Genomic DNA, 230,686 nt, shown 5'->3' with positions numbered 1-230,686 from the left:
GGCATTTTCGCCATGAACGCTTCGAGGCGTTGGTGTTCGCTGGCCCAGTTGATACGCCACGGTAAATCACCCCGTGACAGCACCAGGTTTTCCGCAACACTCAGGCCCGGGGCGACGGTGAAGTGCTGATACACCATGCCGATCTGCAACTGATGAGAGTCACGCGGGGTACGAATCGCGTGTTCGCGGTTGTCGACCAGAATGCTGCCCGATTGCAGCGGGCTGTAACCGATGATGCCCTTGACCAGCGTGCTCTTGCCCGCCCCGTTTTCGCCGAGCAGGGCATGCACGGTTCCGGCGCGGACCTTGAACGACACCTCGTCGAGCGCGCAAAAACTGCCGAAATATTTGCTGGCACCAATCGTTTCCAGGCTCGGGGCGCGCATGCTCATGCCTCCAGCAGATCGCGAAGCATCGAAGAATGGCCGACTGCGCCAAATACGCCGCCCTGCATCTTGACCATACTCAGAGCGGCAGCGTGATTGGCCGGGTCGGTTGCGCCGCAGCAGTCTTCAAGCAGCAGGCATTCGAAGCCCCGGTCATTGGCTTCGCGCATGGTGGTGTGCACGCACACGTCGGTGGTGATGCCGGTCAGGATCAGATTGTCGATGCCGCGCGTGCGCAGGATCAGCTCCAGATCGGTGGCGCAGAAAGATCCTTTGCCGGGTTTATCGATAACGATTTCGCCGGGCAGCGGTGCGAGGTCGTCGATGATTTCCCAGCCCGGTTCGCCGCGCACCAGAATCTTGCCGCACGGACCAGCATCGCCGATCCCCGCGCCGATGCGTTGCGAGCGCCAGCGTTTGTTGGCGGGCAGATCACTGAGGTCCGGGCGATGGCCTTCGCGAGTGTGGATGATGCTGAAACCGAGCGGGCGCATCACGGCCAGCAGCGCCTTGATTGGCTCGATGGGCGCGCGGGTCAGCGCCAGATCGTAGCCCATGCTGTCGACATAGCCGCCGACGCCGCAAAAGTCGGTCTGCATGTCGATCACGATCAACGCCGTGTTGCGCGCATGCAGTTGGCCGTTCCAGGGCCAGGGGTAGGGCGCCGAAGCAAGGTGACGTTCGCTCATGGCCGTTATTCCTTCCAGCTGCTGGGGGTGGGTGTGAAGTCGCGCTCAGGTGCAGCAAAACCGCACGCGCTGCCATCGGTGTGTACCACGTCGTTTTCCCAGGGCAGGCGGTACTGGCCTGCGGTCAGATCGTGCATGTAGGTGTAAGGGCAATCGCGAGCGCCGCCCTTGACCGCCACATACCCACGATGGCCGAACTGGTAGATGTTGTTCTCGACACCCCAATGCACGCGGGCCTCGCGGACCAGATCGGGGCGCAATTCGCAGCAGACGATTTCGTCAGCCCGGCCACCGCCTTCGGCCATGAGCGTACCGTCGAAGTCGACGAACATGGCCTCGCCCATGGAATCGAACGTACCGTCGGAGCCGCACATGCACACGCTTGCGGTCTGCATGAGGTTGGTGAAGGCGTTGCTTTGATTGGTGATCTTCCACGAGTGGCGGATCGGTGCGGTGTAACCGGCGGTGCGCAGCATGATATCGGCACCTTTGTAGGCGCACTCGCGGGCCATTTCCGGAAACATGCCGTCATGGCAGATGATCAGCGCCAGCTTGCTGCCACGCGGCCCGTCGCACACCGGAATGCCCAGATCGCCCGGCTCCCAGGGTTCGACCGGCACCCACGGGTGCAGCTTGCGGTAGTACAGGCGAATCTCGCCAAGGTCATCGACGATCAGGCCGCTGTTGAACGGGTTGCCGTGCGGGTTGGCCTCCATGATCGAGAAGCAGCCCCATATGCGGTGCTCCTTGCACGCCTCACGCAGTGCCATGACTTCCGGCCCGTCGAGGCTGCACATGATGTCCGGCGCGGTGCTCATCGACAGGCCGTGCAGCGAGTATTCGGGAAACACGATCAGGTCCATGCCCGGGTTGCTGCGCCGCGCCTTGGCGACCATGCCGACCACTTTCTGCGTTTGCGCCCACAATGCTTCACGGGTGTGGGGATCAGGCAGCGCCAGTTGCGCCAGGCCGATCACCACGCCATTGGGCGACTTGTTCAAACCACCAAGACCACTGGCCATGTCATGCCTCCTCGAAAAGATCAGTTCATCGCGTCAGGCTGAGTTCGCCGGGCGCGCCATTCAACGTGCGGCCCCGGCGGCAGGTGGCATACATCACCACCAGCGTCAGGGCATAGGGCGCTGCGGCAAACAGGTAATAACCGGCGCTGATGCCCACCGCCTGGAGCGCCGGGCCGATGGCGCCAGCGGCACCGAACAGCAGCGAGGCCCAGAGGCAGGCCAACGGACGCCAGCGGGCAAAAATCACCAGCGCCACGGCCATCAGCCCCTGACCGCTGGACAAGCCTTCGTTCCAGCTGCCGGGGTAGTAAAGCGACAGGTAGGCACCGCCGATTCCGGCCAATCCGCCGCCGACCGCAGTGGCAACAATGCGTACCTTCAGGGGTTTATAGCCAAGCGCCTGAGCGGTTTCGGCGTGATCGCCGACCAGGCGCAGCATCAGCCCCCAGCGGGTCGTGCGCAGCCCCCAGTGCAGAACGAACGCCAGTGCGGCGCCGACGAAGAACAACACATTGATGTTCAGTGCCGAACGGACACGCTCTTCGTCACTCCAGGCACCCAGCGCCAGCGAAGGCAGCATGGGCGCTTGCGGCTGGATAAAGGCTTTACCGAGAAAGAACGCCAGCCCGGTGCCGAGCAGGATCAGCGCGATGCCGAACGCGATGTCGTTGACCCGCGGCAGCGAGCACGCCAGCCCATGCAGCAGGCCCAGCAGAATGCCGACTCCTGCGGCCGCGCCGACCCCCAGCCATGCCGAACCACTCAGGCACGCTACGGCATAGCCGGACATTGCCCCGGCCACCAGAATGCCTTCCAGCCCGAGGTTGATGCGGCCGCTTTTTTCGGTCAGGCATTCGCCCAGGCTGACGAACAGAAACGGCGTGCCGACGCGGATTGCACCGGCCAGCAGCGCGAGCAGAAAGGTACCCAGGTCGATATCAGCCATGGTGCAGAGCTCCCTTATCATCGACAGGCGTATCGACAGGCATATTGGTTATCTGCAGCCTTGTCCGCCAGGCCACGATGCGTCCGCCCAGGGCTTCCCAGAGCAGCAGGTTGGTGAACAGCAAGCCTTCCAGAATCAGTGTGGTGGCGTCCGGCAGCCCGAGCCGCCGTTGCAGCAGTCCGCCGCTGGCCTCCAGCCCGCCCAGCAATATGGCGCAGACGATAATGGCCAGCGGATGATGGCGAGCGGCGAAGGCCACGAGGATGCCGCTGGTGCCATAACCTGCGATCAGCGCAGCATTCGCGCTGCCTTGCACGGCCGTGACCTCGAACATGCCGGCCAGACCCGCCGCCGCGCCGCCCAGCAGGCAACTGAGCAGGATCAGGCGATCCACGGGCAAGCCGATCATCAACGCTGTACGCACGTTGCCGCCAACCACCGCGAGGGCGAAGCCTTTGACGCTATGGCGCACCAGCACATACGCCAGCAGACAGGCGACCACGCCCGCCACCAGTCCCCAGTGCACTTCAAAGCTGTCGCTGATGGTGCCGATCAGATAGGCATCGTCCAGTGGCGGGGTAGAAGGCTTGTTCAAACTTGCCGGGTCGCGTAGCGGCCCTTCCACCAATTGTCTGAACAGTGCCAGAGCGATGTAGGAAAGCAGCAGGCTGCTGATCGTCTCGTTGACCCCACGGCGCTGGCGCATCCAGCCACTCAGGCCGATCCACAGTGCGCCCACGGTCATTGCTGCGACCGCCATGCAGGCGAGCATCAGACCGGCTGGCAGATGGCTGAGCCACAAGGGCGTTACTGCGGCAGCCAGACCGCCCAGCACCAGCGCACCTTCGCCGCCGATGATGATCAGCCCGGCCCGCGCAGGCAGGGCAACGCACAGTGCGGTCAGCATCAGCGGCGCGGCGCGTTGCAAGGTGTTTTCCAGCGCAAACCAGGAGCCGAACGCGCCTTCGCCGACCAGGTGCAGTGCCTGCCAGGCAGGTTTGCCCTGGACGGCCAGAAACAGCCCGAACAGTACGCAAGAGGAACAGACCGCCAGCAGCGTCGGCAGCCCCGGAAGCAGCGCGCTGGCAAGATGGCGCAGACTTTTGGATGGGCTCATGAACGTTCCTCAGATCTGGCCAAGCACACCTTCGACCAGATAATTCATGCTTTCCAACGCGATATCGGTCTGGGTTTGCGCCACTCCATCAGCGATCACCACAGCCCCTTTGTTGTCCTTGAGCGGGCCTTTGAAGATCACGAACTGACCCGCGAGCATCTGCGCCTTGATGGCGTCCGCCTGTTGTTTGGCGCTGGCGCTGACGGCCGGCCCGTATGCAGACGTCTTGACGAAGCCGTCTTTGAGCCCGCCGCGCAGGAAGTTGATCATTGGCGCGCCACTCTGGGCTGCCGCGACATGGGCCCGATAAGGTGTTTCCCAGTTCCATTCGGCTCCGGTCAGGTAGCCTTTGGGGGCAAGTGCAGCCTGACTGGCGTGATAACCGCAGGTCATGACGCCACGCTTCTCGGCGGTCTCGACAATCACTTTGGGACCGTCGACGTGACAGGTCAGCACGTCGCAGCCCTGATCGATCAGGCCGTTGGCGGCTTCGGCTTCCTTGACCGGCAACGACCAGTCACCGGTAAAGATAACGGTGGTGACGATGCTCGGATCAACCGACCGGGCACCCATGGCAAAGGCGTTGAGGTTGCGCAGCACTTGCGGCACTGGCTTGGCGGCGACAAAACCGAGCTTTTTGCTCTTGCTCATGTGCCCGGCGATCACGCCGTTAAGGTATTGCGCTTCGTCGATGTAACCGAAAAAGCTGCCTGCGTTCATCGGGTCCCGATCTTTCTGCCAGAGGCCGCCGCAGTGCGCGAAACGAACGTCCGGGTACTTCTTGGCGACCTTGACCACATGCGGTTCGAAGTAGCCGAACGAAGTCGGGAAAATCAGCGTCGCACCGTCCTGACGGATCATGGCTTCCATGGTTTTCTGCACGGCCACGGTTTCCGGGACGTTTTCCTCTTCGATGACTTTGACGTTGGGTAGCGTCTTGATAATGGCGGCTGCCTGGGCGTGAGCCTGGTTATAGCCGAAATCGTCGCGAGCGCCGACGTAGATAAAACCCACTACCAACGGTGCGTCGGCTGAATAGGCGCGACCAAAAGGCAGCGCCGCGCTCAGGCCGATAATGCCCGCCAACTTGATGAAACTGCGACGATCAACGTTCGACATGCTGCTACCCCTGATCAATGAGCGATGGAAGAAGATGTTTGCGCGGCGCGGTAGGCGCGCCAGCCTTTGAAGTCGGTGATGTCCAGCGCGCCTTCAAGGCCGCCAGGCTCACAGATGAAACCTTTTACCCACTGGCCGTCGGCCAATTGCAGCGAGCCGATGCCCAGTGGCGCGGGAATGGCGGCGACGAAGGCCCCGAACTGGCTCAGCGGCATCTCCCAGACCTCGACCTCGATGCTCGTGCCTTCTGCGAGCACGCGCACCAGCCCCGGCTTTGGCGGAGACGTGCCTGCCAGTGCATATAAGCGGTAATCCGCGCTGGTGGTTGTGGTACGCAGCAAGCGAGCCCCCCCTTCCAGCAGTTGCCAGTTGAGCGGCTGGCCGACCAGGTGCGCGCCGACCACTGCGACCTGCACGGTCGGGCTGTTACAGGGCAGGGGAGCCATCGCGACGGCTTCACTCTGGTCTGCCTGGCCGAACAGCGGTTGCCAGGCCGCAGCCATTTCTGCCAGACGCTGATCGGCACCCGCCGGCCCGATCAGCGTGATGCCTGCTGGTAGCCCGTCAGCACGGCGCAGTGCCGGGACAGCGATAGCGCACATGTTCATCAGGTTGACGAAGTTGGTGTAATAACCGAGCTGCGAATTGAGCTCGATCGGGTTTTCCAGCACCGCGTCGATGGTCGGCATGCAGGGGGCGGTCGGCACCACCAGCACATCCACATCGGCCAGCAGTTGCTGCGCTGCGCGGGTCAGTTCTGCCAGGCGGTAACGGGCATTGAAGGTGTCCACGGCATCGAACGAGGCAGCGCTTTGCACAATGCCGCCCACCACGGGATGGATCTCGGTGACATGGGTATCGAAGAATCTGCCGATCGCTGCCCTGCGTTCTGCCACCCACGGGCCTTGATACAGCAGCGCCGCAGCTTCGGCAAAAACCTCGAAGTCGACAGGCTTTAGGGTCACCAGAGGATCGCTCTGCAGGGCCTCCAGTGTTTTCAGGTACGCCGCTTGCGCCTGCTCGTCACCGAAGAATTCGCACTGCCTTGCAACAGCGACACGTCGCGTCCGTCGCTGCACCGGCAGCGCTGCTACCGCCACACTGCCAGGGTCCAGCGGATCGTAAGCCGCCATGACCTGCGTCACCTGCCAGGCCTGCATGACATCCCTGGCGAATATCGACGGGCAGTCCAGCGTGCGGCAGGCGGGCACAATACCTCGACTGCTGAACAGCCCGAGGCTGGGTTTGAGCCCGACGATGCCGTTGAAGCCGGCAGGCACTCTTCCCGAGCCTGCGGTATCAGTGCCCAGTGCAAAACTGACGTAACCGCGCGCGACCGCAACAGCCGATCCCGAGCTGGAACCGCCGCTGACATAAGCAGGGTCGTGGGCGTTACGCACTGCGCCGTAGGGCGAGCGAACGCCTACCAGGCCGGTCGCGAACTGATCAAGGTTGGTCTTGCCGATCAGCAGTGCGCCACTGTCGAGCAGCCGTTGCACCACATGAGCATTTTCTTTGGCGACATAGGCGAAGGCCGGGCACGCCGCCGTGGTCGGCATTCCTGCTACGTCGAAATTGTCTTTGACCGCAAACGGTACGCCGAACAGCGGCAGTTGCTCATAAACTGATTCGCCCAGCGCTTCAGCCTTGCTTTGCAGTGCTGCAGCCCTTTCGAGAAGCTCCGCAACGGGCACTCGATGAATCCAGACTTCCGGTCGATCGTCCGCATCAATGTGCGTCGTCAGGGTGTTTACCAGTGCCGTCAAGGTCAGATGGCCCGAGCGTAAAGCCGACTGTAATTCGGAAATATCGAGTGCGGTCATAGTGGTGTTCATTCATGTATACAAGATGAATCAGCACGATTGCACTTAATGGGCCAATCTCTGCCTGACGCTTATTTACTGAGGAGGAGAAGCGATTTGCCTGGTTTTTCGAGGGGATTGTGCTTCATGGCTGCGCCAGAATATGTCAGCTTGCCCAACGATGGGGCGCGCAAGGTTCATCATTATGGGCGCGCGCCTGCCGGGTTGCCGACCTGATCGGTCACCGGCGGACGCGCTAAGACCTTTTGTCAGCTCTGGCAGAACCTGATCCGGTTGCCGAACGGGTCACACACTTCCAGCACTTTACCCCAGCCTTGCTGAACGATGTCCGGTCGCGCATAACCGTACTGTTTGCCGATCAGCTCATCGCGCAATTGCTCGATGTTCTGAGTGGGGATAAACACCGCAGCACCCGGACAGGCATCACCGTGATGCTCGGAAAGGTGCAGGTGCAGCCCGTTGCGGCTGATGCCCAGGTACAACGGCAGAGCAGCCTCGAAGCGGTGCTCGAATTCGACGCTGAAACCGAGAAAGTCGAGGTAGAACTCGCGCGCTTTGCGCTCATCGAACATCCGCAGTATCGGGATGGCACTGTTGAACGTGACAGTGGCTTGCTCGGTGACAGACATCGCTATTCCTTTAGTTGAGGTGCTGCTGGTTAACGTGTTGATCAGAGCTCTTTCTTCAGATGCTTCTCGATCTGTTCAAGCGACTTGCCCTTGGTTTCCGGCAGGCACAGGAACACGAAGATCAGCGAGCCGACGTTGATGGCGGCGAAGATAAAGAACGTCGGGTTGCCGATAGTATCGACTGCAATCGGGAAAGTGAACGCTACCGACGCATTGAACAGCCACTGCATCGACACCGCCGTCCCGGTCAGCAAGCCCCGTACCTGCATCGGAAACAGCTCCGACATCAGCAGCCAGTACACCGGCGAAATGCACATCTGCATGAACAGCAGGAACACCAGAATGCAGGCCAGGGCGCTGTAGCTCTGGGTCATGTTCTGTGGCATGAACTGCAACACGCAACCGAGCGCGGCTTGCATCAGAATCACGATCACCAGGCCGGTCATCAGCAAATGCCGACGCCCGTAACGGCCAATGGCCCAGATGCCGAGCAAGGTCGCGATGACCGATACCACGCCGTTGCCGATCGTGGCAGTCAATGCGGCGTTGGTGCCCATCCCGGTATTCTTGAGGATGATCGGTGTGTAGTACATGAACGCGTTCACGCCGGTGAGCTGTGCGGTAAAGCCCAGACCGATACCGATCAGCAACAACTTGATGACCCAGCGCTGACGCAGCAACTCCCTGGCTTTCGGGCGATGGCGAGCCTGCTCGTCCTGGGCTTTCATCTCGTCGACTTCACGCTGCGCATCGTCCTTGTTGGTACGCAGTTGCTCCAGCACATCCTGCGCCTCGTCAAAGCGGCCTTTGGACGCCAGCCAGCGGGGCGATGGCGGTACAAAGAATGTTCCGATCAGCAGCAATACCCCCGGCACCATGGCGATGGCCAGCATGTAACGCCAGATACCCGGCGTATGCAGCAACGCCGCCATGACCGCGCTAAGCACGTAGGCGAGCAACTGGCCGCTGACGATCATCAGTTCGTTGCGGCTCACCAGTCGCGCACGACGCGATGGCCCGGCGATCTCGGCGATGAACACCGGCACCGTTGCCGAACCGCCGCCTACCGCGATACCCAGCAGGAAGCGCGCAGCGACCATGAACGGAATGGAGGGCGCAATAGCGGTGCCCAGTGCGCCTGCAATAAACAACACCGACAGCAGGCGCAGCGTCAGACGTCGCCCGAAACGGTCAGAAATGTAGCCGCTCGCCAAGGAGCCGAACGCTGCACCGACGATCAGCGAGGCCGTGATCATACCTTCGCTGTAGGCATCCAGACCCAGCCCGCCCTGATCGACAGGCAGCGTCATGAAGGGCAGCGCGCCTGCGATGATGCCGGTGTCATAACCGAATGCGAGCGCGCCCATCGTCGCCACAAGCACAGAGATGAAGATGAGTCGATTCGCTGAAACAGTTTGCCGACCTTGTCGATCGGCCGCTGATGAGGTGCTACTTGAAGACATGAACCTGAAGTCCTTCGCTTGAAACCAGCGTCGTGCCAGTACATAGATGTCAGGCTTAGGGCGATGTCAGCCGCGCTAGTTCCCTACAAACAGGGTCGGGTATGCAATTACCGCGGGTTTCGGTGCAGGCAATGTCCATGTACGCATGCGCTCCGATGGGTCTATGGTGAGTATTCTTCACAGAGTAGAGAAGACCATGAATCTCGCCGAACAATACCGCGCTTACATCGCTTGCCTTAACGATCGCCGCTGGCACGACCTGGGTAACTTCGTCGACGACGATGTGCATTACAACGGTGAGCGGATCAGCCTGTCCGGTTATCGGACGATGCTTGAAAACGACGTCAGGATAATCCCCGACTTGCGTTTCACTGTCGATTTTCTGGTGGTGGAAGCGCCGCAAGTGGCTGCCCGGCTGTTATTCGATTGCTCGCCACAAGGCCGGTTCTTGGGGCTGGATACGCAAGGCCGGCGCATCAGATTTTCTGAAAATGTGTTTTATACCTTTAGCGAAGGCAAGGTGGTTGCGGTCTGGTCGGTGATCGACAAAGCCGCAGTGGAGCGCGAACTCCGCGGCGAACCCGTGGCTGCGTCCAGCGACAGAAGCATCTGAATCCCCGGGGCCTGTTGCACGCTCATCGAATGACATTCATTTCAGGGCACTCCCCGGCAGCATGGCAGTCTTTTTCTTATATCCCCCCACTCTTGCCCAGCGGAGCCCCACATGATTATCGTCCATCACCTCAACAACTCTCGTTCGCAACGTATTCTCTGGCTTCTTGAAGAGCTGGGCCTTCCGTATGAGATCAAACGTTATGAGCGCGACGCGAAAACCAACCTCGCGCCGCCCGAGCTAAAAGCCATCCATCCATTGGGCAAGTCGCCGGTCATTGAAGACGGTCCCCATGTGCTGATCGAGTCTGGCGCCATCGTCGACTACCTGATTCGCCGCCATGGCGAAGGCCGTCTGCAACCGGATCCGGCCAGTGCCACCTATGACGAATACGTGCAATGGCTGCACTTCGCCGAAGGTTCAGCCATCCTGCCGTTGATGCTCAACCTGTACGTCGGACGCCTGGGTGACGCTGGCGCCCCGTTGCATCCGCGCATCCAGTCCGAGCTCGCAAACTACCTGGGGTATCTGAATGAAGCATTGGGCCTGACACCCTATCTGCTTGGCGAGGAGCTGAGTGGCGCGGATATCCAGATGAGCTTTATTGGTGAATTCGCCAAGGCTCAGGGCATGCTCCAGTCGTACCCGAACATCACGGCGTGGGTACAAAGACTTCAAGGCAGACCGGCGTATCGCAAGGCGCTGGAGCAGGGCGGCGAGTACTCGTTTGCCAAGTAGGTTGGCGAGTCGTCAATGACGGACCGTTACGCAAACTAACGGCTGAAGCGGGCACATCGGATTTTCAATAGTGCCTGCCCCAGTCTCAACTTCCGGATTGGGAAATAACCGGGTCTTGAGCCGATTCCGCCGCCAGTTTCAACCGGTCAGCCTTGCTCACGTAGGTGGATTTGCTCGCCGGGGCGAGTTTTGCGCTGGCTTTTTTAGCGTGAGCTTTTAGCAGTTGCTGTATTTTTTTGCGGCGATTCATAGTCGTCTACCCGGCTTGCAGTTTTCGCGATGATATCAGCTTGAATATCGTGTTAGCGCCCTGAACTGGCTCATGAGGGGTGCACTTGAATATCCAGTCCTTCCGCTGCATCCGGAATACGAAAGTAACGGGTGATCAGCCTGAACTCGGTATCGGTCGCTGAAAAATCATGCTCGGCCTTGTCGTTGCGAATGTGCAGCCTGGCGAGACAAACGTCATCGTCAACCTCGAGATAGTGCAAACAGTGCGACACCTGAGCATCCTCTGCCAGACTTCGGAGCCATTTGCGATCAGCGGGAGTATTGGCAGGAAAATCCAGAACGACCCCAATGCCTGATTTCAGAATACGGATGACCAGTGGGCCGACGACATCGCGAATTCGATGCGCAAGTCGCAGGTAGTCTGTCACTGACTTGATATCGTCAGGGTATAGCCTTGAGAGCCAGTCATCCTCACTCAGCAGGATGGCTGCATGTTCGACCGCGAGCGACCTCGCAAGCGTTGATTTACCGGATGCGATCTTGCCGCACAGGAGGTGAAGTTTCGCTATAGGCATTAAGACGTGTCCTTTTGTCGAGCCGCTGGATATACAGATCACGCCAGTACGTTCAGCGTGTCACTGAACTCACAGTTACGATCATCACGCCCCTGAAGGCAAATCCTGTCTGTCAGTTTTTCCAGCAGCCGGAATATTGCTTGCAGACGTTGAAGCGTCTGTCCAGATCGGCCATTCGCACAAGGTTGTTGGAAACGGCTTCCTTGAGCGCTATCAGGTTTGCGGAGTGGTAGTAATCCATCATCGCGTTGTTCTGCGCCAGTGCCCAGGTCAGATTGGCTGTATCGCTGTCAGGTACCAGTTGTTTTATCTGGACCGTATCCAGTGACTGCAACTGGCTCCGGTAAACATTCTTGTAAAGCGTGAGCGCCCGTTCTTTTACGCCCGTGACTTCTGTGGCGAAGAGTTTGACGTTCTGACGATATTCCGCCCAATAGGTGTCAGGCAGGGTAATGCCCATCAAGCGTTTACGGTCGTCGACGACCTTGTCTACTTTTTCAGCCGTTACTTCTCTGGTAATTGCGTCAGGATCCGGCCTCATGTCAGCCACGATACTTGCGTTGATGATCTGCTCGATCAGCGCGTCGCGCTCAGGGGTCGAAGGCAGTGCTACCGCCGCTTTGGGAAAAATAGGGTTACTCCCGGCACAGGCCGGTAGACCTTTTTCTACAAGCGGTATGGGAGAGCGGATGGCCTTACCGTTTACGTTTTCCAGCCTGTTTAGCGATGCAGTGCAGACAGAGCCACGACGGTTGAAGAACACCTCGTATTCAGTGTTGCGCTGCGGGGCGAAGTTAAATGCAATACCGCAAACGCTGCCCGAACCCACGGTATTGATTCTGTAAAACACTTCGCTTTCAGGCTTCAGGCGAATTTCCAGATAGCCTCTTGCATCGGCCGGAGGTGCGACGCTCATGTCGGCTCTGCGCCGGGTATCAGCAGCAAACAGGTTGTTGAGCAAGCCGGTGTTCCGGCCGCCGCAATGTTCAGCGTCAAAAAGGTCGAGGGTGGAATTTTCAACATTGCTGACAAAACGCAGCTTCGCCGCATCGGCTTCGGTCGCGTCCGGATAACTGCCGTTGAAGCTGCAACCGCTGAGCGAGGCGGTGATGGCAGTCAGCAAACCGAGTGCATGTAAAGACGGGTAGCTGCGCATGTTAATGTGTCGTCCCTGATAAATAATTGGCGAAGGCCGCGATGCTAATGAACGGCTTGACCGCCGTCCAGCGTACTTTTCCTGCGCGCGGGCATCCGCGAAGATGACAGAGGTAACGGAGTTTGAAATCAAGCCGGCTTCTTGCAGTTTTTCTGGCGGGTCTGATAGCGGGTTGCTCATCAATGCCCGCGGAGATGGCATTGGACTCCAGAACTTATTCCGCACAAAACGCGGGTTTGATAGCGGGCGCGCTTATCAAGGGCGGGGACTTCGGCACCTGGTTTGAGTTGCGCGACATCAACACCGGCAAGACGTATGGCTGGGCTGCCAAGGACTATTATTCCGCATGGCTGCCCGCCGGGGAGTATGAACTTTACCGGTTAGGGTCACGGCGTGGGGTAATGGGCGCCTATGGCAGGCCACTGCGCTTTACTGTAAAGCAGGGCGAACTCAACTATGTGGGCGAACTGGTGTATGGCTGTTCGCTGGATGCCCGACCCACTGCGCTGTATGGCGCAATGAGTTGCGGGCTCCTGGCGCTTGGCGAATGTTCTGTGCCGTATCCGTCTGTGAGCATTTGTATGGTTGACCGGCAGGAGCAGGCGGTTAAAAGCTTTATGAAAAAGAACCCCGAGTACGTGAACATGCCTGTTCGTTCGTCGGTGATGGTTGGCCGTTAGCGCTCATGTAAGGATGAGCGCAAGCGATCCTCAAACCGCCAGTCGATGCATCTGCCACGGAGCCCCTCCCTGGCCTTGCGATTCAATCAACAGCGACTGTTTTTCCGGTGCATCAAACATCGAGCGCAGGTTCTTTTCGATGGTGTTGCACAGGTCTTCCATGCGAATCCGGTGCTGGCTGTTGCCGAAAGGCGCCTGCAAGTCTGTGCCGATGCGGTCCATTGCCAGCAGCATGCAGCCGACGACCGTCGATATGGCAGGGGTGAACCAGCCCAGGGTCGTGACCATGCTCAACGGCATGATGATGCAGAACAGGGTGCTGAACAGCCTTGGAAAGTAGACGTAAGGGTAGGGCAGCGGCGTATTGGCGATTCGCTCCATGCCGCCCTGGCAGTTGGACAGCTCGACCATGGTCGACTCCAGTCTGGCGAGGCGGATACTGTCGATTCGTCCTGCGGCAAACTCTTGCGAGATGATCGCGGCGGAGCCATTCAGAATGTCATTGGGGAAGTTGTTGCTCTGCGAAGCGTTGTGGATTTCTTCCAGTGACAGCAGACCTTCGAGTTTTGCCGTACCGACGTTGCCTTTCAGGTGCGCGCGCAGAGCTCGCAGGTAAGCCACATGACGCTTGAACAGGGTTGCCTTGACCGGATTGTCGCAGTCGTCATGTTCACCATCGATCAAGGTCAACACCTGACGGCCGAAGCTGCGTGAACTGTTGACCATCGCGCCCCACAACGTGCGCGCTTCCCACCAGCGATTGTAGGCGCTCGAATTGCGAAAGCTGATCAGCACGATCAGCGCCGAACACAGCAGGGTCAGTGGCATCAGCGGGAGATCTATAAACCCCGTGCTTTGTATCAGCATGAAGTCCATGGTCACGGCCACGTCCCAGAGCAGCAGCCAGAACAGCGACCAGCCAACATACGTGACTGTTCTGCTGATGCACCGCCATTTTTTTTCAAACGGACCAGGCATTTTCGGCACTCCTTTGCTGGTTTGGAAGAGGGTGTATGCGGTCAATTGACCTGTCACGCTGCAAACTTACGCACCCAGCCTTAAAGCTCGCTTAATTCTCCATAGCTTCGAGAGAGCGTCGACATGGCTCGCCGATATCGCCACGCCGGCCTTCGTTTTATGACAGCCATGGTCGCCCACGCCAAAGGCTGGAACCTCCATCCGATACGCGACCACACAGCCTTGTCGGTCCTGTTCACTGACGGGCGCCCGGACGTTCGCAATCCCCCATCGCTTTGGATCGACACCTGATTGCCTTGCCTGTCCGCAAGCATGTCGTCCGGCCAGACCCGTCTCAGCGCGTTGCTATCAAACTTCCGCAGACCGAGAGGGAATTTCCATGCAAATCAACCGACCCAGCAGCCCACAGCCCAGCATTGAACTGGAGCGCTTCCATTCCGCGCGGGAGTCTTTTGCCTCCAGTTCGGTGCGGACGCTCAGCCCGGCCGAGCAGGCCAATCTGACGGCCATTACCGATCACCTGAAAGATCATGTATTCGCTGCGCACAGGCTGCCGTTGACCGGTGCGGCCGCTGACCATGACGCCGTGCATGCGCACAACGAGCAGATCGACAGCATCATCGACAGTCGCGCCATACGCCTGATGGACGAGGGGGAAACCCCTTCCAGCATCGCCGACACCTTCGCCAAGGCAGAGAAGTTCGACCGCATGGCAACCGCGGCCTCTGGTGCTTTGAGGGCAACACCGTTTGCCGCTGCGTCAGTGCTGCAATACATGCAGCCAGCGATCAACAAGGGTGACTGGCTGCCGACTCCGCTCAAACCGCTGACGCCGCTTATTTCCGGAGCGCTGTCGGGCGTCATGGATCAGGTCGGTACCGGCGTCATGAACCGCGCCACGGGTGACCTGCATTACCTGAGCACACCACCGGAGAAGCTGCATGACGCAATGGCCGCTTCGGTGAAGCGCCATTCGCCGGGTGTGACGCGCCAGGCTGTTGATATGGGGATTGCCATTCAGACCTACTCGGCGCGCAATGCAGTGCGTACCGTGCTGGCTCCTGCACTGGCTGCAAGGCCCGAAGTGCAGGGTGCGGTGGACATCAGCGTCGCGGCGGCGGGCGGCCTGGCGGCCAACGCAGGGTTTGGCAACCGCATGCTCAGTGTGCAGGCGCGTGATCATTTGCGTGGCGGTGCATTTGTACTCGGCATAAAAGACAAAGAACCCAAAGCAGACTTGAATGAAGAAACCGACTGGCTCGATGCTTACAAGGCGATCAAATCTGCCAGCTACTCCGGTGCCGCGCTCAATGCCGGCAAGCGGGTTGCGGGTTTGCCGCTGGACGTCGCCACCGACGGTCTCAAAGCGGTGAGAAGTCTGGTATCGGCCACCAGCCTGGTGCAAAACGGTCTGGCACTGGCGGGCGGTTTTGCCGGAGTGGGCAAATTGCAGGAAATGGCGACCAAAAATATCACCGACCCGGCAACCAAGGCGGCGGTCAGTCAACTGACCAACCTGGCAGGTTCGGCAGCGGTTTTCGCAGGCTGGACCACGGCAGCGGTCGGAACAGACCCAGCGGTGAAAAAGGCCGAATCGTTCTTGCAGGATACGGTGAAAACCGCGGCGTCCAGCAGCACGGGTTATGTGGCTGACAAGACCGTCAAGCTGGCCAAGGCGGGCATAGACGCAAGTGGCGATATGATTGCCAATACGGGGGCATCCCTGCGTGACACCTTGCGCCGTCGCAATGCTCGCGAGCCTGACATCGAAGAGGGTGGTATTGCGGCGGGTTCGCCGAGCGCAGTGCATTTTGAGCCAATGCGCTCATAAGCATTTCGACCGATTGCCTTTAACGAAAAAGGGGGGCGTATTCGAAAGAATACGCCCCCCTTTTTACTTGCCAGCGCTTGCCTGGGATCAGAGCTCTGTGTGCTGGGTGGAAGCCTTGGTCTTGTCGTAGGCATGCTTGACGTCGGTCATGGCGATGTTGGCAGTTGCCAGCTTCAGATCTTCACTGTCGCTTTTCACCAGCGCAAACTTGCCGTGGTTGGCGTCTACGCCGTTCAGTTCAATGCTCATATCGTCAAACTGTTTGCCACCGTTGGTGCGCACCATCGTCCCGAAGTCGTCGGCCTTGAAACCGTCGACTTTCAAGTGCGTGTTGGCGTTGAGCTGGACGATCTTGTCATCTGCGCCTTTGGCGCTGCTGTTCTTGATGTTCAGGTTGGTCACTGCTGCACCTCCCTCGCCCTTGACCGTGATCAGGTCTTCCCCGACGTTCTGGGCATGCACGTTATCAATGGTGACTTGCTCGGCGTTTTTCGCTTTCACATGGATGCCGTCGACTTCGTTCTCACCCAGATTCACATTTTTCAAGGTCGCGCCTTCCGCCAGCTCGAACATGGGTTTCTGGTTTTCGCCCTGGTCTCCGTTGCCCATTGACTTGTCGGCGGTGTAGGTAGCGCCGTGGCCGTCAAACACCTCGCCAGCGCCAACCTTGATGGTGTCTTTCACCACATTGACTTTGCCGGCTTGCTCGGTAGAACCCGCGGTATCCGAAACCGGGCCAGTACTTGAGGTGCCGTTGGGGTTGGCCAGTTGTGGAGTGATTTGCGGTGTTACGCCATCATCGCCCCCGCCTGTTGCAGTGGGTGTGCCACCGCCGTCACCACCTGTTGCGGTCGGGGTACTGCCACCGCCGTCACCTCCACCGGTTGCGGTCGGCGTATCACCGCCACCGCCACCTGTCGCATCCGGTGTGCCACCGCCCCCGCTATCGGCTGACGGCGTACCAAGCCCACCGTTGTTCTGAAAAGGCGTCTGGCTATCATTCTGATCCTGACTCGCGTCCTGCTTTTTATTGGAGTTCGTGAGCATCTGCAGCAACGACATGATCAATGCACTTATCAACTTGGTGATGTTGGATTGACTGTCGTTGCTCTTGCTGCTGTCTTGTGGATTCTGCACGGTGCTGTCTGGTGTGCCGAAGGTGACGTCTTTCTGTTTGTCGCTGCTGAACAGCAGCGCACCGGGGTCCACGGCTTGCTGAGTGTCTTGTTGACCCAACGTACTTTGTTGCGGGCTACCGCTATTCAGCGCCGAAAAATCCAGCGCCTGGGGCGTGTTCTGAAGTGGCCTTTGGGTAATACCGATGCTCATGACGCGTTACCTCGCTATGTGGACAACTGGATCGGCACCCGCTCCCTGGTCTGTCAGGGCAAGGCGCCGCATCGCTGCCGGTTCGGTGAGAGATGAGGGGTGTGGGCTGACCTTGCCTGAGGTGAGTGGCGCCGCGCGGAGATGGGTTCCCGTTTGCCTGTCTCAAATGACAATGGCTTCAAAACGCCCGTTGCAGAGCGGCTGGTCATGGCCAAGGAACCAAAAAGCCTGTTCCTCCGACTCAGTGCGTACACGCCGACAAGAAAATTGGTGTGGCCGAAATCGCACTCAGAGGCCGTGAAATGACAAACAATGATCAGTACCACACGCTTATTAACGAGATCTGCGCGCTCAGCCTGATCTCAGCGCCGGAACGTTTTTACGAATCTGCCAATTTCAAAATCAGTGATGTGGATTTCACCCTTCAGTATCAGGACCGTGACGAAGGGCGTGCGGTGCTGATCTACGGTGACATGGGCGCGTTGCCCGCCCGCAATCGTGACACCGCATTACTGGCGTTGATGGACATCAATTTCCATATGTTTTCGGGGGCCCACAGCCCGGTGTTTTCCTGGAATGCCCAGACCGGGCGCGTGCTGCTGATGGGTTCTGTGAGCCTGGAACGAGCATCCGCCGAAGGGGTGCTGCTGCTGATGAGGTCATTTGCCGACCTGGCAAAAGAGTGGCGAGAGCACGGTTTCATGGGGCAGGCCAACGCGGCGAGCGCACCAGCCAATGTGTCTGCTCCTTCAGTAGCGCAGCGTGAAAGCACCGCGACCTCGGGGAGGTTCCAATGACTGGCATGCGAGTCAGCGGGTCAGGCAGCACCGAAATCGTTCAGGCGAATCAGCAACAGGCACCTGCCGCGGTCGCCAACGCTCACCCTGACGCGGTAAGCCCGGGCAGCAACCCACCGCTGACCGCCAGCCAGTCAGCCAGGCAGGCGGGCGAAAGCTCGGCCGCCGGTACAGCACGCCTGAGGATCGCGCCGCGTCATCAGCAAAAATTGCAGGAGTTTCGTGCCGAACAGGCCACTGTACCGGGCACCGCGACGCCGAAAATCAGCCCTCGTGCAGCCTTGCTGATCGGCAGCCTGTTGCAGTCTGAAAAGCTGCCTTTCGAGGTCATGGCCGCTCGGTTATCCCCCGAGCGTTACCAGTTGAAACAGTTTCACGGCTCTGAGTTGCAGCAATTGCTTGGCAGGTTTGCCGAACCGGGACATGCGCCAGGCAAAGCCGAGGTCGAGCAACTGATCAAGGGCTTTGCCCAGTCAGTCGCAGATCAGTTGGAACACTTCCAACTGATGCATGACGCGACGGCTGATTCGTTCGGCCCCGGCGGGTTGCGCGACCGCAGCACGCTGGCGGTCAGCCAGGCTGCGCTGGGCGAGTACGCCGGCCGGGCGAGCAAATCCATTGAGGAGGGGTTGAGCAACAGTATCGCCTCGCTCGATGAGCGCATCGCTGAGCTGGACACCGCGCTGGAAAACGCCGATGAGGGCAGCAGTCTTGTTCTGCTGATGGATCGGCAGGCGCTGGAAGAGTCCAAGGCGACACTGGTCGATCTGCACGCCGGATTTGCCAAGTCACCGGAGGCCAAGCGACTGAACGCCGTGGCAGCCCATGCGCAAATGGACACTCTGGTCGACAAGCTGAACGCTGATCGTAATTCGGTGAGCGGCTGGAAAGGGGCCGGGCCGATCATTGCAGCAGCAGTGCCGCAGTTTCTCTCGTCCATGACCCACCTGGGTTTTGTCCGCTCGGCCACCAATGACGAGATGAAAGACGCCGTTCCCGGAAAGAGCAGCGACGCCAGCATGCTGAAAGCACTGGTTGTAGGGCTGGTGGCAGGCGTTGCCCATGAAGGCGTTACCAACCTGGTGAAACCGATGGTGCAGGCCGGGTTGCAGAAGACCGGTCTCAATGAGCGGCTGAACATGGTTCCGCTCAAGGGCATCGACACCCACTCGGTGATTCCTGACCCGTTCGAGCTGAAGAACGACAACGGCGCGCTGGTCAGAAAAACGCCGCAGGAAGTCGCCGAAGACAAAGCGTTCGTCGAGGGCGAGCGAGCGGTTCTGAATCAGCAAAAGGTTCAGGTTTCGTCGACTCATCCACTGGGTGAGATGATTCCTTACGGCGCTTTTGGCGGTGGCCAGGCGGTGCGCCAGATGCTTCACGATTTCAATCAGCTCAACGGCCAGACTGTAACGGCCAGAGCCTTGACCTCCGGGATGGCCGGTGCGATATCAGCCACCACCCAGACCCTCGCGCAGTTGAATTCGACGTATGTCGATCCGCGCGGGCGCAAGATCCCGGTGTTTACCCCGGACCGGGCCGAGGCCGATCTGGGCAAGGACCTGGCCAAAGGGCTGGACCTTCGCGAACCGGCGGTGCGCACTGCGTTCTACAGCAAGGCTTTTTCAGGCGTGCAGAGTTCTGCATTGACCGCTTCGCTACCGCCGGTTGCCGCTCAGCCCGCAGCAACGCCCGGCAGGCTCAGCGCGGGCAATATCCTGCGCAACATGGCGCTGGCGGCGACAGGCTCGGTGTCTTATCTGTCCACCTTGTACGCCAACCAGTCGGTCACGGCCGAGGCCAAGGCGTTGAAAGAGGCCGGCATGGGCGGCGCAACGCCAATGCTGGCTCGCACTGAAACGGCCTTGAACAATATTCGCCACCCCGACAGAGCTTCACTGCCGCATACGTTCCAGCCGGGTACGCTGGGTGGTGTCCCGCGAGCCCTGGAAAGCGCTTACCACATGGGCCGGGGCGCGTTGCAATTACCAACCCAGGTGGTGGTGGACACGGTGCGTGTCGCGGAGGACGGGGTATCGAATGGCGTTTCGTCCCTGCGTAATGCACTCCGGTCAGAAAAAACGCCAGAGACGCCGTCGCCTGCGGGCAATGCTGCCCCTGACGATGCCGAGCTGGTTGCACTGGAGGAGGGCCGCCGACGCTAGTAACCGCATGGGGGCTGTCGCGATGATGGCCCTCTCGTGTGGAACCGATAACGCCGGGCAGCCACACACTGCCTGGCCAGCTCCGACTTTTCTTAAAGGACTATGACGATGAAAACCTCGCAACCTGATTTCGCCCGTTTTATCCATGCGCTGGGTGCCCAGCTTGGCACCTCGCTCACTCTTCAGAACGGCGTGTGCGCGCTGTACGACGGCCAGGACAACGAAGCTGCGGTCATCGAGTTGCCCGAGCACAGCGAGATGGTGATCTTTCATTGTCGTGTAGGGCGCTGCCCGGAGCGCTCTGCCGATTTGCAGCGTTTGCTGAGCCTGAACTTCGACGTCGCCCGCCTGCACGGTTGCTGGTTTGCCGTCGATCAGGGCGATGTACGCCTGTGTGCGCAACGTGAGCTGGTGTCGCTCGATGAGCCCGCATTCTGTGACATAACGCGTGGTTTTATTTCTCAGGCACGTGAAGCACGTACGTTTCTAAACGCCTGAATAAAAAAAGCGCCGCTTCAATGCGGCGCCTTCAGGTGTTTTAACGGTCAGCTTTTCAGCTCGAATCCCGCTTTTTTCAACTCCGCAGCAGCCGTTTTCAGCTCTGCCGACGGCCGTGACAGCTCCCCGTCAAAGGTGTAGCCGATGGGCTTGTCCTGGTCTGCACCATAAATGAAGTTAATGCGCCCAAGCGTTTTGTTAACGCTCATATTTGCCCCGCTGTTATAGCTGATCAAGGGTGATGGCGAGGTAAAGTTTTCAGCTTGAGTGGCGGTGTGAAATACCACCAGCCGTTTGATGCGCATCTCGTTGCGGTCCTCCAGCAGGGAAGAGAGATCGCTTTGGGTCATTGTGCCGTCGCGGCTACCTTCGTCGATTTTATCGACCAACGAATCCTTCGGCTCCAGCCGCACGCGCGCCAACGTCCCTATGCTGTTCTCCATTTCCTTTAGCATGGCGCTGAGTTTCGGGTCCTGGCGCATGAATTCGGCAACCCTTGCCGCGTTGCCCGGGGCGCTCACTTCGCGCACTGAGCCCATGATTTTGGTGAGTATGCTTTCACTGCTCAGGCCGGAGAGGTTGGTTTTGCTGGTTTCAAAACGTGCGTTGTCCAGCACGCTGTGCTTGTTGGCAGATGCTTCCTGTTCGACTGCCGCGCGTTTCAAATCGCGTAACGCCTTGTACTGCTTGTCGTTAACGTTCTGCGAGGGTATGTCGGCAAAAAGCTCCTTGAGTCCGTCGAGTTGTGCCTGAATGGCTTGCGTCTGACTCTTGCCGGTGTAGCGTGCGTTCAGAGGATCGGCCAGTTCCGCCAGTTTTGCTTTGGTCGTGTTGTCATTGAATGCATCACCAAGGCTCTTGGACAGCTTGCTCAAACCTTCGGCGGTTATCGGTTTGGCTACGTTGTAACGAAACTTGACCCGCTTGACGGTTCTTGCCTCTACGCTGAGGTTGGCCGCCACGCCCATGTTGTTAGCGGCTGATTGTGATGCAGCTGTCGGACCGGGAGCGGAGGCGGGCGTGCCTGTGGGGGCTGTGTGGGTGCCGCCGATCTGAGCACGAAGCTGCCCGCCAACCGTCGCGTTGTTGAGAAAGCGCGGGCGGTTCTTGCCGCCTTCACGTAATTCAGTCTTGTCGTTCTTCTGGGTCAGTGAATAATCGGTGTAGGTCATCAGATTAACGGTGATGTTGGCAGCGAAGCCTGCGCGTACCACCGCAGAGAACGAGTCGCTGTCAGGGTCGGCCGTCGGGCTTTTATCCGGGGTCAGGTTGATGCCTGCGCGCAGGTCGGCTGTTCCGCCCGCCGTGAGGTCAAACGTGAATCGTCGAGCTTCATAAGCTTCATGGTCCACGGCTTTTTTCAGCACTTGCAGCGGATTCAGTTTGCCTTCGAACAGGTCGTTGACGAACCCGTCGATGTCTTCGTCCGGAACATTGAAAACCACGCCCGCACGTCGGCTGGCGGCGGCTGTGGCGGTCAGGTCCACACCCAGACGAAAGTTGGGAGTCAGCGTGCGGTCGTGACCGACGTCAACACTGCGTGCCGGGTGGTTTTCGTCAAAAAAACCCGGCCAGTAGTCCTTGCCGCCCCCGACACCGCCGCTCACGTTCCCCGCTGCCTCGCTTATCAGGTACAGGGTGACGCCACCCTCGCAACGCTCGGCATTGAGCAGGTAATTACGGTTGCCGGTGGCACCCGCCGTTGGCCACGGGCCTGTTGCCTTGTCGGCAAGAATGGCGAACGGGCTGGTGAGGTTCAGCCCGTAGCTGCGCTGCAGACCGATTTCATCGTCGCCATGCTCCAGCTGCTTGAGCATGCTCTTGAATTTGTCGGCAAGCTCGGTCTGGTCCTTGCTGCCTGTGGCTGCGCGCATGTTGACGCTGACGGCATGGTCAGCTTTTTTGAACGACTTCAGGAACGTCTTTACGGAGTCATAGCCGCTTTCCAGCGCTGCGTTGTCGGTAAAGCCCATGTCGGTGACCACCTTGACCGGGTTTTCGCCGTAAGCCACATCCCGTAGCGTGGTCAGTTTCTTTTGTAGTGCGCTTATGTCGCTTTGCGGCGGCAGCCGCTCGACCTGATCAAGAAGCGCGCCGAGGTTTTTCAGCGTGACCAGATCCAGTGCGAGACGCGCTTTGGTCAAACCGTGCTCTTCGCTGGCATCGCGTTGCTGGCCTAAAGGTATGTTGGCTTTCTGGTGGCTGAGTTTCAGGCCCTGGTATTTGAGCGTGCCGAGCAATTTCCCGGTGGGGTTTTCAGCAGACGGGGCGACCTGGGTCAAGGCGTCCTGAAGCTCCTTGACCAAATCATGCCCAGAGCTTTTGAAGTTGAGCTTTTCGCCCAGATCAGCAAGTTTTTTGCCAAACTGAGTGCGTACCGATGGCTTGGCCAGCTCCCCGTGCTGATTGAGAATGCCATCCTGCTGTTTGAGGTTTTTCACCTTGCCGTAGCTCTGACCAATGGACATCAGCGCCGTATAGCTGTGGTTTTCCAGCTCGTCGCGCAGAGCCTCCAGTTCTTTGAGCATCTGGGTGCCCTCAGGCCCCAGTTTCGATTCCAGTGCGGCAATGCGCGCTTTCAGGTCTTTGCCCGGCGCCGGTGGCGTTCCCCCCGACTCATGGATCAGTTCCAGTTGCTTGAACAGAATCGACTCGCTTTCATAAACCTCTTTCAGGCCTACGCGACCATGGTGGCGATGCTGAACATGGTTGCCGACGTTCTTCATCCAGCGGGGCGTTTCTGCGGTGTTTTTGTAGATGTTGGCACGTATGAATTCGCTGGAACTGGCTTTCTTGCTTTTCTCCATGCCGCTGCGCCCCATCACGTTGACGTCCAGCCTGGCGGTCAGCCCGGTTTTTGGAATTCGCCAGGTCTTGTTGGAGCCTGTGATTCTGGAATGCACATCGTTCAAGCCATTTTCTTCTACCTTGCGCTGCTCGAAAGGTTGCCATTTGCCGGCCTTGAACTGCATGAGGCCCTGACCTTCGGCGTCCTCGATCTGGGCGCTCAGCAGGTTGTCATCATTGCTGAAAAGCGCCTTGACCGGTTGCCCGTCAGGGGCGGCAACCGGCGTCCAGCGGGCTCGCAGCTGGTCGCCCAGTTTTACCGATTGCCAGGCTTCGCTGGACAGACTGAAGAGCCCACCGCTGCTGGTGAGTGCATAAAGGTTGTGCTTCTCATCCAGCGACAGGCTCTTGATTTCGCCTTCCAGCCCGGGAATTTCCAACCTGACCGGTTTGTGATCCTTGCTGTGCGCGGTCAGCGTGTTCTGGTCATCGAGTGCGACAAATCGCTTGTCGCTGACCATCGCAAAGGCGGTAATCACGCGGTCCTCAAGGCCTTCGATTTCCTTGCCCATTGCGACGTTGGTCGAGCGTGCCGTCTGGGCCAGCGCCGTGTTGTGATCGAATGCCATGTTGGGGTGTTCTGGAGTCACCGTCAGCTTGTGAAGTTTGCCGCCCTTGAGCACATAAGCGTTGCTGTCGGCACCGCGTTGCAGGCGATCAATATCCTTGATGCCGGCGTCTTTCCAGCATTCAGGCGTTGCATCCCAACGCTGAATACGCCCGTCGCTGATGCCGACCAGGCCGGCACGATCCAGGTTGAGTCGGTCAGCGGCGCTTGGCGCAGCGGGTACATTCAGCCCGCGTGTATTGTCCAGCACCAGTGCATTGGTCAGGTTCCAGCCGCTTTCCAGCGTTGAGCCCTGTTCGTCGAGTGCATGGGAGTGAACCTCGCCCTGACGGTTCTTGATCAACGCATGAATGCGGCCGTCGTCTCCACTGATGAATCCGGTGACGCGGTTGTGGCCGCCAAGAGGCAGGCCTGCCAACTGAAAGTTTTCCAGCTCGGGCATGAGCTTCAATTGCGGATCGTCGCTTTCAAACGCGCTACGGTCTGCACTGTAAAGTCTGCCTTGGTTGTCTGCGACAAACAGCTTGTCAGTGCTCAGGCCGACCGCAGCCGCCTGCGCCTTGCCACCATCCAGTTCAAGGTTTTTCGTTCTTTTCGGGGTCAGCCCGCCAATCACCGGGCTCATGTCAGTCAGCAGGATGGCCTGAGCGTCTGTGCCACTGAGCAAGGCCGCTCTATTGTCCGACGCTACCGAAAACGACTGTAAGTCTTTGACTTCTACGTGCGGCATGAACGGACTCGACAGGTCGACCAGGGCGTCGTCACTTTTCGCATAGACCGAGCCGTTACCGCCGGTAGACAGGCTATTGAACGCGATGCCTTCCATACCTTCCGGTTCCTTCCAGCGGGCGCTGATCGGATCGAATTGATACAGCCGGTCTTCGTGCACACGCAGACGCTCGCCATCGTGCCTGAGAAGAACACTGGTGATATGAGCGATATGGGCCTTTCCGGGCAATTCCAGGCTGTTGCGCCCACTGCTGGTTTCGATATGAATATGGCCGTCTTCGCGCTCCATGCGCACAGTCGGCGGCTTTTTCCCTTCTGTATTCAGTGCTTCGTTGCTGCTGCGGATCAACGCCAGCGAGCTGTCGTCCTGCGCCAGATGCAGAACGTGCCCATTAGCCTGCAGCAACTGGTGCCCGTGCACGCCGTGTTTGCTTTCATGGGCCAGGTAGGTTTGTTTGGGGTTGGCGAGAATAGAGTCGAGTAACGGGGCCAGGCCAGGCGTGTCAAACGTGGAGAAGTCGGGCTTGCCTTTGGCATCCAGCTGGACAGTGCCTTGTGGCTGGGCATTGCGTACCAACTGTTCATCTTTCAGTGCGAAACGACCGCCATCACTGCGTCCCAGGCGTGGACCTAGTGCGGGCTCATCGGAATCGCCGACTTTGGTTCCGGAGCTGCTTGCCTCGTTTGGCCGGGTGGCCAGAAATGACTGGCGCGTGCCGTCGGGCCCTTGCAGGCGGCTACCGGGAAGTCGGGATTCGCGAACAGCGTTGGCTGCCGCTTCTTCATCAGTCATCGGCACTGCAGACACATCGGCAGAGGCGTTGTGTTCCGGGCGCTCTCCCGGAATATCAAACCTGACACGGCGATTATTCTGTGCCGCAGTCTCTGTGTGCGTGAGCGTTTCTTCAACTGAGCCACTCGCCTTGTCTGGACTGTTGCGCAGACTGGACTTAAGAGGGGTGTCGGTGCCCGGCAGGCGAGATCCCCGAGCGGTGTTTTTGGCCGTCTCATCATTGGGGAGAGGGCGTGAGCTTGAGGCGTTTTTGGTGCTGGGCGGTCTGGCTGCTGCCTGCTGCGGTGCTCTGGACTTCTGAAACACTTTGCCGACGCTTTTCAGCATCCGTTTGCCCACACTTCCCAACGAGTGCGAGGAGCGCTGGGTAGGCTGTTCAGTTCGTTGCTGCAGGTCGGAGGGGGTACGGATGTCCGCTGCCGCGGGTGGCTGAATAACGTTTCCGGCGTTCCGGTTGACCGTCGATGCCTGCACTGTGAGTCTCCTTGTCCTTTGATCGCCTGGCGATGGCGGGGTGAATCCTGAGAAATCCGTCGGTAACTGTGTGGCGCAGGATAGTCAGCGGTTCCACATTAAAATGTGGGTAGCTGAAATGATTCAGCTACCAGGCTTTTGCGGGCCATCTGTGCCGTGCAGGGAACCGGAACGGCAATCGCACCACGTAGGGTGGACATATTCAGGACATCCCCGACAATGCCAGCCGCCATCCCTCACATCGCCAGCCCTCGCTTGCTGGCTCGCTCGGTCCAGATTGCTGTCCTTGCCTTGGGCTCCCTGTGTGTGGGCTGTCAGTCAGTCGACTATTCCGCGCCGCGCTACGATCGCGCGCCGCGTCTGGTGGCAGGGCTGGTGTATGGGGGATCGGCGGATGCGCAAGCCGACGTGGGGCTGCCGACCCTTTCCGACATGCCGGTTTATAACGGAGAAGATGTCTGGCAGCGACTCGCTGAACGGTGTCGGCTGCTCGACGGGCAGGGCGTCAATGAGCGGATAATCCGTCAGCGTGACTGGCTGCTGAGCAATCGTGGCTTTGTGAGCGGTGCCAGCGTGCGGGCCAGCCCTTATCTGCATTTCATTGTCGAGCGTCTGGACGAGCGCAGGATGCCGCTGGAGCTGGCGCTTTTGCCGATGATCGAAAGCTCCTACAACCCCATGGCCAACTCTCCGGCGGCTGCCGCAGGCCTTTGGCAATTCATCCCCTCCACGGGGCGCGAATTCAACCTGCACCAGAGCGCCACCTTCGACGCCCGTCGGGACGTGGTGGCGTCCAGCAAGGCGGCAATGGATTACCTGACGCGCCTGCATGCGCAATTCGGCAATGACTGGCTGTTGGCCCTTGCCGCCTATAACGCTGGCGAGGGCACTGTCGGGCGAGCGATCGAAGCCAACCGAAAACGCGGTCTGCCGGTTGACTACTGGCACCTGAACTTGCCAAAGGAAACCCAGGATTACGTGCCGCGTCTGCTGGCGCTGTCCCTGTTAGTGCGCAACCCCGCAGCCTACGGTGTAAAGCTCACCCCGATCGCCAACACGCCGTATTTTGATGTGGTCGAGCTTAATCACGCAGTGGATCTGACCCAACTGGCCGCCACCACCGGCGTAGATGAGGCCCAACTGATACGGCTCAACCCGGCGTTCCTGCGAAAAAGGACGCCGGAGGGCCCCGGACGCTTGTTGATACCCAAGGCTCATAAGCAAGTCCTGACCGCGGGTATCGAGCGAATCACCGGTGAGGCCCCGGTAACGACCACTGTCCCTCCAGTGGGTGAAACCAGGGCAGTGGCGCCGCTTCCGGCCGTCCGGCCTGTGGCGTCAATGCGCGTTGCCGAACGCGCTCCGGCACCCTTACCGGTCCATTCCGAGCCGGTAGCAGTTGAACGCGCGCCGGTCCCCAAACCTGTAAACGCTACGTCAGTGGCTGAACAGTCTGCACCGTCGGTTTCAACCGAACCTGCACAGGTTGTACAACCTGTGCAGGTAGCAGAGACACCTTCTTCTGATCGGGGCGCTGAACGCTCGGCCCCGGTCGCTTTAGCCGATTTCCCACTCCAACCCGAGCGTGACCCTCTGGCGAGCAAGCTACAAACAGCGCGGATCAGGGATGACCGTTCGTCGCCGCGCAAGCGGGACGACACTGAGTATCGTAGCGGTCCCCGTGAGCTGCCTACCGGGCCTCGTGTAGTGGTCTACGCCAGCGAAATCCGCCAATAACCACCATTTTTTTCATCATTCCTGTAAAAAAGACCTGAAAATTGCGCCGTTTTGGTGCTTTTCTCTCGAATCCTCGCCTTCACTTCTGCCTTTTCAGGCATGTTCCCGACGCGGGTTAATACTTTTTTGGATCGCAAAAGAGGCATTTGGCCACGATTTTTTTGTTATATCGGTTAGCTATCTATTTTGAACTTTGTAAGAAATTGTAAGTAGAGGCTTACAAATATTTTGAAACATTCTCCCTGGGGATGGGCCATCAGCAAACCTGATGAGGGCGAAGATCCACTGAGTCTGTTCTGTGATTGAAGGATTGTCCTACAGTGAAACCTTTCAGCCAGTTATTAATGACGCAGTTTTTCACGTGAGCGCGTGTGGACATGCCCCTCGTTCGGATTGCCGAATGCAGGTGTGGCCAAACGCTATTACCGTTTTTGCCGAAAAATAAGGGGCTTCCGGATGTGGTGTGGTCCAAGGCACAAGGCTGTTCGGAAATCCGAATTGCGTCAGGCCAATAGCTGATCGTTCGGTCAACCTTGTGCATTCCTGTTCTTTTTCATAAAAGTTGCCGTGTGACGTTACTGTTATTGCTGTAAATGCGTGCGAAATTTTTAGTGGGTTTTATTAGTTAATGAGTGCATGGGAGTCCATAATTTATGTGCGCGGTCAGTGGGGAAAGCTAGTTGCACTTTATGTTCAGGGTTATAAATATTGGTATAAGTTCTGTCATGAGTTAGTTGTACTTTGTTGTGCGGTTTTTTATAAGTTCTAAATAGCTGATTTTGAAAGCGTGCCGTGGTCCAGGATAGGGCGTGCCGTTCAATGCCCCCTGAAAACAGTGGGGTTTCAGCTGATCATCAATGTATAAGTTCTTGATAAATATGCAATAAATACAGATTTTAGTGATCGTTTCTGTGCGGTTCAGTCCTGCCGTTACAGGCTTGGTATGATGGGGTTACTATGATAGTAATTCTCATTTTTGTGATATTTTTCTCATTCGTTGGGGAACTAAATCTCTATATGTGTGCCTTGTAAGACGTGGTATTAATAGTCCGCTTGCCACCTACAATGAGAGTGATCGATGAGCACAGACATTGATAAGGACGTCCAGAAGTGTTGGGGCGTAACTGCATTATCGGCGGGTCATCAAATTGCAATGAATAGCGCTTTCCTGGATATGGATTTGCTGTTGTGTGGCGAAACCGGCACGGGTAAAGACACGCTTGCCAACCGTATCCATGAGCTGTCCAGCAGGTCCGGACCCTTTGTCGGCATGAACTGCGCGGCCATCCCCGAGTCACTGGCAGAGAGCCAGCTGTTTGGCGTGGTCAATGGTGCATTCACGGGCGTATGCCGTGCCCGTGAGGGTTACATCGAAGCATCGAGTGGCGGCACGCTCTACCTGGACGAGATCGACAGCATGCCGCTGAGCCTGCAGGCCAAGCTGTTGCGTGTGCTGGAAAGCCGTGGGGTCGAACGGCTTGGCTCGACCGAATTCATCCCGGTCGATCTGCGGGTGATTGCCTCGGCTCAGCGGCCACTGGATGAACTGGTGGAACAAGGACTTTTTCGTCGCGACCTGTTTTTTCGGCTCAATGTGCTGACGCTTCACTTGCCAGCCTTGCGCAAACGTCGCGAACAGATTTTGCCATTGTTCGACCAGTTCACCCAGGGCATTGCTGCCGAGTTGGGTCGCCCGGCGCCCACACTGGACAGCGGGCGTGTGCAGATATTGCTCAGCCACGACTGGCCGGGCAATGTGCGTGAACTGAAATCGGCCGCCAAGCGCTTTGTGCTGGGCTTCCCTTTGCTGGGTTCCGACCCTGTCGAGGGGCTTGCCCCGGCGACTGACCTGCGCACACAAATGCGCGTCATCGAGAAAATGCTCATTCAGGATGCCCTGAGGCGCCACCGCCACAATGTCGATGCTGTGCTTGAGGAGCTCGAGCTGCCAAGACGCACCCTGTATCACCGCATGAAGGAACTGGGCGTTGCGACGCAGATTGCCTTGACGGCTTGAATCTGAATCGCGGAGTTCGTGCCACATTGGAGTCTTGGGGATCGCGGGATGAGTCTTGACGCTACGTTTGATGATGATCTGGACGAGGAGCGCGTCCCTAATCTGGGGATCGTTGCCGAAAGCATTTCGCAGTTGGGTATCGATGTGCTGCTGTCAGGCGAGACGGGCACTGGCAAGGACACCATTGCCCGGCGCATTCACAACATGTCCGGCCGTAAAGGGCGTCTGGTGGCCATGAATTGTGCGGCTATTCCGGAATCTCTGGCCGAGAGTGAATTGTTCGGCGTGGTCAGCGGCGCCTATACCGGTGCCGACCGCTCGCGAGTCGGCTATATCGAGGCGGCGCAGGGCGGCACGTTGTATCTGGATGAGATCGATAGCATGCCGCTCAGCCTGCAAGCCAAGCTGTTGAGGGTGCTGGAAACCCGAGCCCTTGAACGACTGGGCTCGACCTCGACGATCAAGCTGGATATCTGTGTGATTGCCTCGGCTCAATGCTCGCTGGACGATGCCGTCGAGGAAGGCAAATTTCGTCGCGATCTGTACTTTCGACTGAACGTGCTGACCCTCAAGCTGCCGCCGTTACGCTCCCAGCCCGAGCGCATCGTGCCCTTGTTCAAACGCTTCGCTGCCGCTGCTGCACTTGAGCTGAGTGTCGCCGTACCGACTCTCTGCCCGGCGCTTCAGGCGTTGCTTATGGGGCACGACTGGCCTGGCAATATTCGTGAGTTGAAGGCGGCAGCGAAGCGCTTTGTGCTGGGCTTTCCTTTGCTTGGCAGCGAGCCGCAGGGTGACGAGCACCTGACGTGCGGGCTTAAATCGCAATTGCGGGCCATCGAAAAAGCCTTGATTCAGGAGTCGCTCAAACGTCACCAGAACTGTGTCGACGCCGTGAGCCAGGAACTGGATATGCCGCGCCGCACGTTGTACCGCCGCATCAAGGAATTGCAGATCTGATTTTTTGTGACGGGGCGGGAACCGATTCGCAGGCTGTTGCCACCTAGTGAGTACCAAGCAATCACGCTGGTAATTCTTAAGGGGCATCAAATCATGGTCGCATTTTCAAGCCTTACCTCGAAACTCACCAATGCCGGTAACGGTATCGTCAGCGGTGTCGGCGGTGCATTGCAAGGTGCCAACACTGTTGCTTCCAACGCCAGCCTGCAGAGCAATATTCTTTCCGGCACAGGCGACAGCCTGTCGGTCGCAGCGCAGGCCAAGGCCAGTAAAGAGACAGACGCCAACGGCGCGCAGCTGATCGCGATGCAAGCCGAAGAGACCAAAAAGAAGCAGACCATGGACGTGTTGAACGCCATTGAAGCGGGCAAGGAAGACTCCACCAACAAGAAGATCAGTGCCACAGCGCAGAACGCTAAAGGTATCAGTTACTAATTATTTCTGATTGCCCCCTCGCTGGAGGGGGCCGCTATCTCAGGACGGGCGTTTTATGCAAGCTCTCAACAGCCTCACCTCGTTACAAACCTCGGCTTCATTGTTCCCGGTGTCGCTCGACAGCAACGTGAGCAGCAACACCAGCACCTCCAGCAAAGAACTCAAGGCCGTTATCGACCAGTTGGTTCAGGCGCTGACCAAAAACGGCCAGCTGGATGACACTTCGCCGCTTGGCAAGATGCTCGCCAAGGCCATGGCTGCGGATGGCAAGTCCGGTGGCAGTGTTGCTGACATCACAGCGGCGCTCGACAAGCTGATCCACCAAAAGCTCGGCGACAACTTCGGTGCCTCCGCCGGTATTGGCGCTGGCAGCGGCGTTGGTTCAGGTACGGGTTCAGGCGTCGGTGACGGCTTGAGTGGCGGTGCGAACGCCGGTCAGTCTGACCTGATGAACCAGGTGCTGAACGGCCTTGGCAAAGCCATGCTGGACGACCTGCTGACGCCGAGCGGTGAGGGCGGCACAACGTTCTCCAGTGACGATATGCCGACGCTGGAAAAAGTCGCTCAGTTCATGGATGACAACAAGGCCCAGTTCCCTACCCGGGACGGTGGCAGCTGGATGAACGAACTGAAGGAAGACAACGGCCTGGATGCTCAGGAAACCGCTCAGTTCCGTTCGGCGCTCGACGTCATCGGTCAACAGCTCGGTCAGCAGCAAGGTGATGCCAGTGGCGTTACCAGTGGTGGCGGCCTGGGTTCGTCTGTCAGCGATACATCGCTGGGCAATCCTGCGATCGATGCCAACACCGGTCCTGCTGCAAATGACAATGTCGACATTGGTCAACTGATCGGTGAACTGATCGACCGTGGCCTGCAATCGACGGCATCAGGTGGTGGCCTGGGGACGCCGGTTGACAACTCCACGCAGCCATCCGCGCAGCCAGGCGCTACGCCAGCGGGTAACCCGTCCAGTCAGGATCTGGGGCAGCTGCTGAGTGGTTTGCTGCAACGCGGGCTGGAAGCGACGCTCCAGGAGGCTGGCAATACAGGTGCTGACTTGCAGTCCAGCGCCGCACAAGTCGCTGCCCAGCTCATCAACGCGCTGCTGCAAAGTACTAATAACCAGGCTGTTGCCTGACTGACAGCCGCCTGACGGAGAATCCATGTGACCATTTCCCAACTCAGCACTATCAAAAGCGTCTCGCCGGAGCTTGGGCAGAATGCGCACCAGGGGCTTGCCTCTGAGCCCGTTCAGGCGGATGTCGACTTTTTCAATGCGGCGATGCGCCCGGATAACGGGCCCGCAACGTCGCATCTGGCCGACCAGGTTGCCAGTGCGCTGTCCGAGCGTCTGGGTGACACGGCCAAGCTTTCCCAGCAGGCTCTGCGGCAGATGAAGAAAGTCGCAAACTCCGAAGACGGTTCTGACATCGTGCAGATGGGCCGTGCGCTTTCGCAATGCTCGCTGCAAATGGCGCTGACGACCAAGGTCGTGAGCAAGAGCGCTCAGGCGCTCGACAAGTTGACCAACCTGCAGTAGAGGTTTCCGTGAAATATCTGAGCGCAGGATTGCTGGTGCTGTGCATGCTGCTGCTCGGTGGCTGCAATGATGAGACTGACTTGTTTACCGGCCTGTCCGAGCAGGACTCCAATGAGGTGGTCGCGCGGCTCGCTGACCAGCATATCGATGCGCGTAAACGCACGGAGAAAACCGGTGTCGTGGTGACGGTTGCGACCAGCGAGATGAACCGCGCGGTGCGTGTACTCGACGCAGCCGGTCTGCCTCGGCATTCGCGCACCAGCCTGGGTGAGATATTCAAAAAGGAAGGGGTGATTTCGACCCCGCTTGAAGAGCGCGCCCGTTACATCTACGCCTTGTCTCAGGAACTTGAGGCAACGCTGTCGCAGATCGACGGGGTCATTGTGGCGCGGGTGCATGTGGTACTGCCAGAGCGCGTGGCGCCTGGCGAACCGGTTCAGCCCGCTTCCGCTGCGGTGTTCATCAAACACTCCGCCGCGCTGGACCCTGACAGTGTGCGCGGGCGCATTCAGCAGATGGTCGCCAGCAGTATTCCCGGCATGTCCTCGCAATCTGCAGATTCAAAGAAGTTTTCCATCGTCTTCGTGCCGGCTGCCGAATTTCAGGAGACAAAACAGTGGGTCAATTTCGGGCCTTTCAAACTCGACAGCGCGGACTTGCCCTTCTGGAACGTCATGCTCTGGGTGATACCGGCCGGGCTGGTGGTGTTACTGGGGATTGCCGCTCTGCTGTTGCGCAGTGACTGGCGTGCTGCGCTGTTGAAGCGGATCGGAGCAGGTGGCAGTCGCGGCCGTTCGACCCTCCCGGCGCGTGCATGATGGAGCAGGCCGCCGAGGATCTGTGGGTCCACTGGTGGTGTAACCCCTGGCACTGGGCGCATCCGGCCTGGCAGCACAGATTTGCCGCAGCCCATGGCTTGTCGGTCGATGAATGCGCAGCACTGATGAGCAGTCGTCACAGTGTGTTTCTGCACAGTCTTGGTATTACGCCCGGTCAGCCCCCTGAGGTTGCAGAGCCGATAGTGCGCTGGCTGGCGCTGTCGCCCGCGCAGCGTGAACAGGCAATAGCGCTGGCGCAATGCATCTGCTTTTCCCGGAACGAAAGTGAAGGCCCTGACGGGCAATGGTGCTGGGCGTTTACCAAGGCGTTGCGCCCCGGTGTCTGGCTTGATTTTCAGAACGAGGATGCGCGATTGCTGCTGGGGGCCTGGTTAGGCGCGCAATACTGGCCCCGATTGCGCCTGGCGTGGCCGCCGGAAGAGGTGGCCGACAGCCCGGGACAGGCGCCCGAAAACAAACTTCAGACGTTGTGGCAGGCGGTTTTGTGGCGTGTCACGACAAGCTGAGCCCGATTCGGCCACCTTTGTATCAGGAATCCCTCCCATGCTCGCCAAACGCAGTATTGCTCTGACCGCCGCTGCGCTGCTGCCCGAACCGATCTTGCGCCGTGAACACATCGCCGACAGCCTGCTGGCGCGTGATGTCCTCGCCGATGCACAGCAGCAGGCCAGCCAGTTACTGGCGCTTGAGCAAGAAAAAGCGCAGCGCCTTCAGCAACAGGCCCTTACGCAGTTCTGGGAAAGTGCCAATCGCTTGCTGGCCGAGCTGCAAAGCCAGCGTGAGGTGTTGCAGGAGCAGGCGATGTGCGCCGTGGAGGCGTTATTGAGCGAGTCGCTGCGGCAGTTGCTGGACGACACGACGCTGGCCGAACGCGCACGCGCAGTGGTCAGAAACCTCGCCGCCAGCCAGCTCAATGAAGCGCTGGCGACGCTCAGCGTGAACCCGGACATGGCCGAGCCGGTCGCCGAATGGCTCGCAGAAAGCCGCTTTGCCGAGCACTGGCAGCTCAAACGTGACGCGACGATAGCGGTGGGCAGCTTGCGGCTCAGCGACGCGAATGGCGCATTCGATATCGACTGGACGAACCTGCGCAACGGGCTGCTGGGTGACGAGTCGTCAGACTGACAGGGGCCTTGAGCGTCTGTCTGAGTGACACGACTGGACACTGGATCGCAAAATGGAACCGCCCGGCATGTTTGCTCCACTCAGGGTTTGAACCCTTTTGCTGGAGCACCAGAACATGATCAGTTTCAATAGCTTGCAACGCCATCTGGACAACTCTGCCGACCGCGCCCGGACCAACATGGAACACGCCGCGATGGAGGCCTCGGAAAGTGGCTCCATCGAAGACCTGCAGGCATTCAACGACGCTCAACAGCAGGTCGACGTCGCCGGTATCGCTGTCAATGAAAGCCTGCGTGCCAAACACGGCATCACCAAAGCAATCATCGATGGAATTCAGTGATTTCACCGAGATCCTCGGCCAGTGGTTTGCACAGCGTCCGGCGACGCCGCTGGACTGCTGGATCGATGACGCCAACGCTCGTCTGGCGGTGATCGGTAACGGGGTACGGTGCAGCATCGAGCTGCTCGACCCCTACGATGCCGGTGATCCGCAACGGCTGGAAGCGCTGCTCGGCGAGGGCGGTGCGAGTCTCGCCTGTGCCTGTGACGGCGCGTTTGCCATCGATCCGCAGACCCGTTGCGTGGTCCTGATCAGCTGGATAGCAAACCCCTGTGGTCTCGATGACCTGCTCACTCATCTGGAAAGTCTGGCCAATCAACGTGCGGCCCTGCTCAGCCTGATGCAAACCACTATTCGCGATACCACGCCCGGCTTATCCGGGCGTGCGATCCTCAATTACCGGCAACCGGGAGTGTGATATGCGCAAGGCCTTGATGTGGTTGCCTTTATTGTTGATCGGGGTGGCCCCTGCCACGTGGGCGGTCACCCCCGACGCCTGGAAGCACACTGCTTACGCCTATGATGCCCGGCAGACCGAGCTGTCTGACGCGCTGGCCGACTTCGCCAGAGAGTTCGGCATGGCGCTGGACATATCGCCGGTGCAGGGCAAGCTCGATGGCCGCATCCGTGCCGAGAGCCCCGAGCAATTTCTCGACCGCCTGAGCCAGGAATACCACTTTCAGTGGTTCGTCTATAACGACACGCTGTATGTCAGCCCCTCCAGCGAGCACACCTCGGCGCGCATCGAAGTGTCGCCGGACGCTGTGGATGACCTGCAAACGGCCCTGACGGATGTCGGCCTGCTGGACAAGCGTTTCGGCTGGGGCGCCTTGCCGGACGAAGGCGTAGTGCTGGTCCGCGGTCCGGCCAAATACGTGGAGTTTGTGCGCGACTACAGTAAGAAAGTCGAGAAGCCCGACGAAAAGGCCGACAAGCAGGACGTCGTCGTGCTGCCGCTCAAGTACGCCAATGCGGCCGATCGGACTATTCGTTATCGCGACCAGCAACTGGTGGTCGCCGGTGTCGCCAGCATCCTTCAGGATCTGCTGGAAAGCCGTGCGCGAGGCGAGAGCATCGACAGCGTGAACCTGCTGCCACAGGGTAATGGTGGTAATGGTATGGCGAACGGAACAGGTTCGGCGTCCACAGGCCTCTCCTACAACCTGGGCTCCAATGGCATCGACACCGCTTCCCTGCAACAGGGCATTGACCGTGTGTTGAATTTCGGCAGCAAAAAATCTTCCAAAGGTCACGCTGCTGGCCGGGCGAATATTCGCGTGAGTGCCGATGTCCGTAACAACTCTGTGCTGATCTATGACCTGCCAGAACGCAAGGCCATGTATCAGAAGCTGGTCAAGGAACTGGATGTACCGCGTAACCTGATTGAAATCGACGCGGTGATTCTCGACATCGATCGCAATGAACTGGCCGAGCTTTCCAGCCGCTGGAATTTCAATGCAGGCAGTGTCAGCGGCGGTGCCAACCTGTTTGATGCGGGCACCAGTTCGACGCTGTTCATTCAGAATGCCAGCAAGTTTTCTGCGGAACTGCACGCGCTTGAAGGCAACGGCTCGGCGTCGGTGATCGGCAACCCGTCGATCCTTACCCTGGAAAACCAGCCTGCGGTGATCGACCTGAGCCGCACCGAATACCTGACGGCCACCTCCGAGCGCGCCGCCGACATTCTGCCCATCACGGCGGGCACCAGCCTGCAAGTGATCCCGCGTTCGCTGGATCATGACGGCAAGTCTCAGGTGCAGATGATCGTCGACATCGAGGATGGGCAGATCGATGTATCGACCATCAACGACACCCAGCCAAGCGTGCGCCGCGGCAATGTCAGCACCCAGGCGGTGATCGCTGAACATGGTTCGCTGGTCATCGGCGGTTTTCATGGCCTGGAAGCCAATGACCGGATCCACAAGATCCCGCTGCTGGGCGACATTCCGTACATCGGCAAACTGCTGTTTCAGTCTCGCAGCCGTGAGTTGAGTCAGCGCGAGCGGCTGTTCATCCTGACGCCACGCTTGATCGGTGATCAGGTCAACCCGGCCCGCTACGTGCAGAACGGCAACCCGCACGATGTCGATGACCAGATGAAGAGAATCAAGCAGCGCCGCGACGGTGGTGAGATGCCGACCCGAGGCGACATCCAGAAAGTGTTTACCCAGATGGTCGACGGTACTGCGCCCGTCGGTATGCGCACCGGCGAACCCCTGCCATTCGAAACCGACAGCCTGTGTGATCCAGGCGAAGGCCTGACCCTTGATCGGCAACGCTCGCAATGGTTCGTGCAGAAGGACTGGGGCGTAGCAGTGGTCGTGGCACATAACAACACGAACAAGCCGGTGCGTATCGACGAAAGCCGATGTGGCGGTCGTTGGGTGATCGGCGTGGCAGCCTGGCCTCACGCGTGGCTGCAACCCGGTGAGGAAAGCGAGGTGTACATCGCCGTGCGCCAGCCGCAGATATCGAAAATGGCCAAAGAAAGCCGGCCTTCATTGCTCAAGGGAGCGAAACCATGAACATCCGTAGCATTGCGGTTCTGCTGGTGCTGTTCGCCACCCTGACGGGGTGCGCCACCCACGGTTGTTCTGGGAACGCCTGCAAACGCCCTGACTCCAATAACCGTGAGCTGGTTATCTGGTGGCCGCCGGACATGCGTGACGGCCTGGACGATCAGGACCATGAACGGGATTACACAGTCGTGCAGTTAAAGGATTAAAAATGATCGAGGTAACGGAGAAATCGGCGTTCTACGCCCAGGTCGCCGCGCAGAATCCGGCGGTCTGGCCAGTGGCCAATGGGGTCGCTTTTGTCAGTCGGCGTGAACACCATGACTGGGGCATCGCACTGCACATCGAAGGTCGCGCCCTGCGTCCCGAGCAACTGCGCGAAGCCTTGCAGCGACGGTTCATCGAAGCAGAGCGGTTCAATCACTACTTTCTGTTTCTGGACGTACGGCGCGACTTCGTGGTGTGGCGCGCCGTCAACGCAACGCCCGACGCGTTCGTCAGCCTGGATGAAATCCGCCGGCACGAATTGATGCTTGCCGGTCTGGAGCATTTAAGCGAAGAGCTGCACTGACGGCCTGAGTGACCGATGCTCATGAGCCTGAAATGGCAGGCTCATGAGCATCGCCTTCCGCATACATCCCCAGCCTGAAAAACCCTCCCTGCCTGCACGTCGCCCCCCCTTCGCAAAGAGACCTGAAAAAATAGGCGTCGCAGGAGCGAACCGGGCGACGCTTCGCTTGTTCGCGAAGGCGTTCGTTCAGACGCTACATATCGCTGAATTTAATGCCCCTTTCGCGAACAAGCGAAGCGTTGCCCGGTCCGCTCCCACGTCCTGCGGGCGGAAGCTTGAAATACGTGTCCTCCGGGCTCTTGAGGACTAGTGGTCTAGCGGGCACTTATCGTTCCGCACGCTCCAGCGTGGGAGTGCCTTGCGTGACGCTCTGCGTCACAGATCTGTGCTGCACTGTGCAATCAAGACCGGACGCAGAGCGTCCAGAACGGCATACGACGCGGAGCGTCGCACGATGGTGGTATTGCAGACACCTATCGTTCCGCACGCTCCCGCGTGGGAATGCCGTTCATGACGCTCCGCGTCAAAGGCTGTGCGAGCGGGTCACTGGTCGTCGTCGATACGAATCACTTCGCCAGTGATTTCGTCCAGTTGGCGGACCACTTTGTAGATGTGCGCGACGGTCAGCAGGGTAGGGCGGGGGATGTATTTGCCGGTGTTGACCTTGTACAGCGTGCGCGCCAGCCAGATGCTCTGGACCACCGGAATGCCGGCCTTTTTGGCCCGTTCGATCAACGCCAGGGCATCTTCATCCTCGCCCTTGCAGTGGATCATCGGCAGCGGTGTTTCACCCGGCCGGTAGTACAGCGCCACGGCATAGTGAGTCGGGTTGATCAGCAGCATGTCCGCTTCTTCCACTGGCTTGGGTGCGGCTGTCGGCTCCTGATTGAGAATCTCATGGGACAGTTGCCGACGATGGCCTTTGACGTGCGGATCGCCTTCTGACTGTTTGTATTCCTTCTTGATGTCCTCGTGGCTCATGCGCAGTTTTTTCGCATGGAAGTACTTCTGCATGGCAAAGTCAGCCATGGCGATGACCAGCAGCAACCCCAGGATCACGCGCAGGATGTGCCTGAACAGTTCGACCAAGGCATGCCAGTAAGTGGTCAGGTCGCTGTTGGCCAGCAATATCAGGGTGCCCAGTGCCGGTTTCACCTGGGTGTACAACACCGCTGTGATAGCGGCCGCTTTGAGGATGCTGAGCAACAGATTGGTAATGTTCTGCCCGGAAAACATCTGTTTCGCATGGGAGAAGGGGTTGATCTTGTTGATGTCGAGCTTCAACGCCTTGGGGGCGAACAGGAAGCCGATCTGCATCCAGCTGCTGATCAGGCGCATGAGCATCGCCATGCCGACGCTGCACAGGGTAAAGCTGAGCAACACCGAAAAGCCTTCGTTGGCGATCAGCTCGACCGATGACGTAAAGGGTCGGTCAATACCCTTGAACGAAAGCGCGAGCAAGGCCTGCAAGCGACTGATGCTTTCATCGGCCAGGCCCAGGGTGATTTCACTGACGGCCAGCAACACCAGCAGCTTGCCGATGTCCTGACTTTGCCCGACCTGACCCTTTTCCCGCGCATCGCGGATCTGTTTGGGCGTGGCCTTTTCGGTTTTTTCGCTCACGGCAACTGCACCATCTGGCTCAGCAGCGACTTCAGGTCAGCCAGTTGTGTCAGCTGGCCAGTGCCCAGTTCCAGCAGGGTCGGCAGGTAGATCAGCAGGAATGCGAGGCCAGCCATGCTTTTGGCGGGCATGGCCAGAATCGAGACGTTGAGCTGTTGCGCATACAAACCGATGATCGCCAGCGCGGCTTCGATCAGCAACAGCAGGCCAATGAATGGCGCGGCGTACAGCATCATGTGTTGCAGGGTCTGATTCAACTGTCCGAGAAACACATCCAGCCCTTCGGCCGTCATGCCTGGCAGCCACGAGGTGGGCGGCCACACACTATAACTGTCCCAGATGACCTGGGTAATCATCGACAGGCCGCCCGTCACGATCACCAGCATGATCAGGGTTTCCTGAAACAGCTCGCCCAGCGGCGTAGCGTCCGGCCCCAGCGAAGGGTTTATCTGACCGCCGCTGAGTGCGCCGCGCTGGCTGTCGAGCAATGCACCGACCGAGGCGAACATCCAGAATGGCGCGTACAGCAGCATGCCCAGCAGCGTGCCCAACACTGCTTCCTTGAGCAGCAGGCCGCCAATCGCAAACCAGTCTTCGTTGAGTGAGGTCAGCGCCCGGCTGATGCCCGGTGCCGGAATCATTGCCACTACCGCTACGACTGCGTAGCGCAACGGTCCTTTCAGGTATTTGAAGCAGAAGGCCGGCACCAGCAGCATGCACGGCACCAGTCGCGCCATCGCCAGGCCCATGCCCAGTATGAGTTCAAAGAAATCCTCGGCGTGCAGAGGCATCTAGTGGGCAACTCCGGACCGGGCAATCAGGTCGAAGGCCATGTTGATGAACTGGATAAGCTCGACGCCGATCCAGCGGCCAGTCATGGCCAGCGTCAAACCGACCGCAGCCAGCTTGATACCAAAAGGCAGCGTCTGATCCTGAATCTGCATCAAGGCCTGCAACAGCGAGGTGATGACCCCCACCAGCACTGCCACACCGAGCGGCGGGGCAGTCAGGATGACCACCAGAAACATGCCCTGCTTGAACAATGCCAACGCTTCCATGTTCGCCTCACATATACGAATAGAACAGGCTGTCGAGCAGGCGCGACCAGCCCGACACCAGCACGAATAACAGCAGCTTGAGCGGCAGTGACAGGGTCATCGGCGAGACCATCTGCATGCCCAGTGCCAGCAGCAGGTTGGAGACGATCAGGTCAATCACGATAAACGGGATATAGATCAGAAAACCGATCTCGAAACCGGCTTGCAGCTCCGAGAGGACAAAGGCCGGGATGGCCAGCAGCAGGTCGTTCTTGCTCGCCTGATCGGCCATTTCCTTGGGCCACATGCGTTGGGTGTTTTCGAGCAGGTGCGCGACCACGTCAGGATCGGTGTTGCGCGTCATGAAGCGTTGCAGCGGCTCGATGACCGTTCTGGCACTGGCCTGAAGCTTTTCGGTATTACCCAGTTCCAGCGGGTGCTCATGCACGCGCTGCTGCATTTCATGCGCCACCGGGGCCATGACAAACAGCGTTGCGGCCAGCGCAATGCCGTAAAGCGCCATGTTCGGCGGTACTTGCTGGACGCCGATGGCGTTGCGGGTGATCAGCAGGGTCATGGCGATTTTCAGGAACGCGGTGCAGACGATCAACAGAAAGGGGATCAGCGACATCGCACCGAGAAACAGCGCCAGCAGGAGCGGATTCGCTCCTTCCATGATCATGGGCGAGCCGCCAGCCGGGTAATCTGCAGGCCGAGCCGGCCATCGACATCGACCAGTTCGCCTTCGGCCAGCACCCGGTCGGCGTGGCACAAGGTGGCATATCCGGGCGCGATGCCGCTGACCTCGAGAATGGTGCCGGCATCCAGACGGCGCAGCTCGGCGAGGGTGAGCCGCAGTTCGCCGCAGCGCAGGGTCAGGTCCAGCGCCAGGGAGTCAAAATCAGACGCTGCGTTGTGCGGGGCTGGCTCATCTTCTGGCTCTGGTTCCGGCTCCTGCTGCTCCGCAAAGGCGTGCCCGGACTGCCCGTCCGTTTCCGGCCAAGACTGTTCGTGGTCCTGCTCAGTCGCCTCATCGTCGTAGTCGTCGAGACTTTCGACCTCGTCCTGATACAGATCTTCAGTACTCATGGTGACTGTGCTCCTCGTGGCTGAGCCGCAATGAAAGGTGCTGCGCCTGATGCTCGGCCTGTGCCGCCCAGCTTCGTCCGGCGAGTGGCAGGACGCCTTGTCCGGCACTGTCGAACAGGCAACGGGCAGGCAGGACCACGTCGCCAGGCCGCAGCGACGCGAGTTGTTCCAGGGTCAGTGACAGCTCGCCGATGATCAGCGGGGTGTTCACCGACAACGACTCATCGACCGGCTGCTGCCGGGCTTGCCATCGCGCAGAGCGCAACAGCCTGATCAAGGTTTGCGGGGCGGCGTGCAGGTGGGCATGGACCTGTTGATCAGCCCGCCGGACCTGAATCCGGCAGCCAACGGCATGATCCGCCTTGCAGTCGGACAGCGGTTCGATGGGGGCCAGCAGGTCGGCAATGGTCGGGCTCAGGCGCTGATTGAAAAACTGCCAGTACCAGGCCTGCTGATCGCCAGCCAGCGTCAGGGGGATATCGCCCAACAGGCTCAACAGGGCTTCGGTGTCGCTCAGGCACACCGGACCGATGGCCGTGCTCAGCCATACGCCGACTGCTGGCGTAGCGGCTTCGGCGAGTAATGGCAGCAGCGTGAGTTCGGCATCATGGCCCTGGGCGCTGAAGCTCAATTGCTGACCGGCACCCAGTTCACGCGTGGCCTCGGCCAGCAGCGGGGCGACCTTGCGCAGGCGCAGCGCACTCATGCTGCAAGGTCTTCATGCATGGACAGATCAACGTCCTGGCCCAGCGCTTCCGAAAGCGAATTCCGGCATGCGCCTGCATGGCTGCTCAAACGCTTGAGTACGTCGCGACGCGCGAAACCCAGCTGGATGCTCCAGCGGTTGTCAGCCTTGCTGGCGCTGACCCGAACGCTGCCCAGATTGGGCATCAGCAGCGTGAAACCGAGCGGACCTTCGGGCTGATCCGGCAGGCGTTGTGCGATCTCGTCGATAAGCTGGGTCGGCACCTGATCCGCGTGCATCGGGAATGCGATGCCACCCCCGGAGAAGCTCTGTTGATCGGGCTCGGCGCCTACCGGCGGCACCAGCAGTTGTGAGAAGAACATGCCATCGGCGTTCATCGGCATATCCTGCAGGGATTTGTTAAGCGCCGAACGATTCGTCGCTGCGTCACCGCGCGCTGACCCACCGAATGCTGGCCGCTTGTCACCGAATGGCTTGTCGCTGAACGGCGCTGGAGGCCGGTCCACAGGTTTTTCCCGTGGCGGCGGCGCTGGCGCTTTGGCCGGGGTTTTGATGGGTGCGGTCATCGTCACTTAACCTTCTTCGTTGAGCGTCTCCTCCATGCAGGCGAGTTTCTCGACCGCGCGCTGAGACGCCTTGGCTTGCAGCCGTTTCTGTTCAAGCAACGCCTGTTGTTCAGCTACTCGTAACTGCTGTTGCTGCACGTCCTGGCGGATGTAAGCCAGACGGTCGAGCATGTTCTTTTCTTTTTCATGCCAGCGATCGACATCGTTCAGGCTGATGGTTTTTTGCAGATGCGCACTGGACAGGCTCTCGCGACGTCGTTTGTGGTTGTCACGTTCCTGAACCAGCGACGCCTTTGTCTCAGATAAGTGGTCGAGCATCGATTTCAGTTCCAACTGCGCCTGGCGATGCGCACGTTCGGCACTGGCCTGACGATGCTGGCGCAGGGGGGTGAGCAGGCTGATGACCTGTTCCAGAGCGACCTGTTGCGGGTCGTCCTCCAGTAGTTCGTCCATGGCTATTCCGGCAGTTGCGAGGTGAGTCGCAGCAGCCTGTCCAGGGTTTCCTGCAATGGCACGGGCTCACGCAGGTCCTGGCGGAGGAAGGTGTTTATCGCGTCGTTCAATTGCACGGCGCAGTCGGTGACCGGATCAGCCCCGGCCTGGTATTCACCCAGACGCAAGAGCATTTCCACCTGTTTATAGGCAGCCAGCAACTGGCGCAGGCGATTGTTCGCCCGCTGATGTTCGCGCCCGGTCACGTTGCTCAGAATCCGGCTGATGCTGGCGGACACATCGATAGCGGGGTAGTGCCCGCGCTCGGCCAGTTTGCGCGACAGCACGATGTGACCGTCCAGCAACGAGCGCACTTCGTCGGCGACCGGATCGTTCATCGAGTCCTGCTCGATCAGTACGGTGTAGAGCGCCGTGATCGAACCGTTCTCGCTCATCCCGGCGCGCTCCACCAGACGCGGCAGCAGGGTGTATACCGAAGGGGGCAGGCCGCCACGACCCAGTGGCTCGCCCGAGGCAATGCCGATTTCCCGTTGCGCACGGGCAAAGCGGGTCAGCGAATCGAGCAGCAACAGCACTTTCTGGCCGCGAGCGCGAAACGCCTCGGCGATGGCTGTTGCGGTAAACGCTGCGCGAGCGCGCTCCATACTGGAACGATCGGACGTTGCACAGACCAGCACCGAGCGGCTGCGCAGGGTTTCATCCAGCTCATGATCGAGGAACTCGCGCAGCTCGCGACCCCGTTCGCCGATAAGCCCGAAGACAATGACGTCGCAATCCATGTTGCGCGCCAGTTCGGCCATCAGCGTGGTCTTGCCACAACCCGCACCGGCAAACAGCCCGACACGCTGGCCTTCACCCAGCAGGATGGCGCTGTCAATCGCCCGTATCCCGGTAGGCAGGGCGCGGGTGATGCGCGGTCGCTGTGTCGGTGGCAGGGCGTCGGCAATCACCGGGAGGGTCGTGCGGCGGTCGTTGGGGCCGGCGAAAGCGCCCAGGCAATCGCCCATCAATGGCCGCCCGAAGCCGTCCAGCACGCAGCCCAGCAAGCTATCATCGACGCCGATCCTGTGTGCGATTCCCAACGGGCGGATGGGCGCACCGACCTGAATACCGTCCGGTGCGCCCAACGCGCTGAGCAAGGTGCATTCCTGAGTGAAACCAACGATTTCGGCCAACAGAAAACTGCCGTCGGCTTTGCTCACTTCACAGAGATCGCCGACCTTGGCTGACGGGATCTTGCACTCCAGCAGAATCCCGCGCACCGCGCTCACCCGGCCGCTGACGCGTACTGCCGAGTAGCGCGAAAGACGTGTGCCCTGGCGTTCCTGCCACTGGCTCAGCGCGGCATTCACCACTTCACCTCAATGTGCCGGTCGCCATCGAACTGCAAGCGTTGATCATCGATTTTGGTCAGGCGCAGGCCGTCGACTTCATCACCGACGTATATGCGTCGGCCGTCAGCCGTGACAAGATGTGCATGGGGGCCAGTCATGATCTGCACCACCACGAACGGCAGGGTAGCGTGGGCGCTGCTGACGTTATCCAGCACGGTCACAGGGGAGTCGTAACGGTCCTTGAAGCGTTGCAGCATGCGCTGATACACCAGCAGCGATTCATCCTTGAGATTGCCATTGAGCACTAGGCCCTCCGGCGTTTCCTGGACGCTGACATCGGTCAGCAGGCGGTCACTGAGCATGCTGTTCAGCTGATGGCGGACGGCGTCGGCGCTGCTCAGGCGTATCCGCCCGGCAGTTGCCGGAGACTTTTGCGCTGCGGGCGTTGCACGGGTCGGTTCTGGAGCAGACGCGACCGCCGAGGCCATGTGTGCCGGGCCTTGGTCCATCACCATGGCCGCCGGGCGCGTCAGGCTCCAGGCGCTGCCAATGACCCCCACCAACAGCCCGGCAATGATCCCTGTGGTGCGGTTGAGAAACTGCGAGCGCGATTTGACTTTTTCCAGCGGCGCTTCATTGCGCGCAGGTTCGGATTCAGCCTGTGGCTGCTGGGGGATGACGGCGGGCACCGCTGGCCAGTCATCACCGGCAGGCGAAACGCACAGCCACACCGAACCGAGCATGAACGCGCGGTTGAGGGGCAGATCGACACTGGCGTGTGAAGTGCCATCTTCGTCGCAGACGGGGCCTTCTTCCGCGTTCAGGACCCAGTTGTCGTCCTGACGTTGCAAGCGACAATGCAGGTTCTGCACGCCCGCATCGTCCAGCGCCAGATCCAGCTGTGCGGCAGAGCCAATCGACCACCGCTCGCCCACCAGTGGCAGGGCTGCGCCTTGGTGCTGGCCGTTCAGTACGCGTAATTCAAACATCAGACCCTCTCCCTGAGCTCAAGCCTGACAGGCTCAAGCGGCATGCTCGTTGTCCAGCTGTTCAAGGTCGTCTTCCAGGTCGAAGCGACCCATGACCCTGACCTTGGCTGCGTTGCTGATTTCCGCAAAAGACAGCACGGGGACGTGATAGAACTCTTCTCTCAACAAGGTGCGCAATGGGCTGCGCAGGTCCTGCGCGACCAACAGCACTGCCTGTTCAGGTGCGCGCAACGGGAAGGCGATATGCAACTGCTGCACGAGCATCTGACTGATCTCGTTGCTCAGCGCGAAGAAGGTTTCGGTCTGCGTCTGGCGCAGGCCGTCGCGCAACAAGCCTTCGCTTTCCGGTGTCAACAACCAGACCTGCAAGCCATCGGGACCGGAGTACTGGTGGTAGATCTGAGACTTGAGGGCGATACGCACGTAGTCGGTCAGCACGCTGGTGTCGCGTTCATGCTGACAGTGCTCGATCAGGGTTTCGGCAATTACTCGAATCGTACGTAACGGCACGCACTCCGACGCCAGGCGTTGCAGCACGGCCGAGAAGCGCGTCAGGGTCAGGACCCTTTGCATTTCCTGGGCGAGTTCCGGCTGTTCGGATTCCAGCCAGCCAAGAATGGCTTTGGTTTCCTGCAAACCGATGAACTGCGGACCGCAGGCCTGCAGGGCGCGCTCCATGCGTTCGACGATCAGGGTCATGGAGCTGACGCTGGGTAGCTCGCCGCTCTGTTCGGCGGGCAGCCACACCCACTGATCTTCCTGTCGGTCGGTTGTGCCGGAGATCGCTGTCGGTAAGGTTTCACCCTGCAACTGGCGTGCATCCACCGCCACATGGGTATCGCTAAACGTCGCTTTGAGCATGGGTACGTCATAGACCATGAAGCGAAATTCGTCTGGTGGCAGCTGGTCGACGTACTCGATGATGAAAGAAGGCAGGGTCAGGCCAAACTGCACCACCAGCCGGTTGCGGCGTTGACGTATCTCGCTGACCAGCGCGTCGACTTGCGCGCTGCTCTGGCCAGGGTGGAATTGCATGACGAACTGGCGGCTGGGAGAAAAGGTGCGCAAGTCTTCCTTGCCATTCATTTCCGGTGGCACAGCGACGGCGCCTTGCTCCTCAGCCTTGGGTTTGGCCCGTTGCAGTTGCAGCATGCCGCCGGCGCCGCAGATGATTGCGATGGTGATGAACACGCCGGTCGGCATGCCCGGCAGGGCAGCGAAGCCGAGCATGGCCACGGCGGCGATGATCCAGGCCTTGGGCTGGCTGGTGATCTGCTCGGCGATTTCACGACCGATGTTGGCTTCGACGCCGGCTTCGGTATTAGGGACCCGGGTGATGATCATGCCGCAGGTCACGGAGATCAGCAGCGCCGGAATCTGTGCGATCAGGCCGTCACCGATGGTCAGTACGGTGTACAGCTGCAAGGCGTCGCCTGCCGACATGCCGTGCTGTACGACACCGATGGAAATACCGCCGATCATGTTGATGGCGACGATGATCAGGCTGGCGATGGCGTCGCCGTTGACGAACTTCATCGCCCCGTCCATGGCCCCGAACAACTGGCTTTCCTTGTTCAGCTCGGCGCGACGTTTACGTGCTTCCTGAACGGTGATCAGGTTTGCCCGCAAGTCGCTGTCGATGGACATCTGCTTGCCGGGCATGGCGTCCAGGGTGAAGCGCGCGCCCACCTCGGCCACCCGTTCCGAGCCCTTGGTGATCACCAGAAAGTTGACCACCGTCAGGATCAGGAAGATCACCAGGCCCACTGCCAGGTTGCCGCCCACCACAAACTGGCCGAACGCTTCGACGATGTGACCGGCGTCCTGGTTGAGCAGGATCAGGCGTGTGGTGGAAATCGACAGCGCCAGACGAAACATCGTGGTCAGCAGCAGCACGGCGGGGAAGGTCGAGAACGCCAACGGCCTTGGCAGGTGCATCGCCAACATGATCAGCAGGCAGGAGATACAGATATTCACTGCGATCAGCACGTCGACCAGCCCGGTGGGCAGTGGCGTGATCATCATGAACACAATGGCAATCACGAACAGCGCGCCGACCACTTCTGAACGGCGCATGGCCGACAGCGCGATCATGTTCAGTGCATTGATGATTCTGTTCATCAGGCAAGTACCCCGTAAAGCTGCTTCTGTTCCTGCAGGGTGAGTTCAGCCATCAGAATGAGCAGGTTACTCAGTGCGGTCTGACGGCTCTTCATGTCACGCCAGAGCAGAATCGGCAGTTGCAGCAACATCGGCCGCAACCCGTTGAGAAACGCCAACTGGTGCTTGAGCTGTTTGCCACCGATGTGTTGGGTCAGCTGAAGGGTCTGGTTCACATTCATTCCATTGGCGGTCAGGGTCAGCAAGTGCTTGAGAAAGGCTGGCGGATCGACTTTCAGATCGGGGTTCTTGTTGCGCATCCGTCCCAACAGGTGTTCACAGCCTTTCAACAGCGTGGTTACGTGGCGTGCGGTATTGAGGCCGTGCATCAAGGTGCGCAGTTGTTCGTGGGAGGCCGATGGCGTAATTGCCGACAGGTCATCGGCAATGGCGATGCGCATGTCCCGCAGGTCGTGGTCGAACTGCCCTGCCTCTTCCTGTTCGTTGAGCAGTGCTTCGATCAGCCCGGTGATGTTCGGTTGGCCGGAGACCGCCACGTTGTACAGATTGCGCAGGGCGGCCCGGCGTTTGTTATCGATGTTCGGGCGGGCAAAGGCCTTGGCGGTGTTGATACCCGCTCGCGCACGCGGGCCGTATTTTCGGCGCAGCAGTTTCAGCTTCTGCGTCAGGACCACATGTTCGCCGGTGGCGCCATCGGCTTCCGCCTGCTTGCGGGCCGCCTGCAATACCACGTGCGCCTTGGCGGCATCGCCGTCGGTAAACGCCAGAACCAGCGACAGATCGTTGGAAGCGTCTTCCTGTACGAGCTTTTTACGCAGCATCTTGGCAGCGTTATCCAGCCCGGTGTCCTGGGCACCCATCAACAGCTGATAAAGCTCACCCAGCTTCACCGCGCGCGATTGCAAGGCATTGTTGCTGGCGATGAGTTCGCGCTGATGCAGGATGCGGCTGTGCTGGACCAGCGCCGCAGCGAAGCGCGAAATCTGTTGCTGCGATGTCCCGGAACTGTGCGGAGCGACGCTGGTGAGCGGCAACGCAGCAGGTGTCACGACGCGGGTCGGCGTGACCGGAAGTGTCTGCATGGGAAGCGGAGCGACAATTTTCATAGGGCAATTCTGAGCCAGGTCATGTCCGCTGAGTGGGTCATGGTCCCGGTTCGGTTCCCTATGGGAAGGCACTCATGTGTTTGTGCCAAAAGCTGCTAGCGCAAATCAGGCTTTGCGCAAGATTTTGTATTACAAAGAATTACAAAATTTGAATTAATGTTTTAAATCAATGATTTAAATTCATTTTTTAGCTGGCACGGTTATCGCTATAGGGCTTGCACACTCTCATTAAAAGGTAAGCCCATGTTTCAGGACCTTGTGATTCTCGACGCAACCCAGCCGCGCCAGTCATCGTCGTCCGCCGGCATTCGCCAGCTTTCGGCCGATCAGATTCAAATGCTCAGAGCATTCATCCAGAAGCGTGTCATGAACCCTGACGATGTCGATGACATTCTGCAGTGTGTGTTTCTTGAGGCGCTGCGCAACGAGCACAAGTTTCAGCACGCCAGCAAGCCTCAGACCTGGCTGTGTGGCATTGCGCTGAACCTGATCCGCAATCACTTCCGCAAAATGTACCGCCAGCCGTATCAGGAAAGCTGGGAAGACGAAGTCCATTCCGAGCTGGAATGGAACAGCGATATCACGCACCAGGTAGACGGCCATCGGCAATTGGCGCGCGTCATCGCGGCCATCGATTGCCTGCCTTCGAACATGCAGAAAGTCCTGGAAGTGTCTCTGGAAATGGACGGCAATTATCAGGAGACGGCGAACACGCTCGGCGTACCGATCGGCACTGTGCGTTCGCGGCTGTCGCGGGCCAGGGTGCAGTTGAAACAGCACATCGACCCGTTCGCCTGAATGGCGGTTTCGATGATTTCTCTGGAACCAACCTCGTCGCTCAACCACACAGTTGCCATCCCTCATACTCGGATGGCAACTTACCATGCGTATTTCTGGCTCTCCCTTCAGCGGTATCGTTAATCAACCCACCCCGAACGAACTGGCTGGGGAGTCGCCTCTTGCCAAAGCTTTACTGACGCCGGCCGGAGGTGGTCAAGCCGGTGTGCAGTTCGGTCAGGCAGCTGCAAATCCGGCAGGCATGCCCACTGGGGCCGAACAGACTGCGTCGTCGATCCTGTCCTTGCTGCTCAAAGGAAGTGGCGAGAATACGCCAGCCACTGCTGACCCGCAGGTGCAGCCTCAGCCCTCCAGCGATGCGCCCGCACAGGTCGCCCCCACCGCACCGGTCGCGCCCGCTGCGGCTCCCGAAAGTACTGATGCATCCGACCCGGCCAATGCGCCAAAGGCGGCAGATGCAGCCTTCCTTGATGACTCCGAATACTCGTCGCCCGAGGCTCTGAAACGCTGGGAACCGATGGTTGCGCATTTACCGCCCGAACAACGCCTGCAAGCTGAAAAGGAACTCAACCGGCCGATTGCAGCAGCCTGGATGGCCCGCGAGGATGGCCCCAATGCCGCCAAGGCAATGGATTTCATCAACGCCAATCCGGCGCTTAAAACCGCAGTCGACGTCGGTAAGAGTGGCGGCAATGCGGACGGTAAAATCACCAACAAGGACCTCAAGGCGTTCGCCAAGAATATGGAAAAAGCCGCAGACAAGGCCGATGACGACCTTGCGGATTACATCAAGAACAATCCCGACGCTGACCCGCAATCACTGGAAATGGTCCGTAATGCATCGGTCATGCAGGCCAACATGCCGCTGGTCAAGGCTGCCGATCCCCACCACGCTGTCGGTGCCACTGATAAAAGCGACGTCGACGGCAACGTCAGCGCCGATGACCTGAAAGGCCTGGCACAGAGCAACCCCGGCTTGTCTGGAACGCTCAAGCAATCCTGCAACACCTGGTCGCAACCCGGCTTTCTCGGGCAGCTTGACGAAGCGGGGATGACAGGGCGCAAAAAAGCCGCTCACAGCCCGGACCAGTTGTTTGACGCAAAAAACCTGAGTGAGTGGATCAAGAACAGCGCGCCGACCAATGGCGGACAGTTCGCCAGCATGCTCAGCGACGCTGCGACCCTGAACTCCGTTGCAGGCATTGATATCAGCAAACTCAACTCGGACGTGTTCGACGACACTAAATCCAAGTCCTTCAGCGGCGCACAAAAAGCCGCGGTCATGGTCAAGCTGCAGCAGACCCAGCAGAGCGTTATTGCCGGGCGCAAACTGCGCGACACCGAAAAAACCGAATCCGAACTGAACGACAGAATCAGCAAACTACAGTCTGATCCTGACGTGCAGGCTTACCTGAACAAGTCCATCCCCGAGCAGGAGCGCAAGCTGGTAGGCAGCGATTCCGCGCTGAAAAAGGCGGTGGTTGAACAGGCGAAAAACGTTAACAGCGGGCAGGCGCTTCAGACTGACATGGCGACCGCCGACAAGGCCGTCGACAAGAAAAAGCCGAATGCCGATTACAGCGGTGCCATCAGCGGCCTTTCCGCCCAGCTGGAGCTGCAAAAAGACCTGTTCCCCGACACCCAGGTGCCAACTGCCGATCAGGTCATTGGTAGTCGTCCCGAATTGCAAACCAGGATCGCCGACTCCTACGTGCACAACTTCAGCGAAGGCGGTGCACTGAAACAACTGCTCGGCCAGAAGAAAGCCGATGCCGGTGAGTCCCTGCAAACCGCTGATAACCAGAAAGCGATTTACGACAGCGTATTGCCCAGCGATTTCACCCAGAGCCAGCAAAGTGACTATCTGAATTCCACCGTGACCCAGCTACAGGACTCAAAAAAGGGCCGCAAACTGCTTGAAGGCAAGAACGAAGACAATCAGGGCCCGTCGATCGTCAGCCAGGTTGCCTCGGAGATGGGGCCGCGTGCGCTGCAGTCGGTAATGGGCTTCGCTTCAGTGTCCGACATGCTCGCTCAGGGCAACAAGCTGGGCGCCGCGCAAACCATCGTTGACAGCGCAAAGCTGGGTGGTGAAGCGATCAAGGGCGGTATTGATGCCGGCGCAAAAATGATGGGGCGTGAAGCATCGGCCGGCCTCGGTCGCATGGCTGGCCAGATAGCAGGCCGCGCCATCGGCATGGTCGCAGGCGAAGCCACCGGCCTTGCCGCAGGTGCCGCCCTGGGTGCTGCGATCCCGGTGATCGGCTGGGCAATTGACGGCGCAATGGCATTGGGCTTCGGCATCTCGGCGATTGTCGACGCGGTCAAGAAGCACAAGGCACAGAAGGCCTTTGATCATAACGTTGACCCGGTGCTGGAGCAGTTCGGGATTTCGAAGGCGCATTGATGGGGCCTTTCAGGACCGGGCATCGTGCCTGGTCCTTGAATCTGTGGTGTTGTGTAAGCGCTCCACAAACCCCACTTGGCTAAAGATGGGTAAAGCGTTTAGCGGTGAAGTCGAGGTTCGCAGTTCCACGGCAGCAAGGCTTCGTAATCCTCAAAGGCAGAAACCGTTGCGCTCCCGTTACAAGATCTTCACTCGGTTGCGTGGCTTCTTGAGGAAAACGAAAAGTACCGGATCAACCACTGCGACCTTGATGTCCAGTTCGACCAGCGCGGCGAGGCCGTCGATGGATTTTCGGAAGTCGACAGGTTTGGGATAGAGATAGAATTTTTCGACTTTGGCGTCGGGACGCATCATGAGGTGCTGGCTCTAGAAAGGAATCGGGAGCACAGCATCAGGGGTCAGAGGGCGGCTTTGAATGTGGGGTTTATGGAGCGCTTACGGTGTTGTCGCTCATGTGCCGTGTTGATAAAAAGGGCGTACACCCGGATGGATGTACGCCCTTTTCAAAAGCTTGATGCCTGTACGTATTACTGTAGTTATTAAGCGTCAGATAATCTCAACCGGGACTTTCTTGCCTTTAGGCAATGTAACAATCAGCGCGCGAGCTGTCTCTCCGTCGTCCGCGGCTGACGAAACGTCCGAATAGACCTTGCCACCCTTTTCAAGGAAGTCACCCAGTCTCATCTTGACCGCCACATGATTACCGTGAGCATAGCCACGAATCGCATCTCGCGCCCGCGAGCCTACCATTACATTCAGCGATGGATCTTTCAGATCCGTAGCGTGGGCGTTTTTCGGGAAGTAAGCTCTTGCCTCGTGAGGTAAAGCCCCGATATGCCTGGCGAACGGATTGGGCTGCAATTCTTCGTGCAAAGCGATACTTGCACATGACTGTGGGTTACCCGCCAGTTTACCGCCTTGCACATAGTGTTTATCGGTTGTCCTGTAGAGCGGTGTTTCGTCGTTAAGCCCGATTTCTCTCATCGGATCATGAGTGTTCAGGAACTGTTCTCTCTGGCTGGCCGACAGTTGATAGATGGACGTTAGGGTCTCTCCGCCGACATGGTGAGTTTGCGTCGAGGGGCCTGCAATGTTTCGCGGGCTGGCGGGAGGGCTATAAACCTGATGAGCGCCCGAAGTGCCACATATATTACCCATAATAACTTCCTCTTTTGACTACGACAGTTTTCTTCGGTTTTTAAGGTCTAAACTTGCGGCCGGCACACTGATTGGTTTTATTTCAAATGTGCCAAGTCACGTCGATCAATCGACAACGTCGGCGCGTACTTTTCGGCCTTTAGGCAGGGTGACTATTAAAGCGTTTGCTGTATCGCCATTGGAAGCAACCGCAGAGACATCCGTATAGACCTTGCCGCCTTTCTCCAGAAAGTCGCCGAGTCTCATCCTGACGGCGACATGATTACCATGCGCGTAGCCGCGCACGGCATCCCGTGCTTGTGAGCCAACCATCACATTCAAGGAAGGGTGTTTCAGATCCGATGCGCGCATTTCCTTCGGGCGATAAGCCGTCGCTTCGCCTGGCGAAGCGCCTACATAACTGGCGAACGGGTTATCAACCAGCTCTTCATGCAAGGCTATGCGAGCACATGACTCGGGATTGCCCGCGAGCTGTCCTTTGCGAAGATAGGTCTTGTCAGTCGTCCTGTAGAGTGGCGTTTCAGCGTCCAGGCTGAACTTGCGCATGGGGTCGTGACGGTTGAGAAACTGCTCTCGCTGTGAAGGGGAGAGCTGATAAACCGACGTTAACCTTTGCTCTCCTATGGGATGAGCAGGTGTTGAAGGGCCAGAGACCCGTCCTGGACTGGCTGTTGGACTATAGACGTGTTGAGAACCTGAAACTCCACACACATTACCCATCACTGCTTCTCCGCTTTTATGTGAACTTGAATGTTTTTCTAATTCCGCCTGCGACCTCAAGCAGGTCCTCGAATACCTTGCGCATTTCAACGTTGTTCATTTCAATCAGGGGAATACGCGTGTGCAGTACGCCAGCCTTTTCTTCACTCATTCCAAAGGTTAGGAAGGGCTTTCTAAGGCTGAAGTTGTTTAACTGAAGTGCATTACTCAGTGTGTCATTGCTGGCTTCTTGAAGCTTTCCGATATCGGCCACGAAATGCACCCATCGATATTCATCCTGATAGACTTTTATTTCGATGCCGCTCTGGAACTCAAAACAATAGACTTCATTATCATGCTTCTTGTCGTGCAAGTTAGGCATGCTGTAATCTTTTGCCAGACCGTCCACAAGAAGATCAAATGAGTTTTTCATAATGCACCTCGATTATTTTGACGATTTTGAGTGGTCGTCGAGAGGCATCAGGTTCCATTTTTTTGGGGAAGGGCGGCCGCCGGGCAAGGCTCTGGCGTGCTGCGACCCCGAGCAGATCTACCCGCGCCCAGGTGTGGAGTGGGCAATTTTTCTGAAGGGGGTGGATCGGGGCGGGTGTTACGACCGATGCTGTTCTGGCCGTACAATCTGGAGCCGGCTGCGTTAGAGTACTTTTCGCCAGACGAAAAAAAAGACCTTGAATTTCAAGGTCTTTTTTCAATGGTGGTGCCCCGAGGGAGAATCGAACTCCCACTTCTTTCGAAAACGGATTTTGAATCCGCCGCGTCTACCAATTCCGCCATCAGGGCTCAATGGCGGCGAAGTATAAGGATGAGTTTTCCGTTGGTCAACAGGGATTTACGCAGGTTTTTTACTAATGCCGTCAAACCGGATAAACTTCCCGGCCCTGCTAAACGAACCCGATCATGCGCGTCGCTGACTTTACTTTCGAACTCCCCGATTCCCTGATTGCTCGTCACCCGCTGGCCGAGCGTCGCAGCAGTCGTCTGTTGACCCTCGATGGGCCGACTGGCGTGCTGGCACATCGTCAATTCACTGATTTGCTTGAGCATGTGCGCCCCGGCGATTTGATGGTGTTCAACAATACCCGGGTCATTCCAGCGCGGCTGTTCGGCCAGAAAACCTCCGGCGGCAAGCTGGAGATTCTGGTCGAGCGCGTGCTGGACAGCCACCGTGTGCTGGCGCACGTGCGTTCCAGCAAGTCGCCCAAACCGGGCTCGTCGATTCTGATCGATGGCGGTGGCGAGGCCGAGATGGTGGCGCGGCACGACGCGCTGTTCGAGCTGCGCTTCGCCGAAGAGGTGCTGCCGCTGCTGGAGCGTGTCGGGCACATGCCGTTGCCTCCTTATATAGACCGTCCGGACGAAGGCTCGGACCGCGAGCGTTACCAGACCGTCTACGCCGAGCGTGCCGGTGCGGTTGCCGCGCCGACTGCCGGGCTGCATTTCGATCAGCCGTTGCTGGACGCGATTGCCGCCAAGGGCGTTGAAACGGCGTTCGTCACGCTGCACGTCGGCGCGGGCACCTTTCAGCCGGTGCGTGTTGAGCAGATCGAAGACCACCACATGCACAGCGAGTGGCTGGAAGTCAGCCAGGATGTGGTTGACGCCGTAGCGGCGTGCCGCACACGTGGCGGGCGGGTGATCGCGGTCGGGACCACCAGCGTGCGCTCGCTGGAAAGTGCGGCGCGTGATGGCGAGTTGAAGCCGTTCAGCGGCGATACCGACATCTTTATCTATCCGGGGCGACCGTTTCATGTGGTCGATGCCCTGGTGACCAATTTCCATCTGCCTGAATCCACGCTATTGATGCTGGTTTCGGCGTTCGCCGGTTACCCCGAGACCATGGCCGCCTATGCGGCAGCGGTCGAGCATGGGTACCGCTTCTTCAGTTACGGGGATGCGATGTTCATCACCCGCAATCCCGCGCCGACGGCCCCACAGGAATCGGCACCAGAGGATCACGCATGAGTCGCACCTGTCGTATGTCTTTCGAGTTGTTGGCCACCGACGGCAAGGCCCGTCGCGGCCGCCTGACCTTTCCGCGTGGCGTGGTCGAAACCCCGGCGTTCATGCCGGTGGGCACCTATGGCACGGTTAAGGGCATGCTGCCGCGTGATATCGAGGCCACCGGTGCGCAGATGATCCTGGGCAACACCTTTCACTTGTGGCTGCGTCCGGGCACCGAGGTCATCAAGGGTCATGGCGACCTGCACGATTTCATGCAGTGGCAGGGGCCGATTCTGACCGACTCCGGCGGTTTTCAGGTGTTCAGCCTCGGCGCCATGCGCAAGATCAAGGAAGAGGGCGTGACCTTCGCCTCTCCGGTGGATGGCGCCAAGGTGTTCATGGGGCCGGAAGAGTCGATGCAGGTGCAGCGTGATCTGGGCTCGGACATCGTGATGATTTTCGATGAATGTACGCCGTATCCGGCCGATGAAGACGTAGCGCGAATCTCCATGGAGCTGTCGCTGCGCTGGGCCAAGCGTTCCAAGGTCGCGCACGGCGAGAACACCGCTGCGTTGTTCGGCATTGTTCAGGGTGGCATGCACGAGAACCTGCGCATGCGCTCGCTGGAGGGGCTGGACGAAATCGGTTTCGACGGTCTGGCGATTGGCGGTCTGTCGGTGGGCGAGCCCAAGCACGAGATGATCAAGGTGCTGGACTACCTGCCGGGCCAGATGCCGGCGGACAAACCCCGTTACCTGATGGGTGTAGGCAAGCCGGAAGATCTGGTCGAAGGTGTACGCCGTGGCGTTGACATGTTCGACTGCGTCATGCCGACCCGCAACGCGCGCAACGGCCATCTGTTCATCGATACCGGTGTCCTGAAAATCCGTAACGCGTTCCATCGCCACGACAATACGCCACTTGACCCGACCTGCGATTGCTATACCTGCAAGAACTTCTCGCGCGCTTATCTGCATCACCTGGACAAGTGTGGGGAAATGCTGGGGAGCATGCTCAATACAATCCACAATTTGCGGCACTACCAGCTGCTGATGGCTGGTTTGCGCGAGGCTATTCAACAGGGTACATTGGCCGCCTTCGTCGATGCCTTCTATGCCAAACGCGGCCTTCCTACGCCGCCTCTGGGTTGAAACAGAACGAGTTTTTCCTGCTTTTATACTAATTATGTAACTGGAGCGACAAATGAGCTTTTTCATCTCTCCCGCTTTTGCGGATGCTGCTGCACCGGCTGCCGGTCCTGCAGGCAGTGGTTTCGAGTGGATCTTCCTGGTCGGTTTCCTGGTCATCTTCTATCTGATGATCTGGCGTCCACAGGCCAAGCGCGCGAAAGAGCAGAAAAACCTGCTGGGCAACCTGCAGAAAGGCGACGAAGTCGTAACCAGCGGCGGTATCGCCGGCAAGATCAACAAAGTGACCGACGACTTCGTCGTGATCGAAGTGTCCGACACGGTTGAGCTGAAAATCCAGAAAGGCGCCATCGCGGCCACTCTGCCTAAAGGCACCCTGAAAGCGATCTGAGTAGCAACTTTTTACCCATCGACGGGGCGCGCAAGGCGCCCCGCGTTTTAAGCGGGCGGCGTGATGCTGAACAAATACCCTCTGTGGAAATACATACTGATCCTGGCGGTGCTGGTGGTCGGTTTTATTTATTCCGCACCTAATCTCTATCCTGATGATTCTGCCATTCAGATCAGCGGCGCAAGTACTGCGCTGCAAGTCACTCAGGCAGACGTGGATCGTGCAGCCAAGGCGCTTGCCGATGCTGGCATCCTGGTCAAGGCTTCTTCTCTGGCCGAGAATGGCAAGGGCGGTTTGTTGCGTCTGAGCAAGCAGGAAGACCAGTTGCCGGCCAAGGATGTCGTGCGCAAGGCGCTGGGTGATGACTATGTCGTCGCACTGAACCTGGCTCGCACCACGCCGACCTGGTTGCGTAACCTGGGTGCAAGCCCGATGAAACTCGGCCTCGACCTGTCCGGTGGCGTGCACTTCCTGCTGGAAGTCGACATGGACAAGGCAATCGATGCCCGTCTGAAGGTCTACGAAGGCGAAGTCAAATCCCTGCTGCGCAAGGAAAAAGTGCGTTATCGCAGCCTGCCGCAATTGGGCAACGTGATTCAGCTGGGCTTTACCGATGACGCAGAGCGCGAGCAGGCTCGTGCGCTGGTTCGCAAGACCTTCACCGACTTCGAAATCACGCCTGCCGAGCTGAACGGTATCCCCGTGCTGCGCATGGCACTGACGCCAGCCAAACTGGCCGAGATTCGCGAATATTCGATCAAGCAAAACCTGACCACCGTGCGTAACCGGGTCAACGAGCTGGGTGTTGCCGAGCCGCTGGTTCAGCGTCAGGGTGCCAACCGCATCGTGGTCGAGCTGCCGGGCGTGCAGGACACGGCCGAAGCCAAGCGTATTCTGGGCAAGACCGCCAACCTCGAGTTCCGTCTGGGCGCAGGCCCGGATGATTCGAAAGGCACCACCGAGATGTTCGAATTCCGCGAAGGCGGTCGTCCGGCAGCAGCGGTGGAGCGTGGCCTGATCATTACCGGTGATCAGGTGACTGACGCCAAGGCCAGCTTCGACGAGCACGGCCGTCCGCAGGTGAACATCAACCTTGATGGTCACGGTGGCGAGCTGATGAGTCGCGCAACCCGCAGCAATGTGGGTCGCAGCATGGCGGTGATCTTCATCGAGCAGCGTCCGACCACCACGTACACGAAGCAGATGGTCAACGGCGTCGAAAAAGACGTGCCGGTCCAGACCTTCAAGGAAGAGAAGAAAATCATCAGTCTGGCGACCATCCAGTCGCCGCTGGGCAAACAGTTCCGGATTACCGGTCTGAATGGCCAGGGTGAATCTTCCGAGCTGGCGCTGCTGCTGCGTGCCGGTGGTCTGGCTGCGCCGATGTACTTCGCTGAAGAGCGCACCATCGGTCCGAGCCTGGGTGCCGACAACATCACCAAGGGTATCGACGCTTCCCTGTGGGGCATGCTGTTCGTCTCGATCTTCATCATGGCGATCTACCGTTTCTTCGGTCTGATCGCTACCGTTGCCCTGGCCCTGAACATGGTCATGCTGCTGGCGCTGATGTCCTTGCTGGGTGCCACACTGACCCTGCCGGGTATCGCCGGTATCGTGTTGACCATGGGCATGGCGGTGGACGCCAACGTGCTGATCTTCTCGCGGATTCGTGAAGAGATCGCCAATGGCATGACGGTGCAACGCGCTATCAACGAAGGTTTCGATCGTGCCTACACGGCGATCCTCGACGCCAACCTGACGACGCTGCTGGTCGGCGGCATTCTCTTTGCGATGGGCACCGGCCCGGTCAAAGGGTTTGCGGTGACCATGTCGCTCGGGATCTTTACCTCGATGTTCACGGCCATCATGGTGACCCGCGCTATGGTCAACCTGATCTACGGCGGTCGTGACTTCAAGAAGTTGTGGATTTAAGGGGCTGCCATGTTACGTACCATCAACTTCATGGGCGTTCGCAATGTTGCGTTCGCCGTTACGATGCTCCTTACCGCACTGGCGTTGTTCAGCTGGTTCCATAAAGGGCTCAACTTTGGTCTGGACTTCACCGGCGGTACGCTCATCGAGCTGACCTACGAGCGTCCTGCCGATCTGGGCAAGGTTCGTCAGGAACTGGTTGCGGCGGGCTATCACGAAGCCGTCGTGCAGAGTTTCGGTGCAACGACCGATCTGCTGGTGCGCATGCCGGGTGAAGATCCGCAACTGGGCACTCAGGTCGCTGAAGCGCTGCGCAAGGCGGGTGCCGATAACCCGGCAGTGGTCAAGCGTGTCGAGTTCGTCGGCCCGCAGGTGGGTGAAGAGCTGCGCGACCAAGGCGGTATCGGCATGCTGCTGGCACTGGGCGGCGTTCTGATCTATCTGGCGTTCCGCTTCCAGTGGAAGTTCGCGGTCGGTGCAATCATCTCGCTGATCCACGACGTGGTGGTGACGATGGGGATCCTGTCGTTCTTCCAGATCACGTTCGACCTGACGGTGCTGGCGGCGGTGCTGGCGATTATCGGTTACTCGCTGAACGACACCATTGTGGTCTTCGACCGGGTACGCGAAAACTTCCGCCTGTTGCGCAAGGCTTCGCTGATCGAGAACATCAACATCTCCACCACGCAGACCTTGCTGCGCACCATTGCCACTTCGGTTTCGACTTTGTTGGCGATCTCTGCGCTGTGGGCGTTCGGTGGCGACAGCCTGGAAGGCTTCTCCATTGCGTTGTTCATCGGTGTGTTGGCGGGTACCTACTCGTCGATCTACATCGCCAACGTGGTGCTGATCTGGCTGAACCTGACCACTGAGGATCTGATTCCTCCAGTGGTTGTCGAGAAGGCTGACGACCTGCCGTAGGCCCGGTCATCATAAAAAAGGCGCGAGTGCTGAACTCGCGCCTTTTTTTATGCTCCAAGGCTAGGCATTGCGCAGTCATGCTGCGTTTCGATTGGTCAGGAGGTTCTAGTGAACAAGTCTATGCTTGTTGGTGCTGTGTTAGGTGCTGCTGTCGTAACTGCTGGCGGCGCCGTTGCCACCTATAGCTTGGTCAAGGGTGGTCCTGAGTATGCTGACGTATTGGCGGTCGAGCCAATCAACCAGCAGATCAAAACCCCCCGTGAAGTTTGCAAGGACGTAACCGTTACCCGTCAGGCGCCGGTCAAGGACCAGCACCAGATCGTCGGTAGCGTGATTGGCGCGGTTGCCGGTGGCCTGCTGGGTAATCAGGTGGGTGGCGGTAATGGCAAGAAGCTCGCGACGGTTGCCGGTGCGGTCGGCGGCGGTTATGCCGGTAACAAGGTGCAGGAAGGCATGCAAGAGCGTGATACCTACACCACGACGCAGAACCGTTGCACCACGGTCAACGATGTCAGCGACAAGGTTGTGGGCTACAACGTCAAGTACAAGTTGAACGAGAAAGTGGGTCAGGTCCGTATGGAGCGCGATCCAGGTAGCCAGATTCCGGTCGACAAGAACGGTCAGCTGATTTTGGGTCAGGCGCAGTAACGCCAGCCGCTGGGCTTCTTCAAGGCATAAAAAAACCGGCGAAAGCCGGTTTTTTTACATCTGCAGTTTAGCGTTTGAGCGACGCTGGCAGATGCGGTGCGATGGCGGTCAGTACAGCCTTGAAGCATTTGGTGTTACCGGCAACGATGTGGCCTTTCTCCAGGAAGTCGTGACCGCCTGTGAAATCGCTGACCAGACCGCCTGCTTCCTGAATCAGCAGGGCGCCTGCGGCCATGTCCCATTCAGACAGGCCTGACTCCCAGAATGCATCGAAGCGACCGGCTGCGACATACGCCAGGTCGAGGCTGGCAGCGCCTGCGCGACGGATACCGGCGGTCTGACCTACCAGGCTGCGGAACATGCCCAGGTAGTTTTCGAGGTTGTCCATCTGGTTGTCACGGAACGGGAAGCCGGTGCCGAGCAGGGCGCCTTCCAGGCTTTTGCGCTGGCTGACGCGCAGGCGGCGACCGTTAAGGGCTGCGCCGCGACCACGGCTGGCGGTGAATTCTTCCTGGCGGACCGGGTCCAGAACAACAGCGTGCTCAAGACGGCCGCGGTATTTGCAGGCAATGCTGACCGCGAAGTGCGGGATGCCGCGAACGAAGTTGGTGGTGCCATCCAGCGGGTCGATGATCCACAGGTAATCGGTACCTTCGCCGCTGCCTTCATGCATGCCGCTTTCTTCACCAAGGATGCCGTGAGTCGGGTAGGCCTTGCGCAATGCAGTGATGATGCTCTGTTCGGCAGCGCGATCGATCTCTGTGACGTAATCCTTGGCTTCTTTTTCGTCAACCTTGATGGTATCCAAGCGCTCGATGGAGCGGAAAATCAATTCGCTGGCGCTGCGGGCGGCGCGCAGCGCGATATTCAGCATGGGCTGCATGGACAATTCACCTAAGGTTGTTAAAGAGAGCCGGGCATTCTATGGGCTCATTCGAATTATTTCCAGCCTTGCGTTGTCACGACTGTCGACTGGGCATGCGTTTTTTTGCCGCTCGACGTGTACGCTCGGGTCATCCCGTCTGTACGGGTTCGTAGCGTAAGCCAGCCTGTTTCTGTAAGATTTGCCCCCCTAATTCGCGTCAGTGAGCGTTCGCCTTGTTGCAGAACATCCGTGTTGTCCTGGTCGGCACTACCCATCCCGGAAATATCGGCGGGGCCGCTCGTGCAATGAAAAACATGGGGCTTTCGCGCCTGGTACTGGTCGAACCCCGGATTTTTCCTTCGCCTGACGCCGATGCCCGTGCATCCGGTGCCACCGATATTCTTGAAGGTGCACAGGTCGTTGCGACGCTGGAAGAGGCGCTGGCCGGTTGCCGCCTGGTGCTCGGTACCAGTGCGCGGGATCGCAGTCTGCCCTGGCCGTTGCTTGATCCGCGTGCGTCTGGCGAAAAGGTCATCGAGCAGGCCGGAGAGGGTGCCGAGGTGGCGCTGGTCTTTGGTCGCGAGCATGCCGGCCTGACCAATGAAGAGCTGCAGCGCTGTCACTTCCACGTCCATATTCCATCGGACCCGGCGTTCAGTTCGCTCAATCTCGCCGCCGCCGTGCAGGTGCTCAGCTATGAAGTACGCATGGCCTGGCTGAAAGCGTCGGAGCAGGGCGCCGCGCCCCAACCGGTATCGGCGCACAGTGCCGAGTTGGCGACCATGGACGAGATGGAGGGGTTCTACGGCCACCTGGAGGCCACGCTGGTGGCTATCGGTTTCCTTGATCCTGAAAAGCCACGCCACTTGATGGCGCGCCTGCGCAGGCTGTTCGGCCGCAGCGAGGTGGAGCGCTCCGAGCTGAGTATTCTGCGCGGCGTGCTTACTGAAACCCAGAAAGTCGCACGCGGCGAACCCTACAAGCGGAAGGATCAGTGATGTTCGAGCGTCTGCGAGAAGACATACAAAGCGTGTTCCATCGCGACCCTGCGGCGCGCAACGCCTTTGAAGTCCTGACCTGCTATCCCGGCATGCACGCCATCTGGCTGCATCGCTTTGCGCACATTCTGTGGCGCAGTGGCTGGAAATGGCCGGCGCGGGTGGTGTCCAACTTCGGTCGCTGGATGACCGGGATCGAGATTCATCCGGGTGCGCGCATCGGGCGCCGTTTTTTCATCGACCACGGCATGGGCATCGTGATCGGCGAAACTGCCGAGATCGGCAATGACGTGACGCTTTATCAGGGCGTGACCCTGGGCGGCACCAGCTGGAACGCCGGCAAACGCCACCCGACGCTGGAAGATGGCGTGGTGGTCGGCGCGGGTGCCAAGGTGCTTGGGCCATTTACGGTGGGCGCTGGCGCCAAGATCGGCTCCAATGCTGTGGTAACCAAGGCGGTGCCCGCCGGTGCAACTGCCGTGGGAATTCCGGGGCGGATCATCGTCAAGTCGGACGAAGAGACCGAAGCCAGGCGCAAGGCCATGGCGGAAAAGCTCGGCTTCGATGCCTACGGTGTCAGCGGCGACATGCCAGACCCGATTGCCCGCGCCATCGGCCAGTTGCTCGATCATTTGCAGGCAGTTGACGGTCGTCTGGAAGGCATGTGTGACGCCCTTGGCAAGCTGGGGAGCGATTACTGCGCCAAAGACCTGCCTTCACTGCGTGACGAGGTCTTCGACTGTGTGAAGGAAGAGCGCGAGAACACGGCAGGCTAGAGGGCTTGGGGCGTGCCATTACGCCGCACCTTTGCTATGATGCAGCCCGCGCTTTTGGCTAATCCCGACTGTTTTACTTGGTCTAATACTTGACTCATTTACTCGGGAATAGCATACTCGCTCTCATTCCGAACCTCTGCGGTATACGCCATGCGACTGACAACTAAAGGCCGATACGCTGTAACTGCCATGCTTGATCTGGCGTTGCATGCGCAGAACGGGCCAGTGTCTCTGGCTGACATCTCCGAGCGGCAGGGCATATCCCTGTCATACCTTGAGCAGCTGTTCGCCAAGCTGCGCCGCGGCAATCTGGTTTCCAGTGTGCGTGGTCCGGGTGGTGGTTATCAGCTGTCCCGTGACATGCAAGGCATACAGGTTGCGCAGGTCGTCGACGCGGTGAATGAATCGGTCGATGCCACGCGTTGTCAGGGGCTTGGTGATTGCCATGCAGGTGACACCTGCCTGACCCACCACTTGTGGTGCGACCTGAGCCAGCAGATTCACGAATTTCTAAGCGGTATCAGCTTGGCGGATCTTGTCACTCGCCGTGAGGTACAAGAAGTCGCTCAGCGCCAGGATATGCGCCGTGGTCATAACCACATGTCGCAACTGGGTAAGATCGAAACGTCCGCCGTCGAATGAACGCAGATGAATGAGCGGTGCGCCTGCCTGATAGGAGAGCTTCAATGAAATTGCCAATTTACCTCGACTACTCCGCGACGACCCCGGTCGATCCGCGTGTCGCGCAGAAAATGATCGAATGCCTGACCGTCGAAGGAAACTTCGGTAACCCGGCTTCGCGCTCCCACGTCTTTGGCTGGAAAGCCGAAGAGGCTGTCGAGAACGCTCGTCGTCAGGTCGCCGATCTGGTCAGCGCCGATCCGCGCGAAATCGTCTGGACCTCGGGTGCCACCGAATCCAACAACCTGGCGATCAAGGGTGTTGCGCATTTCTATGCCAGCAAAGGCAAGCACCTGATCACCTCGAAAATCGAACACAAGGCTGTTCTCGATACCACGCGCCAACTTGAGCGCGAAGGTTTCGAAGTGACTTACATCGAGCCAGGTGAAGACGGCCTGATCACTCCATCGATGATTGAAGCCGCACTGCGCGACGACACCATCCTGGTGTCGGTCATGCATGTGAACAACGAAATCGGCACCATCAACGACATCGCTGCCATCGGTGAGCTGACCCGTTCGCGTGGCGTACTGTTACACGTTGATGGCGCGCAATCGACCGGCAAGGTTGACATCGATCTGGCCAGTCTCAAGGTTGACCTGATGTCGTTCTCGGCCCACAAGACCTACGGTCCGAAAGGTATCGGCGCGCTGTACGTCAGCCGCAAGCCGCGTGTCCGCCTCGAGGCGGCCATGCACGGCGGTGGCCACGAGCGCGGTATGCGTTCCGGCACACTGGCCACCCACCAGATCGTTGGCATGGGTGAAGCGTTCCGTATCGCCAAGGAAGAAATGGCCGCTGAAAACGTGCGCATCAAGGCACTCAGTGACCGTTTCTACAAGCAGGTCGAAAACCTGGAAGAGCTGTACGTCAACGGCAGCCTGGCTGCCCGCGTACCGCACAACCTGAACCTGAGCTTCAACTATGTCGAAGGCGAGTCGCTGATCATGGCGCTCAAGGATCTGGCGGTTTCGTCCGGTTCGGCCTGTACCTCGGCCTCGCTGGAGCCTTCCTACGTGCTGCGCGCCATTGGTCGTAACGACGAACTGGCACACAGCTCGATTCGCTTCACCTTCGGCCGTTTCAGCACCGAAGAAGAAATCGATTATGCCGCGCAGAAGGTCTGCGAGGCGGTCACCCGGCTGCGCACACTTTCGCCGCTGTGGGACATGTTCAAAGACGGCGTCGATATCTCCAAGATCGAGTGGGCGGCGCACTAATTTAAAGTCGCCTCCAATACAGGTCATGCGCAATTGCAGCATGACCTGCAGAGCGGCTCCCTGATGTGAGAGGAACAGAATCATGGCTTACAGCGAAAAGGTCATCGACCACTACGAGAACCCACGTAACGTCGGCAAGATGAACGCGGAAGATCCTGATGTCGGCACCGGCATGGTCGGCGCTCCGGCGTGCGGCGACGTGATGCGCCTGCAGATCAAGGTCAACGATCAGGGCGTTATCGAAGACGCCAAGTTCAAGACTTACGGCTGCGGCTCGGCGATTGCGTCCAGCTCGCTGGCAACCGAGTGGATGAAAGGCAAGACTCTGGATGAAGCAGAGACCATCAAGAACACTCAGCTGGCTGAAGAGCTGGCACTGCCGCCGGTAAAGATTCACTGCTCGGTACTCGCTGAAGACGCTATCAAAGCGGCTGTTCGCGACTACAAGCAGAAGAAAGGCCTGCTGTAAGCAGGTCTTCACAAAGAACAAGTAAGGAGCTCCGATGGCTATCAGCATGACAGAAGCTGCCGCTAACCACGTGCGACGTTCCCTTGAGGGGCGTGGCAAGGGTGATGGTGTTCGTCTGGGTGTTCGCACCACAGGTTGTTCAGGTCTTGCCTACGTGCTTGAGTTCGTCGACGAGGCGGCTGGCGAAGACACCGTGTTTGAAATGCACGGCGTCAAGGTGATCATTGACCCGAAAAGCCTGGTCTATCTGGATGGCACCGAGCTCGACTTCGTGCGCGAAGGGTTGAACGAAGGCTTCAAGTTCAACAACCCGAACTCGCGCGGTGAGTGCGGCTGTGGCGAAAGCTTCAACGTCTGAGGCTTTTATTGTGGGTACTCCCTGTCATTTCGCCCTGTTCGAGCTCAAGCCCGAGTTTCAGCTTGATCTCGACCAGTTGGCCACGCGTTACCGCGAGCTGGCGCGCAATGTTCATCCGGACCGTTTCGCTGATGCCTCGGAGGCTGAGCAGCGTGTGGCGCTGGAGCGTTCGGCCAGTCTCAACGAAGCCTATCAGACCCTCAAAAGCCCGCCGAAAAGAGCGCGCTACCTGCTGGCGATGAATGGCAACGAGGTGCCGATCGAGGTCACCGTGCATGACCCCGAGTTTCTTCTGCAGCAGATGCAATTGCGCGAAGATCTTGAGGATCTGCAGGATGAAGCCGATCTTGCCGGGGTTGCGACCTTCAAGCGCCAGCTCAAGATTGCTCAGGAAGCACTCAACCAGAGCTTCGCTGCCTGTTGGAATGATCCTGCACAACGCGAGCACGCTGAAAAGCTGATGCGGCGTATGCAGTTTCTCGACAAGCTTTCTCACGAAGTGCGCCAGCTAGAAGAGCGCCTCGACGATTAACCCCGTGCGGCCTCGGCTGCACGCCAGTGATTATTCTGAACAGCATGGCCTTACTGCAAATCGCCGAACCCGGCCTGAGTCCTCAACCGCACCAGCGTCGTCTGGCTGTGGGGATCGACCTGGGCACCACAAATTCTCTGGTTGCTGCCGTACGCAGCGGCCTGTCCGAGCCGTTGGCCGATGCAGAAGGGCAGGTCATTCTGCCGTCTGCCGTGCGCTACCACGCTGATCGTGTCGAAGTGGGTCAGTCGGCAAAAGTCGCCGCCTCCCAGGATCCGTTCAATACCGTGTTGTCGGTCAAGCGTCTCATGGGTCGTGGTCTGACCGACGTCAAGCAATTGGGCGAGCAACTGCCTTATCGCTTTGTTGGCGGCGAGTCGCACATGCCGTTCATCGACACCGTACAGGGCCCGAAAAGCCCGGTTGAAGTGTCCGCCGACATTCTCAAGGTTCTGCGTCAGCGTGCTGAAGCGGCGCTGGGTGGCGAGTTGGTGGGTGCGGTGATCACGGTGCCGGCCTATTTCGACGATTCCCAGCGTCAGGCCACCAAGGACGCCGCCAAGCTGGCCGGCCTCAATGTGCTGCGCCTGCTCAATGAGCCTACGGCTGCTGCGGTTGCTTACGGTCTGGATCAAAAAGCCGAAGGCGTCGTGGCCATTTATGACCTGGGTGGCGGTACGTTCGATATTTCGATTTTGCGCCTGACCGGTGGCGTATTCGAGGTGCTGGCTACTGGTGGTGATACAGCATTGGGTGGCGATGATTTCGATCATGCCATTGCCAGCTGGATCGTCGCCGATGCCGGGCTGTCTGCCGATATCGATCCGTCCGCGCAACGCAATCTGTTGCAGACCGCCTGTTCCGCCAAGGAAGCGCTGACTGACGCCGAGTCCGTCGACGTTGCCTATGGCGAATGGCGCGGCACGCTGACTCGCGACGCGTTCAATGCACTGATCGAGCCCATGGTCGCGCTTAGCCTCAAAGCCTGTCGTCGTGCCGTGCGTGACACCGGTATCGAGCTTGAAGAAGTCGAGGCGGTGGTCATGGTCGGTGGTTCGACCCGTGTTCCCCATGTTCGCGAAGCGGTCGCCGAGCTGTTCGGCCGTAAGCCCCTGACCGACATCGACCCGGATCAAGTGGTGGCCATTGGGGCTGCGATCCAGGCGGATACCCTGGCAGGCAACAAGCGTGATGGCGGCGAACTGCTTTTGCTTGACGTGATTCCGCTCTCGTTGGGGCTGGAAACCATGGGCGGGCTGATGGAGAAGGTCATTCCGCGCAACACCACGATCCCTGTTGCTCGTGGTCAGGAATTCACGACCTACAAAGATGGCCAGACGGCCATGAAAATCCATGTTCTGCAGGGCGAGCGCGAGCTGGTCAGCGATTGCCGTTCGCTGGCGCGTTTCGAATTGCGCGGCATTCCGCCGATGGTCGCGGGCGCGGCGAAAATCCGCGTCACGTTCCAGGTCGATGCTGATGGCCTGCTCAGCGTTTCGGCGCGTGAGATGGGCTCGGGCATCGAGTCGAGTATCCAGGTCAAACCGTCCTACGGGCTGACTGACGGCGAAATTACTCGCATGCTCAAGGATTCCTTCGAGTACGCCGGCGACGACAAGGTTGCCCGCGTGCTGCGTGAGCATCAGGTTGACGCCGAGCGTCTGCTCGAAGCGGTTCAGGGTGCGCTGGATGCCGATGGCGAGCGTCTTCTCGATGAAGAAGAGCGTATGGTCATAAGCCTGCAGATGGAAGAATTACGTGAATTGATGCAAGGCACTGATGGCTATGCCATCGAGCAGCAGACCAAGCGTCTGTCGCAAGTGACCGACGCATTTGCTGCCCGACGCCTTGATTCGACGGTAAAAGCCGCACTGGCCGGGCGCAACTTGAATGAGATTGAGGAATAACTGATGCCGCAGGTGATTTTTCTGCCCCACGCCGAGCATTGCCCGGACGGGCTGGTTGTAGAAGTGGAGCCCGGCACGTCTATTCTCGACATTGCCCATGAGCATCACATCGAGATCGAAAGCGCCTGTGGCGGCGTGTGTGCTTGCACCACCTGCCATTGCGTCATTCGCGAAGGCTTCGATTCGCTGAACGAAGCCGATGAGCTGGAAGAAGACATGCTCGACAAGGCCTGGGGGCTGGAAGCGCAATCGCGTCTCTCCTGTCAGGCCATTGTCGGCACTGAAGACCTGACCGTCGAAATACCCAAGTATTCGCTCAACCACGCTGCTGAAGCGCCACACTGATTCAAGGATTGCTCATGAGTCTCAAATGGGTTGATGTGCAGGAAATTGCTATCCAGCTGGCTGAAAGCCACCCGGAAGTGAATCCGCTCACTGTGAGTTTCCCCAAGCTGCGTAATCTGGTCATGGCCTTGCCTGAATTCGATGACCACCCGGACCGCAGCGGGGAAAAAGTCCTCGAAGCGATCCAGACATTGTGGATCGAAGAGCTGGATTGACGTTCAGTAACGTACGCCGTTAGGCAATACACCAGAACCCGCGTATAATTCGCGGGTTTAATTTTTCGCTTAAATCACTGTTTCTGGAGTTTCACCATGGCTGTTCAACGTACTTTCTCCATCATCAAGCCTGACGCCGTTGCAAAGAACGTAATCGGCGAGATCACCACTCGTTTTGAAAAAGCCGGTCTGCGCGTTGTTGCTTCCAAGCTGAAGCAACTGTCCAAGGCCGAAGCTGAAGGTTTCTACGCTGAGCACAGCGCCCGTGGTTTCTTCGGTGACCTGGTTGCCTTCATGATCTCCGGTCCGGTTGTCGTTCAGGTTCTGGAAGGCGAAAACGCCATCGCTCTGAACCGCGAGCTGATGGGCGCTACCAACCCTAAAGAAGCTGCTGCCGGCACCATCCGCGCTGATTTCGCTGACTCCATCGACGCCAACGCAGTACACGGTTCCGATTCCGAAGCAGCCGCTGCTCGCGAAATCTCGTACTTCTTCGCCGCTACCGAAGTAACCGCTCGCTAAGTCATTTTGACTGACGAGTGAAGGGTGAATTCATGATTGCATCGACTGGTAAAACCAACCTGCTGGGTCTGACTCAGCCGGAAATGGAGAAATTCTTCGACTCTATCGGGGAGAAGCGCTTCCGTGCCGGTCAGGTCATGAAGTGGATTCACCACTTTGGCGTCGATGATTTCGACGCCATGACGAATGTCAGCAAGGCCCTGCGCGAAAAGCTCAAGGCCTGTGCCGAGGTTCGTGGTCCTGAAGTGGTCAGTGAAGACATCTCTACCGATGGCACCCGTAAATGGGTGGTGCGTGTAGAGTCCGGCAGCTGCGTCGAGACCGTCTACATTCCGCAGGGCAAACGCGGCACCTTGTGTGTTTCGTCCCAGGCGGGCTGCGCCCTGGATTGCAGTTTCTGCTCCACCGGCAAGCAAGGCTTCAATAGCAACCTCACCGCCGCAGAAGTGATCGGCCAGGTGTGGATTGCCAACAAATCCTTTGGCAGCGTCCCGGCTACCGTCGACCGTGCCATCACCAACGTGGTGATGATGGGCATGGGTGAGCCGCTGCTGAACTTCGACAATGTCATTGCCGCCATGCATCTGATGATGGATGACCTGGGGTATGGCATTTCCAAGCGTCGTGTGACGTTGTCCACCTCCGGCGTGGTGCCGATGATCGATGAGCTTTCGAAGCATATCGACGTGTCGCTGGCCCTGTCGCTGCATGCGCCGAATGACGCGCTGCGCAACCAGTTGGTGCCGATCAATAAGAAATACCCGTTGAAGATGCTGCTTGAGTCCTGCCGTCGCTACATGGCCAGTCTGGGCGAAAAGCGCGTGCTGACCATCGAGTACACGATGCTCAAGGACATCAACGACCAGGTCGAACACGCAGTCGAGATGATCGAGCTGCTCAAGGACACACCTTGCAAGATCAACCTGATCCCGTTCAACCCGTTCCCGCACTCCGGATACGAGCGTCCCAGCAATAACGCAATTCGTCGCTTTCAGGACTTGTTGCATCAGGCTGGTTATAACGTCACTGTGCGTACCACGCGTGGTGAAGATATCGACGCTGCATGCGGCCAGCTGGTCGGGCAGGTGATGGATCGCACGCGTCGTAGCGAACGCTACATCGCCGTGCGTGAGCTGAGTTCCGAAGCCGATGTGGCTCCGGTAGCGGCGACCAGAACCTGACCGGGAAGGACTCCATGTCTGTGCGTGCCTTGTTTTTACTGTGTGTTGTCATGCTGCTGACGGCCTGTGTGTCTACAGGCAACGTCAATCCGCTGACCACCAAGCAGGGGCGCGACGAGGCACGCAGGGCGTATGTGCAGCTTGGCCTGGGTTACCTTCAGGAAGGCCAGACCGAACGTGCCAAGATCCCGTTGAAACGAGCGCTTGAACTCGACAGTTCCGATCCGCAGGCCAATGCTGCACTGGCGCTGGTGTTCCAGACGGAAATGGAACCGGAACTCGCCGAGCAGTATTTTCACAAGGCGCTGTCCGCCAGCAACAATGACACCCGTATCGTCAATAATTACGGCAGCTTTCTCTACGAGCAGAAGCGCTACAAGGAAGCTTACGAGCGTTTCGAGCAGGCCGCTGCCGACAACCTGTATCCTGAGCGATCCCGGGTGTTCGAAAGCCTGGGCATGACCTCTTTGCAACTGGGTAACCGCGATCAGGCCCGCGAGCAGTTCACCAAGGCACTGCGCCTTGACCGCCGACTGACGCGAGCCTTGCTGGAAATGGCTCAAATGTCCTACGAGGACAAGCAATATGTGCCAGCACGCGATTATTACGACCGTTTTAGCCAACTCGGCGAGCAAAATGCACGTAGTCTATTGCTCGGTGCACGCTTGGCGAAGATCTATGATGATCGTAACAAGGCAGCCAGTCTTGGTCTGCTATTGAAAAGACTCTATCCCGGTACGCCGGAATATCAGCAATACCTGTCGGAGCAATGATGAAAGCGGCGCATCCCGAAGTTGTGGCAACCACCCGCGTGAATCCTGGAGAAACCCTGCGCCAGGCCCGCGAGAGCAGGAGCTGGTCGCTGCCAGATGTGGCTTTGAGGCTGAACCTTACCGTGTCTTCCCTGAGCAATCTGGAGAACGGCAATTTTGAAAAGCTGCCTGGGCATACGTTTGCCCGGGGGTACGTGCGTGCCTACGCCAAACTGCTGGATCTCGATCAGGCAGCGCTGGTCGAACAGTTTGACCAGTACACCGGGACCGACGGCAAAGGCAGTTCGGTCCACGCGTTGGGGCGTATCGAAGAGCCAGTCAGGCTGTCTCACAATATTTTGCGCATCGTCAGCCTTTTGTTGCTGGTGGTGCTGGTGGGCGGCGGCTTCGTCTGGTGGCAGGATCAGGCTTCCTTGCGTGGCAAGGATCAGTCCGGCCTGAACATGGAACACGTCGAAGTCGAAAGTGCCGACGGCACTACGCAGATTCACCCGCTGGACGAGCCTGAAGAAGCTCCGGTCGCCGAAGTACCGGCTTCCGGGCAGACTTCATTGCCTTTGAATACCGGCGCACCTGCCAGTGAAGCGCCGAGCGCGGCACCGGCTGCTCCGGCTGCTGGCGTTGCCGGCCACTCTGCAGCGCAAACGCCTGCTGCCGCGACGCCGCCTGCAAGCCCTGCGCAAGCGCCGGTTGCTGCGCCGAACGTACCGTCCATGCCCACGACGCCTGCCGAACAGCCTGCGCCCGTCATGGCCGGTGCCGGTCAGGTCTCCGTACAGTTCGTTGCCGATTGCTGGACCCAGTTGACTGACGGTAACGGCAAGGTGCTGGTCAGTGGTCTGAAGCGCAAGGGCGAAACCCTCGATGTCAGCGGCAAGCCGCCCCTGACCTTGCGTCTGGGCTTCGCGCGCGGTGCGCAGGTCAGCTACAACGGCCAGTCGGTAGACGTTGCACCTTTCACCAGTGGCGAAACTGCTCGCCTGAAGCTGGGGCAATAAATCATGCACGGTGAATCTCCGATAAAGCGTCGCGTCTCCCGTAAAATCTGGGTCGGTTCTGTACCGGTCGGTGGTGATGCGCCGATTGCCGTACAGAGCATGACCAACAGCGACACCAACGATGTGGCTGCCACGGTTGCCCAGATCAACCGTCTGGAAGCGGCGGGCGTCGATATCGTGCGGGTGTCCGTCCCCGACATGGACGCTGCCGAGGCATTTGGCCGCATCAAGCAACTGGTCAAGGTGCCACTGGTCGCGGATATTCATTTCGACCACCGGATCGCCTTGCGTGTGGCGGAGCTGGGCGTCGACTGCCTGCGCATCAACCCTGGCAACATCGGTCGTGAAGACCGTGTGCGTGCGGTCGTTGATGCAGCGCGTGACCGCGGTATTCCGATCCGCATCGGCGTCAACGCCGGTTCGCTGGAAAAAGACCTGCAAAAGAAATACGGCGAGCCTACCCCGGAAGCGCTGGTCGAATCGGCGCTGCGCCATGTCGAACACCTGGAACGCCTGAATTTTCAGGACTTCAAGGTCAGTGTGAAAGCTTCCGACGTGTTCATGGCCGTCGCGGCCTATCGCCTGCTGGCCAAAGAAATTGTCCAGCCGCTGCACCTGGGCATTACTGAAGCGGGCGGCCTGCGCTCGGGTACCGTAAAATCGGCTGTCGGTCTCGGTATGCTGCTTGCCGAAGGGATTGGCGATACTATCCGCATCTCGCTGGCCGCTGACCCGGTCGAAGAGGTGAAAGTCGGGTACGACATTCTCAAATCGTTGCGCCTTCGTTCCCGTGGGATCAACTTCATCGCCTGCCCGAGCTGCTCGCGGCAGAACTTCGATGTGGTCAAGACCATGAACGAGCTTGAAGGTCGTCTCGAAGATTTGCTGGTGCCGCTTGATGTTGCGGTCATCGGTTGTGTGGTCAACGGTCCTGGCGAAGCCAAGGAGGCGCATATCGGCCTCACCGGCGGTACGCCGAACCTGATCTACATCGATGGCAAGCCGGCGCAGAAACTGACCAACGACAATCTCGTGGACGAGCTTGAACGCTTGATTCGCGAGAAAGCGGCCGAAAAGGCCGAAGCTGACGCATCGGTCATCGTGCGCGGCTAACCAGGATTGCTAAGGATTTTCTGTGAGTAAGTCTCTACAAGCCATTCGTGGCATGAACGACATTCTGCCCGAGCAGACGCCGCTGTGGCGCCACTTCGAGGGCACTGTCTCGCGTCTGCTGGATAACTACGGTTATCGGCAGATTCGCATGCCTGTCGTCGAGTTCACCGACCTGTTCAAGCGCTCTATCGGTGAAGTGACCGATATCGTCGAGAAAGAGATGTACACCTTTGCCGACCGCAACGGTGATTCTCTGACCCTGCGCCCGGAAGGCACTGCTGCCTGCGTGCGTGCTGTACTTGAGCACGGCATCACCGGCGGTGGCCAGGTTCAGAAGCTGTGGTACATCGGGCCGATGTTCCGCCATGAGCGGCCGCAAAAGGGCCGCTATCGCCAGTTTCACCAGATCGGCGTGGAAGTGTTCAACCTCGACGGTCCGGACATCGATGCCGAGCTGATCGTCATGACCTGGCGCCTTTGGGGCCTGCTGGGCATTCGTAATGCGGTCAAGCTTGAACTGAACAGCCTGGGCACCAGCGAAGCGCGTGCCCGCTATCGTGATGCGCTGGTCGAGTTTCTCTCGGCGCACCTCGATCAGCTCGACGAAGACAGCCAGCGTCGCCTGAAAACCAACCCGCTGCGCGTACTGGATACCAAGCACCCTGAAACCCAGGCTGTGCTGGTCGATGCACCGAAGCTGGCAGATTATCTGGACGACGAATCGCGGGTCCATTTCGAAGGCCTCAAGGCGCGTCTGGATGCGGCAGGCATTCCTTACGTCATCAACCCGAAGCTGGTGCGCGGGCTGGACTACTACAGCAAAACCGTTTTCGAATGGGTCACCGATCAATTGGGCGCTCAGGGCACTGTCTGTGCAGGCGGCCGCTATGATGGGCTGGTCGAACAGATGGGTGGCAAGCCGACTGCCGGTGTCGGCTTCGCAATGGGTATCGAGCGTCTGGTGCTGCTGCTTGAGACGCTGGAGCAGGTCCCGGAAGAGATTGCCCGTCAGGTCGACGTCTATCTGTGTGCCTTTGGCGAAGCCGCCGAACTGGCCGCGCTGACGCTGGCCGAGAAGGTCCGCGATCAGGTGCCGAATCTGCGCTTGCAGGTCAATGCCGGTGCCGGCAGCTTCAAGAGTCAGTTCAAGAAAGCCGACAAGAGCGGTGCGCTGTACGCCTTGATCCTCGGTGAAGAAGAACTGGCTGCACAGGTTATTGGCGTCAAACCCCTGCGTGGTCAGGGTGAACAACAAAATATTGCCTGGGATGCTCTGTCAGAGCACCTGGCCTCCTGCGCCGTGCAGGGTTGAAGCTGATTAACAGCCGTTTAGCGAATAGGAGTATTGGGGTGTCGGGTACCGAAGATGAAGAGCTGGCGGTAATGAAGGACTGGTGGCAGCGCAACGGCAAGCCTTTGCTGACCGGTGGTTTGCTGGCAGTGGTCGTGGTTTTGGGCTGGCAGTTCTGGCACAGGTATCAGGCCAGCCAGTCGCAAGGCGCCTCGATGCTTTACCAGCAATTGCTGGAAACCGCTCTGACGCCGAGTGGCCAGGCCGATACCGCACGCGTCGCCGAGTTGTCCGGCAAGCTGAAAAGCGAATTCGGTGGCACTACCTATGCTCAGTTCGGTAGCCTGTTCGTCGCCAAGGTGGCTGTTGACGCGGGCAAGCTGGATGACGCAGCGGCTGAATTGAAAACCGTGGCTGACAAACCGGCCAACGACACACTGGCCGAGATTGCCCGTCAGCGTCTGGCTCGCGTGCTGGCTGCGCAGAACAAGACCGATGACGCATTGAAGCTGCTCGACGGAGATGCCGACAAGGCATTCCTCGCCAGCCGTGAAGAACTCAAGGGTGACCTGCTGGTACAGCTGGGTCGTACCGACGAGGCACATGCTGCATACCAAAAGGCCAAATCTGCTCTGTCCGAAGACGCAGCAGTCGGTGGCCTGCAAATGAAGCTCGACGATCTGGCGAAAGGGGATGCGTGACGTGATTCGTTGGAAACATGCAGCATTGCTGGCTCTGGCCATTCTGGCCGCGGGTTGCAGCAGCAACAGCAAGAAGGAATTGCCTCCGGCCGAGCTGACCGACTTCAAGGAAGAGGTGGTTCTGCACAAGCAGTGGAGCCGCTCGATCGGAGACGGCCAGGGCAAGACCTACAACATGCTGGTTCCGGCCATCGACGGCGATCGCATCTATGCGTCTGACGTCACTGGCGAAGTGGTATCGCTTGATCGCCTGACCGGCGACGTGATCTGGAAGAAGGATCTCGATCTTCCTGTCTCCGGCGCTGTCGGCGTAGGGTACGGCCTGGTCATGATCGGCACCCTCAAGGGTGAAGTCGTGGCCATGGACGCTGCGACCGGTGAAGAAAAGTGGCGCGCTCGCGTGACCAGCGAAGTGCTGGCTCCGCCTGCGACCAACGGCAGTGTGGTGGTCGTTCAGACTCAGGATGACCGCATCGTCGGTTTCGACGCTTCCACCGGTTCGCAGCTGTGGATCTACGAAAGCACGCCAGCAGTGCTGACCCTGCGCGGCACGGGCGCTCCGCTCGCCACCAACCGTCTCGCCGTCGCCGGTCTGTCGACCGGCAAGGTCGTTGCACTGGATATTTCCAACGGCGTACCGGTCTGGGAACAGCGCGTTGCTGTACCGCAAGGTCGCTCGGAACTGGATCGTGTGGTTGATATCGACGGTGGGCTGCTGCTCTCCGGCGGTACACTGTACGTCGCTACCTATCAGGGCCGCGTTGCCGGTCTTGAGCTGGAAAGCGGTCGTGTACTCTGGCAGCGCGATGCCTCCAGCTACTCCGGCGTCGCCCAGGGCTTTGGTAGCGTTTATGCCACGTTGGCTTCCGGCACTGTCGAAGGCATCGACGAGCGTTCGTCCTCCGCCTTGTGGAGCAACGAGTCGCTGGCTCGCCGCCAGTTGGGCGCGCCGGAAGTGTATTCCAGCTATGTAGCGGTCGGTGACATGGAAGGCTACCTTCACCTGTTGAGCCAGGTGGATGGTCGTTTTGTCGGTCGCGAGCGCATCGACAGCGATGGCCTGCGTGCCCGTCCGCTGGTGGTTGGAGACATGATTTACGTGTATGGCAACAGCGGCAAACTGGAAGCCCTGACCATCAAGCAATAAGTGTCCATGCCTGGGGCTTATGGCCCCGGGTGACCTTGCTTCGGCAAGGCTGCAGCGTCTTCGGGCGCTGCTCCGAACTCCGGCCGCTGCCTTGCAGCGGCTTTTGTATTTTCTGAAATAACGAAGTGGAGAGCCGCATGGTTCCCGTAATCGCCCTGGTGGGTCGACCGAACGTCGGCAAGTCCACCATGTTCAACCGCCTGACCAGGACTCGTGACGCCATCGTCGGCGATCTGTCCGGTCTTACCCGTGATCGCCAATACGGAGAGGCGAAGTGGCAAGGGCGCTCCTATATTCTGATCGACACCGGCGGTATTTCCGGTGACGAGCATGGCATGGACGAAAAAATGGCCGAGCAGTCGCTGCTGGCCATTGAAGAAGCCGATGTGGTGCTGTTTCTGGTGGATGCCCGTGCAGGTTATACCGCCGCTGACCAGATGATTGGCGAGCACCTGCGCAAGCGCAACAAGCGTTCCTATGTGGTTGCCAACAAGATCGACAACATCGACGAGAACCTGGCGCGTGCCGAGTTCAGCCCGATGGGTCTGGGCGACGCCATTCCGGTGGCCGGTGCCCACGGTCGCGGCATCTCGCAGATGCTCGAAATCGCCCTACGGGAATTCCCCAAGGACGAAGACGAACTTGAAGAAGGTGAGGTCGAGGAAGTCGCCGAAGGTCAGGAAGCCAAGCGCATTCCCGGCCCGAGCGAAAAAGACGGCATCAAGATCGCAATCATCGGTCGTCCAAACGTCGGCAAGTCGACGCTGGTCAACCGCATGCTGGGTGAAGACCGGGTTATCGTCTATGACGAGCCAGGCACCACTCGCGACAGCATCTACATTCCTTTCGAGCGTAACGAAGAGAAGTACACGCTGATCGACACCGCCGGTGTGCGCAAGCGCGGCAAGATCCACGAAGAAGTCGAAAAGTTCTCCGTGGTCAAGACGCTGCAGGCCATCAAGGACGCCAACGTGGTGATCTTCGTGATGGACGCGCGCGAAGGCGTGGTCGATCACGACCTGAACCTGCTGGGCTTCGCACTCGAAGCCGGCCGTGCGCTGGTCATCGCGCTGAACAAGTGGGACGGCATGACGCCGGGCGAACGTGACTTCGTGAAGATCGAGCTGGAACGCCGGTTGTTCTTCGTCGACTTCGCGGACATCCACTTCATCTCGGCCTTGCACGGCACGGGCGTGGGTAACCTGTATCAGTCGGTGCAGAACTCGTTCAAGTCTGCGGTAACACGCTGGCCGACCAGCCGTCTGACTCAGATCCTCGAAGACGCGGTCAGCGAGCATGCGCCACCGATGGTCGGCAGCCGCCGCATCAAGCTGCGTTACGCTCACCTGGGGGGTGCCAACCCGCCGCTGATCGTGATCCACGGTAACCAGGTCGAGAAAGTACCGAAGTCCTACGTTCGCTACCTGGAAAACACCTATCGCCGCGTGCTCAAACTGGTTGGTACGCCGATCCGTATCGAGTTCAAGGGTGGCGAGAACCCGTATGAAGGCAACAAGAACACGCTGACTGACCGCCAGGTCAACAAGAAGCGTCGAATGATGTCGCACCACAAGAAAGCCGACAAGAAGCGCCGCGACAAGCGCTGAGTCGGTATCTGGAAAAAGGCGCTTCGGCGCCTTTTTTTGTGTTTGTTTTATGCGCTATTCTGCTGGGCCCGAGCCGTTCTGGTTGCGGAGAGAGTGCAGGGAAAGGGTTCCATGATCGACAGCAAGTTGCCCAACGTGGGCACCACTATCTTCACCGTCATGTCACAGCTGGCCGCGGAAACCGGGGCCATCAACCTGTCCCAGGGGTTTCCCGACTTTGACGGGCCGCAGGCACTGCGCGATGCAGTTTGCCGCCATATCACTCAAGGCCATAACCAGTATTCGCCGATGACCGGCCTGCCTGCACTTCGGCAGCAGGTTGCAGCCAAGATCGCCCGCAGCTATGGGCGCGAGATTAACCCGGACAGTGAAATCACCATCACGCCCGGTGCGACCCAGGCGATCTTCTGTGCGATCCATTCGGTCATCCGCCCCGGTGACGAAGTGATCATTTTTGATCCCTGTTACGACAGCTACGAGCCGGCCGTCGAGCTGGCCGGTGGGCGTTGTGTGCACGTGCAGTTGGGGGCAGATGATTTCTCCATCGACTGGCAGAAGCTGACCGATGCGCTCAGCCCGCGCACGCGCATGATCGTCATCAACAGCCCGCACAACCCGAGCGGCGCGTTGATCAGCCGCGCCGAGCTGGATCGTCTGGCGGCGCTGATCGCCAGTCGCGATATCTACCTGCTCAGCGATGAGGTGTACGAACATCTGGTATTTGACGGCCTCAGTCATGTCAGCGTGCTGGATCACGAGGCGCTGTATCAACGTGCGTTCGTGGTCAGTTCGTTTGGCAAGACCTACCACGTCACTGGCTGGAAAACCGGCTACGTGGTCGCGCCGCCTGCGTTGACCGCCGAGTTGCGCAAAGTCCACCAGTACGTGAGCTTCTGCGGAGTGACGCCATTGCAGTATGCGCTGGCCGATTTCATGGCCGAGCATCCTGAGCATGTCGACGAGCTGCCTGGGTTCTATCAGGCCAAGCGGGATTTTTTCTGTAACCAGCTGGCCGATTCACGTTTCAGCTTCAAACCGGTTGGCGGCACGTATTTCCAGTTGGTGGATTATTCGCAGATCAGGCCTGACCTCAATGACGTCGACATGGCGCTGTGGATGACCCGCGAGCATGGCGTGGCGAGCATTCCCATCTCCGTGTTCTATCAGAGCCCGCCGCCGGGGCAGCGTCTGATTCGTCTTTGCTTCGCCAAGCAGGAAGAAACCTTGCGTCAGGCTGCGGAGAAACTATGCGCGATATAAGCCAGTTGCCGAACCTGAACGTCGCCTTGGTCCAGACCACGCTGGCCTGGCATGACCGCGAAGCCAATCTCGAACATTTCGGGCAACTGCTGGATCAGGCTCACGAAGCGGATCTGGTGATTTTGCCGGAAATGTTCACCACGGGCTTCTCCATGGAGTCCGAGAAGCTGGCCGAGCCGGAAGCCGGTCCTGCCTCGGTCTGGCTGCTGGAGCAGGCCAGGCGGCTCGACGCTGTTGTGACGGGCAGCGTCATCATTCGCGCCGCTGACGGCAGCCATCGTAATCGCCTGCTGTGGGCGCGCCCGGATGGCGAGCTGCTGCATTACGACAAGCGTCATCTGTTTCGCATGGCGGGAGAGCATGAGCATTACTCGCCGGGGGAGCGTCAGGTGATGTTTGAGCTCAATGGCTGGCGAATTCGCCCGTTGATCTGCTACGACCTGCGTTTTCCGGTCTGGAGCCGTGACGCTCAGGACACCGATCTGCTGCTGTACACCGCCAACTGGCCAGGCGCGCGGCGTATGCACTGGAATCGCTTGCTGCCTGCCAGAGCGATTGAAAACCTCTGTTATGTCGCAGCGGTCAATCGTGTCGGTTCGGACGGCAAGGGCTTTGCGTATACCGGTGACAGTCAGGTGCTGGATTTTCAGGGCGAGAGTCTGTTGAGCGCTGGCGAAGCTGACGGGGTGTTTATGGCAAGCCTGAACGCGACAGACTTGCAGGCCTACCGCACACGCTTCCCGGCCGGGCTCGACGCGGACTCATTCGATATTCAATAAATTACTGCAGAATGTTTCGAAGCGGCCGATAGCATGCGCATCAACTCGGAGATCGCCATGACCACTATCAATACCTCTACGCTGAACAGCTATTCCAGCTCACTGACAATAGCGGTCAAGAATACCGACGCTGAAAAAGCCACAGCCACAGCCGCTGCGACCAGTACCGCCGAAACCGAGAAAACCGGCGACCAGGCTTCTGCCGAAGGCGGCAAGACGGGTGCGGCTGGCGGCGGCAGTGTTGGCGGCTCCAGCCAGTCTGCGCTTGATGACACGATCGAAAAGCTGAAAGAGCAGATCAAAGAGGCTCAAAAGCAACTGGCGCAAGAACAGGCGCAACTTGCAGCTGCACAGAGCGGCAAAGGGACACCGGAAGAAAAGGCCATGAAGGCCTTGGCGATCCAGGCCCAGATCTCGGCCACCAGCGCTAACTTGCAGACCCTGCAAGGCTCGTTGCTGCAATTGCAGACCGAAGGCGGCGTCAAGACCACCGCTTGACTGACCTCTTGCCAGTGCGTTGGCATTCGGTTCTGGACGCTCTGCTTCGGCTCTTGGTTGTGTGTGATCTATGACGCGGAGCGTCATGAGCGACATTCCCACGCTGGGGCGTGAGGAGCGTGAGGTGTATGGAAGTACGCTTATCGTGCCCATGCTCTGCGTGGGCATGCAGTTCTGGACGCTCTGCGTCCGCTGTTGATCACGCGGCGCAGTGTCCAGAATCAGTAACCTATCCCTTACTCATTCACGTTCATGAACTTTCGAGCCCACTCTACGTAGTCTTCAGGCTGGGTATAGGTGTGGGTCAGTTCGGTAGCGCTCATGTTCGACTCGCTGCCGAGTATCTGGCGTTGCTCGCGCAGGCAGTCATAAGTGGCCTTGATTGCTGCGAAGTAGGCGGCGTGGCCGTGCACGCAGACGCGCACGCCCATTTCGGCAAGGCGCGCATTGTCGTGCAGCTCCGGATTGCCGTAGGTCACCAGCATCAGGGGCACGGTCAGGCCTTCTGACACCTGCGCCAGGTGATCAAAGTCACGAATACCCACGATGGTAATGCCATCAGCCCCGGCAGCCTGGTACTGCTGAACCCGGCTGATCGCTTCCTGCACCGGAATGATCGCCGCATTGGTGCGGGCAAAAATCGACATCTCCGGATCGACACGCGCTTCCAGCGCTGCGCGAATCTTGCCGACCCCTTCAGCGGTGGAAATCAGGTCGGTGGATTTGCGTCCGAACTGCGCAGGCAGCAAGGTATCTTCGATGGTCAGCGCAGAAATACCTGCTCGTTCCAGTTCAACAACGGTGCGCATGACGTTAAGGGCATTGCCATAACCATGGTCTGCGTCCGCGATCACCGGCAATTGTGCGACACGGCCGATACGCGTCGCCTGTTCGACGAATTCACTGAGGGTGATCAGCGCGAAGTCAGGCGCAGCCAGCACTTGCAGCGAGGCGACGGAGCCTCCGAGGATGCCTACTTCAAAGCCCAGGTCCGCTGCAATGCGCGCTGACATAGGGTCGAACACCGAGGCGGTATGAAAGCAGGAATTCGACGAGGTGAGGGCGCGGAAACTACGGCGCAGATCTTGATGGGAAGCCTTGGGCATAATCGCTCCAAATGTGATTGGATCAGCTCAGCATTACCGAGGCCGATAGTAATTTCAATGCACGGTGAGTCTGCCCGAGCATTCTTTTCGTCCGGAAATCAATGCAATAGTCGTCTTGGTTTTATAGGAAAGATACAGCTGGCAGGTCATTCCGGTCTGGCATCGTCAGCATATGGATTGCTGTTGGATTTTGGCCAGTCTGGACTAAAGGCAGCATGCTACCACAGCATAATTGAAAAAGATTATGCCGAAACAGGCAGGGCCATGCACAGACTGCAAGAGATCTGCGGGAGAGTGGCGGGGGAGGGGCTAAAGAGTGAAAACCGGTTTTGCAGCAGGCTGACGGACTTGAGTCCGCCAGCCTCACTGTCGACTCAGGCCGCTTTGGCCTGTGCCTGGCTCAGCGAGCGGTTCAGCGCGCTGAACAGCGCACGGAAGCTGGCCGTCGTAATGTTTTCATCGATGCCCACACCATGCACGGCACGCTCACCGTTCACCCGCAGTTCAATGTAGGCAGCGGCTTTGGCCGTGGTGCCGGAGCCAATGGCGTGCTCGTTGTAGTCCATGATCTCCACGGCCAGCGGCAGGCCCGCTACCAGCGCTTCCAGAGCACCTTTGCCCTTGCCGCGCCAGTGCTGGGTCTCGCCATCCACGTGCACTTCGGCATCTACAGCGCTATTGCCGTTCTCTTCCTGCAACCTGTGGCTGATCAGCGCGTAAGGTGTGTTGGCCTGCAAGTACTCGCGACGCAGCAACGAGTGGATCTGCTCGGCAGTCATCTCCAGGCCCAGGCGATCGGTTTCGCCCTGAACCACCTGGCTGAACTCGATCTGCATGCGGCGCGGCAACGAAATGCCGTACTCCTGCTCCAGCAGGTAGGCAATGCCACCTTTGCCAGACTGGCTGTTGACGCGAATCACCGCTTCATAGCTGCGACCGATATCGGCCGGATCAATCGGCAGGTAAGGCACTTCCCACAGCTCGCCTTCTTTCTGCTGCGTGAAGCCCTTGCGAATGGCGTCCTGGTGCGAGCCGGAGAACGCGGTGTGAACCAGATCACCGACGTACGGGTGACGAGGGTGAACCGGAATCTGGTTGCACTCCTCGACAACCTTGCGCACACCGTCGATGTCGGAAAAGTCCAGCCCGGGATTGATGCCCTGGGTGTAGAGGTTCAACGCAACAGTCACCAGATCGACGTTACCGGTACGCTCGCCATTGCCGAACAGGCAGCCTTCGACGCGATCCGCGCCCGCCATCAAGCCCAGCTCGGTGGCAGCAACGCCAGTACCACGGTCGTTGTGGGTGTGCAGGCTGATCAGCACACTGTCGCGGCGCGTGATGTGGCGGCCGAACCACTCGATCTGGTCGGCGTAGATATTCGGTGTAGCCACTTCCACGGTGGCGGGGAGGTTGAGGATGACCTTGTTGTCCGGCGTCGGGTTCCACACCTCGATCACCGCATCGCAGACTTCTTTGGCGAACTCCAGCTCGGTCGCGCTGAAGGTTTCCGGCGAGTACTCGAACGTCCACTGGGTTTCAGGCTGTTGCGCGGCATATTTGACGAACAGCTTGGCGGCATTGACTGCGATTTCCTTCACGCCGGCCTTGTCCTGATTGAAGACAATGCGACGGAATGACGGGCAGGTAGCGTTGTACAAGTGAACGATGGCCTTCTTGGCACCGCGCAGCGATTCAAAGGTGCGAGCGATCAAGTCTTCACGGGCCTGAGTCAGCACCTGAATGGTGGTGTCGTCCGGAATGTGCCCGTCTTCGATCAGGGTGCGGACAAAGTCGAAGTCTGTCTGCGACGCTGCAGGAAACGACGCTTCGATTTCCTTGACGCCGACGCTGACCAGGGTCTTCCAGAAACGCAGCTTCTTGACCGAGTCCATCGGCTCGATCAACGACTGGTTACCGTCGCGCAAGTCGGAACTGCACCAGATCGGCACCGTATCGATGGTTTTGGAAGGCCAGGTGCGGTCAGGCAGATCAATGGTCGGAAACGCGCGGTACTTTTTCGAGGGATCGTTGAGCATGGTCATCTGGAAATCCTTTTGGATTGAACGGGCCGGGTTGGTGGCGGCCTGTCGTTCTGAAACAGGGGGTAGCGAGCAAGGGGCGAGGCACCGCAATCTAGCCTGGCAGTCGGGCACTGACCAGGCTGAGGCACCGATGCTGGCGCAACAAAATAAGGGTTTGAGCGTTGTTCATGAGGCCAACCGTACCCACTGGCATGAGCAATGGCAAGCACTTGAAAAAAATCGGGATAAATTCTCGTAATTGTCGTTATGGCGATTTTTTATAGCGGTTTTTTCAGTTTTAATCGCTACTTTTTGTGCGCCCTAAGCGATGTGCGCAAAGAAAGGCCGGCGCATGGCTGGTTGCCTGGATGGCTGGTTGCTCTTCGCGAGCAAGCGCATGTGCGCGTCCGTTTTGCTCGCGAACTGTCTCAGGGCTGGAACGCGCCAATAAAGATAGCCGGATCAACCCGCGCATCATTCAGGCTGACGTTCCAGTGCATGTGTGGACCGGTCGCCCGACCGGTCGCGCCGACTTTACCCACTACGCCGCCGCGCGGGACTTGGTCGCCGACCTTCACATCGATCTTAGACAGGTGGCAGAACATGCTGATGAAGCCTTGCCCATGGTCAACGAACACGGTGTTGCCGTTGAAGAAGTAATTGCCGGTCAGAATGACCTTGCCAGCTGCCGGAGATTTGATGGGCGTGCCGGCCGGCACCGCGAAGTCCAGTCCGGAATGCGGGTTGCGCTCTTCGCCGTTGAAGAAGCGCCGCACGCCGAACTTGCTCGACAACGGGCCGTTGACCGGTTTGTCGAGAATCAGATTGCTCGGCGTGCCTGGGCTGAAACTGCGATAGGCGCGCAATTGCTCGGCCAGTTCGCCTTCAATGCGCTTGTTGTCTTCAGGGTTGGGGTTGACCTGACGCTTGTTCTTGAGGGTGATGTGCTGTTCCGGGTATTTCTTGCTGCCGACAGTGAAGTTGAGCGTGCGCCCGCCTGAGGTCAACTGCTGCGCGCCCGGTTTGACGGTCAGCGGGATGCCGACAATGGCCAGCCAGCGCGTACCTTGTTCCTTGACCACCAGCACCGGCTTACCTTGATAGGTCGCCGTCGGCGCCTGTGCGCCGCTGCCCAGATCAATGACGGCCACGCCGCCGGGCACCGGCTTGTCGAGTGCGCGAGTAATAAAGCTGTCGGCGTGGGCAGGCAGACAGAGCAGCAGGGCGAACAGCGGGGCGATAAAACGTAGCATCAGGCGGTCAGTCCAGAAGGGAGAGGGTCACGGGCGTGAGGTGATTGTCTTCGACACGTACTTGCAGCTCGCCTTCGCCAAGCCGGGCGGTGAGTCGTTGACCTGTTCGGGTTTGTGCGGCGTTACGGATCGCATGTCCCCGCTCGTCGAGCAGAATGCTGTAGCCACGCCCCAGTGTCGCCAGCGGGCTGACCACATTCAGGGTCTGCATCTGGCTTTGCAATTGCAGCTTGCGGGCCTTGATCGATTCGCGAATCGCCCTTGGCAAGCGCTCCGCCAGCACGTCCAGCCGTTGGCGCAGGAACGCCAGCGTGCGTCCCGGGTGCTGAGCGGTCAGACGACTTTCCATGTGCGCGAGACGCACCTGCCTTTTATGCATGTTCTGCTCAAAGGCGCGGCGCAAGCGCATGTCCAGATCATCCAGACGCTGAGACTGCTGGCGCAGTCGTTCACCCGGATGTCGCAGGCGTCGTGAAATACCTTCCAGACGCAGCCGCTCGCGCATCAGACGGTCCTGCATGCGGCTGACCAGCCTGCGATGCAGGTTGTCGACGCGGCGGTGCAGGTCGCTGGAATCGGGGGCTAACAACTCGGCAGCAGCGGAGGGCGTCGGGGCGCGCACGTCGGCGACGAAATCGCTGATCGAAACGTCGGTTTCATGGCCGACAGCGCTGACAATCGGCGTTACACAAGCATCAATGGCGCGGGCCACGGCTTCTTCGTTGAAGCACCAGAGGTCTTCCAGCGATCCGCCGCCCCGGGCGAGGATCAAGGCATCGAAGCCTCTGGCGTCGGCCAGTTTCAAGGCGCGGACGATCTGGTTGATGGCCTCGCGACCCTGAACGGCGGTCGGGATCAGTGTCAGTTCGACCCGAGGCGCGCGACGGCGGAACACGCTGATGATGTCGCGAATCACCGCGCCGGTCGGCGAACTGATGATCCCGATGCGTTGCGGATGCAGTGGCAGAGCGACCTTGCGCTCTGCGCTGAACAAGCCTTCATCACTGAGCTTGGCCTTCAATGCATCGAATGCCAGACGCAACGCGCCGTCACCCGCCGGTTCGACGGTGTCGAGAATCAACTGATAGTCGCCACGGCCTTCGAACAGCGAAACCTTGCCGCGCACCTTGACCTGCAAGCCGTCCTTCAGCGCCTGACGCACGCGGGCCGCACTCTGCCGGAACAGCGCGCAACGTACCTGCGCGCCCGAATCCTTCAGCGTGAAGTACACGTGCCCCGACGCCGGGCGCGACAGATTGGAGATCTCGCCCTCGACCCAGATGCTGCTGAACACATCTTCCAGCAGCACGCGAGCGCGGCCGTTGAGCTGGCTGACAGTAAGGACTTCCCGGTCGAGGCCGAGTCTTGCGAAAGGGTCTTTGATCATGTCGGGCATCATAATGGCAATGCCTGCCCAGCGCACGAGTCAGTATTGCTGCCGCAGCGGGATTTGACCTTGACCTGAAACGCTAGCCTATTAAGCTGCGGCCTCGAACAGCTTCGAGCGACGCTTCACCATGAACACCCAAAGCATCATCGTCCCGCAAATCTCCACGTTTCCCGGTCATGAGGCCCGAGCGCGGCTGATTCTGCGCTGGCTGGTCAAACTCAATGTTGTCGAGCCGGAACTGACCACCTGCGGGCGTGCTTACAACAAGATGGCCTACGCGGTGGCTCCCGGTGCCAGAGCCGTGGTGAAAAACCCCGATGCGCTACCGTTCGGGCAGCCCGTCAACGGGCTGGAGATCGTCACCAAACGCTGCATTTTCACACCCTTGAACGACTTTGCCGAAGAAGCCGGCTGTCCGGAATGTCGCCGCGAAGTCGGCGAAGCACTGTTCGACAGTCTGGAAGACTGGATGCCTGGGCACACCGATAATTTCACCTGCCCGGAATGTCGCCACGAAGACGATATAAACGGCTTTCTGTTTCTCGATGCCTGCGGGTTTTCCAACCTTGGTTTCATCTTCAATAACTGGCTGGATGCGGCCTTTACCCATAGCTTTCTCGACGACTTCGCCGAACGTCTGGATCGCCCCGTGTCCTGCGTTCAAGTGCGCTTATAAACAGCTTTGATAATAGGCTGATGTTTACATTGAGCCGGGCAGGGTGTGTGGGTATAATGGCGCGCTTCCAATTTCCCGCCCGGGAGCCCCCGCGATGCTGCGTATCAGTCAAGAAGCCCTTACATTCGACGACATCCTCCTTGTGCCCGGTTATTCCGAGGTACTTCCTAACGAAGTCAGTCTGAAAACCCGTTTGACCCGTGGCATCGAGCTGAATATTCCTTTGGTCTCTGCTGCAATGGATACAGTCACCGAGGCCCGTCTGGCAATTGCCATGGCCCAGGAAGGCGGTATCGGTATCATCCACAAGAACATGACCATCGAGCAGCAAGCTGCCGAAGTGCGCAAGGTCAAGAAGTTCGAGGCCGGTGTCGTCAAGGACCCGATCACGATCGAAGCCGACGCCACTGTTCGTGATCTGTTCGAACTCACTCGCATGCACAACATTTCCGGTGTACCGGTGCTGCACAATGGTGACCTGGTCGGCATCGTGACATCCCGCGACGTACGCTTCGAAAACCGTCTTGATGTCCCTGTCCGCGAAGTGATGACGCCCAAAGAGCGTCTGGTCACCGTGCGTGAAGGTGCCGACAAGAATGAAGTGCGCGAGCTGCTGCACAAGCACCGTCTGGAAAAAGTCCTGATCGTCGACGCCAACTTCGCGCTCAAGGGCATGATGACCGTCAAGGACATCGAAAAAGCCAAAGCCTATCCGCTGGCCAGCAAGGACGATCAGGCTCGCCTGCGCGTCGGCGCGGCAGTCGGCACCGGCAAGGACACCGGCGAGCGCGTGACCGCACTGGTCGCTGCCGGCGTTGACGTGGTGGTAGTCGATACCGCGCACGGCCACTCCAAAGGCGTGATCGACCGCGTTCGCTGGGTCAAGGACAACTTCCCGCAAGTGCAGGTCATCGGTGGCAACATCGCCACCGGCGAGGCTGCCCTGGCGCTGGTCGCCGCCGGTGCCGATGCCGTCAAGGTCGGTATCGGTCCGGGCTCGATCTGCACCACGCGTATCGTTGCCGGTGTCGGTGTGCCGCAGATCAGTGCCATCGCCAACGTTTCCGCTGCCCTTGAAGGCACAGGCGTGCCGATGATCGCCGACGGCGGTATCCGTTTCTCCGGTGACCTGTCCAAAGCCATCGTGGCGGGCGCGTCCTGCGTGATGATGGGCTCGATGTTCGCCGGTACTGAAGAAGCGCCAGGCGAGATCGAACTGTTCCAGGGCCGTTCCTACAAGGCTTATCGCGGCATGGGTTCGCTGGGCGCAATGTCCCAGGCGCAAGGCTCGTCGGATCGCTACTTCCAGGATTCGTCTGCCGGTGCCGAGAAGCTGGTGCCGGAAGGTATCGAAGGCCGCGTTGCCTACAAGGGACCGTTGTCGGCCATCATCCATCAGTTGATGGGCGGTCTGCGTTCCTCCATGGGTTACACCGGCAGTGCCGACATCGAACAGATGCGCACCAAGCCCGAGTTCGTTCGCATTACCGGCGCAGGCATGGCTGAGTCTCACGTCCATGACGTGCAGATCACCAAGGAAGCACCGAACTATCGCGTCGGCTAAAGCCTCCAGCTTCAAGCCCCAAGCAATCAGCTACAAGCGGTAGTTACGCACATGTAACTACCGCATTGATTCCGACAATTTGCCGCTTGCAACGTATAGCTTGCAGCTGCTCAGAGAGTTCCCATGGCCCTCGACATTCACGCCCACCGTATCCTGATCCTCGACTTCGGTTCCCAGTACACCCAGCTGATCGCCCGCCGCGTGCGTGAAATCGGCGTGTATTGCGAGCTGCATCCGTTTGACATGGACGATGAAGCGATTCGCGAATTCGCTCCAAAAGGCGTGATCCTCGCCGGCGGTCCCGAGTCCGTACACGAAGCCGACAGCCCGCGCTGCCCGCAAGCGGTATTTGACCTGGGTGTGCCGGTTTTCGGTATCTGCTACGGCATGCAGACCATGGCCGAGCAGTTGGGCGGCAAGGTTGCTGGTTCTGAGCTGCGCGAGTTCGGCTACGCTCGCGTTGACGTAGTCGGCAAAAGCCGTCTGCTCGATGGCATCGAAGACCATATCGACGCCGACGGCCTGTTTGGCCTCGACGTATGGATGAGTCACGGTGACAAGGTCACCAAACTGCCGGAAGACTTCCACATTCTGGCCAGCACCCCGAGCTGCCCGATTGCCGGTATGGCTGACGACGCTCGCGGTTACTACGGCGTGCAGTTCCATCCGGAAGTGACCCACACCAAGCAGGGCGGTCGCATCCTGTCGCGCTTTATCCTCGACATCTGCGGCTGTGAAGCGCTGTGGACCCCTTCGAAGATTGCTGAAGACGCTATCGCTCAGGTTCGCGCTCAGGTCGGTACTGACAACGTGTTGCTGGGCCTTTCCGGCGGCGTTGACTCCTCCGTGGTCGCGGCATTGCTGCACAAGGCCATCGGTGACCAACTGACCTGCGTATTCGTCGATAACGGCCTGCTGCGCCTGCACGAAGGCGAGCAAGTGATGGCCATGTTCGCCGAGAACATGGGCGTCAAAGTCATCCGCGCCAACGCCGAAGAACAGTTCCTCAACAACCTGGAAGGCGAGAGCGATCCAGAGAAGAAGCGCAAGATCATCGGCCGCACCTTCATCGACGTGTTCGATGCCGAATCCTGCAAGCTGGACAACATCAAGTACCTGGCGCAAGGCACCATCTACCCGGACGTGATCGAGTCGGCTGGCGCGAAAAGCGGCAAGGCCCACGTCATCAAGTCGCACCACAACGTGGGCGGCCTGCCGGAAGAAATGAACCTCAAGCTGGTCGAGCCTTTGCGCGAGCTGTTCAAGGACGAAGTCCGCCGCCTCGGCCTGGAACTCGGCCTGCCCTACGACATGGTCTACCGCCACCCATTCCCCGGCCCAGGCCTTGGCGTGCGCATCCTCGGCGAAGTGAAGAAGGAATACGCCGACATCCTGCGTCGTGCCGATCACATCTTCATCGAAGAACTGCGCAAGGCCGACTGGTACCACAAAGTCAGCCAAGCGTTCGTGGTGTTCCAGCCAGTCAAATCGGTCGGCGTGGTCGGCGATGGCCGCCGTTACGCCTGGGTTGTGGCATTGCGTGCGGTAGAGACCATCGACTTCATGACCGCTCGCTGGGCGCATCTGCCTTATGAGCTGCTGGAGACGGTGAGCGGTCGGATCATCAACGAGATCGAAGGGATTTCGCGGGTGACTTATGATGTGTCGAGCAAGCCGCCGGCTACTATTGAGTGGGAATGATCCTGCGTCCGGCACCGCCCGGCACGATCTAGCAAAAAATGCCCTGGAGCCCGCGTAATTGCGGGCTTTTGGCTTTTTGGGTCTGGCAAATTCTGGCAGCTTTGTGCATCGCCAAGCACCGTGTTTGTATGGCATGGTACGGGGCATTGACTGAGCTAAATGCCATGTTCGGTGCTCGATACCATGTCGACCTAGTAGGGAAGGGCATGGTATCAAATCTCATCATCAGCCCGGTTTCATTGGGTTTTATCGTGGTGCATGAGTGCTTTTCTGAGCATGGTATTTTTTCCATGGAATCCGTAACTGCCATGCTGACCGATACCAAGCTGCGTAACCTCAAACCGCAAGAAAAACTCTACAAGGTGAACGACCGCGACGGGCTGTACGTGGCCGTCACTGCTGCCGGTTCCATCTCATTTCGTTACAACTACTCAATCAATGGCCGTCAGGAGACCGTCACGTTCGGTCGTTATGGCGTGGGTGGCATCACACTTGCGGAAGCCAGAGAGCGCCTGGGCGAGGCTAAAAAGATGGTTTCGGCGGGTAAGTCACCTGCCAAAGAGAAAGCCCGTGCCAAGGCACGCACTAAAGGGGCAGAGACGTTTGATGCGTGGGCTGAGAAATGGCTGCGTGGGTATCAGATGGCTGACTCGACGCGTGACATGCGCCGATCGGTTTACGAGCGCGAGCTAAAGCCGCACTTCGGTAATCAGAAACTGGTGGAAATTAATCATGAGGATCTGCGAACGCTGACTGATGCAATTGTGGAGCGTGGAGCTCCCGCCACGGCCGTTCACTCCCGCGAGATTGTGATGCAGGTATTCCGATGGGCGATAGAGCGTGGCCAGAAGGTCGAGAATCCGGCTGATCTGGTTCGTCCTGCAAGCATCGCTAAATTCGAGCCACGTGACCGTGCTTTGGGGCCTGACGAAATCGCGTTGATGTATCAGTACCTGGACCGCATCGGCACCGCCTCCTCCGTTAGGGTGGCCGCTAAGCTGTTATTGCTGACCATGGTCCGCAAAAGTGAGTTGACCAACGCTACCTGGAACGAGATCAATTTCAGCGAAGCCTTGTGGACCATTCCGAAAGAGCGGATGAAGCGCCGCAATCCTCATTTGGTGTTCTTATCTCAGCAGGCTTTGGATTTCTTCATTGCGTTGAAGACGTTTGCTGGCGGTTCAGAATACGTCTTTCCCTCCCGGTACGATTCTGATTTGCCAATGAGCACCGCGACGATCAATCAGGTGCTGACGCTCACGTACCGGCTTGCGCAGAAAGAAGGGCAGCCGCTGAGCAAGTTCGGACCGCATGATTTGAGGCGCACAGCGAGCACGCTGCTGCATGAAGCGGGTTATAACTCAGACTGGATTGAGAAGTGCCTTGCGCACGAGCAGAAGGGCGTACGGGCCGTCTATAACAAGGCTGAATACCGCGATCAGCGTCGGGCGATGTTGCAGGATTGGGCGGATATGATTGACGAGTGGACGCGTAAGAGAACACGTTCAGAGAGTTGATTGCGTTTTGCGTGATGGGGTAATCGGCAGCTGATCTAGTTTTCTCTATCAAAAAACCACATTCGTGGTTTTTTTTCTGTCCGGAAACTACCCGTTTGTGGGACACATTTTTCCTGACGTCTTTGACGAAAAAAACTCCTGAAAGAACAACGACATCGCGTTGTTTTTCTGTCCCGAAACTATACGTTTGCAGGACAGTAAGATACTGATTTTAAAGGGAATAAATCCATAAATATCTGTGGAATGCTCTGGAAATATGGGGCAATAATCGAACCTCAAATGCGACAAAACGAGGAGTTCGGTGTGGAAAAAGAATCGAGGAAGTCGAGCAAAGTGCTCATCAGCAAAAAGCAATTGCTGGCAATGATCCCCTTGTGTGAGCGGACGATTTATAACTTCGAAAAGCAGGGGAAATTCCCTCGTCGTATTGCCGTTAGCAGCCGGAAGGTCGTTTGGGATTTGGAAGAGGTCGAGACATGGATTGATACGTGCAGGCAATCCGGCCCGGCCACGCGTCCCGGAATGGGAGCTTGAGTTGTGGCGATTGACTTACGGGCAGCATTCGAGAATGAACCGCCCACACTGGACTTCATATGGCCTGGCTTCCTCGCTGGCACAGTGGGAGCATTGGTAGCTCCCGGAGCTACAGGGAAGAGCTTCTGGGCGTTGGAAGCGGCGATGGCTATCGCGTGCAGCGTCGCCGGCGGTGATCTTGTAGGGCTTGCCCCTCATGCGCTGGTCGAGTGGTCTATTTCGCCGGAGAAGATCCCGAAGTCGCGTTGGTGCGCCGCATTCATGCCATAGGCCAGCACTTAAATCAGCAGGCACGCGAGGCCATCGCGAAGAACCTCGTCCTTGAGTCGATCATGGGCAAACGACTAAACGTCATGGATGATCGGCATCTTGCCCGTATCACTGAGTTTTGCATCGGTGCCCGGTTGATCGTACTGGATACACTTAGCCGGATTCACGACCGTGACGAGAACAGCAACGGCGACATGTCTCGGCTTGTCGCCACGCTTGAGCACGTTGCGGCCAGCACCGGAGCATCGGTGCTTTACCTTCATCATGTCAGTAAAGGCAGCGCTCGCGAGGGTCAAGTCGATCAGCAGCAGGCAGCGCGGGGCGCATCAGCTCTAATCGATAACGCCCGTTGGTGCGGCTTCGTGGCCAAGATGACAGAGGACGAGGCAAAGCGGCTGAGTGATCGCACCTATGAGCGACAGGCCATTGGCAACGATAGGCGCAAGTTTTTTGTTCGTTTCGGTGTTAGCAAGCAGAACTACGACGCCACCCCGCTCGACCAATGGTACCAGCGCCAGGAAGGCGGCGTTCTTGTGCCGGTTGAGTTGGCGGAAGTGAAGAAAGGTAGCCCGCTGCAAGTCGTAAACGGAAGTGACGATGAGCGGTGGTAACGCCGTGGTCCCCACCAGTTCTATCGCACAGGCCAGAGTGATGCTTTATCAGCCTAGCCAGCGCCCGCGACTGCGGGAGGGTAATTGGGCAGAAACATCATTTGGGCGCTGCCGCGTGACAGGCAGACTAGGGCAGAGGCACGCGGACATACTGGAAGCTGTTCTGTACTGCGCAGAACGTCGACGGTCTGTCTCAGATGGTGGCGTAGAACTTCTGGTAGATCCCGCGCGTGTGAGAAAGACACTTTCCGATAGCCGCTACAGCTTCACACAGATCGAAAAGCTGCTCGCCGAACTGCGAGCCGCAACGATCACAATTGAAACACCGCAATTTGATTTTCCAATCATCGGCGGATTGATTGACCACGTCATCCCTTCACCCATGACGCGTCCCGATCCTCTGACAGGAGGAGCCCGGAACCTATGGCGGGTGCGGCTCGGAATTGCGCTTGTAATGCTCCTTGAGCATGATCTGAGTCTCTACTACGACCCAGCTCCCATTGCGCGCCTCCAGCACGGCATAAGCCAAGCGGTAGCTCGGCACGTTTTGAGCCACAAGGTAGTGCCTACAGGCGGTTGGTATCTAGACACCGTTATCGTGGCGGTAGCCGGACAAGCCTCAAGTCAGGACATGCGCAATGCGCGGCGAAGGCTCAAGGAGGAAGCTGAAGATCTAAGGGGAATTGGGCTTGTACTTGATGGTGATCGCATCAAGAAAAGCAGTGCTTGCAGCAGCTGAAGCGTGCCATACCCGCCCGATGGCGTGTCACACCCGCCCGGTAGCGCGTCACACCCGCCCGAAACGTGCCGCACCCGCCCGGGGTTAGCAGGATCTTCAGGATATTCAGTCCTGCGCGGCGCAGCCCGCGCTTAGGCGCGGTCAGGCCTTGCCAGTCGGCCTATGGCCGTTTGGCACCAAAAGGAAGAGCGATTGTCCGTCGAGCGTGCCCGCAGAAGCGCTCAGAAGCTTACGTGATGGGCAGTGGGTGCCGATGCCGGGAAATTACACTCAAGTTGACCATGCCTTCGCATTGCCACTGACCAGTCATTTGCATTCGACTTAACCAGTTGTTTGCATCAAGTTTGACCAGCGCACTGGGTGCCCGGTGACCGGCAGAATTCGGCCAAAAACCAACGAGTCGAATACGACTACGAAAAATGGGGCTATTGAATGGAAAGAGCTCCTGAGAGCCCTTTCCAAACTGAAGTTACTCTATAACGGGATACCAAGTTGCATAGTTATCGCTGAAATCATCTAGCAAGGGAAATTCCTCGTTGCGCTTACCTTCTACAATGGCCTTATTCCTCTCGAATGCTTCCTTCATATGGTTTTTGCAGAGCTCTTCGGATATATAACACAGTCCATGCCAGCGATGACGCCATGCAATAAGCTGACGATCATTTTCAACTATATACACTGTTTTATTTAGCGATTTGCGAAGGCGTGGGGCCGATTCACCATTCAATGATCTAGGAACTCTGACCTCTTGTCCGAATTCGTCCCATCCAGCCCATTGACTATAAAACCTTAAGCGAGTGTCGTTGTTTACGGATAGGAATTCGAAATAGGAAATGCCTGGCTTCGGTTGAGCAACCTCACAGTATCGGCGCATTAGCGTCGTAGATATATTACCAATCAAGTCTTCAGATAGATGCTCAACGACCTTGCGGAAGTGATGAAAGTTGTTGAAGCCAAACTCTTTGCTGAGATGGGTCAGCCGTTGGCAATAACTGTATTCTCCAATGACGGATATCCGGGCAAGCCCCTTAAGGTCATCGATACATTGCGCTGCGCGTTGATGAAACATTGCTCACTCCTTTAGCCAAATCGGAGACATGCCTCGATTAGCATGCTGCTTGCAGTGGCTAAATAAGTGGGTAAGTTCACTTAGATTTTTCGTATTTCCCATCGCAGCAGGGAGGCTACTTACGCCTTCCTCCATAAAATCATAAAATCCCGCCTTTCGTAAACTATTTTGTATTTTGCGCATCACTTATCAATAGTGACAGAACCATCAGTGGCTGACGCTTTCCACCTTCCATCGAGTCAGCAGCCCTGGATCGCGCTTTTGGCTGAATTTAGTTAGGTGTTCAGTTAGTCCGCGTCTGGCCGCTTGCCGCGCTCCACGAAGGGCATCGTTGGGGCGACTTGCCGGAGATCGATGGGCTGAGACAAGTCCGTGCGTATTACTAATGGAGAAGCCCCGGTGCTTTTGACCGGCGTAACCGGGAGTAGCCCCCGTGATGAAATATCACGAGTAGCCGCAAGGGCGGTGTGTCAACGCTGAGCGTTTTCCGCGGCTCGCGCAGCCCCGGTACAGGGCGGAGGCGTGTTTGGGCCCCAAGCTGGGTATACGATAGAAGGCTTGCTGTCTGGCAAGCCAGCCCCGCGCTAAGGCGGGGTTGTGGACTGCCCCCCAAAAGTTGGACGGTTTTAGCTTGCTGCCTGAGCCCTGTATTTTACGGGGCTCAGACCGTTTAGTTTCAGCTTGATGCGGTCATGGTTGTAGTAGTGAATGTACTCATCCAGACCTGCCTTCAGCTCTTCTATGCTTTCAAATCGTTTCAAATAGAAAAACTCGGACTTCAGCGTACCAAAGAAGCTTTCCATTGCGGCATTGTCCAAGCAATTTCCCTTACGAGACATGCTTTGCTTCACGCCCTTTACCGCCAGCTTTTGACGGTACTGCGCGTGTTGATATTGCCAGCCCTGATCCGAATGCATCACAAGCTTCGGCTCGTCTTGCAGCTGCTGCAGCGCCTTGTCCAGCATATTGGTGACCAGCTCAAAGCACGGCCTGGTAGACACTTCGTACGCCACGATTTCACCGTTGTACAAGTCCATCACAGGCGAGAGATACAGCTTTCGATTGGCCACTTTAAACTCGGTCACATCGGTCACCCATTTCTGGTTCGGACGTTGTGCGGTGAATTTACGCTCCAGCAAATTCGGCGCAATTTTTCCGACAAGTCCCTTATAGGAACGGTATTTTTGGGTCTCACAACTGATCTCAGGCCCAGTTCAGCCATCAATCGCTCTACAACCTTCTTGTTAACCAACGTACCTGAGTTGCGAATGACCGCCGTGATACGCCGAGCCCCATAAAGACCTCTCTCCTCGTGATAAACACGCTCTATCTCCTGCTTCAGAGCGGCATCTGGATCGGGCCTGGATTGCACCTGAACCTGATAGTAAAACGTGCTGCGCGCCAAGCCCGCCAGCTTCAGAAGGGCGCAGAGCGGAAACCGGTTTTTCAGTTGTTTGACGATCAGGACTTTTTCTTTTGCCGTCGTTGCTGCTCCTTCAGCTCTTCCAACTTTTTTAGGTAAGCGTTCTCCATGCGCAGGTATTCAAGCTCGGCCATTAACTGGTCGCGCGTCTTCTGCGTATCGTCGGCGGTTACGGGTTCGGTGGGATAAGGCTTCTTGGGCATGGCAGCAGGCTTTCTTCTCGTGGGAACACACGGGGCTAGATCGTTACTGTAATGCTGCTGTTCCCAAATGACTATTTGGCCAGGATCACCAATACCAAAATGCGCTGCGGTCTGGCGAAGTGACAGCCCGTGCTCGCGCTTGTGCTCAAGCACTGAGCGTTTGAAGGCTTTGCTGTACCGAAGACCCGGCTTGCGATGGCCGGTGTGACCATGGCTCTTGTAATTAGCGACCCAGCGTCGAAGCAGACTGAAATCGATAGAGAACTGGCTGGCGACCTTACGAAAGCCAATGTTGCCTTCCAGGTACGCTCTGACGACGGTGAGCTTGAATTGCTCTGAATATTTGGCCATTTGAACACCCCCATTAGGTCGGATTGGTGTCCAACTTCTTGGGGGTAGTCCATTGCGTGGGACTGGCTATCGGTCACCGTTTCTCATGCTTCGCCGCTTCTTTCGCAGCTTGAATGGCCGTCAATACCTGCTGGTTCAGATAGGCGCCACTCTTGCTACCCAGCAGAGGTAAACGATTCAGGGTATGCGCCCCGGCAAACAGGCGATAGGAAGCCGACAAGGCCAGCGGGCTTACTCGAAGCTGCAACGCCGTGTACTGCCGATCCAGCTCATCTAGCTGCGGCCCGTAACCTTTGCTTCGTAGCCACCGGCCGAGTGCCCACATGCCGATGGCGAACGTAAAGGCGAATACTACGAATCCAGCGAACATCAGAAAGCCCATCATGATTATTTCTCCGGTTGATCGTTCGAGGTCATTCCCGGCACCTTGAGCGAGGCGAGGCGGCCGGTAGCAGAGTTAGTGTCCGAGGCCGGACGGATGACGTTAGGCGCAGCTTGTGAAGCTTCCGTGGCCGATTCTGCTCCATTGGCTGGAGTGGTCGAGTTGGTATCGTCGGAAACTGGTGGCGGAGATCCTGCACCAAGAGACAAGGCGTGCGCATTCTCCATACCTGGCACTGCCATCGAGGCCATCACGCCGATCATCTTTGCGCCACCGTCGGCCGCTTGGGAAAGTGCGCTGCCGGAGATTGCAACTCCCCCTTCTGGTGTCCTCTGCTGGTCTTTGTCGTCGTTCCCCTGTGCGGCCTTTCCGGCCTGCTTGGCGACCTGCTGTACGCCGCTGCTTGGAGAGGACGGCGCGGCCGACGCCTGCCCGGGAGGATTGGCAGAGCTGCCGCCGACCTTCGCGCCTGCGGAACTGGCACCCTTGGCCGCTGCGCCGCCGGTGCTGGCACCCACGCCGGAGGACGCGGCTGAGCCCATAGACGACGCGGCACCACCTGCGGAGCTGGCACCGGCAAAGCTGGAGTTAATCGCCCCCGCCAGACCGCCGCCGCCGAGTCCACCGACACCCGCCGCCCCGGCCCCGGCTGCGCTACCAGTACCGGCAGCACCGAGGGCAGCAGCAGGAGCCGCCGCCCCGGCTGTGGCGATGGTGGCCGCCGCAGCCGCCGCCCCGGCAGCACCGGCCACAGCCATCCCACCAATGGCCGAGCCGCCGCCCATTGACGTCCCGCTAATCATGCCACCGATCAGGTCAGGAATTGTCTTCGTGAGGTAACAGCACACTAAGGCTAAACCGACCATCGTCATCAATGACGCTTCGTCATTGGTGTAGGCGGCCAACCACTGCTTTGCCGACTGTACGATCAGGCCGACAATCAGGGTTAGTACAAATAGCTTTGCGCCAATCGCAACGGTGAAGCGCATTGGCGCAATTGCAAAATCCCGCGTCCATTGCGAACCGCCAAAGCCGAAGAACAGTACGGAAGCATTGATGATGACGTAAGACTCTACGAGCGTGACAAACATGAATGCAGCGATGAAGGCGAAGCATGCCAAAACAAGGATTGCGCATACAGCGATCAGAAGTCCCTTGGCTGGAGAAAACACTGAAATGCCCTCCACCATGGTGCGGCCAAAATCCAGCGCAACTGCCAGCATATCGCCGGGTTCTAATGCACGCCCGAGGCCGCTCGCCGATGCCGCCGCATCGCGGAAGCTATCGACAATGGCTGTCGACCATTCCACCGAATACTTTATGACTGCAAGGAAGAAACCGATCACCAGCACGAAGCGCAGCAGCTCGCCGACAATCTCGCCGAAATCGGCTTGCTTCATGACCAGAGGCATGAACGTCCAGATGAACTGGATCGAGGCCAGCAGCCAGAGCAGTCTGATGGCATAGTCATACAGCTTCCCTGACCACTGGTGCGACTGTTGCAAAACGAGGTCGAGCAGGCCCTGAATCGATGTATCGGCATGGGAAAGGTCGGTCGCGGCTACAGCATCTCCGCCCACGAACACACCGGCCAAGGCGAAGAACAACAATAGACGACGATCCATAGCTAGTACCCCTTCACACCGCCGCGAGTGTTCGGGCGCGCCTCAAATGAGGCATCAGCGTCACGCTGTTGCCGTCGTTGCTCAGCCACGGCAGTACATTCGCTGTTACTTTGAACCACCACGGTGACCATGGAACCGGCCAGTGCGGACCCGGCGCACACCAACGCGATGAGCCTTTTCGAATTAGTCATTCTCAGTACTCCTTCACGCCGCCGCGTGTGTTTTTCCGCGCTTCAAACTGCTGTTCAGTCGCTTCGCTAGCGGCCTTTCGGTCGCCTTGCTGGGCCATGTAGTTGCCCTGCATGTTGGTTTGGGTGGCCATCAGATCGCGCAGTTTTTGCAGTTGCTGCACGTTCTGGGAGGCGATCTCGTTGCCCGCCTGTATAGCTTGCATGCGGCCTACGGCTGACTGCGAACGGGCCACCATGCGATCAAGCTGGATGTCTTCAGACTCGAACTTGCTGGTATTGAGGTTTGCCGCCTCGAGTGCCGTCTTTACGTTATCGCTGCCTTGTTCCGACCACTTCTGATAGCGCTCACGAGCTGGTACTTCTGCTGAGTTCGCGGCTTGATTTAGGTAGGACTGAAAGCCGGGGAAAGCGGTGTTGAACTGAGAGTCCATATTTTGGATCTGGCGGCCTAGGGACTGCGAACGGGTGTAAAGGTTGGCCACGTTTTTAAGATCGGCCGCGATGCTGCCAAACATGGTGCTTGGTAAGCCCGTGCCCTGGGTGACCATGTTCTGATACTGCTGAATCTGCGTCTGTAGTTGCTCTGCAGTGTTCAGCGCCGTGTTGACTGCCTCGGCGTACTCAAACATCTGTTGATAGAACGTCGAGCAGTTTGAGCAGTAGATGGCATATGCAGAGGGGGGGGCCAAGTAGAAGCCCATACTGAGACTTGTGCTTTTCATTGCTAAAACAAGGGCAGTACGTATTCTCGATTTCCGAGCCGATGAAATCGGCGATTTCAGCAATTCCGTATTCATGCCGAACACCTCGGTTTGTCATGATTCGAGGTTTGATTATTGACAGGTTTGGCGTGGTTTGGAATATGCGGATAAGTGTCTATCCGCATAGAAATCAATGACTTGCGGGCGTTGGTTGTGTGGGGTTGACTCGCAGCAACCTGATTTTGCTGGCATTTTCTTTATGCATGGACCTGTCTGTCTTTCGGCGTGATGTGGTTTTACGGTCCAAAAAAGCCCACCGAAGTGGGCTTTTTTAATGAAATGGCGTAGCGCATTAGTAGGCTGAGTAATAGGGGTTCTGGGTCCGATAGTGACCACGCTCCGTTTCAGGGATGTGTAGTGTTTCTAGGTGCCAGTTTTCGAGCGAGGAAGCCAACTCCGCCGCGATGCGTTGGGCTTCTCTAACAGCTTTACTAGGTCGCCCGCTGGCTTGACCGAGGTAGGCTTGCAGTTCGTTGAGTTGGTTGGCCAATGCGCTGATGCGGTGAGCGGTTTTCATGATCAATCCCCCTTTCTGATCCTTTCTACTATATTGTCGAATTCTTCCCGAATTTGATCGTCTGTAATTTCAAGATTAACCAATCCTGATTTGATTGCAATTCTCCCAATTCTTTCAGCCGCCTCATTATCCAATTTCGCCAATCTTGCTTTAGCTGTTTCCAGCTCTGAAAGGGCGTCAGAACGACGTTCTGCGAGAGTTTTTCGAGCCATGGGTTCACCGTTTTTTAATGAGGTAAATTTAGACAGACTGAAAAGTTCTACCTCATTTCCTCGCCCAAATTAAAGGGGCTACATAGCCACGCTATGTCGTGGAGCGTCAGATCAGGTCGTCCCGAGTGTTTCCACTATTCGGGTTGTGGTCGAATCCCGCACGCTTTGAGCCGGGTTTGGGAGGCGGTGTGGCGCTGTGTTCCGGCTGTCCTCTTACTACTCCTGTCGGGACAGATGAGAGGCTTTGCGATGTGAATTGCCCAGAGCCTTTCCTTTGGTGCCCATCGTCTTTTTCCTTTCGTACATACCTGCCGACGTATTTGGTGAATTGCGGGTAGCCAATGCCAAGCTGTTCGGCGTAATCGTCATAGATTGCACGTAGCGGATGCCCTGCATCTATCAGCTTACGAAAGTCATCAAGCCTGGCCAGAAAGGCAACTCGCCCTGCGCCGCGATACACCTTTTTCGGCCCGTCAGTCATTTGGCGTCTCCTGTTTATGTGATCGAATTAGTGCTCGGCACCTGATATAGGTAACTCAAGGAAATTTTAGAAAATTAAAGGAAATTTTTCATATCCTTAGCGAAATTTAACGCAACTCAGAGAAATTTAAGGAAATTATAGGTCAGAAATAGCCGGAAATGGCAGTAGGCGAACCTAAGGAGGGCAAGTTGCCTAGAATTGCGGAAGATCAGACGGCAAGATGTGTGTTGTGGGCCTACGCTGCTTCGCAGGTACGACCCCCACCACCGCCCCTTACTCGCCTTCGGCTCAACGGATCTTGTTCTGCGAGCCTTACCGTCGCTGCCGCGACTATTGAAACTGGAGAGGTACAGCATGGAGAAAGAGCAGAAGATCACCCCTCGACGGAAGCTGCCGCCGATCAAAGTTTGGGTCTCGGAAGACGAGCGCGCAGAGATCGAGGACAAAGCTCGGCAGACCAACATGTCGTTGTCCGCTTACCTGTTAGCTGTCGGCCGCAACACCCCTGTTCGATCCGTCGTTGACCTGAAGGCGATTGCCGACCTGGTCAAGGTCAATGGTGATCTTGGGCGGGTGGCGGGGCTGTTGAAGCTTTGGCTCGCAGAAAAGCGCGGAGAAGGGGTAAACGCCATTGAAGTAGAAAGCGTGATGATGGAATTCCGGCGGTTGCAGGTGGCTGTAGGAATGAAGATGGGAGAAATTGTTAAAGTTCGCAGATGAAATCCTAATTTTGACTGGGTATTACCTTATGGGTAGTCCCGCAAGCCGATCCAGATTTGCTGGTACCAATCGACTGTACTTGAGCTCGATGCTGTCTAGCATTGTTCAACGTATGCTGCATCGCATAGCTTGTGTGTGCCGAAACGAGGAAGGAGGGGGTAAATGAGAGATCGATCGCACGATGAGGCGATGTCCGAGCAGCTTAGTGCAGACCCTGCATATGCGGCTGAATTACTCGCTGACGTGTTACGCCAAGGTAGTCCGGCAGAGCTGGATATTTTGTTACGACAGCTAGCCTACGCGGTTGTAGCGCTTGACCAGAACAATTGAAAGACAGCTCGAGTGACGAGGTTATGACCGACTATTTTCGCGCAAATCCGGCTTATGTAGACGAGCTGGTTGCAGAAGTTTGTCGTAACGGCGACATTGGAGAACGGCGAGTCCTACTGCGTCAGTTGCAAAGGGAGGCCGGTCAGAATTGCGTCGTCACGGATAGCTCGAGAAGGCGCGAGCACGAGTGAGATTGAACCTGTTGATCGATACTTCGGTGTTGCTCGAGCTGGGGCTCGTTTGAAGGCTAGAGGACATGGCGGCGGAAGCCGGTGATTCGCACCCCGAAAAAAAGGAATTAAGAATGCGGGTAGCCAATTTAAGGATCGAGAATTTTCGTGGTGTGAAAACGGGCTTTGTGCAGTTCGGCAAGCATCCTGTTCTTATTGGAGATAACAATACTGGCAAGACCACGCTGATAGAAGCGATGACTCTTGTGCTTGGCAGAGATCGCTTAGTGCGGGAGCTGACCGAGCATGACTTTTATGGATCTAACCCGCAGGCAGCTGATCGGATCAAGATTGTAGCTACGGTCACTGATTTTCCGGAAGACGACCCAGAGCAGAGCAGCCAGTGGTTTCGTGATGAGAGAGCGGTTGTTAAATGGCTCGATGAGACGACAGGCAAAGTGCACCCGGGACGCGACAACCCAGCATGGACGCTATGTTGCCAGCTTGGTGTGCAAGCTCGTTTTGACCATGAGAGCTTGGCCGTAGAAACCATTCGCTACTTCCATGACCACGAAGAGCCCATTGACCCCTTCGCTGATGAGGCACCTGCCCCGGTGCCCGGCAAGCTTATACAGGAACTGAGTTTCTATCTGGTGCGCGCGAGCCGTACCTGGGACAAAGTCTTCTCATGGGGCAATGAGCTTTTCAAGCGCACGATGCTGGCGGCTGCGGCTCAGCCTGCGGGTTCATTGCTCGCTGAGCGAGACCGCTTGCGGGCTCCGGCCCAGCCAATCGAAACCGACCCGGGTATTCAGCCTTTGATCCAGAATCTAAATAGCGAGCTTGCGCTCTCGTTCCCGAACGCTCCGAAAGTCCAGTTGAGGCTTACAAGCACCGACAGCCGCTCTGTGATGGAGGCAGTTTCAGCCCATTTTGCAGGAGCGGATGGCTTCAGCATTCCTGCAGGGAGGCAGGGCAGCGGCTTGGTGTCGATGCAAGGCTTGCTATTGCTTCTTGAGCTTGGTCGCGCTCGTGCTTTAAGTGGTGGAGAGTTCCTGATGGCGCTGGAAGAGCCTGAAATCCATCTCCCACCTTCTGCGCAGCAGCGTCTGGTTCAGCGCGTTCAAGCGCTATCGACCCAGACTTTCGTCACTACCCATTCGCCGCTCGTCGCCAGCATCGCGGATCCGACCTCCGTTTTGATCCTGAAAAAGCATGAGGGAGTTCTGTCAGCCGAGCCTTTCTTGGCCAGTCCACTTGCTGCGGTGACTCCAAATTGGAAACGCAAGTTTTTCCAGCACAGCCGCATGGACGTGCTGAGTGCGTTAATGCAGCCCGCGCTTCTTGTTCCGGAAGGTCGTGCCGACTTCCAACTAATCCGTTGCATTCTACGGCCGCTGATGATGACCGAAGGATGGATCGACACGATGCCACGCCCCTTTGGTATCGAGGTCGGTGTAGTTCCGACAGAGGACGCAAACGTCATCGAGACTCAGAGGCTGATGAGGCGGCTTCACCAGAGAGTATGTTGCCTAGTGGACGGAGACGCGGCCGGCCTAGCGTATGTAGATCTACTGCGGCAAGAGGCTGAACCGCCGAGCGCGATCATCCGTTGGCATGATGGCGCGATGATTGAGGATGCCATAGGCTGGATTCTCGAAGCGGACGAAGCCGTAGTGGTAGCGAAACTGGCGGAAATCTCCCCGCAGCCGCCCACGTCGAGCGCTGACATCGTGGCGTACCTTAAGTCCAAGAAGATGGACATCATCGCCTATGAAAGCCTTGCTGATGCCATTGCTACGACGCAAGCATGCAGAGGGCGTGCAGCGGACCTCCTGAGCGGTCTTGCTTGTGCATGTGCCGGCGACGAAGCTACGCAGCGATTTTCACGTGGAGCCGACGGCGTGTGGGTCTTCCAGCCATGACAGTCCACGCATTCACCGGCGGCGCCGGTTGCGGCAAGACCTACATGCTCATGGCTTCGCTGTCTGCGTATCTGGACGCAACACCACTTCATGCAGGTCAGAAGGTTCTGGCACTTACGTTTATGCATGGATCTCGTCGACGGCTAGAAGAGCGTCTTGGAATGCTTCAGAACCTGAGGGGGAGGGCGGAATGCACGACCATTGATAGCTTCGCGTGGCGTCTAGTTCGACGTTGGCGTTCGCTCGCCGCAGCTCTCGGCTTCGTAAATATAGAGCCAAGTGAGTACGAGCGCGTATGTGAAGCTGCCAGTGCGCTCGTACAGATCAAGGAGGTCCAAGGCTGGGTGGTGGCGACGTTTCCTATCCTCGTCGTAGATGAAGCCCAAGACATGACTGTGGATCGTCTTTGCATGGTTGCAGGTCTATCCAAGAGATTGGAGGTATTCGTTGCGGCCGACGAGTTTCAATGTCTCAGCGAGAAGCTTCGACCCAACCCAGCATGCGTTTGGCTGTCTCAAGTATGCGCGCCTGAAGAACTTACGCAGCCACGTCGGACCAACGTCGATGAGCTGCTGAATGCGGCGCGAGCGATTCGCGCCGGCGAAGCGCCAAAGCCCGGTAAATACTTCGTAGTTGCGCAAACGCCAAAGCCACCGTTGGCTGGAGCATGGATCAACTCCAACTTGAGTTGGTACGGCGGAGGCAAAAGTGTCGCGATCATCACTCCAACACTTGGGACGTTTGCGAGAGCTGCATTGACCTGGGCTGCTGCGAATAAGACCAAGAAAGGTGCAGGCCCTTACAGCATTCCTTGGGAACAGTCGGAAGCAAAAGCTGCAACCGAGTACCTCGCCACGATTCAACTAGCCAACCAAGCTGACGCATCTTCCATTGCGGCGGTCCTCGTAGCTGCTGGTGACGCTAGAGTAGCCAGAGATGTGACCGAATGGTTGGAGATCCAACGCCGCACCAAGGCGAAGGTGGAGTTTTCAAGGAATGAGGTAGTGAAATTAGTCGAGCAATCATTTGCACAGCGCCGTCAATCTCGACGAAGCGAAGTGCGTGGATGGAAGGGGATGACAGTTCACGGTGCCAAGAACCGAGAATTTGACAATGTCATTGTTCTCTGGCCGGCAGCGGTTGGTGGAAGTGACGAGCAGAAGAGGCGTTTGCTCTATAACGCAGTGACGCGTGCGAAGGAGCGTTGCATTGTCCTTGTGCAGGCAACTGCCCACATCGACCTGCCTCCCTTCACATGACACGCAGGCACCTGACTTTATGGCGGTGATTGAGAAGCGCTCGGCCCTGTGCGACCGCCTGCGTGCCCTTAACCCTACCCTGATAAATGTCGAGAAAGGTTCTGCCCTGAACCTGCTGATTGGCTCAGTGGCCGAGATGCGTACGGCTGGCGAATGATTTAACTAATGAATTGAGAAGGCTCACGCCACCTGGCTCCGATTTGTAGAGAAAAGAGCGGGATCGTAGTTTTTTCAACATGGAGAAACAATGACCGATGAAGACTTGATTGAACGGTTGTTATACACCGGTGAAGGCATCACCTTGGATTACAAAAGGCAGGGGTACATAACTGACGGGGCTGACCCCATCCCCAAAAGCGAGCTGCTCAAAGACATACTTGCGTTCTGCAATACCTGGCGATCTGAACCGGCATACATCTTGATCGGAGTAGATAACAAAGATCAGTCAATTTTTCCTGTCGAGCGCCATCCCGATGATTCCAGGCTTCAGGAGCTCATAAACTCCAAAACGAACCGACCTATAATTTTCTCCTACAGATCTGTCACCTATAGAAACCAGTCGCTCGGGCTTTACACGATTGAGGTGCAGGAGCGCCCGATATTTGCCAAGAAAAAATTTGGGAATGTTGAACAGAATACCGTATATGTCCGCCGTGGCTCATCAACAACAATTGCGGATCCGGAGCAAATCGCCAAAATGGGCGCAGTCGATGCCCTGAGAATGGCGGCAGGCAAACCGCAGCTCAGCATTGATATATTTAGGCTCGATGATCAATCGACGCTCAATGGTGGGTTCCAGTTCGAATACAAGCATCTGGTGCTCGAAGACTATCCCGACTACAAGGCTCCAGCGCACGGCAATGTAATGAATGAGTCTGTCCTAAACAACAGACAGTTTTATCGGGAGCTGGCGCTACACGAACAGGAGAAAGCGGGCGCATTTGGATTCCGTGTTCGAGTAGCAAACCAAGGGAATGCACCGGCAAGGAGTGTGAGAGTTCACCTCGGGTTTGAACCAGCAGGGACGCTCCGATTGGTATCCGAAATTGTCGATTTACCGAGTCCCGAATTTAATCTCACCGTACCTTGTGTTCTCAACCCGGCGCATGCTCACTTCGAGGTCCAGGAGGATTTTGATCGGACAACCGCTTTGTTTAATTTTGGGAAAATCCACGCAGGCGAAGAGATTTTGAGCTGCGACGTTTTTTTGATAACTCCTCCCGCGGACCTCATCTCAATTCTGGTGCGGGTACATGCTGATGAGCTCAGTGTGCCCATTTCATTTTCAATTCCAGTTGCTGTCACAGCGCATGCCCATAGGCTAGGTATTAGTGAGCTACAAAGCATTGCTCGAGTCGAATAGCGTTTTGGGGTTTGAATTAAGTGGGAAATAGAAATGATCGATTTAAGCGCTAAATAACGCAGCTTGTGTAATGATTTTGGTCATGTCGATAATATCGATGGATTGAGCGGATCTCCCGTCTTCGTATCTAGAACGCCTCACCTGTTTGCCGGTGGGGTCATTAGAGCTGGACAAGGGTCTGGGCTACTCCATTTCATCCATAGACATGTCTTTTTCACGCGATGGATGCCTTGGTGGAGCTTCCCTCTCAGCCTATGATGATTTGGTCTAAGAACTGATGACCATGAAATATAAGCAACGCGGGCTTTGGCTGTAGAACGATTCCACTTTTCGCCTCCAGCACATCATGGAATGACATGTTCATGAAAGATAATGCGCAATCTGGTTACAATCCTGTACAAGATGATGTGTTGAAGATATTGGGCCTTGCGGTGATAGCGGGGCAGAGTGTTGAGCACCTATTGTGCAATTGCCTAACGTTTCCTTTGCACGGCGAGCCACTACAAACAGTGGAACAGCTTCACACCCTGCTTGAGCGACATTCAAAAGCCACTCTGGGACAACTGCTTAAAGCACTGCGGAAGCGGGTTGATCTGCATCCCACCTTCGACGACAAGTTGGATCGCTTCCTCCAGCATCGCAACGTGATCGCACATCGGCTACATGATGTGCCCGGCGGTTTTGACCTGCATACCTATGAAGGACGGGGGAGGCTAAAGGCTTTCTTGCTCCAGTACATGGAAGATGGTCACACCGTCAGCATGGTGTTGCTGGGCGTTTTGCGGAAATGGGCGAGTCAAGAGGACATTGATCTTCCCAACGAGCACCATCTGAGCCAGCAAATGCAGGACCACCTTGACTCCAATGTCATGCCAAATTTGGCAGTCTTGATCAGGTCTAAAGAACACAACTGAATCCACTGAAAGACGACGGCCATCTACTAAAAAATGCAGGCTGCGCTTCCGAAGGGAGAAATACTTTTCAACTTCTATAGATTGGAATTCAATCAATTGTTTTTCCTAGTACGCGATAATAATTAAGGTAGCTGGGTGCTCGATTTTTATCCGAAGACGTGTTAAGATTAAATAATTTTATCCAAGGTCGGTCTGTCATGGATTACAACGAATTTGATAGGTCTTTTAGGTATCGGAAAACGACTCACTCGATACCCTCTCTTTTGGACGGGCTGCGTAGCAATCGGATCCAGTGGGATCCGATGTTTGCCTATTCCAAGTCTTGGTCGAATGTTTCTAAGTCAACCTTTATTGAAAGTATATTGGTTGGAATGCCTGCGGCGGATATTCTTTGTGAAGAAAATAATTACGGAGAGTTGTTCGTTCTAGATGGTGTGCAGCGACTAATGTGTCTTCAAGAGTTTTTCAATGACGATTTCAAGTTGCAAGGTTTAAAACTTATTCCGTCGCTTGAAGGATATCGTTATTCGCAGCTTCCTTATGGTCAAGCATCTGTTTTTCACAATCGCACTGAGCTTGGAATTACAATTATAAGTTATGATACAGACGCCATTCTGAAGTTTGAGTTTTTCAAAAGAGTTCACTCTGACTCCTATAGGTTTCCCGTTCAGCTGGCTCGCAACTATGCCTTTAGAGAACACTTATATTTCATTCGGGATCTACAAGACGCTTCTCGTGATCATTTAGCTCCAAAGGAGCAACATTCTTACAGGTTTTCTGTTGAGACATCTAAAGCCACGCATAGGGATGTTTCGGAGTTTGATGAGCTCTACTTGGTCTTATGTTCTGCGTCACTGGCATATCATAATCGTATGCCGCCATCGAATATTAGATACCCGGGGAGGTTTAGTGACTTGCTTGATGAAACTGCCATTTACTTACACCGAACCCAGAGTGATTTTATTCCTCTGAAAGATGTAGTTTTAAACGCATTGTCGAGAGTAAGTATGTCCCTGGGCTCTACGGTGTTTTTCACGGATTTCCCGCATCGTAGATATCACTCCTATCCTGGAAGTGAGGTGTTGCTGGACAGTGATAGTGTCGTTGCCTGTTTTATAGAGGGGTTGAAAGGGCGAGATATAAATTTGGAAGACTTGAAGAGTCGCAAAATAGGTTATCGCAATAATCGATCGCCACAGTCTTTTTTTAAAGAGCTTTTTAACTAGGCCTGTTATATGATCTCGAAATTAAAGTTGCAAAATATTAAATGTTTTGATGATGCGACATTTAAGTTTTCAAATCTTACGGTATTTTGTGGTGCGAATTCTGCTGGGAAATCCACAGCTATTCAATCGCTTCTCCTGCTCCGACAAAATCATAACAGCAGTAAGCTCAAGTCAGGAAAGCTTAGTCTTGTTGGAGAATATTTTTCGGTAGGTCATGTCAGGGATTTAATAAGTCACACGCCGTTCGGGGAGTCATTATCCATTGCAATTGACGACTTAAGCTTTGTATCTGATCTAAAGAAAGCCCAAGCTGGCGATTATCATATAAATTTCGATTCCATTCCAGATCTAAGTCATGATTTTTTTTCTGCAGACTTTAATTATTTAAGTGCTTACAGATTATCGCCTCAGAATAGTTATGATACAAACTTCGAATCGGATAAGCTTGATTTGGGAATATATGGGCAGTATGCAATAGCTGCTCTCGTTAGATACGGGGATAAACCCGCCCCTAATCAAAAGCTGGCAAAGCTAATTTGTTCTGGCGTAGGTGATGCTGAAGAACGAGCCATAAGCCTAGCTGTGGCGTTTAAAGAGGCTATGAAGTTCATAAGCTCTGATTTTGACATAGTTGCTAGCTCACACTTGAATCTAGATAAAGTCTCTAACACCTTTTCAGCAGGGTCTACTGCTAACCAAGTTCGTCCTGTCAATACCGGATTTGGAATAAGCAATGTAATTCCCATTGTGCTGGCGGCCCTTTGCACTCGAGAGGGGGGGTATCTCATTGTGGAAAATCCAGAGGTTCACCTTCATCCTGCTGCTCAGTCATCGCTCGCTTCTTTACTGACACTTACTGCTACGTGTAATGTGCAGGTAATATTAGAAACTCATAGTGATCATATAGTTAACGGTATCCGTGTTTTTTCTAAAGAGAACGCGCTGGATAATGGTTTTATTACTGTCAATTCTGTAAGGGCGATAAAGACTGGTCGAGTTGTAACGGAAATTATTATAGAAAACGACGGTGGTTTGAGTGACATGGATGAAGGGTTCTTTGACCAAGCTGAAAAGGATTTGCTGAGGTTATTCTGATGAAGGTTTTTATTAATGAGCTGTCAATTGTTGGTCAAGCTAGTGATCAAGTTGATGCCATGCAAATACTTTCTGACCTGGCGGCGTTGGCCGCTCGGGCGAGAGACATTAGTTTTGGGAATAAAGCCTACCGGACCCGTACGTTAGGAAATAAAGTGATTACTGGTAACTTGAGCGTCAAAGAGGTACTTGTCGCAAGTTCTGAGAGGGGGCGTGCTATTGACGAGCGTCAACGCAAACTCGCCATTGAGGTGTTTCTAAAGCAACCCTACGCTGAAAATTTTCATGTTGAACCTCATGATACCATTAGCGATGGTATTGGGGCTTGCCTTAAGGATTCTTGCTTTGATGATGCAGCATCAAGTGTAGGGTCGCCATTAACCATCTCTGCACGAAACTGTCAGACCTATCAGTTTTCCTCCACCACTATTTTTAGCTCGCTTTGCGGCGCAAAAACTGTTTTGAACGTAGTGGATGAGAGTAGTCTAGCCGGCATACTTTGGGTGTTTGAGCATAATCCTAAGCATAGAGTGAAAGAGTATCGGGCCGCGGGTGAGCTCGTGAGTGTTATGGATCTTAGTCCCGCTGATGCGCAATTAGCTCTTAGTAATGGCATTAAGGTTAATGCTAAGATTTATAGCTACTTCAATGGCTCTTGGTACCAGTTTCACTGTCATCAAGGCAATATCTACCACGGATTTAGAGTTGAACTAGAGAATAATAAACCTGACCATATGACGGCGTTAGCTATTTCTACGTCATTGTCCCACGCTCCATATGGGCAGATTTTTGTATGAGTCTTAGGGGCGGGTTCGATAGCTCCGGCAAAAGGTAATCAGGCGCTATCAGCTAAATCCCGTGATCAGTGGCGTGCGGTGTTGCAGGGTTAGACTGATATGATTAGCGAATGGACAAAAAAGCGGGCATCAGGCACTTGGATTATCAGATGTGATCACCGGGCATCAAGATGCTGCGACACGACAGCGGGGTTCCGGTGAAGCAGCTCCCCACGGTCAGTCACTTTAACTTTATTTGCATAGCACTTATTACAAGGATTTAATATATTATGCCGTTACTTCCAGAGTACGACCCTCGTACTGGAAAGACTGTTTTAGTCCCCGGTCTGAAAATTGGCACTTATCCTGGCCGGCTATTCCAGAAGGACCTACTTCCAGGGGACGTCCTTGTTTGGTTCGCGCTAGACAATGGTGCAAAAGATGATAAAATACATGCGGGGATACGTGAAGCAACGGAAGGAGCCTATTCGCATGTTGGTATATATCTTGGAGGCGGTATTTCAATTGATGCAGGCCCAGGCGGAGTAAGTACAACACAACTTAGCAGTCTCTTGGCCGGATTTGAGTCAGGCGATGTCCTGCGATACCGTAAGCTAGGTAAACGTATCAAGATCGTATTAGCGAAGGCGCGTTCTTTCGAAGGCTACGCTTATGCGAAGTCAGATGCCTATCGCATGCCGTTTAGGCGAGCAGCATATAGAGCCAAACAATACCGGAGGACACCCAGCCGTATTAGGGAGTTAATCGGGGTGTATTTCTTGAAGGAGCGCTTGAAATCAGGGCCTCCGCAAAATCAAGTTTACTGTTCTCAAATGGTCATTGAGGCCTATGGTGCAGCAGGAATATATGCTGATGATGTGGTCCGTAGTGCGGCGATGTCACCGAATGATTTAATCGAAAATGGTGAGTTCGAATACATGGGGTTTATTTCGAATAAACCCAAACCGAAACGGCATTTACTTGACATAAATGCGGATGTTGCTAGAAAAGCTTCGGGAACCTGGAAGTTTGACTGGCGACGACTTTTAGGGTTGTGAGTTTGTTCGTGGGTCTATGAAATGGCTCTTTGTATTTATTGATGAAACAGGGTGTGAAGAAGGTTTTGTATGTTGTGTGGTGTGGAGAGCTGAAAGCCTAGGTCATAGTAGCTTAGAAGGAAGGTGTTCTATAGCCAAGAAGTGATTCGTAAGCGCTCCATAACCCCCCCTACCTTAAATGAAGGGCGCGCTCAGCTAGACGATGCGGGTGAGCAGTTCCACGGCAGCAAGGCTTCTCGATGCCGCCGTTGGCAGGCGTTCGAGCGCGTGGCGCAGCCCGCATAGGGCTCTTGGCCGTTACTCGCCGCATAAGTAATACAGTACGTGCGAAAACAGCTTTTCGTTAATGGCATTATTCGTGGCATCAGCTGAAAATAATAATATAAGTATATGATTTATAAGTGATTTTTATTGTTGTTTATGTTCGAGTGGGAATGATGGGGTGGCCGGCATTGTCCGGCACCCACTAGCAAGAAATGCCCTGCAGCCCGCGTAATTGCGGGCTTTTGGCTTTTTGGGTCTGGCAAATTCTGGCAGCTTTGTGCATCGCCAGGCGCTGTATTTAGGCGGCATGGTACGGGGCATTGACTGAGCCAAATGCCATGCTTAGTGCTTGATCAATATCATGTGACGGTCTAAAGCCGATTCGCTAACCAGTCCCTCAAACCTAAATCATCACGAGTCAATGCGTTCTGGGGGATGCCAATAGCGCAAAGAGATGCCAAAAGGCGACACATACCCCCAAGGTGAACAGGAAACCCACAACCCATACCATTAAGTGCCGAAAGCGGCGGTAGATATGAGCATTTGGGCGTTTATCCAAATGACCCGCGATGCAAGATATGCAGATTAGTACAAGGGCAATGTAAAGACCTGCCCATGGAATAGAGTCGTACCCACTTACATGGAAGGCGCCTCGCTTACTCACAAGGACCAGATCGTTAGTCGCCAAACCGTGGCTCACTAAAGCTGTGGCAATCAACGCAATTACGGCCGCGGTGATGAGGGTTGGCAGAGTTTGACGATCGTCAGGTTGAGGTAATGGCAGTGTTTCGTTGGTCAGTGACGCGATCGCGCGCTTAGGCAAGGAACGCCATCTATGAAGGCTCCACGGTGGCGGCACCGAGGCCACGGGTTGCCATCGTGCAGAATGGCGTACCAAGATCTACATGTAGCAGGAGGCCAGGATAGGCCCTGCCAGGACAAACATGGCCAAGGGCGAAAAGGTAGAAGAGGCAAGTGCTGCCAAAAAAAAACAGGGTGATATGAAAAATTCCAGAACCCGCAAGTGCCTTTAGCCAGAAGCTGCGGTTGTACGCGTCTATTTTATGGTGCCGAAGTTTCATGAATGACGCCCAGGTTGTCCCTTGGGCCAGAAAAAGAATCGCCGAAGACGCTGTCGTACCGCTAAGGATGTTTGGTTCTCTCCAGAACAAAGTCCACGTTATCAGACTGGCAGGCAAGAGAGTTATTAGAATGACCAGCCACAGGCTGGCAGGGTGATAAAAGAAACGTTGGTGCGCCATTCCACTCATCCATGTTCAGAACACATCATCCATCGGGTGAGCGTAGCAGTCTCACCGCCTGAGTGCGTCTCACCCGCCTTCACGCGGCCCTAAGCGGTCTCGCCTTTTGGAAAGGGGCTAATTTCCAGATAGCGCGCATCATCAGCCGCCATGATCATCCCGTACAAAAGGCGCTGGTTAGTCGTTCAGTGCATCGGCGCCTGCCGTCTATATCTCTCTCGAACCTCAACTGTTTGATAGCCGCTGCTGTTGACCCAAAGCAGTCACTTGCCAGAGGCCGCCATAGTAAATTTCAGAGTTGACCTCTGCGACATATGCTTACTGCCGCACGATAGAAAAATCACGAGGGAAGGCTCGAATTGCATTGGTGGCGTTTATCCCGGAATCCCCCCAAGCACGGTCGCTATCAGCTAAATTCTGGGATGCGACAGTCGACTCATCGCCCAGCGACAGGTTCCATGCTGGCGGTGAAGGGCTGATCTGTCAGGAGCTAGAGGTCGTGATTGATATACGGGATTACCCAACGAAGTGGGATTTGCATCGTCGTCCATGAGCTAATGCAAGCATGAATTGAATGGCCTTTCAGGGAGAGCGTTATGATAGGAGCATACCTGCTGTGCGCAGTCTTGGTTGTTTACGCGCTTCCACTTGGCTTTACCTTGCTCTATGCCTGGTTGATGAGCACCAAAACCGGTGTGCGATTCGAATTAAGCTTTGCCGAGGCGTCTAGGAGCTTCCGGCACGCGATGCTATTCGGTTCACTCTTCGGAATTTTACTTTTTCCGGTCGAGCATTTTTTTCCAATGACTCCAGCTGTCAGCCTCTATGTGTGCGCTCAGTTGGTGCTGCTATTAGTGTTCACCATCCGGTTGAGTTGTTTGGCAGTGGTCTTGCCTTTGGGGGGACATTCGACGGGAACCAGGCTTGCTTATGGCACATTGCTCGCGACAGTCATTCTAATTTGCCAGCCCGCCCTCTACATCGCGTGGGCGATCCTGCGATGAGGTGCGATTACGATCAGCCGGATTTACTAATAAGCCGGACGCTGTAGATCGTCGTTAGGTGCGTTCACAACGCCAGACCGAAATGCATTCCATTTTTGGATGATTATTCATCGGGATCGTGAGTGACCGCTTCTACCTGATAGAAGACGTTTGTCCACGGCACACCGACAGCACCGTTCGCCAAGTGTGATCACTGGACGCTTATGGCCAAGTCGCCTGAGCGACCCGCATAAAGTTGCCGCCAAAAATGCCGTCGATCTGCGCGGCGTCATAGCCAAGCCGCAGCAATGCTTCTGCGACCTGACCCAGCGCTTCCGGCTGCAGTTGACGATGCCCGTTGATGCCGCCATAGAATTCTTTTGGCCACCAATCGTTTTCATTCACGCCCTCGGCCAAATCCTTATCGTCGAGGTGCAGTTCGATGTCCAGGCCCAGGCCGATATGTGCCGTTCCCGCTCGTTCGGCCAGATAATCGATTTGGCGCACGAAGGCTTCGACCGATGCCTGCGGATCGCCCAGAAAAATCCCCAGCCCGGTCAGCCCGATCACTCCGCCCGATTCAACACAGGCCATGATCTGCTCGTCATCTACCGTGCGTGGATGGTCATACACTGCCTTGATATTAGTGTGTGAAAAGACAACCGGTCGCTGTGACAGCTCGATTATTTCCATACTCGCGCGCTTGCTGGCATGTGAGCAGTCCATCACGATACCCGCCGAATTGATGGCTCCCACGAACTCCCGCCCCAGCGCGGTCAATCCCATACCGCTGCCGTGGCAACCGCCCGCGCAGCTGTTATCGCGGTTGTACGCCAGAAGCATCTGGCGTACGCCGAGGTCGGCATACAAGCGGACCATTGCCGGGTCTTGCAGCAGCATGTTGGAGCCTTCCAGGTCGAAAGACACCGCCAGCTTGCCCTGCTCGCGGGCGCGTTGCAGATCGGCAAGGGTACCGGCCAGCATGAAGTGTTCTGGATGCTTGATCAGCCACTGGCGAAAGCCTGCGATGACCTGCATTACATCGCCAACAGGGGTCATGTCCATGCCGACATTGACCGAGACGTGGTGAAAGCCGTTGTCGCGGTAGCGCAGCAGCGCAGACATGTCCTGATTGGGCAGCAGCGGCAGGCAGGTATGGGCCTCCCAACGAATGGCGCCGCGGGCAGGCGTAGGCACGGTATTTGGATTCATCGCACAACTCCGGGATTCGTGGGGCGTGTATCAGCAGGCTCTCTCTAAACCTACCAAAGGTGAGCAGGCCGGTACATTAAGCAATCCGCAAAGCACCTCATTTGAAACCGACCTGAAGTTCGAGGAAAATCGTCAAGGAGAAGTGGCTCAGATGCACCTCAACCCCAACGTCGGGGCAGGGGCATCTCAGCAAAAGGATTCGATATCGTATCCGCCAAAACCAAGGAACCCGTTCATGAAATCTCGATTCTCCTTCAGTTCATCCTTCCTGATCATGTTGTCGCTGACAGGATGCGCAGTGAATATGGATGTTCCAAAACACGATCAGCCTGGAGATAACGCGCTGTACGGCAGTTGGCATGTTGCAGGCGTAGCGGTATCAGACTCGGGCGTGCAAGCACTGGAGGATAATGATCCGAGTTTTATGGGGCGACGTCTCAGTTTCAATAACGACCAGCTGGCATGGAAAGCGTCAGCAGGCTCAACGGAAGATGTGTGCAAAGGGCCTGTTTTTCACAAGCTTCCGACGATCAGTGGAGCTGAACTGGAGCCACAACTTCATAAGCTTGGCATCGAAAAAGCCGTACCTTATGGCGTTGAGTGCACATCTGGAAGCTGGGGGCCTCTCGATAAAGAAAGCCCGGTATTTTTTCTAGCACAGGATGGGTCGCTAGCTCTTTCCTGGTATGACGGCGGAATGCTGAAGCTCGTGCGAGACTGATCACGAAAAGGTCGCGCTACCGTCCAATGCCCGCATCCTTGGGGCAGAGGCCGAAGAGGGACGTGATGTTCGCGTCGGCGAATACGGGGAGGAGCGCACAAGTGGCCGCCATAGCTGATCCGCACACTGGATTTATCAGCTACCAAGCAGCGCTACGCAGTGCTCTCCCTGAATTGGACGGGGCCAAAAGTTTCTGAGTTGAGGGTGTCGGTGTCCACGGAGAGTGAGCACACTTCGCCGCTCGAGCCCTGGATGATGCTCCACTGCTTTTTCAGGTCGTAACCACGCCACTTTGTAGACTGTGCCAGCCAGGTGTAGTCGACCAGCTTGTTGGCGTGCAGCGCGGTGCAGGCCATCCCCGAGCCGTAGACGCCCATGACAAATCCGTTGACGTCGTTTCTCACTGCGCTGGCAACGGCGTGGAAGTAAAGGCCGATGGGCTCTGCAACGTCGTTCGCGCTGGCATCGTAGTCGACTGTGAAATAAATCGCGGTACCTGCGCCGGCGCCGAGGTTTTGGGCTTGCTGGATGGCTCGTGCAGCATCCTGCGCGCCTCTGGCGGAGGTGAAGTACGCCGAGGTCTTTGGACTGTCTTCATAAATCAGAGCGATAGCCAGATTGGCTTGCCTCAACGCTTGGGCTTCTGCAGGGTGAATCCGTTTGAGCGGATTTTCACAAAGATAGCGGCCTATGAAGGCGTACCGCTCTAGCGCGACGATTGCCGGAATGTTACGGGTTGTATCAAATCTGACGTCAAATCCCTTTTGCATATGAAGTGTCCTTTTATTTGGCGAGTACTATGACAGCGGCGGGTGGGTGTTAACCAGGCATTGATAACTAAGGATAAATTCGTTTTGTCCAGTCATCCCCTGTCGCGCCAGAATTTATTTTATAAAAAAACTGTCTCAGGCAAATGACAATGTGATTTTCCTATGGTACTTTTTTTGAACGGCGCGGTCAGGGATGTTTTCAAAGCGCCCGGAAAAATTTCAAATCATGAAAAAATTTTAAAATTTGGCATAAACTCAGGCTGAGTGGTGCTTATGATTCATGTCGCTTTAATGTATATCCAGCAGGTACTTGATCAGTCTCTTGGCGTGCGCCTGGGGCTCGACTCCGGTTGCGTTATTCTCGACGGGCTGTCCAGTACCGAGAGTTCCAGTGGCGACAGGAACCGCAACAAGATAGTGTTGACGCTGGTCGGTCTGGAACATGAAAGCAATCAGCAGTATTACGGCGGGCAGCGCAGGGAAGGTCAACATGTTCACCAGTTTAATCCTCCGGCCTATTTCAATCTGGGTGTTTTAATCTCGGCAAATTTTGACGACTATGCCGAGGCGCTAAAACAGCTGACCATGGTCATCGCTTTCTTTCAGGCCAATCCCTCGCTGGACCGCATTAACCAGCCCGCGATGCCTGAGGGCTTGACAACGTTAACGTTTGAAATCGAGAATTCACCTTCCGATAAAATGCATAATCTATGGACCGCATTGGCGGTGAATTACCTGCCGTCGATACTGTATAAAGTCCGGCATGTTGCGGTTCAGGCTGAACAGGTTGTTGCGTCGTCGACCGTGGTTAAAAATATCACAAACTCGGTTGCTCAGTAGTGCAGTTGCTGTTTCAGATCTGTTTCATGCACGGTTATTTTGCTGACGGGAAACTGCACGATTTCCAGGTCATTGCGGATTACCCGACCGCGCAGTTGATTGCCAGGTATCGGCTGGTGTCACAGCAGCAGGACGGGGTGTTCAGCCTGTACGCTGAGCGTGAAGGGCCTGAATTCATTGAGTATCTGCGTGATCAGGCGCCGTTCGGGCAGTTGCAGTTTTTTTTGAAATGCGATCGGGCGGCCTTTTTCTTCGCCACTGACCTGCCGCTGGATCAACTTGGAATGCTGGCATTCAGTTCGGCGCGAGTGGAAAGTAAGACGTCACACCAGCGGACGATGTTATCGGCCTGGCAGGAGGGCGCTCGCGCTGCGGAGTGTGGAGTGGCTACTATTACTCTGCGCCTGAATGATCTCTTGCCGATATCGCTCGGTAAACGTTTTATTATTGATTTTAAAGCGCGAGAGGTGGGGTGGCAGTACTGTCTGATCAATCGCAGTGCGGTCCTGTTAAAAAATCCTGCGGTCATTGGTAATAACGGTTGTGTGCTGGACGGCCCTGAGTCAGGTTTATCACCGGGGGGTGAGAAGGCATTGATCTTTAGTTCGGGGCTGTCTCAGTTCGCAGTGCAACAGGCTCCACAGTTAACGTTTGATCTGGTCGACCGGTTGACGGTCCAGCCAGAAGGTCAGGTGGTGGAGCACTGTTATATTAAAGGCTTGCCAGCGCCAAGGCTCGATAAGATGAGTGCTGTGCGCGGTGATAACCCGGTTCAGGTGATCTGTACGATGTCTATTTATTTGTAGCGGTTGCGACAAATAATCCCACTCATGTACTTATATTTCAGGGACGAGCAATGGCCTCGACTACGTATTCTACGCCCGGTGTTTACATTAATGAGGTCAATGCCTTCGCTCAGTCGGTGGTGCCGATAGCAACGGCGGTCCCGGCTTTTATTGGCTATACGCCAAGGGCCGATTACAAAGGCAAGTCTTATTACAACAAAGCCCAGAAAATTACGTCGTTCATGGACTTTCAGGCGTTCTACATGCTTGACGATCCATTGCCTCCCGCTGACCCGGCCAGGCAGTACAGCCCGGAGTATTATCTGGTTGCGCAAAAGACGGTGCCTACGTCCGGCGAATACATGAGTATCAACGGGTTGTATTACTCGATCCTGCCGGATACCAGCACGATTTATTATTTGTACAACAGTGTTCGCCTGTTTTATCTGAACGGCGGCGGCGATGCTTATATCGTCTCAGTCGGCCCCGCCAATGGCCCCGCCAGCAAGAAACCCATGACGGACCCGAGCCTCGATCCGGTCAATCCCAATGTTCATCTGGCCGATCTGGAGCGTGGCCTAGCGCTTCTGATGAACGAGGAAGAGCCGACGATGTACATTTGTCCCGAAGCGACCCTGCTATCGGCCGCGGACAACAGCACGTTGATGGAAAGCATGCTGCTGCAGGCAGGTCAGATGCGCACTGCCTTGTGCATATTCGACATCATCGGGGGGGCCAATCCGGACCCGATCCTGTACCTCCAGGACATCCAGAGTTTCCGCAACAGCACCGGCAATACCAGCCTGGACTTCGGCACCAGCTATTACCCGTTCATCGGCACCACCATCATGCAGAGTGGGGATATCGACTTCACCAATCTGTTCAATGGCGACATCGCTCAGCTGGGTGCATTGCTGAACCCGCCTTCAGCGCCAGACCCTGTGATCGCAAGCATCCTGAGCATGATCCAGACGCCGCCGGCCAATCCGATGACCAACGGTCAGTTGCATGCAGCGCTGCTGGTGGCCAGCCCGCTCTATGCCCAGATCGTGACGCACGTGCTTGCCTGCGCCAACGTGTTGCCGCCCAGTGGGGCGATTGCCGGTGTCTATACGGTCAATGACAACAGCAACGGTGTCTGGGGCGCGCCCGCCAACGTCGGTATCGTCGGCGCGGTGAGCCTGCCTATTCGGCTGTCGGACAAGCAGCAGGAGCCCCTGAACATTGATGCGCTTTCCGGCAAGTCGGTCAACGCTATCCGTTTCTTCAATGGTCAGGGCATCCTCATCTGGGGGGCTCGTACACTCGATGGCAACAGCCAGGATTGGCGCTACATATCGGTGCGCAGGACCATGACGTTCCTTGAGCAGTCGATCAAGCTCTCGGCGCGTGAATATGTCTTCGAACCCAATACCGCCAATACCTGGTCGGCAGTGAAAAGCATGATCAGCAGTTTTCTCATGGGTGTCTGGTCTGAGGGCGGGTTGCAAGGCGCCAAACCGGAGGACGCGTTCCAGGTCAGTGTCGGGCTGGGCACAACCATGACTGCTGACGACCTGCTGAACGGTTACATGCGCGTCACGGTGCTGGTGGCGACGGTCAAGCCAGCAGAGTTTGTGGTTATCACCTTTCAGCAGGAACAAGCCAAATCCGGTTGACCGACTCCTGTGACCGCACGCAGTGCGACGGTTGTTTTCGGCGTCTATCCATAACCAACTGCAGTTATCGTGAAAGGGATTTTTTATGCCAGATGACGGGAAAACAGAAAGCGCGACATGGCCAATGCCCAAGTTTCGCTTTGAAGTGGATTTCGGTTCTCAATGGACCAAGATTGCCTTCCAGGAAGTATCCGGGATGGACAAGGAAGTTCAGCCGATCGAGTACCGGCACAGCAACAGCCCGCAGTTCTCGACGGTAAAAATGCCAGGGCTGGTCAAGTACGGCAACATCACCATGAAGCGCGGTGTGTTTGTCCATGACAATAAATTCTGGGAGTGGATGACCGAAATCCAGATGAATACGGTTCTGCGGCGCACGGTGCTGATCAAGCTTCTTGATGAGGGGGGCAAGGTCACCATGCAGTGGCAGTTGCTCAATGCCTGGCCGACCAAGATAACCGGCACAGACCTGAAATCGGACAGCAATGAGGTGGCGGTGGACACCATTGAGATCGCTCACGAACAGATGCTCGTGATCAATGCCTGAGGTCAATCTGCTTACCAGTTTTCATTTCAGCGTCAAGCTGTCCGGGGAGAGCAGCGGCACCGATGCTGCTTTTCAGGAAGTGTCGGGGCTGAGCCAGGAAACCACCGTGGAGGAGGTGATCAGCGGCGGAGAAAACCGTTTCAAGTATCGCCTGCCGAGCAATACGCATTACCCCAATCTGGTATTGAAACGCGGTGTCGCTACGGTCGGCTCGCCCCTGGCCGAGTGGTGTCAGGCCACGTTGGGCGGCGGTTTGCGTAACCCGATCAAGACCAAAATGATCATCGTCAGTCTGTTGGACAACCTGGGCCACCCCTGCATGCAGTGGAGCTTCATCAATGCGTACCCGGTGAAGTGGGCCATGAGTGAATTGAAGTCTCAGGAGAACAACATTCTGATCGAGACCATTGAACTGGCGTATCAGTATTTTGATACCGACGACTCGCGCAACGACGATGAGCACACGGGAATGGCCGCGATGTTCGGGGGGAGTTAAGCATGCCTGTCGAGATACGTGAGTTGGTGATTCACACCCGTATTATCAGCCGCAATGAAACGCCAGGCGAGGTGCTCAGCGCGGAACGGATTGCCTCGCTCAGAAAGAGCATCGTGCAAGAGTGCCTGCGGGCATTGAAAGACAAGGCTGCAAAAACGGATTTTGATCGTTAACTCAGAGCGGCCGTGCCATGAGCAATATGAGAATAGTCGCCTACTGTGATGAAAAATTCACTGAAAAAATGGCCGATGGCGAATATGAGGTCATGCTCAATCCTGAAAAGCTGCAATGGGGGCGCCAGATTGAATACAGCGAAGAATCCGCACCGGATACCAGTGCTCCTTCGTCCAAGTACAGCAAGAGTCTCAGCCAGAAGCTGAGCTTTGAACTGGTTATCGACTGCACCGGCGTGGTCGACGCAACGCGTGTGCACTTGCCAGATGAAATGAAGCAGCTGTCAAAAGTCATCTATGACTATAACGGCGATATCCACAGGCCCAATTACCTGATTATCAATTGGGGCGCCGGGCTGGCGTTTCGTGGCGTGCTGACCAGCTTCAGCACCAGTTACACATTCTTCAAGCCGGACGGCACGCCCCTGCGCGCCAGGGTGTCTCTGGAATTTTCGTCCTATATCGATCCGACCACACTGGCGAGACGCGAGAAAAAAGCCTCGCCTGATATGAGTCACCTGATACGCGTTGTAGAGGGCGATACGTTACCCCAGATAGCCAACAGGATTTATCGCGACTCCGCTTATTATGTGCAGTTGGCGCAGTTCAATAACCTGGACAAGTTTCGCCAGTTAAGACCGGGCATCCGGTTGAGCGCGCCGCCGCTCATCGCGCAGGAGGCTGGCAATGTCTAGTCTGACGGCCGTAGGTATTGTCACCAGTACAGTCAAAATCAAGGGTGAACCCTTACCGGGAAAATACTCGGTACAGCGTATCCATATCGTCCACGCCATTAACCGGATTGCGACGGCGACCCTGACCATTCTCGATGGCAGTGCGTCTGACGAAGGTTTCGCGATCAGTGCCTCCGAGGCCTTTGTGCCAGGCAACGCGATCAGCCTTGAAGCGGGTTATGACGGGATCAACACTGTGCTGTTTCAAGGCATCGTGACTCAGCAGGCCCTGCGCATCGAGAGTTACAGCGGTCCATTGCTGGAAGTGACGTGCAAAGTTGCCGCCGTGAAGATGACCGTTGGCCGCAAGAGTGCCAATTACAGCCAAAGTACCGACAGCGACGTGATAAATCAGTTGGTATCGACTGCGGGTTTGACGGCCAGCGTGACCTCTACCGACACGGTACTGCCCACCCTGATTCAGTATTACGTCACCGATTGGGATTTCATGCTTTCACGAGCGGAAGTCAATGGTTTGCTGGTCAGTACGGTCAGTGACGGGGTCAGCGTTTTCGATCCGACCGCCAATACCACATCGGTGCGCACGTTGACGTACGGCAAGGACATCATGGGGTTCAGTGCCGAGCTCAATGCCGTCACCCAACTGGCCCAGGTCACGGCGTCCGCGTGGAGTTTTCAGAGCCAGCAACTGGTTACCGCCACCGCTACCAATCATCTGGCGGGCGCGGGGAATCTGAGCAGCAAGACGCTGGCTGATGTTGTGGGCCTGAGCACCTACCAGTTGCAAACCACCGCGACCGAGACTGACGCTGAGTTGATGAGCTGGGCAAAGGCACAGATGCTCAAGAGCGAGCTTTCCAAGATAACCGGTCACGTGCGTTGCCAGGGCACCGACAATTTTTTACCCGGCAAATACCTGACCCTTGACGGGCTGGGGGCACGATTCGACGGCGACCATTTTGTGTCGCAGGTCGAGCACACGATAGAAGAGGGCAACTGGTTCACGGACCTCAGCATCGGCATGTCACCGATCTGGTTTTCTCAGGAACAACAAGTACAGGCACCCTCGGCGGCGGGGCTTTTGCCCGGTATTCAGGGGTTGTACAACGCCACCGTGTTGGGCATTGCCAGCGATCCTGCGGGGGAGTTTCGTGTTCAGGTCGAAGTCGCGCTGTTCAACGATGATGCCACCGGGCTCTGGGCCAGGCTGGCCAATTTTTACTCGACCAACGGGCAGGGCACGTTTTTCATGCCTGAAGTGGGTGATGAGGTGATTCTGGGTTTTCTTAATCAGGACCCCCGTTTCCCGGTCATTCTGGGCAGCATGTACAGCCAGAAGAATGTGCCTTTCAACGCGTTATCGCCCAATCAGGAAAACACCCTCAAGGGCATTGTCAGCAAGAGCGAATTGCGAGTGATGTTCGACGACAAGAACAAGATTCTGTCGCTGGTGACGCCCGGGAAAAACAGTGTCGTCCTCGATGACACTCAGGGGCAGATCGAGATAAAGGACCAGAACGGCAATTCCATCGTGATGTCCGCGTCAGGGATCGCCATCAAAAGTGACGGCACCCTCTCTTTGCAGGCCGCACAGAAAATCACCTTGCAGGGCGACACGGGCATCAGCCTGAACAGCTCGGCAGGCGATGCAACTACCGCCGCGTTGAATATCAAGCAGGCTGCGGAGCTGGAGTTCAGTGCCGAAGGCAATGCCAGCGCGCAGGTTCAGGGTGGCGCAGAGCTGACCTTGAAAGCCGCCATGGTCATGATTAATTAGTCGGGAGAGCCCACATGCCATTCGCTGCTCGTGTGACCGATTTACATGTGTGCCAGATGGTGACGCCTGGCGTACCGCCTATCCCGCATGTCGGCGGACCTGTTCTATTGCCTGGTGCCGCGACGGTGCTGATCGGTGGCTTGCCTGCGGCGTTGCTGGGCAGCCCTTGCGTTTGCGTTGGTCCGCCAGACTCGATAGTTCAAGGGTCGGCGACGGTGATCATCAACGGTCTACCGGCTGCCCGGGTCGGTGATGCTACAGCGCACGGCGGCTCAATAGTGCTGGGCTGTCTGAACGTGATCATCGGAGGCTGAGCCTGCATGGAAGACAGCAGCTTTCTCGGTTCTGGCTGGTCTTATCCGATTGTGTTTGAAGACGCCAACCTTCAATTGCGCATGAGCGCTGCCGTTGAAAATATCAACCAGTCGATACACCTGTTGTTGAATACTCCCATTGGCAGCCGAAGCTTGTTACCGGATTACGGCAGTAAATTGTCCACTTTTCTGTTTCGGCACATAGACGCGACTGCCCAGGAGGAGATCATTCAGTCGGTGACGTTCACGCTGCTCAATGGTGAGCCTCGTATCGACGTCGAGAACGTCAGGCTTTCTGTCAATGATGGTGGTGCAACGGTCGAGGTTTTTATCACCTACGTCGTCCGACAAACCAATGCCAGGCATAACCACGTATTTCCGTTTTCAAGCCTTGAAGGCTCCAATCTGGAGGTAACGGGTTAAATGGCGGGTGATCATGGACGTGCCGGAGCGACGCTTGCGACTGCGCTCAATCCGGATAGCTGTCTGGTCGATGGTCGGGACCATCGCGACAGGATGGCCTTCGCTGCCGAGTTTGCGAAGCTGATTGTCTATTACGACAAGACCAACCAGGCGGCCGGTGACTGGCGGCAGTTCTTCATGAAAGAGCCAGCCATCCTGATGGCGGCGATCAGTCACGCAGAGCCCGAAAGCTATTACTCCACGTTCTCACCCGCCAGAACGTCAGGCCTCCAGGCCATTGAAGCTCCCGATCCGGCCGAGTTCGCGGCGGTCAGCCAGTTGTGCATGCTGTCCACCCATATGTTTTCAATGCTCAACCAGTGGTATCAGTGGATGGATCTGGCTCCGAAAGCCTACGTGCTGCATGGTTTTCTGAAAACCCGGATCGAGACTTCGCTGGCTGATCAGCTATGGACGATGGTGAGGTTGCAGTTGACCCTGAGTCTTTTCAGCCGCGGCCAGGTCGAGGCACCGGATGCAGGGCTGTTCAAAGGTTTCGATAAGGTGTGGGGCGGCAAGCGCACGGCTCCCGCCCCCCCGGAAGATACCGACATCCCGGCAGGCCTGGCCGGGCTGCAGGTGGTATATGGCGCGGTATTCAGTGTCTTCACCCAGGTCATCGATTACGCGCGACAGGCGTTCGAGGCATCCGAGAACCAGCCCACCGGGTTTGCCGATACCGCATTGCTGATGGTGTTCAGCCGGTTGATGGCCGTGCAGCAGCAGAACATCAACCAGTTGGGGCGCAAGCATCTGGATTTCTATTATCGACAGATACTGCAGCAGGTTCCAAAACCTGCGCAGGCAGATGCGGTGTATGTATGCCTGACACTTGCGCCCCGAACCGACGCGTTCAACCTGCCCGCTGCAACCACGTTCAAGGCGGGTACCTACCCTGACGGCAGCGATATCGTTTTCAGCAATGACGAGCCGGTGCAGCTCAACAGGGTGCGCATCAATACTTTGAGCACACTCTATTACCTGGATGACGCGGCAAACAGTGGATGGTATTCAAGCACGGTTGCGAACGTGGACAAGCCTGGCAGCGCGTTGGTCCAGGGCCTTCATGCCTGGGAAACACTGGGTGATGCCAAGGCTGTAGTGGTTCAACCAGGTTTTGCCATCGCATCGCCGATGTTGCTTCTGCAAAGTGGCACACGGTCAATTACTTTGCAGATGCAGCTTGCGGGCACGGATGCCTCGATATCGGTGCTGAAGGCCGACAACACTGCGTATTTCCTCAGTACCGGGAAAGCCTGGCTGCAAGTTGTGCCAACCACTCCTGTCAGCGTCACGGCGAGTGGGCTGGTGACGCTCAAGCTGGATTTGAAGGCCAGCGACCCGCCGATCATTGCGTTTGCGTCGGCCATGGATGGCGCAGTCAGCCCATGGCCCAGGTTGAAGGTGCTTCCGCAATTGACGGGTCAGGCCAATGCGCCCCCGACGCTGGTTTCGGTAGCCATCACGGTGAGCGTCACGGGCTTCAGGCAATTGGTGATGGCCAACGACAATTCTGCGCTACCTGCCACGGGACGGGCCCTGACATTTGGTTCACTGCCGAAGTCAGGCAGCGGATTTTATGTGGGCAGCAATGAGTGCTTTGCCAAACCGTTGACTGACCTAGCCCTGACAATCATCTGGGATGGCTTGCCTGCCGATTTTCGCCTGTATTACGCGGCCTTTAACCAGTATCTGAGCCCCGGGGATTCGGGTCTTGAGTCCAGGTTTGACAATGAGGCGTTCAAGGTTTGCTGGCAGGTACTTCACGACGGTAAGTGGTCAGCGTTGCTCCTGACGGGCCAGTCTGAAAACACCCGTTCTGCACTGTTTCAATTCCCTGCCAGCAACAGCAACAGCAACAGCAGCACATTCAGCTTTCAGCTCGACACTGCCCGGGCTGTTCCCGTAAAGCTGGCACTGGCGCCCCTTGCGGCGCTGAGGCAGGCCAGCGATGGCTATATCAGCATGCAGCTCGTGGAACCGGTCGATGCCTTCGGTCATGACCTCTACGCCAGGGTCGCGGCGAGCGTCACTCTGCACAATGCGCAGGTATTGATAAACGGCGCCAACGCCAAGGGGGCGTCGTATTCGACCCGGTTGGGTCAAGCGATCAAGGCAGGCTGGAGCGCACTGAAAGCGAAGATCAAGCGTGTCCTGGGCCGCTCTGTGGCGCCGGACGCCGGGGCGCCTCTCACATCCGTACCCTCCGATACTTTTCAGGACATGCCCAACCTGCCTTATACGCCGGCCCAGCAAGCGGTTTCACTCGACTACACGGCGAGCATGACGGTAGATATTCAGCCGCGTCAGGCAGCGGTGAGTTCTCCGCTGGCGATTTATCACTATGGGCCATTCACTACCGACCTGGCCTATGACGCTCATGCTACCGATCAGGCGGCTGATCAGAGCAACACGGCACTGCCTTTGTATCCCGTCACCGGAAGTGGCTGGTTATACCTTGCACTCAGTGAGGCGATGACGTCGACCCTGAGTCTGTTTATTGGCGTCCTCAGCGACGAAAATATTGATGAGCCGGATGATTCCAGCCTTGTCTGCCAGTGCTGGACCGCCGGCGGCTGGCGGGCGCTTCAGGTGCTGCAGGATGACACTGCCAACCTGCGCACTTGCGGGATGATCAGGCTGGCGATCGCCGAGCCGCAAACGGCAACTGACGATTCAGTCAGCGCCCTGCCGCTGATGCAGGCTGAGGGGTTCTGGCTGGCGATTGCCCGCCCGCGCAACAGTTGCAAGATCACGTACGTCAATACGCAAGCCGTCAAACTGAGGCGTAGCACTGTGGCCGGGTTGCCTGCGGGAACGGTGCCGGCGATCGAGGCCGGGGCCATTGTCGCCACGCAGCAGAAGGTCAGACAGGTGGCGGGGGTTGTGCAGCCATTTGCATCCTTCGCCGGTCTGCCTGCAGAAGATCAGAGCGGTTTCGATCAGCCTGCCAGTTTTTACCGACGTGTCGCGACCCGCCTGAATCACAAGGACCGGGCCCAGAGTGGCGGTCACTACGCTAGCCTGGCATATGAAGCGTACCCAGACCTGTATTACGCCACCGCGATGCCCTCGGCCGAACAGCCGGGGGGCGTGGTCATCGGTCTGGTCAACGGCTACGCCAGCGCAGACGTGCATGATGCATTCAGGCCGCAGGTCAGTGCTGCTTCTCTGAACGTGATCGAACAGTTTCTGGTGCGACGTGCCAGTGCCATGTCACGGATCCGGGTTCAGAATCTGCAGCACCAGACAGTGACCATCATCGCCTCCCTGGTGGTATCGCCCCAGACCAACGCAAACGCGCTGTATCAGGTGCTCAACCAGCAACTGCGAGTGTATCTGTCGCCGTGGATTGTCAGTGACCGGCCACAAATGGACATTGCCAAGGGTTTGAGTCGTACCGAGCTGATCACTTTTCTGAAGGCCGATGCCAATGTACTCGCCGTGTCTTCGCTGGAAATCCTGCGGACCTCGCCTGGGCATGTCGAAGAACTCATCACCGACGACCCTGTGCTGCCCGAGCCTTACGCGGTACTGGTCAGCGCTGATCATCACAAACTGAAGAGCACGGCCCGCTCGACGCTTCAGGAGGTCAGTCATGGTTGACCCAGTGCCTTCGATCATTGATCAGCCGTTACCCGACGCGTTGAATTTTCGCAGCCTGAAAAACCTGGGTATCCAGCAGCTCAAACAACTGGTCGGTAATACCTGGAGCAACTACAACGACAGCGATCCGGGCGTCACGATCCTGGATCAGTTGTGTTATGCACTGACCGAACTGGGCTATTGCGCGGAGTTTCCAGTCGAAGATGTCTTGACTGGCGCGGATGGCAAGATCCGCTATGAAGGCCAGTTTTTCGAGCCGCAAGATATCCTCACCTGTTCGCCGGTGACCGTTGATGATTACCGGCGGCTGATACACGACTGCATGCCGGACGTCGAGGCGATCTACATCACGCCTCAGACATTGCCTGTGGACGGTGCCGGTGAGGCATCCATGCTGACCGGGCGTTACCGCACTTACCTGTATTTCAGACCTATGCTGCAGGCCGAGAAGCAGCTTCTGCAGTTGCATTCCAGCATTGATACACATAACCACCAGCGGCTGAAGCAGGTGCATGCTCGATTGAACAGCTGCCGCAACCTGGGCGAGTTCTTCGTGACGCCCCAGCTGCTTGCGGCGCAGAAAATCACCCTTGTCGGCACGCTTGTTCTGGCCCCCTCTGCTGATATCTCCGTCGTTCAGAGCCAACTGATCGAAGCGTTGAACAGCTACGCCGTGCCCCCGGTGATTCGCTCAGGCTACTGCCAGCTCCGGGATCAGGGGCTGGCGGGCGACGAGATATTCAACGGGCCCAGGCTGACTCAAGGCTGGATCAACGGCACGGACGGGCTGCCGGACAAAACCTCGAGCATAAACCTGTTTGAACTCAACATCCGGCTTGCTGCACTCGACGGCGTGGAGCAGGTAAAAGGGCTGGCATTCAGCGGCGCCCATGAAGGCGCGTCAGCCGTTGCAATAGCTGCCGATGAGGTTGCAGAGATCAATTCGACGGGGTTGGTGCTCACGCACAGCGCCCAGCATCTGCAACCGAAAGCGCCGGGCCCGACGGCTCATTACTTGAGCCAGATGCGTCTGCTGCACAAGAGTGCCGCCGTGGCATCGGCGGTCGATCCTTATCCGCCGAAACTCGCAGGTCGCTACCGTAATATCGAAAGTTATTACTCGGTACAGAATACCTTCCCGGAGATCTATCGCATTGGTGTCGAGTCTTCACAGGCTCACCTCCAGACAGCCAGTACGCGTCAGCTGAAAGGCTATCTGATGGTCTACGACCAACTGCTGGCCAACCAGTTCTCGCAGCTTTCCCATGTGGGTGATCTGTTCTCGTTCAAACCGAAAGCGTCTGCGCCAGACTCTGCGAGCGTTGCCCTGGCCTGTCCGGCGTTTCAGGTGACCTATCACTGCCAGCCGTTGTATGACACCCCCGGAGTGATGCCGTTGCTGCGCGGCAACACAGCCTTTCGATACCAGACCGATCCGCAACAGCCAGCGGAACTGGTCGAGCGTGACGCCTGGCAGCGCTTCAGGCAGCAACCGTTCAACGCTTACCTGCACGGTTTGCGCGGCATCATGGAGACCGCGCCCAAGGCTTATGAGCGACGCGACCAGATGCTCTCGCATTTGATGGCCCGGCACGGTGATCAGGCAAGTGTCTACAACGAGATGCTTAAGACGTGCTACTGGTTTGGCAATGAAGTCAGAACGCGCTGCATCGTCAAAAGCATCTGGTTGCAGAACTATCAGAAGCTCTCATCTGCACAAAACGGTGCCTTTGACATTGCTTTTGCCAAACCCTTGCAAGCGTTGCCAGGCGTTGGCAGACCGCGAAATAAATCCAGCGATCACCAACACGGCCTCGGGCTGCCCACGGTGGCCGGGCAGCTGGATGAAGCACTGATTTACGCCCGGGCGCAATTGGCTGCTGCCGACTTCGCCAACTTTTCGACCTTCGAACTCAAGACCAACATTCTGCTGGGCCTGGCCGAACATCTGTTGGGTTTGTGCGCAAACCTGGAAGCTCTGCTGGAGAGCAAACCATTTGCATCCTGGCTTGTGGAGGTGCCGGGAGAAAGCGATGAGCATCGACTGGAAAATTCTGATCTGTGGGTGAGGCAAGTGAACGGGGAGCACCAGCTCTATGCCAGTCAGCCGGTCGACGGTGATAGACAGCAGCCTTTGCTGGTGATCAGTGCGGCAGAGGCGAGTCCGGTGGCCCACATCAGCGGCGACGATTACCGGTCATATCTGGAACTCTTGTATTGGCTGGCCACGCAGCGCAAAGGCTGCATGCTTATCGAGCATCTATTGTTGTTGCCAACACACGAGGCCGGCTCGGCACCGTTCTTTCTCAGTGCGTCCCTGATTGTCCCCGACTTCGTGGGCGTAATCCGGCAGGGCACTTTCAAAGTGTTTATCGATTCTCTGGTCGAGCGACACTGGCCTGCGCATATTGGCCTGCGCTACGTGACCATGAACCAGGCAGACTTGCGCAAGCTGATTACTTATTTTGTGAGCTGGCATAACAGTTCGATGGGCAGCAAGCCGCGCGATCATGCGGCACAAAAGCTGGTCGAGTTGCTGGGCGTCGTCCCTGACAGGGAGGCCGGCGATGTCGTCTGAAAACATGATTGCCCGTTGCCGTTGGCAGAGCACTTTCGATCATCAGGATCAGGCAGCTGCCCTGCAGGATTTCATCAGCCAGTGGAGCCATTCGGTGCTGGAGCAGGAGCTGGACGTGTTTTTCAGCGAGCGCTGTCCGGCCCATCAGACCTGGCGCATCGATACACTGCAACTGGATCTGGGCGACATCGCCCTTGAAGACATGGCGCTGGAGTTGCCGCGGCGCTTGCGCGTCTGTTTGCAGACAGCGTTCGATGAGCTGCTCAGCCTGCCTCGATCATCAGCGTCGAGCCGCACCGAATCGAACCTGCGCATCCTGGATATGGGCCAGACGCTGGAAGACAGCCTGATCGGGTTCTTACGCCACGGCAGCATGCCCTGGTGGTTCAAGGACGCTCGCAATATCCAGCAGATACTGGATCAACTGCTAAGCGAGCAACCCGACCGTGTGGCTCGAATCCTGCGCGACCTCGGGCAGTCGGAAACGGTACGCAAGCGAGTCGTCTGGCAATTGGGTGAAACACGGCTAGGCCGCATAATCGGTTTGCTGGAGCCATGGCAAGCAGAAGTGGCATGTACGTATGCCCATCAATTTATTGTGCTGCACAACAAGCGCAATGTGCCAAACGCCAATTCAGCCGACTACCGCAATCAGGTCTGGCTGAGCGTCTTGTCCTATCTGCTGGTCGATCGTGGCACGCTGTTCAATACCGCCGCTTTTCTGCGCTCGGTCATCGGACGCAACGCCCGGCATTACGGTCTTGATCCTGCGACCTTGCTTGAACTGATGTTTCAGGCGGTACAGACCTTACGCCCGCTGGGCATGATTGGCCTGGCGTTCGTCACCGCGATTGAAATGATTTACCGGCAGGATCAGGCTCGCCTGCCTGGCAACATGACAGCGGTGTCGACGCAGACCCTCAGCCCACCCGAGGTCGACCCATCGCTCAGCCCGATAATGGATACGCGGGACCAACTGCTGAGCGATCTTCTGCAACCGGGCAGCACCTGCATCGACGTCTGGCTGGAGCGCCAGCCGGACCGCGTTCAGGCGCTGCACTGGCTTGTCATGCAGCGGCATGTCCCGGCCGTCGAGCACTGGCTCCTCGCACAGTTGCCCGCTGAACTGAACCCGCCCCAGGAAACCTTGAAGCAGTGGGGCAGGTTATTGATCGTATCGGGTTGCTGGCAGGGCGCCGAGGCCCTGCTTGAACGGCAACTGACACAGCTGTTCTGGTCGGTCAGCCTCGATGTTCGCCAGCAGCGTCTCAGCGCGGCGCAGTTACTGGCACGCATGGCCCTTAGCGCGAGTCTGCGTCTGAATATCAGCCTGACAAATCTGCTATCAGCGTGGCGTACGCAACCGCCAGGCCTGCGACATACCCAATGGCATGAAGCGTATGCGACGTTGATACAGCACGCCCAGGTGAAATCCGAGCTTCAGACGCAGCCTTCAACCGCAGCGACCCATGACTTCACTCAGGATTACGCCGGGCATTATCTGCAGCACCCGCGTGTGCTGGACATCGCCCGTCATATGCTGCTGCATGGCCAGGCACCGTCGTGGCTCAAGTCTGCCGAACCGTTCGATCTGACTCGCTTGCTCCACGATTCAATCCACGGCCACGCGGCAGCGCTGAAAGCGCTGCTCAAGGATGCCGCGCGGCGACCCGCCGTACTGTTTCGTCTCCTCCAGGCGGTGACTTTTGCCTGGCTCGTTGACGCTCTGAGAGTCATTGCCCAGAGTCAGTACGCCGTCTTGCAGTCGCTTGGGGCATTCCATCACTGGCTGCTCGACCTGGCCTTACCCGCCGTCAGCCGGGCGCAGCGTGAAGCGGTACTGTTCGAGTTGTTGCTCAAGCGTGGGCTTGCTGGCGACTGGGCGGCCCTGCAACCAGTGGCACTGGTCGAAACTTACGTCGCGCAGCTGGTGCGTCAGCGCCCGGTGAGCCGCGCCGCGCTGTACAGCGCCATGGCGCCGCAGTTGGGTAAGTTACCAAGCGCCTTGTGCCAGGCCGTGGGTGTTGTGCTGCGGGGGGCCGAATTGCCGCACAGCGCACTCGTTCCGGTGCCCGCGCCGTTTAAAACCGACGTTATCGAGAATGTTGCACTGCCCATCAGCAATGCCGGCCTTGTGCTGCTGCATGGCTTCATAACGCCGCTGTTCTCGTGGCTCAAATTGACTGAAGAGTGTGACGCGACAGCGAAAACCGTTTTTGTCAGCGAACTCGCGCAACGGCGCGCCGTGCATGTCCTGCAGTTTCTCGCTTCCGGGCTGACCGAAACCCCGGAGCATTATTTGACGCTTAACAAGCTCCTGTGTGGCGTTGCCATCGAGCAGCCGGTGGAGTTGTCGATTGAGTTGCACGAAGCAGAAAGAGCGCTGTGCCATAGCCTGATGACGGCGGTCATCGGTCATTGGCCGGCAATCGGCAAGACCAGCTTTGAAGGGCTGCGGGGTAACTGGTTGATCCGCGGCGGCGTTCTGCAACGCAGTGGTGAGCGCTGGCATTTGAGTGTGGAACGTCGCGCCTATGACCTGTTGTTGGCCCGTTGTCCGTTCACTTACTCGGTTATCAAATTGCCCTGGATGGAAAAACCGCTGTATGTCACTTGGCCGACGTGATGGTCGCTCTCAAGCTTTCTGGTGAAGCGAACAACGCGTTATCAGTATTCATGAACCTGTAAGGATGCATTGATGAACACTTATAACGAAAACCTGCAAGAAACCGTCAACAAGACCCTTGCGGACTTGCTGGCGCAGCAGAACCTGTTGAAGTCCTCGCAGATCGCGAATGACTACAGCCTTTATTATGCGCAGGAGGCGCAAATATCGACGGACGACGCCCTGCATGACTTGAATCGCGTGCGGGATCTGAATACGCAGGTCAACGATCTGAGCGAACTGAATGAGAACGCTGTAAACACGTTGCTGCTTTCGGCAACGATGAGCAATACCGATATCAGTACCAGCACCACCAACATGGCAACTGCGGCGGCCAACGTGAACATTGCAGCCATCGCAATCAACGCTTTATCGTCGGGTATAGGTTCCGCCTTCAACAGCGCCTACGCATCGATGCTCGGCACTGACTTGTACAAGCATGTCCAGCAAGCCAACAGCCTGATCAACGAAGTTGCCAACGACGCCGAGGAAGTGTCGCGATGGGCCATGGAAACGTCCAGCAAGACGTCGGAGGTGGTGACGCAGGCCGTTCTGCAGCAAACCGCTGACGTCAAAGCGAGGATTGATGGTCTGCTGAAAATCACCCAGGCGGCTCTGGATACATCCAGCGCGCAGGTCACCGCAGCGAAGGCTGCGGCTGCCACCACCGTGCAGCAAGAGCGGCAGGTGGAGGGCGAGGTGCAGGATATCAACACTCAGCTGGATGCCAATCGTCTGGCCTACGACCGCACCAACCGCCAGCTGAATCTGGGGCTGCATATCCACGTTCATCACGACTCAAGTCTGTACGTATCGTTCGACGGCCTGCCCCCGTCAGCCCCGGTGTTTCGCGCTGAAAAAGTCATTGAAGGCTCGATTCCTGCAGCCGCTCCCGTCTATTTTCTGACACTGCTGCCCCAGGACCAGATGGCGACATTCTCGGTAGAGCAGGCTCAGCAACTGTTCATCACTAAACCCGAGGGCACGTTTCAGGAAGTCAAGGCCACCCGGGGCAAGCCGCTCAAGGTCGCACTTGAAGTGGATGTAAACAACGTTCGCGTGAAGCACGGCGCGCCTTACGTTGCCTATCTCTATATGGAGTTTTCGAAACAATACCGACACTTTATCGGCGACTTCTCGGACGTGCTTTCATCGCCCAGTGCGCCTTTTACACCGGCCATGCACCTGCCGCTGGCGACCGCGTCCACGCATGAAACCGTAGCACCGTTGAATGACGAAGGTTTGCTGACAACCTTGCATTTCACAGCGACCGGATTCAAGCGAGAACTCGCCGGGCTAGAGTTTCGCTGCATCCTGATTGAGGATGACCCTAAACATCGCATCGGTTTCATGCGTAGCCCCGATTTTCCGAAAGCGCCGATTTATTTCAACGTGGAGATCGCTCAGCAAGTGGCGCCGGCGAACTATACGACGGCTGAGCGGGTGGCAGGCAGCAAGCCAGGCAAGAAGAAAGCCAGTGATGTGATCAGCGAAGATGAGGTGCTTGAAGATATCGGCGAATCTATTGCCGAAGGCACTGTTCAGCATTACACCGTCGAGATCGACACCACCACCACAGACAACTTTGGAAACTTGCTCAGGCAGGGCGTTTCCTACCGTCCGTACATTCTGACCCTGGTCAACAGCGGCAACAACGAACACAGCGACGCCTACATAAGTGTGCTGTCGGACAAGCTCGACAGCTTGAAGCTGGAATCCCGCACCTCATCCTTGCGCTGATTTTTCTCATACAGGAAGTTATGAAATGACTATCGAACATCTCGCCTATGGCGTGGCAGTCAAAAAAAATGCCGACATCAAAAACCTGACGGAGCAGGTGCATCTGGCGCAAAACAGGGTCACCCAGCAACAAGCCATCGTCGACTCGCTGCAAGCCAAAGCCAATGCATTTACCACGCGTCTGGGGCAGGCCACCAATACTCAGGCAAGCACCCTGGCCAACTACAACCTGGCCAGGTCGGCGATGTACAGCGTTACCAGCCTGGAAAGCAATTTCAAAATAGCGCTGGGTCAGGCCAGGGCGGCGACGGAACACGCAGCTATGGTTTCGGAAAAAATGGCGAACCTGATAGGCAAGCTGATTTTTTCGGTTGAAATAATCAACAAGGTCACCCTGCTGATCAACAAGCAAAGGGTCTCGAATATCCAGATCCCCGCCAGCATGGCGACGTTCATGGCCAAAGCCACTAGTGACGCCAATAACGCCGTAGCGTTGACACTGACCGCACTGCAAAGCTGCTATGCCGCAGAGTCGACATTGCTGGACTCGCTAGGGGGAATCACGCTGGCCGCCAGACAGGCCGGCGATCTTGATGACAGCCCGCACGCAGGCGGGAAAGATCAGCCCGCTGCCAGCCCGGCAGAGGCATCGAGACTCAATCTATCGGCTCGCGGCAACGGTGTGGTGCAGTTACTCAAGCAGGCTCATGAAAATGCAGTGCTCAACTACAACAATGCGCTGACCAACAACGATGAGGTGGTCAACCAACTGACCCAGGCGCAGAGCCGACTGGCGTACTACCTCATGAAGCTGACCTCGAGCAAGTCGGGCCTCAACGCTGCGAATGCCGCAGCCTTGGCCGCGTAACCAGGGCAGGCCGCCGGCAGCGTTGATGCTCGCCGGCAAAGCGATCAGGGAGGTCATGTATGTCGAGAAAAAATTTCTATCGGGACAGCTATCTCAAAACCGGTTGGTTACCGATGCAACCGTTGACGCGAACCCTGGCCATTGGCGATGTCTGCCAAGTGCATCAAGGGCGTTTTCAGCCGTTGCTTAATATTGTCGAGGCGCAGTTGGTGGAGCGAGTGGCGGTCAGTCGAGCGCTTGAATTCGACCCGGTCGAGTGGCGTTTGAGCCGCGACGTCCAGCAAACGTTCTGCGAAACCTTGTGGGCCGAAGACGAGGAGGGTGAACACCGAGCCTATACCAAGCAGGTGCTGGAGTTTGCCCACAGTGGCAGTTTTGTGTTCAGCGCCGGAGCAGCACAGGCGCAGTTGCTGACCAACTGGCATGCCATCCGTGATGACGTCACCCTGAAGCTGACCCAGCTGCATTACAGCTTCAGAGAAGTGTATGTGATCACCGGGGTGGTGCAGGCCAGCGACTGGAGCCTGGCTGTGGCGAGCCAGTCCGGTGCCCGTCTGGACATGTCGGCAGCCATGGCTGGCGGTGATTGCCATGCCTTGCTCAGTCACGGTTCGGCGCGGGTTCAGCAGTCTCAGGGGATCGCCGATTATGAACAGTCCCGCGGGCAGGTCGCGTACTTCTTCAAGGCCAGGAAACTGATCCTCAGTGATGCAACCCACGATCACTATCTGACCCGTTTGCTGGACAACCCGGCGCGCCTGCCAGCGTCCGAACTCGCTCACTGGCTCAACGCGCCACTGCTGAATCTGGTCAAGGCCAACGAGCTGAACCTCAACACCAGTATCGACTTCTTTGCCTGGGCCGACCTGAGCCTTGATGACGTCGAGCGTCTGAGCGGTTAACCAACGGAACCGAGCCATGCCCGAGCACACGCAGAACCTCAACGCCCTGTACCGGGAACTGGACTGGCTGAGTTCGATCATCAGACAGGTGGTGGCTTGCTATCTGAAACAGGATGGCCATGAAGCCCTGCGCGAGGAAATCCTGCCGCCTGATCTGGAGCCTGAACAGAGCATTTACGCGCAACAGGTACTGGCCTGGCAGCTCGGCACCCATGAGCGCCTGACCCTGGCTTTGGCGCTGGCTCCGCATTTGCGGCCTGATGCCCTGGATACGTTTTTCGGGATCAATGCCTTGACCGGGCGCAGTTTCAGCGAGTTCGGTGGCCTTACCGGGCAGAGCTTCAATGGCTTCCTGCCAACCGGACAGACGCTGGTGTTTCTGCTCAGCGCCAACCAGCCTGTCAGGCGCCTGGACGCGCTGCGAATTCTGGCTCCGCAGCATCGGTTCGCTGCCGAGCAGCTGATCGGCCTCGAACGCAGCGACGACAAACAGCCGCCGCTGTCGGGGGTACTGAGCCTGTCGGAGCAGTGGCTGCATTATTTATTGACCGGCGAACAGGTACGGCCGGAGCTGAGCCCGGCATTTCCCGCCAGCCCGATCAGCACACCGCTGAACTGGAAAGACCTGGTGCTGGATTACAACGTGCGTGCGCAAGTGGAAGAAATCCGTGCGTGGCTTGCCCATGGCCAGACACTGATGCAGGACTGGGGGCTGGCGAACAAGGTCAAACCGGGTTTCCGTACAGTGTTTTATGGCCCGCCCGGCACCGGCAAAACCCTCACCGCCGCCCTGTTGGGCAAGACCAGCGGGCGCGAGGTGTACCGCGTCGATCTGTCGATGGTGGTTTCCAAATACATCGGCGAAACCGAAAAAAACCTCGGCAAGGTGTTCGATGCTGCCAGCTATAAAGACTGGATTCTGTTCTTCGACGAAGCCGATGCGCTGTTTGGCAAGCGCACGGCAGCCTCGACCTCCAACGACCGCCACGCCAACCAGCAAACCGGTTACCTGCTGCAGCGTATCGAAGACTTTCCCGGCACCGTGATCCTGGCCACCAACCTCAAGTCGAACATGGACGAAGCGTTCACCCGGCGCTTTCAGTCCATGGTCCACTTCACCATGCCTTCGGAGGCGCAACGTTTACAACTGTGGGAAAACGCCTTCGACGGCATCTGCGAACTGGAAGCTGATGTCGACCTCCGGCAACTGGCCCGGCATCACGAGCTGGCGGGTGGAGCGATCATCAACGTGCTGCGCCACTGCGCGCTCAGCGCCATCAGCCGTAATAGCCGCTGCGTGGGCCACGGCGACCTGATTGAAGGCATCAAACGCGAACTGCGCAAAGACAACAAGACCGTGCAAATCAGGAGCCATGCCTCATGAGCGAACTCGCCCCCCCAAGCAAGAAAAGCGCCGACAGCGCAGCCCCTGCAGCTACCCAGCAACGCCAGAGCGCTGCGGTGTTACAGGACAATCGCACATCACCCGTCCAGGCCAAAGCAGCCCCGACACCCAATCGCACCGGCATGCCCGACCCGCTCAAAAACGGTATCGAACACCTGTCTGGCATGAACATGGACCACGTGCGCGTTCACTTCAACTCCGACAAACCCGCACAATTGAACGCCCATGCCTACGCCCAGGGCAGCCAGATCCACCTGGCACCTGGGCAGGAAAAGCACTTGCCGCATGAGGCTTGGCATGTGGTGCAGCAGGCACAGGGGCGGGTAAGGCCTACGATGCAGATGAAGGGCGGCGTGAATATCAATGATGATGGGGGATTGGAGCGGGAGGCGGATGTGATGGGGGGAAGGGTTTTGCAGCAGAAGGTTAAATCAGAAAAGAACAATCTGTTTTTCAACGCGGCGTCAGGGCCGACTATTGTTCAACGTGTGGTGACTGAAGGGGAATTAAACTTTGAGCAGCTAGTAGCGGAATATAATTTTTCTCCGACAGAAACAGCTATTCTTGCTGCCTGGGAAGCATCCCCCACGCTTCATCATTTTGAAAGTGGTAAAGTTTTCAACGCACTTAAAGCCGCAGAAATTGAAACGAAAAGAGTTGCTAGTGAGGAGGGGGAGGGCAAACTCTTTAGCCAGAATAATCACAAGTTTTCGACACAGGCACCAGATAGACTGCCTACCCTTTATTTTAATACGGAAGGTCATGCTAAAAGTGGACGTCTCAGGCAACAGCACTCGAGCGGGCCGCTTGCAAAAATCAATAATGATGGGCATGTCGATTATTTTTTTGAAAATCAAGCAGATTCGGAAAAGTTCCGCAGTGATCTGAAATCAACAAAGGATAAGAAAAGTATTGTCGAGAATCTTTCGTCTTATAACGGAGGGCTGCAGGCGAAGGCTGGTTATTTTCACGTAGAAACAAGTAACGGGAAGAACGGCAGGCCGCATGGTATTACTCATCGGTCGGGTGGAGTAGTGGTCATGGATGGAGGGAGTCACAGTGATCAGGTAATAGATAAGATTCATGGCCAGATTACGGGGGAAATTCATTGAGTATGGCGTTACAACGGGGGCTGGAAAATCCCTCCCACTCTGCGCGCATTCAATCACCGCCCTACTGGTCTTTCATTCATCCAGCAGAAGCGGCCCCCTCCGATCAATCAAAACCTCACCTGCCCCGAAAAACATTCGACTCCGGCTTCTCATAAAACACCGTCTCACCCGGTGTCCTGTCCATCACATCAATCAACTTAAGCCAGGTATCCAGATCATCGGTGCTGACCTTCGTATCGCGCTTGTCCTTCTTCCAGAGGTTATCCAGCAAGTCGAAAAAGCCTTGGTCATTCAGAATAAACTCGGCGGCAGCTTTTTCCTTCTCGTTGCCACTACTCAGAATCTTCTCGAAGTCTTTCTTGCTGACGATATCGTCCTTGCCGTTCCACTCGTCCCACTTTTCACGGAGGGTTTCGATTTCTTCCTTGTGCGCGTCGTAATACGCCTTGTTGTAAACGTCCATGGGCAAGCCGTTGGTGTTCTCGCCGACGATGCCGTTTTTGTCCTTGTGCGAGCTTTCGTCCAGACGAATCATTGACGAGCCTTGGTCCTGCGGGGTTTCCTGGAAGTGTTTCCACTCTTCGGTCTGGTAATCAAAGATGCTCTGGTCCGTCGGTGCATCCCGGCCTTCGTATTCGTAGAAGCTGTAGCGCCCGTATTCCAGTTTGTCGCCCCAGTCGTCCTGCGCGAAGCCCAGTTCGGCCTGGTCCTTGAACCACTGGCCTTCCTTATCGGTCGCCTTTTGTTTCTTCTGATGATCGACGAACACGCTGATGATGCCGGTGATGATCCCGAGACCTGCGGTCACCAGGAACAACGGTGCGGTTGCACCGGCGAGGGCACCGATAGTGCCAATCAAACCCGCAGTTCCGATGACGCCCGCGGCAGTGCCCGCAACGCCTGAGACGATCTGCAGGCTGCCGTTGGCTATCTCCAGGTCGTTGCCGGTCTTGATGCCATTCTTGATTGAAATCCCGCCCATGACGATATCGGCGATGCTCATGATGTCCGGCGCTACGCCGAGGACTTTGACCACCGAACCCGCGACTCGCGCACCCACGCCGGGGACTTTCGGTGCGTCTGCACCGCCTATGCCGTCAATATTTTCCGCGATGCTCCCGGCATCTATCAAGCTGGCCCCGCTGCTGCCCGGCAAGGGGGTGTTGATGGCTTGATTCAACGAGGTTCGCATACCCTCGAGCACATCATCGGCGGGAGGCGGGCGATTGTCGTGCTCGAACATGACATTGATCGAGTCACGGTCCAGGTCGGCATCGCCAAGCGCATCCCCCAGGTTGACCCGCTCATTGTCTGCCGGCACGGGCTGGCCGTTGCGCTGTAGCTGGTCTTCGATACCGGCGGCGAAAGCTTCTCGACTGGGCGGGGCTATGTCTCGGTCGATGAAGTATTCGACGGCGTCCTCGTAAAGCGATGAGACCGCATCCGTGTAGATTGAATTTCCCGAACTTGTGGTCGATGCGGGGGCCGGTATGTTGGCGGCGCGTTCCACGTCCGTCGCCAGTGCTTGTACATCGTCTGCGGCCAGCGGCGGTTGGTTGTTCGCCGAGCGTTGGCTGTTAATACTCGCGGCGACGTTTTCCTGGCTGATGTTGAGGTTCAGATCTCTGGAGAGTTCGCTCAGGCTGCGATAGCTCGCGTAGTCATCCGGTGGCTGGCCGCCTGCCCGTACGACCATGTCATCAAGCAATTCGCGTCCGGCACCTTCTTCCAGGCCGCCCACATTGTTGACGTCATGCATCAGGCTGACCTGATCGATAACGTTGCCGGCGCCATTGCCGGCGTTGATGTTGGCCAGCTCATAGACGTTGGCCAGCCGGTTTTCCAGGCCGTCCGCAACATCGGGCACTTTGTTCTCGGCCTGCGCCTTGTCGATCTTGTCGCCCCAAAGACCTTCCTTGCCCCAGATTTCCGGAATGGATTTGCTCAACCCGAGCAACTCCGCAGTATTGGTGCCGGTCATCAAATCAAAGATGCCAGTCTTTTCAAACTGCGCGCCGGAGCCCAGGAAGGTAATGAAGTCCTTGGCGATAGCCAGACGCTCCAGCGGATCGTCCGCGAGCTGGCCGTTCTTGGCCGTCAACATGTAAATGGCGCCACCGAGCGAGGTAAAGCCCGCAGCGGTGCCGAATACGCCGCTCTGGTTAAGTTTGCCGATGGCTTTCTTGAAGCCTTCCTTGTCTTCGGCACCCACGTATTTGCCTGCCAGGCTTTCCTCGAACTGCGCCTGGGTTATTTCGCCTGATTTGACCTTGTCCATCTGGTCCGAAAAATCGCTGAGCTTGGTTTTGTCCTGTAGCAGCTCGTTGATGAACTTCTCGATCGTGTCCTGGGTACGGCGCGGGATATCCGCCATGCCTTTGATGCCCTGCTTGAGTGCAGAGAAAATGTCCTTCAGGGCCAGTTCTTTATATTCGTCCGGGATGCCGCCGGGGTCGGCCATCAACTTGTCGACTTCAGCCATCACGCTGTTTTTCTGCAGCTCATTCTGAGCGTCTTTCGCCAACTGCGGATCGAGAAGTTCCAGACTGGAAAGCAGGCGGGCTACATCGGATTGTCCTTCGGACTTTTTACCGGCCTTATCCAGATCAGCGAGGTAGTCGACAAACTCGCTGCTGACCAACTTGTCATGCAGATCCTTGGCCAACGCCTCCTTATCGCCACCGCTGACTTTCTCGATGGCCGCGTCTATCTCGGCCTGATATTCCTTGCCGATCTTGTTTTTCTCGCCATTGCCATTGGCAAACAGCTCCGTTAACGCTTTATCGATGTTATTGCCGTTGAGGATGTCCTGCATGTCAGCGTCGGTCAGGGTTTCGCCTTCGCTGTCGAACCTGCGCCAAGACTCGGCGCCGCGAGGTTCTTCGATATAAGGCGTGATGGTTCGTCCACTCTCCATGCCGGCCTTGGCCTGAATCGCCATGACCAGTTTGTAGACGTCGCTGTTCTTGTCGACTTTCTTGTCGTCGACCAGCTTCTGGTACTTGTCCATCAGGTTTTTGGTGGCCAGTTCGACCACAGTCAGGTCTTCGGAATTCTTGTCCTTTTCGTCGGACTTCACGCCTGTGGGTTTGCTGAGAATGTCCAGTTCGTCGAGATTGCCCAGGCCGTGTTCGTCACGGATTTTCTGGACGTCGCCCTGTACCCCGGAACTGCTCTTGTCGGCGACCCGGTCGTACAGTTCCTTGTTCTGGAATTCGGAGACCACATACTTCTTGCCATCGCGGCTCTCGAACTCGATCACGCCGTTACCCAGTTCATCCTTGGTACCAGCCCTGATGATGTCGTGGTCTGCAACATAGACATTCTCGTCTGCCACTTCACGTCCTTCATTGCCGGCGCGGTTCTCTACGGTCACCCGAGAAAGGCCCATTTGCTGCGCGGCAGCAAACAGCTGTGGTGTCAGGGCCTTGGAAATGGTGACCTTTTCGCCATCATGTTTGACGTAGGTAATGACTTCGGCTGTTTCCAGCTGACCCTGCCATTCAAAGTTCTTGATATCGCCCCAGGCAGGTAGCTCGGTGTTTCGATCTGCGACGGCAGTCCCGTCGGCGAGGGCTTTTTCGACCAGCGATTTCTGTGCCGGAGACTGGCTCAGGTCATCGAGTTGTTTAAGAAACTGATACAACTTCGGATTGGTCGAGGCTGCGACCACAACGCCTTGCCCATCGCGCTCGTAACGCATGTCGCCTTTGTCCGTGACCGAAACAGTGGTGCCTTCAATGGGCGGCCATTGCTCGTTGTCGGTTGCGGTACGGTCGGGGTTTTTCTGCTCGGTGCTTTTGGCAGAGACGATGCTGCGCTTCAGTTTCGACTCGAAATCGACAAGGCCTTCGCGGGGCAGGGCGTCGTTTTTGGGCGTGATGTTCATGAGCGCCTCGTAAGGTAAGGCGAGCCTTGAAAGGCAAGGCCGCAAGAAAGCGAAAAAAGGACTTCGCCGATTCTTACTGTGAACACCTGCAAATCGTTGTGAAAAGTTGTGAAACGTTGTGATAGTGGTTGGCGCGATAATGCCTTTGTCATGGCTGTTCAGGTGAGCCGGGATGCGGGCTGACATCTGCTTTGGGGAGTCGTCCGGGCAGGTTTGCAGCTGTCCCGATAACCAATGTCAGAATGGCCCTGAGTTCCCGAACCCGTGGCTCGGAATCCAAGGGCCTGAATGGATGGTCCCGCTCAGCTTTGAGGAGCGCCAAGCGCTACCGTCGCTTGCCACTTCTGTACGCTGGGCCTTTCCTGCATGCTTTGATGCCATGCCCGAAGGGCTTCACATTCATCAGGTACGGGAAGTTCGACCAGCGAGGCGAAAATCATGCCGCCGAAGACTGCGATATCAGCCATGGAGAAGTGTTCTCCCGCAACAAACGCGCTGTTTTTCAGAACACTATCGAAGTAGTGCATTCCCCGGACTGCCTTGTCGCGCATGCGATTGCCCCACTCGGCGTTCTGACAAATCTCCACCTGTGGCCCTAGTCCAGGCGTTGCGTGGTGGAAGTAAGCGCTGACCGCGTCGAGAAACTCTATTTCAGCTCGCTTGGTCATCATATGGATAAGACCTTTCTCCAGAGCCGTTCGCCCCGTGAGTACAGGGTCACCGTTGAGCGCGTCGAGATACTGAGTGATTGCTGTGCACTCGGCAATCAGCGTGCCGTCCTCCAGTTCCAACACAGGCAGCGTCCCGGAGTAGTTGATGGCCAGAAACTCGGGTTTCTTGTGCTCGCCTGTCCAGAGATTTATCGATACGAATTCTATTCGCGGTAGCAGATCCTTTTCTGCTAACGCAATCCGCACACGTGCGGGGTAGGGGCCATTGAACCAGTCGTGGATCTTCATCATCGGAACGTCGGCTGTATCGAGGTGCTGATTTGATGTTGTCATGGAATTTATCTGCCTGTCAGTTGGTAGGTAAGTGAGTAAAGCATCTGCTCATGCTTCTCCCGTGTCAATCCCTGTCTACCAGTTGGCAGGTTGGTGTCGGTGCCGGTAGAATCCTCTTTGTCGGTTTTGTAGTCAGTAGTCAGAGGTAACATGATGGGGAACGCCCGAGAGGCAATTCTGGAAGCTGCGAAAGTGGCAGCGCAAAGGCACGGATACAGCGGCATTAATTTCCGAAGCATCGGGGAAGCGGTCGGGGTCAAAAACGCGAGCATCTATTACCACTTCCCGAGCAAGGCCGACCTTGGTGCTGCAGTCGCTGAACGCTACTGGCAGGACACCGCGAAGGCCTTGCAGGAGATAAATGAGTCGAACGCTGATCCTGTTCGTCGCTTGGAAACCTACCCGTCTATCTTTCGAATATCACTGGAAGATGGCTACAGGCTTTGCCTCTCCAGTTTCATGGCTGCGGAATACGAAGACTTGCCAGAAGAGGTCAAGCATGAGGTAAGGGCGTTCGCCGACATCAATGTGAAGTGGCTGACGCAAGTGCTGGCAGACGTAGGGCTGGGCAGCCTGGAACATTGCGAGAGGCGGGCCAGCGCTATCTACACCGCTGTTGCGGGTGCGCAATTGATTGCCCGGACTCGACTGGACATTGGTCTGTTTGACGAGCTGATACTGAGCTACCGTGAAGCCGGACTGATTCCGGCCTCGCCAGCGTGACTACCATTTTCCCGCACGCTGGCAGGTGTTTGATGGCTCTCGAATAAGCTCCGGTCTCCGCAATTGATTCTTATCTTTCCGCAAATGCAGGTGTATCGTATTCGCCCCGCGCATCTGCCTGCAGATGCCTTCCGTTTTCGTATCAGAGGTCCCGCCGTTCATGTCTTTCACCCGTCGCCAAATCCTCACAGGCATTGCCGGTCTTGCCGTAGTCGGCTTGGGCGCGGGCGGTGCCTCGCGTTACTGGATGGGGCGCCGCGAGTCAGAAGCGGGGTCGGATTTCGTGCTGATCGCTGCGCCGCTGGATATAGAGCTGGTATCGGGTCACAAGACACCTGCCTGGGCATTCGGCGGTTCTGCTCCGGGTACAGAGTTGCGCGTCCGGCAGGGCGAGTGGCTGCGGTTGCGCTTCATCAATCAATTGCCGGTCGAGACGACTATTCACTGGCACGGCATCCGGTTGCCGTTGGAGATGGACGGCGTGCCGTACGTTTCGCAGTTGCCGGTCAAGCCGGGCGAGTATTTCGATTACAAGTTTCGTGTGCCGGACGCTGGCAGTTACTGGTATCACCCGCACGTCAGCAGTAGCGAAGAGTTGGGACGCGGGCTGGTCGGGCCGTTGATTGTGGAAGAGCGTGAGCCGACCGGTTTTGCCTATGAGCGCACGGTCAGTCTAAAGAGCTGGCATGTGGATGAAGAGGGCGCTTTTACCGAGTTCAGCGTGCTGCGCGAGGCGGCGCGAGAAGGCACGGCGGGTCGGCTTTCGACGCTGAACGGTGTTCCTCAGGCGGTCATTGAGCTGCCGGCCGGGCAGATTACCCGGGTGCGTTTGCTCAATCTCGACAATACCGTGACCTATCGCCTCAACCTGCCGGACGCCGAGGCGCAGATTTATGCGCTGGACGGCAACCCGGTCAAGCCCCGGCCGTTCGGCGACGAATACTGGCTGGGGCCGGGTATGCGCCTCTGTCTGGCGATCAAGGCGCCGCCTGCGGGCGAGGAAATTTCGTTGCGTAATGGCCCGGTGCGTCTGGGGACGTTCCGTTCGGTCGCCAATAACGACGCGCCGGGGCAGTGGCCGCCTGAATTGCCCGCCAATCCGGTGGCCGAGCCGGATCTGGATAATGCTGAGAAGATCAATTTCAACTTCGAGTGGGTCGGCTCGATGTCGGTCAACACCGACAACGGCAAGCCACCGAGTCTGTGGCAGATCAACGGTGTGGCCTGGGACATTACCGACAAGACCTGCGCCGACCGACCTATCGCCAAATTGACGCTGGGCAAGAGTTATATCTTCGAATTGAAGAACATGACCCAGTATCAACACCCGATTCATCTGCACGGCATGAGTTTCAAGGTGATCGCGTCCAATCGGCGCAAGATCATCCCGTACTTTACCGATACCTTTCTGCTGGGACGCAATGAGCGGGCCCGCGTTGCACTGGTGGCGGATAACCCGGGTGTGTGGATGTTTCACTGCCATGTGATCGATCACATGGAAACCGGCCTCATGGCTGCCATCGAGGTGTCGTGATGAGGCAACCGCAGATCATCGACCGCAGCCATGATCAGCACTTTATGCGGGAAGCGCTGGCGCTTGCGGCTCAGGGCGCGTTGCTGGGCGAAGTGCCGGTCGGCGCAGTGGTGGTGCAGAACGGCGAGATCATCGGTCGTGGTTACAATTGCCCGATCAGCGCCAGCGACCCCAGTGCGCATGCCGAGATGGTGGCAATTCGTGATGCCGCCAAGGCGCTGGACAATTACCGACTGCCGGGCAGTACGCTGTATGTGACGCTGGAGCCGTGCAGCATGTGCGCCGGTTTGATCGTGCATTCGCGGGTGGCGCGTGTGGTCTACGGCGCGCTTGAACCCAAGGCAGGCATAGTCCAGAGCCAGGGGCAGTTTTTCAGCCAGGGCTTTCTCAATCATCGCGTGCTGTTTGAGGGCGGTGTATTGGGCGAGGAGTGCGGGGCGATGCTGAGCGAGTTTTTCAGGATGCGCCGCGCGGCCAAAGAGGCAGGCAAGGCCAAAGGCGACGCTTAAAGTGCCGGTTTTTCCGGACTGCTGGCGGGTTCGGGGCCAGGCGTAGGCGCTGGCTGGGTTTTATCGACACCCGGCACGTGCAGATTGCCATCGGCAACCTGACTGCCTTCAAGTTGCGGCTGTGTGACCCAGGTCAGGATGTCGTAATAACGACGGATGTTGGCGACAAAGTGCACCGGTTCGCCGCCTCGGGCATAACCATATCGGGTTTTGCTGTACCACTTCTTCTGCGCCAGACGCGGCAGCATTTTTTTCACGTCCAGCCATTTATTCGGGTTTAGCCCCTCGTTTTCCGCCAGTTTGCGCGCATCTTCAAGATGGCCTCCGCCAATGTTGTAGGACGCGAGGGCAAGCCATGTACGATCCGGCTCTTGAATCTTGTCATCCAGCTGATCCTTTACGTAGGCAAAGTACTTTGCTCCACCCTGAATGCTTTGTCGGGCATCGAGACGATTGGTGACGCCCATGGCTTGCGCCGTGTTCTGGGTCAGCATCATCAAGCCGCGCACGCCGGTTTTCGAGGTGACGGCCGGTTGCCACATTGATTCCTGATAGCCGATAGCGGCCAGCAGCCTCCAGTCGACCTGTTCTGTCTTGGCCGATGTCTGGAAATGCTTCTCGTATTTGGGCAGGCGCTCCTGCAAATGCTGGGCGAAGGTGTAGGCGCCGACGTAGCCGAGCACATCGACATGGCCGTAGTAGCGGTCTTTCAGGCGTTGCAGCGTGCCGTTCTTCTCGACCTTGTCCAGATAAGCGTTGATTTCATTGAGCAGGCTGTTGTCTTCACCCGGCGCGACGGCCCAGCGCTGTTCCCGGGCTTCGCCCAGATCGAAGGCGACGCGCACGTTGGGGAAGTACACCTGATTCATTGCCAGTTCATTAGAGTCGACCAGAGTCAGATCAATCTGCCCCTCATCGACCATGCGCAGGAGATCAACGACCTCGACCGCGTCAGACTCTTCGTACTCGATACGGGGGTTCTGCAGCTTGAGCGCAGCCAGCTGTTCGGCATGGCTGCTGCCCTTGAGGACCACAATACGCTTGCCTACCAGGTCACCCGGATCGGTCGGGCGCGACTGGCCGTTGCGATAGATGACTTGCGGAGTGACTTGCAGATAAGAGTGCGAGAAACGTGCCTGCAGCTTGCGTTTTGGCGTGTCGATCAGGCCTGCAGCCCCGAGTACCGGGCCTCCCGGCTTGTTCATCTGGTCGAAAAGGTCGTCCAGGTTATCGGCGGTCTCGATCTTCAGCTCGACGCCCAGATCCTCGGCGAAGCGCTTCACCAGCTCGAATTCGAAGCCGGTTTCACCGTTGCGATCCTGAAAATAAGTCGCCGGGCTGTTACGAGTGATCACCCGCAGTACGCCGTCCTCCTTGACTCGCTCCAATGTGTTGGGTTTCTCAACACAGGCACCGAGCATCAGGAAGAGTCCGGTTGCGATGAGCCACTTGGCGCAACGTGGGCGGAAGTCTGGTCTGAAGAACATCGGTGCAGTATACGCAAAGCGCACCGGGCGCCATATCTCGACAGTGACGCTTGCGTCTGATAGGCGAAGGCTTTTTGGTGACATTTGTCGCATTTTTTACGGTGAAGCGACATTCGGGCGCACGAGATGCTGCCGTTTTGGGTGATCCAGGTCACGCTTTAGGCTAGAATACGCGGCCTCAAAGCACACCCCTTCTCGAGGCTGTCCCGAAGATGTTGATCCTGCGCGGTGCTCCTGCCCTTTCTGCCTTCCGCCACAGCAAATTACTAGAACAACTGAAACAAAAAGTTTCAGCTGTCAGTGGCTTGTACGCCGAATTCGCCCACTTCGCGGACGTCACTGACGTTCTGACTAGCGAAGAACAGCAGGTTCTCGACCGCCTCTTGAAATACGGCCCGAGTGTGCCGGTTCAAGAGCCGAGCGGCCGACTGTTTCTGGTGTTGCCGCGGTTTGGCACCATTTCGCCATGGTCGAGCAAGGCCAGCGATATCGCTCGCAACTGCGGCCTGAGCAAAATCCAGCGCATCGAGCGCGGGATTGCCTTCTATGTAGAAGGGCAGTTCAGCGACGTCGAGGCTCAGGCGATTGCCGACAGCCTGCATGACCGGATGACTCAGCTTGTCTTGGGCGACCACGCGCAGGCCGCAGGGCTGTTCAGTCACGCTCAGCCCAAGCCGCTGACGGCGGTGGATATCCTGGGTGGCGGTCGTGCCGCGCTGGAAAAAGCCAACGTCGAGCTGGGCCTGGCCCTCGCCGAAGACGAAATTGATTACCTGATCACCAGCTTCAATGGTCTGGGGCGCAACCCGCATGACATCGAGCTGATGATGTTTGCCCAGGCGAACTCCGAGCACTGCCGTCACAAGATCTTCAACGCCAGTTGGGATATCGACGGTCAGAGCCAGGAAAAAAGCCTGTTCGGCATGATCAAGAACACTTATCAGATGCACAGTGAAGGCGTGCTGTCCGCTTACAAAGACAACGCTTCGGTGATCGTCGGCAGCGTTGCCGGGCGTTTCTTCCCGGACCCTGAAACCCGCCAGTACGGCGCGGTGCAGGAGCCGGTGCATATTCTGATGAAGGTCGAGACTCACAACCACCCGACCGCGATTGCTCCGTTTCCTGGCGCAGCGACTGGTTCCGGCGGCGAGATTCGTGACGAAGGTGCAACCGGTCGCGGTGCGAAACCAAAGGCTGGCCTGACCGGTTTCACCGTGTCCAACCTGCAGATTCCCGGTTTCGTGCAGCCTTGGGAAGTGCCATACGGCAAGCCCGAGCGCATCGTGACCGCGCTGGACATCATGATCGAAGGCCCGCTGGGTGGCGCGGCGTTCAACAACGAGTTCGGTCGTCCGGCGCTGACTGGCTACTTCCGTACCTTCGAACAGTCCATTACCACGCCGCATGGCGATGAAGTACGTGGTTACCACAAGCCGATCATGCTGGCTGGCGGTATGGGCAATATCCGCGAAGATCACGTCCAGAAGGGCGAGATTACTGTCGGTTCCAAGCTGATCGTGCTGGGTGGTCCGGCCATGCTGATCGGCCTGGGCGGCGGCGCGGCGTCCTCGATGGCGACCGGCACCAGTTCGGCAGACCTTGATTTTGCTTCGGTTCAGCGTGAAAACCCTGAAATGGAGCGGCGTTGCCAGGAAGTGATCGACCGCTGCTGGCAGTTGGGCGACCGTAACCCGATCAGCTTCATCCATGACGTCGGTGCCGGTGGTCTGTCCAACGCCTTCCCCGAACTGGTCAACGATGGCAATCGGGGTGGTCGTTTCGAGTTGCGTAACGTACCCAATGACGAGCCGGGCATGGCCCCGCTGGAAATCTGGAGCAACGAATCCCAGGAGCGTTACGTGCTGGCGGTCGGCGTCGAAGACTACGAGCGCTTCAAGGCCATTTGCGAGCGCGAGCGTTGCCCGTTTGCAGTGGTTGGCGAAGCCACTGCCGAGCCGCAACTGACCGTGACCGACAGCCACTTCGGCAACAGCCCGGTGGACATGCCGCTGGAAGTACTGCTGGGCAAAGCGCCACGCATGCACCGTTCGGTCGAGCGTGAGGCAGAGATCGGCGATGACTTCGATCCGGGCACGCTGGATATCGAAGAAAGCGTACAGCGCGTATTGCGTCACCCGGCGGTCGCCAGCAAGAGCTTCCTGATCACCATCGGTGACCGCAGCATTACCGGTCTGGTCGCCCGCGATCAGATGGTCGGTCCATGGCAGGTGCCAGTTGCAGACTGCGCCGTGACCGCGACCAGCTTCGACGTCAACACCGGCGAAGCCATGGCCATGGGCGAGCGCACCCCGCTGGCACTGCTGGATGCTCCGGCGTCCGGCCGCATGGCGATCGGCGAAACCCTGACCAACATTGCGGCGTCGCGCATCGGCAAGCTGTCCGACATCAAACTGTCGGCCAACTGGATGTCGGCGGCTGGCCATCCCGGCGAAGATGCACGCTTGTATGACACCGTGAAAGCGGTCGGCATGGAGCTGTGTCCAGAGTTGGGCATCACGATCCCGGTGGGCAAGGACTCGATGTCCATGAAAACCCGCTGGAGCGATGAGGGCGCCGAGAAGAGCGTGACCTCGCCGCTGTCGCTGATCGTGACCGGCTTCGCGCCCGTGGTCGACATTCGCCAGACCCTGACCCCGGAACTGCGCATGGACAAGGGCATTACTGACCTGATCCTGATTGATCTGGGCCGTGGTCAGAACCGTATGGGTGCCTCCATTCTGGCCCAGACCCATGGCAAACTGGGTCGTGTTGCACCGGACGTCGACGACGCTGAAGACCTCAAAGCCTTCTTCGCCGTGATTCAGGGCCTCAATGCAGACGGTCATATTCTTTCCTATCACGACCGGTCCGACGGTGGTTTGCTGGTCAGCGCACTGGAAATGGCCTTTGCTGGTCACTGCGGCCTGAACCTTCACCTCGACGGTCTGGCGGATAACGCCTCCGAGCTGAACGCCATTCTGTTCAACGAAGAGCTGGGTGCGGTCATCCAGGTTCGTCAGGATGCCACGCCGCTGGTGCTGTCGCAGTTCAGCGCAGCCGGTCTGGCAGATTGCGTCGCGGTTATCGGTCAGCCGATCAACAACGACGAAGTCTCGATCAGCTTCCTTGGTGAGCCCGTATTCAGCGGTCAGCGCCGTTTGCTCCAGCGTCAATGGGCCGAAACCAGTTACCAGATCCAGCGTCTGCGCGATAACGCCGAATGCGCTGATCAGGAATTCGATGCCTTGCTGGAAGAGGACAATCCAGGTCTGACCGTCAAGCTGGGCTTCGACGTCAATGACGATATCGCTGCGCCTTACATCAAGACGGGCGTGCGTCCTCAGGTTGCCGTGCTGCGCGAGCAGGGCGTCAACGGTCAGGTCGAGATGGCAGCCGCCTTTGATCGCGCCGGTTTCAACGCGATTGACGTACACATGAGCGACATTCTGGCCGGTCGTGTCGACCTGAACGACTTCAAGGGCATGGTTGCCTGCGGTGGCTTCTCGTATGGCGACGTGCTGGGTGCCGGTGAAGGCTGGGCCAAGTCGGCCTTGTTCAACAGCCGTGCCCGCGATGCGTTCCAGGGCTTTTTCGAGCGCTCCGACAGCTTCACGCTGGGCGTGTGCAACGGTTGCCAGATGTTGTCCAACCTGCACGAACTGATTCCGGGCAGCGAGTTCTGGCCGCACTTCGTGCGTAACCGTTCCGAGCAGTTCGAAGCCCGTGTGGCGATGGTCCAGGTTCAGGAGTCGGCGTCGATCTTCCTGCAAGGCATGGCCGGTTCGCGCATGCCAATCGCCATCGCGCACGGCGAAGGCCATGCCGAGTTCCGCAATGACGATGCGCTGCTCGAGGCGGATGTGTCCGGCACTGTGGCGCTGCGTTTCGTGGATAACCACGGCAAGGTCACTGAACGTTACCCGGCCAACCCGAACGGTTCACCGCGTGGTATTGGCGGCATGACCACCCTCGACGGTCGCGTGACCATCATGATGCCGCACCCGGAGCGGGTGTTCCGCGCCGTGCAGAACTCGTGGCGCCCTGAAGACTGGAACGAAGATGCTGCCTGGATGCGCATGTTCCGCAATGCGCGGGCCTGGGTTAACTAAGGCGCATGTACAAGCTCGCGTTCTTTGTTCCGCCGAGCCATGTGGACCAGGTCAAGAGCGCCGTATTCGCTGCTGGAGCAGGGCGAATCGGCGCTTACGACCAATGCACATGGCAAGTGCTCGGCCACGGCCAGTTCCGCCCGCTGGATGGCAGTCAGCCATTTCTCGGGCAGACAGGAGTGGTCGAGCAGGTGCAAGAATGGAAAGTCGAGCTGGTTGTGGCCGATGACCTTATCCAGCCCGTTGTGGTGGCTCTCAAGCAGAGCCATCCCTACGAAACGCCCGCTTATGAAGTGTGGCGGCTGGAAGATTTCTGAATCGCCTCCAAGGCTGGACGCGGAGCGTCCGGAAATGCGTCCCCACGCTGGAGCGTGGGGACGATGATCATAATCTCAACTATCGTGCGACGCTCCGCGTCGGCATGCCGTTCTGGACGCTCTGCGTCCGATCTTGACTACGCGTCTTAGCGCGTTGACCCGCTGCAATGATCAAGGCCGAATTTCGATCATTGTCCCGTCTTTCACCAGATCCCAGACTTCCCGCATGTCGTTGTTTTTCATCGCAATGCAGCCGTTGGTCCAGTCCAGTGTGTGGAAGTACCATTCTGGATATTCCTCGTCCACCGGCGTGCCGTGAATCATGATCATGCTGCCCGGTTTGACGCCTTCCCTTCGCGAACGCGCCGCGTCGGTGATGTTCGGGTAGGAAATGTGCATCGACAGGTTGTAGTTGTTACTGGGCTTGCGCCAGTCGAGCCAGTAAAAACCTTCCGGCGTGCGCTGGTCGCCTTCCTGCAGTTTGGTGCCTTTAGGGTTTTTGCCCAGCGAGATGCGATAAGTCTTGAGCGCTTCGCCGCCACTGATCAACTGCAATTGGCGCGCAGATTTGAGCACCAGCACTTTGTCGATCTTCTTGCTGGCAATGCTTTCAGTGTTGATGACTTTATTGTTGATGATTTTCTGTTCGCTGCCTTTGGGCACTATGGTCTGCGTGAACGCAGCCTGCGACAGCGGTACGAATGACAGGCAGAAGAAGGCGAGCAACCAGCGCATTACGATTTTCCTGACGGCCCTTGTTATAAAAAGCGCCGATGTTGTTTGCGTCTCAGAAATTCAGGTGTCCAGCAGCGGCCTTGACGGGGGCAGGGCGCTGGTGTGAACCGGGTAGACCTGTTGACGCCGATCGGCAAAAAAGCACTCCAGCGTGCGCCTGACCGTCATGAACGCCAGGTCGGACCACGGAATGTCGGCCTCGTCGAATAGCTGCACTTCGAGGCTCTCGACACCCGCGGCAAATTCGGCCGACGCCATTTCCGCCCTGTAGAACACATGCACCTGATTGATGTGCGGCACGTCGATCATTGTATACAGGTGCAGGTCAGTGAGCGTAGCGCAGGCCTCTTCGATGGTTTCGCGGCGCGCGGCCTGTTCGATGGTTTCACCGTTTTCCATGAAACCGGCCGGTAACGTCCAGAAGCCCAGGCGCGGCTCGATGGCCCGGCGACACAATAAAATCTGGTCGCCAAGTGTCACCAGGCAGCCCGCGACAATGTTCGGGTTCTGGTAATGAATGGTATGGCAATGCTCGCAGACATACCGCAGCCGACTGTCGCCTTCAGGAATACGCTGGATAACCGGGTTGCCGCACTGGCTGCAAAATTTCATGGTTTCATTCAATGGTGAACGCAGGCGCTATCTTGGCCTGTCGTACGGCGGCTCGGCAACCCTTCGGATGGTATGAGTTGTCCTGCAAGGGGTTGGGCGCAGCGTTGCTTTTGGTGCATGATGCCAGACAGGCAACAGATCGAGATTCGCCATGCTGGATGAGCTACTTCGCCGTGTAGTCAGTCATACGCCAGAGACCCTCGACTCGGATCGACGCTTTCCCGAGGCCGCCGTGCTGGTCCCTGTCACGCGCAGCGATCAACCCGAGCTGATCCTGACCCTGCGCGCCAGCGGCCTGTCCACGCATGGTGGTGAGGTGGCGTTCCCTGGCGGCCGTCGCGACCCTGGCGATCCGGATCTGATTTTCACGGCTCTGCGCGAGGCTGAAGAGGAAATCGGCCTGCCGCCGGGACTGGTCGAAATCATCGGTCCGCTGAGCCCGTTGATCTCCAAGCACGGCATCAAGGTCACGCCCTATGTAGGGGTGATCCCGGATTTCGTCGAATATCGCCCGAATGATGGCGAGATCGCCGCGGTGTTCAGCGTTCCGCTGGAGTTCTTTCGTCAGGACACACGTGAACATACCCATCGCATTGATTACGAAGGGCGCAGCTGGTACGTGCCCAGTTATCGTTATGGCGAGTACAAGATCTGGGGATTGACCGCGATCATGATCGTCGAGCTGGTCAACGTGCTGTACGGCACCAACATCAGCCTGCATCATCCTCCAGAGCGCTCGACTACCTGAGCAGCCTGGCCATAAATATTCGTGTCCATTATTCTCGTCCATTGACAGCGCCCGCCTGAGGAGTCTGCATGAAATACCGCCTGGGGGATTCCCGCGTCCAGACCGACCCGCAGAGCTGGGTTGCACCCAATGCGCTGCTGATCGGCAAAGTCAGGCTGGAGGCGGGGGCCAGTGTCTGGTTCAACGCCGTGCTGCGTGGCGATAATGAACTGATCCATATCGGTGAAAACAGCAATGTCCAGGACGGCACGGTGATGCATACCGACATGGGCTCGCCGCTGCACATCGGCAGGGGCGTAACCATTGGTCACAATGCCATGCTGCACGGTTGCAGCGTCGACGATTACAGCCTGATCGGTATCAATGCGGTCATTCTCAATGGCGCCAGGATCGGCAAGTACTGCATCATCGGCGCCAATTCGCTGATCGGCGAAGGCAAGGTCATTCCCGACGGCTCGCTGGTCATGGGCTCGCCGGGCAAGATAGTCCGCGAACTCACCGACGTGCAGAAGAAAATGCTTGAAGCCAGCGCCGCCCATTACGTACACAACGCCCAGCGCTACGCCCGTGAGCTGGCCGTACAGGAAGATTGATGAGTACCGACTCGATACCCGAAAAACCGGTCCGCTCGCCTTGCGTCAATATCTGCTCGCTGGACGAGCAGGACATTTGCACCGGCTGTCAACGCACCGTGAGCGAGATTACTCAGTGGAGCCGCATGAGCAACGACGAGCGCCGTGTCGTTCTGGGACTCTGCGACGAACGGGCGAGGGTCAGTGGATTGATGTGGACGGTGGGCGGGGCACGTTGATGTTCCGATGGCCTTGCAGGAGCAGAATTGCCAGCGAAGAGAACGTGACAGTCGGTGCATTTCCTGCGTCAGGAATACCGCTTTCGCGAACAGAGTATCTACAGGTTACCCGCGAGCTTTTGTAGGAGCGAACTTGTTCGCGAATAGGGCGGTGCAGTCGATGCATTTCCTGCGCCAGGAATAACGCTTTCGTTCTCGCTTGGGCGCGGCTCTTGTCCGCGTTTGCTATCATTGCCGCTCGCTTGCACAGGCCCAGACCCTCCATGCTTTTTCTGATCGCTTACATCGGCAGCGTCGTGCTGATCAACTTTGCGTTTTCCAGTGCGCCGCATCTGGACGTCATCTGGTCCGCGTGGGGCGGGTTGGTGTTTGTGTTGCGCGATATGGTGCAGATCCGTTTCGGGCATGGCGCTATCGTTGCCATGCTGATGGCGCTGGTCCTGTCTTATATCACCAGTGACCCGACCATCGCACTGGCCAGTGCCACGGCCTTCGCGGTATCCGAATGTATCGACTGGCTGGTGTTCAGCATCACCAAACGCCCGCTACGCGACCGATTGTGGATCAGTTCGGCGCTGAGCATTCCTCTGGATACCTTTATATTCTTTGGCATGATCGACGCCCTGACCGCACCGGTCGTACTGACCGCGCTGGCCTCCAAGTTCGCCGGTGTCACCCTTGTCTGGATGATCATGGCCTGGCGCGCACGCAATAGCGCTTGCCCCGGCTGAGCCCCGTTTGCCCGGGCTTCGTGGTAAATTGCGCGCCTTTCTCCACAGCGGTTGCTTGCACGACGCGAGCGGCGCTTGATATTTGCCTCACGAGGACCTGAGATGACTCAAATCGGAACTCCACTGTCGCCTACCGCGACGCGCGTACTGTTCTGCGGCAGCGGCGAATTGGGCAAGGAAGTCGTGATCGAGCTGCAACGCCTTGGCGTTGAAGTGATCGCTGTTGACCGTTATGAAAACGCTCCCGCCATGCAGGTCGCCCATCGTAGTCATGTCATCAACATGCTCGACGGCGCCGCACTGCGGGCTGTGATCGAGGCTGAAAAGCCGCATTTCATCGTCCCGGAAATCGAAGCTATCGCCACTGCGACGCTGGTGGAACTTGAGGCCGAAGGCTTCACGGTGATTCCGACCGCGCGTGCTGCACAGTTGACCATGAACCGTGAAGGTATCCGCCGTCTGGCTGCGGAAGAGCTGAAGCTGCCGACCTCGCCGTATCACTTTGCTGACACCTTCGAGGCCTACAGCAAAGCCGTTGAAGACCTCGGTTTCCCGTGTGTGGTGAAACCGGTCATGAGTTCTTCGGGCAAAGGGCAGAGCCTGCTCAAGAGCACCGACGACGTACAGAAAGCCTGGGATTATGCTCAGGAAGGCGGCCGCGCCGGCAAGGGGCGGGTGATCGTCGAGGGCTTCATCGACTTCGATTACGAAATCACCTTGCTGACCGTGCGACATATCGGCGGCACCACCTTCTGCGCGCCGGTCGGCCATCGTCAGGAGAAGGGTGATTATCAGGAATCCTGGCAGCCACAAGCCATGAGCCCGGTCGCATTGGCCGAGTCCGAGCGCGTTGCCAAAGCGGTGACCGAGGCGCTGGGCGGTCGCGGAATGTTTGGTGTCGAGCTGTTCATCAAAGGCGATCAGGTGTGGTTCAGCGAAGTCTCGCCGCGCCCGCATGACACCGGCCTGGTCACCCTGATTTCTCAGGACCTGTCGCAGTTTGCCCTGCACGCTCGCGCGATTCTGGGCCTGCCGATTCCGTTGATCCGCCAGTTCGGCCCGTCTGCATCGGCAGTGATTCTGGTCGAAGGCCAGTCTACTCAGACCGCTTTCGCCAACCTGGGTGCTGCTCTGGCGGAGCCGGACACCGCACTGCGCCTGTTCGGCAAGCCGGAAGTCAACGGTCAGCGCCGCATGGGCGTCGCCCTGGCCCGCGATGAATCCATCGAGGCCGCACGCGCCAAAGCGACCCGAGCCGCTCAAGCGGTCAAAGTCGAGCTGTAGGTTTTAGCTGCAAGCTTCAAGAAAGAGCGCCATGCTTATTCTTGCAGCTTGCAGCTTGCAGCTTGCAGCTTGCAGCTTGCAGCTTGCAGCTTGCAGCTTGCAGCTTGCAGCTTGAGGCCTATAACTCTCTGCCTCTCGTCTCCTTCAGGCTCAACACGGCCAGCACGCTGATCAGCGCCGCTGCTGAAACATACCCGCCCACCCAGCTCAAGCCGCCCATCGCTACCAGTTTCTGGGCGAAGAAGGGGGCGACCGAAGCGCCAACGATTCCGCCCAGGTTATAGGCTGCCGAAGCGCCGGTGTAGCGCACTTGCGTGGGGAACAGTTCTGGCAGCAGCGCGCCCATCGGGGCGAAGGTGATGCCCATCAGAAACAACTCAATGCACAGGAATAGCGCCACCGCCCACGTGCTGCCATGGGTCAGCAGCGGTTCCATGGTGAAGCCTGAGAGCATCGCCAGCACGCCGCCGACAATCAACACGGGTTTGCGTCCGAACCGGTCGCTTGCCAGTGCCGCCATCGGTGTGGCGGCCGCCATGAACAGCACTGCAACACACAGCAGCCCGAGGAAGGTCTCGCGGGTGTAGCCCAGCGTGGACACGCCGTAGCTCAGCGAGAATACGGTCGAGATATAGAACAGCGCGTAACAGACCACCATCGAGGCGGCACCCAGCAGCATGGGCTTCCAGTGCTGGCTGAAAGTTTCAACGATCGGCAGGCTGACACGCTCATGGCGCGCCATGGCCTTGGCGAACACCGGGGTCTCCTCCAGTTTCAGGCGTACGTACAGCCCGACCATGACCAGCACTGCGCTGAGCAGGAACGGGATTCGCCAGCCCCACGAGCGAAATTGTTCGTCGTCGAGGGTTATCGCCAGCGCCAGAAACAGTCCATTGGCCGCCAGAAAGCCGATCGAGGGCCCCAGTTGCGGAAACATGCCGTACCAGCCGCGTTTGCCCTTGGGCGCATTCTCGGTGGCCAACAGGGCAGCGCCACCCCATTCGCCACCAAGCCCAAGCCCCTGACCAAAACGCAGCACGCAGAGCAGAATCGGTGCCCACGCGCCGATCGTGGCATAACCGGGCAGCACGCCGATCAACGTGGTACACACGCCCATCAACAGCAGCGAAGCCACCAGCGTCGACTTACGCCCGACCCTGTCACCGAAATGGCCGAACAGCGCCGAACCCAGCGGGCGGGCGAGAAAGGCAATGCCGAAGGTCAGGAACGACGACAGCATTTGTGCGGTGCCTGAGGTCTGTGGGAAAAAGACCGGGCCGATCACCAGCGCGGCGGCAGTCGCATAGACGTAGAAGTCGTAGAACTCGATGGCTGTACCGATAAAGCTGGCGGTGGCGACGCGGGTGGCCGAGTTCGCCGGTTTTGCGGGCGCCTCGTTGTCTACAGCAGAGAGAGGAGTGCTGGTCATGCGGATTCCCTGACGGTCATTTCGCCGGTCAGCCTGAAGCGTGCACCGGCGAGCGATCATTATTGTGATTGTGGGGGCTGCACTGAGAAGAGTAACCCGAATGGGCTGACAGGCAATGGTAGCGGAGGCAGAGAGGTATGAAGGCAGAGGCTATTTGAAGGTCTGGACCAGGGTGTTATGCCACATGGCCACACGCGTGACGCGGTTTTCCTCTGTCTCCAGAATCTCCAGCCTATAAGGCCCGATCTTCAGGCAGACCGCCGCTTCGGGGATGGTCTCCAGCGCTTCGGTGACCAGGCCATTGAGGGTCTTTGGCCCGTCGCACGGCAGGTGCCAGCCAAGGCTCTTGTTCAACTCGCGAATGGAGGCGGCACCTTCCACTTCAAGACGGCCGTCTTCCTGGCGTTTGACGTGAGGGTTGTCCAGTTTCTGCTCGTTTTCAAACTCCCCGACAATTTCTTCGAGAATGTCTTCCAGAGTGACGATACCCAGTACCTCACCGTATTCATCCACCACGACACCCAGGCGCCGCTGCTGCTTGTGAAAATTCAGCAATTGCAGTTGCAGCGGAGTGCTTTCCGGCACGAAGTAAGGCTCGTAGCAAACCGCCAGCAACTGCTCTTTGGTCAGGGTCGCCTTGGGCAGCAGGTGGCTGATGTCGCGGGTATTGATGACGCCTTGCACCTGATTGATATCGTTGTGATAGACCGGCAGGCGAGTGTGGCGGGATATGATCAGGCGCTCGATGATCAGCTCGATCGAGTCGTCAAGGTTGACGCCGTCGACTTCGTTGCGCGGGATCAGAATGTCATTGACGGTGATGCTGTCCAGCGCACGTATGCCCGACAGCACATTGGCTCGCGGGTTGTGTTCCTGCACGATTTCCTTTCTGGCGGGCTTCTGCGCGTCATCTTCGAAGGCCTCATCCTGTTGCGGCACATGGCGCGAGAGGAAGGGGCGCAGCAGGGTCTTGGCGATCAGATTGAAAATGAATGCCAGCGGCCAGACGATCTTCATCGGGATGCGCAGCACCCCGTTACCCAGCATCAGCGTCGCGACGGGATGGCGGCTTGCAAGGCGGCGCGGGATGTATTCGGCGAACACCAGCATGACGCTCACAGTGCCCAGCCATGCGACGGTCGGTCCGTTATAAAACCAGTAGCTGGCGGCGATCAGCGTGGCGATGACGGTGATCAGCACATTGATCAGGGTGTTGACCAGAATCAGGCTGTTCAGGTTGAACGCCAGATCAGGCAGTGCAGCCGCCTTTTCGGGACGACTGGCGGCGCGCATCGTTTTGAGCTGGTGGTGCGCGGCCTCGACAGCGGTTAGCAGGCTGGCCCAGAGAATCAACAGGGCGAGGACGCCAAGCAGCGGGCCAATGGGCAGATTATCCATGATCAGAGCCCGTCAGATGTGCAGAATGAATTCACGGACCAGCTTGCTGCCGAAATAGGCCAGCATCAGCAGGCAGAAACCGCCCAGCGTCCAGCGAATGGCCTTGTGCCCGCGCCAGCCGAGACGATTGCGTCCCCACAGCAACACACTGAATACCACCCACGCCAGACAGGCCAGCAGGGTCTTGTGCGCCAGATGTTGAGCAAACAGGTTTTCAACGAACAGCCAGCCGGAGATCAGCGACAGCGACAGCAGTATCCAGCCCGCCCAGAGGAAGCCGAACAGCAGGCTTTCCATGGTTTGCAGGGGCGGGAAGTTCTTGATCAGTCCGGAAGGGTGCTTGTGCTTGAGCCGGTAATCCTGCAGCAGCAACAGCAGGGCCTGAAAGGCGGCAATGGTGAACATGCCGTAAGCCAGCAGCGACAACAGAATGTGACTGAGGATGCCCGGCTCTTCCTGAATCGGCTGCACCGTGCCGCTGGGCGCGAACTGCGCCAGCAGGACAGTAACCATGCCGAGCGGGAACAGCAGCACCAGCAGGTTTTCCACCGGAATGCGCGACGTGGCGATCAGGGTCACGGCAATCACCGACGCGGCGATCAGGCTGGCTGAATTGAAAAAGTCCAGACCAAGGCCGGCAGGTCGCGCCAACTGGGAGTAAAGACCCATGGCATGCGCGATGACGGCCAGCGCGCCGAGCAGGCAGAGCAGCCGTTTGTCGGGCTTGGCGGTCTGGCTCAGGCGCAGGCCCTGATAGACGGTCGCAGCGGCATAAATGATGGCGGCGGCGAGGCTGGGGAGCAGGCTGGGTGGCAAAGGGAACATAGATCCTGATGGACGGGCCTGGAAAGACGCTGAGTTTGGCATAGAACCGGCGAATCACGAAAGACCACAGAAGCAGTATGCGTGGTGTCCGTGCGGCAGAGTCTTCGCTATAATCCGCGACCTGCTCAAGCCGCAGGCTCGCCGAGCACCATTTCTGCATTACGGGCCGGGCCGCATCAACCGGGGTTCGACCCGAGCCTGAAAGGATCGCGCATGTTTGAAAATCTGACTGACCGCCTCTCGCAGACGCTGCGCCACGTTACTGGCAAGGCCAAGCTGAACGAGGACAACATCAAGGACACCTTGCGTGAAGTGCGCATGGCGTTGCTTGAAGCCGATGTCGCCTTGCCGGTGGTGAAGGACTTCGTCAACAGCGTCAAGGAACGTGCAGTCGGCACCGAGGTGTCGCGCAGCCTGACGCCGGGCCAGGCGTTCGTGAAGATCGTCCAGGCCGAACTCGAAAGCCTGATGGGCGCCGCCAACGAAGACCTGGTGCTCAACGTTACGCCTCCGGCCGTCATTCTCATGGCGGGTCTGCAGGGTGCGGGCAAGACCACGACGGCGGGCAAGCTGGCGCGCTTCCTCAAAGAGCGCAAGAAGAAAACCGTGATGGTGGTGTCGGTCGACGTTTACCGTCCCGCTGCCATCAAGCAGCTCGAAACGCTGGCCAATGACATCGGTGTCACCTTCTTTGCCTCCGATATCAGCCAGAAGCCGGTCGAGATCGCTCAGGCTGCTATTAAAGAAGCGAAGCTCAAGTTCATCGACGTCGTCATTGTCGATACTGCGGGTCGCCTGCACATCGACGTCGAGATGATGAGCGAGATCCAGGCGCTGCACGCTGCGGTCAAGCCGGCCGAAACGCTGTTCGTGGTCGATGCAATGACCGGCCAGGATGCGGCCAACACCGCAAAGGCCTTTGGCGACGCGTTGCCACTGACCGGCGTGATCCTGACCAAGGTCGACGGCGATGCGCGAGGCGGCGCGGCGCTGTCGGTGCGGGCAATTACCGGCAAGCCGATCAAGTTCATCGGTATGGGCGAGAAGAGCGAAGCGCTGGAGCCGTTTCACCCGGACCGTATCGCATCGCGAATCCTGGGTATGGGCGATGTGCTCAGCCTGATCGAGCAGGCTGAACAGACCCTCGACAAGGACAAGGCCGACAAACTCGCGAAAAAGCTCAAGAAGGGCAAAGGCTTCGATCTCGAAGACTTCCGCGATCAATTGCAGCAGATGAAGAACATGGGCGGCCTTGGTGGCCTGATGGACAAGCTGCCGAGCATCGGTGGTGTCAATCTGTCGCAAATGGGCAATGCCCAGGGCGCCGCTGAAAAGCAGTTCAAGCAGATGGAAGCCATCATCAACTCAATGACCCCGGCCGAGCGCCGCGATCCGGATCTGGTCAGTGGCTCGCGCAAGCGTCGTATTGCCATGGGCTCGGGTACGCAGGTTCAGGACATCGGGCGTCTGATCAAGCAGCACAAACAGATGCAGAAGATGATGAAGAAGTTCTCCGCCAAGGGCGGAATGGCCAAAATGATGCGCGGCATGGGTGGAATGCTCCCCGGCGGCGGCATGCCGAAAATGTAATTGAGGGGCGTGCAAAAGACTTTGCACGCTTTCATACGGGGGGTGACCCCCGGCCAGCCCGCGTTATGCGGGCTTTTACCTGCTGTCACACAGACAGCTTCTTGGCAAATCTGGAAGGCATGCCGATAGGCGCCGGAAAAAGACATTTGCAAAAGTCGGGATATTCCTTAGAATATGCGGCCTTTCGGGCACCTATGCCCGCTGTGCATCTTAGATTTGCAGCACCGACTACAGGAACGATGTTCAATGCTAACCATCCGTCTTGCCCTTGGCGGCTCCAAAAAGCGCCCGTTTTACCACTTGACCGTAACCGACAGCCGTAATGCTCGTGACGGTTCCCACAAGGAACAGGTTGGTTTCTTCAACCCGGTTGCCCGTGGTCAGGAAATCCGCTTGTCCGTTAACGAAGAACGCGTCAACTACTGGTTGAGCGTTGGTGCACAAACTTCTGAGCGCGTTGCACAGCTGCTCAAAGAGCACAACAAGACCAAGGCCGCGGCCTGAGTCTTATGAACGCGACGCCTGCATCTGCCGACGATCTGATCGTCATTGGCAAGATTTACTCGGTTCATGGCGTTCGCGGCGAAGTGAAGGTTTATTCCTTTACTGATCCGATTGGAAACCTGTTGGACTACAAAACCTGGACGCTTCGGCGCGAAGGCAGCGTTGAGAAACAGGTGGAGCTGGTCAGCGGACGCTTGCAAAGCAAGTTCCTGGTCACAAAGCTCAAAGGTCTCGATGATCGTGAAGAAGCCCGTCTTCTCTCCGGTTACGACATCTGTGTGCCGCGTAACCTGTTCCCTGATCTGGACGATGGCGAGTACTACTGGTACCAGCTTGAAGGCCTCAAGGTCATCGACCAACTCGGGCAATTGCTCGGGAAAATCGATCACCTGCTCGAAACCGGTTCGAACGATGTAATGGTTGTAAAGCCCTGCGCGGGCAGCCTTGATGATCGCGAACGCCTGTTGCCCTATACGGAGCAATGCGTGTTGGCAGTCGACATGGGTGCTGGCGAGATGAAGGTGGATTGGGACGCGGACTTCTGAATGCCATGGCCAGCCTGCGCATAGAAGTCATCAGTCTGTTTCCCGAGATGTTTTCCGCCATCAGCGAATACGGCATAACCAGCCGTGCGGTGAAACAAGGGCTGTTGCAGCTGACTTGTTGGAATCCGCGGGATTACACCACTGATCGCCATCACACTGTGGATGATCGCCCATTTGGCGGTGGTCCGGGCATGGTGATGAAGATCAAGCCCCTTGAAGATGCTCTGGTTCAGGCCAGGCAAGCGGCAGGGGATGCGGCGAAGGTGATCTACCTGTCGCCACAAGGCCGCCGGCTGAATCAGTCTGCGGTACGCGAACTGGCGCAGGAGGAAGCGATTATCCTCATCGCCGGTCGTTATGAAGGCATTGACGAGCGTTTTATTGATGCTCATGTCGATGAAGAGTGGTCGATTGGTGACTATGTTCTTTCCGGTGGCGAGCTGCCGGCGATGGTTCTGATTGACGCGGTTACGCGGCTGCTGCCTGGAGCTTTAGGGCATGTGGACTCCGCGGAGGAAGATTCCTTCACGGATGGTCTGCTGGATTGCCCGCACTACACCCGACCTGAGGTGTATGCGGATCAGCGTGTTCCCGACGTGTTGCTTAGTGGCAATCACGCGCACATCCGGCGTTGGCGTTTACAGCAGTCCCTTGGGCGGACCTATGAACGACGCGCTGATCTTCTGGAAAGCCGCTCGCTTTCTGGAGAAGAGAAGAAGCTGCTGGCGGAATACATCCGCGAGCGGGACGATAGTTAACGTATCGATGGTCGATCCAGACGGATTACCTTAGGAGCACCAGCATGACTAACAAAATCATTCTTGCCCTCGAAGCAGAGCAGATGACCAAAGAGATCCCTACCTTTGCACCGGGCGACACCATTGTCGTTCAGGTAAAAGTGAAGGAAGGCGACCGCGCTCGTCTGCAAGCATTCGAAGGCGTTGTAATTGCCAAGCGTAACCGTGGCGTGAACAGTGCTTTCACTGTTCGTAAAATCTCCAACGGTGTTGGCGTTGAGCGTACTTTCCAGACTTACAGCCCGCAAATCGACAGCATGGCTGTGAAACGTCGCGGTGACGTTCGCAAAGCCAAGCTGTACTACCTGCGTGACCTGTCCGGTAAAGCAGCGCGCATCAAGGAAAAACTGTCCTGATACAGTTTTTCGATGCATAAAAAAGGCAGCCTCAGGGCTGCCTTTTTGCTGTCTGCTGTTTGATGATTCGCTCCTGGCGTATCCCCACACGTAATGAGTAAAAATGGCCGCCATCGACCACCCGCTGATTGATCAGTTTCTGGACGCGCTCTGGCTCGAAAAGGGCCTGTCCGACAATACCCGTGACTCATACCGCAGCGATCTGGCGCTGTTCAACGGCTGGTTGCAGGCGCGAAATGTTGATCTGCCCGGTGCCGGCCGCGAAGTGATCCTCGATCACCTGGCGTGGCGCGTCGACAATGCCTACAAACCACGTTCTACCGCCCGTTTTCTGTCCGGTGCGCGGGGCTTCTACCGCTACCTGCTGCGTGAAAAGCTGATTGCAGTTGATCCGACCTTGCAGATCGACATGCCGCAATTGGGCAAGCCGCTGCCCAAATCGCTGTCCGAGGCCGATGTCGACGCACTGTTGGCCGCTCCTGATCTGAGCGAGCCCATTGGTCAGCGCGACCGGGCGATGCTGGAAGTGCTGTACGCCTGCGGTTTGCGCGTGACCGAACTGATCAGTCTGACGCTGGAGCAGGTCAACCTGCGCCAGGGCGTGCTGCGAGTGATGGGTAAGGGCAGTAAGGAGCGACTGGTGCCGATGGGTGAAGAGGCCATCGTCTGGGTCGAGCGTTACCTGCGCGGCGCCCGCGACGAACTGCTCGGCGGAAAGCCCAGCGACGTGCTGTTCCCCAGCACCCGTGGCGACCAGATGACTCGCCAGACCTTCTGGCACCGTATCAAGCACCAGGCGACGGTCGCCGGTATCGGCAAATCGCTGTCGCCGCATACCTTGCGTCACGCTTTCGCGACCCATTTGCTCAATCACGGCGCCGACTTGCGCGTGGTGCAGATGCTGCTGGGGCACAGCGATCTGTCGACCACCCAGATCTACACCCATGTGGCACGCGCGCGGTTGCAAGAGATTCATGCGAAGCATCATCCGCGCGGGTGATTTCTCGTCTGATTCGAGAAAAGTCTTACGTCAGTGCAGGGCGGTCTTTAAGCCCTAATGTGATAGGCTTTGCCGGTTTCGCAGATCAAGGCTGGCCCCCTGTTTATCGCAGCCTTCAGTCTGCCCGCCGTCATAGGAGTTTTCGTGCGTTTGTCTCAGATTTTCGCTGCCGCCGCTGTCATGCTGGCCGGCACATTCAGTATGTTTGCCGTGGCGGATGCCGCGCCCGATCAGGCCATTCGCAAGACGCTGGATTCGCTCCAGCTCGAACTGCCGGTCGAGAGTATTTCGCCGAGCCCGCTCACCGGTCTTTACGAGGTCAAGCTCAAGGGCGGCCGCGTGCTGTATGCCAGTGCTGACGGTCAGTTCGTGGTGCAGGGTTACCTGTTTCAGGTGCAGAACGGCAAGCCGGTCAACCTGACCGAGAAAACCGAGCGTCTGGCCATTTCCAAGACCATCAATGCCATTCCTCTTACCGATATGGTGGTGTACCCGGCTGTCGGTGAGACCAAGTCGCACATCACCGTATTCACCGATACCACCTGCCCGTACTGCCACAAGCTGCACGAAGAAGTGGCCCAGTTGAACAAGATGGGTGTAGAAGTCCGTTACATGGCATTCCCGCGTCAGGGCCTTGGCTCTCCGGGCGATGAGCAGTTGCAGGCCGTCTGGTGTTCCAAGGACCGCAAAAGCGCCATGGATCGTATGGTCGACGGCAAGGACATCAAGGCTGCCAAATGCGACAATCCGGTCAGCAAGCAGTACGAAATCGGTCAGTCGATCGGCGTGAACGGTACGCCAGCGATCGTTCTGGCCGACGGTCAGGTCATTCCGGGCTATCAGCCCGCTGCTCAGGTTGCCAAACTGGCAATGGGCGCCAAATAGTTCTGCGTCGTCAAGGCCGCCTCATGAATGTGAGGCGAGCGCTTATCGGCGCTTCGTCGGATTTGTAGTCGTATGGCGACATGCGGCGGTTTTTCACAGCCGATTCAGGTTCGGCTGTTTTTCGGGGAGTTCATCAGTGAAACCGGTCAAAGTAGGTATATGTGGGCTGGGTACTGTCGGTGGCGGTACCTTCAACGTACTTCAGCGTAACGCCGAGGAGATTGCCCGCCGTGCCGGGCGTGGAATCGAAGTTGCGCAGATTGCGGTTCGCACCCCCAATCCCAACTGCCAGATTGCCGGTACACCTACGACCAGTGATGTGTTCGCCGTTGCGACCAACCCTGAAATCGATATCGTCGTCGAGCTGATCGGCGGCTACACCATTGCCCGTGAACTGGTCCTCAAGGCCATTGAAAACGGCAAGCATGTGGTGACCGCCAACAAAGCGCTGATCGCTGTGCATGGCAACGAGATTTTCGCCAAGGCACGCGAGAAAGGCGTCATTGTCGCGTTCGAAGCAGCGGTTGCGGGCGGTATTCCGGTCATCAAGGCCATCCGTGAAGGCCTGTCGGCAAACCGCATCAACTGGGTCGCAGGCATCATCAACGGCACTGGCAACTTCATCCTCACCGAAATGCGCGAGAAGGGCCGTACATTTCCGGATGTTCTGGCTGAAGCCCAGGCGCTGGGGTATGCCGAGGCGGATCCGACGTTCGACGTCGAAGGCATCGACGCGGCACACAAACTGACGATTCTGGCCTCCATCGCCTTTGGCATCCCGCTGCAGTTCGACAAGGCCTACACCGAAGGCATTACCAAACTGACCACCGCAGACGTGAATTACGCCGAGGCGTTGGGCTACCGCATCAAGCACCTGGGTGTTGCGCGCAGCACGGCGCAGGGCATTGAACTGCGCGTGCACCCGACACTGATCCCGGCTGACCGGCTGATCGCCAACGTCAACGGTGTGATGAACGCGGTCATGGTCAATGGCGATGCATCGGGTTCAACACTGTTCTACGGTGCTGGCGCAGGCATGGAGCCGACCGCTTCGTCGGTCGTGGCCGATCTGGTGGACGTGGTGCGTGCCATGACGTCTGATCCGGAAAACCGTGTGCCGCATCTGGCCTTCCAGCCTGATTCGCTGTCCGCCCACCCGATCCTGCCGATCGAGGCCTGTGAAAGCGCCTACTATCTGCGGATTCAGGCCAAGGATCATCCGGGCGTTCTGGCTCAGGTGGCGAGCATTCTGTCCGAGCGCGGCATAAACATCGAATCGATCATGCAAAAGGAAGTCGAAGAACACGATGGCCTGGTGCCGATGATCCTGCTGACGCATCGCGTTCTGGAACAGCGCATCAATGACGCCATCCACGCGCTGGAAGCGTTGCAGGATGTGGTAGGTCCGGTGGTGCGTATTCGCGTCGAGCATCTTAATTAACATCAGCTGCAAGCCGTCAGCTGCAAGCCGCAAGCTGCAAGCTACAAGTCAGACGCCAGTCGTCCTGAACTTGGGGCTTGAAGCTTGAGGCTTGGGGCTTGAAGCTTTCAGCTCAAACCACAGGTTTGATCCCATGCGCTATATCAGTACTCGCGGGCAAGCGCCTGCATTGAATTTCGAAGACGTGCTGTTGACTGGTCTTGCCAGCGACGGCGGCCTTTATGTGCCGGAAAACCTGCCGCGTTTCACTCAGGAAGAAATTGCGTCCTGGGCAGGCCTGCCTTATCACGAACTGGCTTTCCGGGTGATGCGGCCGTTCGTTACGGGCAGCATTCCGGATGCCGATTTCAAGAAGATCCTCGAAGAAACCTATGGCGTGTTTGCCCACAGTGCTGTTGCGCCCCTGCGCCAGCTCAACGGCAACGAATGGGTGCTCGAACTGTTCCACGGCCCGACCCTGGCGTTCAAGGACTTCGCACTGCAATTGCTCGGCCGTTTACTGGATTACGTGCTGGCCAAGCGTGGCGAGCGGGTAGTCATCATGGGGGCCACCTCGGGCGATACCGGTTCTGCGGCCATCGAAGGCTGCCGTCGGTGTGACAACGTCGACATCTTCATTTTGCACCCGAACAATCGTGTGTCGGATGTTCAGCGCCGGCAGATGACGACCATCTTCGGTGAGAACATTCATAACATCGCGGTGGAAGGCAATTTTGACGACTGTCAGGAGATGGTCAAAGCCAGCTTTGCCGATCAGAGCTTCCTCAAGGGCACGCGTCTGGTAGCCGTCAACTCGATCAACTGGGCGCGGATCATGGCCCAGATCGTCTACTACTTCCATGCAGCCCTGCAACTGGGCGGTCCGGCGCGTTCAGTATCGTTCTCGGTGCCAACCGGTAATTTCGGCGACATCTTTGCCGGCTACCTGGCGCGCAACATGGGCTTGCCGATCAACCAGTTGATCGTCGCCACCAACCGCAACGACATCCTGCACCGCTTCATGAGCGGTAATCAGTACGTCAAGGAAACCCTGCACGCCACGTTGTCGCCGTCCATGGACATCATGGTTTCGTCGAACTTCGAGCGTCTGCTGTTCGATATGCATGGTCGCAATGGTTCGGCCATTGCCGAACTGATGAGCACGTTCCGGCAGGGCGGCGGTTTCAGTGTCGAAGAAGAGCGCTGGACCGAAACCCGCAAGCTGTTCGACTCGCTGGCGGTCAGCGATGAGCAGACCTGCGAGACCATCATTGACGTGTTCGCGAAGACCGGCGAATTGCTTGACCCGCACACGGCTATCGGGGTGAAGGCCGCGCGCGAGTGTCGTCGCAGTCTGGATACGCCAATGGTGATCCTGGGGACCGCGCATCCGGTCAAATTCCCGGAGGCAGTGGAGAAGGCAGGCGTAGGAAAAGCGCTTGAGTTGCCTGCACATTTGTCTGATTTGTTCGAACGCGACGAACGCTGCACCGTGTTGCCCAATGACCTGAAAGCCATACAGGCGTTTGTCAGCCAGCATGGCAACCGCGGCAAACCGCTCTGATAGAAGCGTCGTGTAACAACTTAAGGCCCGCCATATGGCGGGCCTTCCTGTTTCTACGTGCCAAACTTCGAGGGTTTTTCAGCCCACCGAAAAGAGTCAGTCGCAGTGAAGCAAGCACGTATTCAAAGCGTCGTCAGGAAGACAGGTAAAACAGCAAGGGACCGCGCATGGCGCATGGTATGGGCATTGCTGGCTCTGTTCTTCGCTCAGACCCTCAGCGCCGCACAAAGCTTGCCGTTTACCCTGACCGCACCTTTCGTGGCGTCTGACGATCTCGTCATCGAACCACGCGACCGGCAATGGCTCGATCAGCGCAAAGTCATCCGGGTCGGCATCGCCATTGCCGATTACGAGCCGATCGACATCACCAGCGACCGCAATCGTTATCAGGGTATCAGCGCCGATTACCTTGGGCTGGTCAGTGACCAGTTGAACATCCCGATGCAGGTCACAGGTTTCGCCAAGCGTGAGGAGGCCATCGAGGCGCTGCGCGACGGCAAGCTTGACCTGCTGACCAGTGCCAACGGCTTCGAACGCGGCGTGAAGGGGTTGGCGTTCTCCTCCGACTACATGCCTGACCGTTCGGTGGTGGTGGGGCGTGGCAACGACCTCAGCCCCCCGGTAAGCCTGGCAGGCAAGAAAGTGGTGTTGCTTGATGGTTATGCCGATTCGGACGTCGCGCACCGCACCTACCCGGACAGCGAGATCATCATTGCGCCGAACCTTTACAGCGCTCTGGAAGCCTTGAGTCAGGGGGAGGTGGACGTCTTTATCGGTAACGAAGTGATCGTCCGGTCATACACAGCCCTGCGACCGTACCTGGGGTTGCAGATCAAGTTCGAAAGCCGCTTGCCGCCGGTTGGGTTTGCGTTTGCAGTACGGCATGACGAACAGCGTTTGCTGACGCTGATCAACCGTGCGCTGGACAGCATTGCGCCATCGGTCAGCCGTGAGGTGCTGGGCCGCTGGACCCTGGGGCTGGGCGCGGATGTCGAAGGGCAACGGATTCGTTTTACCGGCGCAGAGCGACGCTGGTTGCTCAAGCATCCCAGCGTGACCATCTCCACCACACAGCATCCGCCCTACATCTACAAGGACAAGAATGGCCACTGGGTGGGCCTGAACGCCGATGTGCTGGCGCGTATTTCACGCATGACCGGTCTGCAGTTCGTTCACCGGGAAGTGCCTTCCACTCAGCAGAGCATTGAGGTGCTGCGTGCCGGCCTGGCTGACATGAATACCACGCTTGCGGAGAATGCCGCGCGTCGACGGTTTCTGGACTTTACCTATTCGTTCGGCGGCAACAGCTGGATGTTCGTGGTGCGCTCCGAAAACTCGTCGCAGGTATCCCTCGACAGTCTGGCCGGTAAAGTCCTGGCGCTTCCTGCCCGGCATGCGCTGGAAGACCTGATCAGGCAAGAGCACCCGTTGATTCAACTGCGCTTGGTGGAGACCTATGATCAGGCTCGCGCATTGGTCGAAAACGGTGTTGCCGACGCGACCATCCAGAATGAGGCAGGTGCGTACCTGTTTCCGTCCGGGCAGTTGAAAGTGGCCCGAAGTGTCGACGGAAAATGGTCGCCTGACCGTTTTTCAGTGATCAAGACCCAACCCGAGTTGCTGGGCATCCTCAACAAGGCGCTGGAAGAATTCCCGGTCGCCGAGTTGCGCTCGATCCGCATGAAATGGCTGGGCTCGTCGCTGCCTCAACCTTCACTGTGGGGGCGTATTCCGCAGTGGGTGTTCTGGGTCGTTGCGCTGGCGTTGCTGACCGGTCTGGTGTCGCTGGTCTGGAGCAGTCGCCTCAAGGTGCAGATTCTCCAGCGCCTTAAGGCTGAACGACTGCTCAATGATCAACTGGCATTCAAACGCGCTCTGCTCGATGGCATTCCTAACCCTATCTATGTGCGGGATCTCAAGGGTCGCATGATCTCCTGCAACCGCTCCTACGAACACAGCCTGGGCATCAGTTTCGAGCAGATGAATGGGCGACGCCTGATCGATGTCGATCTCATCCCGCGGCAACTGGCCGAACAGATGCACGCTGACTACCTCAAGCTGCTGGAAAATCATCAGCCGGTCTTCAGTGACCGCACGATTCACCTGTCCGGCAAGCGCATGGAGGTCTGGCAATGGACGGTTCCGTTCTTCGGTGCCGATGGTCAATTGCAGGGTTTGTTGGGCGGCTGGATCGATATCACCGAGCGCAAGCTGCTGGAGCAGCAACTTGAGAGCGCCATGCATCGGGCGGCTCAGGCCAATCAGGCAAAAAGCGCTTTCCTGGCCAGCATGAGTCATGAAATCCGCACGCCGATGGGGGCAATCATTGGCCTTCTGGAGCTGGAGTGTGAGCAGGCGGTGCGTCAGGGCGGCGTACCTTCCCAAGGATTGCAGGTGGCCTACCGGTCAGCCACGCAGCTGGTTGCGCTGATCGGTGAAAGTCTTGATCTGGCCAGAATCGAAGCGGGCGGCCTGCAGCTGTCGTTGGCGGTGACGCCACTTCGCGAGTTTTTCGAGGAAGCCATTCAGCTTTTCTCGGCTCGGGCGCAGGAAAAGGGGCTGGAGCTGCGTCTGGAGATTTCCGCGCAGGTCAGCGGTCACTATTGGCTGGACCCGCTGAGGCTGCGTCAGGTACTGCATAACCTGCTGGGTAATGCCTTGAAGTTTACCCGTGAGGGGTGGGTGGTCCTGAGCGTGGAGGTGGCCGATGAGTCTGAAGGTGCATCGCGTGTGCGCATCAGCATCGAAGACAGCGGTGCAGGCATCGAGCCTGAGCGCCAGCAACAGGTGTTTCAACCCTTCACTCAGGCCAGCGATGACACAGCTGCGCAGTATGGCGGGAGTGGGCTGGGACTGAGTATCACCCGGCAATTGGTCGAGCTGATGCAGGGTGAGATCAGCCTGCACAGTGAGCCCGGCAAGGGCACGTGCGTCACCATCGACGTGCCGCTCGCCAGGATCAGCGAGCCGGCACTGCCCGTTGCTGAACGCTCGCAGCCTGCAGTCGATACGCGCAGCCTGCACCTGCTGGTGGTCGACGACATGTCAGCCAATCGGCTGGTATTGGTCAGTCAACTCGAGTTTCTGGGGCACCGTGTCGCGTCTGTCGAGGGTGGGGAGGCGGCGCTGGCGATCTGGCGCGACGAGTCATTCGATGCCGTCATCACCGATTGCAACATGCCCGGCATCAGCGGTTACGCATTGACCGAGGCCATACGCCAGATTGAAGCCAGAGAGCTGCGCCAGCGGTGTCCGGTCATCGGCTGTACCGCCAATGCCATGAGTGACGAGGCTGAGCGTTGCGAGCAGTCAGGTATGGACGGACTGCTGATCAAGCCGCTGTCACTGACGCGTCTGGCACAGGAACTGGCAGAGGTGGTACGCGAGCCGACGTTCGATATGGGCGCACTGCACCGCATGACCCGGGCAAATCCCGAGCAGATGCAACGCTTGCTGAGTGAGTTGTGGAAGAACCTGCTGCACGAACACTCGTTGCTCGAGCGTGCCGTGTCGTCGATGGACTGGAAAAACCTGAGCGCTTCCCTGCATCGTCTCAAGGGCGCGGCCAGCCTGGTTGACGCTGTTCCGCTGGCCAAGGCCTGTGCTGCGCTGGATCAGCACGTCAGGCAAAAAAGCGAGACGGGCGTGCCCGGGTGCTGGTCAGCGCTTGAGAAGGCGATCACCTATCTGCGGGCCGATATTGAAGTGCAGTTGCTGCGTGTGCCCGACAGTGCAGAACCGAGTGGCTGAGGGCCAGCCCGCACGTTCCGTAATCGCTGACAGGTTTAGGACATGTCCTATGGGTCACCACCGCTGGATTGACTAGACTTGGGGTACCTCTGGCCAAGATGGCCGGGATTCGGCAGGCATGACAGTGCACTCACTCAAGGTTCTGATTCTCGAAGACCATCCTTTTCAATTGATGGCGCTGCACCAGATGCTCAATGCCAATCAGGTCTTTGACGTGCTGGCGGCTGAAAGCGTTGCGGCGGCGAAGCAGTCTTTGACCAGCCGGGGTCCTGTCGATATCGCCATCTGCGACTTGCAGATGGACGGACCGGACGGCCTCGAACTGATCCGTTTTCTGGCTGAAACCGCGCTGGCAAAGGCCCTGATCATTCTCAGCAGTTCCGCCACCTGTGTGCTTGAGGGCGTTGCGCAACTGGCGGGTGCCCAGGGGCTTGAGGTGCTGGGTTACTTGCAGAAACCTGCATCGGCCGCCGCGCTGTGCGAGCTGCTTGAAGCTTACGTTTCCCGTCAGCCCGGTCCTGCGGCTCGGCCATCGGGCAATCACGCCTTTACCGCGCTCTCGGCCGCCGAGCTCTTTCACCTGACAGGCGCCAGACCTGCTGATATCACGTCAGTCGCCGAGCAATGGATGGCGCATTTTCAGCCCAAGGTCAGCTTGCGCGGCGAGGTGCTGGGTGTCGAGGCGCTGGTTCGCTGGCAGCACCCGGTGCATGGCCTGCTGGCCCCCGGCCGTTTCATCGAGACCATTGACGCGGAAGGCTTGACGGTCCCTCTGACCTGGCGAGTGCTCGACCAGGCCTTGCAGTTGTCTGCGCAAGTCATGCGCGAGCAGGGCAAGGCGCTGTCGGTCGCGGTCAATATCGACCCGCAAGTGCTGCAACAGGCCGATTTTTTCGAGCAGATCATGCAGGCGCTTGCGCATCATGGCGTGCCGGCACATGCGCTGACGCTGGAAATACTTGAGCAGGACGCCGCCCGGCCAGAAGCCTGGCAACTGGAAGGGCTGTTAAGGTTGTGTATGAAAGGCTGCAAATTGTCGATCGATGACTTCGGCATGGGCGCGTCGAACATCGAAAGGTTGCTGCAGCTCCCCTTTAGCGAGCTGAAAATACCCACCGAATTCGTGCGGGGCATGGCCGACGATGCGCGCAAATCAGCGGTGGTGGCCGGGGCGATGCTAATGGCACAACGGTTGTCCATGTCCGTGGTGGTTGAAGGCGTGGAGACAGCCGAGGATTTCCATTACCTGCTGGCGTTGGGCGACCCTGCCGTTCAGGGCTACTTCATTGCCCGGCCGATGGCTGCAGCAGAACTGTTGCAGTGGATCGCACAGCGTGACAACAATCCGCTGCAGGACGTGCTGGCACAAGCCTGATCTCAGGACAAACCGTTTTCCTGCACATAAATAAATAGCGCGGCGTCGTTGGCCAGCCCCAGTTTGCGCATGGCCGCGACTTTCTGGGCGCTGACGGTCTGTTTGCTGCGATTGAGCCGGGCTGCGATCTGACCGACCGCATGGCCCGCCGAGAGCAGGCGCAGTACTTCCAGTTCTTTAGGCGACAGACGCTCGAACGGCATCAGGGCCTCAGGCCCGTACACTTGCGCCTCGCCGAGGATGGCGCGCACTGAGTCGGCAAGGAACAGTTCCCCGCGCTGTACACGCCTGATCGCGTCGGGCAGTTCGCCCGCCAGACTGGCCTTGCTTAACAGCCCCCGCACGTTGAGGTTCAGCATGGACTGAAAAAGCGCTGCATTGCTCAACGTGGTGACCACTATCACCGGCAATGCCGGAAAGTCCCGGTGAATGCGCTGCAACAGGCGCAGCCCGTCGTTTTGCAGTTCGGCTGGCATCATGAAGTCGGTGACCAGTACATCACAGCCATTTTGCGCGAGCACTTCAAGCAGTTCGTCCGGGTTGCAGGCTTGCGCGACGACCGTGGTCAGGCCGTCCTGCTCCAGTACCACCCGCAGGCCAATGAGAAAGATCGGGTGGTCGTCCGCCACGATAACGCGCAAGGGGCGAGCATTGAAATGGCTCAAGGTCCGGCTCCAGCAAGGGGACTGAGGGGGAGGGTTCGCTGATGATGCTGTTTATGACAGGCGGCCGGCCTATAGGCAACTTGTAGGACCTATAGGCAGCTTGTAGGAGTAGTCACTGGATCTTGCTGAATTTTCCTACGCAATAGTTTCCTCGTCTCACCGGCCTGCGGTTTTTTCCCTGTCATATTGAACAGGCATGCTCGAATTCACAGACAGGTGCTGTGAACCGTCAGGAATAGAAAGAACTTTCTACTGTTGCCGACGGTCATTGGTAAGCACCTTTGCATTCAAACTGTTGAGTGGTGATCCGGATGGAAAATATCAGCTTACTGCTAAGCGAAGCGCTGTCTCCTTATCAGGCCTGTATTGGCCAGGCGGGATCCCGGGGCGAGCGTCTGGTCACCTTGAAAGACAAAGCCGGTGCCCGTGTGATCGAGCGTACATTCGGCGCGGATCAGTTGAACGACAAGCGCCAGCTTACGGACGTTGTCGATGGTCTGCGGCGTGATCTGATGGTGGCAGAAGGGCGAATAGAGCCTTGTGTCATCGCGGCGATGCGCAATGCGGCAATCAGTCGTGCGTTCATTGGGGCCGCCGCGTTTTCCTGAGGCTGTTTGACGGCTGCCAAGGGCGCTGAAACCTTGAATGCCCCGAGCAGGCCCCCCTTTTTCTGGGGGCCTGCTGCGCGACACGCTCAGTCCTTCTCGAACATTGCCTTGACGTCTTCCAGATAGCTCGCTCGCTGGGAGGGGTCCAGCCATTGTGCGTAAAACCCCATCAGATTGCCGACACGCAGCTGACGCATTTCCTGATCGATCTTCGCGATTGCCTGTTCGCCTGCAGGCGACTTGCTACAGCTGATGTAAATGAACTGGTAAGTGGGGTTGCCCTTGATGGGCAGAAAACTCAGCTCCTCCGGCGCAATACCTTGTTGCATGGCCTGATAACGAGCTTCGGGCCAGAAGCTGATAAACGCTTGCAAGCGCCCCAGACGTTCCATTTGCAACAGGCTGCCGACGGCGTCGTTACCGTAATGCGGTATCAGCGATCTGTCGTCCACGTGTTGCAGCGTCTCGTCGATCAACGCGCCGTAGCTGCGTTCGGCAACCACGCCGAGCTTGATGGTTTCGCTGGCCATCAGCGCAGCAAAGTCGATTTTCCCGTCTTCGATAAAGGCCGCGAACTGCGCCAGGTCTTCTTTGCGCACGATCAGGCCGCTGCTCAAGATGGCGACAATGGGGATGGAGAAGAGCAGGGTTTTGGCTCGCTCTGCGGTCCACAACATGGTCGGGTCGCAATTGAGCGCGCTGCTGTCATTGAGCATCTGCAAGCCTCTGGCGCGATTGACCCGCACCAGCACATGGTTGTATTCAGGCATTCGTGCCGTCAGCAGCGGCATGAGCTGATCGATAGCGCCTTGCCCGCGCAGGTTCCCCGAAAAAATGGTCGAAGGCGGTATGTCGCGCAGCAGCCAGGTCAGCGTCTCTCTGGCTTCGCTGAAACAGGAGATGCCGACGAGCGACAAGGCAAACAGCAGCCTAATCGACGCGCGGTGCGAGGCGGGCGGGGACATTCGCGGGTGTCATCCTCGAAAAGAATTCCACAATCGGGAGTGATTGCTGGCAGGTCTTTGAGTGGCGCAACATCTGTTGCGTCACATGCAACTGCCCACTGCGATCCGGAAATGACATCCTGCGGCGCTGCGGAGCAGTCTTGAAAAATCATCTGTATCAGGGTTTTGTTTCAGACTATCGATTTTTTCGCATCCCGCAAATCACCGTAACCATGCGCTCAGCAGGCCGGATTTGCCAGCAAGTTAGTTCGCGGCCCCGGCATCGGTTAGACTTGCGCTCTTCCCCCAGACTCTAGAAGCCCGTTCATGGCCCAGCCGTCCACGACTTACAAATTCGAACTCAACCTGACCGACCTTGATCGCGGGGTTTACGAGAGCGTCAAGCAGACCATTGCCCGGCATCCGTCCGAAACCGAAGAGCGCATGACCGTGCGTCTGCTGGCCTATGCCTTCTGGTACAACGAACAGCTGGCCTTTGGCCGTGGCTTGTCTGATGTGGACGAGCCGGCGTTGTGGGAAAAAAGTCTGGATGATCGTGTTTTGCACTGGATCGAAGTGGGCCAGCCGGACGCTGATCGTCTGACCTGGTGCTCGCGTCGTACCGAGCGCACCAGTCTGCTCGCCTATGGCAGCCTGCGCGTCTGGGAAGGAAAAGTCATCCCGGCGATCAAGAACCTGAAAAACGTCAACATTGCTGCAGTGCCGCAGGACGTGCTGGAAGTGCTGGCCAAGGACATGCCACGGGTCATCAAGTGGGATGTGATGATCAGCGAAGGCACGATATTCGTGACCGACGACCGCGGCCAGCATGAAGTGCAACTGCAATGGCTGACAGGCGAGCGCGGTTGATACCGGTCCTGCCTGGACTGACCCGAATCTGAATAGACACTGCAAAGAGATCAGCTGACCCGCATGCGCATTGAACCCCGTCCGTTGCCTGACACCCTGCCTTTTCTCGGCGATCTGCCGCCCTTGCTCACTCGTCTGTACGCGGCAAGGGGTGTGGCCTGTGAGGCAGAACTGGACAAGAGTCTGGCGCGTCTGATCCCGTATCAACAGCTCAAGGGTATCGATGCGGCTGTGGAACTGCTGGTGACGGCATTGCGTGAGGGGCAACGCATGCTGATCGTCGGTGACTTCGATGCCGATGGCGCGACCGCCAGCACGGTCGGTGTGCTGGGTCTGCGCCTGATGGGCGCGTCGCATGTCGATTATCTGGTGCCCAATCGCTTCGAGTACGGCTATGGCCTGACGCCGGAAATCGTCGAAGTGGCGCTGCAACGCGAACCGCAGTTGCTGATCACCGTGGACAACGGCATTTCCAGCGTCGAAGGTGTGGCCGCCGCCAAGGCGGCAGGCCTGCAGGTGCTGGTCACCGACCATCACTTGCCCGGTTCAGAGCTTCCGGCAGCGGATGCCATCGTCAATCCCAATCAGCCCGGTTGCAGCTTTCCGAGCAAGTCGCTGGCCGGTGTCGGGGTTATCTTTTACGTCCTGATGGCGTTGCGCGCCCGCCTGCGCGAGATCGGCTGGTTCGATAGCACTCAGCGTGCCCAGCCCAATCTGGGCGAGCTGCTGGATCTGGTCGCGCTCGGCAGTGTGGCCGACGTCGTGCCACTGGACGCCAACAACCGCATTCTGGTGCATCAGGGCCTGATGCGTATCCGGGCCGGTCGTGCGCGTCCGGGTTTGCGCGCGATTCTTGAGGTCGCCCGGCGCGAACCTGCACGCATTACCTCCACTGACCTGGGGTTCATTCTCGGCCCGCGCCTGAATGCGGCAGGGCGTCTGGATGACATGAGCCTGGGTATCGAATGCCTGCTTTGTGATGACCCAGTGCTGGCGCGTGAAATGGCCGTCCAGCTCGATGAGCTGAATCAGGACCGCAAATCCATCGAGCAAGGCATGCAGCGCGAGGCGCTGGCGCAGCTCAAGGACTTGCCGCTGGAGTCCATGCCATTCGGCCTGTGCCTGTTCGATGCCGACTGGCACCAGGGTGTGATCGGTATTCTGGCGTCGCGGCTCAAAGAGCGTTACCACCGACCGACCATCGCCTTCGCCAGCGCCGGGGAGGGCGTGCTCAAGGGCTCGGCCCGTTCGGTGCCCGGGTTTCATATCCGTGATGCCCTGGACGCAGTGGCGGCACGTCATCCGCAACTGATCAGCAAGTTCGGCGGCCACGCCATGGCCGCAGGCCTGTCGCTGCCGGAGGCACATTATCCGGCCTTTGCCGACGCATTCGATCTGGAGGTCCGGCGTCAGCTCGACGAGCAGGACCTGACCGGGCGTCTGCTTTCGGACGGTTCGCTGGCCGTTGAAGAATTTCATCTTGAGCTGGCCCGTGCGTTGCGCAACGCAGGTCCTTGGGGGCAGCATTTTCCGGAGCCGTTGTTTCATGGGGTCTTTCAACTGGTCGAGCAGCGGGTCGTGGGCGAGCGCCATTTGAAAATGGTACTCAAGACTGAATGCGGCAGCGTCAAGCTGGATGGCATCGCGTTCAGCGTCGACCGCGATGTCTGGCCCAATCCCAATATCCGTTGGGTCGAGCTGGCCTACAAGCTGGATCTGAACGAGTTTCGCGGCAACGAAACGGTGCAGTTGATGGTGGTCCACCTCGCACCGCGCTGAAAATCAGCAGGAACCCCTCTCGCTCACAGGTTGTCGACAACAGACGGTCCACTGAAATCTGTTCTGCACACGAACCGAGCCTGGACACCTGAATTGTCATTACGAGAGGTTGCCATGAGCCTGCTGCTTGAACCCTACACCCTGCGCCAACTGACCCTTCGCAATCGCATCGCCGTCTCGCCGATGTGCCAGTACTCCAGTGTCGACGGCCTGGCCAACGACTGGCACCTGGTACACCTGGGCAGTCGCGCCGTCGGTGGCGCCGGACTGGTCATCAGCGAAGCAATGGCGGTGACTCCGGACGGCCGCATCACGCCCGAAGACCTCGGCCTCTGGAACGACGAACAGATCGAGCCGCTGCAACGCATCACGCGCTTCATCAACTCCCAAGGCGCGGTGGCGGGCATTCAGCTGGCACATGCCGGTCGCAAGGCCAGCACCTGGCGTCCATGGCTGGGCAAGCATGGCAGTGTGCCCTTGACTGAAGGCGGCTGGACCCCGGTCGGGCCCTCGGCAATCGCTTTTGATCCGCAGCACAAAGCCCCCGTGCAACTCAACGAAACGCAGATTCAGGAACTGATCAAAGCCTTCGTCGATTCCGCGCGACGCGCGTTGACTGCAGGCTTCAAGGTAGTCGAAATCCACGCTGCGCATGGTTACCTGCTGCATCAATTTCTGTCGCCGTTGAGCAATCAGCGCACCGACCAGTACGGTGGGTCGTTTGAAAACCGGATTCGCCTGACGCTGCAAGTGACCGAAGCGGTGCGTGCAGTATGGCCGCAAGAGTTGCCGCTGTTTGTCCGCGTGTCCGCTACTGATTGGGTGGAAGACGGCTGGAATGCCGATGAGACGGTGGAGCTTGCACGCCGGCTGAAGGCGCTGGGCACGGACCTGATCGATGTGTCCTCGGGCGGCACGGCAGCGAAAGCGGAAATTCCGGTCGGTCCTGGCTACCAGACACGTTTTGCCGAGCAAGTACGCAAAGAGGCCGACATCGCCACCGGCACGGTAGGCATGATTACCGATCCGGCGCAGGCAGAACACATTCTGCGCACCGGCCAGGCAGACATCATTCTGCTGGCCCGAGAGCTGTTGCGTGATCCTTACTGGCCATTGCGTGCCGATGAAGACCTGGGTGGCCGCCTGGCGACCTGGCCTGCACAGTATCAACGGGCCACACACCGGGATCAGCCGATTCATGAGTCCGATCTGCGCGACTGACCGTCAATCTTGAGACGGATAGAAACACCCTTGACCGAGCGCCGCCAGGCGCTCGGTTTTTTATCTACTCGCCTTCCAGCAATTCCGTCACGCGGCCGATCAGCTCGGCAATGGCAAACGGTTTTGGCAGTACGTGCATACCCGGTTCCAGCGTGTCGTGTGCCAGCACTGCGTTTTCAGCATAGCCGGTGACAAACAGGATTTTCAGGTCGGGGCGAACCTCACGTGCAGCGTCGGCTACCTGTCGACCATTCATCCCGCCGGGCAAACCGACGTCGGTGATCAGCAGGTCGATGGCTGCCTTGGATTGCAGAATGACCAGTGCATCACTGCCTTTTTCCGCCTGCAACACCACGTAGCCCAAGTCTTCAAGGAGCTCGGCGATCAGCAGTCGCACGGCCGGTTCGTCGTCGACGACCAGGATGGTCTCATCGCCGGTGCCTTGGGCCGGCACTTGAAGTACGCCACTGTCCAGCGCCAGGGCTTCTGCATCGCCTTCGTGCATCGGCAATAAAATGCAGATTTTCGAGCCTTCTCCCACGCTCGAGGCAATGTTCACGCCGCCGCCCGACTGGCGTGCAAAACCGTAGATCATCGACAGGCCCAGGCCGGTGCCCATGCCAGTGGGTTTGGTGGTGAAAAACGGGTCGAATGCGCGCCCGATGACCTCTTTGTCCATTCCGGTGCCCGTGTCACTCACCGACAACTCCACATAACGCCCGGCGGGCAAACCGAATAGTGCCGCTGCGGCAGCGTTCAAGCTGCGATTGGCGGTCTGAATCAACAAGCGGCCGCCGTGCGGCATGGCATCCTTGGCATTGAGGCACAGGTTGAGCAGCGAGTTCTCCAGTTGGTGCGGATCAACCAGCGTCGACCACAGACCTGGTGACGCGACGACCTGCATATCGATGGCAGGGCCGACGGTGCGCCTGATCAGCTCATCCATGCCCGCGACAAGGTGATCGATATCGGTCGCCTTGGGTGCCAGCGTCTGGCGTCGCGAGAAAGCCAGCAGCCGATGGGTCAGTGATGCCGCACGTCTTGAGCCTTCCAGCGCTGCGTTGATGTAGCGTTCCAGCTCGGTGAAGCGCTCCTGCCTGATCCGCGACAGCAGCAGTTCCATGTTGCCGGTGATGCCCATCAGCAGATTATTGAAGTCGTGGGCCAGGCCGCCAGTAAGCTGCCCGACCGCTTCCATTTTTTGTGACTGGACCAATGTTTCCTCGGCGACGCGCAGGGCTTCGATGCGTTGCTTCTCATGGTTCAAGTGCTTGCCCAGGGCGAAGATGATTCCGTTGCCTGGCGCTGCGGTCCAGCCGAACCAGTGATACGTCCCGTCGACATGCTGATAACGGTTTTCGAACAGCGGCAGTACATGGTCGACCGCGTGTCTCAGAGCGTTCTGGGTGTTGCCGACGTCATCCGGGTGCAGAAGGGTCATGATCGAGCTGCCCAGCAACTCCTGCTGCGTGCGCCCGAGGATCGCGGTCCAGGCGGGGTTGACCCGCATGAACATACCGTTGAAATCCAGTATCGCCAGCGGATCGGGAGACATTTCCCAGAAGGTGTCCAGCTCCAGGGTGCGCTGCTCCAGTGTGGCAGTCTGCTGCCTTTCCAGGCTGACCAGCTTATCGATCAAATCCAGACGTTGACGCTCGTTTTCCTGCAACGCCTGTTGATTGAGTACCTGTTGAGTGGTCTCGTTGGTAATGCAAAACATGCCGACGGTCATGCCATGCTCGTCAATCACCGGCGAGAAGGAGAACGACCACCACGTCTGCTCAAGCTCACCGTAACGCGACATGCTTAGCGGCATATTCTTGTAATGACAGGCCTTGCCGGCCATGGCATCGATGACCAGCGGCGCAACCTGGTCCCAGACGTCAGCCCACAGATCAGTCACCAGAGCCCCGATGGCTTCATCCTTGCGCGGACCGAGAATGGGTGTGTAGGCGTCGTTGTGAAAAAACACCAGATCCGCTCCCCAGAGCAGATAGATCGACTCCGGGGAGTTCAGGATGAGATTGAGGGTGCATTTCAGTGACGTCGGCCAATGTTCAATCGGCCCGAGCGATGTTCGATTCCAGTCCTTTGATCGAATAGTCTCTGCGGCCTGGCTGTCACCTGCCGGAAAACCATTAGGGGATATCACTTAGAGCATGCTCCTCGCGGGCTGTATCTTTGGTGCAAGGCATTCATATGACGATGCTTACGTTGAAAAATCCATTCAAATGTTCGGTAACGCGTAAGTGTTATGTCCCAGACACTTCTTATTGACCGTTCGCAACAGGCTGGGGTTGCAAGCGTTTCAGTCGATATCAGCACAAGGGGATGAATGGAGCTTGCCTGCATCCGAAACATCCGGACGCACACCGCTGACGAGCCACGGGTGACTTCTCTTCAAGCTGCTGGTCAATTAATCATCTGACAACCGCTATCGGAGGTTTCCTGTGAATACGCGTGGTTTACTTGATCAACTGCTCAAATCCGGGCAAAGCCTGTTGCAGGACAAAACGCAGGGTAAGTCCGGCAAGTCCTCGGGCAGCGATTCCCTGATGAATGGCTTGGGCAGTCTGCTTGGCGGCAAGGGGAAAGGCGCCAGCCAGGGTGGGCTGGGTAGTCTGTTGTCCGGCGCGGGTGGCGGGGCGTTGGCCGCTGGCGCAATGGGCCTGCTCAAAGGCAAAAGCTCGCGTGGTATGGGTGGCAAGGTCCTGACCTACGGCGGTCTGGCGGCATTGGGTGTGCTGGCTTACAAGGCTTACAACAACTGGCAGGCCAGCCAGGGCGTCGCCAGCCAGCGTGAGCCGCAGACCATCGACCGCTTGCCTGAGGCTGAAGCCGAACAGCACAGCCAGGCCATCCTGCGTGCGCTGGTCGCCGCAGCCAAAGCAGATGGCCATGTCGATGAGCGCGAGCGCGAGCTGATCGAGGGCGAGTTCAGCAAGTTGAGTTCCGATCAGGAACTGCAGCACTGGCTGCAGGCCGAATTGAACAAACCACTGGACCCGGCCGAAGTGGCCCGTACAGCGACCACTCCGGAAATGGCTGCCGAAATGTATATCGCCAGCGTGATGCTGGTGGATCAGGAACATTTCATGGAGCGTGCCTACCTTGACGAACTGGCGCGCCAGTTGAAACTGGAGCCCGGGCTCAAAGCAGAGCTTGAAGCGCAGGTCAGGGACGCTCAGTAGGCCGCTGCGCTCAGCAGGTCGCCTGATACCTGCGTCGATGTCAGGCGACCCGATTGATCAATGATGTTCCAGTCCCTCTGCGTTGGTCAGTTCCCTGATCAGCGCTGTTTGCTGATCTTTAAAGTGCGTCTCGAACTCTCGAATTCGTCCTTCATATTCCGCACTGTCCAGACTGACATCGCGTTGCTCGAACTCATCGGTCAGCCGCGTCAGATCGGTTCTGTAGATGCGTTCGAGTGCTTCGAATCGGCCTGAGTGTGCTTCCCGCAGATAACTGACCCAATAATCCTGCTGCGCGGCAAAACGCAGAAACGGCTCGCCTTGTTCTCCGTTCTGCACGCGAAGAAGGGCTGTATCGAACTCTCCAGGCTGAATGGCAGCATGGGCTTCGAACAGCATGCCTTCAGGTGGCACAGGCAAGTCCAGCGCGTTTGCCCAGTGCGTACGATAAGCCAGACGGACTTCGGCTTCGTCTCTGTTTCCGGCCTGTTCGCGGGCCGCGGTGTCGAGCTCGGACAAGCGATAAAGTCGTGTAGTCAACCGGTAGAGCGATGCGCCGCGCTGTTCGGGCACCACGTCCTGCAAGGTCTGACGGGTGAACACCAGCACTTCCATCTGGTTGAACTCCAGAAGGATTCCGTCTGGACAGGTGTTGTTATTGCGAAACAGCCTCAGCGGTTCTTCGGCAATTGCGTTGAGCGTCATGCGTAACTGCGCGTCCTGACTCACGGTTGTCAGCACTCGCCAGACCCGTTCCTGCAAGGCGGCCCGATTGGCAGTATTGCGATAATCGGCGCTGTGGCGCAGCGAACCGATCAGTTCCAGGAGGTGGCTCGCGTTGCCTTGTGCTTCAAGGTGTTCCCATGTCTGCCGGCGCTCGGCATTCAGCGGGTTGGAATCATCCAGCCAGGGCTCGACAGTGACCGGCTCCGGGGTGGTAGAGCGACTTTCGCTGGACATGTAGTCCGACAACGATTCGTCGGAGTCGGGGTTTTCCCTCCACTCCGTCGCGAGTTCAGGCGGCAGGTCCATGTCAAAGGTGTATGCGCGCCCGTAACGCTCTGACATCTGCGCAAGGCGCATGGTGGTTTCGGAAAGCGGATTGTTCAGCAGGCTGATCTCCAGGTGTGACTGGCTTTCGGGATTGGCAAGAAGGTTTTCCGGCAATTCGGTGAGCAGATTGCTTTCCAGCAGGAGCGTCCTCAGCGGCCCTGGAACGAGGTCATCCAGCCAGGCCGGCCATTCGCTCATCCCGACTCCGTTCAGCGATAGCCAGTTCAATGCGGTGTTTCGCAGGCCTGACAGGCTGTCGATGCTCCCCAGCCGGTTGTTATCCAGTTCCAGTCGTTCAAGCGTTGGCATGCGACTGAGGAAATCGATGTGCTGTTGATTGATCAACAGCCCCTGATCGTTAAGGATCAGCGAGCGTAAGGACCTGAGTTCCAGCAGGGCTTGTGGCAGCTGCCCAAGCGGGATGACATGTCCGTTCATTTCCAGCGAGGCGAGTTCTGTCATTGGCCGCAGTAACTGGTCGAGATCAGATGCCGTTCCGGTGATTCTGCTCAAGTGCAAGTGGCGCACCTGGCGATAGAAAAACTCTGGCAGATGGCGCGGGAAATCGACCAGTGCGATGTCGGCAAGACGCAGCGGGTTGTGAATCTGCCCCAGGCTGAAGTTTCGCCAGTGATTAATCAGCAATGTGCCGATCTGGCGTCGTGCTTCGACGGTCTGCTCGCCGGGAACGGCCAGCGAACTTGATGCGTTGGTCCATTGATCGAGCGTTGCAACCAGTTCGGCGCCCTGCAGCAATTGCATGTTCACGGCGGCCTGCACTGCCAGCGGCGTATCCATGACAAACCGGAAGGAGCGACCGGGTACTGACTCACTGATGCGTGCCTGTATCGCGGAGTGCCGGGAAAGACTGTTGCCGCGCAAATCGATCAAGGTCTGATTACCGGTGCTGGCTGGATTGTCGAGAATCCAGCCCGGCAGTTCCGTCAGGTTGTTGTGCGCCACCGAGAGCTCGCGAACGTTGTTCGGGACCAGGTCGCTCAGCCACGAAGGCCAGCGGTGCATGCCGACTCGCTCCAGCACCAGTCGATCCAGATTCAGCCAGTTCAGGTCCATGGGCAGCAGGCTGACGATTCGATTGCCGCTGAGGTCCAGCGTTTTCAGATCAGGCATGCTGCGAAAGTGGCCCATCTGCATCTGGTCGAGGAAGATTCCCTGGTTGATCAGCCCAAGTTCGACAAGCTGGGGCTGCATGCTGGACACCCACTGGGGCAGGTTGATAAAGCCCGAGGATTGCGGGTCGAGTCCGGCGCTGGGCTCACTGATCATATTCAGCGATCGCAGGTTGGGAAAACGTTGCAGGAAATGCCCAAGCTCGAAACTGTTGGTCAGTTGGCGAGGCAGATTCATGTCCACAGGTGGCGTCACCGCGGTGCCGGAACCCGCTCGGGCTTCGATCGAGATATTTTCCAGGTGCATTCCGGTAACGCGGGCATAGACGAAATCTGGCAGAAACCGGGGGAAATCGGTCAGCGACACGTATTGCAGGCGCAGTGGTTCGAAAGTCCGCCCGATCTCGGGCAGATTGTTGAGGCGCCAGTGGCTCCAGATCGCTTCGCTGATGCGCTCGCGGCTGTCTATATGCGCCTGACTCATAGGTGGCAACGTGATGATTTCGTCGGTCCAGGCAACCAGGCTTGCTCGCAGGTCCAGTTGCTCGCCCAGCAGAATGTTGAGTCGCTGGTCGATTTCCCTGTTGTTCCAGCCGGTGTGACGCAGGCGGTTGAGGATGTCCTCCGGGAACGCGTCTTCCAGCTCCAGTGTACGGATCTTGTCGATCAGGCTTTCGTCGGTCATGTGCCAGTCGGTCGTGCCGCGACCGCTCAACGGGTAACCCAGACGGCCGTCGGCCAGGCGCATGGGCGATCTGGAGCCGGGTTTGATCGCCTGCATTTTCAGCAAGGGGGCGAGGCTCTGGCGTGGCAGAGGGTTGTTCTGAACAACAGTCGCCAGCGCTGGCCCCTGCCCGGTGTGAGCGAAGCCCAATTGGTTGCGTTCGGCGTCTGGCAGCGCGTGAAGCACGGATGAGTACAGATTATCCAGACCATGCAGATGCTGGTCGTCGGCGTCACGGGCCTCGTAGCGGTCGCCATCCTTTATCAGCACCTTGCGAATCGGCGCATCCTGCGGCCCGATGCTGTCGATCAGCGTGCCACCGAAAAAGCGATTGTGCACTTCCAGCCTGACCTGGGAGGGCCACTGCGGCAGGGCTTCAAGGCTATGCAGCGCAAGGCAGTCGGTATCGGCACTGGAGACCGATTTCAAGTAAAGCCCTTCATAGGCTCTTGCCAGTCGTACCTGCTGCAAATAGACGCTGGCCTCTTCGGCAATGCGCAACGGTACGCGGCGTTCCGTTGTCAGTTGAGCCAGTTCTTGCGGGGTTGCATGGCTGGTCAATTCCTGTACGACCACGGACGGTAATCCGGAGAACGCCGTCTGGATGGTCTGCGCTGCGTCTGTATCGGTGACGTCGAGCGCGCGGTAATGTGATTCGAACAGCCAGGCTCTGGTCGCCCGAGCGCTAGCCGTCAACTGTGCGCGCAGCGTGCTCAGCCGCGACGACATACTCAGCTTACCCGCGCCGAACTCTTCGGCGAGCAGGTTCTGGATTTCGAGGTTGCTCAACTGTTCCAGCGCCTGACGCAAGGCATCCGGCTGGTCGGCACGAATCGTAAGGCTGTCACGCGCGACCGCCTCTTGTGCCGGAGGGAAGGTCTGAATGGCGCTGCCTTGTGCATCCACCAGCGTCAGCGCACGGGTACTTGGCCAGCGAGGGTCCTGGCTCAGCAGTTCAAGTTGAAGAGAGGCCGAGGCATTCGTGTCGTTTGCTGCCATCTGCTCAATGAAACGATCGATTTGCTGGTCCAGCCGGAACCGGCGCGCGGTGTCTTCGAGCAGTGCGGGCGGGCGGACCTGATCGGTCAGTGCCTGGCGCATTGCTGACTCGGAGGTGTTGCTGACCTTGAGCAAGTGTCTGGCTGTCGTGTCGGAAAACGCTTCGCTGGAATAGCCCAGTCGGCGAAACAGGGTCAGGCCCTCCATTTCCAGCGGCTGGTCCAGTTCATGCAGCCAGGCGCCCGCACCGTTGTGCCGCAAGGCGGGCTGGTAGCTGTTCGGGCGGCTCGGGTGTTCTATCAAATAGCCATCGCCGGTCGTGGCGGGTTTGACGGAATAGGTTCGTCCTTCAAGCGGCAGCCATTGCTTGCCTTGCCATGTGTACAGGCCTTCGGCGTCTGGCTTCAAGCCGTCCGGCAGCACGATGTCATGAGCGAAGGGGGTCAGGTCGGGCTTCCACAGGCGTGTCGCGCCGTCCGACAGCTCCACGGTTTTGAGACCGTTGACAAACTCGGGCACTTGCAGCGCTGGAATGCCAGCGCCTGTGGCCCCCGCAGCGCCGAGCGCTGAAATCAGGGCAATGTTCTCTACCACATCGAACAGGTAAGCGAACGCCTGCTGTTGCTCGTCTTTCGCCCAGCTTTCTACGCCCTCATACACTTCATGGATCAGTTGCACGGCAGTCACAGCCAGCATCACTTCACCCAATACCGGAACCACAAAGCTTGCGATGTTCAGGACGTCCATCGCCTTGCTCGTGAAGTACTGCACGCGTTCGTCGAACGTCTTCTGGTCCTCGTCCGCGGTAGGCACCCCCTGAAACAAGGCATCATCGCGCAGCACGGCCCGTTTGCGATCGTACAGCTCGTCCAGCAAAGGACTGTCCAGCGGGGTTTCTCTCAGGTGCAGTCGGGCGTTTCGATCTTCTTCACGCTGCAGCCACTGGCCCTCGAAAAAGCCACCTTTCTTGACCTTGGGGTGCAGGCGTTCGAACAGTTGCTCAAGTACTTCATTTCGATGACGCGCCGGTATGAAGCGTTTGAAGAAGTTCAAGTACCCTTTGACGAACATTCGCTCGCGCAGCGAGTTTATGAACACCTCGACCGAGTCGTATTCTTTCAGCGGTGCGACGGGATCGTCCGGTATGTAGACGACAATTTTTTCCAGGCCGGTTGCGCTGTTCCGGTCTTTGCCAAAAACAAAGAGGCCGTTAAGCTCGACATCCCCCAGGCACAGCACGCTGCACTTGACCGGCGTGTTATCAAGCAGCACGTTTTGTCTGCCATCGAGAATCTGCAGTAACGCGGCCTGTAAGGGGGCGCTGACCAGTTCCTGAAACGCGGCAATCTGCAACTGGAGCCTGATGGAAGAGGACTCCAGTTGCATGAAGTTCGTGCGCAGTCTCGATGCCGCCGCGTCTGAAGTTTCGTCGGGCGTCGAGGGAGCACTGAAGACGGATTTGAGATGTTCCTGATACTTGCCGCCCAGATCCAGTTCGCGGCACAGCGTTGCGAATCCGGCAGGGGACACCGGCAAGGACTTGCCCTGAATGGAGTTGCCCAAGATATCGAAAGACGAAAACACTTCGGCTTTGATGCCAGTGTCCGAGTCCATCGCTCCCGGTGCTGTTTCCCAGGCTTCGAAGTTCTGCAGAGCGGCGTTGAGCAATGTCTGACAGGCCGCTCTCAGTGCAATATTGGCCTGAGTTATCGGGTCTTTGGACGCCGAACCGAACGCCTGATCGACCTTGGCCCGACTCGCGTGAAACAGCCAGGTATTGCTCACGTCGACATCCAGTCCGAAGCGGTCCTTGATGGCGGCTGTCAGCAAGGGCCGTGCGAAGTCTTGCAGGGTAGCAAGGCGGTCCAGTGTCGGACGGACCTTTTGCTCGTTGCTACGGTGCTCGGCGTACAGCCGTTGCAGCTCTTCAAGCTGCCCGGGACTGGATATGCGAGCGTTGGTCAGCCATTGCGGCGCACGCCCGGAGGCCTTGCGCAAGGTTGCGTGGACGGCGGGGCCGGCCTGAAGCAGCCAGTCGGGTGTCTTGTCTTTTATATGTTGCACATGAGGGGTTGTCGGAGCGTCGTCCGACCGTAATGAACCGAGCATCGAAGTGCCTTGTCGTGAATGAACAGGCGACGAAGCTTACGTGCGTGATTCCCCCCACAAGTGCTAACTATTTATGGACGTTGCTTATTCGTTGTATGGGGTGCTCAAGTAGTGCGCACCGTTGCCGACACTAATAGAAGTGTGCGATTAGTCCGGCCTGACGAGCTGATTCTCGTCTCGCCCGCGCGGCCATTCAAGGCTGGGCTATACTCACGCCGCCTGGACCGCATGTCGGTCTGCATCTTGAACACGGCTGACGCCGTTGTTGAACTCTTGAGGGATGACTGTGAAGAACTGGACCTTGCGCCAACGGATTCTGGCGAGCTTTGCCGTCATCATCGCCATCATGCTACTGATGGTTGTTGTGTCTTATTCCCGGCTGTTGTCCATCGAGTCCAGTGAAGAGCAGGTTCGCCTCGACGCGCTGCCAGGCGTTTACTACAGCACGCTGGTCCGCAGCGCGTGGGGTGAAAGCTATATTCGCACGCTGGAGTTGATTTCCGAAGGTGCGGCACGTCCGTTGACCAAACAGGAAAAAGACCAGTATCAGGGTTTTGACGAGAACCTGCAGGCGCAGATGGACGGGTACAAGAAGTCCATCTTCGACAAGGAAGACAGAGACAGCTTTACGCTTTTTGAAAAGCGTCGCGAAAGCTACTCCCGCATGCTCGACGAAGTGCTGGTCAAATATGATCGCGGTGACTACGCGGGCGCACGCGCCGAACTCTTCGGTGATGTCAATCCGGTGTGGCTTGCAGGCCGCAAGCAGCTCAACGACCTCATTGTTGCCAATAAAAAACTGGCTGACGAGGCGACCAACAATATCGTCGATGCCGTCTTGGCAGCCAAGATCAGCATGATCTTCTCCCTGCTGGTCGCGATCATGGCTTCTGCCGCCTGCGGTCTGCTGCTGATGCGCTCGATCATGTCACCGATGCAGCTCATCGTGCGCATTCTCGACACCATGCGCACCGGCGACCTGAGCACGCGTCTCAGCCTGGCTCGCAAGGATGAATTCAATACGGTTGAAACCGGCTTCAACGACATGATGACCGAACTGGTCGCGCTGGTGGCACAGGCCCAGCGTTCTTCAGTGCAGGTCACCACCTCGGTCACCGAAATTGCCGCCACGTCGCGTCAACAGCAGGCCACCGCTACCGAAACCGCTGCGACCACCACAGAAATCGGTGCGACGTCGCGCGAAATTGCCGCGACATCGCGTGACCTGGTGCGCACCATGACCGAAGTCACGTCGGCTGCCGATCAGGCGTCGACGCTGGCGGGCTCGGGGCAACAGGGTCTGGCGCGCATGGAAGACACCATGCATCAGGTAATGGGCGCGGCCAATCTGGTCAATGCCAAGCTGGCGATCCTCAATGAAAAGGCCGGCAACATCAATCAGGTGGTAGTGACCATCGTCAAGGTCGCCGACCAGACCAATCTGTTGTCATTGAACGCCGCCATCGAGGCCGAGAAGGCGGGCGAGTACGGTCGCGGATTCGCGGTGGTGGCTACCGAGGTGCGGCGCCTGGCCGACCAGACCGCCGTCGCCACTTACGACATCGAGCAGATGGTGCGTGAGATCCAGTCGGCTGTCTCCGCTGGCGTCATGGGCATGGACAAGTTTTCCGAAGAAGTGCGCCGTGGCATGTTCGAAGTCACTCAGGTCGGCGAACAATTGTCGCAAATCATTCATCAGGTTCAGGCGCTGGCGCCGCGTGTACTGATGGTTAACGAAGGGATGCAGGCGCAGGCCACCGGTGCCGAGCAGATCAATCAGGCGCTGGTGCAACTGGCCGACGCCAGCAGCCAGACCGTCGACTCACTGCGTCAAGCCAGTTTCGCCATCGACGAGTTGAGTCAGGTCGCGGTCGGTTTGCGCAGTGGCGTATCGCGCTTCAAAGTCTGAGTTGCGACCATGAAGGAGCAATCGCCGAGGCGCATCGATTCGTCAGTCATCGCCAACAAGCTCTTCCTGCTGTTTTGCATCGGTGAAGACCGCTATGCCCTGGAAGCAACCGAGATTGCGGAAATCCTGCCACGGGTGAAGCTCAAGACCATTGCCCGGGCGCCGCATTGGGTGGCGGGGATTTTTGCTCACCGGGGCGAAATCGTGCCGGTGATCGATATCAGCGCCCTTAACTCCGGCCAGCCAGCGCGTGCCCGGACCAGTACGCGCATGGTGCTGGTGCATTATCGGCACGACGATACGCATCCGGCACCGTTGCTGGGTCTGATTCTGGAGCAGGCCACCGAGACGTTGCGGTGCCCGGTGTCCGAGTTCAAGGAATACGGTCTGGACAATCGCCTGGCGCCGTACCTGGGGCCGGTTCGCGAGGATGAGCAGGGTTTGCTGCAGTGGATTCATGTCCGCGAGCTGCTGAGCGAGCCGGTCCGTGAACTGTTGTTTCCGGCGACGCCCATCAGTCTTGATCTGCTTGAGGATGCGCAATGAACGACGACGCGCGTTTCTTCAGCTTTCTCAAGGACCGTATCGGGCTCGACGTAACGTCGGTTGGCGAAGCGATCATCGAACGCGCACTGCGTCAGCGCGCCACCCATGTCGGTTGCGCGGACAGCAACGCCTACTGGCAACTGTTGGTGACCTCGCCGCAAGAGCAGCAGGCACTGATCGAGGCGGTGATCGTCCCGGAAACTTCGTTTTTCCGCTATCCGGAATCCTTCGCTACGCTGGGTAAGCTGGCTCGTGAGCGCGTGACCGGTCTTGGCGGTGTGCGCCCGCTGCGGATTCTCAGCCTGCCGTGCTCCACCGGCGAGGAGCCTTATTCGATGGTGATGGCGCTGTTCGATGCCGGCGTCGATGCCCGGCAGTTCCAGGTCGATGCCATCGATATCAGCCCGGTGTCCATTGCCAAGGCCGAGCGTGGCATCTACGGCAAAAACTCGTTCAGAGGCAGCGATCTGGGTTTTCGCGAGCGCTATTTCGACCCGATTAAAGAAGGTTTCCAGATCGCCGAGCGGGTAAGTGCCTGCGTGAATTTCCAGGCTGGCAATCTTCTGGACCCGAAACTGGCCACCCAGGCTGCCTACGACATCGTGTTCTGCCGCAACCTGGTGATCTATTTCGATCAGCAGACGCAGCAGCGGGTGTTTCAGGTTCTCAAGCAACTGACCCGCGAAGACGGCCTGCTGTTTATCGGCCCGGCGGAGGGCAATCTGCTCGCCGCCATCGGCATGCGGTCGATAGGTATCGCGAACTCGTTCGCCTTCCGGCATGCGCTGCATGACAGAACTGTCCCGGCACCTGCCAGCATCACTGCGGCGCCCACGGCATTGCGCCCGACGCCCGACGCACCGGCAAGAGCGCCCGCAAAAACCGCTGCGCCGCGGCCCGTCGAACGCAATTCGTCTGCCTTCGCCCCCAGCGCCAGACCGGCTGCCGCCGCTAATGGGGACGCGTCAGCGCTGCTCGACAGCATCGCGAACCTTGCCAACGAGGGTAACAGCAGTGCAGCGCGAGCGGCCTGTGAGCGTTATCTGCAACAGTATGAGCCGGTTGCACAAGTCTTCTACTGGCTGGGTTTGCTCAGTGAAGTGGCGGGCAGCGTCGCTCAGGCTCAGGCTTTCTATCGCAAGGCGTTGTACCTGCAACCGCAGCATCGCGAATCGCTGGCGCAACTGGCGGCGTTGCTGGCCGCGCAGGGCGACAGTACCGGAGCCCGACGCTTGCAGGAACGTGCCGCACGTGGCACGAATAAACAAGGAAACCATTGATGACGGGCCAGTCCGGTTTTTCCAGCCTTACCCATGATCAGGCGCAGGATATCGACGACTGCTGGAACCGCATCGGCATTCATGGCGACCGTTCCTGCCCGTTACTGGCAGAGCACATCCACTGCCGCAACTGTGCGGTTTATTCCGCAGCCGCCACACGCCTGCTGGACCGCTATGCACTGGCCCAGGAACACCACGAGCAGTTTCAGGGTTCGGTGTTGCAGCGCGACATCAAGACCCGTTCGATTCTGGTCTTTCGCCTCGGTGACGAGTGGCTGGGGCTGGTTTCCCGTTGCCTGTCCGAGGTTGCACTGCACCAGACCATCCACTCGCTGCCCCATCAGCGCTCGCGTGCGATGCTCGGTGTCGCCAATGTGCGCGGCGCGCTGGTTGCGTGCATCTCGCTGGTCGAGTTGCTCGGCCTGGACAGCCACGCTGTGCCTTCCCCGTCTGCGCGAGTGGTGCCGCGCATGCTGATCGTCGCGGCCGAGGGCGGGCCGGTGGTCGTGCCGGTTGATGAGGTCGATGGCATTCATGCCATTGATGAACGTGAACTGGAAGCCGCCTCGGCTTCCGGTACGCATGCCAATGCGCGCTTCACCCGGGGCGTGCTGCAATGGCAGGGTCGCAGCCTGCGCTGGCTGGACGAAGATCAGTTGTTGTCGGCGGTTCACCGGAGCCTTACATGACGCCAGATCAGATGCGTGACGCCTCGTTGTTTGAACTGTTCACGCTGGAAGCCGATGCGCAGACTCAGGTCTTGAGTGCAGGCCTGCTCGCGCTGGAGCGCAACCCCACCCAGGCGGACCAACTGGAAGCCTGCATGCGTGCAGCGCATTCGCTCAAGGGCGCGGCACGGATTGTTGGCGTCGATTTCGGCGTCAGCGTGGCGCATGTCATGGAAGATTGCCTGGTCAGCGCTCAGGAAGGACGGCTGCTTTTACAGCCCGAGCACATCGATGCGCTGCTGTCGGGCACTGATCTGCTGATGCGGATTGCCACGCCGGGCGGCGCCAGTGTCACTCAGGCCGATATCGACGCTTATGTAGACAGACTCAATACACTCCTGGCTTCCGGTGCAGGTGCCGCGCGCACGCTCACGACGCCACTGGCGGAGCCGTCGATAGACCCGCTGCTGGCCATCGCGATGCAGCAGTTGGGGTCGCTACCCGCCGCTGCACCGGCGCTCGCTGATCCAGCGTTACAGGCGCCCGCGGCAGCCACTTCGGTGAGCGCCTCGGTGCCTGAGCCGGAAGCCCCTTTCTCCCCGCTGCGTGAGCGACGGGCTGTCGAAGGTGGCGAGCGGGTGCTGCGGGTCACCGCCGAGCGCCTGAACGGGCTGCTCGACATGTCCAGTAAATCGCTGGTCGAGACTCAACGACTCAAGCCGCTGCTGGCAGGCATGCAACGCCTCAAGCGTTTGCAGAGCAGCAGCGACCGTGCGCTGGAAGTACTGGGCGCCAGTTTTGGCGAAGCAGGCCCCTCAGCCGATATACAGAAAGCCCTTGAAGACGCTCGCAGTCTGCTGTCCCAGGCACAGCATGTGCTGGTGCAGCAGACGGCTGAGCTGGATGAATTCGGCTGGCAGTCGGCGCAACGCGCTCAATTGTTGTACGACACGGCGCTGGCCTGCCGCATGCGGCCCTTTGCGGATGTGCTGACCGGTCAGGCACGGATGGTCCGCGATCTGGGTCGCGAGCTGGGCAAACAGGTCCGTTTGCAGATTGAAGGCGAAAAGACCCAGGTCGACCGCGACGTGCTGGAAAAGCTCGAAGCGCCATTGACCCATCTGCTGCGTAATGCAGTGGATCACGGTATCGAATCTCCCGAGCGGCGAGCTGCAGCGGGCAAGGCTGCCGAAGGCCTGATCCGTTTGCAGGCCTCGCACCAGGCCGGGTTGCTGGTGGTCGAGTTGAGCGACGACGGCGGCGGCGTGGACCTGGAGCGCCTGCGGCAAAGCATCGTCGAGCGCAAACTCTCGCCGTTGGAAACCGCCGAGCAGTTGAGTGAAGAGGAACTGTTGAGCTTTTTGTTCCTGCCGGGCTTCAGCATGCGTGACAAGGTCACGCAGATTTCCGGACGTGGCGTGGGCCTGGATGCTGTGCAGCATATGGTTCGCCAGTTGCACGGTAGCGTCGAGCTGCAGCAATGGGCGGGCGAGGGCAGTCGTTTCAGGATTGAAATGCCGTTGACGCTGTCGGTGGTGCGCAGTCTGGTCGTGGAGGTGGGCGGCGAAGCTTATGCCTTCCCGTTGGCCCACATCGAACGTATGCGCGATTTGCAGCCCGATGAAATCGTGCAGCTTGAAGGGCGTCAGCATTTCTGGGACGAAGAGCGCCATGTCGGTCTGGTCTCGGCCAGCCAGTTGTTGAATCGGCCGCCTGCCCAGAATCCCGCAGAAGCGCTCAAGGTCGTGGTGATCCGCGAGCGCGATGCAGTTTATGGGGTCGCCGTCGAGCGTTTCATCGGCGAGCGCACATTGGTGGTCATGCCGCTGGATGCGCGTCTGGGCAAGGTTCAGGACGTTTCGGCGGGCGCGCTGCTCGATGACGGCTCGGTGGTGCTGATCATCGACGTCGAAGACATGCTGCGCTCAGTTGAAAAACTGCTGAACACCGGGCGGCTGGAACGCATCGACCGGCGCAATCGTCAGACGGATCATGTGGCGCGTAAACGAGTACTGGTGGTCGATGACTCGCTGACCGTTCGCGAACTGGAGCGCAAGTTGCTGGTGGGCCGTGGCTATGAAGTGACGGTGGCGGTGGACGGTATGGATGGCTGGAATGCCTTGCGTGCCGAGGACTTCGACCTGCTTATCACCGACATCGATATGCCGCGCATGGACGGCATCGAGCTGGTGACCCTGCTGCGCCGCGACACACGTTTGCAGTCGCTGCCGGTCATGGTGGTTTCCTACAAGGACCGCGAAGAAGACCGGCGTCGCGGCCTGGACGCCGGAGCCGACTATTATCTGGCCAAGGCCAGCTTCCATGACGATGCCTTGCTAGACGCTGTCGCCGAACTCATAGGGGACGCACAAGCATGAAGATTGCCATTGTCAATGACATGCCCATGGCCATCGAGGCCCTGCGTCGAGCGCTGGCCTTTGAACCCGCACACAAGATCGTCTGGGTGGCAGCCAATGGCGCCGAAGCGGTACAGCGTTGCAGGGAGCAGATCCCGGACCTGATCCTCATGGACCTGATCATGCCGGTGATGGATGGCGTGGAGGCCACGCGCCGGATCATGGCCGAAACGCCGTGCGCTATCGTCATCGTCACGGTTGATCGCGAGCAGAATATGCGTCGCGTCTTCGAAGCCATGGGCCATGGCGCGCTGGATGTGGTGGACACGCCGGCCATTGGTGGTCCCAACCCTAAGGAGGCCGCCATGCCGCTGTTGCGCAAGGTGCTCAATATCGAATGGCTGATGGGCCAGCGCAGCAATCGCGAGCAGGTTGTGGCCTCGCCGATGCGCGAGACAACCAGGCGCGAACGGCTGGTGGCCATCGGTTCTTCGGCGGGAGGCCCGGCTGCGCTGGAAGTCCTGCTCAAAGCGTTGCCGGCAAATTTCTCTCCAGCCATCGTGCTGGTGCAGCATGTTGATCAGGTGTTCGCGGCCGGCATGGCCGACTGGCTGTGTTCCGTCTCCGGCGTGCCGGTCCGGCTGGCTCGCGAGGGTGAAACTCCGCAGCCCGGTGTCGTGCTGCTGGCGGGCACCAATCACCATATTCGTTTGTTGAAAGACGGTACGTTGGCTTATACCGCGGAACCGGTGAATGAAATATACAGGCCTTCAATCGACGTGTTCTTCGAGAGCGTGACCCGTTATTGGGGGGGCGATGCCGTGGGTGTTTTACTGACCGGCATGGGTCGCGACGGTGCGCAGGGGCTCAAGGCCATGCGCGAGCGGGGGTTTCTGACCATCGCTCAGGATCAGGCCAGCTCTGCGGTGTACGGCATGCCCAAGGCCGCCGCCGCGATTGATGCCGCCGTTGAAATTCACTCGCTGCCTGCTATTGCACCTCGCTTGATCGAGGTATTTATTCAATGACTGACCCACTGATCCAGATGGCAGTCGGAGACCAGGAGAAACTTTATGCATGATGGGCCAATGGACGACATCAAAGCCCCGGACGAAAACAATGCGATGGTGCTGCTGGTTGACGATCAGGCCATGATTGGCGAGGCGGTTCGGCGTGGTCTGGCCGGTCACGATTCGATCGACTTCCATTTTTGTGCCGATCCGCATCAGGCGGTTGCCCAGGCCGTGCAGCTCAAGCCGACCGTCATTCTTCAGGACCTGGTCATGCCGGGGCTGGACGGTTTGACGCTGGTGCGTGAATACCGCAGCAACCCGCTGACCCGCGACATCCCGATCATCGTGCTCTCCACCAAGGAAGATCCGTTGATCAAGAGCGCGGCGTTCACCGCCGGTGCCAACGACTATCTGGTCAAGCTGCCGGACAACATCGAACTGGTCGCGCGCATCCGTTACCACTCACGCTCTTACATGACGCTGTTGCAGCGTGATGAAGCCTACCGCGCCTTGCGGGTCAGCCAGCAGCAGTTGCTCGACACCAATCTGGTGTTGCAGCGCCTGATGAACTCCGACGGCCTGACCGGGCTGTCGAACCGTCGTCATTTCGATGAATACCTGGAGCTGGAGTGGCGAAGGGCGGTACGTGACCAGACCCAGCTGTCACTGCTGATGATCGATGTGGACTACTTCAAGGCCTACAACGATAACTTCGGCCATCTGGAGGGCGACGAAGCGTTGCGGCAAGTGGCCAAGGCCATCCGTAACAGTTGCAGTCGTCCGTCTGATCTGCCGGCACGCTACGGGGGTGAAGAGTTCTCGATGGTGCTGCCCAATACCTCACCCGGCGGTGCACGCCTGCTGGCAGAGAAGCTGCGCCAAAGCGTGGCGGGCATGAATATTCCGCACATCGCGCCGACGCCAGGGTCGAGCCTGACGATCAGTATCGGCGTTGCCACCGTAACGCCGCAGCTGGACATGACCAGTCGCCAGTTGATTCTGGACGCCGACAAAGGGCTTTATCAGGCCAAGAACAATGGACGTAACCAGGTGGCAATGGGCTGAAGCCTCCTGCACCGTTAAAATAGGCCGCACAAGGCCCGCTCGACGGGCTGCTTTCGTTACCGCGCCTGGGGTATACTCGTCGGCTTTGAAAATTTCGCCTGCGAGTGCTGCCTACCATGGAAATCAACCCGATCCTAAACAGCATCAAGGATTTGTCCGAACGCTCCGAAACCATTCGGGGGTATCTTTGACTACGATCACAAACATGATCGTCTGACCGAAGTAAACCGCGAGCTGGAAGATCCAAACGTCTGGAACAACCCGGCCTACGCCCAGGAACTGGGGCGCGAGCGTTCCCTGCTGGCGCAGATCGTGGAAACCCTCGACGAAATGTCTTCCGGGCTGGTCGATGCCAAAGACCTGCTGCTGATGTCCGCTGAAGAAGAAGACCAGGCTGCCGTCGATGACGTCGCCGCCGAAGTCGAGCGCCTGCGTGCGTCGCTGGAAAAGCTCGAATTCCGTCGCATGTTCAGCGGCGAGATGGACCCCAACAACGCCTACCTGGACATCCAGGCCGGTTCCGGCGGCACCGAAGCGCAGGACTGGGCCAACATCCTGCTGCGCATGTACCTGCGCTGGGCCGACAAGCGCGGTTTCGACGCCACCATCATGGAACTGTCTGCCGGTGAAGTCGCCGGTATCAAAGGCGCTACCGTGCATATCAAGGGCGAATACGCCTTTGGCTGGTTGCGCACCGAGATCGGCGTTCATCGCCTGGTGCGCAAAAGCCCGTTCGACTCCGGCAACCGCCGCCATACCTCGTTCTCGGCCGTGTTCGTTTCGCCGGAAATCGATGACAACATCGAAATCGACATCAACCCGTCGGACCTGCGCATCGACACCTACCGCTCCTCCGGGGCCGGTGGTCAGCACGTAAACACCACCGACTCGGCGGTACGTATCACCCACGTTCCGACCAATACGGTGGTCAGCTGCCAGAACGAGCGTTCCCAGCATGCGAACAAGGACACCGCCATGAAAATGCTGCGGGCCCGTTTGTACGAGCAGGAAGTGCAGAAGCGCAACGCAGCGTCCCAGGCGCTTGAAGACACCAAATCCGACATCGGCTGGGGTCATCAGATTCGCTCCTATGTACTGGACGCCTCGCGCATCAAGGACCTGCGAACCAACATCGAACGCAGCGACTGCGACAAGGTGCTGGACGGCGATATCGACGAATACCTGATCGCAAGTCTCAAGCAAGGGCTGTAAACCGCCAGCCGACACCTCAAGCCCCTCGCCGCGACGCGAGGGCGAACCTGTGATGGAATATCTAAAGACATGAGCGACCAACAACTCGACCCGCAAGCCCTGCAACAGGAAGAAAACACCCTGATCGCCTTGCGCAAGGAAAAGCTTGCTGCCGGCCGTGCCAAGGGTCAGGCCTTCCCCAACGACTTCCGCCGCGACAGCTACTGCAACGACTTGCAGAAACAGTACGTCGACAAGACCAAGGAAGAACTGGCAGAGGCAGCGATTCCGGTCAAGGTTGCCGGTCGTATCATGCTCAACCGTGGCTCGTTCATGGTCATTCAGGACATGACCGGACGCATTCAGGTCTATGTCAATCGCAAGACCCTGCCTGAAGAAACCCTGGCCGAGGTGAAAACCTGGGACCTGGGGGACATCATTGCTGCCGAAGGCACGCTGGCGCGTTCCGGCAAGGGCGACCTGTACGTCGAAATGACCAGCGTGCGCCTGCTGACCAAGTCACTGCGTCCGCTGCCTGACAAGCACCACGGCCTGACCGACACCGAGCAGCGCTACCGCCAGCGCTACGTCGACCTGATCGTCAACGAAGACGTGCGCGAAACCTTCCGCGTCCGCTCGCAGGTCATCGCCCACATCCGCAGCTTCCTGATGAAGCGTGACTTCCTCGAAGTCGAAACGCCGATGTTGCAGACCATTCCAGGCGGTGCGGCAGCCAAACCGTTCGAAACCCACCACAATGCGCTGGACCTGGAAATGTTCCTGCGCATCGCGCCTGAGCTGTACCTCAAGCGTCTGGTGGTTGGCGGTTTTGAAAAGGTGTTCGAGATCAACCGCAACTTCCGTAACGAAGGCGTTTCGACCCGGCACAACCCCGAGTTCACCATGCTCGAGTTCTACCAGGCCTACGCTGACTACGAAGACAACATGGACCTCACCGAGGAACTGTTCCGCGAACTGGCGGAACTGGTTCTGGGCAGCACCGACGTGCCTTATGGCGACAAGGTGTTTCATTTCGGCGAACCGTTCGTGCGCCTGTCGGTGTTCGATTCGATCCTCAAGTACAACCCTGAGCTGACCGCAGCCGATCTGCAGGATGTCGACAAGGCACGCGCCATCGCCAAAAAGGCCGGTGCGAAAGTGCTGGGCTTCGAAGGTCTGGGCAAATTGCAGGTGATGATTTTCGAAGAGCTGGTGGAGCACAAGCTGGAGCAGCCGCACTTCATCACCCAGTACCCGTTCGAAGTGTCGCCGCTGGCCCGTCGCAACGACGACAACCCGAACGTCACCGACCGTTTCGAGCTGTTCATCGGCGGCCGCGAAATCGCCAACGCCTACTCCGAGCTCAACGATGCCGAAGATCAGGCCGAACGCTTCCAGGCACAAGTAGCCGACAAGGACGCCGGTGATGACGAAGCCATGCACTACGACGCCGACTTTGTACGTGCGCTGGAATATGGCATGCCGCCGACGGCGGGTGAAGGGATCGGTATTGATCGTCTGGTGATGCTGCTCACCGACTCACCGTCGATCCGGGATGTGATCCTCTTCCCGCATATGCGCCCACAAGCGTAACCGGTACAGAAAACAGCCGCCTTCGATGGGCGGCTTTTTTTTAAGGTTTTTTCAAGACATTGAAAAGGAAGCTGTTTTGACCATCGCCAGAGAAGGCGCTGCCAGCGTAGCAAGCGCCGTAGCCAAAAGTATCAAGTACCAGGGCCGCAAGACCGCCCGCCAGGGCAGTGAGCAGCGCAGGCAAGTGATTCTGGATGCCGCCATGCGCATTGTCGTGCGTGACGGCGTACGGGCCGTGCGCCACCGTGCAGTGGCCACCGAGGCTGGCGTGCCGTTGTCGGCGACGACCTACTATTTCAAGGACATCAATGACCTGCTGACCGATGCCTTCGCCCAGTATGTGCAGCGCAGTGCCGATTACCTGGCCATGCTCTGGCAGAACACCGAAGTGATCCTGCGCGAGATGATGAGCCGCAGTTCCGGCAGTCCGACCGATCGCTTTCGACTGGCCGATGACATCGCGCGTATGGTGATGGAGTACCTTCGGCATCAGTTGCTGACTCGTCGGGATTATCTGATCGCCGAGCAGGCGTTTTACCACGAGGCGCTGATCAACCCGCGTCTGACGCCGTTGGTAATGGCTCATCAGGAAATTCTGTTGCAGGGCAGTTGTCAGTTTTTCCAGGTGATCGGCTCGTTGCAGCCGCATCAGGATGCCCAAGTATTGACCGGGCTCATCCGCCGCATGGAGTACCAGGGCCTGTTGCGTGGGCCGGAGCGTCAGGCGGATGAGGAAATGCTCTGTATTCTCATGCGTCAATTGCGCTTGGTGCTGGGCACGCCTCAGCCGTTACGAGAGTAGGATGCTGCTTGCACGTTTGCATGGATAAGGCGCTGATTACCTTGACGATCCGGCCTTTTCAGATATTTTTCCAGAGGTGACGCATTTTTTGTGCGCGACCTGCATCAGGGCGAAAGCCCGTCAGCCAAGGAGTACCCGGTGGACGAGTATCAACAGACTATTCGTGCGTTGTCGGATCGGATCGTCGTTGCACAGACACCGATCCGCATTCTGGATGCAGTGAAGTGGGACGACACCATTCGCCAGGAGTTTCTGGCTGCCGATGGTAAGGCGCTGCCTGCTGTGAATCGCGCGTATTACGAGAGCCGTCCGTTGGGGTTTGATTCGGCTGCCTTGAAGCAGGAGTTTCAGAACATCGAGCGCGACGTCACGCGTCAATTGGGGCAGTTCAACCCGGTCGGGCAGATCATGCGCCGCATGTGCCGGGAATACCGCATGGTGGTGCGCATGCTCGAAGCGCGTGGCACGTCGGATTTCGGGCTGATTTCTCAGGAACTCTACGGCTCGGCGTCCGATGCCTTCCACGCCGGTGACCCGACGCTGGCCGACCTCGGGCTGATGCTTTCGGATTACCTGAACAACATCGCCGGGCGCGGTGACCTCAAGGACGAACCGAAAATCCTCACGGCCAAAGACGCAGTGGGCTTGTTGCAGTCGCGCCTGAACCGGGTGTTCGGTGAGGCCGAAGAGACCATCCGGGTTTTCGAGTCCGACGGCATCGTTGCCGACGCCGCTGCGGGGGCCGATTACATCAAGATCCGCAGTGACGCGATGTTTAACGAGCGTGACGTGCGTGCGCTGGAAGTGCATGAGGGGCTGGTACATGTCGGCACCACACTCAACGGGCAGAACCAGCCGATCTGTACCTTCCTGTCCAAGGGGCCGCCGTCGTCGACTGTCACTCAGGAAGGCCTGGCGATACTCATGGAAGTCATCGCCTTCGCGTCCTATCCCAGCCGCCTGCGCAAGCTGACCAACCGCACGCGAGCCATTCACATGGCCGAACAGGGCGCTGATTTTCTGGATGTTTTCGGGTTCTATCGCGAGCAGGGCTTTGGCATGTCGGAAAGCTACGGCAATGCCAGTCGAGTGTTCCGCGGCTCGGTGCCGAACGGGCTGCCGTTCACCAAAGACCTTTCGTACCTGAAGGGTTTCATCATGGTCTACAACTACATCCAGCTGGCCGTGCGCAAGGGCAAGCTCGAACAGGTGCCCCTGCTGTTCTGCGGCAAGACCACGCTGGAAGACATGCGCACCCTGCGGCAACTGGTGGATGAAGGCCTGGTGGTCGCCCCCAAATACCTGCCCGACCAGTTCCGCGACATGAACGCCCTGTCGGCCTGGATGTGCTTCTCCAACTTCCTCAACCACCTGAGCCTGGACCGCATCGAGGCGGATTACTCGAATATTTTGTAGGCTTCGATCGTCGTTATACGCAGGTCTGTTTTGACTATCGTGCCAATGCTCCGCGTTGGCATGCATTGGGTGACGCTCCGCGTCACAAATCTGCAGTCTTGCGCGGTATCAAACGTAAACAGTCCCAAGCTTTGGCACTGATGTATCCAGGGCCGGATTAAACGGTGCCCCGTGGCTGCAATGTGACGCAGAGCGTCACGAAATGCATTACCACGCGGAGCGTGGGAACGAGAAAAGGGGCGAAAAGGTGCCTTGAGCCGAAAACAAACATCACTGACATCGCAGAACTGCTGTGTGACGCGTAACGTCACGAAAGACATTCCCGCGCTGGAGCGTGAGGAACGAGAGGTGGCAGAAGAGTCGGTAATCACAAACCCACAAGGAACGCCCCATTTGAAACTGCTCGGCATCCTCACCCTGATCCTCGCGCTCACCGGCTGCAGCTCCATGCTGTTCTATCCCGAACGTGGCGTACCGTTCACGCCGGACAAGGCGCGCCTGCAGTATCAGGATGTGAGCCTCACCGCCGCCGACGGTACGCGTCTGCGTGGCTGGTGGCTGCCTGCCAAAGAGGGTGTACCCGTCAAGGGCACGGTCCTGCACCTGCATGGTAACGGTGGCAATCTGGCGTGGCATCTTGGCGGAGTCTGGTGGCTGCCCGAGCAGGGTTATCAAGTACTGATGGTTGATTATCGTGGCTATGGCGAGTCGCAGGGCGAGCCCAGCCTTCCGGCGATCTATCAGGACGTACAAGCCGCCTTCGACTGGCTGAACACTGCACCTCAGGTGCAAGGCAAACCCCTTGTGGTACTGGGGCAAAGCATCGGTGGTGCGTTGGCAGTGCATTACCTGTCAGAGCATCCGCAAGAACGCGCCCGAGTGAAGGCGCTGGTGCTGGACAGCGTGCCCGCCAGTTATCGCAGCGTCGCGCGCAACTCGCTGAGCAGTTCCTGGCTGACCTGGCCTTTGAAAACCCCGCTGTCATGGCTGATCCCGGATGCCGACAGCGCGGTCAACGGCCTGCCGCAACTGGCCGGTACGCCGATGCTGATCTTCCACAGCATGGACGACACCCTGGTGCCACTCGCCAACGGCATCGAACTGTACAAGGCCGCGCCGCCACCGCGTGTCCTGCAACTGACCCGGGGCGAACACGTGCAGACCTTCGCCGACCCGCTCTGGCGTCAGGTCATGCTGCGCTATCTGGACGACCCGACACACTTCAATGGCCTGCGTCGCCTGGCGGAAGTGCCCAACTATCCAGATCAAGCCCCAGCTTCAACCCCTGCAACAGCGCCAGCGCAATGAGCCACGACCGGAACGTCAACGGTATGATCCTGAGCGGCATTGGCGCGATTATCGGCACGGTCGGTTGCCTGTGGTATTACGGCTATCTGCACTTCGCGAAGCCGGAAGACGCGCTGTTGCTGAGTGAGTTCACGCTGCTCAAGAGTGTGCCGGGCGAGGAGTACAAGATTGCCGCAACGCCTGCCGCCGAAGTCGCGCAATGCATTGATGGCGTGCTGGTGCTGTTCGATACGTCGCAAAAGGGCTTGTCCGGGGTGCTGATCAACCCGCACCGGCAGGCGGTGCGTTGTATTGGCCAACAGACGCCCCAGCAATGAACGGCTGAAAAACCTTCGCACATAAAAAAGCCCCGCCTGTATGCGCAGGCGGGGCTTCGGTGCAGCAGCTCAGTCGCTTATTTCATCGAAGAGCGTGGTGCAACAGGCTGGTTGTCGTTGGAAATGGTCACTTCCACACGACGGTTCATGGCACGGCCCGAGTTGCTGGTGTTGTCAGCAACAGGGTATTCCTTGCCATAACCCATGGTCACAACGCGCGCCGGGTCTACACCCATGCGTACCAGTGCCATGCGAACCGAATTGGCGCGACGCTCGGACAGCGACTGGTTGTAGGAAGCCGAACCGGTGCTGTCGGTATAGCCTTCGACGATCACTTTACGGTCCGGGTTTTCCTGCAGGAAGGCAGCCAGTTTGCCAATGTCGCCCTGAGCGGTAGGCTTCAGATCGGCCTTGTTGTAGTCGAACAGCACGTCACCGAAAGTCACCAGCGTACCGCGTTCGGTCTGCTTGGCATTCAGGCTGTTTTTCAGGGCCGCGATCTGAGCGTCACGGGCTTCCAGACGGGCTTTGGCACGGTCAGCAGAAGCGTTTTGCAGAGCGGCTTCGGACGTGCGCAGAGCGATGGTCTGCTTGGCCAGTTCTACGCGCTGGTTAGTCAGATAAGACAGCTGGTCAACTTTCTTGACGTCGTCGTCGTTACGGAAAGCCTGTTCAGCCTTGGCCAGCCACTCGCTGGCGTCTTTGGTTTCCAGCGCCGCGACTTTGGTGGCTTCCGGGTTGGTTTGCAGCGCGGTGAAGTTGCTGCGCGCCTGTTCCAGATTAGGGTTTGGCTTGGTTGCACAGGCTGCCAAAGCAACGCTCATGGCCAGCAGAGCAGGGATCATCAGTTGTTTACGCATAATGTAGTCGTCCTTTAATCAGTTACGAATTCATGAAAACAGAAGGGTGGCGGAGCAATCACTGCACCTGGCGCAGGCCTTCTTCACGGAGTTCGTTGACGCCCTGACGAGCATCCTGCACAGCCTTGGCAGCTTTGGCGGCCTGAGATTTGCGTTCTGCCACACGAGCATCCCACTCGGCTTGTTCAGCCAGTTTGCGGGCTTCGTCGTACTTGTGGTCTTGCATCGCCAGGTCAGCTTCTTTGAGCTTGTCCTGAGCCGACTTCATTTCCACTGCTGCGAACTCGGTACCGCCAGCGCTGACAGCGCTGTTGACTGCGGATTGGGACACCGCGTATTGCTCGGACGGCGGGTTGCCAGCGCAACCGGCAAGAATGAAGGTGCTGCCGATTGCCAGTGCAGCGAGCTTCAAGCCGCGCAGGCCTGTGGTTTTTTTGTTGGCAGTGAGGGTGTTCATGGTGATCAACTCCATTGTCTGACTCCGAACGTGGTTATCCATGACAGTTTGTGTATCAAGTCCGGGCATGAGGTCATACAACCGCCTGCTGCCATACGGGCTTTCCTGTAATGGTTAATGGCTCCGACCTGCGCGGTTTTTGAATAGTTCAGATAAATTTCTTCTGACAGGTCAGGAATTTTCAGCGTGTTTACGAGGCTGAAAGGATGCTTATCGACATATAAAGAATCGTCTGCGGCCGGTCACCACGCATCACTGAGGCAGCTTTATTCGCCAGGCAATTGTCGCCGCACCGGCTTTTGGTGCACTGTTGGCAACCAGGATTTGAATTCACGTGGCCGTCCTCAGGAAGACCACGCAACTGAGCCCAAACAAAAACCGGGAGAGGGAACGATGGCCGATATCGATGCGCGTCTGCGCGAAGACGTTCACCTGCTGGGTGAGCTGCTGGGCAACACCATCCGCGAGCAGCGCGGAGCCGAGTTTCTCGACAAGATCGAACGCATCCGCAAGGGCGCCAAAGCGGGCAGGCGCGGCTCTGCAGAAGGTGCAGAACAACTCAGCTCCAGCGTGGACAGCCTCGGCGATGACGAGCTGCTACCGGTGGCCCGTGCCTTCAACCAGTTTCTAAACCTGGCCAACATCGCCGAGCAGTATCAGCTCATGCATCGCCGCGACGACAGCCAGCCGTTGCCGTTCGAGTCGCGGGTGCTGCCGGAGCTGCTTGACCGCCTGAAGGCCGAAGGTCATACACCTGACGCACTGGCGCGACACCTGAGCAAGCTGAGATCGAACTGGTGCTGACCGCCCACCCGACCGAGGTCGCGCGTCGCACGCTGATTCAGAAGTACGACGCTATCGCGGCGCAACTTGCGGCACTGGATCACCGTGACCTGAACAGCGCCGAGCGCGAGCAGATCACGGCGCGTCTGCAGCGTCTGATTGCCGAAGCCTGGCACACCGAAGAGATTCGCCGCATCCGGCCGACGCCGGTGGATGAGGCCAAATGGGGTTTCGCGGTCATCGAGCATTCGCTCTGGCATGCTATCCCCAACTACTTGCGCAAGGCCGATCATGCTCTTCACGCCGCCACTGGCCTGCACCTGCCGCTGGAGGCCGCGCCAATTCGCTTCGCGTCCTGGATGGGCGGCGACCGGGACGGCAATCCGAATGTCACGGCTGCCGTCACCCGTGAGGTGCTGCTGCTGGCGCGCTGGATGGCGGCTGACCTGTACCTGCGGGATGTCGACAACCTCGCCGCCGAACTGTCGATGCAGCAGGCCAGTGATGCACTTCGCGCCAGCGTCGGCGACAGCGCCGAACCTTATCGCACCGAACTCAAGCGTCTGCGCGAGCGCCTGCGTGCCACCCGCAACTGGGCCAATGCCTCGCTGACAGTGACGCAACCTGCGCCTGAAGCCGTGCTGCACGACAACCGCGATCTGCTTGACCCGCTGCTGCTGTGCTTCCAGTCGCTGCATGAGTGCGGCATGGGCGTGATCGCCGACGGGCCGCTGCTGGACTGCCTGCGTCGCGCTGTCACGTTCGGCCTGTTTCTGGTGCGTCTGGATGTCCGCCAGGACTCCACTCGGCACTGCGCGGCCATGACTGAAATCACGGATTACCTGGGGCTGGGTCGCTACGAAGAGTGGGATGAACAGACCCGCATCGACTTTCTGTTACGTGAACTGAATAACCGCAGGCCGTTGTTGCCAGCCTACTTCAAGCCGGCTGCCGATACCGCCGAAGTGTTGGCGACCTGTCGGGAAGTCGCGTCGGCTCCGGCAGCGTCACTGGGCTCGTACGTCATCTCGATGGCCGGTTCGGCGTCGGACGTGCTGGCTGTGCAATTGCTGCTCAAGGAGTCCGGGCTGCAACGGCCGATGCGCGTGGTGCCGCTGTTCGAAACCCTGGCCGACCTGGATAACGCCGGGCCGGTGATCGAGACGTTACTGGGCTTGCCGGGTTACCGCTCACGCCTGCATGGCCCGCAGGAAGTCATGATCGGTTATTCCGACTCAGCCAAGGACGCGGGCACCACGGCGGCAGCCTGGGCACAATACCGGGCGCAGGAAAAACTGGTGGAGATCTGTCGCGAGCAGCAGGTCGAGCTGTTGTTGTTCCACGGCCGTGGCGGTACGGTCGGCCGTGGCGGCGGCCCGGCGCACGCGGCGATCCTGTCGCAGCCACCGGGCTCGGTGGCGGGGCGCTTCCGGACTACCGAGCAAGGCGAAATGATCCGCTTCAAGTTCGGCCTGCCGGACATCGCCGAGCAGAACCTCAACCTTTATCTGGCAGCGGTGCTGGAAGCGACACTGCTGCCACCACCTCTGCCACAGCCCGCCTGGCGAAAGATGATGGACCAGATGGCCAGCGACGGGGTCAGTGCCTATCGCGCGGTGGTGCGCGAGAATCCCGAGTTCGTCGAGTATTTTCGTCAGGCAACGCCCGAGCAGGAACTGGGCCGTCTGCCGCTGGGCAGTCGACCTGCCAAGCGTCGTGAAGGGGGCGTCGAGAGTCTGCGCGCCATTCCATGGATTTTCGCCTGGACCCAGACGCGTCTGATGCTGCCCGCCTGGCTGGGCTGGGAAGCCGCACTGAGCAAGGCGCTGGAGCGAGGCGAGGGCGAGGTGCTGGCGCAGATGCGTGAGCAGTGGCCGTTCTTCCGCACGCGCATCGACATGCTGGAAATGGTGCTCGCCAAAGCCGATGCGGATATCGCCCGGCTCTATGACGAACGTCTGGTTCCCGCCGAACTGCAACATTTAGGCTCACATTTACGCGACCTATTGTCGCAGGCGTGCAATGTGGTGCTGGGGCTCACCGGGCAAACGCAGCTGCTGGCTCATAGCCCTGAAACGCTGGAGTTCATCAGTCTGCGCAACGCCTATCTCGACCCGCTGCATTTGCTGCAGGCCGAGTTGCTTTCCCGGTCGCGCAGCCGCGAGGCGAGTCTTGACAGCCCTCTGGAACTGGCGCTGCTGGTGTCTGTGGCGGGTATTGCCGCTGGTCTGCGCAATACCGGCTGACCCATCCGGGCCATGCCGCAATCGGGTCTTTTCGATCCGGCTGCGGCAAGGCTGGTATTTGCAGGTCAGCCTGCCCGAAACCTTGATACAGATCATGCTGCTCGACAATCAAGGCCTGCAAGCCAGCGCAGCTACAGTTACTGCGACTTTTGGCGGCTTGTGCGGCCCCGGTCGGCTGTGTATCTTGATCAGCCTTTCGGCCTGTTGGCCTGATTATTTTTAGATTGGCCCCCGAGGCGAATCCGTTGATTTCACTATAAAAATTTTGAGGAGCATGACGATGCGCGTGATTCTGCTGGGAGCTCCCGGGGCCGGTAAAGGTACTCAGGCAAAATTCATCACTGAAAAATTCGGCATCCCGCAAGTTTCCACAGGCGACATGCTGCGCGCTGCGGTCAAGGCAGGCACTGAACTGGGCCTGAAAGCCAAGAGCGTCATGGACGCGGGCGGTCTGGTTTCCGATGACCTGATCATCGGCCTGATCAAGGACCGTCTGGCCGAGCCGGATTGTGCGAATGGCGTGCTGTTCGACGGTTTTCCGCGCACCATTCCTCAAGCCGAAGCGCTGTTGAACGCCGGTCTGGAAATCGACCACGTGCTGGAAATCGCTGTCGACGACGAAGAAATCGTCAAGCGCATGTCCGGTCGCCGCGTTCACGAAGGTTCTGGCCGCATCTACCACACCATCTTCAATCCACCGAAGGTTGAAGGCGTTGACGATGTGACCGGCGAGCCGCTGCTGCAGCGCAAGGACGACGTCGAAGAAACCGTTCGCCATCGTCTGGCTGTCTACCACGCTCAGACCAAGCCGCTGGTCGAGTTCTACAGCAAGCTGGAAGCCAGTAACGGCAAACCCAAGTGCAGCCACATTCCTGGCGTCGGTTCGGTGGAAGACATCACCGCCAAAGTGCTCAAAGCCCTGAGCTGAGGCACGCAGCCTGATCAACAAATGGCCCGCTTGCGGGCCATTTGTCATTTATACTGCGCCACTTTTTCACCAAGACGGAAACACCGATGACCACCTTGCTGGCCCTGGACACCGCCACTGAAGCCTGCTCGGTCGCTTTGCTGCATGACGGCAAGGTGCTGAGCCACTACGAGGTGATTCCGCGCCTGCATGCCCAGCGCCTGTTGCCGATGATCAAGGATCTGCTGGCCGAGGCGGGCATTGCGATGTCGGCGCTGGATGCCATCGCCTTCGGCCGCGGTCCGGGTGCTTTCACCGGCGTGCGCATTGCCATCGGCGTCGTGCAAGGGCTGGCGTTTGCGCTGCAGCGTCCGGTGCTGCCGGTGTCCAATCTCGCCGTGCTGGCCCAGCGCGCCTTTCGTGAGCATGGCGCAACGCAGGTTGCAGCGGCCATCGATGCACGTATGGATGAGGTTTATTGGGGCTGCTATCGCGAGGCGGCAGGTGAGATGCGTCTGCTTGGCAACGAAGCGGTCATGGCGCCCGAGCTGGCAACGCTGCCGACAGAGGCCAGCGGCCAATGGTTTGGCGCTGGCACCGGTTGGGGCTACGCGGAACGCATTCCGGTCAGTCTGGCGGGGCATGATGCGAGCATGCTTCCCCATGCCCAGGACTTGCTGACCCTGGCGACGTTTGCCTGGCAGCGTGGCGAAGCGTTACCGGCAGACGACGCTCAACCGGTGTATCTGCGTGACAAGGTGGCGACACCCAAGGTGCGCTGATCTTCTTATCCAGCGCAGTCCGCGAGTGACTGCGCGGGCCTTCTGTACAGCAAACCCTTTAAAACAGCTGGCCCGGGGGCTCATGAAATCCCGCAGCGCGCCGAAAGAATATCAATGGGCCATCTACCGTTTATCGTCTGGATGCGTCGTAATCTCATATGGCGTAAACAATTTTCAATATATGTGGTCTAGTTATCGTTCGGCAATTTGCGAACTACAAGGCAGTAACGCTAAATTGCCACTATCGACGCCGAGTATATAATCGATGCGCATAGACGGAACCTCCTCACGCTCTTATCCGATCAAGCGAAAGCCGCAAAAGACGCCTTCTACCGTTGAAGGCTCTTTCGAGGAAGTCGCCGCTGACGCCGAACTGCCTCCGCTGTCATCGCAGGCACGCCGCGAATCGGGTGATGCACCTATTGGCAGCACTGCCAATGTGCCTGCGCGTCCGCAAGACATCATCTTCCCGCGCTCCATGAGTTCTCGCGTCGCACACGCTCTGGCCAGTTACCTGACCACGGCCAGCTTTGTGGATTGGGACCTTGAAGTATCGGGGCTCGATCTTCACGTCTGATTGTGTCTGACCTGCCTTACTACCTCGGTTGTCCGTCATGGAGTGAAAACGCCTGGCGCGAGTTCCTGTATCCCGAAGACGCCCGTCCCAATGACTTCCTGAGTCTCTACACTCAGGTGTTCAACGTTGTTGAAGGCAACACCACCTTTTATGCCCGTCCCGCCGCCACTACCGTGCAGCGCTGGGCCGAACTCATGCCTGACGACTTTCGCTTTACCGCCAAATTTCACAAAGACATCAGCCACAGCGGCGACCTTCGTGAGCAGGTCGGTGCGGCCGAGGCATTCATTGGCCTGCTCGCGCCGCTGGGCGAGCGGATATCGCCGTTCTGGCTGCAACTGCCCGCCAGCTTCACACCGCAGCGTCTCGCTGAGCTGGTCGGCTTCCTCGATGAGTTGAAGGTGCCGCTGGCGGTAGAAGTGCGCAACATGGCGTTTTTCATGAAGGGCGACGAAGAGCGCATGCTCAACCGGCTGTTGCTGGACCGTGGCATCGAGCGCATTTGCCTCGACTCGCGCGCCTTGTTCAGTTGTGTTTCAAGCGACCCTGCCGTGTTGCATGCGCAATCCAAGAAACCCAAGGTGCCGCCCCGTCCTGCTGCATTGACCCTGTTCCCTCAGGTCCGCTTCATTGGCCGTCCTGAACTGGAAGCCAATGATCCGTTTCTGGTCCAGTGGGTGGAAAAGGTTGCTGTATGGATCGAAGAAGGGCGAACGCCCTACGTATTCCTGCACACACCCGATAACCTCAGGGCGCCAGCGCTGGCCAGACGTTTTCACGAACAGCTGATGGTGCGCCTGCCCGGTCTGCCGCCATTGCCTGAACTGGATCGCGGGCCGCATGTGGAACAGTTGGGCTTGCTCTAAGGTCATCAAGTGTGTGCTGATAGGGGCTTGATTCGGCAGAGAGCATGCACATGGACTCGCAACAGATTCTCAGGGCTGAAGCGTTCAAGGCCCTGCATGAGCGTGACGGCGCTTTTGTCATACCCAACCCGTGGGATGCAGGGTCTGCAAAGTTATTGGCCTCACTGGGCTTTGAGGCGCTGGCCACGACCAGTGCCGGGCTTGCCTTCACACTGGCACGCGCTGATGCCGAAGGCGCAATCAACCGTGAAGAGGCATTGGCGAACGTCGCGGCTATCGTGGGCGCCACCTCATTGCCCGTAGCGGCAGATCTGGAAAACTGCTTTGCCGACAGTCCTGAAGGCTGTGCTGAAACGTTACTCATGGCTGCGGCGACGGGCATTGTGGGCGGCTCTATCGAAGACGCGAGCGGCCAGGCGGCTAATCCGATTTATGATTTCGAGCTGTCCGTGGACCGCGTTCGTGCTGCAGCCGAAGCTGCGCGCAGTTTGCCGTTCCCCTTCCTGCTGACGGCGCGTGCCGAGAATCTGTTGCACGGCCGGATAGATTTCGACGACACCCTGCGCCGACTCACCGCCTACGCCGAGGCGGGAGCGGACGTGCTGTATGCGCCGGGCCTGCGCACTCGCGAGGAGATCATTGCGGTAGTCAGGGCCGTTGCGCCCAGGCCGGTCAATGTCTTGATGGGGAGTGGCGGCGTCACGCTGTCGGTCTCGGACCTGAGCGCATGTGGCGTCAAGCGCATCAGTGTCGGTTCCTCCCTGGCACGAGCAGCGTTCGGCGGGTTGTACCGGGCCGCCGAAGAAATTCGCCAGCACGGCACCTTCACTTACGCTGCCCAGGCGTTGCCTTTCGATCAACTGAACAACCTGTTCAAGGGCTGAGTATGCGGCTGTTGCTGGTCATCCTGTTGCTCTGCGCCGCTGGCGCGCTGGCAGTCTGGCGCGGCTGGATTGACGTACCTGCGCAGTGGAATCCCTGGGCACCGCTGGACGTGCAGGCCGAACCGAACTTCCTGACGGCTTACAAGCTGTCACGATTGCAGAGCGATCCAGCCCTGTGCGATCAGGTGCTGGCGACCTCAGGGCTGCGCTTCAGTCGCCAGGCCGACAGTGATCCCGAGGCCCGTTGCCCCCTGCAAAACACGCTGCGCATTCAGGGCGGTGACGTGGCGCTGAGCAGCAGCTTCCTGGCCAGTTGCCCGCTGGCAGTGGCGTATGCGTTGTTCGACGTTCACACCTTGCAGCCCGCCGCCCAGGCGATTTTTGGTCAGCGGGTGACGCGGATCGACCACTTGGGCAGCTTCGCCTGCCGCAACATCTACAACCGCGCCAACAGCCGACTCAGTCAGCACGCGACGGCCAACGCGCTCGACATGGCAGGTTTTCGTCTGGCTGACGGGCAGCGCATCTCCCTGCTCAAGGACTGGAGTGACAGCGGGGACAAGGGGCGTTTTCTAAGGCGGATTCGCGACGGGGCGTGCAAGCAGTTCAGCACGGTGCTGGGGCCGGACTACAACGCAGCGCATCGCGATCATTTTCATGTGGATATGGGGCGGTGGAGCAGCTGCAAGCGGTAAGCTACAAGCTACGAGCGGCAAGCTACAAGCTGCAAGTAGAAGCGCTCTGGTCTAGTCTTGAAGCTTGAAGCTTGAAGCTTGAAGCTTGAAGCTTGAAGCTTGAAGCTTGCAGCTTCCACCTAAACCCTTTACGCCGCCATTCGGAGGTTTTGCAGGATCAGTGGGCGAGCCCAGCCGTTTTCGTAGTCGAACTGGCGCTGTTGGGCGGCGATGGTCTGTTGGTCCAGTGGCAGGGCGGGCTTGTCAGCCAGGTTCCATTCCAGCTCGGCAATTGGCAGGTTCAACGGGCGTGGCTGCGGGGCAGGGCCGGGGGTGCCGTTTTCATCGTAGGGCGTCAGAACGGTCGGGCGTACCCAGTGATTCTCGAATTCCAGATCACGCTGCTGGGCGATCATTTCAGCAATGCTGAACGGTTCGGCAGGCGGTGGCAGCAGGTCGAGATCAAACTCGGCGATGGGCAGGAACAGCGGCTCTGGTGGTTTGACTTCGGTGTCGGTGACCGGGCAGGTACGTTGCTCGACAATTTTGCTCAAAGTCTTCGCGCCGGCAACCGGCTCGCCTGTCTCGACATCGACTTCAACAGCCGTAGGGTGGGCGGAAAGTGCATCGCTTTCACTGACCTGTTCTGCCATCGCCCGGGCAAACGCATCCGACCACAGCTGCGTCACACCACCCAGTGTGCGGCTGTTGCGAACGCTAAAGTCGCCTGAGTGCGACAAATAGCCGATGGATGATTGAACAATCTCTGACATAGCGATCAGTACTGGCGTTGGGTCTGGCAAAATGCCTGATACTTGGTTATCGGCAGAAATTGCCGATCATTAACAATTTTTGAGTGTGTAGACGTAATGAGTGAGCAGCAAGCAGGCAGTCGTATCCGGGTCGAGGCGGTGGCCGTCGACGCACAGGAGCAAGCGCAGGCGTGGGCGCAACGCCTTGGCCTGCCATTGCACGATGAAGAGGCCGACTTTGCCTTGCAGCTCACCGATGTTGGCCTGCAATTGCAGCAATTGGGCGACGATGCGCCAGGTGCTGTGCGTGTGGATTTTGTCGAGGGAGCGGTGGCTCACCGGCGCTTGTTCGGTGGCGGCACCGGGCAGATGATTGCCAAGGCAGTGGGCATCCAGCCAGGAATACGCCCCCGCGTGCTGGATGCTACGGCGGGTTTGGGCAAGGATGCGTTTGTGCTGGCGAGTCTCGGCTGCGAAATGAGCCTGATCGAACGTCAGCCGATCATTGCCGCGCTGCTGGAAGATGGTCTGGCGCGTGGTCGTGGTGACCGCGATGTCGGTTCGATCATCGCTCAGATGCGCCTGTTGACTGGCAACTCCATCGAGATCATCCGCAGCTGGGCAGACGAGCCGCCGCAGGTTATTTACCTTGACCCGATGTTCCCGCACCGGGAAAAGACCGCGCTGGTCAAAAAGGAAATGCGCCTGTTCCGGCCGCTGGTGGGGGACGACATGGACGCGCCAGCCTTGCTGGAGGCTGCCCTGGCGCTGGCGACTCATCGCGTCGTGGTCAAACGCCCGCGCAAGGCGCCCTGCATTCAGGGCCCCAAACCGGGTTACGCGCTGGATGGCAAGTCCAGCCGTTACGACATCTACCCGAAAAAGGCCCTGAAGACCAAAGCGGCCGAGAAAGACCCGGAAGAGTAGATACTCGCCAGGACCCTCTCTATCAACACGCTGCAGCGCTTGTGGCTATAAACAAACCTGGCTAATTCTCAGCGTCACGAAAAGGCTCAAAGCGCGCCAAACACCTTCTTCGCCAGCCCTGTAGCGGCGGCCTGAGGGTTGGCGCGAATGCTTTCTTCCTGCTTGGCGATCATCTCGAACAGCCCGTTGAGCGCCTGCTCGGTCACGTAACTTTCCAGATTGGCGTTTTTGCTGTCCAGCGCGCCAAGCGCCGCAGCCTTGCCAGCGAAGGCGTTGTATTTCTGGGCCAGGCCTACCTGATCAGTGGACTTCTTGACGATCGGCAGGAATTTAGCGCGGATCTGTTCACGGCTGGTGCTGCTCAGGTACTGGGTTGCCGAGTCCTTGCCGCCACTGAGGATCGCTTTGGCATCAGTCACTGTCATCTTTTTCACCGCATCGACCAGCAACGCCTGAGCCTGAGGCACGGCGGCTTCAGCGGCCTGGTTCATGCTGGTTTCCAGTTGATCGACCTGGCTGCCCATGCCGAGCATTTTCATCTTTTTCGCGACCTGGCCCAGCTTGCCAGGCAACTCGATGCGCACCTGCTCATTCTTGCTGAAACCGCCGGGAACGCCCAGTTGCTTGACCGCAACCTGCGCGCCTTGGGTGAGGGCATCCTTGAGCCCGCCGGTGGCGTCCGATTGCGAAAGGTCGCCCAGCGACAAGGCAAAAACGTTGGCCGACATCAGCAGGCCTGCGCACAGGCTGGCAACGGTAAACGAAAAACGAGGCATAAGGCGTCCTTGTAGAAATGAGTGCTGACTCGCGCCTGAATCAGTAGCGGCGCAGTACGCCATCAAGCGTATCAGGAAGTCACGACGCTAGCTGTTGCCAGCGGGCAGAAAACACTCGCTTACAGAACCCTTTCAAGTTGCGGAAAAGTACTACGCCGCCCCGGTTTCGCTTTTTGCCTCCGGCTCTTCTTCGTTACTGTGCAGGGCAACTTGCCGGATCGACAAGCGTATTTCAGCCGGCAAGACGCGTTTGGCTGCACCTTCTGCCAGTTCGCCGAGCATCGGGTGATAACTCAGTTTGCCCGCCGTGTCCTTGCGCAGCACACCGAGGTCCAGCAGGGTCTGGATAAAGTGCCGGAACAGGCTCTTGTCGAAAAACTCCGGCGCATTCAAACCATGCAGGATCGACAGGCGCTGGGCCATGACCGTACACAAATCTTCCAGCTCTTCGGCACTCAGAGTGTTCTGGCCGTTGTTGAGCAACAAGGCAATTGCCATGTAGAAACGCTGTAGCGTCTGCGCGATGGCGCGCGACAACAGGGTCAGCAACACGAACTCACGTGAACTGGGTTCCGGGCGCACATAAGCGTCATTCTTGAAGCGCAACAGGCCTTGCTCGACGAACGCTGCGAGCCATTGATCGATCACCTCGTCCAGTGTGTTCAGCGGCCAGCGAATGAACAGTTCCGATTGCAGGTAGGGATATAGCGCATGGGTGTAGCGCAGAATCTGCTCGCGGGTCATGCGCGATGAGCTCTGGAAAAAGCTCGCCAGCAGCGAAGGCAGGGCAAAGATATGCAGCACGTTGTTGCGGTAATAGGTCATCAGGACTGCGTTCTGCTCGTTCAGATACAGAATCTTGCCCAGCGCGTCTTTCTGCTCGGCCAGCAGGTCCATGCCTTTGACGTGCTCGATCAGCGAACGACCGTTACCTTCCGGCAGCGTGGTGTGCGGCGAATAAGGCACGCGGCGCAATAGCGTCAGGTACAGGTCGAGTACACGCTCCATGGCCTGATCGTCCAGCGCCAGCTTTTGCGTCGACAGCAATGCCACCGCCACCAGGTTCATCGGGTTGACTGCCGCGGCCTCGTTGAGGTGCTGGGCCACGCGCTCGCCCAGCCGATGAGTGGTTTCACTCAGCCAGTCAGGGCGATATTGCGGCGCGAGTTCCTGTGCGCGCCAGTCCGGCTGCTCGCTGTCGAGGAATTCAGCGAGCTTGATCGGCTCGCCGAAGTTCACCGATACCTCACCGAAGCGTTGCTTCAATGCACCGATGACTTTGAAAATATCGAAGATCGATTCTTTTTTCTTGGTCGCGCCGCGCAGTTCACCCAGGTAGGTACGGCCTTCCAGCACCCGCTCGTAGCCGATGTACACCGGGATGAAGACAATCGGCATCCGCGAGTTGCGCAGAAAGCTGCGCAGGGTGATGGCGAGCATGCCGGTCTTGGGTTGCAGCATGCGTCCGGTACGCGAGCGACCGCCCTCGACGAAGTATTCGACCGGGAAACCCTTGGTGAACAAGGCGTGCAGGTACTCGTTGAACACGGCGGTATACAGCGGGTTGCCTTTGAAAGTACGGCGCATGAAAAACGCGCCGCCACGCCGCAGCAGACTGCCGACCACCGGCATGTTCAGGTTGATGCCGGCGGCAATGTGCGGTGGGGTCAGGCCGTTGCGAAACAGCAGATAGGACAGCAGCAGGTAGTCGATATGGCTGCGATGGCAGGGCACGTAGATCACTTCATGCCCCGGCGCGACTTCCTGCACGCCTTCGATATGGCTGACCTTGATGCCGTCGTAGATCTTGTTCCAGAACCAGCTCAGCACCACTTCGAGGAAGCGGATAGCGGAATAGGTGTAGTCCGAGGCGATCTCGTTGCCGTAACTCAGCGCACGTTCGCGTGCCTTGTCCTGCGAAATCTTTTCCCGTTCGGCTTCTTCAATGATTGCCTGTTTGACCAGCGGCTCGTCCAGCAGACCCTTGACCACGGTGCGTCGGTGCGACACATCCGGGCCGATCACCGCGCTTTTCAGGTTGCGGAAATGCACCCGCAGCAAGCGCTGGCTCATGCGCAGGGTCAGTTCGTAGCCTTTGTTCTGGTCAACCAGCTCGCGCATGTGAATCGGTGCGGAAAACTGCACGCGGGTCTTTCGGCCCAGAATCAGGATGCTGACCAGGCGCCGCAAGCGCCCGGTTACCGCCCAGCTGTCGGCGAACAACAGCTTCCAGGCGCTGGATTCCCGATCAGGTGACTGCCCCCAGAAAACGCTGACCGGGATGATCTGTGCATCCTCGGCAGGGTTCTGGCTGACCGCGGCGACCAGACGCTCCAGCGTCGGTGGCGCACCACGCTTGTCCTGGCGGCCCAGCCAGTCCGGTGAGGGCGTCAGGTAGAAATACGCCATCGGCTCGATCAGCTCGCCAATGGCTACCGACAGCACCGGACGTGGCAGGCCGGCCTTGCGGCATTCGGTATCGACCACTGCTAGATCGCTGAGCGAAGGCGACTGCAACGCATAGAGCACCGGTCGACTGCGGTCGAGGTTGAGCGTGAAGGACGACTGATTGATGGTTTCCGAGCGAACCCAGAGGTACAGCAATCGGCGCAGGGTGCCGAACACAAGACGACGGAACGGAGAGCGGGTCATACGGCTTCTGCTGAGTAGGAGTCGGGCGGCTGCCCGAGATGGGCGTCAGTGTGACGCATCCCGAGAAGATCGGCAAAAAGGACTGGCGCGCTGGCTGGCGAGTCTGGAGGGCTACCTGCGCCGCGCGCTCACGGCGACGACGGCACACGTCTGTACCGTCGGAGAGAAAAACCTTACACGGTGCGCCAGGTAATCTCTTCTTCACCGTCGGCGCTGACGCGTATCCAGCGATCGGCTGTTTCATCGCTTTCTTCTTCGACCCAGGTGCCTGGTGCGCAACGTACTTCGACGTTCAGCGCGGCAAATGCGGCGCGTGCGCAGGCGATGTCGTCTTCCCACGGCGTCTGGTCGCTGTCCAGGTGCAGGCTGTTCCATTTACCGACGGCTTTGGGCAGCCAGGTCACGCGCACCTCACCCGCCTTGCACTTCCAGGTCTGGCCGCGCTGTGCCCAGTCCGTGCAAGGGCCGATGGCGGCTTGCAGCCATGCAGCGATTGCCTTGTGATCGACGTCTGTGTCTTTCAGGTAAATCTCGATATCGGGTTGGCGCATGGGGGCCTCTGTTGAATGCTTATTGCAGCACGAAATAATCGTAGCGCATGGAAACGGTGACCTTGAAAGGTCCTGGTTGCTCGATGACTGCTGCGCGGCGTTCGGCGCTGGCGCGCCAGCCGTGAGGTGTCATGGCCAGCAAATCGGCGCGGGACTGGCCGTCGATCAGCTTCAATGTGTAGCGCAGCGTTTCGCTGTGTTGCAGCTGCATGCCTTCCGGCACCAGTGCCAGGTGCTTGTCGTCGGCGTAATCACGAACTTCATCGTACAGACGCTGGCGCAGTTCCATCAGGTGTTCACTGGTCGGGCCGACGCGCATGAGTCCGCCACCCGGGGTCAACAGGCGTTTGGCCTCCTGCCAGTCCAGCGGGCTGAACACGCTGGCCAGAAATTGACAACTCGCATCCGGCAACGGCACTCGGGCCATGCTGGCGACCATCCAGGTCAGCTTCGGGTCGCGGCGGCATGCCCGTTTCACGGCTTCGCGGGAGATATCCAGTGCGTAGCCGTCAGCGCGAGGCAGGGCTTCGGCAATCTGCGCGGTGTAATAACCTTCACCACAGCCGATGTCCAGCCAGCGTGCCGGAGCGCGCTCTGCCGCCAGCTCGGCCAGTCGCCGGGCCACCGGAGCGTAATGCCCGGCGTTGAGAAAGTCGCGCCGTGCCTCGACCATGGCCTGATTGTCGCCGGGGTCGCGGCTGTTCTTGTGCTGCACAGGCAGCAGGTTCAGATAACCCTGGCGTGCACGGTCGAAACGGTGGTTGGCCGGGCATACCACGCCATTGTCCGCCGCACTGAGCGGCGCAGAGCAGATCGGGCAGGTCAGCATCAGGCGAGCAACTTGACCAGCGTCTGGTAGTAGATCTCGGTCAGTACATCGAGATCGCTCGCCAGAATGCGTTCGTTGACTTGGTGAATCGTCGCATTGACCGGCCCCAGTTCAACCACCTGGGTGCCCAGGGTCGCAATGAAACGACCATCGGAGGTGCCGCCGCTGGTCGAGGCTTTGGTGTCGCGCCCGGTGACGTTCTTGATGCTGGACGACACTGCGTCCAGCAGCGCACCCGGCTCGGTCAGGAACGGCAGGCCCGACAAGGCCCAGTCCACATGCCAGTCCAGCTCATGCTTGTCGAGAATGGTCGCCACCCGTTGCTGCAGACCTTCGACGGTCGACTCGGTCGAAAAACGGAAATTGAAGACCGCCACCAGATCCCCCGGAATCACGTTGGTCGCGCCGGTGCCAGAATTGAGGTTGGAAATCTGAAAACTGGTTGGCGGAAAGAAATCGTTGCCGTTGTCCCAGTGTTCGGCGGCCAGTTCAGCCAGCGCCGGAGCGGCCAGGTGAATCGGGTTCTTCGCCAGATGCGGGTAAGCCACATGACCCTGCTTGCCACGCACGGTCAGTTTGGCGCCCAGTGAGCCGCGACGACCGTTCTTGACCACATCACCCACCAGCGTGGTGCTCGACGGCTCGCCGACGATGCACCAGTCGAGTCGTTCCTTGCGGGCTGCCAGACGCTCCACAACGGCCTTGGTGCCATGATGCGCCGGGCCTTCTTCATCACTGGTGATCAGAAACGCCACCGAGCCCTTGTGATCGGGATGATCTGCGACGAAACGCTCGGCCGCCACCAGCATCGCCGCCAGACTGCCTTTCATGTCCGCTGCGCCACGCCCGCAAAGCATGCCGTGTTCGTCGATCAACGCGTCGAATGGATCATTCTGCCAGTTCTCTACCGGACCGGTCGGCACCACGTCGGTATGACCGGCGAAACACAGCACCGGACCTTCCTGGCTGCCGTGGGTGGCCCAGAAGTTATCGACGTCTTCGATACGCATCGGCTCCAGCGTGAAGCCGGCATCGCCCAGACGCTGCATCATCACGGTCTGGCAATCGGCGTCGACCGGGGTGACCGAAGGCCGACGGATCAGGTCGCAGGCAAGTTGGAGAGTGGGCGAGAGGTCGGCGGGGGCCGTCATGTACTGAACTCCGGTAGCAAGGCGTTGGGCGTGAAAAGGCGGTTATCTTAAAGCAAAAACACTCAGGCCAATGCCTGGATATGACGAACACGGCTGCAATGGCCGGTTTCTGACCGGGTGCCGGTATGGAGAGATGCCCTGACGCTCATCTCCCTCTATAATGCGCGCCGGTTTTCGGGGTATTGATCATGAGCACAGACGATCCACGTTTCGCAGGCATCGCCCGTTTGTACGGCATCGAGGGGTTGGCGCGTCTGCGTGCGGCCCATGTGGCCGTGGTCGGGATCGGCGGCGTGGGTTCCTGGGCGGCAGAAGCCATGGCGCGCAGTGGCGTGGGCGAGATCTCGCTGTTCGACATGGACGATGTCTGTGTCAGCAACAGCAACCGCCAGTTGCACGCGCTGGACAGCACGGTCGGGCGGCCAAAGGTCGAGGTGATGGCCGAGCGCATCCGGGCGATCAACCCTGATTGCGTGGTCCACGCGGTGGCGGATTTCGTGACCCGCGACACCATGGCCGAGTGCATTACACCGGACATGGACTTCGTGATTGACTGCATCGACAGCGTCAACGCCAAGGCCGCGCTGATTTCCTGGTGCAAGCGCCGCAAGATCCAGATGGTCACCACCGGCGGGGCAGGCGGGCAGATTGATCCGACGCTGATTCAGATCGCCGACCTGAACCGCACCTTCAACGACCCGTTGGCCTCCAAGGTGCGTTCGACCTTGCGTCGTGATTACGGTTTTTCCCGCACCCCGAACCGCCACTACAGCGTGCCCTGTGTGTTCTCCACCGAACAACTGCGTTATCCGAAGCCGGATGGCAGTATCTGTCTGGAAAAGAAGTTCGTCGGTGATGGCGTCAAGCTGGACTGTGCCGGTGGTTTTGGCGCGGTGATGATGGTGACGGCCACATTCGGCATGGTTGCCGCCACCCGTGCGGTGGACAAGCTGGTCGCAGGTACACGGCGGCCGTCCGAGCGCATCAAGCCTCTGGCGGTTGCTGCCGATCAGGCTTGAGTCAGCTCACGCATCCTTTGCAGCACGGCGTTCAGGCCGTTGCTGCGCGAAGGTGAAAGCTGGCGGCTCAGCCCCAGTTGAGTGAACCAGTCAGGCAGGTCCACGCGTTCCAGTTCTTCAGCTGACAGCCCGTTGACCCGTGCGAGCAACAGCGCAACCAGCCCGCGAATCAGCCGCGCGTCGCTGCTGGCACGGAATTGCCAGCCATCGACGCTGATTTCACCGGTCAGCCAGACCTTGCTTTCGCAGCCATGCACCAGGTGCTCATCCGACTTCTCGTGATCGTCCAGCGGCGGCAGACGGTCACCCCACTGCATGAGCAGGCGTGCGCGCTGTTCCCAGCTCTGTGGTTGCGCAAAGGTTTCCAGTGCAACCAGTGCCAGCGCGGGAACCGTCATCGAAGCAGCTCCAGAGCCTGATCCAGTGCGCTGAAAAAGCGCAGCAGGTCGTCCGAATCGTTGTAAAACGCCAGCGAAGCCCGTATTGCACCGGGCAGGCCGAGTGTTTTGAACAGCGGCATGGCGCAGTGATGGCCGGCCCGCACGGCGATACCCTGCTCGGTCAGCAGGTGCGCAAGGTCGGCATTGTGAACCCCGTCAACGACGAAGCTGACCAATGCGAGGTCCGGGTCGCCGAGCACCTGAATGCCATCACGCTGTTGCAGGCCTTCCAGTAGCCGACGATGCAGGTTCGCTTCGTGCTCCGCCACTGCGTGAGGATCGAGGCTGCTGAGATAATCGAGCGTGGCGCCCAGACCTATCACGCCGGCGATAGGCGGTGTGCCGGCCTCGAAGCCCAGCGGCGCGGGCCTGAACGTCGCGTGTTGATAATCGGCAGTCAGTACCATCTCGCCGCCATACTGCCAGTGCTTCAGTCGCTGCAGCGCTGCGTTGCGTCCATACAGCACACCCAGTCCTTCCGGGCCGTAAAGCTTGTGACTGGAAAACACATAGAAATCGCAGCCCAGTGCTTGCACGTCGTGGCGGCCATGCACGACGCCTTGCGCGCCATCCACTACGGTCAGCGCGCCCTGAGCCCTGGCCAGCGCAACCAGGCGGGCCAGCGGTTGCCGGGTGCCGAGTACGTTGGACAGCTGACTGACTGCCAGTAGACGTGTGCGCGGTCCGATCAGACTGGCTGCGGCATCGGTATCGATCACGCCGTTGGCGTCGATCGGCAGAATCACCAGTTTCAGATCGCGTCGCTGCGCCAGTTGCTGCCACGGCAGCAGGTTGGCATGGTGCTCCAGCGCGCTGATGACGATCTCGTCGCCCGCCGCGAACTCATGCTCCAGCCCATAAGCAAGCAGGTTGAGCGCCGAGGTTGCGCCGTGGGTGAAAATGATTTGCCCGCTGTCACCGGCATTAAGCCAGTGCGCAGCCTTGCGGCGACTGTCTTCGAACGCCTGAGTGGCGTGGGCGCCGGGCAAGTGCTGCGCCCGATGCACATTGGCAGCACCGTTGGCGTAATAGTGGCTCAGGGCATCGATCAATGCCTGCGGTTTTTGCGTGGTGGCGGCGTTGTCCAGATACGTCTGGCCTTGCCGTTGCAGGGCGGCGATGGCTGGAAAGTCAGCACGCCAGAGGGAGGTGAGGGGCATTGTTTGTCCGGCTCGTGGTAGCGGGTTCAAAGCCGCAAGACTTTGAACCCGCACACAGCGTCAGTTATGAGCGTGCAGTGCTTCGTTCAGCTCGACGGCCGACTTGTGGGTCTTGCATTCCACAGCGCCGGTCTGCGAGTTGCGACGGAACAGCAGATCGTTCTGGCCGGCCAGTTCGCGCGCCTTGACGATCTTGACCAGCTCGTTGTTTTCATCGAGCAGCGCGACCTTGGTGCCTGCGGTCACGTACAGGCCCGACTCCACGGTGTTGCGATCACCCAGCGGGATGCCGATACCGGCGTTGGCGCCGATCAGGCAGCCTTCGCCTACCTTGATGATGATGTTGCCGCCACCGGACAACGTGCCCATGGTCGAACAACCACCGCCCAGGTCAGAACCCTTGCCGACGAATACGCCTGCCGAAACACGGCCTTCGATCATGCCGGGGCCTTCGGTGCCGCCGTTGAAGTTGACGAAGCCTTCGTGCATCACGGTAGTGCCTTCGCCAATGTAAGCACCCAGGCGCACGCGCGCGCTATCAGCGATACGCACGCCGCTCGGCACCACGTAGTCGGTCATTTTTGGGAATTTGTCGACCGAGAACACTTCCAGCAGTTCGCCCTTCAGGCGTGCTTCGAGTTGGCGTTCGGCCAGTTCACCCAGATCGACTGCGCCCTGGCTGGTCCAGGCGACGTTTGGCAGCAATGGAAAGATGCCGGCCAGGTTCAGCCCGTGCGGCTTGACCAGACGATGCGACAACAGGTGCAGCTTGAGGTACGCCTCGGGAGTCGATGTCAGCGTGCTGTCTTCGGCCAGCAGCGTGGCGACCAGCGGCTTCTGGCTTTCGGCCAGGCGGGTCAGCAGTGCGGCTTGAGTGCTGTCGACCGGCTTTACGGCCTCGGCCAGCTTGTACGCCATGTCTACCGTGAAGGTGACTGCCTTGTTGCCGTCGGTGTAGCCCAGAACCGGCGCGATCGCGGCAACCAGGGCTGGCGATGGATTGATCAGTGGCTGGGCGTAGAACACTTCCAGCCACGCGCCTTGACGATTTTGAGTGCCGACGCCGAAGGCCAGGCTGAACAGGGTAGTGGACATGCAAATACCTCTTAACTTTATCAAGGGGCTTTCAGTAGCGCTCTGGCTTACTGTAAAGCCGCTGTATACAGGTCTGGTTTGAAACCAATCAGGGTCTTGTCGCCCAGATCAAGCACCGGACGCTTGATCATGGATGGCTGCGCGAGCATCAGTTCGATGGCTTTCGCCTGATCGAGATCGGCTTTCTGTCCGTCGTCGAGCTTGCGAAAAGTGGTGCCTGCGCGGTTCAGCACCACTTGCCAGCCATGCTCGTCGCACCACTGTGTCAGGTGCTCACGGTCGATACCCTGCGTCTTGTAATCGTGAAAATCGTAGCTCACGGCATGTTCGTCAAGCCAGGTACGAGCCTTTTTCATGGTGTCGCAGGCTTTGATGCCAAATAGAGTGTAAGTCATTGTTTTTGGCGGGGTGGCTGATCTTGCTCGTTACTCCCCGCTGCTTCTCCTTGCAATTCAGCCGCGCATTATGCCACGACAACCCGTTTGGTGTTGTGACAGCGTCGATACCGATGCTGAACAGAAACTAGATAATAACGCTAACTATCATTAAGAAAACTTCACCCTCACACGCTTGAGCGGCGAGCCCCGGCGGGCAATGATTGTTTTCCACTTGAAGGCTGGGTGCGTTATGTCTGAGCAAGAGAGAAAGCGTCAGGAGGCGCTTGTCCGGCAACGCTATTACCGGGAGCGGCAGCGTGCCGACGGATTCAAGCAAAGCACGATCTGGATACACGGTGAGGCCGAGGCCGAAGGTAGGCTGGCTGCACGTGAAGGCAAGCCGCTGCTGCCCATGCAGTCTCATGACCCTGTGAGCTGGGCGGTGGGGTGGGTGGCGGAAAAAATGCGTACTCGTCAGTAATCAGTTTTTTCGCACCTGATCGTGCCGCGCCTCATGGCGTCAAGTGCGTGGCACGTGACTCCGCCATCAGGCGCGCTGGGGATAGACCTTCAGGGCTTTTCAAATTTCGAGTTGGTTCGGTTCGAATAGATTGCGCCCATCACTTCGATGTCTTTCGGGCTGAGTGTCTTGCCGACATTGATGACCTCAAAGTCCCCGAGGGTCAGGCCGTTGGGGATGTCGTAATGCATGACTGAATCCCGGTCATAAGCGGAATAGGAGTAGTCCGCAGCTTCATATAAGTCGAAAAAATTGGTGTTGATTTCATCGTCAGTGAGTCCGGTCTGCGCGAGCAGGGAGCGCAAAAGGGGCTTGTTCCAGGGAATGTTGGCTTGAGGGTGCTGATGCTCGTGAACGGCACCCAGTACATGGCCGAATTCATGCAGCACGATACGCTCCAGCTCCGCCGACGGTTTCAGGTCAGGCGTGAAAATCTCTTTGATATTGAATTCCATGGTCGGCTCATCCGGCCCGGCCAGCAGCGCATCGGTGCCTATGGCGCTCCAGTTCAGGTGCTCGTTGAAGGCGATGCGGATATCGCTGGCACCCTGGGTCACCAACTCGAACTTCAGGTTGATGTGCGCAAGCCATTTCTTTGCAGCTTCGATGACGGGGGTTTTAAGCGTATCAGGAGGGTTATTCTGAAAAAGAATTTTCAGAGTCCGCCCGGGAGCCCAGTGTTTTGTGAACGCCACTAGCAGGCGAGCCTGATGCTTTGGCTCAGATCTACCCTGGCTTGTTTCCGGCTCAAAGGTCGGGGTGATGGCTGCGTTGTCAGGATTTTCATGAATCGCGGCGTTGTAGGACGCTTGATGATTTGCTGCGTTTCGCATGCAGCATGATGACGGCAGTTTTACATTTTGAAGGGTTGAAGCAGGCATTCGATTGACCTTCATGGCGATACGCTCCCGACCGGAAGCAGAAAAAATGAAGGTTCAAGGTATGTTCAGGCGGGACGTGGCAGGTGGTAACTAATTACCCTGCCGCACATTGCGTGCGGCGGGGCGATTCTGTGGATTTTCTTTACTTGCTCAGAAAGGCGCGGATACGCTCGGCGGCCTCGATGCACTCGGCCAACGGCGCGACCAGTGCCAGTCGTACTCGTCCGGCACCCGGGTTGACGCCGTCCACTTCCCGCGACAAATACGAGCCCGGCACTGCGGTGACGTGCTGGTCAACGAACAGGTCGCGGCAAAACGCGGCGTCGTCGGTGCCCACGTTTGGCCACAGGTAAAACCCGCCGTCCGGGCGCTGCACGTCCAGCACCGGGGCCAGGATATCGAGCACCGCGTCGAATTTCTCGCGGTACAGGTCCCGGTTGGCACGCACATGGGCTTCGTCGTTCCAGGCGGCGATGCTGGCCAGTTGAGTCTGAACCGGCATGGCGCAGCCATGGTAGGTGCGATACAGCAGGAACGCCTTGAGTATCTCGGCATCCCCGGCGACGAAACCGGAGCGCAGCCCCGGCAGGTTGGAGCGCTTGGACAGGCTGTGGAATACCACGCAGCGCTTGAAATCCTTGCGGCCAAGCTCCACGCAGGCACTGAGCAGGCCCGGCGGCGGCGTCTGTTCGTCGAAGTACAGCTCGCTGTAGCATTCGTCAGCGGCAATCACGAAATCGTACTGATCGGCCAGTGCAATCAGCTTTTTCAGCGTTTCGACCGGAATCAGCGCGCCGGTCGGGTTGCCCGGCGAGCACAGGAACAGAATCTGGCAGCGTTGCCAGATGTCCGGGCTGACTGCGTCGAAATCAGGGTTGAAGCCGTTCTGGTCCAGGCACGGCAGATAGTGCGGCTTGGCGCCAGCCAGAAACGCGGCGCCTTCGTAGATCTGATAAAAAGGGT

The 230,686-nt window shown here is 58.2% G+C and carries 208 protein-coding genes, 1 tRNA gene and 6 pseudogenes (2 of these 215 only partly in view); 140 read left to right on the top strand and 75 right to left on the bottom strand.

Going from position 1 to position 230,686, the window contains the following annotated elements; genetic code table 11:
• The 9 genes from I9H07_RS18035 to I9H07_RS17995 all read right to left on the bottom strand — a co-directional run.
• Positions 1-386, bottom strand: the 5' portion of a protein-coding gene (locus I9H07_RS18035; RefSeq protein ID WP_236425316.1) for an ABC transporter ATP-binding protein. 1,150 nt of this gene lie to the left of the window's left edge; the window shows 386 of its 1,536 coding nt (coding positions 1-386); it begins with the start codon at positions 384-386; its stop codon lies off the left edge, out of view.
• 2 nt (positions 387-388) lie between these two features.
• On the bottom strand, positions 389-1,075 hold the full coding sequence (gene biuH, locus I9H07_RS18030) for a biuret amidohydrolase (protein ID WP_058824178.1): 687 nt from the start codon (positions 1,073-1,075) through the stop codon (positions 389-391).
• Positions 1,076-1,080: 5 nt separating this feature from the next.
• A complete protein-coding gene (locus I9H07_RS18025; protein WP_236425315.1) occupies positions 1,081-2,097 on the bottom strand; it encodes a formamidase in 1,017 nt (338 codons plus the stop codon).
• 25 nt (positions 2,098-2,122) lie between these two features.
• Positions 2,123-3,043 carry an ABC transporter permease gene (locus I9H07_RS18020; RefSeq protein ID WP_024675396.1) on the bottom strand — a complete coding sequence of 307 codons (921 nt, stop codon included), beginning with the start codon at positions 3,041-3,043 and terminating at the stop codon, positions 2,123-2,125.
• Positions 3,036-4,160: an ABC transporter permease gene (locus I9H07_RS18015; RefSeq protein ID WP_236425314.1), complete on the bottom strand. Its 1,125-nt coding sequence runs from the start codon at positions 4,158-4,160 to the stop codon at positions 3,036-3,038. Before I9H07_RS18015 ends, I9H07_RS18020 begins: the two co-directional genes overlap by 8 nt.
• 9 nt (positions 4,161-4,169) lie before the next feature.
• A complete protein-coding gene (locus I9H07_RS18010) occupies positions 4,170-5,279 on the bottom strand; it encodes a BMP family ABC transporter substrate-binding protein (protein ID WP_236425313.1) in 1,110 nt (369 codons plus the stop codon).
• 14 nt (positions 5,280-5,293) lie between these two features.
• The gene (gene atzF, locus I9H07_RS18005; protein WP_236425312.1) at positions 5,294-7,102 is read right to left on the bottom strand and encodes an allophanate hydrolase; all 1,809 of its coding nucleotides are present in this window, start codon (positions 7,100-7,102) and stop codon (positions 5,294-5,296) included.
• Positions 7,103-7,350: 248 nt separating this feature from the next.
• Positions 7,351-7,731 (bottom strand): glyoxalase superfamily protein, encoded by a 381-nt coding sequence (locus tag I9H07_RS18000; protein ID WP_024675400.1) that lies wholly within the window; start codon positions 7,729-7,731, stop codon positions 7,351-7,353.
• A gap of 41 nt (positions 7,732-7,772) precedes the next feature.
• Positions 7,773-9,194, bottom strand: coding sequence for a sugar porter family MFS transporter (locus I9H07_RS17995; RefSeq protein ID WP_024675401.1), 1,422 nt, complete (start codon positions 9,192-9,194; stop codon positions 7,773-7,775).
• A gap of 196 nt (positions 9,195-9,390) precedes the next feature.
• Here I9H07_RS17995 and I9H07_RS17990 point away from each other — a divergent pair, with 196 nt between their 5' ends.
• On the top strand, positions 9,391-9,807 hold the full coding sequence (locus I9H07_RS17990; protein ID WP_058824177.1) for an ester cyclase: 417 nt from the start codon (positions 9,391-9,393) through the stop codon (positions 9,805-9,807).
• Positions 9,808-9,918: 111 nt separating this feature from the next.
• Entirely contained in the window at positions 9,919-10,545 is a 627-nt protein-coding gene (locus tag I9H07_RS17985) for a glutathione S-transferase family protein (protein ID WP_024675403.1), read from the top strand.
• Positions 10,546-10,630: 85 nt separating this feature from the next.
• On the opposite strand, the gene I9H07_RS17980 is transcribed toward I9H07_RS17985, so the two are convergent.
• The 3 genes from I9H07_RS17980 to I9H07_RS17970 form a co-directional block, all read right to left on the bottom strand.
• Positions 10,631-10,795: a DUF2986 domain-containing protein gene (locus I9H07_RS17980; RefSeq protein ID WP_080266695.1), complete on the bottom strand. Its 165-nt coding sequence runs from the start codon at positions 10,793-10,795 to the stop codon at positions 10,631-10,633.
• Positions 10,796-10,865: 70 nt separating this feature from the next.
• Positions 10,866-11,351 (bottom strand): AAA family ATPase, encoded by a 486-nt coding sequence (locus I9H07_RS17975; RefSeq protein ID WP_024675404.1) that lies wholly within the window; start codon positions 11,349-11,351, stop codon positions 10,866-10,868.
• Between the two features lie 112 nt (positions 11,352-11,463).
• Positions 11,464-12,687 (bottom strand): hypothetical protein, encoded by a 1,224-nt coding sequence (locus tag I9H07_RS17970; protein ID WP_235181197.1) that lies wholly within the window; start codon positions 12,685-12,687, stop codon positions 11,464-11,466.
• A 14-nt stretch (positions 12,688-12,701) separates the two neighbouring features.
• Between I9H07_RS17970 and I9H07_RS17965 the strand changes: the two genes are divergently transcribed.
• Positions 12,702-13,187, top strand: coding sequence for a hypothetical protein (locus tag I9H07_RS17965; protein ID WP_235181199.1), 486 nt, complete (start codon positions 12,702-12,704; stop codon positions 13,185-13,187).
• A 30-nt stretch (positions 13,188-13,217) separates the two neighbouring features.
• On the opposite strand, the gene I9H07_RS17960 is transcribed toward I9H07_RS17965, so the two are convergent.
• Entirely contained in the window at positions 13,218-14,165 is a 948-nt protein-coding gene (locus tag I9H07_RS17960; protein ID WP_236425311.1) for a bestrophin family protein, read from the bottom strand.
• Between the two features lie 379 nt (positions 14,166-14,544).
• On the opposite strand from I9H07_RS17960, the gene I9H07_RS17955 reads away from it, so the two are divergent.
• Entirely contained in the window at positions 14,545-15,996 is a 1,452-nt protein-coding gene (locus tag I9H07_RS17955; protein WP_080394530.1) for a type III effector, read from the top strand.
• 87 nt (positions 15,997-16,083) lie between these two features.
• Here I9H07_RS17955 and I9H07_RS17950 read toward each other — a convergent pair whose 3' ends face one another.
• Positions 16,084-17,325, bottom strand: a complete 1,242-nt coding sequence (locus I9H07_RS17950; protein WP_058824174.1) for a pectate lyase — start codon at positions 17,323-17,325, stop codon at positions 16,084-16,086.
• Positions 17,326-17,627: 302 nt separating this feature from the next.
• On the opposite strand from I9H07_RS17950, the gene I9H07_RS17945 reads away from it, so the two are divergent.
• From I9H07_RS17945 to I9H07_RS17935, 3 genes are all read left to right on the top strand, one after another.
• Positions 17,628-18,122, top strand: a complete 495-nt coding sequence (locus tag I9H07_RS17945) for a CesT family type III secretion system chaperone (protein WP_236425318.1) — start codon at positions 17,628-17,630, stop codon at positions 18,120-18,122.
• Positions 18,119-20,287 carry a restriction endonuclease gene (locus I9H07_RS17940; RefSeq protein ID WP_236425310.1) on the top strand — a complete coding sequence of 723 codons (2,169 nt, stop codon included), beginning with the start codon at positions 18,119-18,121 and terminating at the stop codon, positions 20,285-20,287. The genes I9H07_RS17945 and I9H07_RS17940 overlap by 4 nt, the downstream gene beginning before the upstream one ends.
• Positions 20,288-20,395: 108 nt before the next feature.
• Positions 20,396-20,785, top strand: coding sequence for a type III secretion system chaperone (locus I9H07_RS17935; RefSeq protein ID WP_058392311.1), 390 nt, complete (start codon positions 20,396-20,398; stop codon positions 20,783-20,785).
• Positions 20,786-20,832: 47 nt separating this feature from the next.
• Here I9H07_RS17935 and I9H07_RS17930 read toward each other — a convergent pair whose 3' ends face one another.
• Complete coding sequence (locus I9H07_RS17930) at positions 20,833-26,070, bottom strand: AvrE-family type 3 secretion system effector (RefSeq protein ID WP_419204221.1); 5,238 nt, start codon at positions 26,068-26,070, stop codon at positions 20,833-20,835.
• Positions 26,071-26,415: 345 nt separating this feature from the next.
• On the opposite strand from I9H07_RS17930, the gene I9H07_RS17925 reads away from it, so the two are divergent.
• The 14 genes from I9H07_RS17925 to I9H07_RS17860 all read left to right on the top strand — a co-directional run bounded on the left by I9H07_RS17925 (position 26,416) and on the right by I9H07_RS17860 (position 38,273).
• On the top strand, positions 26,416-27,933 hold the full coding sequence (locus I9H07_RS17925) for a lytic transglycosylase domain-containing protein (protein ID WP_236425298.1): 1,518 nt from the start codon (positions 26,416-26,418) through the stop codon (positions 27,931-27,933).
• A gap of 1,078 nt (positions 27,934-29,011) precedes the next feature.
• Positions 29,012-29,950, top strand: a complete 939-nt coding sequence (locus I9H07_RS17920; protein WP_080266697.1) for a sigma 54-interacting transcriptional regulator — start codon at positions 29,012-29,014, stop codon at positions 29,948-29,950.
• Between the two features lie 48 nt (positions 29,951-29,998).
• On the top strand, positions 29,999-30,907 hold the full coding sequence (locus I9H07_RS17915; RefSeq protein ID WP_024675415.1) for a sigma 54-interacting transcriptional regulator: 909 nt from the start codon (positions 29,999-30,001) through the stop codon (positions 30,905-30,907).
• A 93-nt stretch (positions 30,908-31,000) separates the two neighbouring features.
• The gene (locus I9H07_RS17910) at positions 31,001-31,342 is read left to right on the top strand and encodes a membrane protein (protein ID WP_024675416.1); all 342 of its coding nucleotides are present in this window, start codon (positions 31,001-31,003) and stop codon (positions 31,340-31,342) included.
• Between the two features lie 55 nt (positions 31,343-31,397).
• Entirely contained in the window at positions 31,398-32,480 is a 1,083-nt protein-coding gene (gene hrpZ / locus I9H07_RS17905; protein ID WP_024675417.1) for a type III secretion system effector HrpZ, read from the top strand.
• 27 nt (positions 32,481-32,507) lie between these two features.
• Complete coding sequence (gene sctI / locus I9H07_RS17900) at positions 32,508-32,882, top strand: type III secretion system inner rod subunit SctI (protein WP_024643995.1); 375 nt, start codon at positions 32,508-32,510, stop codon at positions 32,880-32,882.
• A gap of 8 nt (positions 32,883-32,890) precedes the next feature.
• Complete coding sequence (gene sctJ, locus I9H07_RS17895; protein WP_024675418.1) at positions 32,891-33,700, top strand: type III secretion system inner membrane ring lipoprotein SctJ; 810 nt, start codon at positions 32,891-32,893, stop codon at positions 33,698-33,700.
• Complete coding sequence (locus I9H07_RS17890; protein WP_024675419.1) at positions 33,700-34,227, top strand: hypothetical protein; 528 nt, start codon at positions 33,700-33,702, stop codon at positions 34,225-34,227. The genes sctJ and I9H07_RS17890 overlap by 1 nt, the downstream gene beginning before the upstream one ends.
• Before the next feature lie 37 nt (positions 34,228-34,264).
• On the top strand, positions 34,265-34,846 hold the full coding sequence (gene sctL, locus I9H07_RS17885) for a type III secretion system stator protein SctL (RefSeq protein ID WP_236425297.1): 582 nt from the start codon (positions 34,265-34,267) through the stop codon (positions 34,844-34,846).
• 115 nt (positions 34,847-34,961) lie between these two features.
• Positions 34,962-35,186 carry a type III secretion protein gene (locus I9H07_RS17880; RefSeq protein ID WP_024675421.1) on the top strand — a complete coding sequence of 75 codons (225 nt, stop codon included), beginning with the start codon at positions 34,962-34,964 and terminating at the stop codon, positions 35,184-35,186.
• The gene (locus I9H07_RS17875) at positions 35,173-35,604 is read left to right on the top strand and encodes a hypothetical protein (RefSeq protein ID WP_024675422.1); all 432 of its coding nucleotides are present in this window, start codon (positions 35,173-35,175) and stop codon (positions 35,602-35,604) included. Before I9H07_RS17880 ends, I9H07_RS17875 begins: the two co-directional genes overlap by 14 nt.
• Position 35,605: 1 nt before the next feature.
• Positions 35,606-37,711: a type III secretion system outer membrane ring subunit SctC gene (sctC, locus tag I9H07_RS17870; RefSeq protein WP_024675423.1), complete on the top strand. Its 2,106-nt coding sequence runs from the start codon at positions 35,606-35,608 to the stop codon at positions 37,709-37,711.
• Positions 37,708-37,911 carry an HrpT family type III secretion system protein gene (hrpT, locus tag I9H07_RS17865; protein WP_024675424.1) on the top strand — a complete coding sequence of 68 codons (204 nt, stop codon included), beginning with the start codon at positions 37,708-37,710 and terminating at the stop codon, positions 37,909-37,911. Before sctC ends, hrpT begins: the two co-directional genes overlap by 4 nt.
• A gap of 2 nt (positions 37,912-37,913) precedes the next feature.
• Positions 37,914-38,273 (top strand): hypothetical protein, encoded by a 360-nt coding sequence (locus I9H07_RS17860; protein WP_024675425.1) that lies wholly within the window; start codon positions 37,914-37,916, stop codon positions 38,271-38,273.
• A gap of 543 nt (positions 38,274-38,816) precedes the next feature.
• Here the strand turns inward: I9H07_RS17860 and sctU are convergent.
• The 12 genes from sctU to sctW are packed head-to-tail and all read right to left on the bottom strand — an operon-like array spanning position 38,817 to position 49,297.
• The gene (gene sctU / locus I9H07_RS17855) at positions 38,817-39,896 is read right to left on the bottom strand and encodes a type III secretion system export apparatus subunit SctU (RefSeq protein WP_024674862.1); all 1,080 of its coding nucleotides are present in this window, start codon (positions 39,894-39,896) and stop codon (positions 38,817-38,819) included.
• Positions 39,893-40,687: a type III secretion system export apparatus subunit SctT gene (sctT, locus tag I9H07_RS17850; RefSeq protein WP_024674861.1), complete on the bottom strand. Its 795-nt coding sequence runs from the start codon at positions 40,685-40,687 to the stop codon at positions 39,893-39,895. Before sctT ends, sctU begins: the two co-directional genes overlap by 4 nt.
• Positions 40,688-40,954 (bottom strand): type III secretion system export apparatus subunit SctS, encoded by a 267-nt coding sequence (gene sctS / locus I9H07_RS17845; RefSeq protein ID WP_024645226.1) that lies wholly within the window; start codon positions 40,952-40,954, stop codon positions 40,688-40,690.
• Between the two features lie 7 nt (positions 40,955-40,961).
• Positions 40,962-41,615, bottom strand: a complete 654-nt coding sequence (gene sctR / locus I9H07_RS17840) for a type III secretion system export apparatus subunit SctR (protein ID WP_024674860.1) — start codon at positions 41,613-41,615, stop codon at positions 40,962-40,964.
• The gene (locus I9H07_RS17835) at positions 41,612-42,022 is read right to left on the bottom strand and encodes a FliM/FliN family flagellar motor switch protein (RefSeq protein ID WP_236425296.1); all 411 of its coding nucleotides are present in this window, start codon (positions 42,020-42,022) and stop codon (positions 41,612-41,614) included. The genes sctR and I9H07_RS17835 overlap by 4 nt, the downstream gene beginning before the upstream one ends.
• Entirely contained in the window at positions 42,012-42,728 is a 717-nt protein-coding gene (locus I9H07_RS17830) for a hypothetical protein (RefSeq protein ID WP_024674858.1), read from the bottom strand. The genes I9H07_RS17835 and I9H07_RS17830 overlap by 11 nt, the downstream gene beginning before the upstream one ends.
• Entirely contained in the window at positions 42,725-43,294 is a 570-nt protein-coding gene (locus I9H07_RS17825; protein ID WP_024674857.1) for a flagellar hook-length control protein FliK, read from the bottom strand. The genes I9H07_RS17830 and I9H07_RS17825 overlap by 4 nt, the downstream gene beginning before the upstream one ends.
• 6 nt (positions 43,295-43,300) lie before the next feature.
• A complete protein-coding gene (locus I9H07_RS17820; RefSeq protein WP_024674856.1) occupies positions 43,301-43,747 on the bottom strand; it encodes a hypothetical protein in 447 nt (148 codons plus the stop codon).
• Positions 43,748-43,749: 2 nt separating this feature from the next.
• Positions 43,750-45,099 (bottom strand): type III secretion system ATPase HrcN, encoded by a 1,350-nt coding sequence (gene hrcN / locus I9H07_RS17815; RefSeq protein ID WP_024674855.1) that lies wholly within the window; start codon positions 45,097-45,099, stop codon positions 43,750-43,752.
• Positions 45,096-46,070, bottom strand: coding sequence for a type III secretion system inner membrane ring subunit SctD (sctD, locus tag I9H07_RS17810; protein ID WP_024674854.1), 975 nt, complete (start codon positions 46,068-46,070; stop codon positions 45,096-45,098). The genes hrcN and sctD overlap by 4 nt, the downstream gene beginning before the upstream one ends.
• A gap of 33 nt (positions 46,071-46,103) precedes the next feature.
• Positions 46,104-48,191 carry a type III secretion system export apparatus subunit SctV gene (gene sctV / locus I9H07_RS17805; RefSeq protein WP_236425295.1) on the bottom strand — a complete coding sequence of 696 codons (2,088 nt, stop codon included), beginning with the start codon at positions 48,189-48,191 and terminating at the stop codon, positions 46,104-46,106.
• Positions 48,191-49,297, bottom strand: a complete 1,107-nt coding sequence (sctW, locus tag I9H07_RS17800) for a type III secretion system gatekeeper subunit SctW (protein WP_024674852.1) — start codon at positions 49,295-49,297, stop codon at positions 48,191-48,193. The genes sctV and sctW overlap by 1 nt, the downstream gene beginning before the upstream one ends.
• 243 nt (positions 49,298-49,540) lie before the next feature.
• Between sctW and I9H07_RS17795 the strand changes: the two genes are divergently transcribed.
• Together I9H07_RS17795 and I9H07_RS17790 are read left to right on the top strand one after the other, a co-directional pair.
• Positions 49,541-50,095, top strand: a complete 555-nt coding sequence (locus I9H07_RS17795; protein WP_024674851.1) for an RNA polymerase sigma factor — start codon at positions 49,541-49,543, stop codon at positions 50,093-50,095.
• 85 nt (positions 50,096-50,180) lie between these two features.
• On the top strand, positions 50,181-52,502 hold the full coding sequence (locus tag I9H07_RS17790; protein ID WP_236427033.1) for a type III effector HrpK domain-containing protein: 2,322 nt from the start codon (positions 50,181-50,183) through the stop codon (positions 52,500-52,502).
• A 177-nt stretch (positions 52,503-52,679) separates the two neighbouring features.
• Here I9H07_RS17790 and tnpB read toward each other — a convergent pair whose 3' ends face one another.
• From tnpB to I9H07_RS17765, 5 genes are all read right to left on the bottom strand, one after another.
• Positions 52,680-52,856, bottom strand: a complete 177-nt coding sequence (gene tnpB / locus I9H07_RS17785; RefSeq protein WP_080266663.1) for an IS66 family insertion sequence element accessory protein TnpB — start codon at positions 52,854-52,856, stop codon at positions 52,680-52,682.
• 192 nt (positions 52,857-53,048) lie between these two features.
• Positions 53,049-53,660, bottom strand: coding sequence for an AvrPphF family type III effector (locus I9H07_RS17780; protein WP_024674849.1), 612 nt, complete (start codon positions 53,658-53,660; stop codon positions 53,049-53,051).
• A gap of 105 nt (positions 53,661-53,765) precedes the next feature.
• Positions 53,766-54,380 (bottom strand): AvrPphF family type III effector, encoded by a 615-nt coding sequence (locus tag I9H07_RS17775; protein ID WP_024674848.1) that lies wholly within the window; start codon positions 54,378-54,380, stop codon positions 53,766-53,768.
• A 16-nt stretch (positions 54,381-54,396) separates the two neighbouring features.
• Positions 54,397-54,792: a CesT family type III secretion system chaperone gene (locus tag I9H07_RS17770; RefSeq protein WP_024674847.1), complete on the bottom strand. Its 396-nt coding sequence runs from the start codon at positions 54,790-54,792 to the stop codon at positions 54,397-54,399.
• A 283-nt stretch (positions 54,793-55,075) separates the two neighbouring features.
• Positions 55,076-55,160, bottom strand: a tRNA-Leu gene (locus I9H07_RS17765).
• A gap of 117 nt (positions 55,161-55,277) precedes the next feature.
• On the opposite strand from I9H07_RS17765, the gene queA reads away from it, so the two are divergent.
• The 6 genes from queA (at position 55,278) to I9H07_RS17735 (ending at position 61,361) form a co-directional block, all read left to right on the top strand.
• Positions 55,278-56,342 (top strand): tRNA preQ1(34) S-adenosylmethionine ribosyltransferase-isomerase QueA, encoded by a 1,065-nt coding sequence (gene queA, locus I9H07_RS17760; protein WP_024674846.1) that lies wholly within the window; start codon positions 55,278-55,280, stop codon positions 56,340-56,342.
• A gap of 14 nt (positions 56,343-56,356) precedes the next feature.
• Entirely contained in the window at positions 56,357-57,472 is a 1,116-nt protein-coding gene (tgt, locus tag I9H07_RS17755) for a tRNA guanosine(34) transglycosylase Tgt (protein WP_151201605.1), read from the top strand.
• Between the two features lie 52 nt (positions 57,473-57,524).
• Complete coding sequence (gene yajC / locus I9H07_RS17750) at positions 57,525-57,860, top strand: preprotein translocase subunit YajC (RefSeq protein WP_002552468.1); 336 nt, start codon at positions 57,525-57,527, stop codon at positions 57,858-57,860.
• 63 nt (positions 57,861-57,923) lie between these two features.
• Positions 57,924-59,792: a protein translocase subunit SecD gene (gene secD / locus I9H07_RS17745; protein ID WP_236424864.1), complete on the top strand. Its 1,869-nt coding sequence runs from the start codon at positions 57,924-57,926 to the stop codon at positions 59,790-59,792.
• Between the two features lie 9 nt (positions 59,793-59,801).
• Positions 59,802-60,713, top strand: a complete 912-nt coding sequence (gene secF, locus I9H07_RS17740; protein ID WP_024674843.1) for a protein translocase subunit SecF — start codon at positions 59,802-59,804, stop codon at positions 60,711-60,713.
• A 108-nt stretch (positions 60,714-60,821) separates the two neighbouring features.
• Positions 60,822-61,361 carry a glycine zipper 2TM domain-containing protein gene (locus tag I9H07_RS17735; protein ID WP_024645244.1) on the top strand — a complete coding sequence of 180 codons (540 nt, stop codon included), beginning with the start codon at positions 60,822-60,824 and terminating at the stop codon, positions 61,359-61,361.
• 67 nt (positions 61,362-61,428) lie between these two features.
• On the opposite strand, the gene suhB is transcribed toward I9H07_RS17735, so the two are convergent.
• Positions 61,429-62,244: a type III secretion system regulator SuhB gene (gene suhB / locus I9H07_RS17730; RefSeq protein ID WP_007248509.1), complete on the bottom strand. Its 816-nt coding sequence runs from the start codon at positions 62,242-62,244 to the stop codon at positions 61,429-61,431.
• Between the two features lie 215 nt (positions 62,245-62,459).
• Here suhB and trmJ point away from each other — a divergent pair, with 215 nt between their 5' ends.
• The 22 genes from trmJ (at position 62,460) to I9H07_RS17620 (ending at position 81,597) form a co-directional block, all read left to right on the top strand.
• Positions 62,460-63,224, top strand: a complete 765-nt coding sequence (gene trmJ / locus I9H07_RS17725) for a tRNA (cytosine(32)/uridine(32)-2'-O)-methyltransferase TrmJ (protein ID WP_058392325.1) — start codon at positions 62,460-62,462, stop codon at positions 63,222-63,224.
• Positions 63,224-64,000, top strand: coding sequence for a serine O-acetyltransferase (gene cysE / locus I9H07_RS17720; RefSeq protein WP_058392326.1), 777 nt, complete (start codon positions 63,224-63,226; stop codon positions 63,998-64,000). Before trmJ ends, cysE begins: the two co-directional genes overlap by 1 nt.
• Before the next feature lie 150 nt (positions 64,001-64,150).
• Positions 64,151-64,642, top strand: coding sequence for a Fe-S cluster assembly transcriptional regulator IscR (gene iscR, locus I9H07_RS17715; protein WP_058392327.1), 492 nt, complete (start codon positions 64,151-64,153; stop codon positions 64,640-64,642).
• A 44-nt stretch (positions 64,643-64,686) separates the two neighbouring features.
• Positions 64,687-65,901: an IscS subfamily cysteine desulfurase gene (locus tag I9H07_RS17710; protein WP_024674840.1), complete on the top strand. Its 1,215-nt coding sequence runs from the start codon at positions 64,687-64,689 to the stop codon at positions 65,899-65,901.
• 82 nt (positions 65,902-65,983) lie between these two features.
• A complete protein-coding gene (gene iscU / locus I9H07_RS17705) occupies positions 65,984-66,370 on the top strand; it encodes a Fe-S cluster assembly scaffold IscU (RefSeq protein WP_007248515.1) in 387 nt (128 codons plus the stop codon).
• A 34-nt stretch (positions 66,371-66,404) separates the two neighbouring features.
• Positions 66,405-66,728: an iron-sulfur cluster assembly protein IscA gene (iscA, locus tag I9H07_RS17700; RefSeq protein ID WP_002552477.1), complete on the top strand. Its 324-nt coding sequence runs from the start codon at positions 66,405-66,407 to the stop codon at positions 66,726-66,728.
• Between the two features lie 10 nt (positions 66,729-66,738).
• Positions 66,739-67,260, top strand: a complete 522-nt coding sequence (hscB, locus tag I9H07_RS17695) for a co-chaperone HscB (protein ID WP_024674839.1) — start codon at positions 66,739-66,741, stop codon at positions 67,258-67,260.
• A 44-nt stretch (positions 67,261-67,304) separates the two neighbouring features.
• Positions 67,305-69,167, top strand: coding sequence for a Fe-S protein assembly chaperone HscA (hscA, locus tag I9H07_RS17690; protein WP_236424861.1), 1,863 nt, complete (start codon positions 67,305-67,307; stop codon positions 69,165-69,167).
• A 3-nt stretch (positions 69,168-69,170) separates the two neighbouring features.
• Complete coding sequence (fdx, locus tag I9H07_RS17685) at positions 69,171-69,512, top strand: ISC system 2Fe-2S type ferredoxin (protein WP_007248518.1); 342 nt, start codon at positions 69,171-69,173, stop codon at positions 69,510-69,512.
• A 14-nt stretch (positions 69,513-69,526) separates the two neighbouring features.
• Positions 69,527-69,727: a Fe-S cluster assembly protein IscX gene (gene iscX, locus I9H07_RS17680; protein ID WP_024674837.1), complete on the top strand. Its 201-nt coding sequence runs from the start codon at positions 69,527-69,529 to the stop codon at positions 69,725-69,727.
• Positions 69,728-69,823: 96 nt separating this feature from the next.
• The gene (gene ndk, locus I9H07_RS17675; RefSeq protein WP_002552482.1) at positions 69,824-70,249 is read left to right on the top strand and encodes a nucleoside-diphosphate kinase; all 426 of its coding nucleotides are present in this window, start codon (positions 69,824-69,826) and stop codon (positions 70,247-70,249) included.
• Between the two features lie 32 nt (positions 70,250-70,281).
• Positions 70,282-71,430: a 23S rRNA (adenine(2503)-C(2))-methyltransferase RlmN gene (gene rlmN / locus I9H07_RS17670; RefSeq protein ID WP_024674836.1), complete on the top strand. Its 1,149-nt coding sequence runs from the start codon at positions 70,282-70,284 to the stop codon at positions 71,428-71,430.
• A gap of 14 nt (positions 71,431-71,444) precedes the next feature.
• Positions 71,445-72,203: a type IV pilus biogenesis/stability protein PilW gene (gene pilW, locus I9H07_RS17665; RefSeq protein WP_024674835.1), complete on the top strand. Its 759-nt coding sequence runs from the start codon at positions 71,445-71,447 to the stop codon at positions 72,201-72,203.
• A complete protein-coding gene (locus tag I9H07_RS17660) occupies positions 72,203-73,201 on the top strand; it encodes a RodZ domain-containing protein (protein WP_058392329.1) in 999 nt (332 codons plus the stop codon). The genes pilW and I9H07_RS17660 overlap by 1 nt, the downstream gene beginning before the upstream one ends.
• A 3-nt stretch (positions 73,202-73,204) precedes the next feature.
• On the top strand, positions 73,205-74,314 hold the full coding sequence (gene ispG, locus I9H07_RS17655; protein ID WP_024674833.1) for a flavodoxin-dependent (E)-4-hydroxy-3-methylbut-2-enyl-diphosphate synthase: 1,110 nt from the start codon (positions 73,205-73,207) through the stop codon (positions 74,312-74,314).
• A 22-nt stretch (positions 74,315-74,336) separates the two neighbouring features.
• The gene (gene hisS, locus I9H07_RS17650; RefSeq protein WP_024674832.1) at positions 74,337-75,626 is read left to right on the top strand and encodes a histidine--tRNA ligase; all 1,290 of its coding nucleotides are present in this window, start codon (positions 74,337-74,339) and stop codon (positions 75,624-75,626) included.
• 38 nt (positions 75,627-75,664) lie between these two features.
• Positions 75,665-76,306 carry a YfgM family protein gene (locus I9H07_RS17645; RefSeq protein WP_236424860.1) on the top strand — a complete coding sequence of 214 codons (642 nt, stop codon included), beginning with the start codon at positions 75,665-75,667 and terminating at the stop codon, positions 76,304-76,306.
• Positions 76,299-77,453: an outer membrane protein assembly factor BamB gene (bamB, locus tag I9H07_RS17640; RefSeq protein ID WP_024674830.1), complete on the top strand. Its 1,155-nt coding sequence runs from the start codon at positions 76,299-76,301 to the stop codon at positions 77,451-77,453. Before I9H07_RS17645 ends, bamB begins: the two co-directional genes overlap by 8 nt.
• 137 nt (positions 77,454-77,590) lie before the next feature.
• Positions 77,591-79,060: a ribosome biogenesis GTPase Der gene (der, locus tag I9H07_RS17635; RefSeq protein WP_003380618.1), complete on the top strand. Its 1,470-nt coding sequence runs from the start codon at positions 77,591-77,593 to the stop codon at positions 79,058-79,060.
• A 111-nt stretch (positions 79,061-79,171) separates the two neighbouring features.
• Positions 79,172-80,320, top strand: coding sequence for a pyridoxal phosphate-dependent aminotransferase (locus I9H07_RS17630; protein ID WP_236424859.1), 1,149 nt, complete (start codon positions 79,172-79,174; stop codon positions 80,318-80,320).
• Positions 80,308-81,099 (top strand): amidohydrolase, encoded by a 792-nt coding sequence (locus I9H07_RS17625; protein WP_236424857.1) that lies wholly within the window; start codon positions 80,308-80,310, stop codon positions 81,097-81,099. Before I9H07_RS17630 ends, I9H07_RS17625 begins: the two co-directional genes overlap by 13 nt.
• 57 nt (positions 81,100-81,156) lie before the next feature.
• On the top strand, positions 81,157-81,597 hold the full coding sequence (locus I9H07_RS17620) for a FlxA-like family protein (RefSeq protein WP_058824215.1): 441 nt from the start codon (positions 81,157-81,159) through the stop codon (positions 81,595-81,597).
• Positions 81,598-81,833: 236 nt separating this feature from the next.
• Here I9H07_RS17620 and I9H07_RS17615 read toward each other — a convergent pair whose 3' ends face one another.
• Positions 81,834-82,703, bottom strand: coding sequence for an isocitrate lyase/PEP mutase family protein (locus I9H07_RS17615; RefSeq protein WP_024645263.1), 870 nt, complete (start codon positions 82,701-82,703; stop codon positions 81,834-81,836).
• A gap of 374 nt (positions 82,704-83,077) precedes the next feature.
• Entirely contained in the window at positions 83,078-84,748 is a 1,671-nt protein-coding gene (leuA, locus tag I9H07_RS17610; RefSeq protein ID WP_236424856.1) for a 2-isopropylmalate synthase, read from the bottom strand.
• Between leuA and I9H07_RS17605 the strand changes: the two genes are divergently transcribed.
• Positions 84,741-84,986, top strand: coding sequence for a hypothetical protein (locus I9H07_RS17605; protein WP_235591739.1), 246 nt, complete (start codon positions 84,741-84,743; stop codon positions 84,984-84,986). The genes leuA and I9H07_RS17605 overlap by 8 nt on opposite strands.
• Before the next feature lie 169 nt (positions 84,987-85,155).
• Here I9H07_RS17605 and I9H07_RS17600 read toward each other — a convergent pair whose 3' ends face one another.
• Positions 85,156-85,980: a peptidoglycan DD-metalloendopeptidase family protein gene (locus I9H07_RS17600; protein ID WP_024674825.1), complete on the bottom strand. Its 825-nt coding sequence runs from the start codon at positions 85,978-85,980 to the stop codon at positions 85,156-85,158.
• A 7-nt stretch (positions 85,981-85,987) separates the two neighbouring features.
• Positions 85,988-87,367: an exodeoxyribonuclease VII large subunit gene (gene xseA, locus I9H07_RS17595; RefSeq protein WP_024674824.1), complete on the bottom strand. Its 1,380-nt coding sequence runs from the start codon at positions 87,365-87,367 to the stop codon at positions 85,988-85,990.
• A gap of 130 nt (positions 87,368-87,497) precedes the next feature.
• Between xseA and I9H07_RS17590 the strand changes: the two genes are divergently transcribed.
• The 8 genes from I9H07_RS17590 (at position 87,498) to I9H07_RS17560 (ending at position 94,982) form a co-directional block, all read left to right on the top strand.
• The gene (locus I9H07_RS17590) at positions 87,498-88,046 is read left to right on the top strand and encodes a hypothetical protein (RefSeq protein ID WP_024674823.1); all 549 of its coding nucleotides are present in this window, start codon (positions 87,498-87,500) and stop codon (positions 88,044-88,046) included.
• A gap of 94 nt (positions 88,047-88,140) precedes the next feature.
• On the top strand, positions 88,141-89,610 hold the full coding sequence (guaB, locus tag I9H07_RS17585) for an IMP dehydrogenase (protein ID WP_005891653.1): 1,470 nt from the start codon (positions 88,141-88,143) through the stop codon (positions 89,608-89,610).
• Between the two features lie 123 nt (positions 89,611-89,733).
• A complete protein-coding gene (guaA, locus tag I9H07_RS17580) occupies positions 89,734-91,311 on the top strand; it encodes a glutamine-hydrolyzing GMP synthase (RefSeq protein WP_024674822.1) in 1,578 nt (525 codons plus the stop codon).
• A 308-nt stretch (positions 91,312-91,619) separates the two neighbouring features.
• Entirely contained in the window at positions 91,620-92,828 is a 1,209-nt protein-coding gene (locus I9H07_RS17575) for a tyrosine-type recombinase/integrase (RefSeq protein WP_236424868.1), read from the top strand.
• A 303-nt stretch (positions 92,829-93,131) separates the two neighbouring features.
• Positions 93,132-93,362: a helix-turn-helix transcriptional regulator gene (locus tag I9H07_RS17570; RefSeq protein WP_024777066.1), complete on the top strand. Its 231-nt coding sequence runs from the start codon at positions 93,132-93,134 to the stop codon at positions 93,360-93,362.
• Between the two features lie 3 nt (positions 93,363-93,365).
• Complete coding sequence (locus I9H07_RS25145) at positions 93,366-93,632, top strand: AAA family ATPase (RefSeq protein WP_432760449.1); 267 nt, start codon at positions 93,366-93,368, stop codon at positions 93,630-93,632.
• Complete coding sequence (locus tag I9H07_RS17565; protein WP_425335601.1) at positions 93,572-94,243, top strand: helicase RepA family protein; 672 nt, start codon at positions 93,572-93,574, stop codon at positions 94,241-94,243. The genes I9H07_RS25145 and I9H07_RS17565 overlap by 61 nt, the downstream gene beginning before the upstream one ends.
• Before the next feature lie 232 nt (positions 94,244-94,475).
• Positions 94,476-94,982 (top strand): hypothetical protein, encoded by a 507-nt coding sequence (locus I9H07_RS17560; RefSeq protein ID WP_225924198.1) that lies wholly within the window; start codon positions 94,476-94,478, stop codon positions 94,980-94,982.
• A 469-nt stretch (positions 94,983-95,451) separates the two neighbouring features.
• On the opposite strand, the gene I9H07_RS17555 is transcribed toward I9H07_RS17560, so the two are convergent.
• The 9 genes and pseudogenes from I9H07_RS17555 to I9H07_RS17515 all read right to left on the bottom strand — a co-directional run bounded on the left by I9H07_RS17555 (position 95,452) and on the right by I9H07_RS17515 (position 102,197).
• Complete coding sequence (locus I9H07_RS17555) at positions 95,452-96,051, bottom strand: hypothetical protein (protein ID WP_236424854.1); 600 nt, start codon at positions 96,049-96,051, stop codon at positions 95,452-95,454.
• Between the two features lie 626 nt (positions 96,052-96,677).
• Positions 96,678-98,028 (bottom strand): annotated as a pseudogene (locus I9H07_RS17550) (IS3 family transposase).
• Positions 98,029-98,101: 73 nt separating this feature from the next.
• Positions 98,102-98,413 carry a hypothetical protein gene (locus I9H07_RS17545; RefSeq protein ID WP_236425601.1) on the bottom strand — a complete coding sequence of 104 codons (312 nt, stop codon included), beginning with the start codon at positions 98,411-98,413 and terminating at the stop codon, positions 98,102-98,104.
• 2 nt (positions 98,414-98,415) lie between these two features.
• The gene (gene trbL / locus I9H07_RS17540; RefSeq protein ID WP_236425600.1) at positions 98,416-100,035 is read right to left on the bottom strand and encodes a P-type conjugative transfer protein TrbL; all 1,620 of its coding nucleotides are present in this window, start codon (positions 100,033-100,035) and stop codon (positions 98,416-98,418) included.
• 2 nt (positions 100,036-100,037) lie between these two features.
• Positions 100,038-100,226: a hypothetical protein gene (locus I9H07_RS17535; RefSeq protein ID WP_069076959.1), complete on the bottom strand. Its 189-nt coding sequence runs from the start codon at positions 100,224-100,226 to the stop codon at positions 100,038-100,040.
• 2 nt (positions 100,227-100,228) lie between these two features.
• Positions 100,229-100,948: a P-type conjugative transfer protein TrbJ gene (trbJ, locus tag I9H07_RS17530; RefSeq protein ID WP_236425602.1), complete on the bottom strand. Its 720-nt coding sequence runs from the start codon at positions 100,946-100,948 to the stop codon at positions 100,229-100,231.
• Between the two features lie 331 nt (positions 100,949-101,279).
• Positions 101,280-101,504, bottom strand: a complete 225-nt coding sequence (locus tag I9H07_RS17525) for a hypothetical protein (protein ID WP_236425599.1) — start codon at positions 101,502-101,504, stop codon at positions 101,280-101,282.
• 2 nt (positions 101,505-101,506) lie between these two features.
• Positions 101,507-101,716, bottom strand: a complete 210-nt coding sequence (locus I9H07_RS17520) for a TraC family protein (protein WP_003380647.1) — start codon at positions 101,714-101,716, stop codon at positions 101,507-101,509.
• A 106-nt stretch (positions 101,717-101,822) separates the two neighbouring features.
• On the bottom strand, positions 101,823-102,197 hold the full coding sequence (locus I9H07_RS17515) for a TraK family protein (RefSeq protein WP_069076958.1): 375 nt from the start codon (positions 102,195-102,197) through the stop codon (positions 101,823-101,825).
• A 354-nt stretch (positions 102,198-102,551) separates the two neighbouring features.
• On the opposite strand from I9H07_RS17515, the gene I9H07_RS17510 reads away from it, so the two are divergent.
• From I9H07_RS17510 to I9H07_RS17465, 10 genes are all read left to right on the top strand, one after another.
• A complete protein-coding gene (locus tag I9H07_RS17510; protein WP_053932023.1) occupies positions 102,552-102,917 on the top strand; it encodes a plasmid mobilization protein in 366 nt (121 codons plus the stop codon).
• A 586-nt stretch (positions 102,918-103,503) separates the two neighbouring features.
• Complete coding sequence (locus tag I9H07_RS17505; protein WP_236425598.1) at positions 103,504-105,342, top strand: ATP-dependent nuclease; 1,839 nt, start codon at positions 103,504-103,506, stop codon at positions 105,340-105,342.
• The gene (locus tag I9H07_RS17500) at positions 105,324-106,601 is read left to right on the top strand and encodes an ATP-binding domain-containing protein (protein WP_236425597.1); all 1,278 of its coding nucleotides are present in this window, start codon (positions 105,324-105,326) and stop codon (positions 106,599-106,601) included. The genes I9H07_RS17505 and I9H07_RS17500 overlap by 19 nt, the downstream gene beginning before the upstream one ends.
• Before the next feature lie 19 nt (positions 106,602-106,620).
• Positions 106,621-106,758: a hypothetical protein gene (locus I9H07_RS17495; RefSeq protein WP_236425596.1), complete on the top strand. Its 138-nt coding sequence runs from the start codon at positions 106,621-106,623 to the stop codon at positions 106,756-106,758.
• Between the two features lie 90 nt (positions 106,759-106,848).
• Positions 106,849-107,964, top strand: a complete 1,116-nt coding sequence (locus I9H07_RS17490) for an AlbA family DNA-binding domain-containing protein (RefSeq protein ID WP_236425595.1) — start codon at positions 106,849-106,851, stop codon at positions 107,962-107,964.
• A gap of 356 nt (positions 107,965-108,320) precedes the next feature.
• Positions 108,321-108,878, top strand: a complete 558-nt coding sequence (locus I9H07_RS17485; RefSeq protein ID WP_236425594.1) for a hypothetical protein — start codon at positions 108,321-108,323, stop codon at positions 108,876-108,878.
• Between the two features lie 197 nt (positions 108,879-109,075).
• A complete protein-coding gene (locus I9H07_RS17480) occupies positions 109,076-110,104 on the top strand; it encodes a DUF262 domain-containing protein (RefSeq protein ID WP_236427069.1) in 1,029 nt (342 codons plus the stop codon).
• A 9-nt stretch (positions 110,105-110,113) separates the two neighbouring features.
• Positions 110,114-111,199, top strand: a complete 1,086-nt coding sequence (locus tag I9H07_RS17475; protein WP_236427070.1) for an AAA family ATPase — start codon at positions 110,114-110,116, stop codon at positions 111,197-111,199.
• Complete coding sequence (locus I9H07_RS17470) at positions 111,199-111,996, top strand: hypothetical protein (protein WP_236425035.1); 798 nt, start codon at positions 111,199-111,201, stop codon at positions 111,994-111,996. The genes I9H07_RS17475 and I9H07_RS17470 overlap by 1 nt, the downstream gene beginning before the upstream one ends.
• A gap of 269 nt (positions 111,997-112,265) precedes the next feature.
• The gene (locus I9H07_RS17465) at positions 112,266-113,033 is read left to right on the top strand and encodes a hypothetical protein (protein WP_236425032.1); all 768 of its coding nucleotides are present in this window, start codon (positions 112,266-112,268) and stop codon (positions 113,031-113,033) included.
• A 191-nt stretch (positions 113,034-113,224) separates the two neighbouring features.
• Here the strand turns inward: I9H07_RS17465 and I9H07_RS25140 are convergent.
• Positions 113,225-113,350: pseudogene (locus tag I9H07_RS25140) on the bottom strand (transposase domain-containing protein); the annotation flags it as partial.
• A gap of 1,805 nt (positions 113,351-115,155) precedes the next feature.
• On the opposite strand from I9H07_RS25140, the gene I9H07_RS17460 reads away from it, so the two are divergent.
• Positions 115,156-115,563: a hypothetical protein gene (locus I9H07_RS17460; protein ID WP_236425030.1), complete on the top strand. Its 408-nt coding sequence runs from the start codon at positions 115,156-115,158 to the stop codon at positions 115,561-115,563.
• Between the two features lie 201 nt (positions 115,564-115,764).
• Here the strand turns inward: I9H07_RS17460 and I9H07_RS17455 are convergent, their stop codons facing one another.
• Positions 115,765-116,754, bottom strand: a complete 990-nt coding sequence (locus I9H07_RS17455) for a dipeptidase (RefSeq protein WP_236425028.1) — start codon at positions 116,752-116,754, stop codon at positions 115,765-115,767.
• Positions 116,755-116,779: 25 nt separating this feature from the next.
• On the opposite strand from I9H07_RS17455, the gene I9H07_RS17450 reads away from it, so the two are divergent.
• A complete protein-coding gene (locus I9H07_RS17450) occupies positions 116,780-117,475 on the top strand; it encodes a hypothetical protein (protein WP_236425027.1) in 696 nt (231 codons plus the stop codon).
• Between the two features lie 152 nt (positions 117,476-117,627).
• Here the strand turns inward: I9H07_RS17450 and I9H07_RS17445 are convergent, their stop codons facing one another.
• Positions 117,628-118,245 (bottom strand): DUF1906 domain-containing protein, encoded by a 618-nt coding sequence (locus tag I9H07_RS17445; RefSeq protein ID WP_236425025.1) that lies wholly within the window; start codon positions 118,243-118,245, stop codon positions 117,628-117,630.
• A 273-nt stretch (positions 118,246-118,518) separates the two neighbouring features.
• Here I9H07_RS17445 and I9H07_RS17440 point away from each other — a divergent pair, with 273 nt between their 5' ends.
• From I9H07_RS17440 to I9H07_RS17355, 18 genes are all read left to right on the top strand, one after another.
• A complete protein-coding gene (locus I9H07_RS17440; protein WP_058391512.1) occupies positions 118,519-119,085 on the top strand; it encodes a DUF4255 domain-containing protein in 567 nt (188 codons plus the stop codon).
• The gene (locus I9H07_RS17435) at positions 119,085-119,891 is read left to right on the top strand and encodes a hypothetical protein (RefSeq protein ID WP_236425023.1); all 807 of its coding nucleotides are present in this window, start codon (positions 119,085-119,087) and stop codon (positions 119,889-119,891) included. The genes I9H07_RS17440 and I9H07_RS17435 overlap by 1 nt, the downstream gene beginning before the upstream one ends.
• A gap of 50 nt (positions 119,892-119,941) precedes the next feature.
• A complete protein-coding gene (locus I9H07_RS17430) occupies positions 119,942-121,528 on the top strand; it encodes a phage tail sheath family protein (RefSeq protein WP_236425021.1) in 1,587 nt (528 codons plus the stop codon).
• 124 nt (positions 121,529-121,652) lie between these two features.
• Positions 121,653-122,075 carry a phage tail protein gene (locus I9H07_RS17425; protein WP_200866812.1) on the top strand — a complete coding sequence of 141 codons (423 nt, stop codon included), beginning with the start codon at positions 121,653-121,655 and terminating at the stop codon, positions 122,073-122,075.
• The gene (locus I9H07_RS17420; protein WP_024674802.1) at positions 122,068-122,571 is read left to right on the top strand and encodes a phage tail protein; all 504 of its coding nucleotides are present in this window, start codon (positions 122,068-122,070) and stop codon (positions 122,569-122,571) included. Before I9H07_RS17425 ends, I9H07_RS17420 begins: the two co-directional genes overlap by 8 nt.
• Before the next feature lie 2 nt (positions 122,572-122,573).
• Positions 122,574-122,744 carry a DUF5908 family protein gene (locus I9H07_RS17415; RefSeq protein WP_161936337.1) on the top strand — a complete coding sequence of 57 codons (171 nt, stop codon included), beginning with the start codon at positions 122,574-122,576 and terminating at the stop codon, positions 122,742-122,744.
• Between the two features lie 17 nt (positions 122,745-122,761).
• A complete protein-coding gene (locus tag I9H07_RS17410; protein ID WP_236425019.1) occupies positions 122,762-123,439 on the top strand; it encodes a CIS tube protein in 678 nt (225 codons plus the stop codon).
• Complete coding sequence (gene vgrG / locus I9H07_RS17405; protein WP_236425016.1) at positions 123,432-125,216, top strand: type VI secretion system tip protein VgrG; 1,785 nt, start codon at positions 123,432-123,434, stop codon at positions 125,214-125,216. Before I9H07_RS17410 ends, vgrG begins: the two co-directional genes overlap by 8 nt.
• Before the next feature lie 14 nt (positions 125,217-125,230).
• Entirely contained in the window at positions 125,231-125,530 is a 300-nt protein-coding gene (locus tag I9H07_RS17400; protein ID WP_236425014.1) for a PAAR domain-containing protein, read from the top strand.
• Between the two features lie 6 nt (positions 125,531-125,536).
• Complete coding sequence (locus I9H07_RS17395; RefSeq protein ID WP_058391519.1) at positions 125,537-125,953, top strand: GPW/gp25 family protein; 417 nt, start codon at positions 125,537-125,539, stop codon at positions 125,951-125,953.
• Positions 125,954-129,598: a hypothetical protein gene (locus tag I9H07_RS17390; protein WP_236425013.1), complete on the top strand. Its 3,645-nt coding sequence runs from the start codon at positions 125,954-125,956 to the stop codon at positions 129,596-129,598. It begins immediately after the preceding gene.
• Positions 129,591-132,176, top strand: a complete 2,586-nt coding sequence (locus tag I9H07_RS17385; RefSeq protein ID WP_236425011.1) for a hypothetical protein — start codon at positions 129,591-129,593, stop codon at positions 132,174-132,176. The genes I9H07_RS17390 and I9H07_RS17385 overlap by 8 nt, the downstream gene beginning before the upstream one ends.
• Positions 132,166-134,802: a contractile injection system tape measure protein gene (locus tag I9H07_RS17380; protein WP_236425009.1), complete on the top strand. Its 2,637-nt coding sequence runs from the start codon at positions 132,166-132,168 to the stop codon at positions 134,800-134,802. The genes I9H07_RS17385 and I9H07_RS17380 overlap by 11 nt, the downstream gene beginning before the upstream one ends.
• Before the next feature lie 72 nt (positions 134,803-134,874).
• On the top strand, positions 134,875-136,581 hold the full coding sequence (locus I9H07_RS17375; protein ID WP_058824144.1) for a hypothetical protein: 1,707 nt from the start codon (positions 134,875-134,877) through the stop codon (positions 136,579-136,581).
• Between the two features lie 25 nt (positions 136,582-136,606).
• Positions 136,607-137,449, top strand: a complete 843-nt coding sequence (locus I9H07_RS17370; protein WP_236425007.1) for a hypothetical protein — start codon at positions 136,607-136,609, stop codon at positions 137,447-137,449.
• Between the two features lie 59 nt (positions 137,450-137,508).
• Positions 137,509-138,351, top strand: a complete 843-nt coding sequence (locus I9H07_RS17365) for a hypothetical protein (RefSeq protein WP_236425004.1) — start codon at positions 137,509-137,511, stop codon at positions 138,349-138,351.
• Between the two features lie 16 nt (positions 138,352-138,367).
• Complete coding sequence (locus tag I9H07_RS17360) at positions 138,368-139,735, top strand: ATP-binding protein (RefSeq protein WP_236425002.1); 1,368 nt, start codon at positions 138,368-138,370, stop codon at positions 139,733-139,735.
• Positions 139,732-140,868, top strand: coding sequence for an eCIS core domain-containing protein (locus I9H07_RS17355; protein ID WP_236425000.1), 1,137 nt, complete (start codon positions 139,732-139,734; stop codon positions 140,866-140,868). Before I9H07_RS17360 ends, I9H07_RS17355 begins: the two co-directional genes overlap by 4 nt.
• Positions 140,869-140,983: 115 nt before the next feature.
• Here the strand turns inward: I9H07_RS17355 and I9H07_RS17350 are convergent, their stop codons facing one another.
• Together I9H07_RS17350 and I9H07_RS17345 are read right to left on the bottom strand one after the other, a co-directional pair.
• The gene (locus I9H07_RS17350; protein WP_236424998.1) at positions 140,984-144,757 is read right to left on the bottom strand and encodes a hypothetical protein; all 3,774 of its coding nucleotides are present in this window, start codon (positions 144,755-144,757) and stop codon (positions 140,984-140,986) included.
• A 302-nt stretch (positions 144,758-145,059) separates the two neighbouring features.
• Entirely contained in the window at positions 145,060-145,761 is a 702-nt protein-coding gene (locus tag I9H07_RS17345; RefSeq protein ID WP_058824142.1) for a glutathione S-transferase, read from the bottom strand.
• A 150-nt stretch (positions 145,762-145,911) separates the two neighbouring features.
• On the opposite strand from I9H07_RS17345, the gene I9H07_RS17340 reads away from it, so the two are divergent.
• The 3 genes from I9H07_RS17340 (at position 145,912) to tadA (ending at position 148,527) form a co-directional block, all read left to right on the top strand.
• Positions 145,912-146,484: a TetR/AcrR family transcriptional regulator gene (locus I9H07_RS17340; RefSeq protein WP_024674787.1), complete on the top strand. Its 573-nt coding sequence runs from the start codon at positions 145,912-145,914 to the stop codon at positions 146,482-146,484.
• Between the two features lie 160 nt (positions 146,485-146,644).
• The gene (locus tag I9H07_RS17335; RefSeq protein ID WP_024674786.1) at positions 146,645-148,018 is read left to right on the top strand and encodes a multicopper oxidase family protein; all 1,374 of its coding nucleotides are present in this window, start codon (positions 146,645-146,647) and stop codon (positions 148,016-148,018) included.
• Positions 148,018-148,527, top strand: coding sequence for a tRNA adenosine(34) deaminase TadA (gene tadA / locus I9H07_RS17330; protein ID WP_024674785.1), 510 nt, complete (start codon positions 148,018-148,020; stop codon positions 148,525-148,527). Before I9H07_RS17335 ends, tadA begins: the two co-directional genes overlap by 1 nt.
• Here tadA and mltF read toward each other — a convergent pair.
• Positions 148,524-150,014: a membrane-bound lytic murein transglycosylase MltF gene (gene mltF / locus I9H07_RS17325; RefSeq protein WP_080266661.1), complete on the bottom strand. Its 1,491-nt coding sequence runs from the start codon at positions 150,012-150,014 to the stop codon at positions 148,524-148,526. The genes tadA and mltF overlap by 4 nt on opposite strands.
• A 212-nt stretch (positions 150,015-150,226) precedes the next feature.
• Between mltF and purL the strand changes: the two genes are divergently transcribed.
• Positions 150,227-154,123 carry a phosphoribosylformylglycinamidine synthase gene (purL, locus tag I9H07_RS17320; RefSeq protein WP_024674783.1) on the top strand — a complete coding sequence of 1,299 codons (3,897 nt, stop codon included), beginning with the start codon at positions 150,227-150,229 and terminating at the stop codon, positions 154,121-154,123.
• A 5-nt stretch (positions 154,124-154,128) separates the two neighbouring features.
• Complete coding sequence (locus I9H07_RS17315) at positions 154,129-154,440, top strand: Nif3-like dinuclear metal center hexameric protein (RefSeq protein ID WP_024674782.1); 312 nt, start codon at positions 154,129-154,131, stop codon at positions 154,438-154,440.
• Between the two features lie 171 nt (positions 154,441-154,611).
• Here I9H07_RS17315 and I9H07_RS17310 read toward each other — a convergent pair.
• Both I9H07_RS17310 and I9H07_RS17305 read right to left on the bottom strand, forming a co-directional pair.
• Positions 154,612-155,031, bottom strand: a pseudogene (locus tag I9H07_RS17310) (L,D-transpeptidase family protein); the annotation flags it as partial.
• 204 nt (positions 155,032-155,235) lie between these two features.
• A complete protein-coding gene (locus I9H07_RS17305; protein ID WP_024673706.1) occupies positions 155,236-155,787 on the bottom strand; it encodes an NUDIX hydrolase in 552 nt (183 codons plus the stop codon).
• A 151-nt stretch (positions 155,788-155,938) separates the two neighbouring features.
• On the opposite strand from I9H07_RS17305, the gene I9H07_RS17300 reads away from it, so the two are divergent.
• The 5 genes from I9H07_RS17300 (at position 155,939) to purT (ending at position 159,361) form a co-directional block, all read left to right on the top strand.
• Entirely contained in the window at positions 155,939-156,535 is a 597-nt protein-coding gene (locus I9H07_RS17300) for a CoA pyrophosphatase (RefSeq protein ID WP_236423871.1), read from the top strand.
• Between the two features lie 68 nt (positions 156,536-156,603).
• Positions 156,604-157,128: a gamma carbonic anhydrase family protein gene (locus I9H07_RS17295; RefSeq protein ID WP_236423869.1), complete on the top strand. Its 525-nt coding sequence runs from the start codon at positions 156,604-156,606 to the stop codon at positions 157,126-157,128.
• Positions 157,128-157,346 (top strand): DUF1289 domain-containing protein, encoded by a 219-nt coding sequence (locus I9H07_RS17290; RefSeq protein WP_024673709.1) that lies wholly within the window; start codon positions 157,128-157,130, stop codon positions 157,344-157,346. Before I9H07_RS17295 ends, I9H07_RS17290 begins: the two co-directional genes overlap by 1 nt.
• A 263-nt stretch (positions 157,347-157,609) precedes the next feature.
• On the top strand, positions 157,610-158,077 hold the full coding sequence (locus I9H07_RS17285) for a VUT family protein (protein WP_058391533.1): 468 nt from the start codon (positions 157,610-157,612) through the stop codon (positions 158,075-158,077).
• Positions 158,078-158,179: 102 nt separating this feature from the next.
• Positions 158,180-159,361, top strand: coding sequence for a formate-dependent phosphoribosylglycinamide formyltransferase (gene purT, locus I9H07_RS17280; protein WP_058824137.1), 1,182 nt, complete (start codon positions 158,180-158,182; stop codon positions 159,359-159,361).
• 118 nt (positions 159,362-159,479) lie between these two features.
• Here purT and I9H07_RS17275 read toward each other — a convergent pair whose 3' ends face one another.
• The 3 genes from I9H07_RS17275 to I9H07_RS17265 all read right to left on the bottom strand — a co-directional run bounded on the left by I9H07_RS17275 (position 159,480) and on the right by I9H07_RS17265 (position 163,013).
• Entirely contained in the window at positions 159,480-160,790 is a 1,311-nt protein-coding gene (locus I9H07_RS17275) for an MFS transporter (protein ID WP_058391534.1), read from the bottom strand.
• A 150-nt stretch (positions 160,791-160,940) separates the two neighbouring features.
• A complete protein-coding gene (locus I9H07_RS17270) occupies positions 160,941-162,188 on the bottom strand; it encodes a CNNM domain-containing protein (protein ID WP_024672604.1) in 1,248 nt (415 codons plus the stop codon).
• Between the two features lie 12 nt (positions 162,189-162,200).
• Positions 162,201-163,013 (bottom strand): cytochrome C assembly family protein, encoded by an 813-nt coding sequence (locus I9H07_RS17265; RefSeq protein WP_024672605.1) that lies wholly within the window; start codon positions 163,011-163,013, stop codon positions 162,201-162,203.
• A 213-nt stretch (positions 163,014-163,226) separates the two neighbouring features.
• On the opposite strand from I9H07_RS17265, the gene ffh reads away from it, so the two are divergent.
• The 11 genes from ffh (at position 163,227) to I9H07_RS17210 (ending at position 176,799) form a co-directional block, all read left to right on the top strand.
• Positions 163,227-164,603, top strand: coding sequence for a signal recognition particle protein (ffh, locus tag I9H07_RS17260; protein ID WP_024672606.1), 1,377 nt, complete (start codon positions 163,227-163,229; stop codon positions 164,601-164,603).
• Positions 164,604-164,849: 246 nt separating this feature from the next.
• Positions 164,850-165,107 (top strand): 30S ribosomal protein S16, encoded by a 258-nt coding sequence (gene rpsP / locus I9H07_RS17255; protein ID WP_002552521.1) that lies wholly within the window; start codon positions 164,850-164,852, stop codon positions 165,105-165,107.
• A 5-nt stretch (positions 165,108-165,112) separates the two neighbouring features.
• Positions 165,113-165,652 (top strand): ribosome maturation factor RimM, encoded by a 540-nt coding sequence (rimM, locus tag I9H07_RS17250; protein WP_007250092.1) that lies wholly within the window; start codon positions 165,113-165,115, stop codon positions 165,650-165,652.
• Between the two features lie 5 nt (positions 165,653-165,657).
• Entirely contained in the window at positions 165,658-166,410 is a 753-nt protein-coding gene (gene trmD / locus I9H07_RS17245) for a tRNA (guanosine(37)-N1)-methyltransferase TrmD (RefSeq protein WP_058824134.1), read from the top strand.
• A 44-nt stretch (positions 166,411-166,454) separates the two neighbouring features.
• Positions 166,455-166,805 carry a 50S ribosomal protein L19 gene (gene rplS, locus I9H07_RS17240; RefSeq protein ID WP_002552524.1) on the top strand — a complete coding sequence of 117 codons (351 nt, stop codon included), beginning with the start codon at positions 166,455-166,457 and terminating at the stop codon, positions 166,803-166,805.
• A gap of 103 nt (positions 166,806-166,908) precedes the next feature.
• Complete coding sequence (gene xerD / locus I9H07_RS17235; protein WP_024672608.1) at positions 166,909-167,805, top strand: site-specific tyrosine recombinase XerD; 897 nt, start codon at positions 166,909-166,911, stop codon at positions 167,803-167,805.
• A gap of 144 nt (positions 167,806-167,949) precedes the next feature.
• Entirely contained in the window at positions 167,950-168,690 is a 741-nt protein-coding gene (gene dsbC / locus I9H07_RS17230; RefSeq protein WP_024672609.1) for a bifunctional protein-disulfide isomerase/oxidoreductase DsbC, read from the top strand.
• 136 nt (positions 168,691-168,826) lie between these two features.
• Positions 168,827-170,131: a homoserine dehydrogenase gene (locus I9H07_RS17225; protein ID WP_024673319.1), complete on the top strand. Its 1,305-nt coding sequence runs from the start codon at positions 168,827-168,829 to the stop codon at positions 170,129-170,131.
• 133 nt (positions 170,132-170,264) lie between these two features.
• Positions 170,265-171,674 (top strand): threonine synthase, encoded by a 1,410-nt coding sequence (gene thrC / locus I9H07_RS17220; protein ID WP_024673320.1) that lies wholly within the window; start codon positions 170,265-170,267, stop codon positions 171,672-171,674.
• A gap of 174 nt (positions 171,675-171,848) precedes the next feature.
• The gene (locus I9H07_RS17215; RefSeq protein WP_236423867.1) at positions 171,849-175,424 is read left to right on the top strand and encodes an ATP-binding protein; all 3,576 of its coding nucleotides are present in this window, start codon (positions 171,849-171,851) and stop codon (positions 175,422-175,424) included.
• A 118-nt stretch (positions 175,425-175,542) separates the two neighbouring features.
• On the top strand, positions 175,543-176,799 hold the full coding sequence (locus I9H07_RS17210; protein ID WP_032606495.1) for an EAL domain-containing response regulator: 1,257 nt from the start codon (positions 175,543-175,545) through the stop codon (positions 176,797-176,799).
• A 2-nt stretch (positions 176,800-176,801) separates the two neighbouring features.
• Here the strand turns inward: I9H07_RS17210 and I9H07_RS17205 are convergent, their stop codons facing one another.
• The gene (locus I9H07_RS17205; protein WP_058824132.1) at positions 176,802-177,464 is read right to left on the bottom strand and encodes a response regulator transcription factor; all 663 of its coding nucleotides are present in this window, start codon (positions 177,462-177,464) and stop codon (positions 176,802-176,804) included.
• 311 nt (positions 177,465-177,775) lie between these two features.
• Here I9H07_RS17205 and I9H07_RS17200 point away from each other — a divergent pair, with 311 nt between their 5' ends.
• Positions 177,776-178,072: a DUF3509 domain-containing protein gene (locus I9H07_RS17200; protein WP_236423866.1), complete on the top strand. Its 297-nt coding sequence runs from the start codon at positions 177,776-177,778 to the stop codon at positions 178,070-178,072.
• An 86-nt stretch (positions 178,073-178,158) separates the two neighbouring features.
• Here I9H07_RS17200 and I9H07_RS17195 read toward each other — a convergent pair whose 3' ends face one another.
• On the bottom strand, positions 178,159-179,037 hold the full coding sequence (locus I9H07_RS17195) for a TIGR02285 family protein (RefSeq protein ID WP_236423864.1): 879 nt from the start codon (positions 179,035-179,037) through the stop codon (positions 178,159-178,161).
• 306 nt (positions 179,038-179,343) lie between these two features.
• On the opposite strand from I9H07_RS17195, the gene I9H07_RS17190 reads away from it, so the two are divergent.
• The 3 genes from I9H07_RS17190 (at position 179,344) to I9H07_RS17180 (ending at position 182,886) form a co-directional block, all read left to right on the top strand.
• Complete coding sequence (locus I9H07_RS17190) at positions 179,344-179,886, top strand: YaeQ family protein (protein WP_236423862.1); 543 nt, start codon at positions 179,344-179,346, stop codon at positions 179,884-179,886.
• 63 nt (positions 179,887-179,949) lie between these two features.
• Positions 179,950-181,665: a single-stranded-DNA-specific exonuclease RecJ gene (gene recJ, locus I9H07_RS17185; RefSeq protein ID WP_236423859.1), complete on the top strand. Its 1,716-nt coding sequence runs from the start codon at positions 179,950-179,952 to the stop codon at positions 181,663-181,665.
• Between the two features lie 114 nt (positions 181,666-181,779).
• On the top strand, positions 181,780-182,886 hold the full coding sequence (locus I9H07_RS17180) for an NADH:flavin oxidoreductase/NADH oxidase (RefSeq protein ID WP_236423857.1): 1,107 nt from the start codon (positions 181,780-181,782) through the stop codon (positions 182,884-182,886).
• 64 nt (positions 182,887-182,950) lie between these two features.
• Here I9H07_RS17180 and I9H07_RS17175 read toward each other — a convergent pair whose 3' ends face one another.
• Positions 182,951-185,038 (bottom strand): hybrid sensor histidine kinase/response regulator, encoded by a 2,088-nt coding sequence (locus tag I9H07_RS17175; protein ID WP_236423855.1) that lies wholly within the window; start codon positions 185,036-185,038, stop codon positions 182,951-182,953.
• A 298-nt stretch (positions 185,039-185,336) separates the two neighbouring features.
• Between I9H07_RS17175 and I9H07_RS17170 the strand changes: the two genes are divergently transcribed.
• On the top strand, positions 185,337-186,077 hold the full coding sequence (locus tag I9H07_RS17170; RefSeq protein WP_236423853.1) for a tellurite resistance TerB family protein: 741 nt from the start codon (positions 185,337-185,339) through the stop codon (positions 186,075-186,077).
• A 57-nt stretch (positions 186,078-186,134) separates the two neighbouring features.
• Here the strand turns inward: I9H07_RS17170 and I9H07_RS17165 are convergent, their stop codons facing one another.
• On the bottom strand, positions 186,135-192,092 hold the full coding sequence (locus I9H07_RS17165) for an NEL domain-containing protein (protein ID WP_236423851.1): 5,958 nt from the start codon (positions 192,090-192,092) through the stop codon (positions 186,135-186,137).
• Between the two features lie 286 nt (positions 192,093-192,378).
• On the opposite strand from I9H07_RS17165, the gene I9H07_RS17160 reads away from it, so the two are divergent.
• The 14 genes and pseudogenes from I9H07_RS17160 to I9H07_RS17100 all read left to right on the top strand — a co-directional run bounded on the left by I9H07_RS17160 (position 192,379) and on the right by I9H07_RS17100 (position 207,557).
• Complete coding sequence (locus I9H07_RS17160) at positions 192,379-194,001, top strand: methyl-accepting chemotaxis protein (RefSeq protein ID WP_024674715.1); 1,623 nt, start codon at positions 192,379-192,381, stop codon at positions 193,999-194,001.
• A gap of 9 nt (positions 194,002-194,010) precedes the next feature.
• Complete coding sequence (locus I9H07_RS17155) at positions 194,011-194,547, top strand: chemotaxis protein CheW (RefSeq protein ID WP_024674716.1); 537 nt, start codon at positions 194,011-194,013, stop codon at positions 194,545-194,547.
• On the top strand, positions 194,544-195,827 hold the full coding sequence (locus I9H07_RS17150; RefSeq protein WP_024674717.1) for a CheR family methyltransferase: 1,284 nt from the start codon (positions 194,544-194,546) through the stop codon (positions 195,825-195,827). The genes I9H07_RS17155 and I9H07_RS17150 overlap by 4 nt, the downstream gene beginning before the upstream one ends.
• Positions 195,827-196,516 carry a chemotaxis protein CheW gene (locus I9H07_RS17145; protein ID WP_024674718.1) on the top strand — a complete coding sequence of 230 codons (690 nt, stop codon included), beginning with the start codon at positions 195,827-195,829 and terminating at the stop codon, positions 196,514-196,516. Before I9H07_RS17150 ends, I9H07_RS17145 begins: the two co-directional genes overlap by 1 nt.
• A pseudogene (locus I9H07_RS25135) lies at positions 196,513-197,016 on the top strand (Hpt domain-containing protein); the annotation flags it as partial. The gene I9H07_RS17145 and the pseudogene I9H07_RS25135, both read left to right, overlap by 4 nt.
• 54 nt (positions 197,017-197,070) lie before the next feature.
• A pseudogene (locus I9H07_RS17140) lies at positions 197,071-198,873 on the top strand (hybrid sensor histidine kinase/response regulator); the annotation flags it as partial.
• A complete protein-coding gene (locus I9H07_RS17135) occupies positions 198,870-199,880 on the top strand; it encodes a chemotaxis response regulator protein-glutamate methylesterase (RefSeq protein ID WP_024674720.1) in 1,011 nt (336 codons plus the stop codon). The pseudogene I9H07_RS17140 and the gene I9H07_RS17135, both read left to right, overlap by 4 nt.
• Positions 199,881-199,925: 45 nt before the next feature.
• Positions 199,926-200,930 carry a response regulator gene (locus I9H07_RS17130; RefSeq protein ID WP_024674721.1) on the top strand — a complete coding sequence of 335 codons (1,005 nt, stop codon included), beginning with the start codon at positions 199,926-199,928 and terminating at the stop codon, positions 200,928-200,930.
• A 116-nt stretch (positions 200,931-201,046) separates the two neighbouring features.
• A protein-coding gene (gene prfB, locus I9H07_RS17125; RefSeq protein WP_096059895.1) for a peptide chain release factor 2 occupies positions 201,047-202,142 on the top strand; the annotation gives its coding sequence in 2 pieces (ribosomal slippage) (positions 201,047-201,118 and positions 201,120-202,142; 1,095 coding nt in all).
• Positions 202,143-202,211: 69 nt separating this feature from the next.
• The gene (gene lysS, locus I9H07_RS17120) at positions 202,212-203,714 is read left to right on the top strand and encodes a lysine--tRNA ligase (protein ID WP_058824126.1); all 1,503 of its coding nucleotides are present in this window, start codon (positions 202,212-202,214) and stop codon (positions 203,712-203,714) included.
• Between the two features lie 25 nt (positions 203,715-203,739).
• Positions 203,740-204,516: a TetR/AcrR family transcriptional regulator gene (locus I9H07_RS17115; protein WP_236423848.1), complete on the top strand. Its 777-nt coding sequence runs from the start codon at positions 203,740-203,742 to the stop codon at positions 204,514-204,516.
• 138 nt (positions 204,517-204,654) lie between these two features.
• On the top strand, positions 204,655-205,932 hold the full coding sequence (locus tag I9H07_RS17110; RefSeq protein ID WP_058391760.1) for a flavohemoglobin expression-modulating QEGLA motif protein: 1,278 nt from the start codon (positions 204,655-204,657) through the stop codon (positions 205,930-205,932).
• 393 nt (positions 205,933-206,325) lie between these two features.
• Complete coding sequence (locus I9H07_RS17105; protein WP_236423846.1) at positions 206,326-207,240, top strand: alpha/beta hydrolase; 915 nt, start codon at positions 206,326-206,328, stop codon at positions 207,238-207,240.
• Positions 207,237-207,557: a hypothetical protein gene (locus tag I9H07_RS17100; RefSeq protein WP_024675661.1), complete on the top strand. Its 321-nt coding sequence runs from the start codon at positions 207,237-207,239 to the stop codon at positions 207,555-207,557. The genes I9H07_RS17105 and I9H07_RS17100 overlap by 4 nt, the downstream gene beginning before the upstream one ends.
• Positions 207,558-207,634: 77 nt before the next feature.
• Here the strand turns inward: I9H07_RS17100 and I9H07_RS17095 are convergent, their stop codons facing one another.
• A complete protein-coding gene (locus I9H07_RS17095; RefSeq protein ID WP_002554755.1) occupies positions 207,635-208,417 on the bottom strand; it encodes an OmpA family protein in 783 nt (260 codons plus the stop codon).
• 58 nt (positions 208,418-208,475) lie between these two features.
• A complete protein-coding gene (locus I9H07_RS17090; RefSeq protein ID WP_024675660.1) occupies positions 208,476-208,889 on the bottom strand; it encodes a DUF4398 domain-containing protein in 414 nt (137 codons plus the stop codon).
• Between the two features lie 378 nt (positions 208,890-209,267).
• On the opposite strand from I9H07_RS17090, the pseudogene ppc reads away from it, so the two are divergent.
• The 7 genes and pseudogenes from ppc to I9H07_RS17055 all read left to right on the top strand — a co-directional run bounded on the left by ppc (position 209,268) and on the right by I9H07_RS17055 (position 216,614).
• Positions 209,268-211,903, top strand: a pseudogene (gene ppc / locus I9H07_RS17085) (phosphoenolpyruvate carboxylase).
• Between the two features lie 280 nt (positions 211,904-212,183).
• Entirely contained in the window at positions 212,184-212,831 is a 648-nt protein-coding gene (gene adk, locus I9H07_RS17080) for an adenylate kinase (protein ID WP_058824122.1), read from the top strand.
• Between the two features lie 86 nt (positions 212,832-212,917).
• Positions 212,918-213,592 carry a tRNA (adenosine(37)-N6)-threonylcarbamoyltransferase complex dimerization subunit type 1 TsaB gene (tsaB, locus tag I9H07_RS17075; RefSeq protein ID WP_236423842.1) on the top strand — a complete coding sequence of 225 codons (675 nt, stop codon included), beginning with the start codon at positions 212,918-212,920 and terminating at the stop codon, positions 213,590-213,592.
• A gap of 265 nt (positions 213,593-213,857) precedes the next feature.
• Positions 213,858-214,169 (top strand): hypothetical protein, encoded by a 312-nt coding sequence (locus I9H07_RS17070; protein WP_024675656.1) that lies wholly within the window; start codon positions 213,858-213,860, stop codon positions 214,167-214,169.
• A 2-nt stretch (positions 214,170-214,171) separates the two neighbouring features.
• Positions 214,172-215,035, top strand: coding sequence for a DUF72 domain-containing protein (locus I9H07_RS17065; RefSeq protein ID WP_236423840.1), 864 nt, complete (start codon positions 214,172-214,174; stop codon positions 215,033-215,035).
• Between the two features lie 50 nt (positions 215,036-215,085).
• Positions 215,086-215,919: an isocitrate lyase/PEP mutase family protein gene (locus I9H07_RS17060; protein ID WP_236423838.1), complete on the top strand. Its 834-nt coding sequence runs from the start codon at positions 215,086-215,088 to the stop codon at positions 215,917-215,919.
• Between the two features lie 2 nt (positions 215,920-215,921).
• Positions 215,922-216,614: an extensin-like domain-containing protein gene (locus I9H07_RS17055; protein ID WP_236423836.1), complete on the top strand. Its 693-nt coding sequence runs from the start codon at positions 215,922-215,924 to the stop codon at positions 216,612-216,614.
• Between the two features lie 128 nt (positions 216,615-216,742).
• Here I9H07_RS17055 and I9H07_RS17050 read toward each other — a convergent pair whose 3' ends face one another.
• Positions 216,743-217,366 carry an energy transducer TonB gene (locus tag I9H07_RS17050; RefSeq protein WP_236423834.1) on the bottom strand — a complete coding sequence of 208 codons (624 nt, stop codon included), beginning with the start codon at positions 217,364-217,366 and terminating at the stop codon, positions 216,743-216,745.
• Positions 217,367-217,462: 96 nt separating this feature from the next.
• Between I9H07_RS17050 and I9H07_RS17045 the strand changes: the two genes are divergently transcribed.
• A complete protein-coding gene (locus I9H07_RS17045) occupies positions 217,463-218,272 on the top strand; it encodes a class I SAM-dependent methyltransferase (protein ID WP_024675651.1) in 810 nt (269 codons plus the stop codon).
• 86 nt (positions 218,273-218,358) lie between these two features.
• On the opposite strand, the gene I9H07_RS17040 is transcribed toward I9H07_RS17045, so the two are convergent.
• The 5 genes from I9H07_RS17040 to dapE form a co-directional block, all read right to left on the bottom strand.
• Positions 218,359-219,048: a DUF4197 domain-containing protein gene (locus tag I9H07_RS17040; protein ID WP_024644372.1), complete on the bottom strand. Its 690-nt coding sequence runs from the start codon at positions 219,046-219,048 to the stop codon at positions 218,359-218,361.
• 150 nt (positions 219,049-219,198) lie between these two features.
• Positions 219,199-221,700, bottom strand: coding sequence for a glycerol-3-phosphate 1-O-acyltransferase PlsB (gene plsB, locus I9H07_RS17035; protein WP_236423832.1), 2,502 nt, complete (start codon positions 221,698-221,700; stop codon positions 219,199-219,201).
• A gap of 173 nt (positions 221,701-221,873) precedes the next feature.
• Positions 221,874-222,251 carry a hypothetical protein gene (locus tag I9H07_RS17030; protein WP_024675649.1) on the bottom strand — a complete coding sequence of 126 codons (378 nt, stop codon included), beginning with the start codon at positions 222,249-222,251 and terminating at the stop codon, positions 221,874-221,876.
• A gap of 19 nt (positions 222,252-222,270) precedes the next feature.
• A complete protein-coding gene (locus I9H07_RS17025; RefSeq protein ID WP_058824118.1) occupies positions 222,271-223,080 on the bottom strand; it encodes a putative RNA methyltransferase in 810 nt (269 codons plus the stop codon).
• Complete coding sequence (dapE, locus tag I9H07_RS17020; RefSeq protein ID WP_058824117.1) at positions 223,080-224,231, bottom strand: succinyl-diaminopimelate desuccinylase; 1,152 nt, start codon at positions 224,229-224,231, stop codon at positions 223,080-223,082. The genes I9H07_RS17025 and dapE overlap by 1 nt, the downstream gene beginning before the upstream one ends.
• Positions 224,232-224,419: 188 nt before the next feature.
• Between dapE and tcdA the strand changes: the two genes are divergently transcribed.
• Complete coding sequence (gene tcdA / locus I9H07_RS17015; RefSeq protein WP_024675646.1) at positions 224,420-225,250, top strand: tRNA cyclic N6-threonylcarbamoyladenosine(37) synthase TcdA; 831 nt, start codon at positions 224,420-224,422, stop codon at positions 225,248-225,250.
• On the opposite strand, the gene I9H07_RS17010 is transcribed toward tcdA, so the two are convergent.
• Genes I9H07_RS17010 through I9H07_RS16995 form a run of 4 tightly spaced genes read right to left on the bottom strand, consistent with a single transcriptional unit; the run spans position 225,241 to position 228,340 of the window.
• A complete protein-coding gene (locus I9H07_RS17010; RefSeq protein ID WP_024675645.1) occupies positions 225,241-225,648 on the bottom strand; it encodes a SufE family protein in 408 nt (135 codons plus the stop codon). The two genes, tcdA and I9H07_RS17010, sit on opposite strands and share 10 nt — an antisense overlap.
• Positions 225,645-226,850 (bottom strand): aminotransferase class V-fold PLP-dependent enzyme, encoded by a 1,206-nt coding sequence (locus I9H07_RS17005; RefSeq protein WP_024675644.1) that lies wholly within the window; start codon positions 226,848-226,850, stop codon positions 225,645-225,647. Before I9H07_RS17005 ends, I9H07_RS17010 begins: the two co-directional genes overlap by 4 nt.
• Positions 226,851-226,910: 60 nt before the next feature.
• Positions 226,911-227,945, bottom strand: coding sequence for a 2,3,4,5-tetrahydropyridine-2,6-dicarboxylate N-succinyltransferase (gene dapD / locus I9H07_RS17000; RefSeq protein WP_024675643.1), 1,035 nt, complete (start codon positions 227,943-227,945; stop codon positions 226,911-226,913).
• A 47-nt stretch (positions 227,946-227,992) separates the two neighbouring features.
• The gene (locus tag I9H07_RS16995; RefSeq protein WP_024675642.1) at positions 227,993-228,340 is read right to left on the bottom strand and encodes an ArsC family reductase; all 348 of its coding nucleotides are present in this window, start codon (positions 228,338-228,340) and stop codon (positions 227,993-227,995) included.
• Positions 228,341-228,572: 232 nt separating this feature from the next.
• Between I9H07_RS16995 and I9H07_RS16990 the strand changes: the two genes are divergently transcribed.
• Entirely contained in the window at positions 228,573-228,803 is a 231-nt protein-coding gene (locus I9H07_RS16990; RefSeq protein ID WP_024675641.1) for a hypothetical protein, read from the top strand.
• Positions 228,804-228,892: 89 nt separating this feature from the next.
• Here the strand turns inward: I9H07_RS16990 and I9H07_RS16985 are convergent, their stop codons facing one another.
• Both I9H07_RS16985 and dapC read right to left on the bottom strand, forming a co-directional pair.
• Positions 228,893-229,738 (bottom strand): matrixin family metalloprotease, encoded by an 846-nt coding sequence (locus tag I9H07_RS16985; protein WP_058824114.1) that lies wholly within the window; start codon positions 229,736-229,738, stop codon positions 228,893-228,895.
• A gap of 127 nt (positions 229,739-229,865) precedes the next feature.
• Positions 229,866-230,686: the 3' portion of a succinyldiaminopimelate transaminase gene (gene dapC / locus I9H07_RS16980; protein ID WP_024675639.1), read on the bottom strand. The gene runs 373 nt beyond the window's last position; only the last 821 of its 1,194 coding nucleotides appear in the window; the start codon falls outside the window, past its right edge; it ends in the stop codon at positions 229,866-229,868.

The organism is Pseudomonas syringae, from assembly GCF_023278085.1.
GTDB lineage: Bacteria > Pseudomonadota > Gammaproteobacteria > Pseudomonadales > Pseudomonadaceae > Aquipseudomonas > Aquipseudomonas syringae_Q.
This window is presented reverse-complemented; position numbering and strand designations above follow the sequence as displayed.

Coding starts and splice junctions, on each gene's coding strand:
- purT (WP_058824137.1), top strand. CDS start 158,180: ATGACTCAAATCGGAACTCCACTGTCGCCTACCGCGACGCGCGTACTG.
- I9H07_RS17620 (WP_058824215.1), top strand. CDS start 81,157: ATGACCACTATCAATACCTCTACGCTGAACAGCTATTCCAGCTCACTG.
- leuA (WP_236424856.1), bottom strand. CDS start 84,748: ATGACCATGCTCAACGATCCCTCGAAAAAGTACCGCGCGTTTCCGACC.
- I9H07_RS17115 (WP_236423848.1), top strand. CDS start 203,740: ATGGGCGGCTTTTTTTTAAGGTTTTTTCAAGACATTGAAAAGGAAGCT.
- I9H07_RS17775 (WP_024674848.1), bottom strand. CDS start 54,380: ATGGGTAATGTGTGTGGAGTTTCAGGTTCTCAACACGTCTATAGTCCA.
- I9H07_RS17945 (WP_236425318.1), top strand. CDS start 17,628: ATGACAAACAATGATCAGTACCACACGCTTATTAACGAGATCTGCGCG.
- I9H07_RS17555 (WP_236424854.1), bottom strand. CDS start 96,051: ATGTTTCATCAACGCGCAGCGCAATGTATCGATGACCTTAAGGGGCTT.
- I9H07_RS17955 (WP_080394530.1), top strand. CDS start 14,545: ATGCAAATCAACCGACCCAGCAGCCCACAGCCCAGCATTGAACTGGAG.
- bamB (WP_024674830.1), top strand. CDS start 76,299: ATGCGTGACGTGATTCGTTGGAAACATGCAGCATTGCTGGCTCTGGCC.
- I9H07_RS17380 (WP_236425009.1), top strand. CDS start 132,166: ATGTCGTCTGAAAACATGATTGCCCGTTGCCGTTGGCAGAGCACTTTC.
- I9H07_RS17090 (WP_024675660.1), bottom strand. CDS start 208,889: ATGGAGTTGATCACCATGAACACCCTCACTGCCAACAAAAAAACCACA.
- atzF (WP_236425312.1), bottom strand. CDS start 7,102: ATGACCGCACTCGATATTTCCGAATTACAGTCGGCTTTACGCTCGGGC.
- I9H07_RS17615 (WP_024645263.1), bottom strand. CDS start 82,703: ATGCCCAAGGCTTCCCATCAAGATCTGCGCCGTAGTTTCCGCGCCCTC.
- I9H07_RS17495 (WP_236425596.1), top strand. CDS start 106,621: ATGGCGGTGATTGAGAAGCGCTCGGCCCTGTGCGACCGCCTGCGTGCC.
- sctD (WP_024674854.1), bottom strand. CDS start 46,070: ATGTTTGAATTACGCGTACTGAACGGCCAGCACCAAGGCGCAGCCCTG.
- hscA (WP_236424861.1), top strand. CDS start 67,305: ATGGCCTTACTGCAAATCGCCGAACCCGGCCTGAGTCCTCAACCGCAC.
- I9H07_RS17290 (WP_024673709.1), top strand. CDS start 157,128: ATGAGTACCGACTCGATACCCGAAAAACCGGTCCGCTCGCCTTGCGTC.
- I9H07_RS17980 (WP_080266695.1), bottom strand. CDS start 10,795: ATGAATCGCCGCAAAAAAATACAGCAACTGCTAAAAGCTCACGCTAAA.
- I9H07_RS17490 (WP_236425595.1), top strand. CDS start 106,849: ATGACCGATGAAGACTTGATTGAACGGTTGTTATACACCGGTGAAGGC.
- der (WP_003380618.1), top strand. CDS start 77,591: ATGGTTCCCGTAATCGCCCTGGTGGGTCGACCGAACGTCGGCAAGTCC.
- I9H07_RS17355 (WP_236425000.1), top strand. CDS start 139,732: ATGAGCGAACTCGCCCCCCCAAGCAAGAAAAGCGCCGACAGCGCAGCC.
- I9H07_RS17970 (WP_235181197.1), bottom strand. CDS start 12,687: ATGAGCAACCCGCTATCAGACCCGCCAGAAAAACTGCAAGAAGCCGGC.
- I9H07_RS17455 (WP_236425028.1), bottom strand. CDS start 116,754: ATGAATCCAAATACCGTGCCTACGCCTGCCCGCGGCGCCATTCGTTGG.
- I9H07_RS17270 (WP_024672604.1), bottom strand. CDS start 162,188: ATGGATAATCTGCCCATTGGCCCGCTGCTTGGCGTCCTCGCCCTGTTG.
- I9H07_RS18015 (WP_236425314.1), bottom strand. CDS start 4,160: ATGAGCCCATCCAAAAGTCTGCGCCATCTTGCCAGCGCGCTGCTTCCG.
- I9H07_RS17155 (WP_024674716.1), top strand. CDS start 194,011: ATGAAGGAGCAATCGCCGAGGCGCATCGATTCGTCAGTCATCGCCAAC.
- rlmN (WP_024674836.1), top strand. CDS start 70,282: ATGATTGCATCGACTGGTAAAACCAACCTGCTGGGTCTGACTCAGCCG.
- I9H07_RS17880 (WP_024675421.1), top strand. CDS start 34,962: ATGATCAGTTTCAATAGCTTGCAACGCCATCTGGACAACTCTGCCGAC.
- secD (WP_236424864.1), top strand. CDS start 57,924: ATGCTGAACAAATACCCTCTGTGGAAATACATACTGATCCTGGCGGTG.
- I9H07_RS17710 (WP_024674840.1), top strand. CDS start 64,687: ATGAAATTGCCAATTTACCTCGACTACTCCGCGACGACCCCGGTCGAT.
- I9H07_RS16985 (WP_058824114.1), bottom strand. CDS start 229,738: ATGAAGGTCAATCGAATGCCTGCTTCAACCCTTCAAAATGTAAAACTG.
- I9H07_RS17475 (WP_236427070.1), top strand. CDS start 110,114: ATGATCTCGAAATTAAAGTTGCAAAATATTAAATGTTTTGATGATGCG.
- yajC (WP_002552468.1), top strand. CDS start 57,525: ATGAGCTTTTTCATCTCTCCCGCTTTTGCGGATGCTGCTGCACCGGCT.
- hrpZ (WP_024675417.1), top strand. CDS start 31,398: ATGCAAGCTCTCAACAGCCTCACCTCGTTACAAACCTCGGCTTCATTG.
- I9H07_RS17400 (WP_236425014.1), top strand. CDS start 125,231: ATGCCATTCGCTGCTCGTGTGACCGATTTACATGTGTGCCAGATGGTG.
- iscR (WP_058392327.1), top strand. CDS start 64,151: ATGCGACTGACAACTAAAGGCCGATACGCTGTAACTGCCATGCTTGAT.
- I9H07_RS17990 (WP_058824177.1), top strand. CDS start 9,391: ATGAATCTCGCCGAACAATACCGCGCTTACATCGCTTGCCTTAACGAT.
- I9H07_RS17375 (WP_058824144.1), top strand. CDS start 134,875: ATGAACACTTATAACGAAAACCTGCAAGAAACCGTCAACAAGACCCTT.
- vgrG (WP_236425016.1), top strand. CDS start 123,432: ATGTCTAGTCTGACGGCCGTAGGTATTGTCACCAGTACAGTCAAAATC.
- I9H07_RS17825 (WP_024674857.1), bottom strand. CDS start 43,294: ATGACCGCACCCATCAAAACCCCGGCCAAAGCGCCAGCGCCGCCGCCA.
- I9H07_RS17545 (WP_236425601.1), bottom strand. CDS start 98,413: ATGATGGGCTTTCTGATGTTCGCTGGATTCGTAGTATTCGCCTTTACG.
- tcdA (WP_024675646.1), top strand. CDS start 224,420: ATGAGCACAGACGATCCACGTTTCGCAGGCATCGCCCGTTTGTACGGC.
- rpsP (WP_002552521.1), top strand. CDS start 164,850: ATGCTAACCATCCGTCTTGCCCTTGGCGGCTCCAAAAAGCGCCCGTTT.
- purL (WP_024674783.1), top strand. CDS start 150,227: ATGTTGATCCTGCGCGGTGCTCCTGCCCTTTCTGCCTTCCGCCACAGC.
- sctS (WP_024645226.1), bottom strand. CDS start 40,954: ATGGAAGCGTTGGCATTGTTCAAGCAGGGCATGTTTCTGGTGGTCATC.
- guaB (WP_005891653.1), top strand. CDS start 88,141: ATGCTGCGTATCAGTCAAGAAGCCCTTACATTCGACGACATCCTCCTT.
- tsaB (WP_236423842.1), top strand. CDS start 212,918: ATGACCACCTTGCTGGCCCTGGACACCGCCACTGAAGCCTGCTCGGTC.
- I9H07_RS17025 (WP_058824118.1), bottom strand. CDS start 223,080: ATGCTGACCTGCCCGATCTGCTCTGCGCCGCTCAGTGCGGCGGACAAT.
- I9H07_RS18020 (WP_024675396.1), bottom strand. CDS start 3,043: ATGGCTGATATCGACCTGGGTACCTTTCTGCTCGCGCTGCTGGCCGGT.
- rimM (WP_007250092.1), top strand. CDS start 165,113: ATGAACGCGACGCCTGCATCTGCCGACGATCTGATCGTCATTGGCAAG.
- I9H07_RS16995 (WP_024675642.1), bottom strand. CDS start 228,340: ATGACTTACACTCTATTTGGCATCAAAGCCTGCGACACCATGAAAAAG.
- I9H07_RS17150 (WP_024674717.1), top strand. CDS start 194,544: ATGAACGACGACGCGCGTTTCTTCAGCTTTCTCAAGGACCGTATCGGG.
- I9H07_RS17630 (WP_236424859.1), top strand. CDS start 79,172: ATGATCGACAGCAAGTTGCCCAACGTGGGCACCACTATCTTCACCGTC.
- I9H07_RS17070 (WP_024675656.1), top strand. CDS start 213,858: ATGCGCATAGACGGAACCTCCTCACGCTCTTATCCGATCAAGCGAAAG.
- I9H07_RS17520 (WP_003380647.1), bottom strand. CDS start 101,716: ATGGCTCGAAAAACTCTCGCAGAACGTCGTTCTGACGCCCTTTCAGAG.
- I9H07_RS17960 (WP_236425311.1), bottom strand. CDS start 14,165: ATGCCTGGTCCGTTTGAAAAAAAATGGCGGTGCATCAGCAGAACAGTC.
- I9H07_RS17600 (WP_024674825.1), bottom strand. CDS start 85,980: ATGCTACGTTTTATCGCCCCGCTGTTCGCCCTGCTGCTCTGTCTGCCT.
- I9H07_RS18010 (WP_236425313.1), bottom strand. CDS start 5,279: ATGTCGAACGTTGATCGTCGCAGTTTCATCAAGTTGGCGGGCATTATC.
- I9H07_RS17525 (WP_236425599.1), bottom strand. CDS start 101,504: ATGAAAACCGCTCACCGCATCAGCGCATTGGCCAACCAACTCAACGAA.
- sctW (WP_024674852.1), bottom strand. CDS start 49,297: ATGAAAATTGTCGCTCCGCTTCCCATGCAGACACTTCCGGTCACGCCG.
- I9H07_RS17100 (WP_024675661.1), top strand. CDS start 207,237: ATGAGCCACGACCGGAACGTCAACGGTATGATCCTGAGCGGCATTGGC.
- I9H07_RS17340 (WP_024674787.1), top strand. CDS start 145,912: ATGATGGGGAACGCCCGAGAGGCAATTCTGGAAGCTGCGAAAGTGGCA.
- plsB (WP_236423832.1), bottom strand. CDS start 221,700: ATGACCCGCTCTCCGTTCCGTCGTCTTGTGTTCGGCACCCTGCGCCGA.
- I9H07_RS17010 (WP_024675645.1), bottom strand. CDS start 225,648: ATGACGGTTCCCGCGCTGGCACTGGTTGCACTGGAAACCTTTGCGCAA.
- I9H07_RS17200 (WP_236423866.1), top strand. CDS start 177,776: ATGGAAAATATCAGCTTACTGCTAAGCGAAGCGCTGTCTCCTTATCAG.
- I9H07_RS17040 (WP_024644372.1), bottom strand. CDS start 219,048: ATGCCTCGTTTTTCGTTTACCGTTGCCAGCCTGTGCGCAGGCCTGCTG.
- rplS (WP_002552524.1), top strand. CDS start 166,455: ATGACTAACAAAATCATTCTTGCCCTCGAAGCAGAGCAGATGACCAAA.
- I9H07_RS17910 (WP_024675416.1), top strand. CDS start 31,001: ATGGTCGCATTTTCAAGCCTTACCTCGAAACTCACCAATGCCGGTAAC.
- I9H07_RS17180 (WP_236423857.1), top strand. CDS start 181,780: ATGAGCCTGCTGCTTGAACCCTACACCCTGCGCCAACTGACCCTTCGC.
- I9H07_RS17395 (WP_058391519.1), top strand. CDS start 125,537: ATGGAAGACAGCAGCTTTCTCGGTTCTGGCTGGTCTTATCCGATTGTG.
- I9H07_RS17445 (WP_236425025.1), bottom strand. CDS start 118,245: ATGCAAAAGGGATTTGACGTCAGATTTGATACAACCCGTAACATTCCG.
- I9H07_RS17265 (WP_024672605.1), bottom strand. CDS start 163,013: ATGTTCCCTTTGCCACCCAGCCTGCTCCCCAGCCTCGCCGCCGCCATC.
- I9H07_RS17590 (WP_024674823.1), top strand. CDS start 87,498: ATGAACACCCAAAGCATCATCGTCCCGCAAATCTCCACGTTTCCCGGT.
- I9H07_RS17145 (WP_024674718.1), top strand. CDS start 195,827: ATGACGGGCCAGTCCGGTTTTTCCAGCCTTACCCATGATCAGGCGCAG.
- I9H07_RS16990 (WP_024675641.1), top strand. CDS start 228,573: ATGTCTGAGCAAGAGAGAAAGCGTCAGGAGGCGCTTGTCCGGCAACGC.
- queA (WP_024674846.1), top strand. CDS start 55,278: ATGCGCGTCGCTGACTTTACTTTCGAACTCCCCGATTCCCTGATTGCT.
- I9H07_RS17210 (WP_032606495.1), top strand. CDS start 175,543: ATGACAGTGCACTCACTCAAGGTTCTGATTCTCGAAGACCATCCTTTT.
- iscX (WP_024674837.1), top strand. CDS start 69,527: ATGAGTCTCAAATGGGTTGATGTGCAGGAAATTGCTATCCAGCTGGCT.
- sctL (WP_236425297.1), top strand. CDS start 34,265: ATGCTCGCCAAACGCAGTATTGCTCTGACCGCCGCTGCGCTGCTGCCC.
- I9H07_RS17095 (WP_002554755.1), bottom strand. CDS start 208,417: ATGCGTAAACAACTGATGATCCCTGCTCTGCTGGCCATGAGCGTTGCT.
- I9H07_RS17415 (WP_161936337.1), top strand. CDS start 122,574: ATGCCTGTCGAGATACGTGAGTTGGTGATTCACACCCGTATTATCAGC.
- I9H07_RS17535 (WP_069076959.1), bottom strand. CDS start 100,226: ATGACTAATTCGAAAAGGCTCATCGCGTTGGTGTGCGCCGGGTCCGCA.
- mltF (WP_080266661.1), bottom strand. CDS start 150,014: ATGTTCTTCAGACCAGACTTCCGCCCACGTTGCGCCAAGTGGCTCATC.
- xseA (WP_024674824.1), bottom strand. CDS start 87,367: ATGATCAAAGACCCTTTCGCAAGACTCGGCCTCGACCGGGAAGTCCTT.
- I9H07_RS17385 (WP_236425011.1), top strand. CDS start 129,591: ATGGTTGACCCAGTGCCTTCGATCATTGATCAGCCGTTACCCGACGCG.
- iscU (WP_007248515.1), top strand. CDS start 65,984: ATGGCTTACAGCGAAAAGGTCATCGACCACTACGAGAACCCACGTAAC.
- I9H07_RS17950 (WP_058824174.1), bottom strand. CDS start 17,325: ATGAGCATCGGTATTACCCAAAGGCCACTTCAGAACACGCCCCAGGCG.
- I9H07_RS17480 (WP_236427069.1), top strand. CDS start 109,076: ATGGATTACAACGAATTTGATAGGTCTTTTAGGTATCGGAAAACGACT.
- sctT (WP_024674861.1), bottom strand. CDS start 40,687: ATGCCTCTGCACGCCGAGGATTTCTTTGAACTCATACTGGGCATGGGC.
- hrpT (WP_024675424.1), top strand. CDS start 37,708: ATGAACATCCGTAGCATTGCGGTTCTGCTGGTGCTGTTCGCCACCCTG.
- I9H07_RS17165 (WP_236423851.1), bottom strand. CDS start 192,092: ATGCTCGGTTCATTACGGTCGGACGACGCTCCGACAACCCCTCATGTG.
- I9H07_RS17195 (WP_236423864.1), bottom strand. CDS start 179,037: ATGTCCCCGCCCGCCTCGCACCGCGCGTCGATTAGGCTGCTGTTTGCC.
- I9H07_RS17470 (WP_236425035.1), top strand. CDS start 111,199: ATGAAGGTTTTTATTAATGAGCTGTCAATTGTTGGTCAAGCTAGTGAT.
- trbJ (WP_236425602.1), bottom strand. CDS start 100,948: ATGAAAAGCACAAGTCTCAGTATGGGCTTCTACTTGGCCCCCCCCTCT.
- I9H07_RS17430 (WP_236425021.1), top strand. CDS start 119,942: ATGGCCTCGACTACGTATTCTACGCCCGGTGTTTACATTAATGAGGTC.
- I9H07_RS17410 (WP_236425019.1), top strand. CDS start 122,762: ATGAGCAATATGAGAATAGTCGCCTACTGTGATGAAAAATTCACTGAA.
- I9H07_RS17510 (WP_053932023.1), top strand. CDS start 102,552: ATGGAGAAAGAGCAGAAGATCACCCCTCGACGGAAGCTGCCGCCGATC.
- ffh (WP_024672606.1), top strand. CDS start 163,227: ATGTTTGAAAATCTGACTGACCGCCTCTCGCAGACGCTGCGCCACGTT.
- iscA (WP_002552477.1), top strand. CDS start 66,405: ATGGCTATCAGCATGACAGAAGCTGCCGCTAACCACGTGCGACGTTCC.
- I9H07_RS17060 (WP_236423838.1), top strand. CDS start 215,086: ATGGACTCGCAACAGATTCTCAGGGCTGAAGCGTTCAAGGCCCTGCAT.
- I9H07_RS17890 (WP_024675419.1), top strand. CDS start 33,700: ATGGAGCAGGCCGCCGAGGATCTGTGGGTCCACTGGTGGTGTAACCCC.
- I9H07_RS17315 (WP_024674782.1), top strand. CDS start 154,129: ATGTACAAGCTCGCGTTCTTTGTTCCGCCGAGCCATGTGGACCAGGTC.
- I9H07_RS17190 (WP_236423862.1), top strand. CDS start 179,344: ATGGCCCAGCCGTCCACGACTTACAAATTCGAACTCAACCTGACCGAC.
- xerD (WP_024672608.1), top strand. CDS start 166,909: ATGGCCGCCATCGACCACCCGCTGATTGATCAGTTTCTGGACGCGCTC.
- I9H07_RS18025 (WP_236425315.1), bottom strand. CDS start 2,097: ATGGCCAGTGGTCTTGGTGGTTTGAACAAGTCGCCCAATGGCGTGGTG.
- I9H07_RS17360 (WP_236425002.1), top strand. CDS start 138,368: ATGCCCGAGCACACGCAGAACCTCAACGCCCTGTACCGGGAACTGGAC.
- I9H07_RS17135 (WP_024674720.1), top strand. CDS start 198,870: ATGAAGATTGCCATTGTCAATGACATGCCCATGGCCATCGAGGCCCTG.
- dapD (WP_024675643.1), bottom strand. CDS start 227,945: ATGTCCACTACCCTGTTCAGCCTGGCCTTCGGCGTCGGCACTCAAAAT.
- I9H07_RS17390 (WP_236425013.1), top strand. CDS start 125,954: ATGGCGGGTGATCATGGACGTGCCGGAGCGACGCTTGCGACTGCGCTC.
- I9H07_RS17305 (WP_024673706.1), bottom strand. CDS start 155,787: ATGAAATTTTGCAGCCAGTGCGGCAACCCGGTTATCCAGCGTATTCCT.
- I9H07_RS17440 (WP_058391512.1), top strand. CDS start 118,519: ATGATTCATGTCGCTTTAATGTATATCCAGCAGGTACTTGATCAGTCT.
- suhB (WP_007248509.1), bottom strand. CDS start 62,244: ATGCAGCCCATGCTGAATATCGCGCTGCGCGCCGCCCGCAGCGCCAGC.
- I9H07_RS17915 (WP_024675415.1), top strand. CDS start 29,999: ATGAGTCTTGACGCTACGTTTGATGATGATCTGGACGAGGAGCGCGTC.
- I9H07_RS17975 (WP_024675404.1), bottom strand. CDS start 11,351: ATGCCTATAGCGAAACTTCACCTCCTGTGCGGCAAGATCGCATCCGGT.
- sctV (WP_236425295.1), bottom strand. CDS start 48,191: ATGAACAGAATCATCAATGCACTGAACATGATCGCGCTGTCGGCCATG.
- I9H07_RS17575 (WP_236424868.1), top strand. CDS start 91,620: ATGCTGACCGATACCAAGCTGCGTAACCTCAAACCGCAAGAAAAACTC.
- I9H07_RS17300 (WP_236423871.1), top strand. CDS start 155,939: ATGCTGGATGAGCTACTTCGCCGTGTAGTCAGTCATACGCCAGAGACC.
- I9H07_RS17790 (WP_236427033.1), top strand. CDS start 50,181: ATGCGTATTTCTGGCTCTCCCTTCAGCGGTATCGTTAATCAACCCACC.
- dapE (WP_058824117.1), bottom strand. CDS start 224,231: ATGACGGCCCCCGCCGACCTCTCGCCCACTCTCCAACTTGCCTGCGAC.
- I9H07_RS17050 (WP_236423834.1), bottom strand. CDS start 217,366: ATGTCAGAGATTGTTCAATCATCCATCGGCTATTTGTCGCACTCAGGC.
- I9H07_RS17515 (WP_069076958.1), bottom strand. CDS start 102,197: ATGACTGACGGGCCGAAAAAGGTGTATCGCGGCGCAGGGCGAGTTGCC.
- ndk (WP_002552482.1), top strand. CDS start 69,824: ATGGCTGTTCAACGTACTTTCTCCATCATCAAGCCTGACGCCGTTGCA.
- I9H07_RS17285 (WP_058391533.1), top strand. CDS start 157,610: ATGCTTTTTCTGATCGCTTACATCGGCAGCGTCGTGCTGATCAACTTT.
- I9H07_RS17780 (WP_024674849.1), bottom strand. CDS start 53,660: ATGGGTAATATATGTGGCACTTCGGGCGCTCATCAGGTTTATAGCCCT.
- I9H07_RS17130 (WP_024674721.1), top strand. CDS start 199,926: ATGCATGATGGGCCAATGGACGACATCAAAGCCCCGGACGAAAACAAT.
- I9H07_RS17920 (WP_080266697.1), top strand. CDS start 29,012: ATGAGCACAGACATTGATAAGGACGTCCAGAAGTGTTGGGGCGTAACT.
- I9H07_RS17830 (WP_024674858.1), bottom strand. CDS start 42,728: ATGAGTGCGCTGCGCCTGCGCAAGGTCGCCCCGCTGCTGGCCGAGGCC.
- I9H07_RS17770 (WP_024674847.1), bottom strand. CDS start 54,792: ATGAAAAACTCATTTGATCTTCTTGTGGACGGTCTGGCAAAAGATTAC.
- I9H07_RS17460 (WP_236425030.1), top strand. CDS start 115,156: ATGATAGGAGCATACCTGCTGTGCGCAGTCTTGGTTGTTTACGCGCTT.
- thrC (WP_024673320.1), top strand. CDS start 170,265: ATGCGCTATATCAGTACTCGCGGGCAAGCGCCTGCATTGAATTTCGAA.
- sctC (WP_024675423.1), top strand. CDS start 35,606: ATGCGCAAGGCCTTGATGTGGTTGCCTTTATTGTTGATCGGGGTGGCC.
- guaA (WP_024674822.1), top strand. CDS start 89,734: ATGGCCCTCGACATTCACGCCCACCGTATCCTGATCCTCGACTTCGGT.
- recJ (WP_236423859.1), top strand. CDS start 179,950: ATGCGCATTGAACCCCGTCCGTTGCCTGACACCCTGCCTTTTCTCGGC.
- tadA (WP_024674785.1), top strand. CDS start 148,018: ATGAGGCAACCGCAGATCATCGACCGCAGCCATGATCAGCACTTTATG.
- I9H07_RS17940 (WP_236425310.1), top strand. CDS start 18,119: ATGACTGGCATGCGAGTCAGCGGGTCAGGCAGCACCGAAATCGTTCAG.
- I9H07_RS17935 (WP_058392311.1), top strand. CDS start 20,396: ATGAAAACCTCGCAACCTGATTTCGCCCGTTTTATCCATGCGCTGGGT.
- sctR (WP_024674860.1), bottom strand. CDS start 41,615: ATGATCATGGAAGGAGCGAATCCGCTCCTGCTGGCGCTGTTTCTCGGT.
- I9H07_RS18000 (WP_024675400.1), bottom strand. CDS start 7,731: ATGTCTGTCACCGAGCAAGCCACTGTCACGTTCAACAGTGCCATCCCG.
- adk (WP_058824122.1), top strand. CDS start 212,184: ATGCGCGTGATTCTGCTGGGAGCTCCCGGGGCCGGTAAAGGTACTCAG.
- I9H07_RS17425 (WP_200866812.1), top strand. CDS start 121,653: ATGCCCAAGTTTCGCTTTGAAGTGGATTTCGGTTCTCAATGGACCAAG.
- I9H07_RS17345 (WP_058824142.1), bottom strand. CDS start 145,761: ATGACAACATCAAATCAGCACCTCGATACAGCCGACGTTCCGATGATG.
- I9H07_RS17335 (WP_024674786.1), top strand. CDS start 146,645: ATGTCTTTCACCCGTCGCCAAATCCTCACAGGCATTGCCGGTCTTGCC.
- ispG (WP_024674833.1), top strand. CDS start 73,205: ATGCACGGTGAATCTCCGATAAAGCGTCGCGTCTCCCGTAAAATCTGG.
- I9H07_RS17985 (WP_024675403.1), top strand. CDS start 9,919: ATGATTATCGTCCATCACCTCAACAACTCTCGTTCGCAACGTATTCTC.
- I9H07_RS17350 (WP_236424998.1), bottom strand. CDS start 144,757: ATGAACATCACGCCCAAAAACGACGCCCTGCCCCGCGAAGGCCTTGTC.
- pilW (WP_024674835.1), top strand. CDS start 71,445: ATGTCTGTGCGTGCCTTGTTTTTACTGTGTGTTGTCATGCTGCTGACG.
- I9H07_RS17505 (WP_236425598.1), top strand. CDS start 103,504: ATGGCGGCGGAAGCCGGTGATTCGCACCCCGAAAAAAAGGAATTAAGA.
- I9H07_RS17820 (WP_024674856.1), bottom strand. CDS start 43,747: ATGGACGAACTACTGGAGGACGACCCGCAACAGGTCGCTCTGGAACAG.
- I9H07_RS17795 (WP_024674851.1), top strand. CDS start 49,541: ATGTTTCAGGACCTTGTGATTCTCGACGCAACCCAGCCGCGCCAGTCA.
- lysS (WP_058824126.1), top strand. CDS start 202,212: ATGAGCGACCAACAACTCGACCCGCAAGCCCTGCAACAGGAAGAAAAC.
- I9H07_RS17465 (WP_236425032.1), top strand. CDS start 112,266: ATGCCGTTACTTCCAGAGTACGACCCTCGTACTGGAAAGACTGTTTTA.
- I9H07_RS17295 (WP_236423869.1), top strand. CDS start 156,604: ATGAAATACCGCCTGGGGGATTCCCGCGTCCAGACCGACCCGCAGAGC.
- biuH (WP_058824178.1), bottom strand. CDS start 1,075: ATGAGCGAACGTCACCTTGCTTCGGCGCCCTACCCCTGGCCCTGGAAC.
- tnpB (WP_080266663.1), bottom strand. CDS start 52,856: ATGATGCGTCCCGACGCCAAAGTCGAAAAATTCTATCTCTATCCCAAA.
- I9H07_RS17995 (WP_024675401.1), bottom strand. CDS start 9,194: ATGTCTTCAAGTAGCACCTCATCAGCGGCCGATCGACAAGGTCGGCAA.
- I9H07_RS17055 (WP_236423836.1), top strand. CDS start 215,922: ATGCGGCTGTTGCTGGTCATCCTGTTGCTCTGCGCCGCTGGCGCGCTG.
- I9H07_RS17660 (WP_058392329.1), top strand. CDS start 72,203: ATGAAAGCGGCGCATCCCGAAGTTGTGGCAACCACCCGCGTGAATCCT.
- I9H07_RS17965 (WP_235181199.1), top strand. CDS start 12,702: ATGGCATTGGACTCCAGAACTTATTCCGCACAAAACGCGGGTTTGATA.
- I9H07_RS17485 (WP_236425594.1), top strand. CDS start 108,321: ATGTTCATGAAAGATAATGCGCAATCTGGTTACAATCCTGTACAAGAT.
- trbL (WP_236425600.1), bottom strand. CDS start 100,035: ATGGATCGTCGTCTATTGTTGTTCTTCGCCTTGGCCGGTGTGTTCGTG.
- I9H07_RS17030 (WP_024675649.1), bottom strand. CDS start 222,251: ATGCGCCAACCCGATATCGAGATTTACCTGAAAGACACAGACGTCGAT.
- I9H07_RS17215 (WP_236423867.1), top strand. CDS start 171,849: ATGGTATGGGCATTGCTGGCTCTGTTCTTCGCTCAGACCCTCAGCGCC.
- I9H07_RS17875 (WP_024675422.1), top strand. CDS start 35,173: ATGGAATTCAGTGATTTCACCGAGATCCTCGGCCAGTGGTTTGCACAG.
- I9H07_RS17835 (WP_236425296.1), bottom strand. CDS start 42,022: ATGAGTACTGAAGATCTGTATCAGGACGAGGTCGAAAGTCTCGACGAC.
- cysE (WP_058392326.1), top strand. CDS start 63,224: ATGTTCGAGCGTCTGCGAGAAGACATACAAAGCGTGTTCCATCGCGAC.
- I9H07_RS17275 (WP_058391534.1), bottom strand. CDS start 160,790: ATGACCAGCACTCCTCTCTCTGCTGTAGACAACGAGGCGCCCGCAAAA.
- I9H07_RS17365 (WP_236425004.1), top strand. CDS start 137,509: ATGTCGAGAAAAAATTTCTATCGGGACAGCTATCTCAAAACCGGTTGG.
- I9H07_RS17625 (WP_236424857.1), top strand. CDS start 80,308: ATGCGCGATATAAGCCAGTTGCCGAACCTGAACGTCGCCTTGGTCCAG.
- I9H07_RS17860 (WP_024675425.1), top strand. CDS start 37,914: ATGATCGAGGTAACGGAGAAATCGGCGTTCTACGCCCAGGTCGCCGCG.
- secF (WP_024674843.1), top strand. CDS start 59,802: ATGTTACGTACCATCAACTTCATGGGCGTTCGCAATGTTGCGTTCGCC.
- I9H07_RS17605 (WP_235591739.1), top strand. CDS start 84,741: ATGGTCATCTGGAAATCCTTTTGGATTGAACGGGCCGGGTTGGTGGCG.
- I9H07_RS17005 (WP_024675644.1), bottom strand. CDS start 226,850: ATGCCCCTCACCTCCCTCTGGCGTGCTGACTTTCCAGCCATCGCCGCC.
- I9H07_RS17045 (WP_024675651.1), top strand. CDS start 217,463: ATGAGTGAGCAGCAAGCAGGCAGTCGTATCCGGGTCGAGGCGGTGGCC.
- fdx (WP_007248518.1), top strand. CDS start 69,171: ATGCCGCAGGTGATTTTTCTGCCCCACGCCGAGCATTGCCCGGACGGG.
- I9H07_RS17370 (WP_236425007.1), top strand. CDS start 136,607: ATGACTATCGAACATCTCGCCTATGGCGTGGCAGTCAAAAAAAATGCC.
- tgt (WP_151201605.1), top strand. CDS start 56,357: ATGTCTTTCGAGTTGTTGGCCACCGACGGCAAGGCCCGTCGCGGCCGC.
- I9H07_RS17925 (WP_236425298.1), top strand. CDS start 26,416: ATGCCAGCCGCCATCCCTCACATCGCCAGCCCTCGCTTGCTGGCTCGC.
- trmD (WP_058824134.1), top strand. CDS start 165,658: ATGGCCAGCCTGCGCATAGAAGTCATCAGTCTGTTTCCCGAGATGTTT.
- I9H07_RS17420 (WP_024674802.1), top strand. CDS start 122,068: ATGCCTGAGGTCAATCTGCTTACCAGTTTTCATTTCAGCGTCAAGCTG.